Genomic DNA, 230,686 nt, shown 5'->3' with positions numbered 1-230,686 from the left:
ACTACGTGAAGGTCCGCGGCGAACTGCGCAGACCGTCGGACCCGACGGACCCCGAGTCCGTCCTCCGGCCCGGCACGGACGAGGCCGACCGGACGGGCGCGGGCACCCTCGCGGTGATCACCGCGCTGGCTCCCGTCCTCGCGGGGACCGCGGCCCTGATATTCCTGCTCGTCGGCTATCTCCTGAAGGCCTTCAGCCCCGCCCTGGCCTTCGCCGGCACCATGGTCGCCGCCGGTTGGTTCTTCGCGGCCGCCGCCGCCGCGGCCATTCTGGTCGCCGCGACAGGACTCCTCGTCACCGCGCTGCGCAACGGTGCCACGGCCCTGTCGGCACCGGACGAGGAGGGCGAGCTGCCCGAGGACGTGGCACGGGCCAGGGAGGCCTGGCGCCACGCCCTGCTGGAGCGCGGCATCCTGCCCTTCCTGCGGGACGCCCTGGCCGACCCGACCGCGGGGCCCGCCGCACGGACCCCGCACCGTTCACCGAACCGCATCCCGAAGATCGGCTACAGCAGTCCGGACTTCTCCGGGCCGCAGGACGGCCCCTCGGCGGGGCCGCGTCCCACCTTCACCAGCCCCGACTTCACCAGTCCGGACTTCGGCGGCCCCGAGCACCGGCCGGAGTGATCCGGCCGGTCGGGTCGGAGCCGGTGCCCGATCCGGGTCCGGAACGGTCACGGCCGGCCGGTCTGTCCGCCCTTCCGGCATCCTGCGTCGGCCCGTACCACCGCCGACGGCAGAGGCCGGGGCAGCTCGCAGCTGCGCCCGGCCTCTGCCGTCGGCGTGCGGTGCTCCGACCCTGTCGGAGCGTCCCGTCAGACTCCCTGCGGAGCCAGCTTGGGGTTGGCGCCGTACTCGTTCGGCTCCTGCGCACCCTCGAGGCACATGAAGACGAGAAGGATGATGCCGCCGACGAGCGGGACGAAGGCGATCAGGAACCACCAGCCGGAGCGACCCGTGTCGTGCAGGCGGCGCACGATGACGGCGAGCGAGGGGACCAGGGTGGCGAGGATGTAGATGCCGTACGGGATCTGGCTCTCGATGGCGACGCCGAGCCCAGCCAGGACCACGGCCACGATCGCGTTGAAGAGCAGGAACATCCAGTACTCCTTGCGGCGCGCACGCCCGCTGAAGCCCGCGTAGTTCTTGAGTACGGCCAGGTACCAGTTCACTGCGATTCCCTCCCCTGGCGCCCCCGTTCGGGACGCACACCTTTTCGGCCAAGCACAGCGGAAGGTAAGGCACGGATAAGGAGCCGGTCAAGCGCAGGAAGACGCCCGGCGAAACGTACATCTACCTGCCGCACTTCCGTGTCCTTACCGTCTCCGAACACCGCCTGAAACCAAGGCAGGACAGGGTCTAACGCCTCAAATAGGCCATTGACAACGCGATCCGGGATTTATGCGTACAGCTCGATGAACAGCCCAACGGCGCTGTCCCCGGGGCATGTTGCCCAGGACAGCACCGTTGAACACACCCACGCGCACCCCGCCCGGCGGACGCCTGACGGACGCGCCGGACTCAGTCCGCGATCGGCAGGTAGACCCTGTTGCCGGCCGCCGCGAACTCCTTGGACTTCTCCGCCATCCCCGCCTCGATGTCGGCCTGTTCGTCCCCGTGCTCCCGCCGGATGTCGTGGGAGATCTTCATCGAGCAGAACTTGGGGCCGCACATCGAGCAGAAGTGCGCGGTCTTCGCCGGCTCGGCAGGCAGCGTCTCGTCATGGAACTCCCGTGCCGTGTCCGGGTCGAGCGCCAGGTTGAACTGGTCCTCCCAGCGGAACTCGAACCGGGCGTCCGACAACGCGTCGTCCCACTCCTGCGCCCCGGGGTGCCCCTTGGCGAGGTCCGCCGCGTGTGCGGCGATCTTGTAGGTGATGACGCCCGTCTTCACGTCGTCCCGGTTGGGCAGCCCCAGGTGCTCCTTGGGCGTGACATAGCAGAGCATCGCCGTACCCCACCAGGCGATCATGGCCGCACCGATGCCCGAGGTGATGTGGTCGTACGCGGGCGCGACATCGGTGGTCAGCGGGCCGAGCGTGTAGAACGGCGCCTCCTCGCAGATCTCCTGCTGGAGGTCGATGTTCTCCTTGATCTTGTGCATCGGGACGTGCCCGGGGCCCTCGATCATCGTCTGGACACCGAACCGCTTGGCCACGGAGTTGAGCTCGCCGAGCGTCCGCAGTTCGGCGAACTGCGCCTCGTCGTTGGCGTCGGCGATGGACCCGGGGCGCAGTCCGTCACCGAGCGAGTACGTCACGTCGTAGGCCGCGAGAATCTCGCAGAGCTCCTCGAAGTGCTCGTAGAGGAACGACTCCTTGTGATGCGCGAGGCACCACGCCGCCATGATCGAGCCACCGCGGGAGACGATGCCGGTCTTGCGACGGGCGGTCAGCGGGACGTACGGAAGACGGACACCGGCGTGCACCGTCATGTAGTCGACGCCCTGTTCGGCCTGCTCGATGACGGTGTCCTTGTAGATCTCCCAGGTCAGTTCCTCCGCCCGGCCGTCGACCTTCTCGAGGGCCTGGTAGAGGGGAACGGTGCCGATGGGCACGGGGGAGTTGCGCAGGACCCACTCACGGGTGGTGTGGATGTTGCGGCCGGTGGACAGGTCCATGACCGTGTCGGCACCCCACTTGGTGGCCCACGTCATCTTGTCCACCTCCTCCTCGATGGAGGAAGTGACCGCGGAGTTGCCGATGTTCGCGTTGACCTTCACCAGGAACCGCTTACCGATGATCATCGGCTCGATCTCCGGGTGGTTGACGTTGGCCGGCAGGACCGCCCGGCCCGCCGCGATCTCCTCACGCACGACCTCCGGTCCGATGTTCTCCCGGATCGCCACGTACTCCATCTCCGGGGTGATCTCCCCCCGGCGGGCGTACGCGAGCTGCGTGACCGGCTGTCCGTCGCGGCTGCGGCGAGGCTGCCGGGGGCGGCCGGGGAAGACCGCGTCGAGGTTGCGCAGGCCACCTCGCGGGGAGGTGTGCTTGAGCCCGTCGTCCTCGGGACGCGCGGGCCGGCCCGCGTACTCCTCGGTGTCCCCGCGCGCGATGATCCAGTTCTCCCGCAGTGGGGCGAGACCGCGGCGGACATCGGTCTCGGTGGTGGGATCGGTGTACGGCCCCGACGTGTCGTACAGCGTCACGTCCTTGCCGTTGGTCAGGTGCACCTGACGGACCGGCACCCGGAGGTCCGGGCGCGAGCCCTGGACGTATCCCTTGTGCCAGCCGATGGACTTCCCGGCCTCGCCGTCCGCCGCAATCCGGTCGTTCTGCGCATTCTGCTTCGAGGCAGGCGTACGTGCGTCCGCTGTGGTCATGAGACCTACTCCCTACGCCGGCATTACCCGGTAACAGGTTCGTCGGTCGGCGCAGCGTGTCCCGTACGGATGTACGGAGGTCAGCGCCCTCTCAGCCCGGTGCTCCGAGCTCCCGCGTGTGCAAAGGTGACCCCACGCTAGCGTCCCTTCTGGCGTGCTGGCCAGAGGGCCTCCCCGTTGTTGGGATGATCGCCGGGTGACGTCCCCCCGAAGCGCCCCCGAACCCCACGGCCCCGCATCCGGCAGCACCGAGAGTCATGCGCACGGCCACTCACACAGCCACGGCCCTGCCGCGCCCGTGTCCAAGCACCTGCGCAAGGTCATCGCGGCCGTGCTGATCCCGTTCGCCACCGCGGTCCTCGTCGGTCTCGTGGCGTTCTGGCCCGGCGGCACCCCCGACCACGAGCGCACCGGCGTCGGTTTCGACCGGCAGACCCAGGACGGCAAGGTGGTGAAGGTCGTCGACGTCGACTGTGCGGCCGTGAACGCCGCTCAGGTGCCACCGACCGGCGACACCTCGACGCCCTCGGGGCGCGAGGCCGTCAACGAGCAGTCGGGGGAGTGCAAGAAGGCCACGGTCGAGGTGACGACCGGTGACGAGAAGGGCCGTACGTTCGTCGAAGTCATCCAGCCCGACGCCCCCAGGCAACTGCGGGAGGGACAGGGAGTGGTCGTGGCGTACGCGCCCGACGCGCCCCGCGACCTGCAGTACTCGGTGACGGATGTGGACCGCTCGGTCCCGATGGCCCTGCTGGCGGGCCTCTTCGCACTCGCGGTGATCGTGGTGGGCAGGATGCGCGGGCTGATGGCACTGATCGCGCTGGCGGTGTCGTTCGCCGTGCTGACCCTGTTCATCCTGCCGGCGATCCTGCAGGGTTCGAACCCGCTGGTGGTGGCGGTGATCGGGGCCAGCGCCATCATGCTGATCGCGCTCTACACCTGCCACGGGCTGAGCGCCCGCACGTCCGTCGCCGTCATCGGGACGCTCATCTCCCTGCTGCTGATCGGGCTGCTGGGTTCATTCTTCACCGGCTGGGCGGGCCTCAGCGGCAACACGGACGACAACACCGGTCTGATCCACGGCCTGTATCCGGAGATCGACATGAGCGGCCTGCTGCTGGCCGGCATCATCATCGGCTCGCTCGGTGTGCTCGACGACGTGACCGTCACCCAGACGTCGGCGGTCTGGGAACTGCACCAGGCGGACCCGGCGATGGGCGTACGCGGCCTCTACCGGGCGGGCATCAGAATCGGCCGTGACCACATCGCCTCGGTCGTCAATACGCTCGTCCTCGCCTACGCGGGCGCGGCGCTGCCCCTGCTGCTGCTCTTCTCGATCGCCCGGAGCAGTGTCGGGACGGTGGCCAACAGCGAGCTGGTCGCGATGGAGATCGTCCGGACCCTGGTCGGATCGATCGGGCTGGTCGCCTCGGTGCCGGTGACGACGGTGCTCGCGGCCCTGGTGGTCTCCGCGGACCGCACGGGGCTCGGCGCGGAAGCCGGAGCTCCTGCACCCGTGCGGACCGGGAGGGGCCGACGCCGTAAGGCATGAAAGCGGACGCCGGACACACATCCCGGATCGCCGTTCGCCGTGGTCCGCCGCCCGGACGAAGGGCTTGCTCGGCCGAGGATCCCATGCCCTCGGCCAGGGCTCCCCGTTCGTCAGCCGGCGTTCTGCTCCTTGGCGAGGATGCGGCCGAGAGCCTCTTCGAGGCTGCCGTCGAAGTCACCCAGCGTGTGCTCCTGTCCCAGTGGCACCAGCTTGTCCGTCCGGTCGAGGAACGCCACGAGGGGGGCCGTGCCTGCGCGGAAGAGCGCACGGTCCGTGCCGACCTGGAGGCGGATGTGTACGTCCGAGAGCCCTTCGGGCTCGGTCGGACCGATGTGCACATCACCGTCGCCGCTCGGGCTGTTGAGACCGTCGAGCAGCAGCTCACGGCCGAATGCCCAGGTGACGGGGGCGTCACCGGGCAGGTGGAAGGTCATCCGGATCGCGTACGGATCGCTCACCTCGTACCGGAGCTCCACCGGAATACGGAACGAAAGCTCCTCGGAGACGAGGAAGCTCATCATGACCTCTGCTTGAACCGACTCGCGCATCGTTCAACCCCGCAGTAGATGAATCTGGCCAGGAATGATCCCCCATGGCCCTATTGACGCCATCGTGGTGCACGCGATAGCAGATCACAAGGAGTGATTTTTCAGATACTGATAGAGAACACGAACGAGCGCAAGAGGGTAGTCACTTCGCAGCGTAGTTGTTCGACTGCGGCGAGCAACCGTTCCTCTTGGTCCAGGGGTAGCGAAACAGCCATCGCCGCCACGGCGGGACCCACAGTGATCGGAATGGCCGCACAGACCGTTCCCAGCACGTATTCCTGTCGCTCGATGACAGGTTCCGTACGTTTCATCGATCGGAGCCGGTCGAGGAACATGTCACGGTCCCGCACGGAGTAGCGCGTCAGCTGTTGGACCGGGTGCCGGTCCAGATAGTCCTCGCGCGCCTTCTCGTCGAGCTGGGCCAGCAGGCACTGCCCAAGCGCGTGGGCATGGCCCGTCTCCCTGAAGGAGGCCCACTCGTCCACGGCGGGAGCGGCGGGCGTATCGGCCACCGCGATGATCTCGATCTCCCCCTCCCTGAAGAGGGCGCAGTACACAGGCGTACCGATGACGTCCGCCCAGTGCGCGAGCGAGTCGACGATCACACCGGGGCGGGCGATCGGCGGCCTGCCACCGGCCAGGCGCTCGGCAGCGGCGCCGAACAGGAAGACGCCGTTCTCCCTGCGGAGATAGCCCTCATGGGTCAGGGTGCGCAGCAGGTGGTAGGCCGTGGGAAGGGGAAGCCCCGCTTCCCGCGCGAGCTGTTTCGCGGGCGCCCCGTCCCGATGGGTGCCCACAGCCTCCAGCAGCCTCAACGCCCGTTGAACCGAACCGATCAACGTCGGGGCAGCGGGACTCGATGCCGTGGTCACAGGTCACCCCCAGGCATGGTGACGGGCGTTCAGCCCTCCCGCGGGGGCCGCCCCCGCGGGCCCGCCGCGAGCCTGAGGTCCGGAGACCGGACGGTCGCACAAACCACTGAGCAGATTGGTGACGGACCGTCACTTCTCAGCTGGCGGCAGCGGTACGCCACTGTATCGGCACGTTCCGTCACGAGTGAGGTTTCGTCCTGGACTTAACTCAGCTGGGCTAATCGCCATATCGCCGGACTGCCGTCCACCCGTCGGACCGTGCGTGATCCGGCGTCCGCCCGCGTTGCTACCAGTCGCTGCGGGAGGACGACGCCATGAACTTCCGTACGAGGAAGACCACACCACCGACCAGCACGACGAAGATCAGCACCTTGAACAGCAGACCGATGACGAACCCGACCACGCTGGCGATCAGACCGCCGAACACGACGATCGCGATGAGAGGCACCGCGACCCACTTCACCCACCAGGGCATCCCCGCGAAAATCTCCCGCACGGCCATCGCCTTACCTCGTCTCTGTGAGTTCCTGCCTCGATGCTAAAGGCGTCGGGCGGGCCGGCGGAGAGCCGGTAGCCCTTGAAGTCCCCTGATCGATCCCCTAGGGAACGCCGCCCGCGCGGCTCAGCCCTCCGGCGGGGAGAAGACCACCATCACCCGGAGGTCCTCGGTGATGTGGTGGAACTTATGGGCGGCACCGGCGGGTACGTACACGACGCTCCCCCTTCCCACCTGCGTGGTCTCCGTCCCGACCGTGATCGAGGCCCGGCCGCTGACGACGAAGTAGACCTCGTCCTGGTTGTGCGGCTGCTGGGGGTCGAGCTCACCGGCGTCCAGCGCGTACAGGCCGACGGACATGTTGCGTTCCCGCACGAACTGCAGATAGGCACCGTCGTTGGCGGCGCGCTCCGCCTCCAGCTCGTCCAGTCTGAATGCCTTCATCGTCGGTCCGCTCCTCGTGCTGTTTCTCGTCTGTACTGCCGGTGTCCGCCACCGATCACGTCTGCAACGATCAGACACATGAAGAATTTCGTAGTCAAGACGATCGCCAACGCGGGTGCGCTGGCCGTGGCCATCTGGCTGCTCGCCGACATCACGCTGTCCGGCGGCGACACGGGCCGCAAGGTGCTCACCCTGCTCGTGGTGGCGCTGCTGTTCGGCCTGGTGAATTTCGTCGTCAAGCCGGTGGTCCAGCTCCTCACCCTCCCCCTCTTCATCCTGACGCTCGGCCTGATCACCTTGGTGGTCAACGCCCTGATGCTGATGCTGACCTCATGGCTGGCCGGTCTCTTCGACCTGAGCTTCCATGTCGAAGGCTTCTGGACCGCGGTCCTGGGCGGCCTGATCATCTCCGTCGTCTCCTGGGCGCTGAACGTCGTGCTCCCCGACGAGGACTGATCCACCCCTTACTGACACAGTGCGTTCCGGACCGGTGAGAGCCGGAGAGAGAAGCGAGGACACGGCATGAGCACCATGGGCGACGGAACACGGGCGGTACGCGCGGGACTGCCCGAACCGGAGCAGTACGGACCCACGCTGCCCGGCCCCGTCTTCGCCGCGCACTTCCATCTGTCCGGCGAACCCGTCGGCCCCTACACCTACGGCCGGGAGACGAACCCGACGTGGACCCACCTGGAACGGGCCATCGGCGAACTGGAGGCCCCGGGGGAGCAGGTCGAGACCACGGTCTTCGCCTCCGGGATGGCTGCCGTCTCCGCGGTGCTGCTGTCCGTGGCCCGCACCGGCGACATCGTGGTGCTGCCCGACGACGGCTACCAGGCACTCCCCCTGGTGCGGGAACAGCTGGAGGCGTACGGCGTCGAGGTGCGGACCGCCCCCACCAGGGGCGATGCCCAGCTGGAGGCACTCGACGGAGCGAAGCTCCTGTGGATCGAAACGCCCTCCAACCCGGGACTCGACGTCTGTGACGTGCGCCGGCTGGTGGAGGCGGCGCACGCGGCGGGCGTCCTGGTCGCCGTCGACAACACCCTGGCCACACCTCTCGGTCAGCGTCCGCTGGAGCTGGGGGCGGACTTCTCGGTGGCCAGTGACACCAAGGGCATGACCGGCCACGGAGACATCCTGCTCGGCCATGTGACGTGCCGGGATCCGCAGCTGTCCGCCGGTGTACGGCGCTGGCGGAAGGTCGTCGGCGCCATTCCCGGGCCGATGGAGGCCTGGCTCGCACACCGTTCGCTGTCCACCCTGCAACTGCGCGTCGACCGGCAGTGCTCGACCGCGCTGGTGCTCGCCGAGGCCCTGTCCCAGCGCACGGAAGTGGCGGGGCTGCGGTACCCGGGGCTGCCCGACGACGCCTCGTACCCGACCGCGGTGCGGCAGATGCGGCGCTTCGGCTCCGTGGTCTCCTTCGTGCTGGCGGACAAGGCGACCGCCGAGCGCTTCCTGGCCGGACTGCGGCTGGTCGACGACGCGACGAGCTTCGGCGGCGTACGGTCCACCGCCGAGCGCCGCGCCCGCTGGGGCGGGGACGCCGTGCCGGAGGGCTTCATCCGCTTCTCGGTCGGCGCCGAGGACCCGGCGGACCTGCTTGCGGACGTGGAACGCGCCCTGGACGAGGCCGTCCGCTGACGGCGGGCACTCCTCGGTCCGGCAGGACCGGTCCGGGACGGGCGTCCCCGTCGACCGGACCGGTCCTGCTCGGGACGGGCGGTCCGAGTCTCCCCCCTCATGACTCGGACCACCCCGGTTCCTTGCGCGAAGAACCGCCTGGACAAGGCTAGTTGACTCAGCGTCAGTGTCCAATCACAGTAGCGGCAGCCACCTATCGACATATTTATGGTTGTTCGGTTCCGAAGCGTCGCGCGAGAGGGAGGGGCGAACCATGGACCTGGCGCTGTTACGCACCTTCGTCACGGTGCACCGGGCCGGATCATTCACCCGGGCCGCGGCTCTCCTCGGGCTGTCCCAGCCCGCCGTCACCTCGCAGATACGCACACTGGAACGGCAGCTGGGCCGGCCGCTCTTCCTGCGCAGGGCCCGTGGCGTGACCCCGACCACGGTGGGCGACGAGCTCGCGCACCGGGCCGCACCCCACCTGGACGCGCTGATCGAGATCGCCGAGGCCGGGCTCGGCGACGACTCGGGCGTCCGGACCCTGCATCTGGCCGGTCCCCCGGAGTTCACCGCCGTACGCGCGCTGCCCGCGCTCACCCCGCTGATCGCCCAGGGGTTGGCACTGCGCAGCACGTTCCTCGCGAATGCAGAGGACGCGCTGGAAGGGCTGGCCGCCGGGCACCATGATCTGGCCATCACCACGGCACGTCCGCGGGGCGGACTGCTCACATCGACCACCCTCTGCGACGAGGAACACGTGCTGGTCGCCGCGCCCCGCTGGGCCGGACGCCTGAGCCCGGGAACGCTGCGCCACAAGGGCTCGGTGGTTCTGGAGCAGCTGCCCGTCGTCGAGGTGCACGAGAGCCTCCCCCTGGTCTCCCGCTACTGGTCCGCCGTGTTCGACAGCAGGCCCGCCGCGTCCGCCACCGTGATCGCACCCGATCTCCGTGCGGTCCTGGAGTGCACGGCGGCAGGGGCGGGTCTCGCCGTGCTGCCGCGCTATCTCTGCGAGCACGCGCTGGAGCGGGGCGAAGTCGTGGCACTGCTCGACCCTCCGGTGCCGCCCCTGCGGACGTATTTCCTCGTCGTGAGGACCGGCACCATGGCCCTCCCGCACATTGCGCGGGCGCACGAATGGCTGGTGCGTGCTGCCGTCGACTGGTGACCGATCGGCCTGTAAGAGTTTCAGACCGGCTTTCCTGGGCCACTCTCTTGCCATGACCGAACGTCCTGTGGTCAAGCGCACCGCACGCGCCGTCCTGCTCGACGGCGATGACCTCATCCTGATCAAGCGCAGCAAGCCCGGGGTCGATCCGTACTGGATCACACCGGGCGGCGGGGTCGAGCCGGAGGACGCCACCGTCATCGACGCCCTGCACCGCGAGGTCGACGAGGAGCTCGGCGCCAAGATCGTCGATGTCGTGCCCTGTTTCGTCGACACCGTGGAACACATCGCGGGCGGCGGGGTGAAGGGCGTGAAGGTGCAGCACTTCTTCGTCTGCCGGCTCGAGTCGATGGATCCGTCCCGGCGGCACGGCCCTGAGATCGACGAACCCTGCGGGGAGTACGAGATCGTGCGCGTGCCGTTCAGCCGGGTCGGCATCGCGGCCGTGCATCTGGTGCCGCTGTCCTTGCGTCACTATCTGGACGGCAACATCGAGGGAGTACGGGCGATGCACGCGCCCGACCTGGGCTGAGAGGCCATTCGGCACAGCCGGGCACCGCCGCCCCGTATGCCTGCTACTCCGGGGCCGGAACACACGGATACTCCCGTTGTCGGATGACCGCCCGTCCCGCGCTTGGCACCGTGTTTCACGTGAAACCACTGAAGCGCCCCGTTCGCCGCAGCATCCTCGTCGCTCATGTCGCCGTGTCCGTGAGCCGGCTGGGCCTCACCGTGGGGCTCCTGGCTCTCGGGTTCACCGCGTTCCTCACCGGTGATCCCACGCCGGCCCAGGCCGCCACCCGAGCCATGAAGGTCTTCGGTGACTGGCTCGTGGTGCCGGTGGCCCTGCTGTACTCGTCAGTGGTCTGGTGCTGGCGCTCGGCACGCCCTGGGGGCCGGCCAGGCACCGCTGGGTCTGGACGAAGTTCTGGCTGAGCTGATCGCTGCGGGCCTGTCGGTCTTCTCGCTGCGCCCAGGCATCGATGACGCCGCGGCCCGGGGCGCCGCGGACATCGATCTGGTCATCGCCCCCTCGGTCGCCACGCCACCTATCTCTTCATCACCGCGATCTCGGCGCTGAAGCCCTGGGGGCCGACCCGCAGGGGCAGACGCCTGCGCGTCTCGGCCGGCGCAGGTGGGCCGGCCGGTGCTGTGGGCGGGAGGCCGTCGCGTACGACGGCCTGATGTGGCGTGGCACGACATGGTGGCGCGGTACGACACGTGGCACGGTACGACGCCTTCGCATGACGAGGCAGGGACGCGGTGTGGCGTCTCGCGACGGGGTGCGGCCCACACCGCACGGCCGGCCGAGGGTCTCGGCCGGCCGTGCGGTGTGGGGCAACGGGGGCAACGGCGGCACCGGGGGGCAACGAGGGTCAGTGCCGAGCGGCGGCGGCCGCAGGTTCGGCGACCGGTTCGGCGATCAGCCGGTCGCGGCTGACCGTACGGCGCTCCAGCGCACCGGAGAGCAGCGCGAGGAGCAGCGCCGAGGCCGCGAGCACGGCACCGACCCAGTTGGGCGCGGTGTAGCCGAAGCCGGCTGCGATGACCATGCCGCCGAGCCAGGCCGCCAGCGCGTTCCCGAGGTTGAAGGCTCCGATGTTGACGGCCGAGGCCAGCGTGGGCGCACCCGCCGCCTGGTCGAGGACGCGCTTCTGGAGCGGCGGTACGGTCGCGAAGCCCAGGCCTCCGATGAGGACGATGGTGACCGCGGCGGCGATCTTGTCGTGTGCCGTCAGGGTGAACAGGGCCAGGACGACGGCGAGAGCGCCGAGGGAGACGTACAGCATCGGCATCAGACGGCGGTCGGCGAACTTGCCGCCGAGCAGGTTGCCGCCGACCATGCCGAGGCCGAAGAGGACGAGCAGCCAGGTGACGGAGGACGGCGCGTAGCCGGCGGTGTCGGTCATCATCGGAGTGATGTAGGTGATCGCCGCGAAGACACCGCCGAAACCCAGAACGGTCATCGCCATGGCGAGCAGCACCTGTACGTTGCGGAACGCGGCCAGCTCGTGCCGGATCCGTACCCCCTCTGCCTTGGGCTGCTCGGGGACGAGCTTCGCCACACCGAGAAGGCCGAGGACTCCGAGACCGGCGACGATGAAGAACGTGATCCGCCAGCCGACACTCTGGCCGATGAAGGTCCCGAGCGGGACCCCGACGACGTTGGCGACGGTGAGACCGGTGAACATCATGGCGATGGCACCCGCCTTCTTCTCCGGAGCGACCAGATCGGCGGCGACCACCGAGCCGATGCCGAAGAAGGCTCCGTGCGCGAGCGAGGCGACGACGCGTCCGACGAGCATCACCTCGAAGACCGGGGCGATCGCGGAGATCACGTTCCCCACGATGAACAGCCCCATCAGGAACATCAGCATGCGCTTGCGGGTGACGCGCGTGCCCAGCACGGTCATCAGCGGAGCGCCGAGGACCACCCCAAGGGCGTAGCCGGTGACCAGAAAGCCTGCGGTCGGGATCGAGACCTGGAAGTCCGCCGCAACATCGGGGAGCAGCCCCATGATCACGAACTCGGTGGTTCCGATACCGAATGCCCCAATGGCGAGGGCGAGGAGCGCGAGCGGCATGGGTTTCACCTTCCCTGAAGATTGCGTCTGCACCTTACGAGCGTGCACAATAATTGCAAACGCTGACTAATTGCAAGCGCGGGCTATTGCGCGTGTGCCCTATCCTGGACGCAAGCAGCTCCCGTACGGAGGAGAGAAGACAGATGACAGCGACAGATCCCGCACTGACCGCCCTCTCCCAGAGCTGGTGCGCCCTCTCCTTGCTCCACGGGAAGATCGAGGCCGACATCGAGCGGGCTCTGCAGTCCCGTCACGGCCTCAGCGTGCGTGAGTACTCGCTGCTCGACGTCCTGAGTCGCCAGCACAGCGGTACGGGCGGACACCTCCAGATGAAGCAGGTCGCGGACGCCGTGGTCCTCAGCCAGAGCGCCACCACCCGACTGGTGACCCGGCTCGAGGACCGCGGGCTGCTCACCCGGTACCTGTGCGACACGGACAGGCGGGGCATCTACACCGATGTCACGGAAGCCGGTCTGGCGCTGCTGGACGAGGCCAGGCCCACCAACGACACCGCCCTGCGCGCCGCCCTCGACGAAGCGGCCAAGAACCCGGAGCTGGCCCCGCTCGTCCGCACGGTCGAAGCGCTCAACGTCCCCGCCTGAGGAAGCGCTCGAGGCCCCGCCCGAGCCGGCCGATTGCGTAGTCTGCCGATCATGAGCGATCTCGAGATACGCCCCGCCGCCCTCAACGACATTCCGGCCGTCGTGGCCATGCTCGCCGATGACCCGCTCGGCTCCCGGCGCGAGTCACCGGAGGATCTCTCCCCGTACGAGGCCGCGTTCCGGCGCCTGGCCGACGACCGGAACCAGCACCTCGTCGTCGCCGTGCGCGAGGAGCGCGTCGTGGGAACCCTGCAGCTCACGGTCATTCCCGGGCTGTCCCGGCGCGGTGCGACCCGCTCGATCATCGAGGGCGTCCGCGTCCACGCCGATGAGCGCGGCGGCGGTCTCGGCACCCAGCTGATCCAATGGGCCGTCGACGAATCCCGCCGCCAGGACTGCCAGTTGGTGCAGCTGACGTCCGATGCCACCCGTACGGACGCCCACCGCTTCTACGAGCGGCTCGGCTTCACCGCCAGCCATGTGGGATTCAAGCTCACGCTCTGAGACCTGGAAGGCCTCCCAGGTCCTCCAGGCAGCCCTGAGGTGTTCCGGGACACTCGACAGCGAGGAGAGGAAACCATGCACCGCATCGACGACGAGCAGCGCCGGACAAGGCTCGGCAGACGACACCTTCTGGCCCCGTCCGAGCGGGCCGCCTCCGTCGTGACGGTGGCCGACGCGGTGGTCGCCCTGCACGCCACCGACGCGGCCACGCTCTACCTCTCCGTATGCGCCCGGCTGTCCGAACCGGGTGTCGCGACGGTGGAGCGTTCCCTCTACGAGGACGTCTCGCTGGTGCGCCTGCTCTCCATGCGGAACACCCTGTTCACCGTGTCCACGGATGTCGCCCCCCTCGTGGACGTCTCGAACGCCCGGGCCGTGGCGGCCAAGGAGCGCCGCACCTTCCTCAAACACCTGAGGGAGGACGGCAACGGGCTGGACGAATCCTGGCTCACCGAAGTCGAGCGGGCGACACTCGCCGCCCTCTCCGAACGGGGCCGCGCCACGGGGAGCGAGCTCTCCACAGCCGTTCCTGCGCTGCGTACGAAGATCACCGTCTTCCCGGGCACCAAGCAGGAGACGGTCCAGGGCGTCACGTCCCGGGTCATCCGCCTGCTGGCCGCCGACGGGCGCATCCGGCGGGACAAGCCGCGCGGTTCCTGGACCTCCAGCCAGTTCCGATGGACGGCCGCCACCCCGTGGCCCGCGGCGGAGCCGGCCGACGCACGGACGGAGATGGCCCTGCGCTGGCTCCGGTCGTACGGTCCGGCGACCGAGGCCGACCTCAAGTGGTGGACCGGCTGGGGCGTCCGGGAGACACGTCAGGCGCTGGCCGCCGCCGGTGCGGAGGAGGTACTGCTCGACAGCGGTGCCACCGCCTGGGTCGCGCCGGGGGACCTGGCTCCCGAACCGCCCCTGGAGCCCTGGGCGGCACTGCTGCCCGGTCTCGACCCGAGCGCGATGGGCTGGACGGACCGCGGCTTCCATCTGCCGGCAGGTCACCGTGCGGCGCTCTTCGACCGCGCCGGCAACATCGGTCCGACCGTGTGGTGGAACGGCGCGGTCGTGGGCGGCTGGGCGCAGCAAGCGGACGGCGAGCTGGTGTGGCGGCTGCTGTCCGACGTGGGCCGGGACGCCACCCGCCACATCGAGGCGGAGGCCTCCCGGCTGTCGGCCTGGGTGGGCGAAGCCCGGATCACTCCACGCTTCCGCACCCCGCTGGAGCGCGAGCTGACCGCCTGAACGGTCCGCAGTCACGTCGTGGTTTCACGTGAAACAACGACGCGACGCCCGTGTCCCGCGTGCGGCTCAGGTGGCGAGTCCCCGCCACCCGCCCTCGTCCACGCCACCGGGAACCGCGGCGCCCGGGTCGTACGGCTCCCGCGTGAAGGCGAACGACCCCAGGTCGAGGTGATCCACGGTGCCGTCGGCAGCGCGGACGACACGGAGCGTCTCCCCCGCGTAGTAGCCGTTGAGCCCGGTCCAGGTGCCGTCCGGACGCGCGCGGAAGCGGGCGCCGCGACCTGCCCCGCCCAACGGCTGAAGCTCCAGTCCCCGGTCCGCAACCAGCTTCAGCGTGTGGACATGGGTTCCCCAGTACCAGGGCCCGGTGAGCGCCAGGAGCTCTTGGTCGACCTCGGGCAACGGGCGCCAGGGCTCCGGGATCCTCGGCTCCGCGTCGGCGACGATCCGCACCAGGTCCGCGGCGACGGCACCCGTGAGCGGACCGGAGGTGGCGTTGGAGAGCACCACGGCGGCCACGTCGTCCTCGACGCTGAACCACAGTGCGGCCAGGAAGCCCGGGAGTGACCCCGAGTGGCCTAGCAGGGTCCGGCCCTCCCGCCGCACCGCCTGGAGGCCGAGGCCGTAGTTCCCGGCCCAGTCCCCTGCCTCGGGTGGCGCCGCAGGTGTGCGCATCTCCTCGACCGACGAGGCACGGAGCACGCGGTCGTCCCCGCGCGCGAGGAAGGAGGCGAAACGGAGGAGGTCGGAGGTGGTCGACCAGAGCTGCCCTGCCGGCGCCATCAGACCGAGGTCCTCGGCCGGTTCGGGCAGCATGACATCGGCCCACGGGTGGACGGCCCAGCCGCCCGCGTGCGGCGCCCGCGCCGAGGGAGTCGTACGGTCCATCCCCAGAGGTTCCAGGATGTCGCGGCGCAGCACCTCCGCCCAGGCGTCGTCGCGAAGCTTCTCGACGAGAGACCCGAGGAGCGTGTAGCCAGGATTGGAGTAGTGATGCCTGCGGCCCGCCGGATGCGTCGACGGCTGCTCACCGAGAACATCGGCGAGCTCCGGCCGCATGCTGCCCGGTGTCCTCTCCCACCACGGCGCGGGAGTCTCCGCCCCCAGTCCGGCAGTGTGGCCCAGCAGCTGAAGGATGGTCACATGCCCGACGCCTGTACCGGACAGGTGCTTCTCCAGCGGGTCGTCCAGATCGAGGAGCCCTTCGTCACGGAGGCGCAGCACCAGTACCGCGGTGAACGTCTTGGTGATCGAGCCGATTCTGAACTGCGTGTCGCCATCGGGAGCGTGTCCGTCCACACAGCTGCGGGAGCCGCTCCAGGCAATCTGTCCCTCGCGCTGAACCGCAGCGACGAGGGAGGGTGTCCGGCCTTCGGACTGGGCGGTGGCAATGCGGTGGAGCAGGGCACGCCGGGTGCCGGGTAGTAGCACTTCGGATGAGGATGAGGTCATGGTCAAGGACTACCCGCGCGGCAGCCGCCCTGCGAACTCTTTTCGCGGCGGAGCGGTCCGGGACGTCACCGCCGCCCCGCCAAGGGTCCCGGGATCTGCGGAGACACGCCCCTGGCACCCGGGTGGACCGCTGCGATCAGCGCTTTCGGCTGTAGGTCGTGACCAGCACCCCGTTGTCGAACGTACGGACGTTCTCCAGGGCGAAGTCGGTGACCGCGAAGTCCGCGCCGAACATCGGCATTCCGGACCCGTACACCTGCGGATAGGTCTTGATGACGAGTTCGTCGACCTCGTCGATCAGCTCACCGGCCAGCCGGGAGCCCCCGCAGAGCCAGATGCCCAGTTCACTGTCCTCCGCCTTGAGCTCCTTGATCCGGCCGACCAGGTCGTCGGCGATGAGTTCCACGTTCGGATCAGGGGACTCACGCAGGGTCCCGGAGGCCACGAACTCCCTCATGTGGCCGTACGGGCTGGTGAGACCGATGTCCAGAGCCACCTGGTAGCTGCCTCGCCCCTGAACCACGGTGTCGAAGCGCCGGTTCTTCACATCGCCGAGTCCCAGGAGCTCACGGCCCTGCGCCGAGATCGTTTCCGGGTACTCCGATGTGAGGAATCCGAGCATCTCCTCGTCGACGAAGGCCATCATCGACGAGGCGTCACCGCCCGGATCACCGATGAAGCCGTCGATCGAGCAGGCGACGAAGTAGGTGAGCTTTCGCATGTGGTCCCCGTTCTGTGCAGGCCGGTCGCTTCGGTCATGTGTGGGTCGGGGGCCTCACTCGTTCCCCGCACTCCAACCACTTCACATAGAGTGCTTCATGCGTAGTGGTTAAGCAAGCCTCTTTTCTTGAGGCACGCAGGACAGGAGGGCACCGTGGCCAGGAACCCGGAGCGCAGAACGGCACTCGTCGACGCCGCGATCGATGTGCTGGCCCACGAGGGAGCCCGCGGCCTCACCTTCCGCGCGGTGGACGCCCGCGCGGGTGTCCCCCTCGGCACCTCGTCCAACTACTTCACGAACCGGGACGACCTGTTCATGCAGGCAGGCGCCCGCATCAACCACCGCATGACACCGGACGCCGCCAGGGTCGAGCAGGCGATGCTCCCGGCACCGTCCCGCGAGCTGGTCACCTCGCTCATGCACTGGCTGGTCCGGCGCATGGCCGACGACCGTGTCGGCTATCTGGCCATGCTGGAACTCCGCCTCGAAGCAACCCGCCGACCGGCCCTGCGTACGCGGCTGACCGAGACCGTCCGGGCGGACTTCGACCAGAACGGCGCCCTGTACCGCGAGGCGGAACTGCCGGGCGACGCCGATACCTTCCTCGTGCTGTACCTGGCCATGACCGGCCTGCTCCTGGAGCACCTGACGCTGCCCGACGTGCTGTCCGACACCGCACTCGACCACCTGGTGGACATCGTCGTGACGTCGATCGTGCCCCCTCAGCCCTGGTCCTGACCGACCGGGCTGCCGCATCCGGTCGAAACCAGGGCAGGCGTGCCTACGCTCCCGGTTCGCGCACCGAGTACTGCGGGAGTTCCGCACCGCTCCCTGCGAACGGATGTGTGAGCACGCCGAACTGCCCCGCGGTCGGATTCCCCGGCTTCAGGATCGCCCGGGCCGCACTGATCGCGGCCAGGGCGTCGGAGTGCAGGCCGGTCAGGTGCGCGGCGAGCTCGGCGGCACGAGGGAGGAGGGCGGTGTGGATCCGGTGGTCGAGCTCGGAGTTCTCCGCGGCGGACGGCACCGCCGCCCGGCTCGCCTCCTTGCCGCCCTCGGCGCGGAGGCCGACCGCCCGATCGAACGCGAGGGTGAGTCCTTCCGGCGACAGGGCGGTGGCCCCGGCGACGAACCGTTCGGTCACGGCATCCAGCATGGGTCCTCATCGGATCGGCGATCTCGCGAGGAGCGTGCCGGCCACGGGCAACAGGCACGCCACAGCGGATCGCAACGCCGTAAGGGCCTACTCGTCGACGCTCTCGACCCGGTAGCCGGCGCTTCGCACCGCGGCCAGGAAGGCGTCGAGGCCGGGGGCGTTCCGCAGCAGGAGCCCGAGCGCGCCCTCGTTCTCCGCCCTCCGGAAGTTCGCCGACATGGACGCGTGGGTGACCGGCGCCTCACCCGGCAGCGGTGGCGGCGCCGAACTGCTGACGAGTACCCCGGGCTCGCCGACGACTTCGACGGCAAGGCGTTCGCCGGCGAACACGCGATACCTGCGAATCGAATCCGCCGCACTGCTCATGTCTCCGCCTTCTCTCAGGTCTGGGCCATGTCCACGAAGCGGGAGTAGTGCCCCTGGAAAGCCACGGTGATCGTCGCCGTGGGACCGTTTCGGTGCTTGGCCACGATCAGGTCCGCCTCGCCCGCGCGAGGGGACTCCTTCTCGTACGCGTCCTCGCGGTGCAGCAGGATGACCATGTCGGCGTCCTGCTCGATGGAGCCTGATTCACGCAGGTCGGAGACCATCGGCTTCTTGTCCGTACGCTGCTCGGGACCACGGTTCAGCTGCGAGAGCGCGATGACGGGGAGCTCCAGCTCCTTCGCGAGGAGCTTGAGGTTTCGGGACATGTCCGAGACCTCCTGCTGACGGCTCTCGGCCCGCTTCGCGCCACCGGACTGCATCAGCTGCAGATAGTCGATGACCACCAGCTTGAGGTCGTTGCGCTGCTTGAGGCGACGGCATTTCGCCCGGATCTCCATCATGGAGAGGTTCGGCGAATCGTCGATGTAGAGCGGCGCGGCCGAGACGTCCGGCATCCGCCTGGCCAGCCTCGTCCAGTCCTCGTCCGTCATCGTGCCGGAGCGCATGTGATGGAGCGCCACCCGGGCCTCGGCGGAGAGCAGACGCATCGCGATCTCGTTGCGGCCCATTTCCAGCGAGAAGATCACACTCGGCAGATTGCTCTTGATCGAACAGGCGCGGGCGAAGTCCAGGGCGAGCGTGGACTTACCCATGGCGGGACGCGCCGCGATCACGATCATCTGACCGGGGTGCAGGCCGTTGGTCAGGGCGTCCAGGTCGGTGAATCCGGTCGGGACACCGGTCATCTCGCCGCTGCGGGAACCGATCGCCTCGATCTCGTCGAGAGCGCCCTCCATGATGTCGCCGAGAGGGAGGTAGTCCTCGCTGGTGCGCTGCTCGGTGACGGCGTAGATCTCGGCCTGCGCCGAGTTCACGATCTCGTCGACGTCACCGTCGGCCGCGTACCCCATCTGCGTGATCTTGGTGCCGGCCTCGACGAGACGCCTCAGCACCGCCCGCTCGTGGACGATCTCCGCGTAGTACGAAGCGTTGGCCGCGGTCGGTACGGACTGGACCAGGGTGTGCAGGTACGGGGCTCCGCCGACCTTGGTGATCTCGCCGCGCTTGACCAGCTCCGCCGCCACCGTGATCGGGTCGGCCGGTTCACCCTTGGCATACAGGTCGAGGATCGCCGTGTAGACGGTCTCGTGGGCCGGACGGTAGAAGTCGTGGCCCTTGATGATCTCCACGACGTCGGCGATGGCGTCCTTGGACAGCAGCATGCCACCGAGCACGGACTGCTCCGCGTCGAGATCCTGCGGAGGCACTCGCTCGAACCCGGACGGGCCGCTGTCCCAGCCGCTCTCCCGGCCACGCTCGTGCTGCTCGTCCCGCCCCTTGCCCTCTCCGCGGCGCTGACGGGAAACGGGCAGACGGTCACTGGGACCGACATCGGCCCAGGGATCGTCCAAAGGCTCGGGAATGCTCACCGGGCCACCTCCTCCCGTCCGCTTCGCGGACCTAGCCATGCCACTCTTTCTTACGGCACGGCACCGACAAACAAGACGCCCGACTCCGGATCCGGCGCGTCAAGTTCTGCGGTCTTCGAAGCCGGAACGGAGTGCGGGCGCCGCACCACGGTAGGCCGCTCCGCACCGTCAGCCAATCTGGTTATCCACAGGGCATGTGGACGACGGACCAGATGCTGTGGAGAACTCCGCCGATCCTGTGCACGGACCGGGGGACAGCACTGTGGACAAACTCATACCGCCCCCACTGCGAGGGCCCTGACCTGCCCTTTCTCCGTCCACCGGCTGTGGGAGAGAAAAACTTTCGCCCTCAGCTCAAGATCACCGGAATCACCCCTGCGCCGAGCCGGGAACTCAGTATCAAGTAAGGACCCCAACCACATTGCATCTCTTACCTGTGGAAGATTAGATTGGCACCCATGACCCAGGCCTCCGCGACCCAGACGCCGTCCCGCCGTCGGCACGACCGCGAGATCATCGCCCTCGCCGTTCCGGCCTTCGGCGCACTCGTCGCGGAGCCGCTCTTCGTCATGGTCGACAGCGCCGTCGTCGGCCATCTCGGCACAGCGCAGCTGGCCGGCCTGGGAGTCGCCGCAGCCTTGCTCACCACCGCCGTGAGCGTCTTCGTCTTCCTCGCCTACGCGACAACCGCCGCGGTCGCCCGACGGGTCGGCGCGGGCGATCTCCCCTCTGCGATCCGTCAGGGCATGGACGGCATCTGGCTGGCCCTGCTGCTCGGCGCCGCAGTTGTCGCCTTCACCCTTCCCTCGGCACCCTGGCTGATCGAGGCCTTCGGCACATCGGACACCGCTGCCCCGTACGCCGTCACCTATCTGAGGATCTCCAGCCTCGGCATCCCCGCCATGCTCGTCGTGCTCGCCGCGACCGGGGTGCTGCGTGGGCTGCAGGACACCCGGACACCCCTCTACGTCGCCATCGGTGGATTCACCGCCAACGGTGCTCTCAACGTGGGACTCGTCTACGGAGCCGGGCTCGGCATCGCCGGATCCGCCTGGGGAACGGTGATCGCCCAGGCCGGTATGGCACTCGCCTACCTGATCGTCGTCGTGCGCGGCGCCCGCAGACACGGAGCGTCGCTGCGTCCCGACGCCGCAGGCATCAGAGCCAGCGCACAGGCAGGCGTCCCCCTGCTGGTCCGTACGCTCTCGCTGCGGTCGGTCCTGCTGATCGCCACCGCGGTCGCAGCCCGGCTCGGCGACACGGACATCGCCGCCCACCAGATCCTCCTGTCCCTCTGGAGCCTCACGGCCTTCGCCCTCGACGCCATCGCCATCGCGGGGCAGGCCATCATCGGCCGCTATCTCGGGGCGAGCGACGTCAAGGGCGCCCGCGAAGCCTGCCGTCGGATGGTCCAGTGGGGTATCGCCTCCGGTGTGGTTCTCGGAGTGCTGATCGTGCTGGCACGACCCTTGTTCGTCCCACTGTTCACCGGCGACCCGTCCGTGCACGACACCCTGCTGCCGGCCCTTCTCGTCGTGGCACTGTCCCAGCCGATCGCCGGTGTGGTCTTCGTGCTGGACGGCGTGCTCATGGGTGCGGGCGACGGGCGGTACCTCGCCTGGGCGATGCTCGTGACCCTGGCCGTCTTCGCTCCGGTCGCCCTCCTCATCCCCGTCCTCGGAGGAGGCCTCACCGCTCTGTGGTGGGCGATGACGCTCATGATGGCAGTCCGGCTGGTGACGCTCTGGCTGCGTACCCGCTCGGGCCGGTGGATCGTCACCGGAGCCACGCGCTGAACGGACCACGGGCAGCTCTCGGTTTCACGTGAAACCGAGAGGCCGTGAAACCACAAGGTCATGGAGATGGAACGACGAAGGGCCGCACCATGACGGTGCGGCCCTTCACCTAGCTCTGGTGAGCTGTGCCCTTAGGCAGCAACGACCTCGATACCGAGCTTCGCGGCAACCTCGGGGTGCAGGCGCACGGAAACCTGGTGTCCACCGAGCGTCTTGATCGGCGAACCGAGCTCGACACGGCGCTTGTCGACGTCCGGACCACCGGAGGCCTTGATCGCCGAAGCGATGTCGGCCGGGGTGACGGAGCCGAAGAGACGGCCGGCGTCGCCGGAGCGAACAGCCAGACGAACCTTCACGGCCTCGAGCTTGGCCTTGATCTCGTTGGCCTGCTCGATCGTCGCGATCTCGTGGATCTTGCGGGCGCGGCGGATCTGCGCCACGTCCTTCTCGCCACCCTTGGTCCAGCGGATGGCAAAGCCACGCGGAACCAGGTAGTTACGGGCGTACCCGTCCTTGACGTCCACGACGTCACCGGCAGCACCGAGGCCAGTGACCTCGTGGGTGAGGATGATCTTCATGATTCGGTCACCCTTCCCTTATCGCGCGGTGGACGTGTAGGGCAGCAGCGCCATCTCACGGCTGTTCTTGACTGCCGTGGCGACGTCACGCTGGTGCTGAGTGCAGTTGCCGGTGACGCGGCGGGCACGGATCTTGCCACGGTCGGAAATGAACTTCCGCAGCATGTTCGTGTCCTTGTAGTCCACGTACTGGGTCTTGTCCTTGCAGAATGCGCAGACCTTCTTCTTAGGCTTGCGCACAGGCGGCTTCGCCATGGTGTTTCTCCTGTGTGATCAAGAAGTGGGGGTACGAGCTCCCCTAGAAGGGAGGCTCGTCCGAGTAGCCGCCGCCGGAACCGCCCGAGCCACCGGAGCCGCCGGAGCTTCCGCCCCAGCCACCCCCGCCGCTCTGCTGGCCCCCGCCCTGCTGACCGCCCGCAGGCGCGCCGGTGGCCCACGGGTCGTCGGCGGGTGCACCGCCGCCGCCCTGCTGACCGCCGCTACCGGGACCGCCGCCCCAGTTGCCGCCGCCCTGCTGGCCGCCGCCGTATCCACCCTGGCCGCCGCCCTGGCCACCGCGACCCGTGGTCTTGGTGACCTTGGCCGTGGCGCTCTTGAGACTGGGGCCGACTTCCTCGACGTCCAGCTCGTAGACCGTGCGCTTGACGCCCTCACGGTCCTCGTAGGACCGCTGCTTCAGCCGGCCCTGCACGACAACGCGCATGCCTCGCTGGAGCGACTCCGCGACGTTCTCCGCCGCCTGACGCCAGACCGAGCAGGTGAGGAACAGGCCTTCGCCGTCCTTCCACTCATTGGTCTGCCGGTCGAAGATGCGGGGAGTGGACGCGACACGGAACTTCGCGACCGCCGCACCGGACGGGGTGAAGCGCAGCTCGGGGTCGTCGACGAGATTGCCGACGACCGTGATGACGGTCTCGCCTGCCATGGGTGAACCTCTCGGCGGGGATTGCTTCTGGCTGCTTGCTACTCGAACCCGATGACCGCTGAGCTAGATGCTCAGTGGATCTCGGGGCGGAGGACCTTGGTCCGGAGGACCGACTCGTTCAGGTTCATCTGTCGGTCGAGCTCCTTGACGACCGCAGGCTCGGCCTGCAGGTCGATGACCGAGTAGATGCCCTCGGGCTTCTTCTTGATCTCGTAAGAGAGACGACGACGGCCCCAGGTGTCGACCTTCTCAACCTTTCCGTTGCCCTCACGGACGACGGAGAGGAAGTTCTCGATCAACGGGGAGACTGCTCGCTCCTCGAGATCGGGGTCGAGGATGACCATCACCTCGTAGTGACGCATGTGGAACCCACCTCCTTTGGACTCAGCGGCCACGGTCGTTCCGTGGCAGGAGGGTCGTGATGCGTAGGCATCAGTGTCTCCGAGTAAAACAGCCGCCACTGACAACGCCCGTCTTCGTTGGTCGAGGGGAGCTGCAGTGCTGACTCAGGGCAGACACCGGTGCAGACCGTACAGACTACCCGCAGACAGGCTTCCGGTTGAAATCCGGTGCCGGGGGGACGCAATCTGTACACAGCGGTTGTGAGCGGCGTTACAGTGCGCCGCCTTCCGGCCAGGAGGTTCTCCATGGCACAGACAATGCGTTCCCGCCCCCGTCCTCCCGTCTCCCTCTTCGCCACGGACGGCAGGTCCCATCCGCTCCAGGACGCGCTGGTGACGGTGACCCTCGTTCTCGGGGCCCTCGCCTTCGTGACGGCGATGTTCCACAATCTGCACCTGATCAGCTCCTGGGCCGGGCTGATCGGGATCCTGACGGGCGCCTACGGACAGTACGTGTCGGTCACCACCCGTGAGCGCTTCCCCCTCATCCTGGGACTGGGCGCGTCCGCGATCGGGTTCTTCCTCGGCATGGCCCACGGCGGCCTCTTCGGCGGCGTGATCAGCTGAGGGGCCCCACGGAAAACCGGTCCGGGTCGCCCAGGGCCCAGACGGGGCGCTCCTCGGTCACAGTAGGCTTCGGCGCGAGAGCCGGAGCCCCTGACCGATGGGGACACACCTGCCGAGGAGCGCCCCGCATGAGCCTGACCCTGAGGACCATCAGCCGAGAGCAGCATCTGGCGTACATCCAGAACCTGCCCTCGGCCAGTCACTGCCAGGTCCCGGCGTGGGCTGATGTGAAGACCGAATGGCGCTCGGAGAACCTTGGATGGTTCGACAAGAACGGCGAGATGGTCGGTGCCGGTCTGGTGCTGTACCGCCAGTTGCCCAAGATCAAGCGCTACCTGGCCTACCTTCCCGAGGGCCCGGTCATCAACTGGTACGCCCCGAATCTCGACGACTGGCTTCAGCCGATGCTCGCGCACCTGAAGCAGCAGGGTGCCTTCTCGGTGAAGATGGGCCCGCCCGTGGTCATCCGTCGCTGGGACTCGGCAGCCATCAAGTCGGGCATCCAGGACCCCGACGTGAAGCGCCTGCGCGACGTCGAGGCCACCCACATCGAGCCCCGTGCCTTCGAGGTGTCGGACCGGCTGCGGAAGATGGGCTGGCAGCAGGGCGAGGACGGCGGCGCCGGATTCGGTGACGTACAGCCCCGCTACGTCTTCCAGGTCCCGCTGGCCAACCGCTCGCTGGAGGACGTCCTCAAGGGCTTCAACCAGCTCTGGCGGCGCAACATCAAGAAGGCCGACAAGGCCGGCGTCGAGGTGGTCCAGGGCGGCTACGAGGACCTGGCCGAATGGCAGCGGCTGTACGAGATCACCGCGGTGCGCGACCACTTCCGGCCGCGTCCGCTCTCGTACTTCCAGCGCATGTGGACGGTCCTCAACTCCGAGGACCCCAACCGCATGCGGCTGTACTTCGCCCGGCACAACGGCGTGAACCTCTCCGCGGCCACGATGCTCGTCGTCGGCGGACACGTCTGGTACTCGTACGGCGCGTCCGACAACATCGGGCGTGAGGTGCGGCCCTCGAACGCGATGCAGTGGCGCATGCTGCGCGACTCCTACGCGATGGGCGCGACGGTCTACGACCTGCGCGGCATCAGCGACTCGCTGGACGAGACCGATCACCTCTTCGGCCTGATCCAGTTCAAGGTCGGCACCGGCGGCGAGGCCGTCGAGTACGTCGGCGAGTGGGACTTCCCCCTCAACAAACTGCTGCACAAGGCGCTCGATATGTACATGTCGCGCCGCTGAACACCGGCCGGTCCACGTCGGCCGGCTCCTCACCCCTCCGATTCCACCGCAGCCACCAGAAAGGTTCCGGGCCGGCCATGGCGCTCTCCCTCTACGTCGACACCGCGCGCTGGCGGGCGCACCAGAAGTCCGTGATCGACCAGTTCCCCGGTCTCGTGCCCGTCTGCAAGGGCAACGGATACGGCTTCGGCCACGAACGGCTGGCCGACGAGGCGATCCGTTTCGGTTCCGACACGCTGGCCGTCGGAACCACGTACGAGGCCGCCCGCATCAAGGACTGGTTCAGCGGCGACCTGCTCGTCCTCACGCCCTTCCGCCGGGGTGAGGAACCGGTGCCGCTGCCCGACCGCGTCATCCGTTCCGTCTCCTCCGTGGACGGTGTGCACGCTCTGGTGGGCGCGCGCGTCGTCATCGAGTGCATGAGCTCGATGAAGCGCCACGGGGTGAAGGAGGAGGAGCTGGGGCAGCTGCACGCGGCCATCGAGGACGTGCGCCTCGAAGGCTTCGCCCTGCACCTGCCGCTGGACCGCACCGACGGCTCGGACGCGGTCGAGGAGGTCATCGCCTGGATGGACCGCCTGCGCGCGGCCCGGCTGCCCCTGCACACCATGTTCGTCAGCCATCTCCGGGCGGAGGAGCTCGCGCGGCTGCAGCAGCAGTTCCCGCAGACCCGCTTCCGCGCGCGCATCGGCACCCGGCTCTGGCTCGGTGACCACGAGGCGACGGAGTACCGCGGCGCCGTGCTCGACGTGACGCGGGTCGTCAAGGGGGACCGGTTCGGCTACCGCCAGCAGAAGGCCGCCTCGGACGGCTGGCTGGTGGTCGTCGCCGGCGGTACGTCCCACGGTGTCGGCCTGGAGGCCCCGAAGGCCCTGCACGGTGTGATGCCGCGCGCCAAGGGCGTGGCGCGCGCCGGACTGGCCACGGTCAACCGCAATCTCTCGCCGTTCGTCTGGTCGGGCAAGCAGCGCTGGTTCGCCGAGCCGCCGCACATGCAGGTGTCGATCCTGTTCGTGCCGTCGGACGCGCAGGAGCCGAGAGTCGGCGACGAACTGGTGGCCCATCTGCGCCACACGACCACCCAGTTCGACCGCCTCGTGGACCGGTAGGCACCCGGCGTCTATCGGGCGGAACGCGCTCCGCCCGCCGTACCCCACTCCACCCGCGGTCCCTGGGCCGCGGGTGCCGTGTTCCCGGCGTGAGGCGCGGGGTGCCTGATCACGACGGTGTCCGGCGCCCCGTCCAGTACGCCGCCCGACGGGTCGTCCGACCCGTCGCGGCGTACGGGGTCGCGGTCCGGCCGCAGGATGTCCCTGACGACGACGGCGCACAGGTACAGCGTTCCGAGCAGGTGCAGGGCGATCGCGACCTGGTAGCCCTCCTGGGGCAGCCCCTGGTGCTTGTCGCCGCTCGTCGTGTACGCGAGGTACAGCCAGATCCCCAGGAAGTACATGACCTCGCAGGCCTGCCAGACGAGGAAGTCCCGCCAGCGGGGCCTGGCGAGCGCGGCCAGCGGGATCAGCCAGAGCACGTACTGCGGTGAGTAGACCTTGTTCGTCAGGATGAAGGCGGCCACCACCAGGAACGCGAGCTGTGCGAAGCGCGGCCGGTGCCGGGCGGTCAGCGCCAGCCCGGCGATACCCGCGCACAGCACGATCATCAGCACCACGGAGGCGGTGTTGACGGTGCTCACGTCGATGGGCTTGCCGGTGCGCTGGGTGATGATCAGCCAGAACGAGCCGTAGTCGATCTGCCGTTCCTGGCTGAAGGTGTAGAACTTCTTCCACCCCTCGGGGGCGTACAGCATGACCGGGAGGTTCACCAGCAGCCAGGCGGCCGCCGCGCCGAACAGCGCTGTCCCGAACTCCCTCCATCTACCGGCCCGCAGGCACAGCACCAGCAGCGGCCCGAGCAGCAGTACGGGATAGAGCTTGGCGGCCGTGGCCAGGCCGATGAGGATGCCGAAGGCGAGAGCCCGTCCGCGGGACCACATGAGCATCGCGGCGGCCGTAAGGGCCAGGGCGAGCAGGTCCCAGTTGATCGTCGCGGTGAGCGCGAGCGCCGGGGCGAGTGCGACCAGCAGGGCGTCCCACGGGCGACGCCGGTGGGTACGGGCGACGCACACCGCGGTGATCACGGCGCAGATCATCAGCATGCCCGCGTTGACCATCCAGTACATCTGTTCGCGCTGCTGCATGGGGTCGGTGTCGGGCGTCAGCGTCAGCCAGGACGCGACCTGCATGAACAGGCCGGTCAGGACGGGGTATTCGAGGTAGGCCATGTCGCCGCTGAGCCGGTCGAAGTACGGCACGAGCCCGTCGGCGAAGCCGCGTCCGAGGTAGAGGTGCGGGATGTCGGAGTAGCACGCGTGTGTGTACTGCGAGCTCGTGCCCCGGAACCACGCCCAGTCGTAGCAGGGGATCTTCTGCACCATGCCGAGTGCGAACATCCCGATCGCCACGAGCGCGATGACGCGCACCGGTGTGAGCGGGCCCGATCCGAGCCGTGCCCAGCGGCCGGCCGGTCCGCCGATCAGCTCGCTGCCGGCCGCGGCGATCTCGTCCTCTTGCGTAGGCCGTACGACGGGCCGCTCCTGGTGCACGCTCGTGTCCTCTGCGCTTGGCATGCCGCACATCCTGCCGTACGGCGCTGTGTGCGGGACGTGGGCCGCGTGGGGACACGGAAAGGGCCGCCGGCACCTGGCAGGTGCGGCGGCCCTCTCATGCGTGTCCGGCGGGCTTCCGGAGGGTGGCGGTGTTACCCACTGCCTCCGAAGAGTCCTCCGTTGCTGTTCCCGTTCCCGTTCGTATTACCGGTCGACCCGTCCGTTGTCCCGTCGGTGGTTCCGGTGTCCGTCCCGCCGTCGGTGGTTCCGGTATCGGTCCCGCCGTCGGTGGTTCCCGCGTCGGTCCCTCCACTGTCGGTTCCGGTGTTGGTGCCGCCGTTGTTCTGGCAATCCCAGCCGAACGCTCCACACGTGTCGCTCGGCGAGGGGGACGCGGACGACGGGCTGGGCGACGGGGTCGTGGGCGCCTCGCTGGACTCGGACGGCGAGGGCGACGCGCTCGGGGAGGGCGTGGGGCTGGGCGTACCGACGATCTCGCCGACCGGCTCCGGCGTCGGGAATTGCACGACCTTCTCGCCCTTCATGGCGTCGGTCATGTAGTCGTGCCAGATCTGCGCCGGGAACGAAGCACCGTGGATCTGCTTCTCACCGCCGGTGCCGTACATCTCCAGGAACTCGCGGTTCTTCTGCTTCTCGTCGTCGTCCAGCCGGAACATGCTGACCGCGGTCGACAGCTGCGGGGTGTACCCGACGAACCAGGCGGACTTGTTGCCGTCCGTCGTACCCGTCTTGCCCGCCGCGTCGCGTCCGTCGAGCCGGGCGGGTGTACCCGTACCGTTCTCGACGACGTTCTTCAGCACGTCGGTCACGTTGTCCGCGATGGCGCTGGGCATGGCGGTCTTGGTGGCCGTCTTGTGCTGGTAGACGACGCTGCCCTCCTTCTTGACCTCGGTGACCGAGAAGGGGTCGCGCTGCTTGCCGCTGGTCGCGAAGGTGGCGTACGAGCCGGCCATCCGGATGGCACTGGGCGAGGACGTACCGATGGAGTACGACGGAACGTTCGAGTCCGCCATGTAGACGTCGTCACGCAGTCCGGAGGCGATCGCGACCTCCTTCACCTTGTCCGTACCGACGTCCATGCCGAGCTGGACGAAGGGGGAGTTGGCCGACTCCTGCATCGCCTCCCGCAGATCGATGTCGCCGTAGGAGTGGTCCCCGTCGTTGGTCTGGAACCACGGGTTGTTGTCCTCGTCGGTCCAGACCTCGCCGTTGTACTTCTCGATCTTCAGCTTGTTGTCGCCGTCGAACACGCTCTTCGGCGAGACCGGGGTGCGCTCCGAATCGCTCTGGTCCGGCCCGAGCTTCGGGTCGCGGACCCCGTACTGCATACCGGCCGCCAGCACGAAGGGCTTGAACGTCGAGCCGACCTGGGCTCCGGTCGCGTCCGCGTTGTTCGTGTAGTGCTTCGTCGCGTCCTGACCGCCGTAGGTGGCGACGATGGCGCCCGTCTCGGTGTCCACCGACGCTCCGCCGAACTCGACGTGCGAGTCGAGATCGGGACGCTTCTCCGGGTCGATCTTGCTCTTGAGTACCTTCGTGATCGAGGCCTCGAGCTGCTTGACCTTCTTCCGGTCGAACGTCGTGTGGATCTCGTAGCCGCCCTGGGCGAGCTCCCGCTCGGTGGTGCCGTCCTGGGTGTGCGCGAGGAAGTAGTCCGTGGCGAGGTCCACCAGGTAGCCGATCTGGCCGCCCAGCTGCGCGTCCTTCGTCGGCGTCTTCGGCATGGGGAATTTCTTGTACGTGGCCCGCTCCGCGGCACTCAGCCGATCGTCCTTGACCATCTCGTCGAGGATCGTCTTCCAGCGGAACGTGGCCCGCGCCGTGTTCTTCTCCGGAGTGGCCCCGACCGGGTCGATGTCCTCGGCACCGGCGGGGTCGTAGTAGCTCGCGCCCTTGAGCAGGCTCGTCAGGAAGGCGCACTGGCTCGCGTTGAGCTTCGAGGCGTCGATGCCGTAGTACGTACGCGCGGCTGCCTGGAGGCCCGATGCGCCGCGACCGTAGTACGAGATGTTGAGGTAGCCCTCCATGACGTTCTCCTTGCTCACGGTCTTACCGACCTTGAGCGTGATGAAGAGCTCCTTGAACTTACGGCTGATGGTCTGGTCCTGGGTCAGCATCGAGTTCTTCACGTACTGCTGGGTGATCGTCGACCCGCCCTGGGTGTCACCTCCCTTCGCCATGTTGTAGAAGGCGCGGGCGATACCCATGGGGTCGATGCCCTTGTCGGTCTCGAACGTCTTGTTCTCGGCCGAGATGACGGCGTCCCGCATGTCCTCGGGGATCTGCGCGTAGTTGATCCACTGGCGGTTGACGGAGCCGCCCGTGGCGACCATCTGCGTGCCGTCGGCCCAGTAGTAGACGTTGTTCTGCGCCCTGGCGATGTCCTTCACCTCGGGCGGCACGACGAGCGCGTACGAGATGCCGGCCACGCCCATCAGTAGACCGAGGAAGCTCAGGCACAGACCGGACACCAGTTTCCACGAGGGCATCCAGCGCCGTGCGCCGTACTTGCCGGCCCGCGGGTAGTCGATGAGACGCTTCCGGCCGGAACGGCTGTCCGCCGCGCGCCCCCGGCCGCGGCCTTCGCCCCCGCGTCGTCTGCCGCCGCCCCGCTGGGCGGCGCGACGGGCTTCGGCCCGGCTGCTGTACGACTCTTCCTCACCATAGGCGTCGGAAGGTGACGACGACGTTGCTCTACGTGACGACTCTCGGCGTCCTGTGGGCTGCTGGGCGGCTCGTCTGGCCGCTGCTCGCCCGCCACCTTGCGGTTGCGGCGTCTTGCGACGGTGCTCGCTCATCGAACGACTACTCCTCGGGCAGGCGAGAACGCCTGGAAGCGGCAGTTGAGATCCGGTCCCCCCGAATTACGGACAAGCCCTGCGGAAGGCTCATCCGCAGTACATCCGGCAGTCCGCGACTACTGACGCGCGACGGCGTCTCACGGTTCCCGGTGGTCTGCATGCCGCACAGACTACGCACGGTCAAAAACCTCTCCGGACCGAACTTCACCCCAAATAACGCAAGTCGCTCCCTATGAATCAAGGATGTGACGCCGCTCACGAATCCCCCTCTTGTCGAACATCACGTACCGATCTATCGTGCTGATGTATCGAGTCGATACATCAGCACGGCATAAGCTGGAGCCACGGGCTCCGCGGGAGCACCCGGCGAAGAAGGAGGCGAAGGTGAGCAGACGCTCCGGCATCCTCGAATTCGCCGTACTCGGCCTGCTCCGCGAGTCCCCGATGCACGGGTACGAGCTGCGCAAACGTCTCAACACCTCGTTGGGGATCTTCCGCGCGTTCAGCTACGGCACCCTCTACCCCTGCCTCAAGACGCTCGTCGCCAACGGCTGGTTGATCGAGGAGCCGGGAAGTGTTCCGGCTCTGCCGCCCGCCACCTCCTCACTCGCAGGGCGCCGGGCCAAGATCGTCTACCGGTTGACGGCAGAAGGTAAGGAGCACTTCGAGGAGCTGCTCTCGCACACCGGCCCCGATGCCTGGGAGGACGAGCACTTCGCCGCTCGATTCGCCTTCTTCGGGCAGACGGAGCGCGATGTGCGGATGCGCGTGCTCGAAGGCCGGCGCAGCAGGCTGGAGGAGCGCCTCGAAAAGATGCGCGCCTCGCTGGCCCGCACCCGCGAACGACTCGACGACTACACGCTTGAGCTGCAGCGCCACGGCATGGAGTCCGTGGAGCGCGAAGTGCGCTGGCTGAACGAGCTCATCGAGAGCGAGCGGTCGGGACGGGATCAGCGACGATCCTCGCCCGAAGGCTCCGCTCAGCACGACACATCAGGAGAGACGGGCGGCCTGCCCCGGCACCGGGATCACTCCCGACCGGATCCGTCCGACGACACCAAGTGAGATCCCCGCAGAGCCGCGAGGCTTCACCGGGGCACACTGAGAAGACACAGGGAGCAATCGGCATGGGTTCGGTTCGCGTAGCCATCGTCGGCGTGGGCAACTGCGCCGCCTCGCTGGTGCAGGGCGTCGAGTACTACAAGGACGCCGATCCGGCCGGCAGGGTGCCCGGTCTGATGCACGTTCAGTTCGGCGAGTACCACGTGAGCGACGTCGAGTTCGTCGCCGCCTTCGACGTCGACGCGAAGAAGGTCGGCCTCGACCTCGCGGACGCCATCGGGGCCAGCGAGAACAACACCATCAAGATCGCCGATGTGCCGAACACCGGTGTGACCGTTCAGCGCGGCCACACCCACGACGGCCTGGGCAAGTACTACCGCGAGACGATCGAGGAGTCCTCCGAGGCCCCGGTCGACATCGTCCGGATCCTCAAGGACAAGCAGGTCGACGTCCTCGTCTGCTACCTGCCCGTCGGTTCCGAGGTGGCTGCGAAGTTCTACGCGCAGTGCGCCATCGACGCCAAGGTCGCGTTCGTCAACGCCCTCCCGGTGTTCATCGCCGGCACGAAGGAGTGGGCGGACAAGTTCACCGAGGCCGGTGTCCCGATCGTCGGTGACGACATCAAGTCCCAGGTCGGCGCCACCATCACGCACCGCGTGATGGCGAAGCTCTTCGAGGACCGGGGTGTCGTCCTGGACCGCACGATGCAGCTGAACGTCGGCGGCAACATGGACTTCAAGAACATGCTCGAGCGCGAGCGCCTGGAGTCCAAGAAGATCTCCAAGACGCAGGCCGTCACCTCGCAGATCCGTGACCGCGAGCTCGGTGCGGACAACGTCCACATCGGCCCCTCGGACTACGTGGCCTGGCTGGACGACCGCAAGTGGGCGTACGTGCGCCTCGAAGGCCGTGCCTTCGGTGACGTTCCGCTGAACCTGGAGTACAAGCTCGAGGTCTGGGACTCCCCGAACTCCGCCGGTGTCATCATCGACGCCGTGCGCGCGGCGAAGATCGCCTTGGACCGCGGCATCGGTGGCCCGATCCTCTCGGCGTCCTCGTACTTCATGAAGTCCCCGCCGGTCCAGTACTTCGACGACGAGGCCCGCGAGAACGTCGAGAAGTTCATCAGCGGCGACGTCGAGCGCTGATCCGGCGCACGGCTTCGGTCTCACCAGGGTGAGGAGCGGCAACGCTCCGTCCCTTCCACACGTTGGGGGTCCCCGGGCAATCCGCCCGGGGACCCCCAACGTGTGTGACCCTTGCCCACATGCCTGTCGTGCGTGATCTGGGTGTACTCCTGCGCTTCCGGAACTTCCGTCGCCTGCTCGCCGTCCGGCTCCTCTCCCAGTCGGCCGACGGTGTCTACCAGGTCGCGCTCGCCACCTACGTCGTCTTCTCGCCGGAGAACCAGACCACCCCGGGGGCCATCGCGTCCGCCATGGCTGTGCTGCTGCTCCCGTACTCACTGATCGGCCCGTTCGCGGGCGTCATGCTGGACCGCTGGCCACGCCGCCAGGTCTTCCTGTACGGAAACCTGCTACGTGCCGCACTGGCCTGCTGCACGGCCCTGCTGCTCCTTCACTCCGCGCCCGAGTGGCTGTTCTACGCTTCGGCCCTCTGCGTCACCGCGGTCAACCGCTTCGTCCTGGCAGGACTGTCCGCGGCACTCCCACGCGTCGTCGACAGCGACCGGCTCGTCATCGCCAACTCCCTCTCCCCGACGGCCGGCACACTGGCCGCGACCGCGGGTGGGGGCCTCGCGCTGGCCCTTCAGCTGCTGACCGACGGCTCCGACACGGCCGTGGTCCTTCTGGGAGCCGTCCTCTACCTCCTGTCGGCCCTCGCCTCCCTGACCCTGCCCCGGGCGCTCCTGGGACCGGACCTGGGCGGGCACCACGTACGCGTACGGGAGGCCCTGGCAACCACGGCGCGCGGGCTCGCCGCGGGGTTGCGCCATCTGGCCGAGCGGAAGGACGCGGCCCGCGCCATGGCTGCCATGACGGTGATCCGCTTCTGCTACGGAGCGCTGACCGTGATGGTGCTGATGCTCTGCCGCTACGCCTGGTCCGACAGCGAGTCCGACGGCCTGGCCCTGCTCGGCATCGCGCTCGGCGCCTCGGCCGCCGGATACTTCGTCGCCGCCGTGCTCACCCCCTGGGCCATCGGCAGGTTCGGCAGGTTCGGCTGGATGGCGGTGTGTGCCGGGGCGGCCGCACTCCTGGAGCCGGCACTGGGGCTGCCCTTCGCCCCTGTCCCGATGCTGGCGGCAGCGTTCGTCCTCGGGCTCGTGACCCAGGGGGCGAAGATCGCGACGGACACCGAGGTGCAGACGTCGGTGGACGACTCCTACCGCGGCAGGGTCTTCTCCCTCTACGACGTGCTCTTCAACGTCTCCTTCGTCGCCGCGGCGGCCATGTCCGCCCTCGTGCTTCCCGCAGACGGGCGGTCCGCCCTCGTGGTGCTCACGGTGGCAGTCCTCTACGCCACCGTCTCCGTGGCGATGCTCCACTGGAAGCGCACCGAGAGGGCGCTCCACCGCGACTGAGGGGCGTTGTTTCACGTGAAACAACGCCCCTCGGTCACACCGCTCCGTACCGGCCCCGCCGTTCACGCTTCATGTTTCACGTGAAACGTGAAGTCGCTCAGGCTTCAGTCCTGCGCAGCCCACCAGTCCTTGAGGGCCGCGACCGCGTCGTCGTGATCCATCGGCCCGTTCTCCAGCCGCAGCTCCAGCAGGAAGGCGTACGCCTTACCGATCACCGGCCCGGGACCGACGCCCAGAATCTGCATGATCGCGTTGCCGTCCAGGTCCGGCCGGATCGCGTCCAGCTCCTCCTGCTCCTGCAACTGCGCGATGCGCTCCTCGAGTCGGTCATAGGTCCGCGACAGAGCATTCGCCTTGCGCTTGTTCCGTGTCGTGCAATCCGAACGCGTCAGCTTGTGGAGCCGGTCCAGCAGCGGACCCGCGTCACGCACGTACCTGCGCACCGCGGAGTCGGTCCACTCCCCGTCGCCGTAGCCGTGGAAGCGCAGGTGCAGCTCCACGAGCTGCGACACGTCCTTGACCATGTCGTTGGAGTACTTGAGCTCGGTCAGCCGCTTCTTGGTCATCTTGGCTCCGACCACCTCGTGGTGGTGGAACGAGACACGGCCGTCGCTCTCGAAACGACGCGTCCTCGGCTTCCCGATGTCGTGAAGGAGTGCCGCGAGCCGCAGCACAAGGTCCGGACCGTCCTCCTCCAGATCAATGGCCTGCTCCAGAACCGTCAGGGAGTGCTCGTAGACGTCCTTGTGCCGGTGATGCTCGTCACTCTCCAGCCGCAGCGAAGGAAGTTCGGGCAGCACCCGGTCCGCCAGACCGGTGTCCACGAGCAGCCCCAGGCCCTTGCGGGGGTTCCCGGACAGGAGCAGCTTGTTCAGCTCCTCACGGACCCGCTCGGCCGAGACGATGTCGATACGTCCGGCCATGTCCGTCATCGCCGCGACGACCTCGGGAGCGACCTCGAAGTCCAGCTGCGCGGCGAACCGGGCGGCGCGCAGCATGCGCAGCGGGTCGTCGGAGAAAGAGGCCTCGGGTGTCCCCGGGGTGCGCAGCACACGCAACGCCAGGTCCTCCAGACCGCCGTGGGGGTCGATGAACTCCTTCTGCGGCAGCGCGACAGCCATCGCGTTGACCGTGAAGTCACGACGTACGAGGTCCTCCTCGATGGAGTCGCCGTAGGACACCTCGGGCTTGCGTGAGTTCCTGTCGTACGCCTCCGACCGGTAGGTCGTGACCTCGATCTGGTAGCCGTCCTTCTGTGAACCGACGGTGCCGAAGGCGATACCGACCTCCCACACCGAGTCGGCCCACGGGCGGACGATCTTGAGTACGTCCTCCGGACGGGCATCGGTCGTGAAGTCCAGGTCGTTCCCGAGCCTGCCGAGCAGCGCATCGCGGACCGACCCTCCGACCAGCGCGAGGCGGAATCCGGCCTCCTGGAATCGGCGGGCGAGGTCGTCGGCGACCGGGGACACCCGCAGCAGTTCACTTACTGCGCGGTGCTGCACCTGGCTCAGTGCACTGGGGCTGTCTTCGTTGGCGTTCGGCACAACAGAAAAGGGTACGTGCACCGGCCGTCCCGGGCGTCATCGTTTCCTGGTCCCCTGCGAGACTCTTCCGATCATGTGGCACGGTCTCCGGCACTCAGCTGCCGAGCGCATCGCTACCATGCGGGGACGCAGAGACCGGCGAGACCGGCACCAGCTGACGACGACGAGGGACGGGTACGCGTGGCCGAGGCGGCAGACATTCAGGGGACGCACCCTTCCCCTGCCCGCCGGTGGCTCCGGCGGGCAGCCTCCCTGATCGTCGGGGCTCCCCTGATCGCCGGGCTGCTGACCGGCCCGGCTGCCCCCTCGGCGCTGGCCGACGGGGTGAGGAAGGCGCCGACCGGCTCACGCACCGTCGATGTGTCCCTGAACACCCTCAGTCCCGGTGCACCGGTGAAAGGCGACACGCTCACCGTCTCCGGCACCCTGACCAACAAGGGCAGGAAGACGATCACCGACGCCGTGGTCGATCTCCGGGTCGGGCCGACGCTCTCCAGCAGGTCCGACATCGACGAGGCCGCCAAGCGCACCGGCTACTTCCCCGGCAGTGACCCCGTCAAGCTCGGCGGCAAGTACACGCTGAAGGTGGCGAAACTCGCCTCCGGGATAAGCCAGGACTTCTCCCTCGACGTTCCTGTGAACAAGCTGGGTCTGGACGACGAGGGCGTCTACCAGCTGGGGGTCTCCCTGACGGGCCGGACCTCCGACACCCCCTACGACCAGGTGCTCGGAATCCAGCGGACCTTCCTCCCCTGGCAGCCCGAGGACACCGACAGCAGGACCAGGCTGACCTTCCTCTGGCCGCTGATCGCGTCGGCCCACGTCACCGCCGAGACGGGCTCCGACGAGCAGCAGACCCCCGTCTTCGCCAACGACGACCTGGCCCGCGAGCTCGCGGCCGGCGGCCGGCTGGAACAGCTGGTGTCGCTGGGCACCCAGCTCCCGGTGACCTGGGTGATCGACCCGGACCTGCTGGCTTCCGTCGACGCCATGACGAGGAACTACCGCGTCAAGGTCGGTGACACCACCGTCGCGGGGACGAACCAGGCCCTCGCCAAGCAGTGGCTCGCCGCTCTGGAGACGGCGGTGAAGGACGGCACGGTGGTGGCCCTGCCGTTCGCCGACCCCGACCTCGCCTCCATCGCCCACCGCGGGAAGAACGTCTCGGGCACGCTCAGCCATCTCCAGACGGCGACCGAGGTGGCGGGGGCGACGGTGGAGACCGTCCTTCACGTGAAGCCGTCCACCGACTTCGCCTGGCCGGTGGACGGTGCTGTCGATCCCTCCGTCGTCGACGTCGCCACATCGGCCGGCGCGCACAAGGTGATCGCCCGCAGCGACAGCCTCGAAGAGACCGGCAGCCTCCCCTACACCCCGACGTCGGCGCGGCCGATCGGCGGCGGTACCACCGCTGTGGTTTCCGACTACCGGCTCTCCACCGCGTTCAAGGGCGAAATGACCAGCGCCGAGGACTCGACGCTCGCCGTCCAGAAGTTCCTCGCCCACACGCTGGCGCTGACCGAGCAGGCCCCCGACAACGAGCGCAGCATCGTCGTCGCCCCGCAACGGATGCCCACGGCCGCCCAGGCGCAGACCATGGCGCGCGCCTTGCAGGCCCTCACCGACGAACGCTGGACGCAGCCCCTCGACCTGGTGGCGGCCGCCGAGGAGAAGCCCGACGCGGGGGCCACCACGAAGGTGCCCAGGGCCTCCCAGTACCCGAAGAAGCTCCGCGGTCAGGAGCTGCCCACCCAGGCGTTCCAGGACATCAGGACGACACAGGACTCGCTCGACAGCTTCCAGGTCATCCTCACCCAGCCCGACCGGGTGGTGACCCCGTTCGGGAACGCGATCAACCGCTCCATGTCGACGTCCTGGCGCGGCAGGACGCTGGAGGCGCAGCAGTACCGCGACGCGGTCCGCAGCTATCTGCAGAGCCTCACCAATGAGGTGCAGCTCATCGCGAAGTCGGATGTCACCCTCTCCGGCCGCAGCGCGACGATTCCCGTGACCGTGCAGAACAAGCTGGTCCAGGGCGTCGACAACCTCGTGCTCCGGCTGACATCGGGCAACGCCACGCGGCTCAAGCTCGACGACGGCGCCCCGGTGGCCGAACAGCCGGTGAAGATCGCGGGCGGGCACAGTCAGTCCGTGAAGTTCGACGCCTCGGCCAACGCCAACGGCCAGGCCCAGGTCACCGCACGGCTCTTCACCGAGGACGGGACACCGTACGGCGAGGAGATGACCTTCACCGTGAAGGTCTCCGAGGTCACGCCGACGGTGCTCCTGGTGATCGCCGGAGGGCTGCTGCTGCTCGTCCTGGCCGGCATCAGGATGTACACCCACCGCAAGCGCACCGTCGCGGGCAGCGCGGTGGAGAACAACGGCAGCGAGCACGACGGTGGCGAACCCGAGCAGCCGAGTGACCCGGCACCGGACACCGGTCCGGAAAGCGGGAACCCTTCGGGACCGGGTGAGAAAGTGGACCGTTGAGCGATGTCTGTCGGGGCCGTTCGGCCGGGGACGATGAGGTGGGGTTTCGATGAACGCGCCGTACGACGGTGACCGCGGCCAGGGCGCGGGCGGAGCTGGGTCTTCCAGCGGTCCGCCCGGACCGCCGGGCGCAGGCCAGGACGGGGGAGCACCTGACCCGTACCTGCAGCACGCGTACGACCACGACCCGTACCGGGCGCAGGACCTCGCAGCGCAGGATCCGGTGGCCGAAGCGCTCTACGACCGCGCGGCCCACCCGCCTCCGCCCCCGGGCACCTATCAGGAGCCCCAGGCGCTCTACCAGCAGCCTCCCGCGGCCCAGTACGCCCCCGACCCCCGCATCTGGGCCCAGACGCCGCCACCGGAGCCCGCAGGCCCCTCCCGGCACCTTCCCTACGGGGACAACGCGGCGACCACCCAGTACGTAGGCGTGGACGACCTCGTCACACGGGCCGCCGACGACCGCGAGGAGCCGGACGCGTTCGCCCACCTCTTCCGCGACCAGGAAGGCTCGGGACGGCCTCCCGGCCCTCCGGCCGAGCCCGAGCAGGCTCCGGCACCGGTGCCTCCGAAGTCCGGTGGCCGTGCCTCCGGGATACTGAAGTCCAGTGCCCTGATGGCCGCCGGCACCCTGGTGTCGAGGCTCACCGGCTTCGTCCGCAGCCTGGTGATCACCGCCGCGCTCGGAGCCGCCATCCTCGGCGACACCTTCACCATCGCCTACACCCTGCCGACGATGATCTACATCCTCACCGTCGGCGGCGGGCTCAACTCGGTCTTCGTACCGCAGCTCGTCCGGTCCATGAAGGACGACGAGGACGGCGGAGAGGCGTACGCCAACCGTCTGCTGACGCTCGTCATGGTCGTGCTCGGCCTGATCGTCGCCCTGGCCGTCTTCGTCGCGCCGATGCTCATCCGCATGATGTCCCTGCCCATCGCGAACGATCCGGCGGCCAACGGCGTCGCTGTCACGTTCGCACGCTACTGCCTGCCGACCATCTTCTTCATGGGCATCCATGTGGTGATGGGCCAGATCCTCAACGCCCGAGGGAAGTTCGGCGCGATGATGTGGACTCCGGTCCTCAACAACATCGTCATGATCTTCACGTTCGGCCTGTTCATCTGGGTCTACGGAACATCGGCCGAATCCCGGATGGGCGTCGAGACGATCCCGGCGGAAGGTGTCCGGCTGCTCGGCATCGGCACACTGCTCGGTCTGATCGTCCAGGCACTGGCCATGATCCCCTACCTCCGCGAGGCAGGGTTCCGCTTCCGTCCCCGCTTCGACTGGAAGGGCCACGGTCTCGGAAAAACGATCAAGCTCGCCAAATGGACGGTCCTGTTCGTCCTGGCCAACCAGGCGGGCGTGCTGGTCGTCACCCAGCTCGCCACCTCGGCCGGAAAGCTCGCCGACAAGGACGGCGCGGGCTTCCTCGCCTACTCCAACGCGCAACTGATCTGGGGCATGCCGCAGGCGATCATCACCGTCTCGGTCATGGCGGCCCTGCTGCCGCGCATCTCCCGCGCCGCCCATGACAACGACCCCGGGGCCGTCCGCGACGACATCTCGCAGGGCCTGCGCAACTCGGCCGTCGCGATCGTCCCGGTCGCCTTCACGTTCCTCGCGCTCGGCCTGCCGATGTGCACCCTGTTGTACGCCTCCAGCGGCACCGAGGCCGCGCGGTCCATGGGCTTCATCCTGATGGCGTTCGGCCTCGGCCTCATCCCGTACTCCGTTCAGTACGTCGTGCTGCGCGGCTTCTACGCGTACGAGGACACCCGCACGCCCTTCTACAACACGGTCATCGTCGCGGTGGTCAACGCCGCGGCCTCCGCGCTCTGTTACGTGATCCTCCCCGCCCAATGGGCGGTGGTCGGGATGGCAGCCTCCTACGGACTGGCCTACGCGGTCGGCGTCGGCATCGCCTGGCGCCGGCTGAGCAACCGGCTCGGGGGTGACCTCGACGGCGCTCGTGTGGTGCGCACCTACGCCCGTCTCTGCCTGGCAGCGACCCCCGCGGCCGTCATCGGCGGCGGCGTGGGCTTCGCCCTCCTGACGGCCCTCGGCGACGGTGCCGGCGGGTCCGTGGTGGCATTGGTCTGCGGCAGCGTCAGCCTGCTCGGCATCTTCTTCGTCGCCGCCAGGAAGATGCGCATCGAAGAGCTCAACGGCATGGTCGGCATGGTCCGCGGACGGCTCGGACGCTGAAGACTCGCCGAGCCGCACAACCATCGCCGGATACCGCGTGTCGTGCATAGCGCCGGAGTGTGGGCACAATTGGCGTGACTGTGCAGAGCTGGCTGACTGGCATCGCGCAACGGACTGGGGAGGCAGGAACGACGGTGGCGGAACGTAGCACGGCTGCTGTCGACGTGGCCGACAACAGTGGCGACGAGCCGCTGGCCGCCAAGGCGGACGAGGCCACGACCGACGGCACGGCCCAAGCCCAGGACACCGAAGGCGCCGGCCCGGAGAGCACGGACGGCGGGCAGAGCAGCCCGGCCGCCGTACCGGCGGCACCGGATCTGCACAGCGGCCACAAACTGGCCGGACGCTACCGCCTCGAGGAGTGCGTCACCCGTCTGGACGGATTCAGCAGCTGGCGCGCCGTCGACGAGAAGCTGCGCCGTGCGGTGGGTGTCCATCTGCTTCCCGCCGATCATCCACGCGCCCGCTCGGTGCTGGCCGCGGCCCGCTCCTCCGCGCTGCTCGGTGACCCGCGCTTCGTCCAGGTACTGGACGCGGTGGAGGAGGACGACCTCGTCTACGTGGTCCATGAATGGCTCCCGGACGCCACCGAGCTCACAGCCCTGCTGGCCGCGGGTCCACTGGAGGCCCACGACGCCTACCAGCTCGTGAGCCAGATCGCGCAGGCCATGGCCGCCGCCCACCGGGAAGGCCTCGCACATCTGCGCCTCACCCCCGGAGCCGTACTGCGCAGCTCGACCGGGCAGTACCGAATCCGCGGTCTCGCGGTCAACGCGGCGCTGCGCGGCATCACCTCCGACTACCCGCTGCGCACGGACACGGAAGCGATCGGCGCCCTCCTCTACGCGGCGCTGACCCGTCGCTGGCCGTACGAGAGCGACGCCTACGGGCTCTCCGGGCTCCCGAAGGACCTGGGGCTCATCCCTCCGGACCAGGTACGGGCAGGGGTCCACCGGGGTCTCTCGGAGCTCGCCATGCGCGCGCTCGCCAACGACGGCGCCACCGCGTCACGGCAGGAACAGCCGTGCACCACACCGGACGAGCTGGCCAAGGCCGTCGCGGCCATGCCGCGCATCCTGCCCCCTGAGCCCACTTTCACCGCTCCGCCCCAGTACCAGCGCACGACCTACCAGCAGGGCACCTACGGGCGCCCGTCGGCACGTCCCCTCTCCACGACGCAGCCGGTGATGGCCACGCCCCCGCCGCCTCTCCAGAGCCGCACCGGCAAGGCACTCAAGTGGGCCGTGTCCGCACTGCTGATCGCCGCACTCGGCCTCGGCAGCTGGCAGCTGGCGGAGACTCTCCTCGACCGGCGCAACGACTCCGGCGAACCCGCCCCCACACAGACCACGGACGACGGCACCGACAAGAAGGCCGTCGAACCCAGCAAGCCCGTCAGCATCGCCGGAGCCTGGGACTTCGACCCCCAGGGCACGGATGGTTCGGAAAAACCCGCGTCGATAAAGAACGCCTACGACGGGGACGCCGGCTCGTACTGGAGCACCGACGGCTACTACACCACCGCCTTCGGCAACCTCAAGGACGGCGTGGGAATCGTCCTCGACCTCGGCAAGGTCCAGGCGGTGGGCAACGTCGACGTGTCCTTCCTCGGGGGCAGCACCTCGGTCGAACTGAGGACCACCGACAGCTCGTCCGCTCCACAGGCACCCGACGGCTTCACCAAAGTCGCACAGGGCTCCGGAACAAAGGTGTCCCTCAAGCCCGACAAGCAGGTGCGGGCACGGTACGTTCTGGTCTGGCTGACCGAGCTGCCGCTGAGCAGTGACGACGGCAGGTACCGGGGCAAGGTCTCGGACATCAAGATCACCAGCTGACGGGACCAAGGGGAGGGGGCTCACCGTTGGAAGACACCAGATTCGCCGGCATCAGCGACCAGGATCTACTGGCTCAGCACGTCGCAGGCGAACCGGACGCCTTCGGTGAGCTCGTGCGGCGGCACCGCGACCGGCTCTGGGCCGTGGCGCTCCGCACGCTGGGCGACCGTGAGGAAGCGGCCGACGCGGTGCAGGACGCCCTTGTCTCCGCCTTCCGCGCCGCCCACACGTTCCGCGGGCAGTCCGCCGTCACCACCTGGCTGCACCGGATCACCGTGAACGCCTGTCTCGATCGTGCCCGCAAGGCGGCCTCGCGCAAAACCGCGCCGGTCGACGACGCGGAGCGCCTGGATCAGCTCCTGGAGCCGCACGAGTCCGCCGAAGCTCCCGCCGAGCGGCAGGACCTGCACCGCGAACTCCTGGCGGCCATGGCCACTCTCCCCGCAGAGCAACGGGCCGCTCTCGTCCTCGTGGACATGCAGGCCTACCCCGTCGCGGAGGCTGCCCGCATCCTCGACGTGCCGACCGGCACCGTGAAGAGCCGCTGTGCGCGAGGCCGGGCCAGACTGCTTCCCTTGCTCACCCATCTGCGCAGCGACAGGGGGGCCGGCGAGGACGGCGTCAGGGAGAGGAACCGGACGCAGGGGGCATCCGTCCCACCGGTGTCAGGACCAAGGGATGCAGGGGAAAGCGACCCTGCTGCTGTCAAGGGAGGAGGCCGCGCATGACATCCACAGCCGACAGGGCTCAGCACCCGGACGTCTCGGAGATCTCCGACTTCGCCGAAGGCCTTCTCCCTCCTTCGCGGGCAGCGGAACTCCGCCTCCACATCGACACCTGCGTCCAGTGCGGCGATGTGCACTCCTCGTTGGAGGAGATCCGCTCCCTGCTCGGCACCCTGCCCGCTCACGAGCGGATGCCGGAGGACATCGCCGACCGGATCGACGTGGCGCTGGCGGCCGAATCACTCGCCACCGCCGGAACACAGGACACCGCAGGTTCTGTTTCACGTGAAACATACGACCAGCCTCCGGAGAACCCAGCCGCAGCTCGTCCCGCAGGCCGCCCCCGGGGCGCAACAGGACCCGGCCGGCGTCCGGCCCGGCGTCGGCGCCGCACGGTGATCCTGGGTACCGCCTTCGGGGCAGCGTTCGTCGGCATGAGCGTCTTCCTGCTGCAGTCGGTCCAGGAGTCCCAGAACGCGTCCAAGAGTGCGGCCGACCACGGCGTGAGTGCTGCCGAGAAGAGCACAGGGGATTTCTCGGAGGAGACGCTCGAAGGCCAGGTCCATGCGCTCCTGAGCGAGACGGCAGCCCCTGAAACTCCTGGATCCGCCGTGACGAAGCCGTCCACGGACACCAAGTCGTCTCCGCGGAACATGTCACCCGACTCCGCCCCTCCCCGCACTCCTCTGCGCACTCCCGTCGTGGACGTACCGCCGTGCGTCCAGGAGGGAACAGGGCGCAACGCCCCCGCCCTCGCCGTGGAGGAAGGCAGCTACCGAGGCACAGCCGCTTTCCTCGTCGTCCTGCCCCACCCGACCGACGCGAGCCGCGTCCAGGCCTATGTCGTCGACGCCGCGTGCGTGGGGACCACGCCCGCGGCAAAGGGACAGCTGCTGCTCACGGATTCCTACCCGCGCCCCTGAGCGCCCTGGCAAAAGCCGGTGCGGTGTTCGGGAATGCATGCCCCGTAGGATCCGTTGGGTGGGGTGAGTCGTGGAACAGACCCCAGTAGGCAGCAGGCAGTCCGCAGAGACGAGGAAGAAACCGTGACCGACGTCCGTAATGTGATCATCATCGGGTCCGGGCCGGCCGGTTACACCGCCGCCCTGTACACCGCTCGCGCGTCGCTGAAGCCCCTGGTGTTCGAGGGCGCCGTGACCGCCGGCGGTGCGCTGATGAACACCACCGACGTAGAGAACTTCCCGGGCTTCCAGGACGGCATCATGGGCCCCGATCTCATGGACAACATGCGCGCCCAGGCCGAGCGCTTCGGTGCCGAACTCATCCCCGACGACGTGATCTCCGTCGACCTCACGGGCGACATCAAAACCGTCACGGACACCGCGGGCACGGTGCACCGCGCCAAGGCCGTCATCGTCACCACGGGATCGCAGCACCGCAAGCTCGGCCTGCCGAACGAGGACGCCCTTTCCGGACGCGGTGTCTCCTGGTGTGCCACCTGTGACGGCTTCTTCTTCAAGGACCAGGACATCGCCGTCATCGGTGGCGGTGACACGGCCATGGAGGAGGCGACCTTCCTCTCCCGGTTCGCCAAGTCCGTCACGATCGTCCACCGCCGTGACTCCCTGCGCGCCTCCAAGACGATGCAGGAACGCGCCATCGCCAACCCTAAGATCAAGTTCGCCTGGGACAGCGAGGTCGCCGAGATCCACGGCGATCAGAAGCTCGCGAGCCTGACCCTGCGGAACACCAAGAACGGTGAGACGTCCGATCTCGCGGTGACCGGCCTGTTCATCGCTGTCGGCCACGACCCCCGCACCGAGCTCTTCAAGGGCCAGCTCGAACTCGACGACGAGGGTTACCTCAAGGTCGAGGCCCCCTCGACGCGCACCAACCTGAAGGGTGTCTTCGGCGCCGGCGACGTCGTCGACCACACCTACCGACAGGCCATCACCGCTGCCGGGACCGGCTGCACCGCAGCCCTTGACGCCGAGCGCTTCCTGGCCGCGCTCGACGACGAAAAGCTCGCCGAGCCGGAGAAGACCCCCGCGGTCTGACGCTCCCCCTCACCCCACACTCCAGCGAATTTAAGGAGGCCGCCGTGGCCGGCGCCCTGAAGAACGTGACCGACGACTCCTTCGACGAGGATGTCCTGAAGAGCGAGAAGCCCGTACTCGTGGACTTCTGGGCTGCCTGGTGCGGCCCGTGCCGTCAGATCGCCCCCTCCCTGGAGGCCATCGCGGCCGAGCACGGCGACCAGATCGAGATCGTCAAGCTCAACATCGACGAGAACCCGGCCACTGCGGCAAAGTACGGCGTGATGTCCATCCCCACGCTCAACGTGTACCAGGGCGGCGAGGTCGCCAAGACCATCGTCGGCGCCAAGCCGAAGGCCGCGATCCTCCGCGACCTCGAGCCCTTCATCAGCGAGTAGTACAGCGGCACACACTGTTTCACGTGAAACGGGCTCGCCCTCCGGGGGCGGGCCCGTTCTGCGTCGGCGACCCGAACGGAACACGAGCGGGCTCACAGAGGCCGCAGCGCTGGCTCCTTCTGCACAGCACCCAGCAGTCGGTCCAACGCCAGCTCGACGTCCTCCTTCCAGGAGAGCGTCGTACGCAGCTCCAGCCTCAGCCGCGGGTATGCGGGGTGGGGGCGCACCGTCTTGAAGCCCACCGCGAGAAGGTGATCCGCCGGGAGGACACACGCAGGCTCCTTCCAGCGGGCATCGCCGAAGGCCTCGATCGCCTTGAAGCCCCGCAGCAACAAGTCCTTGGCGACTGTCTGCACGATCACCCGGCCGAGCCCTTGCCCCTGGAACCGCGGCAGGATGAACGCGGTCATCAGCTGTACGGCATCGGGGGAGACGGGGCTGGTGGGAAACGCCATGGCCCGGGGAACGTATGCGGGCGGTGCGTAGAGAACGAAGCCGGCAGCGACATCATCCACATAGACGACCCGCCCGCAGGAACCCCATTCGAGGAGCACCGCCGAGATCCAGGCTTCCTTCTCGAGCCCGGATCTACCTGCTTCTATCGCAGCTTCCCCGCTGACCGGATCAAGTTCCCAGAAGACACACGAACGGCATCGCCTGGGGAGATCCGGAAGGTTGTCCAGTGTGAGCGGTACAAGCCGTCGCCCCATGAAGGCGATTCCTCGCTTTCTGCGCCCGCCGCATCACGTGCGGCTGCCAGCACACTCCGTTCGCGGAACAAGCTGCCGACAAACCCTCCGACAGCGCCAAGCCCCAACCCGACTGTCACCAGGTGGCTGCGATTCACTGATCGCACGGCCCCCGCCTCCTCTGAGGTGGATCACGGTGGTGGATACGCCATACCAGAACGCATCGTATCCACCCAGACGTGATGCGGATACCGAGAGAGAGCAAAGGGCGGGCTGTGTTCCGGGATCTTCACCGGCACACAGCCCGCCCTATATCTTCCGCACGTTCAGCCTTCGTCGGCCTCGGCCTGCTCGTCCTCGGCACTCCGGTCCAACACGCGCCCCTCACCCGGGGCGAGGCTGCCGAGGATCCTGTCCAGATCCTCCATCGAGGCGAACTCGACGACGATCTTCCCCTTCTTCTGCCCGAGGTCCACCTTCACCCGCGTCTCGAAACGGTCGGAGAGCCTGGATGCCAGATCGGTCAGTGCCGGCGAGACCCGTCCGCCCGCACGAGGCCCTCTCGGCTTCGCGGAACTCGTGGGCTCGGAACCCAGAAGGTTCACGATCTCCTCGACCGCACGCACGGACAGCCCTTCGGCCACGATGCGGTGAGCCAGCCGGTCCTGCTCGTCCGAGTCGTCCACCGACAACAGGGCCCGTGCGTGGCCGGCCGACAGAACCCCGGCGGCGACCCTGCGCTGCACCGGCGGGGAGAGCCGCAACAGACGCAGTGTGTTCGACACCTGAGGACGGGACCGCCCGATCCGGTCCGCCAACTGGTCATGCGTGCACTTGAAGTCCTTCAGCAGCTGGTCGTACGCCGCCGCCTCCTCCAGAGGGTTCAGCTGGGCCCGGTGGAGGTTCTCCAGGAGCGCGTCCAGAAGCAGCTTCTCGTCGTCGGTCGCCCGGACGATCGCCGGGATACGGTCCAGCCCCGCCTCACCGCAGGCCCTCCAGCGACGCTCACCCATGATGAGCTCGTAGCGGTCGTCAGCCACCTTGCGGACGACGACAGGCTGGAGGAGACCGACCTCCTTGATCGAGGTGACCAGCTCGGCCAGGGCGTCCTCGTCGAACACCTCACGAGGCTGCCGGGGGTTCGGCGTGATCGAATCAAGGGGGAGCTCAGCGAAGTACGCCCCCGCGGAGCCGGTCGGCTCGGCGACCGTCTCCAACCCCACGGCCGGGGAGCTCGGCTCCGGAACCATCGGACCGGAGGGCAGCGCTGCCACCTTCGCGGCGGCCACACCCCGCTCGGCGGTCAGTACGGGGGACGCACCCGCGCCCGCACCAGGAGCCGATACCTGCTTCTCCTGAGGAGCCGCGGGAATCAGTGCACCGAGCCCACGCCCCAGCCCTCTACGACGCTCGCTCACTGCATGCCCTCCGAGTTGATCTGCCGGCTGTTCTGAACGCCCGTGTGGGCCTGCTGCGCCTCGTAATGCATCCCCACGCCCCTGAGGGCGATCTCCCGGGCTGCCTCGAGGTAGGAGAGTGATCCACTGGAACCCGGATCGTAGGTCAGCACCGTCTGCCCGTAGCTCGGCGCCTCGGAAATGCGCACCGACCGCGGAATGCTCGTGCGCAGCACTTCCTTGGAGAAGTGGCTGCGCACTTCCTCAGCCACCTGTGAGGCGAGCCTCGTCCGCCCGTCGTACATGGTGAGCAGGATCGTCGACACATGAAGATCCGGGTTGAGGTGCCCCCGGACGAGATCGACGTTGCGCAGCAGCTGTCCGAGACCCTCCAGCGCGTAGTACTCGCACTGAATCGGGATGAGCACCTCGGCGCCGGCCACCATCGCGTTGACCGTCAGCAGACCGAGCGACGGCGGGCAGTCGATGAGGATGTAGTCCAGCGGCTGCTCATACGCCTGAATCGCCCGCTGCAGTCGACTCTCCCGTGCCACCAGAGACACCAGCTCGATCTCCGCACCGGCGAGATCGATGGTGGCCGGGGCACAGAAGAGGCCTTCGACGTCCGGAACGGGCTGGACCACTTCGGAGAGCGGCATGCTCTCCACCAGGACGTCATAGATGGAGGGGACTTCCGCGTGGTGGTCGATCCCCAGGGCCGTGGAGGCGTTGCCCTGCGGGTCGAGGTCCACCACCAGGACGCGCGCACCATGCAGGGCGAGTGAAGCGGCAAGGTTGACCGTGGAGGTCGTCTTCCCTACCCCGCCCTTCTGGTTGGCCACGACGATGACGCGTGTCCGGTCAGGTCGAGGCAGCCCCTCGCCGGCGCGGCCAAGGGCCTCAACCGCCAGCTGGGCCGCACGACCGATAGGTGTGTCGTCCATCGGAGGCGGTGTTTCACGTGAAACACCGTCCCCCGCGGACTCGGTACGGGGACCGGGGACCGGATCGGTCATCGGTCCCGCGATCTCGGCGTCGGACCGCAAGGATTCACTCTCCTCGACTTCAGGCTCGCAATGAACAGAGCCTGCCATGCTTTTGGGGTCACGAACCAGCGAGGCCGACTGTTCTGTGGATGAATCCGCTTCTGTGGACAACACGGCAACCCTTACGGGCTTGCGATCCCGCGGCGCGGCAGCCGCACGACCACGGTCGATGATTCCCTGCAGCAGAGAGCGACGTTTCACGTGAAACACGATGCCTGTGCAGCACAAGCGGCAGGCTCTCGACACTCCGCAGGTGGAACATATCGCCGCTTCCTTGGAGCATCACCAAGGAAAATCCGATATGCGGAAAAACCAGCCGGACCATCTCTGTCCGTCAGGTCTCAGCGGCGTCGGCGCGTCCGGCTGACCCGCGCGGCCTTGGCTCGCTTTGCGGCGAACCTCACACCGCCCGGACTCTCGCCGACCACGACACGCACCACCGTGGCCGCCGGATCGACGAGGCCCTCACCGACGTGCAGCACCTCGGTCTCCACCACCCCGAGCTTGCTCAGGGCGGCACGCGCCCCCTGAATCTCCTCCTCGGCGGTGCCGCCCTTGAGCGCCAGCATCTCTCCGTACGGACGCAGCAGGGGCACCCCCCACCCGGCAAGCCGGTCGAGCGGGGCCACCGCTCGGGCTGTCACCACATGGACGGGCTGGAGCGTCCCGAGCACTTCCTCGGCCCGGCCACGGACGACCGTCACATGATCCAGGCCCAGCAGCTCGACGACCTCCTGCAGGAAGTTCGTCCGGCGCAGCAGCGGCTCGAGCAGGGTGATCTTGAGGTCGGGGCGTACCAGTGCCAGGGGAATGCCGGGAAGGCCCGCCCCGGACCCCACGTCGCACACCGTGACGCCCTCGGGAACCACTTCGGAGAGCACGGCGCAGTTCAGCAGGTGGCGCTCCCACAGACGCGGCACCTCGCGAGGGCCGATCAGCCCTCGCTTGACCCCCGCGTCCGCGAGCAGCTCCGCGTACCGGACAGCTTCTGGGAAGAACTCACCGAATACCGCCTGCGCCTCTTGGGGCGCCTGAGGGAGCCCTGCTGCCTCCGTCACGGGGACCGTCCTTCCGTACCGCACTAGCGCACTGTGGGTGGCTGACTATCAGGCTGACAAAGATCGGCCCCGCCTGCGAACAGACGGGGCCGACAGTACAAGGGTTCGGTCAGGCCGGGAGAACGACGACGAAGCGCTGCGGCTCCTCGCCCTCGGACTCGCTGCGCAGACCCGCTGCCGCGATCGCGTCGTGCACGACCTTGCGCTCGAACGGCGTCATCGGCTCCAGCTTCACCGGCTCACCCGAGCTCTTGACCTCGTCCGCGGCCTTGGCACCCAGCGCGGCCAGGACCTCACGCTTCTTGGCACGGAAGCCGCCGATGTCCAGCATCAGACGGCTGCGGTCACCGGTCTCCCGGTGAACGGCCAGGCGGGTCAGCTCCTGGAGCGCCTCCAGCACCTCACCGTCGCGTCCCACAAGCTTCTGCAGGTCACGCGCCGATTCACTGATGATCGAGACCGCTGCCCGGTCCGCCTCGACATCCATGTCGATGTCGCCGTCGAGGTCGGCGATGTCGAGCAGACCCTCGAGGTAGTCGGCCGCGATCTCCCCTTCCTGCTCCAGGCGGGTCAGGGTGTCGCTGCCCTCAGCGGCCGTGGTGGTGGTGCCTTCCGTCACGGATGGACTCCTTCTTACTTCTTGGACGGGTGCTTGGGCCGCTGCGGGCCCTTGCGCTGTCCGGACTTGGCTTGGCGTGAGGAACCGGACGCGGACTTGCCCGCCGGCTTCGACTTGTCATCCTGCGATGCGGAGTGCTTCTCCAGCGAGGTCTTGGCTCCGGGCTCGGCCGGCTCGGAGTCCTTGGCCGTTCCCGGCTGCGTGGCAGCCGTGTGACGCTTCGCCTTGGTCTGACGCTTGGGCTGCTGCCTCTTCGGCGCGGCGCCACCCTCGGCCTCGGTGACGGCGGCCTCGCTCTTCGCGACGGTTCCGTCCTCCTGCGCCGCGAGGCCCAGCTTGGACAGACCGGTGATGAACTTGCGCTCGATGTCGTTGCGGTCGGGGCCCTTGGCGACGATCCGCTTGACCGTGTTACGCCGCGTCCTGCCGCGCACCTGGCCGTGGGAGGTGACGCTCTTCAGCACACGTCCCAGGTACTGGTCCTGCGCCTTGCTGCCCGGCGTCGGGTTCTGGTTGATCACGTACATCTGCTGACCCATGGTCCAGACGTTGGTGGTCAGCCAGTACACGAGGACACCGACGGGGAAGTTGATACCCATGACGGCGAAGATCAGCGGGAAGATGTACATCAGCATCTTCTGCTGCTGCATGTACGGGGTCTTCACGGTCAGGTCGACGTTCTTCGTCATCAGCTGGCGCTGGGTGAAGAACTGCGACGCGGACATCATCACGATCATGATCGCGGTGACGACACGGACGTCGGTCAGCGAGGCGCCGAGCGCCGCGACCTTCTCTTCGCTGTCCATGAACTTCGCGGCCAGCGGGGCCCCGAAGATGTGTGCCTGCCGGGCGCTGTCCAGCAGCGGCTGGTCGATGACGCCGATCGTCTTGCCCGAGGCGATGGACGACAGCACGTGATACAGGGCGAAGAAGAACGGGGACTGCGCCAGGATGGGAAGGCACGAGGAGAGCGGGTTGGTACCCGTCTCCTTGTACAGCTTCATCATCTCTTCGGACTGACGCTGCTTGTCGTTCTTGTAGCGCTCCTGGATCGCCTTCATCTTCGGCTGGAGCACCTGCATGTTGCGGGTCGACTTGATCTGCTTCACGAAGAGCGGGATCAGGCAGATCCGGATCAGGACCACCAGGGACACGATGGACAGGCCCCAGGCCCAGCCCGTGTCGTCGCCGAAGAGCGCCCCGTACAACTTGTGGAACTGGACGATGACCCACGAGACAGGTGTGGTGATAAAGCTGAACAGACTGGCAATCGTGTCCACTAATCAGGCTCCTTGAGCTTTGGGCGAGGTCTCTGTGGCCGGGCTCGGGGGTTCGGAGACCGACCCCCCGGGAGGCACAGCGGCGGCTGAGTCCCCGCCCTTGCCGCCGCGCAGCAGTTCGTGCCAACGCGGACGTTTGCGTGGCGGTACGTGATCCACGCCGCCGGGTGACCACGGATTGCAGCGAAGGATGCGCCAAGCGGTCAGCGCCGTTCCCTTGATCGCACCGTGCCGGTCGATCGCCGTATATCCATAGTGGGAACACGACGGGTAGTAACGGCAGACAGGCCCGAGAAGTGGGCTGATCGTCCACTGGTACAGCTTGATAAGAGCCAGCAGCGGGTACTTCATCGCGCGCCCCCTCCCAGAAGCCGCTCCAGGGCGGCGTCCAGGTCTCGGGCCAGCTGTGCATGGTCGGCGTCGCCCGATCCGGGCAGCGCTCGTACGACAACAAGGCTACCGGGGGGCAACTGAGCCAGCCGGTCACGGACCAGATGGCGAAGCCTGCGCTTCACCGCGGTGCGGACGACCGCTCCGCCCACTGCTTTGCTGACAACGAAACCCGCACGTGGCGGGGGAGCACTCTCCCCCGCCACGTGCGGGTCCGTTACACCGCTGCTCAGATGGACGACCAGTAGCGGACGTCCTGCTCGACGTCCTCGTCGTACCGCGGTCGCGAAGTCCTCGCGCCGCCTCAGCCGATTCTCGGTAGGCAGCACGTCATGGACCTGTTGACGATCAGGCGGACAGGCTGCTGCGGCCCTTGCCACGGCGGTTCGCGAGAATCGCGCGGCCGGCACGGGTACGCATACGCAGCCGGAAGCCGTGGGTCTTGGCGCGACGACGGTTGTTCGGCTGGAAGGTGCGCTTGCTCACTCGGGGGCTCCAGAAATGATTGTGTGTTGGCGGGACATCGCCTGGCTGTCACCGTGCGCCCACGAGGAACTCGCGTAAACGCCCTAGTGCACCGCTTCACAATCACAGATCGTGATGTTTGCCCATCGGAGGCAGGCGGCAGCAGCCATCGACAACTCGACCTGGTCACGGTACGCGCGGCGGCGTCATTCGGTCAAACCGGCTCCGCGCCGCCCCGTGCTGTACACAGCCTGTGGACAACAACTTGAACCGCGCGGGTCGGCCTGACTACCGTGGCTGAACTCCGGTTCTTTTCCTTCCCACCTGCCGGGCCTCACCCGACCCGACCCATCCCGTCCCGAGAAGCACACATTCGTGGGACATGCGAGAGAGCGTGCCTTGTGGCTGACGTACCTGCCGATCTTGCCGCAGTGTGGCCACGAGTGCTGGAACAACTCCTCGGGGAGGGCCAACAGGGCATCGAGCCGAAGGACAAGCAGTGGATCGAGCGCTGCCAGCCGCTGGCACTCGTCGCCGACACCGCCCTGCTGGCCGTTCCCAACGAGTGGGGCAAGCGCGTCCTGGAGGGCCGGCTCGCGCCGCTCATCAGCGAGACGCTCACCCGTGAGTGCGGCCGGCCGATCCGGATCGCGATCACGGTCGACGACTCCGCCGCCGAGCCCCCCGCCCCGCCCGCACCCCCCATGCACCAGGGTCAGCAGGCCCACCGCTACCAGGGACCGCCGCGCGACGAGCCCCCGCACCACGACGCCTACGACGGATACGGCCACCGGCCCTCCGACGACGGCATGCCGACGGCCCGTCCCGCCTACCCGGACTACCAGCAGCAGCGACCCGAACCCGGCGCCTGGCCCCGGGCGCAGGAGGATCTGTGGCAGCCCCGGCACGGCGGGTACCAGGACCGCGACCCGTACGCGAGCACACGGCCCCAGCAGCCGCAGCACGACTACCGGCCGCAGCAGCCCGAGCACCAGGGCTACGACCAGCCGCGTGACGGGCGCGACCGCCACGACCTTCAGGACCAGCAGCCCCAGCACCGGCAGGTCGGTCCGGGCACCGGCCGTGCCGGCGGCGGCCCGATGGGCGCTCCGTCGCCCTCGGCGCCCGGCCCCGGTGAGCCGCACGCCCGGCTGAATCCGAAGTACCTCTTCGACACCTTCGTCATCGGGGCTTCCAACCGCTTCGCGCACGCCGCGGCCGTCGCCGTCGCCGAGGCACCCGCGAAGGCGTACAACCCCCTGTTCATCTACGGGGAGTCGGGGCTCGGCAAGACCCACCTGCTCCATGCCATCGGGCACTACGCGCGGAGCCTCTACCCGGGCACCCGGGTCCGGTACGTGAGCTCCGAGGAGTTCACCAACGAGTTCATCAACTCGATCCGCGACGGCAAGGGCGACACCTTCCGCAAGCGGTACCGCGACGTGGACATCCTCCTGGTCGACGACATCCAGTTCCTGGCGAGCAAGGAATCGACGCAGGAGGAGTTCTTCCACACGTTCAACACGCTCCACAACGCCAACAAGCAGATCGTGCTGTCCTCCGACCGGCCGCCGAAGCAGCTGGTGACGCTGGAGGACCGGCTGCGCAACCGGTTCGAGTGGGGTCTCACCACCGACGTGCAGCCGCCCGAGCTGGAGACGCGTATCGCGATCCTCCGCAAGAAGGCCGTGCAGGAGCAGCTCAACGCCCCGCCCGAGGTACTCGAGTTCATCGCGTCCCGGATCTCGCGCAACATCCGTGAGCTCGAGGGCGCGCTCATCCGCGTCACCGCCTTTGCCAGTCTGAACCGGCAGCCGGTGGACCTCGGGCTGACCGAGATCGTGCTCAAGGACCTGATCCCCGGCGGGGAGGACTCCGCCCCCGAGATCACCGCACCGGCCATCATGGCGGCGACCGCCGACTACTTCGGGCTGACGGTCGAGGACCTCTGCGGATCCTCGCGCAGCCGCGTCCTGGTGACGGCGCGCCAGATCGCCATGTATCTGTGCCGCGAGCTGACGGACCTCTCCCTGCCGAAGATCGGCGCGCAGTTCGGCGGGCGCGACCATACGACGGTGATGCACGCCGACCGGAAGATCCGTGCGCTGATGGCCGAGCGGCGCTCCATCTACAACCAGGTCACCGAGCTCACCAACCGCATCAAGAACGGCTGACGGGCCGGTACGGCCACTCTCCGAACCACGCACGGACAAGGCGCCTCCGAGGACTTCACACGTCCTCGGAGGCGCCTTTCCGCTTCCCACAGCGCCCTTGTGCGCGCACCCGGCCGCCCTGGAAACGGGTCCTTCGGCAGGTCTGCGAGGCGTCCGAACGGTCTTTGCGGGCCCTTTCCGAGCACGGTCGGCCCCTCACGGAGCACATCGACTGTTCGAATACGGGCCTCGACAGGCCTCTTCTCCACAGATGGGCGAGGAAATGGGCGTCCACAGCCTGGGGACTGGGAAGTTGTCCAGATTGCATCCACAGGTGCCGCTGCCGATACTCCATCAGGCCAGGTCACATGCCTGGGGATTTGTGGTCAACGACAATCCACAGCCTGTGGACAAACTTTTGGTCCACAGGAGTGCATCGGCGTTGTCCACTGGCGGCCCACAGGCTGGACCGCGTTGTCCCCAGCTTTTCCCTGGTTCCCCACAGGACTGTCCACTGTTCGGCAACCCAACGCCGCCTTTCACTGCCGAGAGTGAAAGGCGTCACACCAGGACCCCTGGTTGAGCTGTGGGGAACGTGGGTAAAGCTGGGGACAGCCCTGGGGAGAAGTAGCCCCCGCCTGTGCATCGGGTGTGCAGAACTTTCGTGTGTCCACAGAAACGCCTGGTTGTCCACCGGTGTCACCCACAGGGTCGGTGGACAAAAAACCGCCTCTGACCTGCGAAAATGGCGTTATCCACGGTTTCCACAGGGCCTACTACTACTACCACTCAGAGTTAGCCAGGAATCCGCTTCGAAGTGGGGCCTGTGCACAACTTGAGTGGCGAGCTCCGCGAACCTCTTGGCGCGACTTGACCCCGAGCAGCAACGAGTGTCGGCGCCGTACGTCAGACTGGACCCCGGCGGCCTCCCCAGCTCTTCGGCGGGGAGACCCCGACCAGACGACGAAGGCCAGCAGGGCGAGCGAGCAACAGCAGGAGGCGGTTCCGGTGAAGATCCGGGTGGAGCGCGATGTACTCGCGGAGGCGGTGGCCTGGGTGGCCCGCAGCCTCCCGGCCCGTCCGCCGGCGCCCGTTCTCGCGGGCCTTCTGCTGAAGGCTGAGGACGGTGCCCTCAGCTTCTCGAGCTTCGACTACGAGGTCTCGGCCAAGGTCTCGGTGGACGCCGAGGTCGAGGAGGACGGCACGGTGCTGGTCTCCGGCCGGCTGCTCGCCGACATCTGCCGCGCCCTTCCGAACCGCCCGGTGGAGATCTCCACCGACGGTGTACGGGCCACGGTGGTCTGCGGCTCCTCGCGGTTCACCCTCCACACCCTGCCTGTGGAGGAGTACCCGGCACTGCCACAGATGCCCACCGCGACGGGCACCGTCCCCGGTGAGGTCTTCGCCTCCGCCGCCGCCCAGGTCGCCATCGCGGCCGGCCGCGACGACACGCTGCCCGTCCTGACGGGTGTCCGTATCGAGATCGAGGGCGACACCGTCACCCTCGCCTCCACCGACCGCTACCGCTTCGCGGTCCGTGAGTTCCTGTGGAAGCCGGAGAACCCGGACGCCTCGGCCGTGGCCCTGGTGCCCGCCAAGACGCTCCTGGACACCGCCAAGGCGCTGACCAGCGGTGACACGGTGACGCTCGCGCTGTCCGGCGCCGGTGCCGGTGAGGGCCTCATCGGTTTCGAGGGTGCGGGCCGTCGTACGACGACGCGTCTGCTCGAGGGCGACCTGCCGAAGTACCGCACGCTCTTCCCCACCGAGTTCAACTCGGTGGCGGTCATCGAGACCGCCCCGTTCGTCGAGGCCGTCAAGCGCGTCGCCCTGGTCGCCGAGCGGAACACCCCGGTGCGGCTCAGCTTCGAGCAGGGCGTGCTGATCCTGGAGGCCGGTTCCAGCGACGACGCACAGGCTGTGGAGCGCGTCGACGCCGTGCTGGAGGGCGACGACATCTCGATCGCCTTCAACCCGACCTTCCTGCTGGACGGGCTCAGCGCGATCGACTCCCCGGTCGCCCAGCTCTCCTTCACGACGTCCACCAAGCCGGCCCTGCTCAGTGGCCGTCCCGCGGTCGACGCCGAGGCGGACGACGCGTACAAGTACCTGATCATGCCGGTCCGGCTCTCGGGCTGATCCGCGGTCGCTTCCTGTCATGGCAAGTCCGGTGGGCGTGCTCAGTGCCGAGCAGGCCCGCCGTACTGTCCCCGGCCCGGGCGTAGGCTCGGTCCTGGGTACGAATCGGCACAACGCTTAAGGAATCTCTGATGGAGCTCGGTCTCGTCGGCCTCGGCAAGATGGGCGGCAACATGCGTGAGCGCATCCGCCGCGCAGGCCACACCGTCATCGGTTACGACCGCAACCCGGACGTCGCGGATGTCCACAGCCTCGAAGAGCTTGTGGGCAAGCTCAAGGGTCCCCGCGTCGTGTGGGTGATGGTCCCTGCAGGTGCCGCGACCCAGTCCACCGTCGACGAGCTGGCCGAGCTGCTCTCCCCGGGCGACATCGTCGTGGACGGCGGGAACTCCCGCTGGACGGACGACGAGAAGCACGCCGTCGAGCTGGGTATCAAGGGCATCGGCTTCGTCGACTGCGGCGTCTCCGGTGGCGTCTGGGGCCTGGAGAACGGCTACGCCCTGATGTACGGCGGCGACGCCGAGAACGTCGCGAAGGTCCAGCCGATCTTCGACGCGCTGAAGCCCGAGGGTGACTTCGGCTCCGTCCACGCGGGCAAGGTCGGTGCCGGCCACTTCGCGAAGATGGTCCACAACGGCATCGAGTACGCCATGATGCAGGCCTACGCCGAGGGCTGGGAGCTGCTGGAGAAGGTCGACTCCGTCACGGACGTGCGTGAGGTCTTCCGCTCCTGGCAGGAGGGCACGGTCATCCGTTCCTGGCTGCTCGACCTGGCGGTCAACGCGCTGGACGACGACGAGCACCTCGACAAGCTGCGCGGCTTCGCCGCGGACTCCGGCGAGGGCCGGTGGACGGTCGAGGCCGCCATCGACAACGCCGTTCCGCTGCCGGCGATCACCGCGTCCCTGTTCGCGCGCTTCGCCTCGCGGCAGGACGACTCCCCGCAGATGAAGATGATCGCCGCACTGCGCAACCAGTTCGGCGGCCACGCGGTCGAGAACAAGAAGTAAGCGGCAGCACAGCACCACACGCAACACGGAGTCGGGAAGGTCGGCGAACATGCACGTCACGCATCTCTCGCTGGCCGACTTCCGCTCGTACGCCCGGGTCGAGGTCCCTCTCGACCCGGGCGTCACCGCGTTCGTGGGTGCCAACGGCCAGGGCAAGACCAACCTGGTCGAGGCGGTCGGCTATCTCGCGACGCTCGGCAGCCACCGGGTGTCGTCCGACGCCCCGCTGGTCCGGATGGGCGCCGAGCGTGCCGTCGTCAGGGCCGCGGTCACACAGGGCGAGCGGTCCCAGCTGATCGAGCTCGAGCTCAACCCGGGCCGCGCGAATCGTGCCCGTATCAACAGGTCCTCGCAGGTCAGGCCCCGCGACGTACTGGGGATAGTCCGGACGGTGCTGTTCGCCCCCGAGGACCTGGCCCTGGTGAAGGGCGACCCTGGTGAGCGCAGACGCTTCCTGGACGAGCTGATCACGGCGCGTTCGCCGCGGATGGCGGGCGTCCGCTCCGACTACGAACGGGTGCTGAAGCAGCGCAACACCCTGCTCAAGTCCGCGGCGATGGCCCGCCGGCACGGCGGCCGGTCGATGGACCTGTCCACCCTGGACGTGTGGGACCAGCACCTGGGCCGCGTGGGCGCGGAGCTGCTCGCGCAGCGGCTGGACCTGGTCGCCACGCTGCAGCCGCTGGCGGACAAGGCGTACGCGGACGTGGCTCCCGGCGGTGGCCCGGTCACCCTGGACTACCGCAGCTCGATCGGCGCCGACGTGGTGCCGGCCAGCACCCGCGACGAGCTGTACGAGCAGGTGATGGCGGCGCTCGCCGAGGCCCGCAAGCAGGAGATCGAGCGGGGCGTGACCCTCGTCGGCCCGCACCGTGACGATCTGGTGCTGGGACTGCGCGGAATGCCGGCCAAGGGGTACGCGAGCCACGGCGAGTCCTGGTCGTACGCGCTGGCGCTGCGGCTGGCCTCGTACGATCTGCTGCGCACCGAGGGCAACGAGCCGGTGCTCGTGCTGGACGACGTGTTCGCCGAGCTGGACGCGCGCCGCCGTGAACGGCTGGCGGAGCTGGTGGCGCCGGGCGAGCAGGTGCTGGTGACGGCCGCGGTGGACGACGACGTCCCGGGGGTGCTGGCGGGCGCGCGTTACGCGGTGTCCGCGGGGGCGGTGGAGCGGCTGTGAGCGCGCCGGGAGCGGGCCGGGAGCCCTCGGACCCGGTGTCCGGGGCGGCGAAGCCGCCCGAGGCGTCGGGCGTCGACCTGGCGCGGGTGGCACTGCGTGCGGCGAAGGAGCAGGCCCGTGCGCGGGGCGCCGCGGTCCAGCAGAGGAAGCAGGCCAGACGGGGCGGCGGTCTGCGGTCCGGGGCACGGTCCGACGGCCGTGACCCGTTGCCCCTGGGATCGGCGATCAACCGGCTGATCACCGAACGCGGCTGGGAGACCCCGGCGGCGGTGGGCGGCGTGATGGGCCGGTGGCCGCAGATCGTCGGGGACGATCTTGCCAAGCACTGTGTGCCGCTGCGGTACGACGAGGATCCGGCCGAGCGGGTGCTGACGGTGCAGTGCGACTCGACGGCGTGGGCGACGCAGCTGCGGCTGCTGGCGCCGCAGTTGGTGGCCCGGCTGAACACGGACCTGGGACACGGCACGGTGCGCGTGATCAAGGTGCTGGGGCCGGGTGGTCCGCAGCGCAGGTTCGGTCCGTTGCGGACCCCTGGGAGCCGGGGCCCCGGCGACACCTACGGCTGAGCAGGCCTTTTTCCGCTCCACGACCCCGTGGGCCTGTTCGGGTCCCGGGGTTTCCCGATGTTCCTCACGTCCCCCTCTGTCCCGTTCCGGCACCGGTCCGACGCTTCCCGTATGCAGGGGTATGTGGTGCTTCGTTCCGGGCCGGGAGGGTGAGGCGTCCCTCACCGTAGCGAGAGGTTGACAGGCCGAAGCGCTCAATGCCGTCGTGAGCCTCCCGGAGCCCCATCCTGAATATGGGGAGTCGTCAGCCGCTCATTCAGGGCGGCACATGCGGACTCAGGTACCGGCAAACACCCATTCATGTCGGCGCTACCGGTAGACTGATGGACAATCCCGCTTCCGTGCGGGAGTCGTCGATACAAGCCGAATGACGCAGCCGCTCCCGCCTGCCCGGAGAACGGCCTGTGCTGTGCCAGAAAGGGCGCTTCGTGGCCGATTCCGGCAACCCCAACGAGAACAACCCGTCCACAGCCGGCGAGCACGGCGAGGTCACCGCCTCGTACGACGCCAGCGCCATCACGGTCCTCGAGGGCCTGGACGCGGTCCGCAAGCGACCTGGTATGTACATCGGTTCCACCGGTGAGCGCGGCCTCCACCACCTCGTGCAAGAGGTTGTCGACAACTCTGTCGACGAGGCGATGGCCGGTCACGCGGACACCATCGATGTCACGATCCTCGCCGACGGCGGGGTGCGCGTGATCGACAACGGCCGCGGCATCCCGGTCGGCATCGTGCCGTCCGAAGGCAAGCCGGCCGTCGAGGTCGTCCTGACGGTCCTGCACGCCGGCGGCAAGTTCGGCGGCGGCGGCTACGCCGTCTCCGGCGGTCTGCACGGTGTCGGTGTGTCCGTCGTCAACGCCCTGTCCACGCGGGTGGCCGTAGAGGTCAGGACGGACGGACACCGCTGGACCCAGGACTACAAGCTCGGTGTCCCGACTGCCCCGCTGGCCCGTCACGAGGCCACCGAGGAGACCGGTACGACCGTCACCTTCTGGGCCGACGGGGACGTCTTCGAGACCACCGAGTACTCCTTCGAGACCCTTTCGCGCCGCTTCCAGGAGATGGCGTTCCTCAACAAGGGCCTCACCCTCAAGCTCACGGACGAGCGTGAGTCGGCGAAGGCCACGGCGGGCGCGGACAGCGTCGACGCGGTCGAGGTTCCCGACGAGGAGCCGACCCGGACGGTCACGTACCACTACGAGGACGGCATCGTCGACTTCGTGAAGTACCTGAACTCCCGTAAGGGCGACGTCATTCACCAGTCGGTGATCGACATCGAGGCCGAGGACAAGGAGCGACTCCTCTCGGCCGAGATCGCGATGCAGTGGAACACGCAGTACACGGAGGGGGTCTACTCCTTCGCCAACGCGATCCACACGCACGAGGGCGGTACGCACGAGGAGGGTTTCCGCGCGGCGCTGACCTCCCTGGTCAACCGGTACGCGCGCGACAAGAAGCTGCTGCGCGAGAAGGACGACAACCTCACGGGCGAGGACGTCCGCGAGGGCCTGACGGCGATCATCTCGGTGAAGCTGGGCGAGCCGCAGTTCGAGGGCCAGACGAAGACCAAGCTGGGCAACACGGAGGCCAAGACCTTCGTGCAGAAGGTCGTCCACGAGCAGCTGACGGACTGGTTCGACCGGAATCCCAACGAGGCCGCCGACATCATCCGTAAGGGCATCGCGGCCTCCACGGCGCGTGTCGCGGCCCGCAAGGCGCGTGACCTGACCCGGCGCAAGGGGCTGCTGGAGAGCGCCTCGCTGCCCGGCAAACTGAGCGACTGCCAGTCGAACGACCCCACCAAGTGCGAGATCTTCATCGTCGAGGGTGACTCCGCCGGCGGCTCGGCGAAGTCCGGCCGTAACCCGATGTACCAGGCGATCCTGCCCATCCGGGGCAAGATCCTGAACGTCGAGAAGGCCAGGATCGACAAGATCCTGCAGAACACCGAGGTCCAGGCGCTGATCTCGGCCTTCGGGACCGGGGTCCACGAGGACTTCGACATCGAGAAGCTCCGCTATCACAAGATCATTCTGATGGCGGACGCCGACGTCGACGGCCAGCACATCAACACGCTGCTGCTGACGTTCCTGTTCCGGTTCATGCGGCCGCTGGTCGAGTCCGGGCACGTGTACCTCTCGCGCCCGCCGCTCTACAAGATCAAGTGGGGCCGGGACGACTTCGAGTACGCGTACTCCGACCGGGAGCGCGACGCCCTGGTGGCGCTCGGCAAGCAGAACGGCAAGCGGATCAAGGAAGACTCGATCCAGCGCTTCAAGGGTCTCGGCGAGATGAACGCCGAGGAGCTGCGCATTACGACCATGGACGTCGACCACCGGGTGCTCGGCCAGGTCACGCTGGACGACGCGGCGCAGGCCGACGACCTGTTCTCGGTGCTCATGGGTGAGGACGTCGAGGCGCGGCGCTCGTTCATCCAGCGCAATGCCAAGGACGTCCGCTTCCTCGACATCTGAGTCGGCCGTACAAGCAAGCCGCAGCTCGAAAGGACTTTGACCAGCAATGGCCGACGAGAACACCCCTGTGACCCCCGAAGAGGAGCCCGCCGCCGCGGGTGTGGGCATGCGTGTCGAGCCCGTGGGGCTCGAGACGGAGATGCAGCGCTCCTACCTCGACTACGCGATGTCCGTCATCGTGTCGCGCGCCCTGCCCGACGTACGGGACGGTCTGAAGCCCGTCCACCGCCGGGTGCTGTACGCGATGTACGACGGTGGCTACCGGCCCGAGAAGGGCTTCTACAAGTGCGCCCGTGTCGTCGGTGACGTCATGGGTACGTACCACCCGCACGGCGACTCCTCGATCTACGACGCGCTCGTGCGACTGGCGCAGCACTGGTCGATGCGCATGCCGCTGGTGGACTCCAACGGCAACTTCGGTTCTCCGGGCAACGACCCGGCCGCGGCGATGCGGTACACCGAGTGCAAGATGATGCCGCTGTCCATGGAGATGGTCCGGGACATCGACGAGGAGACCGTCGATTTCAAGGACAACTACGACGGCCGCAACCAGGAGCCGGTGGTCCTCCCGGCGCGCTTCCCGAACCTGCTGATCAACGGTTCGGCGGGCATCGCGGTCGGTATGGCCACCAACATCCCGCCGCACAACCTCCGCGAGGTCGCGGCCGGTGCGCAGTGGTACCTGGAGCACCCGGAGGCTTCGCACGAGGAGCTCCTGGACGCGCTGCTCGAGCGCATCAAGGGTCCGGACTTCCCGACGGGCGCGCTCGTCGTGGGCCGCAAGGGCATCGAGGACGCGTACCGCACGGGCCGTGGCTCCATCACGATGCGTGCGGTCGTGGCGGTCGAGGAGATCCAGGGCCGTCAGTGCCTGGTGGTCACGGAGCTTCCGTACCAGACCAACCCCGACAACCTCGCGCAGAAGATCGCCGACCTGGTGAAGGACGGCAAGGTCGGCGGGATCGCGGACGTCCGTGACGAGACGTCCTCGCGCACCGGCCAGCGTCTGGTGGTCGTGCTGAAGCGGGACGCGGTCGCCAAGGTCGTGCTGAACAACCTGTACAAGCACACCGACCTGCAGACGAACTTCGGCGCGAACATGCTGGCGCTCGTCGACGGGGTGCCGCGCACGCTGTCGATCGACGCGTTCATCCGCCACTGGGTGACGCACCAGATCGAGGTCATCGTCCGGCGTACGAAGTTCCGCCTGCGCAAGGCGGAGGAGCGGGCGCACATCCTGCGCGGTCTGCTCAAGGCGCTGGACGCGATCGACGAGGTCATCGCACTCATCCGTCGCAGCAACACGGTGGAGATCGCGCGCGAGGGCCTGATGGGCCTGCTGGAGATCGACGAGATCCAGGCGAACGCGATCCTGGAGATGCAGCTGCGCCGGCTGGCCGCGCTGGAGCACCAGAAGATCACCGCCGAGCACGACGAGCTCCAGGCGAAGATCAACGAGTACAACGCGATCCTGGTGTCGCCCGAGCGGCAGCGTCAGATCGTCAGCGAGGAGCTGGCGGCGATCGTCGAGAAGTTCGGCGACGACCGGCGTTCCAAGCTGGTTCCCTTCGACGGTGACATGTCCATCGAGGACCTGATCGCCGAGGAGGACATCGTCGTCACGATCTCCCGCGGCGGCTATGTGAAGCGCACGAAGACGGACGACTACCGTTCGCAGAAGCGCGGCGGCAAGGGTGTGCGCGGGACGAAGCTCAAGGAAGACGACATCGTCGACCACTTCTTCGTGTCGACGACGCACCACTGGCTGCTGTTCTTCACGAACAAGGGCCGCGTGTACCGGGCCAAGGCCTACGAGCTGCCGGACGCCGGCCGGGACGCGCGTGGTCAGCACGTCGCGAACCTGCTGGCCTTCCAGCCGGACGAGCAGATCGCGCAGATCCTGGCGATCCGTGACTACGAGGCGGCGCCCTACCTGGTCCTGGCGACCAAGGGCGGTCTGGTGAAGAAGACCTCGCTGAAGGACTACGACTCCCCGCGTTCCGGTGGCGTCATCGCGATCAACCTCCGGGAGACGGAGAGCGGCGCGGACGACGAGCTGATCGGCGCGGAACTGGTGTCGGCCGAGGACGACCTGCTGCTCATCAGCAGGAAGGCCCAGTCGATCAGGTTCACCGCGACGGACGACGCGCTGCGCCCGATGGGCCGTGCCACCTCGGGTGTGAAGGGCATGAGCTTCCGCGAGGGCGACGAGCTGCTCTCGATGAATGTTGTCCGTCCCGGTACGTTCGTGTTCACTGCCACCGACGGCGGGTACGCGAAGCGGACCGTTGTCGACGAGTACCGGGTCCAGGGTCGTGGCGGTCTGGGCATCAAGGCCGCGAAGATCGTGGAGGACCGCGGATCGCTCGTCGGCGCGCTGGTGGTCGAGGAGACGGACGAGATCCTCGCCATCACGCTCGGTGGCGGTGTGATTCGTACGCGAGTCAATGAAGTCAGGGAGACGGGCCGTGACACCATGGGCGTCCAACTGATCAATCTGGGCAAGCGTGATGCCGTCGTCGGCATCGCGCGCAACGCCGAGGCCGGTCGCGAGGCCGAAGAGGTCGACGGGACCGACGAGGCCGAAGGCAACACGGTCGAGGCCCATGCCGAGAACGTGGTCGAGGGCACGGTCGAGGGCACGGAGCCTTCGGCCGGGGAGCACGAGGAGTAGAGCGTGAGTGGAGCCACGGGCGCCGGTTCGGCCGCTTCCGGAGCTGGAGCGAACGGTGCCCGTGGCCCTGCCACGGACTCCCAAGGGGGCACTGTGACGGACACTCGGGGACCTCAGCCCCAGTACGAGGGGTACGCGACCGGGCCGTTGCCCGGTGAGCGCGAGCCCGCAACGGGCCAGGCGGGGCCCTATCACCCGCCTCAGGCGTACCCGTCCCCCGCGGGCGGTACGCAGGGTGGCGGCACACAGGGCGGAGCACAGGGCGTGGGCGGCGTACAGGCGACCCGGTTGCCCCGGACGGGGGCGCGGACCACTCCGCGTACCCGTAAGGCGCGGCTGCGGGTGGCGAAGGCCGATCCGTGGTCGGTGATGAAGGTCAGCTTCCTGCTGTCCATCGCGCTCGGCATCTGCACGGTGGTGGCGTCCGCGGTGCTGTGGATGGTGATGGACGCGATGGGCGTCTTCGACACCGTCGGCGGCACCATCAGCGAGGCCACCGGTTCGAACGAGAGCAACGGCTTCGATCTGCAGTCGTTCCTGTCCCTGCCGCGCGTCCTCATCTTCACCTCGGTCATCGCGGTGATCGATGTGGTGCTGGCCACCGCACTGGCCACGCTGGGCGCGTTCATCTACAACTTGTCGGCCGGCTTCGTGGGTGGCGTCGAGCTCACTCTGGCCGAGGACGAGTAGGACGCCGGGTATCGATTTTGGGACTGGCCCCGACGTGCGCTAATCTTCAGAAGTCAGCGCACAGCGCGGCGGGGCTATAGCTCAGTTGGTTAGAGCGCATCCCTGATAAGGATGAGGCCACAGGTTCAAATCCTGTTAGCCCCACCAGCACGAAGGCCCCCTACCGGAAACGGTGGGGGGCCTTCGGCATGTACGGCTGACATCAGCCGATCAACGGAACTTCCGGAAGTTCCGCGCGCATCGCCACGGCTTCCCGCTCACCGTCGCCCACCGCCTGGGTGTGGACGTCCTCGTCGGGCGTGTATGTTCCCCGGTCTCCGACAGGAGACCGACCAGGGAGGAGGATCGTGAAACGGCGGCTTGGCCAGTTCGGAGTCATTTTTCTGGGCATCGAAGCGTGGGTGACCCTTCGCGACACGACTTCAGTCGTCTCGTTGGTGATCGGCTGCGTGTGCGTCGCAATCCTTGCTTGTTGCTTCGCTCTCCGTGTCTGGAGAGAGATCCGGACCATCAAGGTCGACAACCGGCAGGCCCGGGACCGCAGGGCAGCGCGTAGGCGCGAGCAGTAGCGGTGATGCGCTGACCGGCCTGCGATGAATGTCGAGCCCGCGATGCACAACTGACATCAACGTCTGACACCAACAGGCGCGTACAGCAGCGGTCGGCATCGGACCTGGACGGACCACGTCGGCCGAGGCCTCCTGCCGGTCGGCCGACGTCGACGACTCCCTGTGATCGGCCGGATGAGGATGAGCCCCCGTACCGCTGAGGGCGGTTCAGGGGTGGCGCGGGGGCATGGAAAAGGCCCCTGCCGGTGTGAACCGGACCAGGGGCCCTGTGTGTCGGGTGAGGCGCTTTCAGGGCGCTCAGGGCGGCAGTGGGGACGAGTCCCCGGCCGGAGTGCCGCCGTGTGCGGAGCGGGTGCTGTTCGTCGCGTGCGAGGCGTCGGTCGTGTCGGCGGACAGTTGCCGGGTGGCCGGTGAGGATCCGTGCGCCTCGGCGCGGATGCGCTGCTTCATCGTGGGCGGCAGTGCCCTGTCACGCGGAAGGGTCCATCGCACCGACGGGGTGGTCGCGGTTGCCGCGGTCGCACCCGTGTGCTCCTGGGTCGTGGTCGTCGGCTCCGCGGCCGTGGCCTGGGCGGTGGCGAGGCCCAGCGACGCGAGAAGTGCGAAGAAGGCGGTGATGAAGGCGGTCCAGACGCTCTTGACCCTGAAGGTGCTCATGGCCCCTCGCTTTCAGGTGGTCCTGTTTGCTTACCTTTCCGATGATGTGGAGATGGCCCCCGGATTCCGGGAGCGACGCCCCCGCTGCGCCGATCTTCCGATGAACACCACTCTTATGGTTCAACCGGCTCGGACGAGCTGATCCGGGGGCGGCCGGCGGCCCGGGTGAAGGCCCGATCGAGGCGCCGGTGAGGTCCCGGGGAGGTCACCGATCGGTATCGGTCGGTGTGTATAGTCGGGCGGCAGAAGTCCCTTACGCCAAGGAAAGACGAGGTCGCGCGGTGAAGAAGCTTCTCCTGGTCGCACTGGCCGCCATCGGCGGGCTCCTCGTGTACCGCCAGATCCAGGCGGATCGCGCCGAGCAGGATCTGTGGACGGAGGCGACCGACTCCGTGCCCGCAGGTTCGGGTGTGTGAGACGCAACAGTCTGTTATGAGCCCCGGTCGCTGAGCGGCCGGGGCTTCTCGTTGTCCGGACTCCTGTTGCGGGACCGTGACGGCCGCGCCCTTGAGTTCACATCGGCAAATAGCTAGCTTGCGTAAGCAAAGTAGCTGGGATTTGCGGGCCGAGGGGGCTTCGGTGAGGGCACGGAAGAGGGCGGGGAACCGTTGCCGTAGGGCGACGGCGGGGTTCATGACCTGCGGGGCGCTGCTCGCCCTGGTGGTGGGGGTGCCGCCCGCCGCGGCGGCACCCGCGGGGCCGGGCGCCGAGGGCGGGCGGGACGGTTCGGGGAGCGGTGCTCTCGTCATGGTGCTCGACTCCTCGGGTTCCATGGGCGCCGACGACGGCACGGGCCGCACCCGGATGGAGAGCGCGCGCACGGCCGTCGGCGCCGTGGTGGACGCGCTGCCCGACGGCTATCCGGCCGGCCTCCGGGTGTACGGCGCCGACCGGCCCCGGGGCTGCACGGACACCCGGCTGGTACGGCCGGTGCGGAAGCTGGACAGGGCCGCCATGAAGAAGGCCGTGGCGGGCGTGCGGCCGAAGGGGGACACCCCGATCGGGCTGTCCCTGGAGAAGGCGGCCGAGGACCTTCCCGCGCCCCAGGACGGCGCCATCGGGACGCGCACGATCCTCCTGATCTCCGACGGTGAGGACAACTGCGGTACGCCGGAGCCCTGCGAGGTCGCCGAGCGGCTGGGCGGGGAGGCCGTCGGGCTGCGGATCGACACCGTGGGCTTCCAGGTGAAGGGCGCGGCCCGTGAGGAGCTGGAGTGTGTCGCCGAGGCGGGCAACGGGCGCTACTACGACGCACCGGACGCCGAGGCGCTGGCCAGACAGTTGCAGAGGTCGGCGCAACTCTCCGCGGACGGCTACCGGTTGAAGGGTGACCGGATCCACGGAGGGACCACCCCGGACCAGGCCCCCGCGATCCGTCCCGGACAGTACCTGGACACCATCGGGCCGGGTGAGAAGCGGTACTACGCCCTGGACCTCGACGCCGTGTCCACCGTGGACCTCTCGGCGACCGCCGTCCCGCAGCCCGGCGCCGCCGTCGACGGCCTCGACGCCCTGAGCACCGGACTGGCTTACGGCACCGGAGAGTTCACCTGCGGGACGGACACCGCGCACTTCCTCCAGGAGGAGGGCGCGACCCCGCTCACCTCGGCCGTGTCCCGGATCCCTTCCGAGGGCGGCGGCAGTGGTTGCGACGAGGCGGGCCGCTACTGGCTGGTGGTCGAGCGGCAGAGCAGGAAGGGCTCCGATTCGGCCCGTTGGCCCCTGGAGCTGTTGTACGGGGTGGAGGCATCCCTGTCCGACGGGGTCACCCCCGCCCAGTCGCGGCCCGGATACGGCGAAGGCGGCGAGCAGGCCGTGCTTCCGACGGGGGATCCGCGCGATGTCCGGGGCGGCACCGGGTTCAACGACGCCAGGCAGCTCGGCCGAGGGGTGTGGCGGGACCGGATCCTGCCGTCGCAGACCCTTTGGTACAAGGTCCCTGCCAGGTGGGGCCAGCAGGTCCGCTACGCCGTGGAGTTCGCCAACGAGCCCACGGTGGAGCGCACCTCGTCCACGTACTCGTACGGGGCGACGCGGCTGTTCACCCCGGCCCGGTTCCCGGTCGGGGGCGGCGGTGAGTTCAGCCCGACCTCGCTGTACAACGGGCGGCCCGCGGCCGTCCCGATGGGTTCCGTGCCCGTCGCATGGACCAACCGCTACGAATCCGGGGCCTCGGTCCGGCCGGTGCACGCCGAGGGGGACTTCTACATCGCGGTGACCCTGGGCGCGAAGGCGGCCGAGATCGCCGAGAACCCGCGGATCGGTGTGGTGCTGCGCGTCGCGGTCCTCGGCGACGCGCTGGCGGGTCCGCAGCACGGAGCACCCGTACTGGCGAAGAACGACGGCGGAGCGAAGCAGGGCAATAGCCGTGATCCGGCTGTGGCCGCAGACAGCAGCGGTACGGGCGGGGCAGGATGGACCGGCATCGCGACCGCTGCCGGAGCGGGCGCGGCAGCCGCCTTGATCGCGGGGCTCGTCTTCGTACGCAGCCGCCGCCGCAGGGCCGGCACGCAGACGACGAGGGGAAGCGCGTGAACAGGCAGCGCAACAGGGGCCGGGTGACGCTGGCGTCGCTCGCGGCGATGTGCGCGGTGGCGGTGCTGCCGGGACAGGCGCATGCGGCCGACGGCCCCGGGGCCTACACCTTCGATCCTGCGGCGACGGAGGTCCAGGGGGCGGAGACGAACGCCGAAGCGTCCGAACTGAAGCCCGGAGCGGTCTACAAGAGCTCGATCGGGGTGGGCGAGAAGCTGTACTACCGCCTGGAGCTCGACGACAAGACCGATGCGTACGTGTCCGCGGTGGTCGTGCCGGGGACGGCCGGGCAGGTCGCCTACGGGGACGGCGTCACGGTCAGTATCAGGGATCTCGACGACTCGCAGTGCAGCTCCGAGGACGCGATCTTCGAGTCGGCGGAATTCCCGCGCCCGATCGCCGCGTACGCGCACCGCACCGTGGAGAAGGACAGCACCACGTGCAGCGCGGCCGGCACCTACAACGTGCTGATCGAGCGGGAGAGCAAGGCCACATCGGCTGCGGGTCCGTGGGACCTGGAGCTGCGGGTCGAGACGGAGCCGGCGCTCAAGGGCGGTGACGCACCCCCGACCGAGGCGCCGGAGAACTGGCCCTCCGCCTCGCCGACCCCGCCTTCGGGGAAGCAGAAGCGGACCGGCGGCAGCAGCTACTACGACGCGACGAGCCTGGAGTCCGGCGAGTGGGTGGACACCGTCGCGCCCGGCCAGACGCGCTTCTACCGGGTTCCGGTCGACTGGGACCAGCAGATCTTCGCCACGGCGGCGCTCAGCAACAACAACAAGTCGACCGAGTTCCTCGGCAACGCACTGGCGGTGGCGCTGGACAACCCGGCGCACGGGCATGTCGACGACGCGACGCTGTCCTACGCGGGCAAGCCCACGTCCGTGGCCCTGGACCCGCTGCCCCCGGTGAAGTACGAGAACCGCTACGACTCGGCCTCGGCCGTCAGCGCCATGCGCTTCGCCGGCTGGTACTACCTGTCGGTGACGCTGAGTCCGAAGGTCGCGGAGCAGTACGGGGACACGCCCATCGGGCTGACGCTCAAGATCAACGTGGTCAACGAGGCCGGGACGACGCCCTATCAGGGGGACACCGGCATCTTCGGCGTCACCGACAGCGACAGGGACATGGCCAAGAACGGGCAGAGCGCGCTCGAGGCCGGCAAGAGCGACACGATGAAGATGGTGGCCGCGGCGGGAATCGGCGCGGGAACCGTGCTGGTGCTCGGACTCGGGGTGTGGACGCTGCTCGCGAGGCGCCGGGCCGTACCCGCCGCCGTGCAACCGGTCGCGGACGGGCAGCCGCCGTTCGGCGGGCCGCCCCGGGCCTGGTAGCCCGTCCGGCGGGCCGCGCCGGCCGGGGCAGGCAGCCCCGTTCGGCGGTCAGGCCCGGCGGCCGTGCGGCGGTCAGGCCTGGGTCAGCGCCCAGATGCCGACCGCGAAGCAGATCAGCGCGACGAACAGCACCGGGATCGCCACCTTCGGGGGCGGTCCCGGGCGCGTTCGGGGGGACACGTGCGCGGCGGGGGCCGGCGGCGCGACGGCCGCACCGGGGTGCGGAGCCTGCGGGTGCTGGGCCGTGTAGGCGCGGGTGGGCGCCGCCCCGTGCTGCACCGCTGCCGTGGGTGCCTGCGCGAGATCCGGTGCGACAGCGGCGAAGGGCGGGGCCGTCTGTGCCGGGACCGGGGTGGACGGGGTCTGCGGCAGGCCCTGTCGGGGCAGCTGTGCGGACTGCGGGGGCGGGGCGAGGTGGAAGCTGCCCGTCTCCGACATCGAGGGCGGCGGCGTGTAGGGCTGCTGCCCGGCGCCCTGGGGCTGCTGTGACGCCTGGGGCGCCTGTGGTCCACCGAGTGGCTGTACGGGCGTCTGGGGGGCCTGTACGGGGCCGTCGGGGCCGAATCCGGCGGGCAGGGGCCCGATCTGGTCGAAGACCTCCACCGGCTCCTCGTCCGGACCGGGGTCCGGCAGCATCTCGACGGCGGCCGTCAGCGCCTTGCGCGCTCCCGTGGCCGTCCGGAAGCGGGCTTGCGGGTCCGGCTGCAGCAGCCCGGCGAGCACCTGCCACAGCGGCTCGGGCACCCCCTGGGGCGCACCCGGGGTGCCGTGCGCGGCGAAGTACTCGATGAGCGCCTGGGAGTCGGGCTTCTGGCCCTGCAGCAGATAGAGCGCGACGAGACCGACCGCGAACAGGTCCGCGGGGAAGTCGGGTTCCGCCCCCATCATCTGCTCGGGAGCGAAGTAACCGGGCGTGCCCACGACGTAGTTGGTCTCGGTCAGACGCGGCTCGCCCTTGCGCATCGAGATGCCGAAGTCGGAGAGCCGCAGATGCGGCCGGCCCGTTCCGGTGGCCTCCATCAGGATGTTGGCCGGCTTGATGTCACGGTGCACGACCCCCTCGGCATGCACCGTGGACAGCCCGGACAACAGCTGGTCCAGCAGCAGGCAGACGAAACGCGGGGGCAACGGCCCGTAGTCGCCGATGACATGGGCCAGCGATCCGCCGCTCACCAGGTTCATCGTGAACAGGACCTTGTCGTCGTCGGCCGCCCAGCTTGCCGGAGCCAGGACGTGCGGGTGCTCGATCCGCAGTGCCTGCTCGCGGACGAAGCGCAGCAGTGTGTGCGCGTCGCTCTGCTGCAGGACCTTGGCCGCCACATACCTGCGGCGCCGGTGGTCCCAGGCGCGCCAGACGGCCCCGACCCCACCCCGTCCGATCGGATCGATCAGCTCGTACCGACCAGCGAATACCTCACCCATTGCGCTGCGCCCGCTCCCCGTTCCAGTTTCGGCTCGTGTCCCGGCCGTCGGGATACTGCCAGGGTCCTGCCGGACAGGACCCGGCAACCCGGGACCTCTCTAGCTCTGGTGGCCTTCGTAGTGCGCGACCGCGTCGGCGGTGCGCCCCGCTCCGTACACCCTGAGGAACTCTGCCAGTTCGGGGTGGGTCGGGGCGAGGGAGTCCGCGGCATCGATGATGTCGCCGGCGGCGGCGACCGACCGCAGCAGCGACTGGATCTCACGGACCACGCGCCGGACCGTGGGCGCCCCGCCGGTGGTGGACGTCTGGCCGGTGCCGGTCAGAACCGAACCGCCCTGGGACTTCTTGATCTCTTCCATCCGGTCGGTGGCCTCTCCCGCGCTGGCACTGCCGTCCGACACCTGTCCGGCGAGCTCCTGAAGGGCCTGGACGCGCTGGACGACCGCGGGGTTGCCGATCTTGGCCCGCTGGCCGCTCATCAGCTGGGACAGCATGGGCGCGGACAGCCCGAGCACCGCGGCGAGCCGGGCCTGGTTCAGGCCGAGATCGTCGATCAGCCTGCGGAAGAGCGCCCCCAGAGGCTCCCCGTACCAGCTGCGCTGGAGCTCCCGGGCTCTAGCCGTCGCCTCTTGTTGCGCTGCGTCCATTGCGTCTCCCCTTCGCTGCGGCTTCGCTGCTGCGAACCTTGCCGTGCATCTTACGGAGAGCCGTTGCGGACCGGGAGTCCCAATCCTTTTGCAAGATTCAGGGGGTCACCCGGTACTCTGTTCTGCGACGGATGTCGCGGCACCGATGCGTCCGGTACTGTCGGCTTTTCCCGGGGCCTTAGCTCAGTTGGTAGAGCGCTGCCTTTGCAAGGCAGATGTCAGGAGTTCGAATCTCCTAGGCTCCACAACCCAACACCCCTGACCTGTGTTTCAGCAGGTCAGGGGTGTTTTTTCGTCCATGGGGCAGGCGGGTGCGGGGTTGCTCCGTCCCCGTCCCGCCCGTGCGGGCCTCAGGCGCGCGGTTCGAGCACGGTGATACCTCCGGCTCGGCACCCACCCGTACCGGCGGCCGAAGAATCCGGCGCCGTCGGTCACGTACAGCCGGGTTCCGTCGATCTTCCCGGGGCGACCCTTCCGGGGCCGGTGCGGCGGGGGTGGCCGGCGCGGTCAGTTCCGTGAGCGGGAACATCGGGCCGCCGAGCACTACGACGAAGAGGGGCGCCGGACGGCCTCACGGTCGTCCGGCGCCCCTCTCGTTGCCGTGTGCTCAGCGGCGCTCGTCGCCGTCGGTGCCCTCCGCAGTGTCCGCTCCGGTCTCGTCCTCGTCCTGCGTGGCCCGGACCTCCGGGTCGAGCACGGTCGGGGCGCTGCCGTCGATTGAGGTCAGCGGGGCCGGGTCGTCGGCCACCTCGGTGGGGGCGGGAGGCTCGACCAGCCAGTCCGGGTTGGCCTGCTTGTCCCACCACTTCCAGGCGGCGAAGGCGCCGCCCGCCAGAACGCCCAGGATGAGCACCCCCTTGGCCACGCCGCCGGCCCTGGCACGCCGCTTGTGTTTTCTGGCGAGCTTGCGGATCTCCTTGGCCGTCACCTGGCCACGCAGCGCGGCCAGCGCTGCGGCGCTGCGGGCGGTGGCCTCCTCGGCCATGGGCTGGGCCATCGCCACCGCGTGTTCGACACGCGGCACGGTGTAGTCGGCCGCGCTCCGGGCGGCCCGCCGGGTACGGACGGCGGCGCGGTGTGCGGCCTCGTCGACCCTGGGGGGCACATGGGTGCGTGCCTGTTCGATGCGGGGCGCGAGATGCGCGCCGTACTGGACGCGAGCCTGCGCGGCTGCCTTCGACACCTTGGGCGCGAGCAGGGCGCGAGCCTCCTGCGCGTAGTGCGCGGCCTGTTCCTTGGCCGTGTCGGCGTAGGGCGCCACCACTTCCGCGGCGTGCTGCGCGCTGTCCTTCGCCGAGTAGGTTGCGGCGCGCACGCTGTCGATGCGGGTCACGGGATCCTCCTCCTTGGTGGCGGGTAGGTACTCCGCCTATCCACCCATTTCGAAATCATGCCTGCTGAGGCCTTGAGCGCCAGACGGGACGGGCATCCGGGTCATGAACGGCATTCTCGGGGCAATACGGTGCAAGGGGAGCGTCGCGACGACGATGCCACGGTTCGTGTCGGTGCGCGCCGTGGCGCCGCGCACTTGGCCGCATTTATCCCGCAGGAAGTGTGGGAAAGGTGCAGGAAAGCGGGCAACAAGGTGAGTGCCGCTCGTCCTTGGGGCGTCGACCGGGGGTCGGACGGGGTGCACCGTGCAAGGATCGGTGGTCGTCAGAGAAGACTTACGGAAGGCAGATCGTGGCCGAGCAGCTGTACGCCACCTTGAAGACCAGCCAAGGCGACATCGAGATCCGGCTTCTGCCGAACCACGCGCCCAAGACGGTCAAGAACTTCGTCGAGCTCGCCCAGGGCGAGCGTGAGTGGACCAACCCGGCGACCGGCAGGAAGTCCACGGACAAGCTGTACGACGGCACTGTCTTCCACCGCGTCATCAGCGGCTTCATGATCCAGGGCGGCGACCCGCTGGGCAACGGTACGGGCGGGCCGGGATACGAGTTCGGCGACGAGTTCCACCCCGACCTCGCGTTCAACAAGCCCTACCTGCTGGCGATGGCCAACGCGGGTCCGGGCACCAACGGCTCGCAGTTCTTCCTGACGGTGTCGCCCACGGCATGGCTCACCGGCAAGCACACGATCTTCGGTGAGGTCTCCGACGGCGCGGGCAGGAAGGTCGTGGACACCATCGCGGCGACCGCGACGAATCCGCGCACGGACCGTCCGGTGCAGGACGTGGTGATCGAGTCGGTCGTCATCGAGACCCGCTGATCTCCACCCCCGCGCCGGTGGGCGTCGGGACTGTCGACCCCGGAGTCCGGGAACCTGCCGCCCTGTTCGTCCGTACTGTTACATAACGGGCGAGCGGGGCGGACGCAGGTGCGCCGCCTCCACGGACGAGGACCGAAGGGGCCGTGACCGATGGAGCAGCAGCCGCCGAAGGACGGGGCCGCGGACGGCCCGGCCACGTGCTACAGGCATCCGGACCGGGAGACGGGGATCCGATGCGTCCGGTGCGAGCGGCCGATCTGCACCGACTGCATGATCGACGCCTCGGTCGGCTTTCAGTGCCCGGACTGCGTCCGGGAGGGCTCCGGTGCGGGTCACCATCCGGCGGCGAGCCGGCCGCGCACCCTGGCGGGCGGCACCGTCGCGAGCGACCCCAGGCTGGTCACCAAGATCCTGCTCGGCATCAATCTCGCGGTGTTCATTGCCGTCTCCGTCGCGGGGCGCCCGCTGCTCGACGACCTGCTGCTCTTCGGCAGTGCGGGCGGCCAGGGAGTCGCCGAAGGGCAGTGGTACCGCCTGGTGACGTCGATGTTCCTGCACCAGGAGGTGTGGCACATCGCCTTCAACATGCTGGGGCTGTGGTGGCTCGGCGGACCGCTGGAAGCCGCGCTGGGCCGGGTCCGCTATCTGCTGCTCTACGTGCTCTCGGGGCTGGCCGGCAGTGCCCTCACGTACTGGATCTCCGATCCGTCGCAGGGCTCGCTCGGTGCGTCCGGTGCCGTGTTCGGTCTGCTGGGGGCCACAGCGGTCCTGATGCGCCGGATGAACTACGACATGCGGCCGCTGATCGCGCTCCTCGTGGTGAACCTGATCTTCACCTTCAACCCGTGGGGTGCCATCGCCTGGCAGGCGCACATCGGCGGCCTGGTCGCGGGTGCCCTGATCGCGACCGCCATGGTGCACGCACCGCGCGAGCGCCGGAACCTCGTGCAGTACGGGGCCTGTGCGCTGGTTCTGGTGGTGGTCGTGGTGATCGTTCTCGTCAGGACCGCAGCGCTCACCTGAGCGGAATCCGGTGTTCCGGGGTCGGGGTTGTCCACAGAGGGTGCCGGATCTTGTGCATGGCGTGGGGAACAGCTGTGCCCCTTGTCGCTGAACTGGGTTTTTCCAGTCAGGACAAGGGGCGTACCGTCCCGCGATGCGAGAGTGTGCAGTCACACCGGCGTCAACTTCGACGGAAGTTATCCACAGATCGTCTGACCTTTTCCCCTGATTGTGGATAACTCTGTGGGTAACTCAGGGCAGGGGTGTGCGCAGGGCTACTTCCACTGGGTGGAGACACCGAAGCCACCGGCGATGAAGCCGAAGCCCACCACGATGTTCCAGTTGCCCAGGGCGTCGATCGGCAGATCGCCCTCGGTTACGTAGAAGACCACGATCCAGGCCAGGCCGATGAGGAAGAGCGCCAGCATCACCGGCGCCACCCAACTTCGGTTGGTCAGCTTTATGTTGGTGGACTGCCTCTCCGGAGGAGGCGTGAAGTCTGCCTTCTTGCGGATACGTGACTTCGGCACGAGGGACTCTCCTGTCGATGCGCTGCGTGACCGCGCAGGGATCTGTGGCTGGCGCCGGGGCGCAAGGGGGAATGCTGCCTCCCCGGGGCGTCCGTTAGCGTAGTGCTTCCGTGGCGCCTAAGGAGATAAGGGTACGTTGAGCAATTCTGCCGACTCTCCTCAAGGTCCGGCCCGGCGAGTGTCCCGGTGGCCGGTCCAGAGCCTCACCGCTGCCGTTTTCGCGCTGGCCGGACTCATCTTCGTCACCAGCGCCAACACTGCCAAGGGTACGGACATCCGTACCGACTCCTCCTTGCTGAAGCTTTCCGACCTCATCCAGCAGCGCAGCGAGAACAACGCCGAGCTGGACGAATCGACGGCTTCGGTGCGCGCGGACATCGACGCGCTCGCCCGGCGTGACGACGGGAGCACCGAGGCGGAGGACGCCGAGCTCGACGCGCTGGAGAAGGCCGCGGGCACGACGGAGCTCACCGGCGAGGCCGTCAGCGTCACGCTCGACGACGCGCCGCCCGATGCCACCGCGAACCCCGGCTATCCCGATCCGCAGCCCAATGACCTGGTCATCCACCAGCAGGATCTGCAGGCCGTCGTGAACGCCCTCTGGGAGGGTGGGGCCCGCGGGATCCAGGTGATGGACCAGCGGCTGATCTCCACGAGCGCCGTGCGCTGTGTCGGCAACACGCTGATCCTGCAGGGCCGGGTGTACTCCCCTCCGTACAAGGTCACCGCGGTCGGCGACCCGGGCGGTCTCAAGCAGGCGCTCGACGACTCCACGGCGATCCAGAACTACCAGCTGTACGTGAAGGCGTACGGGCTGGGCTGGCAGGTCGACGAGGACGACAAGGTGACGCTCCCCGGCTATTCGGGCACGGTGGACCTCCATTACGCACAGCCCGTGGAGTAGCCCTCCGGGCGGGCCGGCCGGTGCCGGAGCCATGATTCGGGCCGCGGTCGTCCACAGCCGGGCCACAGGTGTGACGGACGCCGGGCCGCGGCTTTCCACAGCTGACCCACGCCCGAGCCCCCGCCGTTTAGTCTGGTGCCGTACCGAACGGAGGGGACAGCATGTACGGCTGGATCTGGCGGCATCTGCCGGGCAACACATGGGTGCGGGGCTTCCTGTCGCTCGTGCTCGCCCTGGCTGCCGTCTACGCGCTCTTCCAGTACGTCTTCCCCTGGGCGGAGCCCCTGCTCCCGTTCGGTGATGTGACGGTGGACGGCGAAGGCACGGGCGGAGCGGAGACCGGCCGGTGAGCGCACGCATTCTCGTCGTCGACAACTACGACAGCTTTGTCTTCAACCTCGTCCAGTACCTCTACCAGCTCGGTGCCGAGTGCGAAGTGGTGCGCAACGACGAGGTGACCACGGCGCACGCCGAGGACGGCTTCGACGGTGTTCTGCTGTCGCCGGGACCGGGCACGCCCGAGCAGGCCGGGGTCTGCATCGACATGGTGCACCACTGCGCGCGCACCGGCGTCCCCGTATTCGGCGTATGCCTGGGCATGCAGTCGATGGCCGTCGCGTACGGCGGTGTGGTGGACCGCGCGCCGGAGCTGCTGCACGGCAAGACCTCCCCCGTGCTGCACGAGGGGAAGGGCGTGTTCGCCGGCCTGCCGTCGCCGTTCACCGCGACGCGCTACCACTCGCTCGCCGCGGAGCCTGCCACGGTCCCGCCCGAGCTGGAGGTCACCGCGCGTACCGCCGACGGGATCATCATGGGTCTGCGCCACCGTGAACTGGCGGTGGAGGGCGTGCAGTTCCACCCGGAGTCCGTGCTCACCGAGCACGGCCACCTGATGCTCGCGAACTGGCTGGCGCAGTGCGGGTACACGGGGGCCGTCGCCAGGTCGGTGGGGCTCGCACCGGTGGTGGGCAAGGCCGCGGCGTGACCGCGCTCCGCCCCGAACCCGATGCCGGGCAGAACGGCCCGTACGCGCAGGGAGCGTACGAGGCCGACGGCACGTTCGAGGCGGCGGTGGAGCAGCTCGAGGACCCGCTGAACGACCCCCTGCCGGGCCAGCACACGGCGCCCTGGTTCCGGGCGGAGAGCGCCCCGGCGGACGGTGCGGCAGGACCGGACCCCTCGGCAGCGGCGCCGCAGGGGTCCCGGCGGCCACAGGAGACCCCTGGGGAGTGGTACGACCCGGAGGGGTACCAGCGGGACTGGTACGGGCAGCGAGGGCCGGAACCGGCCCCTCAGCCGGTTTCTGCCCCGGCGGCGTCCGTGTCGCCCGATCCGGTGCCCGGGCCCGCTCCTGTCGAGCCCCGTGTCCAGGCTGCCCCGGCCCGGGTCGACGAGACCGTCGCCCTGCGGACGGCGGACACCCGCCGCCTGTCACAGCCGGACAACCCCGTGGCCGCCCCCGATGCCGACCTCGACGTTCCGGATCCGCCGGCCGCACCTCTGCCGGACCCCTCGGCCGCGTCCCTGCCGACGGGCGGCCGGGCGGAGCGCCGGCGAGCGGCCAAGGGCCGCGGAAAGCGGCGGGCCGAACCGCGCCGCCCGGCGGAGGCGGACACGGCAGAGCCCGCCGCCGTCCCCATGTCGCGGCTGGAAGCCCGGCGTGCGGCCCGCGCGGCCAAGGACAGCCCGGCCGTCGTGGCCAGTCGGGTCGTCGGAGAGGTGTTCATCACCTTCGGCGTGCTGATGCTTCTTTTCGTCACGTATCAGCTGTGGTGGACCAACATCCGTGCCGACCAGATCGCCGGCCGGGAGACGAACAAGATCCAGGACGACTGGGCGAACGGCGAACGCACACCGGGCGCCTTCGAGGCGGGCCAGGGCTTCGCCATCATGCACATCCCGAAGCTGGACGTGGTCGCGCCGATCGCCGAGGGCATCAACAAGGAGAAGGTCCTCGACCGCGGCATGATCGGCCACTACGCCGAGGGCAAGCTGAAGACGGCCATGCCTTCGGCGAAGCAGGGGAACTTCGCGGTCGCGGGTCACCGCAACACCCATGGCGAACCGTTCCGCTACGTCAACAAGCTGAAGCCCGGTGACCCGATCGTGGTGGAGACGCGGGAGGCGTACTACACCTACGAGATGACCAGCATCCTTCCCCAGACGTCGCCGTCCAACGTCTCGGTGATCGACGCCGTGCCGAAGGGATCCGGCTTCTCCGGTCCGGGCAGGTACATCACGCTGACGACGTGTACGCCGGAATTCACGAGTACGTACCGAATGATCGTGTGGGGCAAGATGGTCGACGAACGGCCGCGCAGCGAGGGGAAGCCCGACGCACTCGTCGGCTGAACATCATCACGACAGGGACGGGTGCGGTGGCAGCGAGGACCGAGCACGAAGAGCGCGCCGCCGTGCCGGCGCCGCCGGTACGGCGCAGTAGCCGTCATCCTGTCGCGGCGGCCGTGAGCCTCTTCGGTGAGCTGCTGATCACGGCAGGCCTGGTGCTGGGCCTCTTTGTCGTCTACTCGCTGTGGTGGACCAACGTGCTCGCCGACCGCGAGGCCGACAAGCAGGGCAACAGCGTTCGCGACCGCTGGGCGGGCGGACCGGGTGCGCTGGACACCAAGGACGGCATCGGCTTCCTGCACGTGCCCGCCATGAAGAACGGCGAGGTGCTGGTCAAGAAGGGCACGGACCCCGAGACCCTCAACCACGGCATCGCCGGCTACTACACGGACCCCGTGAAGTCGGCGCTCCCCTCGGACGAGCAGGGCAACTTCACGCTTGCCGCGCACCGGGACGGCCACGGCGCCAAGTTCCACAACATAGACAAGGTGAAGAAGGGCGACGCGGTCGTTTTCGAGACCAAGGACACCTGGTACGTCTACAAGGTGTACGCCGAGCTCCCGGAGACGTCGAAGTTCAACGTCGACGCGATCGCGCCGGTGCCGAAGGAGTCGGGCGTGAAGAAGCCCGGCCGCTACATCACACTGACCACATGCACGCCGGTCTACACGTCGAAGTACCGCTACATCGTGTGGGGCGAGCTGGTCCGTACGGAGAAGGTCGACCGGGACCGTACGAAGCCGGCGGAGCTGCGGTGACTCTGCCGGGTCCCTGCGCGCGCCGGGCGTTCCGACGCCCACGACGAGTCGGGCCGGGCGATTGCCCCGGATCCGGGCTCTGAGCGAAGAAGGAGGGCCCCGGTCACCGTTGAGGTGACCGGGGCCCTTCGCTGTGCGGCGGGTTTTGTGGGTCAGTCCGAGAATCCGGACGGGCCGCCGAAGATGTTGCCGTCCCCGCCGACGGTCGTCAGGGTGACCGTACTGCCCTTGGCCACTTGGCTGTTCGCACCCGGGGCCGCGTTCATCACCACGGCGTTGCCCTTGTCGGACGAGTTGGGGGCGAGCGCGACCACCAGACCCAGGCCTTCGAGAGTGGCCTTCGCGTCCTGGTACCGCTTTCCGATGATGTCCCCGGGGATGGTGACCTGCTCCGGCTGCGCGGGCCCCTTGGAGACCTTCAGGACGATCTGGACGTCCTTGGCCTGCTTGCTCGGCCCCGCCGGGGTCTGTTCAATCACGATGCCTGCAGCCTCGTTCGAATCAACGTCGGCCCTCAAGACGTTGGTGAACCCAAGGCGATTGAGTTGATCGACTGCTGCCGAGAAATCACGGGTGCGTACATCGGGCATCGGCTCGGTCGCCTGCTTGGCCACCGTGATCGTGACCTCGGAGTCCTTCTCGGCCTTCTCGCCCGGCCCCGGCTTCTGCTTGGTGACCGTGCCCGGGGTCGCGTTGGACTCGACGGCTTCGACGGAGACCGTGAAGCCCTTCTCCTCCAGAGCCTTCCGGGCGCTGTCCTCGGACTTCTCCAGGACGTCCGGGACCTCGACCTTGGGCGCTCCGGTGGAGACGACGACCGTGATGGTCTCGCCCGCCTTGATCGTGCCGTCCGCCGGATTCTGGCTGCAGATCTTGTCCGCGGCCTGTTCCTCGCAGGGCTCCTTCGAACCCACCTTCAGGACGATGTCGGCGTTGTCCGCGGTCTCCTGGGCTTCGGCGACCGTGGATCCGACCAAGGTCGGTACGTCGATCTCCCCACTGCCGCCGTCGGTGGACCCGAAGACCTCACGGCCGATCAGGATCGCACCCACGAGCACCAGGATGCCCGCGACGACCAGCAGGATCGTCGAGGTGTTGCTCTTCTTCTGTCGGCGGCGGTCCGGGCGGTCGTCGTAGCCGTAACCGCCGTCGTCCGGGTTGACCGGCGGAAGCATGGACGTCTGGGCACCGGCCGGGTCCATCGGGCGCAGGGCCGTGGTGGGCTGGTCGTTGCCGTAGGCGTCGTAGCCGCCGTAGCCCGCCGCACCCATCGCCGCCGTGGCCGCGACCGGCTGACCGTCGAGGCAGGCCTCGATGTCGGCGCGCATCTCGTCGGCCGACTGGTACCGGTAGTCGGGGTCCTTCGTCAGCGCCTTCAACACGATCGCGTCCATCTCGGGCGTGATCTCGGGGTCGAAGTTGCTCGGCGGCTGCGGCTCTTCCCGTACGTGCTGGTAGGCGACCGCGACCGGCGAGTCCCCGACGAACGGGGGCCGGACCGCGAGCAGTTCGTAGAGCAGGCAGCCGGTGGAGTACAGGTCGGAGCGTGCGTCGACCTGTTCGCCCTTGGCCTGCTCCGGGGAGAGGTACTGGGCCGTGCCGATGACCGCCGCGGTCTGGGTCATCGTCATGCCGGAGTCGCCCATCGCGCGGGCGATGCCGAAGTCCATGACCTTGACCTGGCCGGTGCGCGTCAGCATGACGTTCGCCGGCTTGATGTCGCGGTGGACGATCTGGGCGCGGTGCGAGTACTCCAGCGCCTGGAGGATGCCGACCGTCATTTCGAGGGTGCGTTCGGGCAGCAGCTTGCGGCCCGAGTGAAGAAGCTCTCTGAGGGTCGAGCCGTCGACGTACTCCATCACGATGTACGGGATGGAGACACCGTCGACGTAGTCCTCGCCGGTGTCGTAGACGGCGACGATCGCGGGGTGGTTGAGCGAGGCGGCCGACTGGGCCTCACGGCGGAACCGGGCCTGGAATGACGGGTCGCGGGCGAGATCGGCCCGCAGCGTCTTCACAGCTACGGTGCGGCCGAGCCGGGTGTCGTGCGCGAGGTAGACCTCGGCCATGCCACCACGGCCGAGCACCGAGCCCAGCTCGTACCGGCCGCCGAGGCGACGCGGCTCTTCCATAACTGATCCAGCCCTCTCCGTCAGTCCCGACCGCACCCGTGTGTGGTCCGGCGGTGCGCTGTTCGCGCATACGCTACCGGGCGCGCCCGACGTGATCGCCCCGCACCCGTCAGCTGATATCCGACCGGTATCCCAATGTGCTGGTGTGGACAGAAGTTGTGACGGTTGTCACTTCTTTCCGTCGAGTACCGCCTTCATCACATTCTTGGCGATCGGCGCGGCCAGGCCGCCGCCGGAGATGTCGTCCCGGTTGGCATTGCCGTCCTCGACGACCACGGCGACGGCGACCGGTGAGCCGCTGTCGGTCTTGGCGTACGAGATGAACCAGGCGTAGGGCTTCTCGCTGTTGTTGAGGCCGTGTTGCGCGGTTCCGGTCTTGCCACCGACAGTGACGCCGTCGATCCGCGCGTTGGTTCCCGTGCCCTTCTCGACGACGGTCTCCATCATCTGCTGCACCTTCTGGGCGTTCTCACCCGAGAGGGGCTGACCGATCTGCTTCTTCTCGTGCGTGTAGATGACGTCCAGGTTGGGTGCCTGGCGCTCGGCGACCATGTACGGCTGCATGAGCTTGCCGTCGTTGGCGATCGCGGCTGCCACCATGGCCATCTGGAGCGGGGTGGCCCGGTTGGACGCCTGGCCGATGCCCGCCATGGCGTTCTGTGGCCGGTTGTCCTTCGGGTAGACGCTGGCGTCGGCGCGGACAGGAGTGAAGATCTCCTCGTTGAAGCCGAACTTGTCGGCCTGCTCGATCATCTTGTCGTTGCCGAGGTCGTCGCTGAGCTTGCCGAAGACGGTGTTGCAGGACCAGCGCAGGGCTTCCCGGAGGGAGGCGTCCTCGCACGGGATGCTGCCCTCGTTCTGCAGCAGGTTGGTCGACTGCGGCAGCCGCCAGGGCAGCGGGGAGTCCGTCTTCGCGTCGATGTCGGTGTAGAGGCCGTTCTCCAGGGCCGCGGCGGCCGTGACGACCTTGAACGTCGAGCCCGGCGGGTAGGTCTCCCGCAGGGCCCGGTTCAGCATCGGCTTGTCCTTGTCGTTCAGGAGCTTCTGCCGGGCGTCCGAGTCCTTGAGCGAGTTCCCCGCGAAGACCGACGGGTCGTACGAGGGAGTGCTGGCCAGTGCCAGGACGGCGCCGGTCTGCGGGTCGATCGCGGCTACGGCACCCTTCTTGTCGCCGAGTCCTTCGAAGGCGGCCTTCTGGGCGGCGCCGTCGAGGGTGGTGACGATGTTCCCGCCGGTCTTCTTCTCGCCGGTGAACATCGAGAGCGTCCGGTCGAAGAACAGCTGGTCACTGTTGCCGGTGAGGATGCCGTCCTCGAGGTTCTCCAGCTGGGAGGAGTCGAAGGCCTGCGAGGAGTAGCCGGTGACGGGCGCCCACATGGGGCCGTTCTTCCAGACACGCTTGTACCTGAAGTCGCTGTCCGTGGTCTCGACCGAGCCGGTGACCGGCTCGCCGTCGACGATGATGTTGCCGCGCTCGTGCGCGTAGCGCTCGATCTCGACGCGGCGGTTGTGCTCGTTGGAGTTGAGCTCGTCGGCGCGGACGTACTGGAGGTAGTTGGTCCGCACCAGCAGGGCCAGGACCAGGATGCCGCAGAACATCGCGATCCGGCGGAGCGGCTTGTTCACGGTCGGACCACCTGGGTCATCTCGGCGTCCGTGGACGGCGCGGGGGCCGGAGCGGGACGGCGGGCGGTATCACTGATTCTGATCAGGATGCCGATCAGGGCCCAGTTGGCGATGACGGAGGAACCACCGGCCGCGAGGAACGGCATGGTCATACCGGTCAGCGGGATGAGACCCATGACACCGCCGGCGACGACGAAGACCTGGATGGCGAAGGAGCCGGAGAGGCCGATCGCCAGGAGCTTGCCGAAGGGGTCGCGGGCGGCGAGCGCGGTGCGGACACCGCGTTCGACGATGAGGCCGTAGATGAGCAGGACGGCCATCATCCCGGCGAGGCCGAGCTCCTCGCCGACGGTGGCGAGGATGAAGTCGGAGTTGGCGGCGAAGCCGATCAGGTCGGAGTTGCCCTGTCCGAGGCCGGTGCCGAGGGTGCCGCCGGAGCCGAACGCCATCAGGGACTTGGCCATCTGCTCGCTCGCGTCGATCTTGTCCCAGCCCGCGAAGGGGTCGAGCCAGGCGGTGACGCGCTGCTGGACGTGAATCTCGAACGTAGCCACAGCGACTGCGCCGGCCGCGGACATCAGCAGACCGAAGACGATCCAGCTGGTGCGCTCGGTGGCGACGTACAGCATGACGACGAACATGCCGAAGAACAGCAGCGAGGATCCGAGGTCGGTCTCGAAGACCAGGATGAGGATCGAGAAGGCCCAGACCATGAGGATCGGCCCGAGGTCACGGCCCCGGGGCAGGTAGAGCCCCATGAAACGGCGGCTGGCCAGGGCCAGTGCGTCGCGCTTGACCATAAGGTACCCGGCGAAGAACACCGCAATGATGATCTTGGCGAACTCCCCCGGCTGGATCGTGCCGATACCGGGGAGCCGGATCCAGATCTTCGCGCCGTTCACAGCGGGGAAGAACATCGGCAGGATCAGCAGGACCAGCGCCACCACCATGGAGATGTAGGTGTAGCGCTGCAGGATGCGGTGGTCCTTCAGGGCGATCAGCACACCGACCAGCAGTGCCACGCCGACAGCGGAGAAGATGAGCTGTTTCGACGCGGCAGGCGCGTACGTCGTGAGCGCCTGCATCCTCTCGGACTGGTCCAGCCGCCAGATGAGCGCCAGGCCCAGCCCGTTCAGCAGGGTCGCCAGCGGGAGCAGCAGCGGGTCCGAGTACGGGGCGAACCTGCGGACCGCGAGGTGCGCGACGCCGCCGAGCAGGGCGAGGCCCAGCCCGTATCCGAGCATGCCGGCGGGCAGTTCGCCGTTGAGGGCGAGGCCCACGTTGGCGTACGCGAACACCGAGATCAGGACGGCGAAGACAACCAGCGCCAGTTCGGTGTTGCGGCGGCTCGGCGCGTCGATCGCGCCGATGGTCGTGGTGTTGGTGACAACGCTCATGGTGCTGAAGGCCCCCTACGGCTTTACTGCTTACCGCACTGCGGGACCAGCTTCTTCTCTTCCTCCGAGAGGCTGGGGCCGGGAGCGGGAGTCGCGGTCGTCTTGGTCCCCTTGGCGGAGGACGTAGCGGAAGTGCTGTCGGCGGTGTCGGGCGTCCCGCTCTTGTCCTTGGCGGCACTGCTGTCCGCTTCGGCCGCGCGGCGCTGGGCGTCCTTCTTGCACGCGGAGGCCTGCGCTTCGAGCTCGCTGACCTTCTTGCGGGCATCGGTGAGGTTGCCCTCGGCGATGGTGGCCTCGACCTGCTTGCGCTGGTAGGGCGGGAGGTACTTCAGTTCGATCTCGGTGTTCTCTTCGACCTTCGAGAGCGAGACCCAGGCCAGGTCCTGGCTGATGCCGCGGAACAGTGCGACGTTCTCGTCCTTGGCGCCCACGTAGAACTGCGTCTGCGTCCAGCGGTAGCCGCCGTAGACGCCACCGCCGATGACGGCCAGTGCCAGGACGATGTAGAACGACCGCTTCAGCCACTTGCGGCCGCCGCGCGGTTTCACGAAGTCGTCGTCGGAGTACGAGCCGAAGGCGCCGTCGGGGCCGGAACCGTAGCCCATGTCGTCGCCGCTGCCGGGCGGGCCGAAGCCTCCGGCGGGCGGCGGGACGGGACGGCCGAGGCCGGCCGCGCGCCCTGCCGGGGTCTCCATGGCCCCGCCGTCGCTCAGCTGGGCGGCCTGGTTCTCGGCGACGGCTCCGACGATGACCGGGGTGTCGTTGAGCTGCCCGGCCAGGGTGTCGTTGCTGTCGACGTCCAGGACGTCGGCGACGATGCAGGTGATGTTGTCGGGGCCACCGCCGCGCAGAGCGAGCTGGATGAGCTCCTGGATGGTCTCCTGCGGGCCCTGGTAGCTGGCCAGAGTCTCTTCCATCGTCTGGTGGGAGACGACGCCGGAGAGCCCGTCGGAGCAGATCAGGTAGCGGTCGCCGGCCCGGACCTCACGGATGGAGAGGTCGGGTTCGACGTGGTCGCCGCTGCCCAGCGCCCGCATCAGCAGGGAGCGCTGGGGGTGGGTGGTGGCCTCTTCCTCGGTGATCCTGCCCTCGTCGACGAGGCGCTGGACCCAGGTGTGGTCCTGGGTGATCTGCGTCAGTACGCCGTCGCGCAGCAGGTACGCCCGGGAGTCGCCGACGTGGACGAGGCCGAGACGCTGTCCGGTCCAGAGCAGGGCGGTGAGCGTCGTGCCCATGCCCTCCAGCTGGGGGTCCTCCTCGACCATGACGCGCAGCTGGTCGTTGGCCCGCTGGACCGCCGTGCCGAGCGAGGTGAGGATGTCGGAGCCCGGTACGTCGTCGTCGAGCTGGACGAGCGTGGAGATCACCTCGGAACTGGCGACCTCTCCCGCCGCCTGGCCGCCCATGCCGTCGGCGATGGCGAGAAGGCGGGGACCGGCGTAGCCGGAGTCCTCGTTGCCTTCCCGGATCATGCCCTTGTGGGATCCGGCGGCGAAGCGCAGGGACAAGCTCATGCGCACCTCGCCCGTCGGCTCGGGGTACAGCCGGTCTCGAGCCACACTGCCCACCCTCCGGTCGGGAGCCGGGCCGGTTCCTTCGTCAGGACCGCCGCGGCTCGCTCGCTCCGCTCGCTCATTGTCGTACTACTTCCGCAGCTCGATGACGGTCTTGCCGATGCGGATCGGCGCGCCCAGCGGAACAGGTGTCGGGGTGGTGAGCCGGGTCCGGTCGAGATAGGTGCCGTTGGTGGACCCGAGGTCCTCGACGATCCACTGGCCGTCACGGTCCGGGTAGATCCTGGCATGCCTGCTGGACGCGTAGTCGTCGTCCAGCACGATCGTTGAGTCGTGCGCCCGGCCCAGGGTGATGGTCTGGCCCTGGAGGGCGACGGTGGTGCCGGTGAGCGTGCCTTCGGAGACGACCAGCTTTGTGGGTGCCCCGCGACGCTGGCGCCCGGACTGCTGGCGCTGCTGAGGCGGCGCTGCCTGCTGTTGGCGAGCCTGTTGAGGGCGCGTGTCGTTGGCAGTGCGGCGTGAGCCGCGCTGCGTGACGCGCGTTCCGAACAGGTCGCTGCGAATGACCTGGACGGCCACGATTACGAATAGCCACAGAACAGCCAGGAAACCTAGCCGCATGACCGTCAGGGTCAGCTCTGACATTGCCCCCGCTTCACCCTTCGGCTTGCCGGTAAACGATGGTGGTGCTGCCCACGACGATCCGCGAGCCGTCGCGGAGCGTAGCGCGGGTTGTGTGCTGCCCGTCCACCACGATGCCGTTGGTGGACCCGAGATCCTGGATCGTCGAGGGCGTTCCGGTCCTGATCTCACAGTGCCGGCGCGATACGCCGGGGTCGTCGATCCGCACGTCGGCGTCGGTGCTTCGGCCCATGACCAAGGTCGGGCGGGAGATCTGATGGCGGTTGCCGTTGATCTCGATCCAGCGCCGCACCTGCGCGTCCGGCGCGGGGCCGGACGCCGCCGGGGGACGCCAGTCGGCTGCCGGGCCTCCGGGACGCCCGGCACCCGGCGGCGGGGCCGCGGGCATGGGCGGAGGGGAGGTCGGCGGGTAGCCGTAGCCGCCCTGCCCCAGCGGGGCGGCGGGGCGGTTCGGTGCTGCGTGAGGGGCGGGGCCGCTCTGCCGGCCCTGCTGTGACGAACTCGATGCCAGGGTCCGGCTGCGTACGCGGTAGAGCCCCGTGTCGAGGTCGTCGGCCTTCTCCAGGTGGACCTTGATCGGTCCCATGAAGGTGTACCGCTGCTGCTTGGCGTAGTCCCGGACGAGGCCGGACAGCTCGTCGCCGAGCTGGCCCGAGTACGGACTGAGGCGTTCGTAGTCCGGGGTGCTGAGTTCGACGATGAAGTCGTTGGGTACGACCGTCCGCTCGCGGTTCCAGATCGTTGCGTTGTTGTCGCACTCGCGCTGGAGGGCTCCCGCGATCTCGACCGGCTGCACCTCGGACTTGAAGACCTTGGCGAAGGTGCCATTGACCAGACCTTCGAGACGCTGCTCGAAACGCTTCATGACTCCCATGGGGCACCTCCTCCGGTGTCGTCATCCCTGTACTGCCTACTGATCGTATCCACGCGTCGGGAAATCGGCTGGTTCCCCTTGTCTGCACAGTGGACGAGTGTCACCTCTCACACGGATCGTAGAGGTGCCTTCCTGACAGTGTCCCGCACTCCGGGTGCACTCAGGAGGAGTGGGGGCGGGCTTCCCGCGTTCCCGGTTCCCCTCGTGGGTCCGCCGAAACAACGGATGTGAATCCACCCTGTCCAGCGTGCTAATCTTCCGGTTGTCGCCAGGCGCTCGCACCACACAGTGAGAGAGTCTGAAAACACCACTCATGCGCGAGTGGCGGAACGGCAGACGCGCTGGCTTCAGGTGCCAGTGTCCTTAGGGACGTGGGGGTTCAAATCCCCCCTCGCGCACAACGAGCAGTTGCTTGCAACTGTTGGGTTGGTTCGACAGAACCCCCGCCTCGGAGAGATCTGGGGCGGGGGTTCTTCGTTGTGTGTGGACCTTTTGTTCGATGGGCGTGGCCCTGTCCGTCCGTGGGCCTTCCCTCCGGATGGTGGGCGCGGGTGGATGCTGTTTCACGTGAAACGTCGGGTCCGTGCCGTATCGAGCGGTTCGCGGGATCGTTCGCGAGGTCGATTTTGCGGCGGTGGTCCGCGAGGCCGGGAACAGGGCCGCAGAGCCGGTCTGCTCTGTGGCCCCGTCAGGGTCGGCCGGTGATACGGGGGAGGTTCGGTGGATCAGCCGGCGAGGCGTACCGCGAGGGACTTGGCCTTCTCCTCGGCGTCGGTGAACGCCTTGGCGCGGGAGGCGTCCGCGAGCGGAATGAGCTCGGCCATCTCGGGCTTGGAGTGGGCCAGCGTCAACTCCGGGACGATGAAATCGACTTCGGCGCCCAGCATGCCCGTGAGCACCTTCTCCAGGTAGTTCTGGACGAACTCGAAGTCCTCGCGCGGGGTTCCGGGCGCGTAGGAACCGCCGCGGCTGGCCACGACGGTGACGGGGGTGCCGGCAACGGGGCTTCCCGGGCCGGCGTTGTGGCCGACGATGATCACTTGGTCCAGCCAGGCCTTCAGGGTGGACGGGATCGAGAAGTTGTACATCGGTGCGCCGATCAGCACGGCGTCCGCCGAGGCCAGTTCGGCGGCCAGTTCGCCGCGCAGCGCGTCTTCGGCGCCGGCGGCAACGGCTGCGGCGTCAAGGTGGGGCAGGGGCTCGGCGGCAAGGTCGCGGTACACGACCCGGCCGTCGGGGTGCTGCTCGCGCCAGGCCTCGACGAAGGCGGCCGTGACCTTGCGAGACACGGAGCCCTGGGGGAAGACGGCGGAGTCGAGATGCAGAAGCGTGGCCATAGGGGTCTCCACAGAAAGTGATGGGGCGGCCCTGGTGCTGCGTAGGGAGTGACGTCGCTACACCTGGGCGCTGCTCTGTTTTTCGTACGTACCTATTGATAACACAGTCACTTACTTTTTATTAGCCCCTCACGTCGACGCAGTACTCTTGGGGCATGGCAGATCACAGCGAGCAGACCTGTCGGCGGGTGGACGTGGGCATCAGCCGCGTCTTCGAGCTGTTCGGGAAGCGCTGGACGGGGCCGATCGTCTCGGTGCTGATGCAGCAGCCGGTGCACTTCGCGGATCTGCGGCGGGCGATTCCGGGGATCAGTGAGCGCATGCTCTCGGACCGGCTCTCCGAGCTGGGGACGGCTGGGCTCGTGGTGCGTGAGGTCGACGAAGGGCCGCCGCTGCGCGTGTCGTACCGCCTGACGGAGGCCGGGGCCGCCATGGGTCCGGCGCTCAAGGAGCTGGGGCGCTGGGCCGATGTGTACCTGCCGGAGCGTGGGGGCTGCTGACCGGCCGCCGGGTGGCCCGGCGGCGGTGCGGCGGATCCTCTATCGCGGGTCGGTCCCGCCGCCGGTCGCGTTGTAGCGCAGCAGGTACTCCGCGAACCGGGCGAGGTCGTCGGCCGTCCATTCGCCGAGGCGTTCCCGGTAGGCGGCGCGACGGCTGGCCTGGGTCGACGCCAGCGCCTGCGTGCCGGCGGCGGTGGGGTGCAGTACCTGGATGCGGTGGTCGTCCGGGTCGGGATGGCGTTCGACCAGGCCCAGCTTCTCCAGGGCCGCGACCTGTCGGCTGACGGTCGACTTGTCCAGCATGTAGTGCGCGGCCAGATCGGTGGCCCGGCAGCCCTGTCGGTAGTCGATGTGGGCGAGCAGTGTGTACGACACCAGGGGCAGATCCGGGTGGAGTCGTGCCGCTGCCGCACGCGCACGGCGGGCGAAGGCGGTCAGTTCGCGCTGGATGACATCCAGCGACTCTTCGCGTTCCCGGGGGGCGCCTGCCACGGAATCACCTTTCTCAAAGGTTTAATTGTATGTTACAACGATTATGGGTTGTAAAAGCCAACTATTGGAGGGACCGGCCGGATGTCCGCAGGTCCGAATGGAGCGTCCGGCACCACTGCCGGTGCGCTGCGTCATGTGCTCAGTCATCTCGTTACGCCGCTGCTGATGTGCGTCGGCATGGGGCTCGCCTACCTGGGTGCCTTTCACGCCCCGGAGCCGCACGACCTGAGGGTGGATGTCGTCGGCTCCGGGGTGAGCGCCCACGTGCTTGCACAGACCTTGCAGGACAGGGGCGACGGTGCATTGAGTGTGCGTACGGTAGCCGACCGCGACACTGCGGTGAACCATCTGCGGACGCAGCGGAGTTACGGCGCCTACCTGCCGGGGAAGACCCCGCGGCTGCTGGTGGCCACGGCCTCGTCGGACACCAGCGCCACAGTGGTCCGGAAGATCTTCACCGAGGTCGCCGCCGGTCAGGGAGCGCGCTGGAGGTGGTGGACGTCGCGCCGACGGCGGACGGCGATCCGACCGGCCAAGGGCTCTTCTTCCTGCTGGTGGCCGTGACCATCGGGTCGTACGCGTCGGTCGCGGTGATCGGTGGTGCCGGTGCGGTGCTGGCGCTGCGGCTCAGGGCCGCTCTGGCGCTCGGGGCCTCGCCGCTCGTGGTCAGTGCGATCGGCGCGGTGTTCGCGGGGCCGCTGTTCGGCCTCGTGGACCACGGGCTCGGCGGGCTCTGGGCGATGGCGTGGCTCTATTCGGCAGGAATCCTGCTGATCGGCGTCGGGCTGCACACCTTTCTCAAGCGGTGGGCCACGCTCGGTGTGATGGTGCTGTTCGTCATGCTCAACTTCACGAGCTCCGGCGGGGTCTTCCGGCCCGAGCTCCAGCCGGGGTTCTTCGGAGCCCTCCATGCCTTCTGGAACGGCGCGGGCTTCCTCGAAGGGGTGCGCGGCAACGTGTACTTCGGGGGCCATGGACTGGGCGGCCATGTGCTGGTTCTGGCGCTCTGGTTCGTGGCGGGGCTGGCTGCCATGGGCGCGGCCGGCCTGGCCGAGGCGAGAAGGCGCCACGAGGTCGGCGGGCGCGGCCGGGAGGCAGAGGTTCTGCTGCCGGGGGCCGGGCTCGCCTCGAAGGGTGGGGGCGGTGCCTCGGGTGCCTCGAAGGGTGAAGGCGCCGAGGAGGAGATGGGGGAGGCGGTCGGGGAGTGAGCCGTCACCTGTCGGCGCTGTCTCCTCCGGCCCGGGTGAGGTGTTCGAGGAGTTGTCAACAGGCCGCTCCCGAGGTTGTCCACAGGGGCAGACGGCTGTGGCGGGACAGCTGTACCGTCATCCGCAGTTGATGTTGGACACAGCGGCTGAACAAGGCGGGGGAGGCGGCGCTCGATGAGCGAAGTCGATGCGACGGTGCCGGTACAGCGGGCGGCAGCGGGAGACCTGCGCATTCCCGTGGTTCCCGGGTTCGCGCAGCGCACGGGGCACGGTCCCGGGCCGACGGCGGCCGCGGGCTCTCCCAGGGCGGCGGGCAAGGCGCTGAGGCTGGAGGTGCCGCGGTCCTCGCACAGTTCGCTGGTCCTGCCCTCCGGCCGGCCCGATGCCGTGCAGGCGGTCGAGGAGTCCAATGCCGGCCGGGTGCCGGGGCTGACACCGATACGGGTGGGGCGGATGGCGGCGACCCCGTTCGCCTTCCTGCGCGGGGCGGCCGGACTGATGGCCCATGACCTGGTGGGCACGCCGGTCACGGGTGTGGGCGCGCAGCTCTGCGGTGACGCGCACGCGGCCAACTTCGGCCTGTACGGCGATGCCCGCGGCAATCTGGTGATCGATCTGAACGACTTCGACGAGACCGTCTTCGGCCCGTGGGAGTGGGACCTCAAGCGGCTCGCGACCTCGCTGGTCCTCGCGGGCCGCCTGGCCGGTGCGGACGAGGACACCTGCCGGCAGGGCGCGTACGACACGGTGGGCGCGTACCGGCGCACGATGCGCCTGTTGGCCGGGCTGCCCGCGCTGGACGCCTGGAACGCCATCGCGGACGAGGAGCTCGTCTCGCACACGGACGCGCGTGACCTGCTCGGGACGCTGGAGCGGGTCTCGGCGAAGGCCCGCAACAACACGAGTGCCCGGTTCGCCGCCAGGTCCACGGAGGAATCGGAGGAGGGCGGACGTCGATTCGTCGACGCACCGCCTGTGCTGCGCCGGGTGCCCGACGCGGAGGCCGCGGCCGTCGCGGCGGGTCTGGAGGGCTATCTCGGGACGATTTCCGAGGACCGGGTCCCGCTGCTGGCGCGGTACGCCATCCACGACGTGGCGTTCCGGGTGGTGGGAACGGGCAGCGTGGGCACCCGGTCGTACGTGGTGCTGCTGCTCGACCACCGTGGTGAGCCGCTGGTCCTGCAGGTGAAGGAGGCCCGCCCCTCGGCGCTCTCGCCCTATCTCCCCCAGGTCGGTTTCGACGTACCGGTCGTGGTTCACGAGGGGCGCAGGGTGGTGCTCGGCCAGAAGCGGATGCAGGTCGTCAGCGACATACTGCTCGGCTGGGCCGAGGTCGACGGCCGGCCGTTCCAGGTACGCCAGTTCCGCAACCGCAAGGGCAGCGTGGACCCCGCCGCTCTCGCGGCGGACCAGGTGGACGACTACGGGCGGATGACCGGTGCTCTGCTGGCCCGGGCCCACGCGCACAGCGCCGACCCCCGGCTGCTCGCGGGCTATTGCGGGAAGAACGCGGTGCTGGACGACGCGGTGGCCGATTTCGCGGTGACGTACGCGGACAGGACCGAGGCGGACCACGCAGAGCTCGTACGGGCTGTCCGGGCCGGGCGTATAGCCGCCGAGCTCGGCGTATGACGGGGATCGCGGCCACCGCGCGTCCTGCGGGTCCGGGCTGTGGCCATACGCTGGACGGGTGACCGACGAAGCCGCCGGGGTGCCGACCACCCGGAACGACGAAGACCTGCAGGACCAGAGCCGGCAGGACGAGCTGCGGCACGCGCACGATGCGTCGCAGGGCGACCTGCGGAGCGATCCGGACGATGCGCCACAGGCTGATTCCCCCACCGGCGACGCGGCCGGTGAGGCGACCGGTGGAGGGGCCGCCGGCGCGGCGGACGGATCGGCAGGTGAAGCGGGTGCGCCCCGGCCCGAGGAGCGGCTGGCGCGGGCCGTCCGGGTGGCCGAGCAGGCGTTGATCGAGTTCGAGATCGCGGTGGAGACCTTCCGGGTCGAGGTCGAGAACTTCTCCCGGCTCCATCACCAGAAGCTCGGCCCGATGTACGCACGCCTGGACGAGCTCGATGCGCAGATCGCGGAGGCCCGGGCCGCGAAGACAGGCGATCCGGAGGATCTGCGCAAGGCGCAGGAAGCCCGGGCGATCGTGATGCCGATGCCCGGGGTCGAGGAGCTCTTCCACGACTGGATGGACTCCGACGGCCTCTCGCCCGAGGCCGCGGCCATGCTCACGGAGCAGCCGGTCCGGCCGCCGAAGCGGGTCCGGCCGAGCGAGGAGGCGCGCAAGCTCTACCGGGAGCTGGCCCGAAAGGCTCACCCGGACCTGGCGCCGGACGAGAAGGAGCGGACCCGGCGGGACGAGTTCATCGCCCGGGTCAACGCGGCCTACGGACGCGGCGACGTGGCCATGCTGAAGGAGCTGGCGGGGGAGTGGGAGGCAGGTCCGGTGACGCCGGAGCTGCAGCTGAGCGAGAGCGAGGAGCTCTATGCCCGGCTGGAGTGGCTCAGCCGCCGCAAGGAACTGCTCACGGCTCTCGCGAAGGAGCTGGAGGAGGGTGCGATCGGCTCGATGCTGCGGATGGCGCCCGACGACCCCGACCGCCTGCTGGACGACATCGGCGAGAAGCTCCTTGCCGAGGTGTCCCAGCGGGAGAACGAGCTGGCGGGCCTGGTGCAGTAGCGTTTCAGGTGACCACGGTGCGTACGTACGAGAGAAGGCATGACCCATGAATTTCGCTCCGCTGCCCTCGGTGGATGTCGCGGCGGTGCCGTCGGACGGCTTCGTGCTGGACGTGCGGGAGGCCGACGAGTGGGCTGCCGGGCATGTCGAGGGTGCGCTGCACATTCCCATGAGCGACTTCGTGGGCCGCTTCGGTGAGCTGACCGAGGCGGCTGACGACGGCCGGCGCGTCCATGTGATGTGCCGGGTCGGCGGCCGGTCCGCTCAGGTCACCCAGTATCTGGTGCAGCAGGGCATCGACGCCGTGAACATCGACGGCGGGATGCTCGCCTGGGACGGTGCCGGGCGCCCGATGGTCGCGGACAACGGGAACCCGGCCTTCGTTCTCTGACGAGCCCGGGACAGGGCCGGCCGGTGAAACTCGGTCCGGCAGGCCCGCGCGCCCCGCACCGATCCGGTGCGGGGCAGTGAGGCGGCCGGACCCTTCGACGGTCGGCTCAGCGCCGTCAGAGGCCGGGCCGATGTCGGATCAGCGGTCGAAGTCGAGCTCCACTTCCGGGGTGACCGGGTGCGACTGGCAGGCGAGCACGAAGCCCGCTCCGGTCTCCTCCGGTTCCAGTGCGAAATTGCGGTCCATCCGCACCTCGCCCGACACCAGGAACGCCCGGCAGGTCCCGCACACCCCTCCCTTGCAGGCGTAGGGGGCGTCCGAGCGGCTCCGCAGCACCGTCTCCAGCAGCGATTCGCCCCCCTGGACCGGCCAGCTCCCCGAGCGGCCGTCGAGTGTCGCCGTGAGTGTGCTCGCCGCCGGTGCGCCGACCCGGGCGGGCGTGGGCAGATCAGCCCCCTCGTCGGCGACGTGGAAGATCTCCTGATGGATACGGGACCGGTCGACCCCCAGCGCCCGCAGCGCGCCCTCCGCACCCTTGACCAGGCCGAATGGTCCGCAAAGGAACCAGCCGTCCACATCGGGTACCGACAGGAGCGCGGGCAGCAGCCCGGTGAGGCGCTCGCGGTCCAGGCGGCCGGACGGCAGCCCGGCCGCCTGTTCCTCCCGGGACAGCGCGGTCACCAGGTGGAAGCGGTCCGGGTAGCGGTCCTTGAGGTCGGCCACCTCGTCGAGAAACATGGTCGAGGCCGCGGTCCGGTCACTTCGGATCAGGCAGAAACGCGCCCCGGGCTCCCGGGCCAGCAGCGTGGCCGCGATCGACAGCACAGGCGTGATGCCACTGCCGCCGACGACCGCCGCGAAGTGGCCGGGGCGAGGGGCGAGGACGAAGCGGCCCATGGGGGCCATCGCTTCCACCCGGTCACCGATCGCCAGCTCCTTCAAGGCGTACGTGGAGAAGGCGCCACCGTCGACCAGGCGGATACCCACACGCAGCACGGGGTCGGCCGGCTCGTCGACGGCCGGTGCGCAGATCGAGTACGACCGGCGGATCTCTTCACCGTCGACCCGGTAACGCACGTTCAGGTGCTGGCCGGGCGTGTGCCGGAAGGTCTCGCGCAGTTCGGGCGGCACGGCGAAGGTGACGGCCACCGCATCGTCCGTGGTCCGTTCGATCGCGCTGACCCGGAGCGGATGGAACATCTACAACTCCTTGAAGTGGTCGAACGGTTCGCGGCAGTCCACGCACCGGCGCAACGCCTTGCACGCCGTGGAGGAGAACCGGCTGAGCAGCTCCGTGTCGGTGGAGCCGCAGTGCGGGCAGCGCACCGTGAGGGTCAGCGGCACAGGTCCGCCGGATCCGCCACTGTGCCGGGGCGGTGCTATGCCGAACTCCGCGAGCTTGCGTCGGCCTTCTTCGCTGATGTCGTCCGTCGACCAGGCGGGGGCGAGCACAGTGACCACGGAGACCTCGGCCACGCCGTGCTCGTGCAGTACCCGCTCGATGTCGGCGGCCATGGCCTCGATCGCGGGGCATCCGGTGTACGTCGGAGTGAGCCGCACGGTGACCTTGTCCGGGCCGTGCATCCGCACACCGCGGAGCACACCGAGCTCGTCCAGGGTGATGACGGGGAGCTCGGGGTCCGGCACCGAACCCGCCAACCGGTGGAGCTCCGCCTCCAGCAAGGTCTCGGTCACCATGACGCCCCCGGGTGACTCCGGTGCAGATGCTGCATCTCCGCGAGCATGCGCCCGAACGGCTCGGTGTGCAGGCCTTGTCGGCCCGCCCCTGCCGTCCAGGCCCCGGACTGCGGGCCGGAGGGGAGAGTCAGGGTGGCCCGCTCGACGACGGAGGTGACCGAGGGCAGCCAGCTGTCGTGCAGCGACTGCCAGTCGACGTCGATGCCCTCGACGGGCTCGAACAGCTCACCGGTGAACCGCCACAGCCCGTCCAGGCCGTGTTGCATCCGCTCGTGGCTCTCCGTGGTGCCGTCGCCGAGCCGCAGGACCCACTGCTCCGCGTGGTCGCGGTGGTAGGCGACCTCCTTGACGGCCTTGGCCGCGAGGTCCGCGAACTCACCCCCGCCGGCGGCCAGCTGCTCGTACAGCAGGTGCTGGTAGACGGAGAAGTAGAGCTGGCGGGCGATGGTGTGGGCGAAGTCGCCGTTCGGCTGTTCCACCAGTTGCAGGTTGCGGAAGGAGCGCTCCTCGCGGAGGAAGGCCAGCTCGTCCTCGTCCCCGACGAAGGAGAGCAGCATCCTGGCCTGCCCCAGCAGGTCCAGGGCGATGTTGGCGAGGGCGACCTCCTCCTCCAGCACGGGGGCGTGCCCCGCCCACTCCCCCAGCCGGTGCGACAGCACCAGCGCGTCGTCGCCGAGGGCGAGGGCCGCGGTCACAGGTGCTTCACCCCTTCCGGGATCTCGTAGAACGTGGGGTGGCGGTAGGGCTTGTCACCGGCGGGCTCGAAGAACGAGTCCTTCTCGTCCGGCGAGGAGGCGGTGATCTCCGTGGACGGGACCACCCAGATGGAGACGCCCTCGGAGCGGCGCGTGTAGAGATCGCGTGCGTTGCGCAGGGCCATCTCGGCATCCGGCGCGTGCAGGCTGCCTGCGTGGGTGTGGGACAGTCCGCGCCGTGAGCGCACGAACACCTCCCACAGCGGCCAGTCGGTCGAGCTGCTCATGCGGTCGCCTCCACGGGCTGTGCGGTCGCTCCGGACGTACCGGGCTGTGCTGGGTGCTTCTCTGCGTAGGCCGCCGCCGCGTCCTGCTTCTTTGCGTAGGCCGCCGCCGCGTCGCGGACCCACGCGCCCTCCTCATGGGCCGTGCGCCGCTGAGCGAGCCGCTGGTCGTTGCACGGGCCGTTGCCCTTGAGGACCTCCTGGAACTCCGTCCAGTCGATCGCCCCGTAGTCGTGCTGCCCGAGCTCCTCGTTCCACCGGATGTCGGGGTCCGGAAGGGTGAGACCCAGCGCCTGGGCCTGCGGAACGCAGATGTCGACGAAACGCCGGCGCAGCTCGTCGTTGGAGTGCCGCTTGATCTTCCAGGCCATGGACTGCGCCGAGTGCGCCGAAGCGTCGTCGGGCGGGCCGAACATCATCAGGGACGGCCACCACCAGCGGTTCACCGCGTCCTGCGCCATCTCGTGCTGCGCGGCGGTCCCCCGGCTGAGGGCGAGCAGCAGCTCGTACCCCTGGCGCTGATGGAAGGACTCCTCCTTGCAGATCCGGACCATCGCCCGGGCGTACGGGCCGTACGAGCAGCGGCAGAGGGGCACCTGGTTGGTGATCGCGGCGCCGTCCACCAACCAGCCGATCGCACCGACGTCCGCCCAGGTCAGCGTCGGGTAGTTGAAGATGGACGAATACCGCTGCCTGCCCGCGTGCAGCTTGTCGAGCAGCTCCTCGCGGCTGGTGCCCAGTGTCTCGGCGGCGCTGTACAGATACAGCCCGTGTCCTGCCTCGTCCTGCACCTTCGCCATCAGGATCGCCTTGCGGCGCAGCGAGGGTGCCCGCGTGATCCAGTTGGCCTCGGGCTGCATACCGATGATCTCGGAATGGGCGTGCTGGGCCATCTGACGGACCAGCGTGGCCCGGTACGCGTCTGGCATCCAGTCGCGCGGCTCGATCCGGTCGTCGGCCGCCACGGCGGCGTCGAACTCCGCGGTGCGCGCCTCGGCTGCCGCGTCGTCCACCGTGCCTGCTGTCCCCTGCGTCGTCTGGTCCGCAGTCACTGCCGCCATCACGGGCTCCCTACCGACCGATCGTTCGGTTCCTTGACTTCAATGGTGAGTCGGAGGCCCGTAGGGTGTCAACCCTGTGGATAACTGAGTGGTGATCGACGGTGATCGGGGCGGGATGGATTCGGACCACGGTGGGCGCGCCGGAAACGAGAAGAAGGTCGCCTGGCCGGAGGTGACGAGTCACCCCGCCGCAGGTCAGGACGCTGGACAGGGCGCCGCCGCCCCGGCGACGGACGGCGGGGACAACCGGGCGGACGCGGATGCCGCACCTCCCGGGATACCGGACGCCGGGCCGGACGGCGGCGGCCTGCCGGACGGTCCGTCGGCGCCGGACAACGGGCCCGCCGGGCGCCGCACGGGCGCCGGGATAGCAGCGCTCTCGCTTCCGTACCAGATCACCGCGGCACTGGCGCTGTCCGTCATAGGACTCCTGGCCTGTGGACATCTGGCCATGGTGTTTCTGCATGTCGCACCGTCCAACACGCTGACGAAGCAGCACGGCGAAGTGGTCGACGACTGGATCTACCCGGAGTTCGAGCAGAACTGGAAGCTGTTCGCTCCCAATCCGCTCCAGCAGAACATCTACGTGCACGTACGGGCCGAGGTTGCGGGCGCCGACGGGCGGACCACCACGCGCTGGATGAGCCTGACGCACGAGGACGGCGAGGCGATACGCGGTAACCCGCTGCCCAGCCACGTCCACCAGAACGAGCTGCGCCGCGCCTGGGACTTCTACACCGGGTCGCACACCGGCGAGAACCGCCCGAACGGCCTGCGCGGTGAGCTGTCCGAGCGCTACATCCGCCGGATCGTGATGACGCGTCTTTCCGAGCACGACTACGGCGGCACCGTGGAACGCATCCAGGTGCGGTCCGCCGTGCGGTCCGTCGGCGCCCCTCCCTGGAGCGACGAGAAGATCAGCACCAAGCCGACCTACCGGGTCCTCCCGTGGTGGACCGTCACACCGGCCGATCTCCCCGCGAAGGCCGGGGAAGACCAGGCATCACAGGGCGAGGAGGCGGAGAAGTGAGCGCCCCCGTTCAGGTCCGCGGCAACACCCGGAGCACCGCCTCTTCGGCGGCACGTGCCGTTCAGCGCATCACCGCCATGCCCCTCGGCACGTACCAGAGCGCTGTCGTCCGGATCGGTATCTCGGCCACGTATCTGCTGTTCCTGCTGCGCGAGCTGCCGCACCGGCATGAGCTGTACGGCCCCGACAGCCCCTGGCAGTGGGACATGGCCCGGCGGCTCATCAGCAACAACGACTCCTTCACCGTGCTCATGTGGTCGCAGGGCGCGCTCTGGTTCGAGATCGTGTACGTGCTCACGCTGGTGTCGGCCGCTCTCCTGATGGTCGGCTGGCGGACCCGTGGGACGTCCGTCCTGTTCATGGTCGGGGTGCTCTCCCTCCAGAACCGCAGCATCTTCATGGGCGACGGCGGCGACAACGTCATCCACCTGATGGCGATCTACCTGGTGCTGACGCGCTGTGCGCGGGTGTGGTCCCTGGACGCGCGCCGCGCCGCACGCAACGCGGCACGCGTCGCGGAGGGCGAACGGCCCGCGCGGGACGTCACGGGACCCGCTCTGTGGGCCGTGCTCGGACTCGTCCTGCTCCCGGCCACGGTGATGGGCGGGCTCGGCGGCACCTGGTGGCTGCCGTCCCTCCTGTGGGTGCTGTGGCTGGGCAACGCCGCCTGGTGGGCCCTGAACCGTCACGCTCCGGACCGTGAACTGCGTACCCTGCTCGACGTCCTGGCCAACCTCGCCCACAACGCCGCTCTCGTCGTGATCATGGCGGAGGTCTGCCTGATCTACGCGACCGCCGGCTGGTACAAGATCCAGGGCTCCCGCTGGCAGGACGGCACAGCGCTCTACTACCCGCTCAAGCTGGACTACTTCACCCCGTGGCCCGGCCTCTCCGGGATCCTCGCGTCCAGTGCGCTCGCGGTCATGGTGCTGACGTACGCCACGGTCATCGTGCAGGTCGCGTTCCCGTTCACGCTGTTCAACCGGCGGGTCAAGAACATCCTGCTGGTCGTCATGATCGGCGAGCACGCCGGGATCGCCGTCCTGCTCGGGCTGCCGTTCTTCTCCCTGGCGATGATCAGCGCCGACGCCGTCTTCCTGCCGACGGTCTTCCTGGTCTGGCTGGGCGGCAAGGTGACGCTCGGCCGGCGGCGGCTGTTCTCCCGTCCTGCGGGCAAGGCGGTGGTGCCCGGCCCGCGCCGGGCGGACGCGGACGAGCCGGAGGCGGCGCAGGCCGGTACCGGCACTGGCCATACGCTCGTCGGGTGACCAGCGAGACCGGCAGTACACAAGAGCCCGGGGCGACCGAAGAGCCCGGCGCGGCAGCGGTGCCCGATCCGTCGGCGGATCCGATCCAGTACGACGACGGGTACGGCACCGAGATCGGCGTCGGGCCGCATCCGTCGCCCTGGCCCGAGGGCGAGCGCTACGACCCCGAACTGCTGGCCCAGGGGGACCGGCGGAACGTGGGCGACGCCTATCGGTACTGGACGCGGGAGGCGATCGTCGCCGATCTCGATCTGCGGCGGCACGACTTCCATGTGGCGGTGGAGAACTGGGGCCACGACTTCAACATCGGGTCGGTCGTGCGCACGGCCAACGCCTTCCTCGCCAAGGAGATCCACATCGTGGGGCGGCGCCGCTGGAACCGGCGGGGGGCGATGGTCACCGACCGCTACCAGCATGTGCGTCACCACCCCGACACCGCGGATCTGACCGCGTGGGCGGAGGCGGAAGGGCTGCCGATCATCGGCATCGACAATCTTCCCGGGGCCGTGCCGCTGGAGCGGACGGAGCTGCCGCGACGGTGCGTGCTGCTGTTCGGGCAGGAGGGTCCCGGGCTGACGGAGGAGGCGCGCGCACACGCCTCGATGGTCTGCTCGATCGCGCAGTTCGGTTCCACCCGGTCGATCAACGCCGGTGCCGCGGCAGCCATCGCGATGCACGCCTGGGTGCAGCGGTACGCGGACATCCCTGACCCGCGGGATTGGTAACCGGGGGAGCGGGTGGCCCGCTCCCCCGGCCACCGGGGCCACTAGGCCTGGCGGCGGACCTCCACCACCCGGAAGCGGTTGGACACGAAGGCTCCGTCGCAGAGTGCCGCGTTGGCCGCCGGGTTTCCGCCCGAGCCGTGGAAGTCGGAGAACGCCGCGGTCTGGTTCACGAACACTCCGCCCGTGAGGTTGAGCGAGAGCTGGGCCGACTCCTCGAAGCAGACCGTTTCCACCGCCTGCTCCACCTCGGGGGACGTGGTGTACGCGCCGACGGTCATCGCGCCCTTCTCCCGGACCGTGCGACGCAGCAGGTCCAGCGCGTCGCCGGTCGATTCGACGGCGACCGCGAACGAGACCGGGCCGAAGCACTCCGAGAGGTAGGCCGCCCCGTCATCGGGCTTGGTGCCGTCGAACTTCACGATGACGGGAGTACGCACCACCGCGTCGGGGAAGTCCGGGTTGGTCACCGCGCGTGAGGCGAGGGCGACATCCCCCAGACCCGCGGCCGCGTCCAGGCGGGCCTTCACGTCCGGGTTCACCAGGGCGCCGAGTAGTCCGTTCGCCCGGGCGTCGTCGCCCAGGAGGCCGTTGACGGCCTCCGCGATGTCCGCCACCACGTCCTCGTAGGACTTGACGCCCGTGTCGGTCGTGATGCCGTCCCGGGGGATGAGCAGATTCTGCGGGGTGGTGCACATCTGGCCGCTGTAGAGGGAGAGCGAGAAGGCCAGGTTGGAGAGCATGCCGCGGTAGTCGTCCGTGGAGTCGACGACGATCGTGTTGACGCCGGCCTTCTCCGTGTAGACCTGGGCCTGCCGGGCGTTGGCCTCCAGCCAGTCGCCGAAGGCGGTAGAGCCCGTGTAGTCGATGATCTTGATCTCGGGGCGTACGGCCAGGGTCTTGGCGATGCCCTCGCCGGGCCGCTCCGCCGCGAGCGCGACCAGATTCGGGTCGAAGCCCGCCTCGGCCAGGACCTCGCGCGCCAGCTGGACCGTCAGGGCGAGCGGCAGCACCGCCCGGGGGTGCGGCTTCACCAGGACCGGGTTGCCGGTCGCCAGCGACGCGAAGAGGCCCGGATAGCCGTTCCACGTGGGGAAGGTGTTGCAGCCGATCAGCAGCGAGACGCCCCGCCCCGCCGCCGTGTACGACTTGTGCAGCTGGAGCGGGTCGCGCTTCCCCTGGGGCTTCGACCAGTCGGCGGAGCGGGGCGTGCGCGTCTGCTCCTCGTACGCGTATGCCACCGCCTCCAGGCCGCGGTCCTGGGCGTGCGGGCCGCCTGCCTGGAACGCCATCACGAACGCCTGCCCGCTCGTGTGCATCACGGCGTGGGCCAGCTCGTGGGTCCGGGCACTGATCCGGGCGAGGATCTCCACACAGACCAGGGCCCTGGTCTCCGGTCCCGCCGCGCGCCAGGCACCCATGCCGGCGCTCATCGCCGGGAGGAGGACGTCCGGGTCGGCGTGGGGGTACTCGACGCCGAGCTCGGGCCCGTACGGCGACACCTCCCCGCCGGTCCAGCCGTCCGTGCCGGGCTGGCCGAGGTCGAGCCGGGTGTTCAGCACGGCGTCGAACGCGGCCTTGCCCTCGGCCGCGCCCAGGCTGCCTGGAAGGCCGCCCTCGCCGTAGGCCTTGGGGTGCTCGGGGTGCGGCGACCAGTAAGCGCGTGTGCGGATCGCGTCGAGGGCCTGGTCGAGCGTGTGGCGGTGGGTCTCGGACAGCTTCTCGGGGGAAAGCTCGGCGGCCATGACGGACCAACTCCTCGTCGAGCCGGGCAGGGATGTGCGGACGGAGTTAGAGTAACCGAACGATCGGTCGGGACAAGGGGCCCCGACGGACCTGTGGACAACTCATGGGGGAGGATCGCGGTCATGACCACGGCCAAGCGGGACACGTACACCCCGGAGACCCTCCTCACCGTCGCCGTCCGTGTCTTCAACGAGCGCGGCTACGACGGCACGTCCATGGAGCACCTCTCCAAGGCGGCGGGCATTTCCAAGTCGTCCATCTACCACCATGTGGCGGGTAAGGAAGAGCTGCTGAGGCGCGCGGTGAGCCGGGCGCTCGACGGGCTGTTCGGCATTCTCGACGAGGCGGGCGCGACGCGGGGGCGCGCCGTCGCGCGGGTCGAATACGTCACGCGCCGGACCGTCGAGGTGCTGATGGACGAGCTGCCGTACGTCACACTGCTGCTGCGCGTACGCGGCAACACGAAGACCGAGCGCTGGGCCCTGGAGCGGCGGCGAGAGTTCGACCAGCGGGTGTCCGAGCTGCTCAAGGCCGCGGTGGCGGACGGTGACCTACGTGCCGACGTGGACATACGCATGGCGACCCGGCTGCTCTTCGGGATGGTGAACTCCCTGGTCGAGTGGTACCGCCCGCAGCCCGGCGGGTCCCCCGAGCGGGAACAGCTGGCCGACACGGTCGTCCAGCTCGCCTTCGACGGCATGCGGGCCAGCCGCTGAACCCGTTCCGTCCCGTGCGGCCGGGCTGCTGAGCCGTCCGTACGGACTGTCTAGGCGAGCTCGGTGGGGCTGTCCGGGCGGGTGCCCAGGTCGGTCTCCTCGAACACCAGCAGAGTGCGGGTCGAGAGGACCTCGGGTATGGCCTGGATCCTGGTCAGGACCAGCTCACGCAGTGCCCGGTTGTCCGGGGTGTGGACCAGGAGCAGGACGTCGAAATCGCCGCTGACCAGGGCGATGTGGGTGGCGCCCGGCAGTGCCTGGAGCTCTTCGCGCACGGTCCGCCAGGAATTCTGGACGATCTTCAGCGTGATGTAGGCGGAGGCCCCCTGCCCCGCCCGCTCGTGATCCACCCGTGCGCTGAAGCCGCGGATCACACCGTCCTCGACCAGCCGGTTGATCCGGGCGTACGCGTTCGCCCGTGACACGTGGACGCGCTCGGCGACGGCCCTGATCGACGCCCGGCCGTCCGTCTGCAGGATGCGGAGGATCGCCCGGTCGATGGAGTCCAGCGGTCGCGCGGGCGGAACCTGGCCGGCGTCCCCGCCCCTGTCGGCCATTTGTTCAGCTGCCATCTGCCCGTGCCTCCCTGTTGTGGACGACCTGCACCTATCCCAGGCTGTGGAGAACCGTTTGTCCACAGGCTGACGGTGCCTGTAGCCAAATTGCGCTGACGACCGAACAATCGGTAGGTGAGGCACACCACACCGGTGCCCCGCCCACGCTTCGACATTCCTGCGGTTTCGACACCCCTCGATATATCCCGATGCCAGGAGGTGCTTGTCATGACGGTCCAAGAGCTGCCCGGCGCAGCCGCCTACCGGCCCACGCCACCCCCGGCCTGGAAGCCGCTCACCGACCCGGCGCCGCTGCTCCCGGACCCCGAGCCGTACCGCGTGCTCGGTACGGACGGTGCGGCCGGAGCGGACCCCGAGCTCCTGCTGCGGCTCTACGCCGAGCTGGTGCGCGGACGGCGGTACAACGCCCAGGCCACCGCCCTGACCAAGCAGGGCCGGCTCGCGGTGTATCCGTCGAGTACCGGGCAGGAGGCCTGCGAGATCGCGGCGGCCCTCGTGCTGGAGGAGCGCGACTGGCTCTTCCCCAGTTACCGCGACACCCTCGCAGCCGTGGTGCGGGGCCTGGACCCGGTCGAGGCGCTGACCTTGCTGCGGGGGGACCGGCACACCGGGTACGACCCGCGTGAGCACCGCATCGCCCCGCTCTGCACCCCGCTGGCCACCCAGTTGCCGCATGCCGTCGGCCTGGCGCACGCGGCGCGGCTGAAGGGCGACGACGTGGTGGCGCTCGCCATGGTCGGCGACGGCGGCACGAGCGAGGGCGACTTCCACGAGGCACTGAATTTCGCGGCCGTCTGGCGGGCCCCGGTGGTCTTCCTCGTACAGAACAACGGCTTCGCGATCTCCGTGCCGCTGGCCAAGCAGACAGCCGCGCCGTCCCTCGCCCACAAGGCCGTGGGGTACGGGATGCCGGGCCGGCTGGTCGACGGCAACGACGCGGCCGCGGTGCACCAGGTGCTCGGTGAGGCGGTGGCGCGGGCCAGGCGCGGCGAGGGGCCGACGCTGGTCGAAGCCGTGACGTACCGCATGGACGCCCATACGAACGCGGACGACGCCACCCGCTACCGGGTCGACAGCGAGGTGGAGGCGTGGCGCGCCCACGATCCCATCCTGCTGCTGGAACGGGAGCTGATTGGGCGCGGGCTGCTGGACGAGGACGGGATCAGGACGGTGCGGGAGGCGGCGGAGCGGATGGCGGCCGGTCTGCGTGAGCAGATGAACGCCGATCCGGTCCTCGACCCGATGGACCTGTTCGCCCATGTCTACGAAGAACAGACTGGGCAACTGCGTGAGCAGGCCGCCCTGCTGCGGGGCGAGCTGGACGCCGAGCACGCGCACGACGAGACCGGCGCGGAGGAAGGGCGATGACCACTGTTGCGGCGGCGGCCGGTGAGCAGACCGACAGGGCCAAGCCGGCCACCATGGCGCAGGCCCTCGGGCGCGCGCTCCGCGACTCGATGGCCGAGGACCCGAGCGTGCACGTCCTCGGAGAGGACGTCGGCACGCTCGGCGGGGTCTTCCGTGTCACCGACGGCCTGGCCAAGGAGTTCGGCGACGATCGCTGCACGGACACGCCGCTGGCCGAGGCAGGAATCCTCGGTGCGGCGGTCGGCATGGCGATGTACGGGCTGCGGCCCGTGGTGGAGATGCAGTTCGACGCGTTCGCGTATCCGGCGTTCGAGCAGCTGATCAGCCATGTGGCCAAGATGCGCAACCGCACCCGGGGCGCCATGCCGCTGCCGATCACGGTGCGGGTGCCGTACGGCGGCGGGATCGGCGGGGTCGAGCATCACAGCGACTCCTCGGAGGCCTACTACATGGCGACGCCCGGCCTGCATGTCGTCATGCCGGCCACGGTCGACGATGCGTACGGGCTGCTGAGGGCGTCGATCGCCTCCGACGATCCGGTGGTGTTCCTGGAGCCCAAGCGGCTCTACTGGTCGAAGGCAGCATGGTCTCCGGACGCGCCTGCGGCGGTCGAGCCGATCGGGCGTGCCGTTGTCCGCCGCCCCGGGCGTAGCGCGACTCTGATCACCTACGGGCCCTCCCTTCCTGTGTGCCTGGAGGCCGCGGAGGCCGCCACGGCCGAGGGCTGGGATCTCGAGGTCGTCGACCTGCGGTCGCTGGTGCCGTTCGACGACGAGACCGTCGCCGCGTCGGTACGGCGCACGGGGCGTGCGGTGGTCGTCCACGAGTCCTCCGGCTTCGGCGGTCCGGGCGGCGAGATCGCGGCCCGGGTCACCGAGCGGTGCTTCCACCACCTGGAGGCCCCGGTGCTGCGGGTGGCCGGGTTCGACATTCCGTATCCGCCCCCGATGCAGGAGCGGCACCACCTGCCGGGCGTGGACCGCGTGCTCGACGCGGTGGCCCGTCTTCAGTGGGAGGCCGAGAACTGATGGCGCAGGTACTCGAATTCAAGCTGCCGGACCTCGGCGAAGGGCTGACCGAGGCCGAGATCGTGCGCTGGCTGGTGGAGGTCGGCGATGTCGTCGCCATTGACCAGCCGGTCGTCGAGGTCGAGACGGCCAAGGCGATGGTGGAGGTGCCGTGCCCGTACGGGGGTGTGGTGACGGCGAGGTTCGGTGAGGAGGGGGCGGAGCTTCCGGTCGGGGCTCCGCTGCTGACGGTCGCGGTCGGGACGGAGCCGGGGACGGGACAGCCGGCCTTCGGCACGTCTTCCGGTCCGGCCTCCCGTTCCGGCGCCGAGAAGGAGACCGAGTCGTCCGGCAACGTGCTGGTCGGATACGGCACAGCCGCACCCGCCGCCCGCCGGCGCAGGGTCAGGCCCGCCCCGGTCACGGCTGCGGCTCCCGTGGCGGTCGCGGCCCCGGCTTCGGCCCCTCCCCCGGTTCCGGCTGCGGTCGCCGGTGCCCATGAGGCGCGGGGGCCCGTGGCGGTCGTCTCTCCCCTGGTACGGAAGCTCGCGCGGCAGCACGGTCTCGATCTCCACACGGTCGTGGGTTCGGGGCGGGACGGGCTGATCCTGCGCACCGATGTCGAATCGGCGATCAGGGCCACGGACGAGGAGCTCTCGGCTGCGGTACCACCTGTGGCCGAGGGTCCGGCTCCTGTCGCGGCTTCTGCAGGCGAGCGCATCCCACTGCGCGGGGTACGGAAAGCGGTCGCGGAAAAGATGGCGCGCAGTCGACGGGAGATTCCCGACGCCACGTGCTGGGTCGACGCCGATGCCACCGAACTGATGGCGGCGAGGGCCGCGATGAACGGTGCCGGTGGATCCGCCACGGCGCCCAAGGTGTCGGTACTCGCTCTGTTGGCACGCATCTGCACGGCGGCTCTGGCCCGGTTCCCCGAGCTCAACTCCACCGTGGACACCGAGGCCAGGGAAATCGTGCGGCTGCGGGAGGTCCACCTCGGCTTCGCCGCCCAGACGGACCGAGGTCTGGTCGTCCCGGTCGTACGGGACGCGCACTCCCGGAACGTGGAGTCGATCGGAGCGGAGATCGCCCGGCTGACCGAGGCGGCCCGGGCGGGGAAGCTGACCCCGGCCGAGCTGACCGGCGGGACCTTCACGCTGAACAACTACGGGGTGTTCGGAGTCGACGGTTCGACACCGATCATCAACCTTCCGGAGGTGGCGATGCTCGGTGTCGGCCGGATCGTGCCCAAGCCCTGGGTGCATCAGGGGGAGCTGGCGGTGCGCCAGGTCGTCCAGCTCTCGCTCACCTTCGATCACAGGGCGTGCGACGGCGGCACGGCGGGAGGCTTCCTCCGGTACGTGGCCGACTGCGTGGAACAGCCCGCCGTGCTTCTGCGCACCCTGTAGCCGCGTCTGGCACGTGAATGCGGTGCGTGACGCGGTGTCCGGATGCCACGTGTGCCTGCGGACGCCGGGAGACCGGCCGGGGCAGTCGGCCGGTCTCCACGGCGGGTGCCCGTTCACAGGGGTTCCGCCGCGGCCGGGTGCTCAGGGTCCCGGTCGCTCCCCGGCAGGGTTCTCCGCCGTGGTCTGGGGGTGAGTAGTTCCGCCCCGGCGGAATCAGCTGAGGCGGACGGCACGCATACTCGGGGCATGACCGCGTATGACGCCATCGTTCTTGCCGGAGGGGCCGCGAAGCGGCTCGGGGGAGCCGACAAGCCAGGACTCCGCGTGGGTGGCCGGGCACTCCTCGACCGGGTGCTCGCCGTCTGTGCCGATGCCGGGACCACCGTGGTGGTGGGCGGGCGCCGTCCCACCGTGCGCCCGGTCGTCTGGACGCGTGAAGTTCCCGAGCGTGGAGGCCCGTTGGCAGCGCTGGGGGCCGGGGTGCGGCACACGACCGCGGAGAGGGTTCTCGTACTCTCCGCGGATCTGCCGTTCCTGGGGGAGGCGACGGTCCGTTCGTTGCTGGCTGCCGCGGGAACGGGAGCCCACGAAGGTGCGTTGTGCAGGGATCCCGACGGGCGGGACCAGCCGCTGGTCGCGGTCTATCGCGGCGAGCCGCTCCGGCGGGAGCTCGCACTCCTCGCCACCGAGCACGGCAGTCTCGCCGGTCTGCCGCTGCGGTTGCTGACGGCCGAACTGGACCTGGCGCGAGTCGAGGCCGACCACCTTGCCTCGTTCGACTGCGACACCTGGGAAGACATTGCTGCCGCCAGGGCCCGGATCAGGGAGCATGGGACCGTGCTGGATGAATGGATCACCGCAGTCAAGAACGAACTGGGCATCGAGCTCGACGTCGACACCGGCGTCCTCCTCGACCTCGCCCGCGATGCGGCGCACGGCGTCGCCCGTCCCGCCGCGCCGCTGACCACTTTCCTGGTCGGGTACGCGGCGGCGATGGCGAGCAGCGGGAAGAGCCCGGAAGTCGCGGCCGAAGCGGTTGCGGAGGCTTCCCGTAAGGCCACCGCGCTCGCGCTCCGGTGGGAGGAAGAGACGGCGACCGGTAGCGGAACCGGCTCACCATGACGGCCCCCGGAGGTGGGGCCGACGGGCCCTTGCCCGCAGGCGGACGGGACCGCCGATCGGACGCTCCGGCCCCGGCCCTTGCTCAGACCCAGGCTCAGGTCCCGGCATCGAGCGCGGGCCCGTCCGGCCGGCCTTCGTCGCTGACGGCCGCAGAGACCCGGGCGGCCCAGGAGCTCGGATCGGCCCAGGAGCTCGGATCCGCCCAGGAACTCCGGACCGCCCAGGAGCTCGGATCGGCTCAGGAACTCCGGACCGCCCAGGAGCTCGGATCGGCTAAGCAGCGACTGTCGACCGAGGCGAAGCGGGCGGCCGAGGAGAAGCAGTCGGCCGAGGCGGAGCGGGCCGTCGAGCAGGCCCTCGCCCTCGTGGGGCGCCAGGCGCAGGCCGGGCACCTCCCGCCGGACCGGGCCGACGGAACAGCCAGGCCTGCCAAGCCCTCCCGACCTGACGACCCGTCCAACCGGCCCACCTTGCCGTCGACGGGCGAGACCCCCGGCCCCCTCGGCGCTCCCCAGGGAACCCCGCATCCCCCGGGCCGCACACCGAAGGCACCCCCGACGCCGACGGCCCACCGCACTCACGCCACACCCTGGAGCGACGCGCGCGCCCTGGCCGAGCGACTCGGCCGGGCCGCCCCCCGTACCGCTCACCGGCTCCCCCTGGACCGGGCGCTCGGACACGTCCTGGCCGAGGCCGTCGTGGCGCTCACCGATCTGCCGTCCTTCGACACCTCCGCCATGGACGGCTGGGTCGTCGCCGGGCCGGGCCCCTGGAACGTACGGGAGGGCGAAGGGCTCCTCGCGGGACGTGGAGCCGCGCAACCGCTCCTCGACGGCGAGGCGGTACGCATCGCCACCGGCGCCCGAATCCCGGCCGACGCCACCGCCGTCATCCGGAGCGAGCACGCACGTACCGACGTGACCGAGGGGCTGCTCCACGCCACCCGCGAAGTCGTCCCCGGTCAGGACATCCGGCCCCGCGGCCAGGAATGCCGGTCGGGCGACATGCTCCTGCCCGTCGGAACTCTCGTTACCCCGCCCGTTCTCGGGCTGGCCGCCGCCGCGGGGTACGACGCCCTCGTCGCCGTACCCCGGCCTCGGGTGGACGTCCTCGTGCTCGGCGACGAGCTCCTCACCGGCGGGCTTCCGCACGACGGGCTCATCCGGGACGCCCTGGGGCCGATGCTGGGCCCCTGGCTCCGGGCGCTGGGCGCCGAAGTCACCGCCCCCCGACGCCTCGGAGACGACGCCGGCGCGCTCCGGGAGGCTCTCGCCGCCTCCGACGCCGATCTGATCCTCACCACGGGCGGGACCGCCGCCGGCCCCGTCGACCACGTCCACCCCGTCCTGGCCGAGACCGGGGCCGAACTGCTCGTCGACGGGGTGGCCGTGCGCCCCGGCCACCCCATGCTCCTGGCCCGGCTCGCCGATGACGGTCCCTACCTGGTCGGGCTGCCCGGCAACCCCCTGGCCGCCGTGTCCGGACTGCTCACCCTGGCCGAGCCGTTGCTCCGCGGGATCGCCGGACGGCCCGCTCAGGATCCGTACCGTGCGCCCGTGCAGGAAGCAGTGCACGGACATCCGCACGACACCCGCCTCGTTCCCGTGGTTCACCGTGCGGACGGTGTCGTCGCCCTGCACTACAACGGCCCTGCCATGCTGCGGGGGATCGCCGCCGCGGACGGGCTGGCCGTTGTGCCGCCGGGCGGGGTACGGTCCGGCACCGAGGTGGAGATCCTCGATCTGCCGTGGGCCTCGGTGACGCCCTGGACGGAAGGGTGTTTCACGTGAAACTTCCCGGCCAAGATGCGATGGCCAGGCGCGCGGACGAGCACATCGTCCCGACCCGGGTGCTCCTGCCCCGACGAGTGGTCGACAGACCGCTGCGCCAGGTGGCCAAGCGCCTGGCGATGGCTCTGACCGTGATGGCCGTCACCGTGTTCATCGTCTGGGCGGACCGCGGCGGCTACCACGACAACGCCGATGGGAAGGTCGACTTCCTCGACGCCGTCTACTACGCGACGGTGACGCTGTCGACGACCGGATACGGCGACATCGTCCCGTACAGCGACCCGGCCCGGCTGATCAACGTCGTGCTGGTGACGCCGCTGCGTGTGCTCTTCCTGATCATCCTGGTCGGCACCACCCTCGAGGTCCTGACGGAGCGGACCCGGGAGGACTTCCGGCTGAACCGTTGGAGAACCAACTTGCGTGAACACACCGTTGTCGTCGGCTTCGGCACCAAGGGCCGCTCGGCGATCCAGACGCTTTGTACCACCGGTCTGAAGAAGGACCAGATCGTCATCGTCGATCCTGCGGGCAAGGTGATCGAAGCTGCCAACGCCGAAGGGTTCGTCGGTGTGCTGGGCGATGCCACCCGCAGTGATGTGCTGCTGAGGGCCGAGATCCAGAAGGCGCGTCAGATCATCATCGCGACCCAGCGCGACGACACCGCCGTACTGGTGGCGCTGACCGCGCGTCAGCTCAACAGGGGAGCGAAGATCGTCGCCGCTGTGCGGGAGGAGGAGAACGCTCCGTTGCTTCGGCAGTCCGGCGCCGATGCCGTCATCACCAGCGCGAGCGCGGCCGGCCGTCTGCTGGGTCTCTCCGTCCTCAGCCCGAGTGCGGGCACGGTGATGGAGGACCTCATCCAGCAGGGCAGCGGTCTCGATCTCGTCGAACGGCCGGTGATAAAGGCCGAGGTGGGCAAGAGCGTCCGGGAGACCGACGACCTGGTGGTCAGCGTGCTGCGGGGGCACCGGCTGATGGGGTACGACGATCCGGCGGCCAGTCCGCTGCAGTTGACGGACCGGGTGATCACGATCGTGCGGGCCTCACCGATCCACGCTCCGCAGGCGAACCACCTGCCGCAGCCCAACCAGCGTTCCCGGAAGGACGGCGGCTCGCAGGCCTGACGGTGATTCCCCGGAAGGACGGCGGCTCGCAGGCCTGACGGTGATTCCCCGGCCTGACGGCGGCTCGCAGGCCTGACGGCTGTCGGGAGCCGCACGGAGTAGCCTCGCGGCCATGCATGCGATCACGATCCCCGAACCCGGTGGCCCTGAGGCGCTCGTGTGGGCAGAGGTACCCGATCCCGTACCAGGCGAGGGCGAGGCCCTCGTCGAGGTCGTGTCCAGCGCGGTCAACCGGGCCGACGTCCTGCAGCGGCAGGGCTTCTACAACCCACCGCCCGGTGCCTCCCCCTACCCCGGCCTGGAGTGCGCGGGTCGCATCGCGGCCCTCGGCCCCGGTGTGACCGGGTGGTCGGTGGGTGACGAGGTGTGCGGGCTGCTGGCGGGTGGCGGGTACGCGGAGAAGGTCGCCGTACCGGTCGGCCAGCTGCTGCCGGTACCCGACGGCGTGGACCTGGCGGTGGCCGCAGCGCTGCCCGAGGTGACCGCGACGGTCTGGTCCAACGTCTTCATGGTGGCCCACCTGCGCCCCGGCGAGACCCTGTTGGTGCACGGCGGGTCCAGCGGCATCGGCACGATGGCGATCCAGCTCGCGAAGGCCGTCGGCGCGCGTGTCGCGGTGACCGCCGGCGGCCCCGAGAAGCTGGCGCGTTGTCAGGAACTCGGCGCCGACATCCTCATCGACTACCGCGAGCAGGACTTCGTCGAGGAACTGCGCAAGGCGACGGACGGAGCGGGGGCGGATGTCATCCTCGACATCGTCGGGGCGAAGTACCTGGACAGGAACGTTCGGGCCCTGGCCGTGAACGGCCGCCTCGCGATCATCGGTCTCCAGGGCGGCGTCAAGGGCGAGTTGAACCTGGGCGCACTGCTGAGCAAGCGGGCCGCCGTCACGGCCACCTCCCTGCGCGGACGCCCGCTCGCGGAGAAGTCCGCGATCATCGCCGCGGTACGGGAACACGTCTGGCCGCTGATCGGCGAGGGCGTCGTCCGTCCGGTCGTGGACCGTACGATGCCGATGCCGGACGCCGCGGAGGCCCACCGGGTGCTGGAGTCCAGCGCCCACATCGGCAAGGTGCTCCTGCTCGCCCCGAAGGCCACCGCCCCGAAGGCCACCGCGAACGCCTGACACACGGCCCGACACAGAAGCGGGATACGCGCGGGGGCCCGGCACACATCACGTGTGCCGGGCCCTCGCGCGTACTGCTGTCGGTGCAAACGAAGAAGGGGTGACAGGGGCGAATCAGAGGGGGTGGTTACAGATACGGACCGGAGCGCGCCGGGCCGTGCGGGTCCGTGCCGCCTTCGTCGTCCTCATGGCCCGAACCCGGTGGAAGGGCGCGGCGCATCTGTTCCAGCTGCGCACGGGCGGCCATCTGCTGGGCGAACAGCGCCGTCTGGATGCCGTGGAACAGGCCCTCCAGCCAGCCGACCAGCTGGGCCTGCGCAATCCTCAGCTCGGCCTCGGAGGGCACGGACTCCTCGGTGAAGGGCAGCGAGAGCCGTTCCAGCTCCTCCACCAGCTCCGGCGCCAGACCGTCCTCGAGCTCCTTCACCGAGCTCTGGTGGATCTCCTTGAGCCGGACCCGGCTCGCCTCGTCGAGAGGAGCCGCCCTGACCTCCTCCAGAAGCTGCTTGATCATGCTGCCGATGCGCATGACCTTCGCGGGCTGTTCGACCATCTCCGTCACCGGGACCTCGCGCGACTCGTCGTCACTGCCACCGCCGCCGATAGCCATTCCGTCCTGTCCCACCACGAGGACCTGGGGGTGCTCCTGCGACCGGTCATTCCTCGGCATCTCCATGCCGCCATTGTCTCGTACACCTGCTGCACATCACGTTGGTGCCCCCGGAAAGGGATGATCCACCCTTTCCGGGGGTATCGGAGCGGCCGGTCGGCGGTGGTCCGTCAGCCGGCGCGGCGAGTGAGTGTCAGTCGCTTCCCGGCGAACGTGGCGGCGAGCAGCCCGGCCAGCACGGGTACGACCAGGGCCAGCAGCCCGATGGTCTCCCACGGCAGCACGATCGGCGTGTACGCGGAGTTCATGGGCTCCGCGCGCATGGACTCCATCGCGTCACGCAGGTCGATCAGACGCAGTGACACCGCGGGCACGACGCCTGCCACCGTGCCGAGCAGTACACCCGTGAGTGCGACCACGAGACACTGGAAGCCGGAGAGCGAACGGCGTACTCCTGGTGGTGCGCCGACCGCGCTGAGCGTGGTGAGGTCGGCCTCCGCGTCGGCCTTGGCAAGACCGGTCGTGATGGCGGCGGCGCCCAGGGTCACCACACCCGCGAACAGGGCGAGGATCAGCAGGACCACGTCCTCGTCCCGGGAGCTCGGCCCCTGTTCCGACTGGAGGTAGGCGGAGTTTCCGACTTGTGCGAACGCCGCCCGCAGCGCCTGCTGTTCGGCTTCCGTCGGGGGGTGCGCGACGGTGTAGAAGCTGCCGTGGTCCTGGGTGTGCAGTCCGAGCCGGTCCGCCGTGCTCTGCGGCATGATCATGCGGATCCCGGGGGTGGCGGCGTACCTCGCGGGTGCGACGTACACGTCCAACCGCTCCGTGGTGGTCCTGGCCCTGCCCGGGTGCAGCTTCCGGTTCTCCTTGTCCTGCCTGTTGTACGTGTGGACGGCCTTCAGGGTGACCCGGCCGTCCTTCGCGTAGGCGGGGTTCAGCAGCACCGGTGTGCCGTTCGCCAGTGCCCTGGCCGCCCCGGGATCGTCGATCTTCGCGTACGAGGTGAGCACGGCGGTGTCCCCCACGACGATCTTGGCGGGGCCCGAGTTGAACGAGTACGCCTGGGTGTACTCGTCGACGCACGCGGGGGAGCTCATCAGTTTCTTGTGCGCGTCGGCGGAGAGCTCTTGGGCCAGCTTCCGGGCCCCTGGCCCCTGGAGCGGGCAGCTGTGGCCCTTTCCGGTCGGTTTGACCAGCTCGAGCGTGCCGCAGCCGTCCTCCTCCTCGTAGTAGACGGCGCAGTCGGAGCCGACCCAGACGCGTCCGAAGTCGGCACGGCCGCCGCTGACGGCCAGATTCTGTTCGACTGCGGCACGGGCGAGGGGGAGCTGGCCGGCCCCGGACTCGGAACTCACGAGCGCCGCCGTGCCGGGCGTGAGCATGGGAACGTGGTCGTACGCGTGCTCGGCCGTCACGCTGGTCGTGTACGTGGCGATGGCCACCGTGCCCGCGACCGCGGCCATCACGGCGGCGACCGCGGGTGCCGTGCGTCCCCGGTTGCGGGCGGCGTCGCGCAGTGCCATCCGGGGGGACAGCGGCAGCCGGGAGCCGAGCCGGCCGAGGAAGCCGACGATCACCGGGATGCAGGCGAGCACCCCGAGCTCGGCGACGATCGACCCGCCGGCGACCAGCGTCGTGTCTCCCCCGGTACCGCCGACGACGGCGACCGCGATACCGCCCGCCAGAGCCACGCAGCCCACGACGGGCAGGACCCGGGAGCTCCGGCGCGTGCCCCGGCGGCCGGTGAGCGATTCCAGCACGGACTGGCGGCCGGCCACGATCGCGGGGGCCAGCGCCGCCAGAATTCCGGTGACGAAGCCGATCAGGGCGATCGCCAGCAGTTCCTGGAAACGGATTTCGAGCGCGCCGAAGCGGCTCTCGGTCCAGCCCTCGATCATCGGACGGAACAGGACGGTCAGCCCGAGACCGCCGGCGACACCGGCCACGGCGCCGAATCCGCCGAGCACCGCACCCCCGGCCAGTACCACCGCCCGTACCTGGCTGCGGTCACCGCCGCAGGTGCCGAGGAGACCGAGCTGCCTGCGCGAGCGGCGCGCACCGACCGCGAACGCGGGGCCCGCCAGCAGGACGACCTCCAGGACCGCCATGGCGACGACGGTCACGACGGCCGCGCTCAGCTCCGCCGAGTTGTCGGGAAAACCGGGGCCTGCGCGTGCGGCCAGGGGCACCTGGGAGTCCGGCGGCGGGTCGAGGGCCACCTGGCGGGACAGGGCCAGCACGCCCTTCTTGTTGGCCGCGAGCACGTCCGACCAGGTGACACCGGCCCCGCCCGCGCCCTGGACCAGCCACTTCGTGTCACTGGGATTGGGCGGGACGACCTTGTCGTCCCGGGCGGCCGCCGCCTTCCACGGTGCGACGACCGCACCCGGTTCGGCGTACAGCGCGCTCCTGCCGAGGCTGCTGTGCACCTCGACGCTGCCGGTGATCGTGTACGTCTGCCCGGGTCCGCGCAGTGTCGTGCGGGAGCCGATGCCCAGCGCGGCGGCCTCCAGGAAGCGTTCGGTCGCGACGACCTCGTCCTTGCCGTCCGGGTACGTCCCGTCGACCAGGTCGAGCTTGCCGCGGACCGCCGGGTCGGAGGTGCGCAGCTCGACGATCTCGATGTTGGCGATCCCGTGCCGGGTGGTGACGGTGGCGGGCACGGACTGCTCCGTGACGTACCGCGATCCCTTCGGGAAGGCGCCCGGTACGTCGACCGGCTTCGCGGTATTGCTGTCCGGCTGCGGCGCTCCGGGCGGAACGTCGTAGGTCCTGAGGTCGGGCAGTTGCTCGACCTGGACGGGCCCTATGCCCGCCGAGCTGAACACGGCGTCCGCCGACCCCATCGTGGCCGTCAGTTCCTCGGCGGCGGTCGGTGTGGAGCTGCGGTACGTGACATCGGCGGCCGTCACACCGAGGACCGGCAGGGCGATCATCGCGACGACGAGCGAGCTGCGGCCCTTGGACCGCAGCGCGTCGCGCCGGGCGATCCGGAATGCGGCCCGCCACCCCGGGAGGAAGCTCACTGGACACCTTCCGCGGTCAGCAGCGATTCGGCGCCGGAGGACAGCGTCTGGTCGACGATCGTCCCGTCCCGGAGGAACACGACCCGGTCCGCCCACGCCGCGTACCGCGGCTCGTGCGTCACCATCACACCCGCAGCGCCCTGGTCGCAGCGGTTGCGCAGGAGAGCGAGGACGGATTCCCCGGTCTCGGAGTCGAGCGCCCCCGTGGGCTCGTCGGCGAGCACGAGGCGCCGGTCGCCGACGAGGGCACGGGCGATGGCGACGCGCTGTTGCTGGCCGCCGGACATCTCGTCCGGGAAGCGGTCGGCGATCTCGGTGAGACGCATCTCCTTCAGTGCGGCCATCGCCTCCTTACGCGCCTTGCGCACGGCGACACCGTCGAGCTCGCGCGGCAGGGCGATGTTCTCCGCGGCCGTGAGGGCGGGGATCAGGTTGTAGTCCTGGAAGACGTAGCCGACGCTGCGGCGGCGCAGGGCGGCGACGCCCTTGGGGCCGAGCGCGGAGATGTTCTGGCCCTCGACGACGACCTGGCCGCCGGTCGCGGTGTCGAGACCACCGGCCAGGGTCAGCAGGGTGGACTTGCCGGAGCCGGAGGGGCCCATCACGGCGACGAGCTCCCCGGCGCGCACGGAGAGGTTGACGCCGCGCAGGGCGTGCACCTCGGCGATACCGGAGCCGTGGGTGCGGGTCAGCGACTTCAGTTCGAGGACGGGCGTGTCCACGGGCGGACCGGAGGACGGGGACGGGACGGACGAGGACATGACGGGTTACTCCCCCTGGGAAGGGCATGCGGAAGCCGGGCGGGAACCGCGGCGCGGTCGTTCTGCCCGCGGTCCGCCTGTGCGGTCTGTGGGCCGGGGCGCGCGATGTGAGCGGCCGCCCCGGTGGGTCAGTGCCGGTTACGGAGCCGGGAAGCCGCTGTACGGGCTCCAGGCCGGCCCGTGGACGACCCGGACGGGGCAGGCTCGGTGGCGGCGGCCTCGGCGAGGCGGACGAGGCGGGACTCGCAGTGGTCCAGCCACCGGGCCTCCGCCTCGGCCTGGAAGATCAGCTGCTCCACCACGAGGAGCCAGGCGACCTCGTCGCGGTCGGAGGGCACGTCGGCGAGCGCCTGGGCCTTCAGCCGTGTGTAGTCCTGCATGGCCTTCAGCGTGTGGCCGCGCTGGGCCTGGATCACGGCCCGGATGTCCACGCCGGGCGCTCCGACCGCCATCGCCAGCTTGATCGCCAGCTCGTCACGGGGCGGACTGCTGCGGTCGACCGGGGTCTCGAACCAGCTCCGCAGCTCGGTGCGGCCGTCGTCGGTGATCGAGTAGAGCGCGTGGCCCGCGTCGTCCTCGCCGTCCTGGACGACCATGCCGTCGCGTTCCAGACGGCTGAGGGTCGTATAGACCTGGCCGACGTTCAGCGGCCAGGTGGAGCCCGTACGGGACTCGAACTCGGTGCGGAGCCGGGAGCCGTACCGAGGCCCTCGCTCCAGGAGGGCCAGCAGCCCGTGACGAATCGACATACTGAGTATGTATACCGAGTATGTTGCTGAACGCAAGTGCCTTGGCCGGTAGTTCACGCTGTCAGTTCACGCGGCGCATACGGAACGCCAGGAACCCCAGCCCCAGGCCCACCAGGGCGATTCCGCTGCCGAGGGACACCTGCTGGACCTGCCGCACGGCGGGCTCGTCCAGTGCCTGCCGCTGCCGGGCGGTGCGGCCCGGTTCGGGGAACGCGTCGGGCGGAGGAGTGAACGCGGGCACCCTGCCGGGGTCCGCCTCGGGGGACGCCGCTTCGCCGGGGTCCGTCCCGGGCGGCACCTCGTCGGCCGAGGCCTCGGAGTCGGCGAGCTCCGTCGGCGACAGCGACCGACCGGGCCGCGCCCGGCCTTCCCCGGCCGGCCTTCCGGCCAGGGGGGACCCGGACTCCTCCGCCGAAGGCGATCCCGAAGGCGATCCCGAAGGTCGGTCCGACGGGCCGGGTGCGGGGCGGACCGAGGTCGGCCGGCTGTCCCCGTACGCCCCGTACGCCCCGTACGCCCCGGCCGACGGCCCGAGTGCCACTCCGGCCGCCATCACCAGACAGGCCACGCATCGGGACGGCCGCGAGGCCAGGGGTCCTGGGGGCATGAGATCAGCGTCACACGCCCCGATACGTCCGGCATCCCGGCGGCAGCCGACCACGCGAGCCGGCGGGCGGGCCGGTCATGAACGGGATGAGCCGCGAACAGGGCCGGTCACGAACGGGCAAGCCGCAAACAAGGCAGGTCACGCACGCGACCATCCGCGAACGCGATCACGAACCACCCGGTACACGAACCACCCGGTACACGAACCACCCGGTACACGAACCACCCGCCGGGTCGCCCGCGTGTGACGTCAGGCCGGGTCGCCGGTGGAGACCTTCAGCTCGAAGTGGGCACCGCGCTCCGACACAGCCGTGCCGGCGGACGGGAACTGGCCGACGACCTGGCCTTCGGCGTACGTGTTGCCCGGCTCCGCGATCTCCTTGACGGTCCAGCCCGCGGCGAGGGCGCATTCCTTCGCCGAGAGGATGTCCTTGTAGACGAAGGTCGGCGCCTGCACCTTCTGCGGGTCGTCCGTGTCCTCCGACGCGTCCGTGCACTTCTCGGTGTCCATCGTCCGGTTGCGCTCCGGCGGCCTGTGCTCACCCGCGACGGCCGATTCGCCGGTGCTCGGGTCGTTCGTGCCGGGGTCCGAGTCGTCGTCCATGGACAGGAAGCCGATCAGGCCGCCGATCGCCACCAGGGCCACCACGATCGAACCCACGATGACCGGGAGGTTCCGCTTGGAACCGCCGCCGCTGCCGCCCGTGACCGCCGTGGACTGGGGGGACATCGTGTAGGGCGGCGGAGTCCGGTGGGCGAGGGGCGCCTGGGTGCCGTACGGCTGGGCCGCCTGCGGGTAGCCGTAACCCGGCGTGGGTGCGGGGGTCGGCGAGGCGTAGGGGCCCGGCTGCTGGTGGGTTCCCGGGTACGCCTGGTAGGGCGTCTGCACGCCGTGTGGTGCCGGAGTGGTCTGGTCGACGGGCGGGAAGACCGCCGAGCCGACGCCCGAGCCGCTGTTCGCCGGTGTGCCTCCGCCGATGATCACCGGAGCACCCGCGTGGCCGCCCGCGTGCAGCACACGCGCGATCTCGTCCTGCATCGCCGCGGCGCTGGGAAAGCGCTCGTTCGGGTTCTTCTTGAGCGCGCGTGCGACGAGTGCGTCCATCGCGGGCGTGATCGAACGGTTGATGCTGGACGGCGCGACCGGCTCCTCCTGCACATGCGCGTACGCGATGGCGAGCGGCGAGTCCGCGTCGAACGGGATGCGTCCCGTGAGCAGTTGGAAGAGCATGATGCCGACCGAGTAGAGGTCGGACCGCGCGTCCACACCGCGGCCCAGCGCCTGCTCGGGGGAGAGGTACTGGGGCGTGCCGACGACCATGCCGGTCTGGGTCATCGAGGTGACGCCCGACTGCATGGCGCGGGCGATGCCGAAGTCCATGACCTTCACGATGCCGCGCTTGGTCATCATCACGTTGCCGGGCTTGATGTCGCGGTGGACCAGGCCCATCTCGTGGCTGGTCTCCAGGGCGGCGAGCACGTCGGCCGTCACCTTGAGCGCCTTGTCGGCCGGCATCGCGCCATGGGTCCGGATGTCGGCCTGGAGCACGGAGCCGAGCGGCTGCCCCTCGACGTACTCCATGACGATGTACGGCATCAGCGCGCCGCCGAGCTCGTCCTCGCCCGTGTCGAACACCGAGACGATGTTGGTGTGCTGCAGCTTGGCGACGGCCTGCGCCTCGCGCCGGAACCGCTCGCGGAAGGACTGCTCGCGTCCCAGCTCGGTGTGCAGCGTCTTGATGGCGACCTGGCGGTCGAGTGCGGAGTCGTACGCGAGATAGACGGACGCCATCCCGCCTTCGCCGAGCAGGTCGCGCAGCTGGTAGCGGCCACCGGCCACGGAACCGCCCGCGTAGCGCCCCTGTGCGCCGTGTGCGCCGTCCTGGCTCATGACTTGCTCCCCCTTGGCGCCCACGGACGCGATGATCCCTATTACAGGCCAAGTCTGCCCGAGGGGTCCGACACGTCAAGCCAGGTGCCCGTTCCGTGACCCTACGCACAAGAAGCGTCTCGGAAGCGTTACAGGAACCGCATGGAATTTGCGTGTGCGGCGCGCCAGCCGATTGGATGACCCGTCCCGCTCGGAACAGGTGGGTCCGGCAGAGGCTGTAGCGTGACGTGTCAATGCAGCAAGGCACCGTGAGAACCCGCGGACGCGCGGACAGAAATGACGGCGAGGACTGATGGCACCCGGATCCGAAGCAAACGGCGGCGGAGTTTCGGATGGCACCGACTCCTGGGGTGTCGACGGCGTGGTCGGGGACGGCCGTTACCGCATGACACACCGGCTCGGCCGCGGCGGCATGGCCGAGGTCTTCGCCGCGGAGGACGTCCGTCTGGGGCGCACGGTCGCGGTGAAGCTGCTCCGTTCCGATCTCGCCGAGGACCCGGTCTCCAAGGCCCGCTTCACGCGCGAGGCGCAGTCGGTCGCGGGGCTCAACCACCATGCGATCGTCGCCGTGTACGACTCCGGCGAGGACGTCGTGGGCGGCGCGACCGTGCCGTACATCGTGATGGAGCTGGTCGAGGGCCGGACCATCCGCGACCTGCTGATCAGCGCGGAGGCACCGCCGCCCGAGCAGGCGCTGATCATCGTCTCGGGCGTGCTGGAAGCGCTCGCGTACTCGCACCAGCACGGCATCGTGCACCGTGACATCAAGCCGGCCAACGTGATCATCACGCATTCCGGCGCGGTCAAGGTGATGGACTTCGGCATCGCCCGTGCGCTGCACGGCGCCCAGTCGACGATGACTCAGACCGGCATGGTCATGGGCACGCCCCAGTACCTCTCCCCCGAACAGGCACTCGGCAAGGCGGTCGACCACCGTTCCGACCTGTACGCCACCGGTTGCCTGCTCTACGAACTGCTCGCTCTGCGGCCCCCGTTCACCGGCGAGACCCCGCTCTCCGTCGTGTACCAGCACGTCCAGGACATCCCGGTCCCGCCGTCCGAGGTCGCCGGGAGCGTGCCGCCGGAGCTGGACGGCATGGTCATGCGCTCCCTCGCGAAGGACCCGGACGACCGGTTCCAGAGCGCCGAGGAGATGCGCGGCCTCGTCCAGTACAGCCTGCAGATGCTCCAGGTCCAGGGCGGGCACACGGGTACCTGGAACACCGGCCCGGTCGTGCTGAACGACAACGGCCACACGGCCGCGATGAACATCGGCGGCGGTACGGCGGCCATGGGGCATCCGATGCACGGGGACACCTCGCAGGGCCCGATCCTGCCGCCGATGAACCCCGACGACGGCGCGTACGCCGGCGGCCACCACAACGGCGGTGGCCGCGGGAAGATGTGGCTGTTCGTCCTGCTCGCCCTCATCGCGATCGGCGCGGGTGTGGGGTTCGCCATACAGGCGGCGAACAACAGCGGGGACAAGAAGACGCCGACCACCCCGTCCACCTCAGCCTCCCCGTCCGCGACGGAGTCCTCGCCGGAACCGACGGACGACGAGACCGAGGAGACCGAGGAGCCGGACAGTTCCACGGGCGGTCAGAACTGGCCGACCAAGGAGCCGACCTGGACCCCGTCGGACACCCCGACCGAGCCGAGCGAGGAGCCGACGGACACCCCGACGTCGCCGGACCCGGGCACCAGCGAGGGCGGCGGCACGACGACGGACGGCGGAACCGGCGACGACGGCGGCACCGATGACGGCGGCACCGATGACGGTGGAACCGGTGCCGACACGGGAACGACGACCGAGGGGACCACGGCGGGAAGCCCCGCCGGTACCTCGGCGGGCGCTGCCGCCGGCACCACCACCACCGGCACCACCACCTCGTAGCCGCCACGGCCCTCACCCCGTGAAGGCGTCGCTCACCGCCTCGTACTCGCGCGTCCACCACACCGCCAGGGCCGACACCGCAGGGAACTGCGGGTCGGCCCTGCGGTCGTGCAGGCGGTAGCGCCAGCGCAGTATCCAGAAGTCGTTGAGCCGCTCCCACCACACCCGGTGCACCGCGGCGGCCAGTTCGGCCGCCCCGGCGCCGGCCGACCGCCGGTAGGCGCGGGCGTACGCCCGCACCTTCTCCAGGGCCAGTTCACCGTCCGGCCGCACGAAGAAGATCGCCGCGGCCCGCACCGCCTCCTCCGCCCGCGGCTGCACACCGAGCCGGTCCCAGTCCACGATCGCGACCGGGTCGGCGCCCCGGTAGAGCAGGTTCAGCGGATGGAAGTCGCCGTGCACCCAACCCCTCGCGGGCTCCCCGGGCGTCGGCGGGCGGCGGTGGGCGTGCTGTTCCAGCAGGGCGCGGCGCTCGACGAGACGGTGCACGGCGAGCTCGTCGAACGCGTCCCGGGGACCCATGGCGCGCGCGGACGCCAACAGGTCGTCGATCAGGGCGAACGTGTCGGCGGGATCGGGGCTCTGCCCCCGTACGGGAGGCGGCGGGTCCGCCTCCATGACCTGCTCCAGACCCGTGTGTACGGCACCGAGGAGCGCACCGAGCCGTTGCGACCCGGCGGTCGTGAGCTGGGCGCCGTCGCGGTGCAGGCCGTCCACCCAGGGGTGCAGGGCATAGCGTTCCCCGCCGATCACCGTGACCGTGTCACCCTCCGTGTCCGCGAGGGGCGGGGCGACCGGCACGCCGAGGGAGTGCAACTGCTGGGTGGCACGGTGCTGCCGGACGATCGTGTCGTGGTCACCGCTGGCGTCGTCGAGGTGGTGCTTGTCGAGGTGGTGCTTGAGAAAGTACGAGCCCCGGGTCGTGGAGACCCGGTAGCCGTGGTTGAGCAGGCCCTTGGTGAGGGGCTCGCAGGCGAGAGGTTCACCGGCGCCCGGGTAGCGGCGCATGACCTCGCCGACCGGAGGAACAGGTGGAAAGGTCACAGATGAGCGCAGCACTCGTCACATGTTAGGTGACGCTGTGTGGCTGGTTTTACTGACTTGCTTCGTAGGTCAAAGTGTGCATGTGGATCACATGCGGATCGAGCCGGAGATACACCGGATCGAAGGGTTCGCCGTTCACCTCGGACGGGCCGGTGCCGAAGAGTTCCCGCTGGTCGGGGTCGGGGTGCACGATCTCGGCGGGGCCGGTGAACTGCACGGACCAGAGGTCCTCGCCGCCGTCGGACGCGGGGACGGCGGGGGAGTTGAAGTTGTCCGCCCCGTAGGCGATGACACTCCCGTCGCAGGACTCGTGATAGCCGAGCCCCCGGTGCATCCGCAGGACGACCTGGCCCTCGATCACCAGGTGACGGGCCACCGCCAGGAGGGGCAGGGCCCGCATGCTCGTGGCCAGCCGGCCGTAACGGACGCGGCCGAGGAGCTCGATGGCGAGGAGTTCGTCGGAGGGTCGGGGAGAGGACATGCGCTCCACTCTCCGGCACCTGTAGGGGCCGGGTAAGAGTCCGCCGCCCCGTCGGCCAGGGACCAAAGTCCCGGCCGCACCTCTCGGCGGGCCCCTGTCCGCACCGCGTCGCTCGGCGAGCATCTGCCCGCAGCGCAGCGCACCGGGTCGCGCAGCGCACCGCGTCGCTCAGCGCGCCCTCTCGTCCCGTGCCCTCTCGTCCCATGCGCCCCGGCCCGACCCGCCGGATGCCCGAGACGCCCCGGCGCAGGCCGAACCGCTCAGCGCTTCTCCGCCTGGAGCCGGGCCACGTACGCCGCCGCCTGCGAGCGCCGCTCCATGCCCAGCTTGGCGAGCAGGCTGGAGACGTAGTTCTTGATGGTCTTCTCGGCGAGGTGCAGCCGCTCGCCGATGACCCGGTTCGTCAGCCCCTCGCCGATCAGGTCGAGGATCCTGCGCTCCTGGTCGGTCAGGCCGGCGAGACGGTCGTCGCCTTTCCCGTTCTTGCCCTCGCGGAGCCGTTCCAGCACGCGCGCCGTGGCCACCGGGTCCAGCAGGGACTTCCCGGCCGCCACGTCCCGTACGGCGTTCAGCAGTTCGTTGCCCCGGATCGCCTTGAGCACGTATCCGGACGCGCCCGCCATGATCGCGTCGAAGAGGGCCTCGTCATCGGCGTACGAGGTCAGCATCAGGCATTTGATGCTCTCGTCCTCCGAGCGGACCTCGCGGCAGACCTCCACACCGCTGCCGTCGGGCAGGCGCACGTCGAGGACGGCGACATCCGGCCGTGTCGCCGGGATCCGTACGAGCGCGTCGGCCGCCGTGCCGGCCTCGCCGACGACCTCGATGTCCTCCTCGACGGAGAGCAGCTCATGAACGCCGCGCCGGACGACTTCATGGTCGTCGAGCAGAAATACAGTGATTTTTCCTTCTTCGCGCACAATCGAAGTCTCACATACTCCTTTCCTGTCTGCCCTTCCCTGGCGCTGCCGCCCGGGATAACGTGCCGTTGTTCCGGCGGCCTGCAAGGCTGTTGCCAGTGCTGTGACCAGCAGAAGTTCCCGTTTTTTGCGATTTACTTGGAAATCCAAGCAAAATCGCAGGTCACAAGGTGTTTCGCAGTTATGCGGTGCACTGGGTAACGTGCCTATGACAGGGCGCTCGCCGGGGCACCTGTCACGCCTGTTCCCGGCCGAGCGGCACCCACCCCGTGCACGGGTCCGGACACAGGCGAGCCGCACTGGTTCCCGGCCATCCCGGGGGCCGGACCGACGGAGGAGCACGCACGTGACCGTGGAGAGCACTGCCGCGCGCAAACCGCGACGCAGCAGCAAGCGGACCAGCGCCGCGAAGACGCCACAGAGTTCCGAGCCCCAGCTGGTTCAGCTGCTGACGCCCGAAGGCGAGCGCGTCGAGCACCCGGACTACCAGATCGACCTGAGCGGCGACGAGCTGCGCGGTCTCTACCGGGACATGGTTCTGACCCGCCGCTTCGACGCCGAGGCCACCGCGCTCCAGCGCCAGGGTGAGCTGGGCCTGTGGGCCTCGCTGCTGGGCCAGGAGGCCGCGCAGATCGGCTCCGGCCGGGCGCTGCGCGACGACGACTACGTCTTCCCGACCTACCGGGAGCACGGCGTGGCCTGGTGCCGGGGGGTGGACCCGACCAATCTGCTCGGGATGTTCCGCGGCGTGAACCACGGCGGCTGGGACCCCACCACGAACAACTTCCACCTGTACACGATCGTCATCGGCTCGCAGACCCTGCACGCCACCGGCTACGCCATGGGCGTCGCCAAGGACGGCGCGGACTCGGCCGTGATCGCGTACTTCGGTGACGGAGCCTCCAGCCAGGGTGACGTCGCGGAGGCCTTCACCTTCTCGGCGGTCTACAACGCGCCCGTCGTGTTCTTCTGCCAGAACAACCAGTGGGCCATCTCCGAGCCGACCGAGAAGCAGATGCGAGTGCCGCTCTACCAGCGCGCACAGGGCTTCGGCTTCCCTGGTGTCCGGGTCGACGGGAACGACGTACTGGCGTGCCTGGCCGTCACCAGGTCGGCGCTGGAGCGTGCCCGCCGGGGCGAGGGGCCGACCCTCGTCGAGGCGTTCACGTACCGCATGGGTGCCCACACCACCTCCGACGACCCGACCAAGTACCGGGCGGACGAGGAGCGTGCGGCATGGGAGGCCAAGGACCCGATCCTGCGCCTGCGTACGTACCTGGAGAAGCAGGACCTCGCCGACGCGGCGTACTTCACCGCGCTGGAGGAGGAGAGCGAGGGCCTCGGCAAGAGGGTCCGCGAAGCGGTGCGGGCCATGCCCGACCCGGACCGGCTGGCGATCTTCGACCACGCCTACGCCGACGGCAGCCCGCTCGTCGACGAGGAGCGCGCCCAGTTCACCGCCTACCAGGCATCGTTCGCCGAGGAGGGCAACTAGCCATGGCCATGGAAAAGATGTCCATCGCGAAGGCGCTCAACGAGTCGCTGCGCAAGGCCCTCGACACCGACCCCAAGGTCCTCGTCATGGGTGAGGACGTCGGCAAGCTCGGCGGCGTCTTCCGGATCACGGACGGGCTGCAGAAGGACTTCGGCGAGGACCGGGTCATCGACACCCCGCTCGCCGAGTCCGGCATCGTCGGTACGGCCATCGGCCTCGCCCTGCGCGGCTACCGCCCGATCGTCGAGATCCAGTTCGACGGATTCGTCTTCCCCGCGTACGACCAGATCGTCACGCAACTCGCCAAGATGCACGCCCGCTCGCTCGGCAAGATCAAACTGCCGGTCGTCGTCCGCATCCCGTACGGCGGCGGCATCGGTGCCGTCGAGCACCACAGCGAGTCGCCCGAGGCCCTGTTCGCGCACGTGGCGGGCCTGAAGGTCGTCTCTCCCTCGAACGCGAGCGACGCCTACTGGATGATGCAGCAGGCCGTGCAGAGCGACGACCCGATCATCTTCTTCGAGCCGAAGCGGCGCTACTGGGACAAGGGTGAGCTCGACACCGAGTCCATCCCCGGCCCGCTGCACAAGGCCGCCGTGGCCCGCGAGGGCTCCGACCTCACGCTCGTCGCGTACGGTCCGATGGTGAAGGTCTGCCTGGAGGCGGCCGCGGCCGCGCAGGAGGAGGGCAAGTCGCTGGAGGTCCTGGACCTGCGGTCGATGTCCCCGATCGACTTCGACGCCGTGCAGAAGTCCGTCGAGAAGACCGGCCGGCTCGTCGTGGTCCACGAGGCGCCGGTGTTCTACGGCTCCGGGGCCGAGATCGCCGCCCGGATCACCGAACGCTGCTTCTACCACCTCGAAGCACCGGTGCTGCGGGTCGGCGGCTACCACGTTCCGTACCCGCCGGCCCGGCTCGAGGACGAGTACCTGCCGGGTCTCGACCGGGTGCTCGACGCCGTCGACCGCTCGCTGGCGTACTGAGGAGAGGATCGTGACGACGATGACCGAAACGTCCGCTCGCTTCCGTGAGTTCAAGATGCCCGACGTGGGCGAAGGACTCACCGAGGCCGAGATCCTCAAGTGGTTCGTCCAGCCCGGCGACACCGTCACCGACGGCCAGGTCGTGTGCGAGGTCGAGACGGCCAAGGCCGCGGTCGAGCTGCCGATCCCGTTCGACGGGGTGGTGCACGAGCTGCGCTTCCCCGAGGGCACGACCGTCGATGTCGGCGAGGTGATCATCGCGGTGGACGTGGCACCCGGCAGCGGTGACGCCCCGGCGGCGGAGGCCACCCCGGCACCCGTCGCGCAGCCGGTGGCGCAGGCGGAGCCGGAGGCCCCCAAGGGCCGGCAGCCGGTGCTGGTCGGCTACGGCGTGGCCGAGAGCTCCACCAAGCGCCGCGCCCGCAAGGGCGTCGAGGTCCCGGGTCCGGCCGCCGCCGCGATCCAGGCCGAGATCAACGGCCACGGCGCGGTGGTCCCGGAGAGCCGGCCGCTCGCCAAGCCGCCGGTGCGCAAGCTCGCGAAGGACCTGGGCATCGACCTCGCGACGGTCACCCCGACCGGAGAGGGCGGCATCATCACCCGGGAGGACGTCCACGCGGCGGCCGTTCCGGTCGCCGCCGAGGTCCCCGCCCCACCGCCCGCACCCGCGGCGGTCCAGGCTCCGGCCGCGCCCGAGCGGGCCGCGAGCCCCGTGGCCGCGGGCGTCCGGGAGACGCGTATCCCGGTCAAGGGCGTACGCCGGGCCATCGCGCAGGCCATGGTCGGCAGTGCCTTCACGGCGCCGCACGTCACCGAGTTCGTGACCGTCGACGTGACGCGCACGATGAAGCTCGTGGCGGAGCTCAAGGAGGACAAGGACATGGCGGGGGTCCGGGTCAACCCGCTCCTGATCATCGCCAAGGCCCTCCTGGTCGCGATCAGGCGCAATCCTGAGGTCAACGCGGCCTGGGACGAGGCCGCCCAGGAGATCGTGCAGAAGCACTACGTCAACCTGGGTATCGCCGCGGCCACCCCGCGCGGTCTGATCGTGCCGAACATCAAGGACGCGCACGACAAGACCCTGCCCCAGCTGGCCGCCGCACTGGGCGAGCTGGTATCCGTCGCGCGCGAGGGCAAGACGTCCCCCGCGGCGATGGCGGGCGGCACGGTGACCATCACGAACGTCGGTGTCTTCGGCGTCGACACGGGTACGCCGATCCTCAACCAGGGCGAGTCCGCGATCCTCGCGGTCGGGGCGATCAAGCTCCAGCCGTGGGTCCACAAGGGCAAGGTGAAGCCCCGCCAGGTGACCACGCTGGCCCTGTCGTTCGACCACCGGCTGGTCGACGGCGAGCTCGGCTCCAAGGTGCTCGCGGACGTCGCCGCGATCCTGGAACAGCCGAAGCGGCTGATCACCTGGGCCTAGCGGCCCGCCGCACAACGAGGGAGGGGCCTGCCGCACGATGCGGCAGGCCCCTCCTCCGTGTATCCGGTCGCGTGCCGGGGCTACTTCTTGAAGCCGTAGTCCAGGAGCTTCTTCGCGTCCGCGGTGCGGGTCGTCGCGGAGGTCGAGGTGAGGACCGTCCCGATGACCGTCTTGCCGTTGCGGGTCGCGGCGAAGACCAGGCAGTACTTGGCCGTCGGGCCGGAGCCGGTCTTCACACCGATCGCGCCGCTGTAGCTGCCGAGCAGGGTGTTGGTGTTGGACCACGACATGTAGCGGTAGCCGCCGCTCTTCGTCGTGACCTTCTGCTTCGTCGACTTCGTCTTCACGATCGCGCGGAACGTGGAGCTCTTCATCGCACTGCTGGCGATCTTCGTCAGGTCGCGGGGCGTCGAGTAGTTCGAGCCGCTGCTGATCCCGTCGAACGAGTCGAAGTGGGTGTTCTTCAGGCCGAGGCTCTTCGCGCTGGCGTTCATCTTGCCGATGAAGGACTTCACCCGGGCCGCGCGGGTCGTGCCGGAACCGAACTTGTCGGCCAGGGCGTACGCCGCGTCGCAGCCAGACGGCAGCATCAGCCCGTACAGGAGCTGACGGACCGTGACCTTGTCGCCGACGATCAGCCGGGCCGACGAGGCGTTCTTGGAGACGATGTAGTCGCTGTACGCCTTCTGGATCGTGACCTTGGAGTCCAGATTCAGATTCTTCTGGGCCAGTACGACCTTGGCCGTCATTATCTTGGTGGTCGAGCCGGTGGAGCGACGGGTGTCCGCGGCTTTGCTGTAGAGCGCCTTCGCGGTGCCGTTGTTCATCACGAAGCCGCCCTTGGCGGTGATCGTGGGCGTCGGCAGTGTTGCTGCCTGTGCTGTCGAGGCGAGCGCGCTGCCCGCGAGGACGGCACCCGCGGTGAGAGCCACGGTGGCGGCAACGGTCGCGCGGTTTATGCCCTTAAGACCGATTTTCAAGTCAAACGCTCCAAATACCCCTGAATTGCGGCCACATGAGGGTGCCGCTCGGTGGTGAGACTCATGAGGCGGGTGAATGGATGTGCTGCGGCAGGGGTGAATTCGGCAACCGCGCGCACGGAGGGGGAGGCTCCGGCGCGAGCGCTGCGGCCCGGCCCGGCGTGGGGACGCGGAAGGCCCGGCGTACGGGAGCGGGATCCGGCGTACGGGCGGTGGAAACGGCGTGCAGTCGGCGTGCGGACCGGGGTGTGAGGGGCGTCCGGGTGTCCCGCATCGTGGAACCGTTCCATCATGCGTGCATGTTGTATCTATGCTGTGTGCATGCCTGCCGCACCTCCTGCTGCCGTCGAGCCCGCCAAGACCCCCGTCAAGCAGCCCCCCGCCGCCGAACGCGTCTACACCCACATCAAGGAGGCGGTCCTCGACCGCCGCTACGAGGGCGGCACACTCCTCACCGAGGGCGACCTCGCGGAAGCCGTCGGAGTGTCCCGTACGCCGGTGCGGGAGGCACTGCTCCGGCTGGAGGTCGAAGGGCTGATCAGGCTCTACCCGAAGAAGGGCGCCCTGGTCCTGGCCGTCTCCGCGCAGGAGATCGCCGATGTCGTGGAGACCCGGCTGCTCGTCGAGGAGTTCGCGGCGCGCAAGGCCGTCCCCGCCTCGGCGCGGCTGATCGCCCGTCTCGAAGAGCTCCTGGAGGAGCAGCGTCAGCTGGCGGAGGCCGGCGACCTGGCCGCCGTGTCCGTCAAGGACCGCTGTTTCCACGCCGAGATCGTGAAGAACGCGGGCAACGAGATCCTCTCCCGCCTCTACGACCAGCTCCGCGACCGGCAGCTGCGGATGGGCGTCGCCGTGATGGAGGCGCACCCCGGCAGGATCGCCGCCAACATCACCGAGCACGGTGAGCTGCTGGACGCCATCAGGGCCGGCGACGCCGAAGGCGCAGCGCAGGTCGTACGGCGCCACGTCAGCCGGGTCAAGGTGCTGGTCAGGGGTGAGGACCGGTGACGTCCGCCGCCCCCACCCTCGCCCTGCCCGGAGACCCGCCCGGCGGCCGGCGTGCCGCCCGGGTCTGGGGCATCGGGGTCGCCGTCTACTTCGTCGCCATCATCTTCCGTACGAGCCTGGGTGTCGCCGGCCTCGACGCCGCCGACCGGTTCGACGTCAACGCCTCGGCCCTGTCGACGTTCTCCATCCTGCAGCTGCTCGTCTACGCGGGCATGCAGATACCAGTCGGCCTGATGGTCGACCGGCTCGGGACCAAGAAGGTCCTCACCATCGGGGCGGTGCTGTTCACCCTGGGACAGCTGGGCTTCGCCCTCTCCCCCTCGTACGGCATGGCGCTCGCCTCCCGTGCCCTGCTCGGCTGCGGCGACGCGATGACGTTCATCAGCGTCCTGCGGCTCGGCGCCCGCTGGTTCCCGGCCCGGCGCGGGCCGATGATCGGTCAGGTCGCCGCGCTCTTCGGCATGGCGGGCAACCTCATCTCGACCCTCTTCATCGCCCGCGCGCTGCACGGATTCGGCTGGACCGCGACCTTCGCGGGCAGTGCGGTGGCGGGCGTGGTGGTGCTGGTCCTGCTGCTGCTCTTCCTGAGGGACCATCCGGAGGGGCACGAGCCGCCACCGTCCGAGCACGCGGGTTCCGCGTACGTGCGCAAGCAGATCGCCGCCGCGTGGCGGGAGCCGGGCACCCGCATCGGGATGTGGGTGCACTTCACCACGCAGTTCCCCGCGATGGTCTTCCTGCTGCTGTGGGGCATGCCCTTCCTGGTGGAGGCCCAGGGGCTGAGCCGGGGTACCGCCGGTGAACTGCTCACCCTGGTGGTGCTCTCGAACATGGTGGTGGGCCTCGTCTACGGGCAGGTCATCGCCCGGCACCACGCGGCGCGCGCGCCACTGGCCCTCGGCACCGTCGGGGTGACCGCGCTGCTGTGGGCGGCCACGATCCTGCACCCCGGCGAACACGCCCCGATGTGGCTGCTGATCACCCTGTGCGTGGTGCTTGGCTCCTGCGGACCCGCGTCGATGATCGGCTTCGACTTCGCACGGCCCGCCAACCCTCCGGAGCGTCAGGGGACGGCGTCGGGAATCGTCAACATGGGCGGCTTCATCGCCTCCATGACCACGCTGTTCGCGGTCGGTGTACTGCTCGACGCGACGGGTGACAACTACCGCATCGCGTTCGCCTCGGTCTTCGTCCTGGAGGCGCTCGGAGTCGTCCAGATCCTGCGGCTGCACGCCAGTGCCACACACCGGGAACGGGACCATCACGTCGTCAGCCGGGTGGAGGCCGTGCACGTCCCGGTCTGACCGTGCCCGGCGGCGCGCCCGCCCCGGTCCGCGTACGGACGGGCGCCGCCGATCGCCTCGCTAGCGCGTCACGGCGAAGTGCCGCAGGATCGTCGCCGCCAGGTCCTGGTCGCCCTCGATCTTGATCCGGTCCTCCACCGCCTGCGGCCGTACCCTGCCGCAGGCCAGGCGGTAGTACGTCTCCCAGTCCGTCGCCAGTGTCACCGCGGGGCCCAGCGACGGCGCACCGTCGACCGAACCGCGCCCGTCGCCGTCCACCCGGACCGTGCGCAGGAACTCCACGGGGCCGTGCACATCGATGACCACGGCCGAATTGGGCGGTGCGCCCGCGTCCTTGGCGACCACGTCCGGCAGCGCGGCCAGCAGGGTGTCCCGGGCGATCAGGGCGCCGGGGGAGTCCAGGTTGCCTGGCTGACCCAGCGTGGCACGCAGGTCCTGCTCGTGCACCCAGACGTCGAAGGCGCGCATGTGCAGCGCCAGTTCCAGCGTCTGCTCGGCGCCCAGCGGTGCCCGGACCATGGTCTCGGGGGCGCGTGACTCGTTGCGCAGCTGACGCATGCGCCGGATGAGCGTGTACTCGAGCTCCGAGGTCATCTCCGGCGCCGTGTGGTGGCGTCGTACGTCGACCTGCATCTCCATGTAGCGCTGGTAGTCGTTCTGCACGTGGTAGAGGTCGCGCGGCAGCGTGTGGATCGGGCGCGGATCGCCGAGCTGTTCGCACTCCATGCCGATGACGTGCGAGACGATGTCGCGCACCGACCAGCCCGGGCAGGGCGTACGGCGGTTCCACTCCCCCTCGGCGAGCGGCTTGACCAGCTCGGCAATCGACTCGATGGAGTGGGTCCAGGCATCGGCATAGGTCTGGAGGCTGGGATGGACGGTCACGGGACCCCTCGTGCGGTTCTGCGGTGCATGGGCTGGAGAGCAGGGAGTGCCGGCGGGCTGGCCGGCACTGACGGCGCTGTCTGCGGGCTGCGTGGGAGGTTCGCTCGCTAAGTTACGCTGCGAGCAGGCACCCCGGCAGTGCTTTCGTGTGACGATCGTAGGCCCGTGTTGACGTCTCTCATGCCAGGACGGTGGTAGTGTGCACGCCTCCCTCATCCAGATCGCAGTAAATCCGGACGAATCTGCCAATTCTCGTAGGGAGCGCGCGGCTTCACTGGTCGTGGCGCAGCGGGGAGCGGACCTGGTGCTCCTCCCCGAGCTCTGGCCGGTCGGTGCCTTCGCCTACACCGCGTTCGCGGACGAGGCCGAACCGCTGCGGGGGCCCACGCACGACGTGATGGCGAAGGCCGCGGCCGAGGCCGGGGTCTGGCTGCACGCGGGGTCCTTCGTGGAGCGCGCCGAGGACGGCACCCTCTACAACACCTCGCTCGTCTTCACGCCCGAGGGCGAGCGGGCCGCCGCGTACCGCAAGATCCACCGCTTCGGCTTCGACAAGGGCGAGGCGGTGATGATGGGCGCCGGCGGGGAACTCGTCACCGTGGCCCTGCCGCAGACCGTGCTCGGCCTCGCCACCTGCTACGACCTGCGCTTCCCCGAGATGTTCCGGGGGCTCGTCGACGCGGGGGCCGAGACACTGGTCGTCGCCGCCGGCTGGCCGGAGCGCCGCCGCTCGCACTGGACCCTGCTGGCGCAGGCCCGCGCCGTCGAGAACCAGGCGTACGTCCTGGCGGTCGGCACCGCGGGCACGCACGCCGGGGTCGAGCAGGCCGGGCACAGCATCGTCGTCGACCCGTGGGGCGAGGTGCTGGCCGAGGCCGGACCGGGCGAGGAGGTGCTCACCGTGGAGTTCGATCCGGCGAGGACCGCCACCACCCGGGAGCAGTTCCCGGCCCTCAAGGACCGCCGCCTGGGCCTCGCTCCGCCGCGCTGAACCCTGTTCCGGGGTAAGCCGTTCCCGCTTCACGGGAGCCGTCCCTGTTTCACGTGAAACAGGGACGGGCCGGGCTCAGTCCTTCCCGTCCTCCTTGTCGGCGAGCACGATCACGCACACCGCCACCGCGACCAGCAGCGGCACATCGGCGTCCTCCCGCACGATGTCGATCCCGTAGGTGTCCCGGACGGTGAGCCACCGCCGGGAGACCTGTGCCAGCAGGTCGCCGTCGTAGTCGACGGCGAACTCGCGGTCCAGGATCTTGCCGCTGACGTCGAGTTCGGTACCGTCCACCAGCGTCACCCGGTAGTGGTCGCGCAGCAGCGAGAGCCGCTTCCGTTTGACCTTGGCGAGCTCCTCGCCGTCGCGCTCGATGACCATCGTGTCGTGCAGGCTGATCAGCTTCTGGCGGATCTCCACCAGCACCCGGCCGTCGGTGTCCTTCAGCTCGAAGGTGTCGCGGAGCCGCATGGCCTTGCCGTCGACGAGGAGGACCTTGTGTCCGTCCGCGTCCTCGATCCAGTAGTCGTCGCCGACGGCGAACAGGCGCTCACGCACGAGAAGTCTCATGGATCACAGGTTCCCCGACGCCCCGTCGGAATGCGCGCAGGCCGCGGTGATGTTGACTGGTGGCATGACAGCACGTGCACGAGTCCGCGCCCCCGAACTGATCGGCAAGGGCGGTTGGCTCAATACAGGCGACCAGCAGTACACCCTCGCTGACCTGCGAGGACGCATTGTGATCCTGGATTTCTGGACCTTCTGCTGTGTCAACTGTCTACATGTCCTCGATGAGCTGCGCGAGCTGGAGGAGAAGCACCGCGACACCGTGGTGATCATCGGCGTCCATTCGCCGAAGTTCGTGCACGAGGCCGAGCACCAGGCGGTCGTCGACGCCGTCGAGCGCTACGCCGTGCACCACCCCGTCCTGGAAGACCCCGAGCTCGCCACCTGGAAGCAGTACGCCGTGCGCGCCTGGCCGACGCTCGTCGTCGTCGACCCGGAGGGCTATGTCGTCGCCCAGCACGCGGGCGAGGGGCACGCACACGCCATCGAGAAGCTCGTGCAGGAGCTGGAGGACGAGCACGCCGCGAAAGGCACACTGCGCCGCGGTGACGGCCCCTACGTGGCGCCGGAGCCCGTCGCCACGCATCTGCGGTTCCCCGGCAAGGCGCTCGCCCTCCCCGACGGCGGCTTCCTGGTCTCCGACACGACCCGTCACCGGCTGGTCGAGCTGGACGCGGACGGCGAGACCGTGCGCAGGCACTTCGGTTCCGGTACGCGCGGGTTCACCGACGGCGGCCCCGACGAGGCCGGATTCAGCGAGCCGCAGGGCCTCGCGGTCCTGCCTGACGGCCGGATCGCCGTCGCGGACACGGTGAACCACGCGATCAGGGCCCTCGACCTCGCCACGGGCCTGACGATCACGCTCGCCGGCACGGGACGCCAGTGGTGGCAGGGTTCCGCCACCAGCGGCCCGGCCACGGAGGTGGACCTCTCCTCGCCGTGGGACATCGCCTGGTTCGGCGACCGGCTGTGGATCGCCATGGCCGGGGTGCACCAGCTGTGGACGTACGACCCCGGCACGGGCACCGTGCGGGTCGCCGCGGGCACGACCAACGAAGGGCTGGTCGACGGGCCCGGCGCCGAGGCGTGGTTCGCGCAGCCGTCGGGTCTGGCGGCGGCCGGTGACCGGCTCTGGGTCGCCGACCCGGAGACCTCCGCACTGCGCTACGTGGACCTGGACGGCACCGTCCACACCGCCGTCGGCACCGGACTCTTCGACTTCGGCCACCGCGACGGCCCCGCGGAGCAGGCGCTCTTCCAGCACCCGCTGGGCGTCACCGCCCTGCCCGACGGCTCCGTGGCGATCAGCGACACGTACAACCACGCGCTGCGGCGCTACGACCCCGAGAGCGGCGAGGTCACCACGCTGGCCACGGACCTGCGCGAGCCGAGCGACGCGGTGCTCGTCGACGGCGACCTGGTGGTCGTCGAGTCCGCCCGGCACCGGCTGACCCGGCTGCGGCTCCCCGAGGAGGCCGTCAGGGTGGCCGACCGGGCCCACCGCACGCAGCGGGCCGCCACCGAGGTGGCCGCCGGCACGCTGCGCCTCGACGTGGTCTTCCAGGCTCCCGCCGGGCAGAAGCTGGACACCCGGTACGGGCCCTCGACCCGGCTCCTGGTCTCCTCGACCCCGCCGGAGCTGCTGGCCGAGGGTTCGGGGCAGGGCACGGACCTGGGCCGCGACCTCCGCCTGGCGGACGGTGTCACCGAGGGCGTCCTGCACGTGTCGGCGATGGCGGCGTCCTGCGACGACGACCCGGCGAACGAGTATCCGGCCTGCCATGTGCACCAGCAGGACTGGGGTGTTCCCGTCCGCGTCACCGCCGACGGGGTGTCCAGGCTCCCGCTGGTGCTGGCCGGACTGGACGAGCGGGGCTGACGGCTCAGGGCGCGGCGGCGGGCCACCACCGCGCCCTCCGGATCAGCGACAGGTCAGCGACGGGCCGTCGGCAGCGCGTCACCGGTAGCGGCGCTCGTCCTCCGACACGACCGTGGTGGTGGGCGGCACGACCATGCGGCGCCGGCGCGCGATGCTCACGTAGACGAACACCCCGACGAGGCCGACCAGCATCATGATCCAGCCGACCATGTCGACGTCGACGGTGTCGAGCTTCCAGTCGGTGGCGAAAGCGAGAATCGCCCCGGCACCGATCAGGAGTATGCATCCTCCGAGTCCCATGAATTCCGCCTCCTCGACGGCCCGGTGAATCCGGGCCGGTGTACGGGTCGGGTACCCGGCACCGCGGCAACCATGTCCCGGTGGCCGCCGAGGAGACGGGGCGTCAGCCGGCCAGGAACGTCGCGAGCGCGCCGGCCAGGAGGTGCGGATCGTCCGCGCCGCACATCTCACGGGCACTGTGCATCGACAGGATCGCGACGCCGATGTCGACGGTCTGGATGCCGTGCCGGGCGGCGGTGATCGGGCCGATCGTGGTGCCGCAGGGCATCGAGTTGTTGGAGACGAACGTCTGCCACGGCACACCCGCCTTCTCGCAGGCCGCCGCGAACACGGCCCGGCCGCTGCCGTCGGTCGCGTACCGCATGTTGACGTTGACCTTGAGGATCGGTCCGCCGTTGACCACCGGGTGGTGCGTCGGGTCGTGGCGCTCGCCGTAGTTCGGGTGGATCGCGTGGCCGGTGTCGGAGGAGAGACAGACGGTCCCGGCGAAGGCCCGGGCCCGGTCCTCGTACGAGCCGCCGCGGGCGAACACGGAGCGTTCCAGGACGCCGCCGAGCAGCGGGCCGTCCGCGCCGGTGTCGGACTGCGAGCCGTTCTCCTCGTGGTCGAAGGCGGCCAGCACGGGGATGTACGGGATCTCGTCGTCCGGCAGCCCGGCGACGGCGGCCAGTGCGGCCGTCGCGGCGTGCACGGAGAGCAGGTTGTCCATGCGCGGGCCGGCCAGCAGCTCATGGTCCCGGCCCAGATAGGCCGGCGGCTCCACGGCGTGCGGCATCAGGTCCCAGCCGGTCACGTCCGCCGGGTCGAGGCCCGCCTCCTCGGCCACGAAACGGATGAGGTCGCCCTCGTGGACGTCACCGAGCCCCCAGATCGGCTGCATGTGCTTCTGGCGGTCGAGCTTGAGGCCCTCGGTGTTGGCGGACCGGTCCAGGTGCACGGCCAGCTGCGGTACGCGCAGCAGCGGCCGGTCGATGTTCACCAGACGATGGGTCCCGTCACGCAGCGAGAGCCGCCCGGCCAGACCGAGGTCCCGGTCGAGCCAGGTGTTGAGGAGCGTACCGCCGTAGATCTCGACAGCGACCTGGCGCCAGCCGTGGGAGCCCGTGTCGGGCTGCGGCTTGACCCTCAGGTTCGGGGAGTCGGTGTGAGCCCCGGCGATCCTGAACGGGGTGTGCGCCTCGGCCCCCTCCGGCACGTACCAGGCGACGATCGCACCGCCCCGCAGCACGTACTTCCCACCCGTGGTGGCGTCCCAGGCCGCCGTCTCCTCGACCTGCCGGAAACCGGCCTTTTCCAGCCGTGCGGCAGCGGTGGCCACGGCGTGGTACGGGGTGGGTCCGGCCATGAGGAAGGCCATCAGGTCGTCGGTGTGCCCGCGGTCGAAGCGGAGGGGAGAGCTCATGTTCTTCACTGTATCGACGGCCGCCCCGGAGGGTTCACGGTGGACGGCCGCCGCCCGCGGTCCTGTCCGAAAAGCAGCGCCGGGTGCCCGTCGTGCTCAGAGCTTCGCGGACGGTTCGTCGCCGTTCTGCGCCTGCTGCGCACGGTCGGAGAACAGTGCCGCGAGGTCCTTGGCCCGGTCCTTGTCGAGCTTCTTCTCACTGCGGGCGTCCGAGGCGACCCAGAGCAGCGCCGTACCGACCCGGATCTGGCCCGTGATGCCGTAACTGCCGTCGTAACCCACCGGGCCGCCCACGGCGTCACGCCGCGCGCCCACCGGACCCAGGTCGGCCTCGTCCCTGCCCGCGGTGCGCGCGGTGTTCTTCCACAGCACGTCGTACGCGGCCTCGGCGGCCTTCTCGTCCTCGTACGCGACCATCCAGAACCGGGCCCTCGACTGTTCGTCCTCCCGTATGAACGAGGCGGAGCCCATGAACAGGGAGTCCTCGCACCCCTTGTTGCCCGCGGACGCACAGAAGTTGCGCCGGGCCAGGTCGTTCATCGGGGCGACCGACGAGTCCTCCATGAGGTCCCAGCCCGCGAGCGCGTCCTTGTCCGGCAGCACCGAGGTGACCTGGGCCTTGTCCAGCGCGGTTGCCCTGCCCTCGGCGTCCCCGCCGCAGCCCGTGAGCAGCAGCACGGCCGCTCCGGCCGCCACCGCCCACCGTGTCCCGGCCGTTCCTGTCGGCTTCGCGCCCATGACCGCATCCCCCCTCGGAATCCACCGACGATCATAAGTACGGCCCGCCCCCGGCAGGGGGCGGGCCGTACTTATTTCTGTGCGAAGAGCGTGAAGAGGACTAGAACGCGGCCTCGTCCAGCTCCATCAGCGAGTTGTCCACGGACTCGGCGAGCGCGCGCTCGGCCGAGACACCCGGCAGGACGTTCGCCGCGAAGAACTTCGCGGCGGCGATCTTGCCCTGGTAGAAGGCGACGTCCTTCGCGGAGGCGGTCGGCAGCTTCTCGGCCGCCACGGCCGCGCCCTTGAGCAGCAGGTAGCCGACGACGACGTCACCGGAGGCCATGAGCAGGCGGGTGGTGTTGAGGCCGACCTTGTAGATGTTCTTGACGTCCTCGCCGGTCGCGGTGAGGTCGGTGATCATCGTGCCGACGATCGCCTCCAGGTCCACGGCGGCCTTCGCGAGGTTGTCCAGCGCGCCGGACAACTCCTCGTTGCCCTGGGCACCCGCGAGGAACTTCTTGATCTCCTCGGAGAGGGTGTTCAGCGAGGCGCCCTGGTCACGGACGATCTTCCGGAAGAAGAAGTCCTGGCCCTGGATCGCCGTCGTGCCCTCGTACAGGGTGTCGATCTTGGCGTCACGGATGTACTGCTCGATCGGGTACTCCTGGAGGTACCCGGAGCCACCGAAGGTCTGGAGCGACTGCGCGAGCTGCTCGTAGGACTTCTCGGAGCCGTAGCCCTTCACGATCGGGAGCAGCAGGTCGTTGAGGCCGATCAGCGCCTTGGCGTCCTCGCCCGCGGCCTCCTTCACCTGGATCGCGTCCTGGACGGAGGCGGTGTACAGCACGAGGGAACGCATGCCCTCCGCGTACGCCTTCTGCGTCATGAGGGAGCGGCGCACGTCGGGGTGGTGCGTGATGGTGACCTTGGGGGCCGTCTTGTCCATGAACTGCGACAGGTCGGTGCCCTGGACGCGCTCCTTGGCGTACTCCAGCGCGTTGAGGTAGCCCGTCGACAGGGTCGCGATGGCCTTCGTGCCGACCATCATGCGGGCGAACTCGATGATGCGGAACATCTGGCGGATGCCGTCGTGCTTGTCGCCGATGAGCCAGCCCTTGGCGGGGTGCTGGTCGCCGAAGGTCATCTCGCAGGTGTTGGACGCCTTGAGGCCCATCTTGTGCTCGACGTTCGTCGCGTACACGCCGTTGCGCTCGGCGAGCTCGCCGGTGGTCCAGTCGAAGTGGAACTTCGGGACCATGAAGAGGGACAGGCCCTTGGTGCCCGGTCCGGCGCCCTCGGGGCGCGCCAGCACGTAGTGGATGATGTTCTCGGACATGTCGTGCTCGCCCGAGGTGATGAAGCGCTTCACACCCTCGATGTGCCAGGAGCCGTCCTCCTGCTCGACCGCCTTCGTGCGGCCGGCGCCCACGTCCGAACCGGCGTCCGGCTCGGTCAGCACCATCGTCGAGCCCCACTGCTTCTCGACGGCGATCTCGGCGATCTTCTTCTGCGCCTCGTTGCCCTCGTCGAAGAGGATGCCGGCGAAGGCCGGGCCGGAGGAGTACATCCAGACCGCCGGGTTGGCGCCGAGCAGCGTCTCCGCGTAACCCCAGATCAGGGAGCGGGGCGAGGTGGTGCCGCCGATCTCCTCGGGCAGACCCAGGCGCCAGTACTCGGAGTCCATGAACGCCTGGTAGGACTTCTTGAAGGAGTCCGGGACCGGCGCGGTGTTGGTCTCGGGGTCGAAGACCGGCGGGTTGCGGTCGGCGTCGGCGTACGACTCGGCGAGCTCGTTCTCCGCGAGGCGGGTGATCTCGTCAAGGATGGTCTTCGCGGTGTCGACGTCCATCTCCGCGAACGGGCCGGTGCCGTAGACCTTGTCGCGCCCGAGGACCTCGAAGAGGTTGAACTCGATGTCGCGGAGATTCGACTTGTAGTGCCCCATGGGAAGGCTCCGTAATCAATAGCAGTGGCGCGCAGCGCGCCGTGGAGGAGTGAGGACCGGGCGACGGGCCGGCGGGGATGTGACAGCTGATTCCTTCCATGATGCTACCCGTCAGTAATAAGACGCAACCCCTCAAGGTGCGGATGTGTCCGATTACTCTTTGCGGCATGTATGGCTACGACCAGAACCCGGGTGCACAGCAGCAGATGGGTGGCGGCTACGGCGAGCAGCCGCTGTATCCCGAACCCTCGCCGCCCTCCCTGGCGGACGCGGTACGGGCCTTCACGACCGGTTCGCTGTCCGCGGAGGACTTCCAGCAGATCTTCGCGACCTCGAAGGTCTACTGCCCGCGCGGCGACAACCCCGGCTTCCTGGCGCTCCACAACACCCAGCAGCCGGTGATCCCCATGTTCACCACGCTCAAGGAGCTCCGTCGGTACGCGGGCAAGGAGTCCAAGTACTTCGTGATCACCGGGGCCGAGGTGATCGACCTGCTGCCGACGGGCTACGGCTTCGTCCTGGACATGGAGGGTGATCACCGCATGGTCTTCGACGCCAAGGCGGTGGAGCAGATGGTCGACTTCGCGATGCGCCGCATGTACGGCTAGAGCCGCCCGCCCGGAGCATGCCGGGCGCTGGATCGGCTGACCGGGAGGGGCTCGTACCGACGAGGTACGGGCCCCTTTCCGGTGCCCGGAGGCGTCGGGGAATGGATGCCGCCTTGCTAGATGTTCACCATTCAACTAAATTGATGGCAGAAGACTTCCGGAGGTGGCTCCCATGCCCGCAGTGACCGTCGAAAACCCGCTGACCCTGCCGAAGGTCGCGGCCCAGGCCGAGGCCGTGGCGCGCCCCGTGCTCACCGTCACGACCGCGCCGAGCGGTTTCGAGGGCGAGGGGTTCCCGGTGCGGCGCGCCTTCGCCGGGATCAACTACCGGCACCTCGACCCGTTCATCATGATGGACCAGATGGGTGAGGTGGAGTACGCCGCCGGAGAGCCCAAGGGCACCCCCTGGCACCCGCACCGCGGCTTCGAGACCGTCACCTACCTCATCGACGGAAGCTTCATCCACCAGGACAGCAACGGTGGCGGCGGCACCATCGAGAACGGCGACACCCAGTGGATGACGGCCGGCAGCGGTCTGCTGCACATCGAGGCCCCGCCGGAGTCCCTCGTCATGTCGGGCGGCCTCTTCCACGGCCTCCAGCTGTGGGTGAACCTGCCCAAGGCCGACAAGATGATGGCCCCGCGCTACCAGGACATCCGCGGCGGCCAGGTCCAGCTCCTGGCCTCCCCGGACGGCGGCGCGCTCCTGCGCGTCATCGCCGGTGACCTGGACGGCCACGAGGGTCCGGGCATCACGCACACCCCGATCACCATGGTCCACGCGACGGTCCGGCCGGGCGCCGAGGTGACCCTTCCGTGGCGCGAGGACTTCAACGGCCTCGCGTACGTCCTGGCCGGACGCGGGACCGTCGGCCAGGAGCGCCGCCCGGTCCGCACGGGGCAGACCGCCGTGTTCGGTACGGGGTCCTCGCTGACCGTCCGCGCCGACGAGGCGCAGGACGGCAACACCCCGGACCTGGAGGTCGTGCTGCTCGGCGGGCGTCCGATCCGTGAGCCGATGGCGCACTACGGGCCGTTCGTGATGAACACCCAGGACGAGCTCAAGCAGGCCTTCGAGGACTTCCAGGCGGGCCGTCTCGGCATGGTGCCGGCGGTCCACGGAATGTGACGGAGCGCGCGACGTACGGGTGACGGTCCGTCACCCGTACGCCCGTGCGGGCGGGCCGCACCCGGCGGCCCGTGATCGGGTGGGAAGGTGCCTACCCGGAAGCCCCTCCTGCCCGACAGTGCGCGGCGGACGGCCGCCTGGTGCGGCGTCCTGCTCCTGGTCGCCGGTGTCGCGGCAGTGGCGATCTGGCTGAGTGTCGCGCTCAAGACGGCGGTCACCCCGGTCCTGCTGGCCCTGCTCGGCACGGCACTGCTGGGGCCGGTCCACCGCTGGCTGATCGCCCACAAGGTGAACAGGTCGCTGGCCGCCGGGCTCACCTGCGTGGCACTGGTCGCGGTGGTCGGCGGCGCCGGGTACATCGTCGTCACGGTGCTCGTCGACACGGGTGCCCAGATCGTCGACTCGCTGAAGGAGGCCGCGCAGTGGGTCCTCGACCACTTCGACATCGCCGGCGTCGCCGACGTGGACGACCTCGCCGACAACGCCAAGACCCTCGTCGAGAAGTTCGGTGCGAGCGCGGCGGGCGGACTGCTCACCGGGATCAGCCTGATCGGCTCACTCTTCACCACCAGTGTCCTGGCGCTGCTGCTGACCTTCTTCTTCCTGCGTGACTCCGACCGCGCCGCGGGCCTGGCCCACAGCCTCGCCCCGCGTGGTACCGGTGCCCTGGTGGAGGCCATGGGGCGCAGGGCCTTCGAGGCCGTCGAGGGCTTCATGCGCGGAACCACGCTCATCGCCCTCATCGATGCCCTGTGCATCACGGTGGGCCTGCTGATCCTGCGGGTGCCCGGCGCGGCGGGGCTGGGGGCACTGGTCTTCGTGGGCGCCTACATCCCGTACCTGGGTGCCTTCCTCTCCGGCGCGGTCGCGGTGCTGGTCGCGCTCGCCGACCGGGGGTTCGTGATCGCGCTCTGGGCGCTCGGAGTGGTGATCGCGGTCCAGGTGCTGGAGGGCCATGTCCTGCAGCCGGCCATCCAGAGCCGCACGGTCCAGATGCACCCCGCCATGATCATGATCGCTCTGACCGCGGGCGCGAGCGTCGCGGGCCTGCTGGGCATGCTGCTCGCGGTGCCGCTGTGCGCGGCGGCGTTCGGCGTGATCGGTGAACTGCGCAAGGGCTACGAGGCTCCTGAACCCTCATGACCGCCTGACCACCGACGACCGCGCGAGCCTCAGGACTCCGGAGGTTCCGTCGATTCGCACAGCTCGAACCAGATCGACTTCCCCTCCCCCCGCGGATTCACCCCCCACGCGTCGGCGAGCATCTCCATCAGGACCAGTCCCCGCCCGCTGGACGCCATCTCGCCGGGGCGCCGCTTGTGCGGGAGCTCGTCGCTGGCGTCGGCCACCTCGACGCGCAGCAGCCGCTCCCCCCGGTCCCCGCTCACCTCGGCGACCAGCAGCGCGTCCCCGTCCGTGTGGACGAGGACGTTCGTCGACATCTCCGAGACCAGCAGCTCCGCCGCGTCGACCTGCTCCTCGTCGGCCCAGTCGTGCAGCAGCTCCCGCAGCTGCTGCCGGCTCGCCGCGACCCGCTCCGGCTCCGCCTGGGCGATGGTCATCGCCGAACGGCGGCCCGGAGGCCGACGGGAGCGCGGAGCCTCGCGGCGCAGGACGAGCACCGCGATGTCGTCCTCGCGGCGGTCCGCGAGCGGCCCGGTCGTGTAGTGGGAGCTGGGGCCGTGCACCGCCTGGACCAGGGTGTCGGCGAGCTTCTCCAGGTCCTCCACGGGCTTCTCCAGGATCGGCCGGAGCCTGTTCCAGCCGGTGGCCATGTCGTGCCCGCCGGTCTCGATGAGCCCGTCCGTGCACAGCATGATCGTTTCGCCGGGTCCGAGGACGACGCGGGTCGTCGGATAGTCGGCGTCCTTCTCGATGCCCAGGGGCAGTCCTCCGGCGGTCTGCCGGATCACCGCGGTGCCGTCGACGCTGATCACCACCGGGTCGGGGTGACCCGCCCGGGCGATGTCCAGGGTGCCGGTGTCCGGGTCGGCCTCCGCGTACAGGCAGGTGGCGAAGCGGGCCGCGCCCGGCCCGTCGCCGCCCTCGGCGAGTCCGTCCGCATGGGTGAGCCCCGACAGGAAGCGCGAGGCCCGGGAGAGCACGGCGTCGGGACGGTGCCCCTCGGCGGCATAGGCCCGCAGGGCGATCCGCAGCTGGCCCATCAGCCCCGCGGCCCGCACGTCGTGCCCCTGGACGTCGCCGATGACGAGGGCGATACGGCCGTTGGGGAGCGGGATCATGTCGTACCAGTCGCCACCGACCTGGAGCCCGCCGCCGGTCGGGACGTACCGGGCGGCCACCGTGAGCCCCGGTACGCCGGGGCCGAGGGACGGCATCATCGCCTTCTGGAGCCCCAGCGACAGCTCGCGCTCCGTCTCGGCGGCCCCGGCGCGGGTCAGGGCCTGCGCCAGCATCCGGGCCACCGTCGTCAGTACGGAGCGCTCGTCCGGCGAGAAGGCCACGCTGTTCCGGAACCCGGCCATCCAGGCCCCCATGGTGCGGCCCGACGAGATCAGCGGGAGGAAGGCCCAGGAGCGCCGCCCGAAGCCGCTGGCGAGCGGCCAGGTGGTGGGGTACCGGGTGCGGTACGCCTCGGGGGAGGGCAGATAGACCGGCTGCCCGGTCCGTACCACCTCTGCGGCCGGGTAGTCGGTGTCCAGCGGCATGTCGGTGAACGGCTTCTCGTCGCCCATGTCCTGCCCGTGGTGCCCGACGATGCTCAGCCGTTCGCCCGCGATGCCGAAGACGGCGAGGCCGTCCGGTGAGAACCCCGGCATGGAGAGCGAACCGGCGACCCGCAGCACCTCCTCGGTGGACCCGGCCTCGGCCAGCGCCCGCCCCGCGTCCAGCAGGAAGGCCTCGCGCGACCGGCGCCAGTCACCCGTGAGCGGGGTATACGCCGCCGAGGCCGCGGAAGGCTCGGCGACATCCTGGAGGGTGCCCACCAGCACGTACTCATGGCGGCCCGGGGACTCGACGGGGACCGGCTTCGACCGGCTGCGCACCGTACGCAGGACCGTGCCGTCCTCGTCCACGACCCGCATTCTGGCCTCGGCCACGGTGCCTTCGGCGATCGCGTAGTTCACGACCCCGTCGATCTCGCTCCAGTCGGCCCGGTGGAAACGGGAGCGCACATCGTGCTCGTGACAGGTCACGGGCTCGGCGGGCAGGCCGATCAGCCGGGCCGCCTCGGCGTCGAACGTGACCAACCCAGTGGAGCTCTCCCACCTCCACAGACCGGTCCCGATCGCAGCCAGGATCTCCTCGGTGCGCATTGCCCCACTTTAGGAAGATGTTCCCCGCCGTCGCCACCGAGAGGCGGCAGCCCGACGACCGTCCGGGCCGGCCCCCGGGGTCCTCCCGGCGGGTCCCGGAGTGCCCCTCGGCAGCAATGTCAACGAAGCGGTGTGCCTACGGGCGGTAGCCTGGGGTGTCAATCCGCCCCGAACCGCGAAGACTGGATGAACGACGATGCATCGGTACAGGTCCCACACCTGCGGCGAGCTCCGCGCCTCTGACGTCGGCACCGACGTCCGGCTGAGCGGCTGGCTGCACAATCGCCGAGACCTGGGCGGCATCCTCTTCATCGATCTGCGTGACCACTACGGTCTGGTGCAGCTCGTCGCCCGCCCCGGCACCCCCGGCAACGACGCCCTGTCGAAGCTGACCAAGGAGACCGTCGTCCGGATCGACGGCAAGGTCTCCGCGCGCGGCGCCGACAACGTCAACCCGGAGCTCCCGACCGGTGACATCGAGATCGAGGTCACCGAGGTCGAGGTACTGGGCGAGGCCGCCCCGCTGCCCTTCACGATCAACGCCGAGGACGGGGTCAACGAGGAGCGGCGCCTGGAGTACCGCTTCCTGGACCTCCGCCGCGAGCGCATGCACCGCAACATCATGCTGCGCTCGTCCGTCATCGCCTCGATCCGCTCCAAGATGGTGGCCCTCGGCTTCAACGAGATGGCGACCCCGATCCTCGCCGCGACGTCCCCCGAGGGCGCCCGCGACTTCGTGGTCCCGTCCCGCCTGAACCCGGGCAAGTTCTACGCCCTCCCGCAGGCGCCGCAGCAGTTCAAGCAGCTGCTGATGATCTCCGGCTTCGACCGCTACTTCCAGATCGCGCCGTGCTTCCGCGACGAGGACGCGCGCGCCGACCGCTCGCCCGGCGAGTTCTACCAGCTCGACGTCGAGATGTCGTTCGTCGAGCAGGAGGACGTCTTCCAGCCGATCGAGAAGCTCATGACCGAGCTCTTCGAGGAGTACGGCAACGGCCGGCCCGTGACCTCGCCGTTCCCGCGCATCCCGTTCCGCGAGTCGATGCTGAAGTACGGCAACGACAAGCCGGACCTGCGTGCCCAGCTGGAGCTCGTCGACATCTCCGACATCTTCGCGGACTCGGAGTTCAAGGCGTTCGCCGGCAAGCACGTCCGCGCCCTTCCGGTGCCGGACACCGCGGGCCAGTCCCGGAAGTTCTTCGACGGCCTCGGCGCGTACGCGGTCGAGCACGGCGCCAAGGGCCTCGCCTGGGTCCGCGTCGGCGAGGACGGGACGCTGGCGGGCCCGATCGCGAAGTTCCTCACCGAGACCGACACCAAGACCCTCACCGAGCGTCTGTCCCTCGTCCCCGGCCACGCCGTCTTCTTCGGCGCGGGCGAGTTCGACGAGGTCTCCAAGATCATGTCCGTCGTCCGCGTGGAGGCCGCCAAGCGCGCCGGCCACTTCGAGGAGGGCGTCTTCCGCTTCTGCTGGATCGTCGACTTCCCGATGTACGAGAAGGACGAGGACACCGGCAAGATCGATTTCTCGCACAACCCGTTCTCCATGCCCCAGGGCGGCATGAAGGACCTTCAGGAGAAGGACCCGCTCGACATCCTGGCGTGGCAGTACGACATCGTCTGCAACGGCATCGAGCTGTCCTCCGGAGCCATCCGTAACCACGAGCCCGAGGTCATGCTGAAGGCCTTCGCGATCGCCGGTTACGAGGCGGAGACCGTCGAAAGGGAGTTCGCGGGCATGCTGCGCGCGTTCCGCCTCGGCGCCCCGCCGCACGGTGGCATCGCCCCGGGCGTCGACCGCATCGTGATGCTGCTGGCCGACGAGCCCAACATCCGGGAGACCATCGCCTTCCCGCTCAACGGCAACGCCCAGGACCTGATGATGGGCGCCCCGAGCGAGCTGGACGAGACCCGCCTGCGTGAGCTGAACATCCAGCTCCGCAAGCCCGTCGCGGCGGCGAAGGAGAAGGCCGAGTCCAAGGACTCGGTCGCGCGGGACACCGGAGCGAAGTAGTCGCTCCCGGTTCCGCTTCGGTTCCACGTGAAACAGTCCCCGGCCGCCCGGCCGGGGACTGTTTCGTACGCCCACCGGATATGCACAGGAACGCACAGCTCGCACCCACGTCGCTGCCAGCTGGGCTGCCTAGCCTCACCTCTCATGACAGAGAATCAGGGACCCGCGCACAAGAAGGATCTGACCCGCCGACGCGTCATCCTCGCGAGTGGTGCGGCCGTCGCCGCGGCAGGCATCGGTGCCGGGGTGGTCGCCACTGCCTCGGCCGGTGAGGAGAAGAGCACCGGCGGCAAGAAGGCCGGTCAGGGCGAGGCGTGCTACCGGCTGACCTCGGAGACCACCGAGGGCCCGTACTACATCGACGCCGACAAGATCCGGAAGGACATCACCGAGGACAAGGAGGGCATCCCGATGACCCTCCGCCTCAAGGTGATCGACTCCGACACCTGCAAGCCGCTGAAGCGGGCCGCCGTCGACATCTGGCACTGCGACGCGCTGGGGATCTACTCCGGTTACGAGAGCATGAGCCAGGGCGGCCCCGGCGGCGGTACCCCGCCGAGCGGTGCCCCCACGGACATGCCGACCGACGCGCCCACCGGCACCCCGACCGGGACACCCCCGTCCGGCGGACCGGGCGGAGGCGGCGGCGGGCACAGCGAGCCCACCGACGACGAGCGGTACCTCCGGGGCACACAGCTCACGGACAAGCACGGGTACGTGGAGTTCACGACGATCTTCCCCGGCTGGTACCAGGGCCGTGCCGTGCACATCCACACCAAGGTGCATGTCGGCGGGAAGATGACCGACGCCGGGTACGAGGGCGGGCACACCTGCCACACCGGCCAGTTCTTCTTCGCCGAGTCCGCGGTCCTCGACTCCGCGAGGACAGCGCCGTACTCGACCAGCACCACCACCCGTACGACGCTCACCGAGGACACCATCTACGACCAGAGCGGTGTCACCGGCGGGCTGCTCAAGCTCACCTACGGCAAGGGCCGCATGGCGCGCGGTGTGGCCGGCTCGATCACGATGGGCGTCGACCCGGACGAGACCAACGACGGCACCAGCCTCTAGCGACCCGCCCGGCCCGGGTGCCCCCGGCACGTACCCCCTCCGGGCCGCGAGGACCAGGTGCGCCACTGAACGTCGCCCGCACGTAGGCACGGCGACCTCCTCCGCCCTGCACGGCCGCGCGGCAACGATCCCGCTGCCCGGTCCGGCTGATCCGAAGGCCGGGCCGGGCAGCGGGCGAAGGGCCCGGAACCCCCACGGTTCCGGGCCCTTCGCCCTGTGCACGGACAGCCGTACGGACGTCCGCGGCACGGGTGCGGGGCCCGGGTACAGCCGGATGGCCCCCGGTTCCGATTCGACGCCGCGGGGCCCGGCAATGACTGGCACCGAAGGAGACCGACCGCCCGTCACCGAGGAGTTCCGCCCGTGTCCCTCCCGCGCCGCCCCCACGTCCTTCTCGTCGTCCTGTTCCTGCTGGTCATCGGCTGCTCCGCCGGCGCGGTGCAGCCCTCCGCACCCCGTGGCGCCGCCGGTCCCGAGTCCTCGGCCGCGGCGTCGCCCTCCCCGGAGCCCGTACGCCCCCGGGAGATTCCCGGGCTGGGCCCGCTCGTCCGGGCGGAGATCCCGGACACCGTCCGGCAGGCCGTCGTGGTGACCGGTGAGGGTCCCGACGCCAACCTCTCCACGGCCGTCCTCTACACCCGCGACGACCCCGCACTCGGCTGGAGACCGGAGGCAGGCCCCTGGCCCGCCCACAACGGCATGGAGGGCTGGACGGACCACCACGTGGCGGGCGACCTCCGGTCACCCGTCGGCATCTTCGGTCTCACCGACGCGGGCGGCCGGCTGCCGGACCCCGGAGCGCTGCTCCCGTACGACGAACAGTCGCGCTTCGCGGTGAGCGGCGAGGGCTTCTTCGGGGAGCCGCTGGAAGGGTCTTTCGACCACGTCGTCGCCATCAACTACAACCGGACCCCGGGCACGACCCCGCTGGACCGCACCCGGCCGCTCGGCGAGGAGAGGGGCGGCGGCATCTGGATCCACGTGGACCACGGCGGTCCGACCCAGGGCTGCGTCTCGCTCCCGGAGGAGCGGATGAGGGAGCTCCTGCGCCGACTGGACCCGGTGAAGTACCCGGTGATCGTGATGGGGGACGCCGCGGCGCTGGGCCGGTGAGCACCGTACGCACGGGAGCCCGGGACCGATGACCGGTCCCGGGCTCCCCGCTGTGTACTCGGGCTCCCCGCTGTGTACGGAAGGCGGCGTGCGCGGGGCTACGCGGGCTTCTCCTCCAGGCGCGGGAACAGCACCGCGCCCTTCGTCACCGTCGCGCCCACGGGCAGCTGACCCCAGTTGCCCGCGTCCTGCACCGGCTGGTCGGCCAGGGCACCCAGGGACGCCTCGGCGCCCAGGGAGTCCCACAGCTTCTGCGAGGTGTCCGGCATCACGGAGTTCAGCAGGACCGCGACACCGCGCAGCGAGTCGGCCGCCGTGTACAGGATGGTCGCGAGCCGGGCCTGGCCCTCGGGCGACTCGTCCTTGGCGACCTTCCACGGTTCCTGCTCCGTGATGTAGCCGTTGACCTGCTTCACGAAGTCGAAGATCGCCAGGATGCCGCCCTGGAAGTCCAGCTCCTCGCCGATCTTCCGGTCCGCCGTGGCGACGGCCTGCGCGAGGCCCTCCTGGACCGCCCGCTCGGCGTCACCGGCGGCCGTGGCCTCCGGGAGCGCCCCGCCGAAGTACTTGCCGACCATGGCCGCGACCCGCGAGGCGAGGTTGCCGTAGTCGTTGGCGAGCTCCGAGGTGTAGCGGGCGCTGAAGTCCTCCCACGAGAACGAGCCGTCGCTGCCGTACGCGATGGCCCGCAGGAAGTACCAGCGGTACGCGTCCACGCCGAAGTGCGAGGTCAGGTCCTGCGGCTTGATGCCCGTCAGGTTCGACTTGGACATCTTCTCGCCGCCGACCATCAGCCAGCCGTTGGCGACGACCTTGCCGGGGAGCGGCAGGCCCTGCGCCATCAGCATCGCCGGCCAGATGACCGAGTGGAAGCGCAGGATGTCCTTGCCGATCAGGTGCACGTCCGCCGGGAAGGTGCCGTCGAACTTCTCCTGGTTGGCGCCGTAGCCGACCGCCGTCGCGTAGTTGAGCAGCGCGTCGATCCACACGTAGATCACGTGCTTCGGGTCCCACGGCACCGGAACGCCCCAGTCGAACGTGGAGCGCGAGATCGACAGGTCCTGCAGACCCTGCTTGACGAAGTTCACGATCTCGTTGCGCGCCGACTCGGGCTGGATGAAGCCCGGGTTGGCCGCGTAGAACTCCATGAGCTTCGGGCCGTACTCGCTCAGCTTGAAGAAGTAGTTCTCCTCCTTGAGGAGTTCCACCGGCTTCTTGTGGATCGGGCAGAGCTTCGTGCCGTCCTCGGCCTCGATCAGGTCGCCGGGGAGCTTGTACTCCTCGCAGCCCACGCAGTACGGGCCTTCGTACCCGCCCTTGTAGATCTGGTCCTTGTCGTACAGGTCCTGCACGAACTCCTGCACACGGTCGGTGTGCCGCTTCTCCGTCGTACGGATGAAGTCGTCGTTCGCGATGTTCAGGTGCTCCCAGAGGGGCTTCCAGGCCTCCTCGACGAGCTTGTCGCACCAGGCCTGGGGCGTGACGTCGTTCGCCTCGGCCGTGCGCATGATCTTCTGACCGTGCTCGTCCGTGCCGGTGAGGTACCACACCTTCTCGCCGCGCTGACGGTGCCAGCGGGTGAGCACGTCGCCTGCGACGGTCGTATAGGCGTGCCCCAGGTGAGGAGCGTCGTTGACGTAGTAAATGGGGGTCGATACGTAGAAACTCTTCACGCCGTCGCCCCCTTGCTTCTCGGATCCAGTGGCCGCCATGGTCGAAATCCTAACGGTCCGTGGGAGTTCCACTCACATCGTTAAAAGCGGCCCGGTGCTCGGAGAGCTTTGCGAAACATCCCTTCCCGCACCAAAGGCGCATCCTGGGAGGAGTGGGCACGCGTGCACGAGGCAGGAGGGAACACGATGCGGGTACGGGTCGCCGAGGACGAGGAGATCCTGGCCGAGCTGGTGGCGACCGGGCTGCGGCGGGCCGGTTTCGCCGTCGACACCGTGTACAGCGGGGACGCGGCACTCGCCTACCTGGGCCTGCACGACTACGACGTGGTCGTCCTGGACCGCGACCTGCCCCGGGTGCACGGCGACGACGTGGCCCGCAGACTCGTGTCCTCCGGCTCCCGGACCAGGATCCTGATGCTCACCGCCTCCGGGACGATGGAGGACCGGGTGGAGGGGCTGGACCTCGCGCCCGGAGATCACGGTCGAGGCCGAGCCCTGCGCCGTACGCGGGAACCGGCAGCTCCTCGCGCAGCTGGTGGGGAACCTGCTGTCCAACGCGGTGCGGTACAACGTGCCCGGCGGCCGTGTGCGGGTGTCGCTCGCGCCGGACGGCGTCCTCGTCGTGCGGAACACCGGTCCTGTGGTGGCCGAGGCGGACATCGCGGAGTTCTTCCAGCCGTTCCGGCGCGGTGAGGGGCGGGACCGGATGGGCCAGGGCCCGGGACTCGGCCTGTCGATCGTGCGGTCCGTCGCCGTGGCTCACGGCGGTACGGTCACGGCGGTACCCGGCCCCGAGGGCGGGCTCGCCGTGACCGTACGGCTGCCGGTGGATCAGTCCCCGGCGACGACTCCGCGGGCGGCGGCCCAGGCGGGCAGTCCGGCGAGCACCTCCTGGTAGAACGCCGCGTCGGGCACCTCGCGCGGGGCGGGGCCGGCGTGGAAGAACCCGGCGTTCTCGACGTCCAGCCTGCGCAGGAAGTCGAAGCCCTTCGCGTCCTCGTCGCCGAACGCCACGAACTGGAAGAACAGCGGCAGCCGTGCCGCGTCCGCCAGGGCCTGCTTGGCCGCCACCTTGGCGTCCGGCGCGCCGTCCGTCTGGAAGATCACGAGCGCCGGGCCCGAGGCCTCGGACTTCTCGTAGTGCGCGACGATCTCCTCGACGGCCCGGTGGTAGTTGGTGCGTCCCAGCCGGCCGAGTCCCGCGTGCAGCTCGTCGATCCGGCCTTCGTGGGCGGTGAGGTCGATCGCCCCGGTGCCGTCGATGTCGGTCGAGAAGAAGACGACGGGCACGGTGGCGTTCGCGTCCAGGTGCGCGGCGAGCGCCAGGGTGCGGTCGCCGAGGTGCTGGGCGCTGCCGTCCTTGTAGAACGGCCGCATGGACCCGGACCGGTCGAGCACCAGATACACGGTGGCCCGCAGCCCGGTCAGCCCGTGCGCCTTGAGCCCGGCCTGCGCCGCCTTGTAGGGGGCGACGAGCTCGGGCGCGGCGGCCTTGACCCGGGCGAGGGTGGTGGCGGGCTTGCCGACGGGGGCGGTGGCCTCCACGACCGGTGCCGCCTCCGGCTCGGCGGCGGGGGTCTCGACGACGGCCTCGGCGGCGGGAATGACGGGCTCTGCCTCCGTGGCCGGTTCGGTGGCGACGGGTTCCACCACGGCCTCCGGCTCGGCGGCGACCGGTGCGGCTTCCGCGACAGGTGCAGCCTCCGATTCCGTTGCCGGAACAACTTCGGCGACGGGCTCGGGGGCTGCCTCGGCAGCGGGCTCCCCGGCGACGGCCTCGGGCTGGGTGGCGACCTCCGGCGTGGTCTCCGCGGCCTTCGGCGCCTCGGTCTCGGGGGCGGTGTCCGGCTCGGGAACCGTCTCCTCGGCCGCTGCCGTCTCGACGGGCTCGGCAGCGGTCTCCGCGACCACGGGGGCGGCCGCCTCGGCGGCGGGCTCCTCCGCGGCAGCCTCGGCAGAGGGCTTCGCCTCCGGTTCCGCCTCCGTGACGGGCTCGACGGCCGCAACCGGCTCGGCGGGTGCCTGCTCCGGCTCCGGGTCGATGTCGATCGTGATCGGTGACGCGGCGGTCGGCTCGGCCGCGGCGTCCGCCGCCTCCTTGGCCCGCTTCGCGTCCGGATCCGACCCCTGGGCCGGAACCGTCGGCGTGGGTGCGGAGATTGAGGTGGACGCAGATGTGGCGGCCGCCTTGTCGAAGGCAGCCGCCACCAGGTCCGATGCCGGTCCGTCCTCACGTCCGGCGGTGGTGGCCGTGGCGGACCGGGCCGAAGAGGAGGAGGCCGGGGCCGGTACCGAGGCCTTCGCGGGCTCGGCCGCCGAAGTGGTGGTCTCCGGCTCCGGCTCCGTGGGCTGGGTGCGCTCGGCCTGGGGCGGGACGGTGGCCGTAGTCGGCTCGTCCTGCTCCGTCCGGCCGAACACCTTGCGCAGCAAGCTCCGAATGCCCATGGGCGAGGCCTTTCGCATGAGTTGGGTGCGATAAATGTCCGTACTGCGGGAATTGATCCCTGGCCAGGGCGGATACGTAAGGTTAGCGGCCGGATCCGGCCGTTCGGCGGTGCGGCCCGCCCCTGTGTCAACCGAGCTCCAACCGAGTTCCATCCGAGTCCCGCGCGAGCGCCCGAACGGGGCCGAGGGGGCAGCGGTGTCCGGGACTTCACCCCCTGTTCACCGGCAGTCCGACGGGTCGCGTGAATGCGCACCTACCGTCACGCAGGACACACAGACGGAGGGACGACAACGTGCGCAACCTGCTGCCGCTCATCAGCTCGCACCCGGGCGGGCGCTCTGCGCTGACCTGCCGCTACCGCTGCGGAGATGCCTGCTTCCACGAGGTACCGAACACCAGCGACAACGAGTACGCCGGCGACATCATCGCCGGTGCCCTGTCACGCCGGTCGATGATGCGCGCCGCCGCGGTGGTCACGGTCGCCGCCGCAGCCGGTACCGCGGCTCTCACCGGCCCCGGCACCTCGCAGGCCGAGGCCGCGCCGCTCGCCGGTCACCCCGGCAGGAAGCCGAAGCCCACCCTTTCGGGCGCACGCGGTCTGCGCTTCACGCCTGTGGCGCCGAACAAGGACGACAAGGTCACCGTGCCCGACGGGTACGGCCAGAACGTCGTGATCCGCTGGGGCGAACCGATTCTGCGCGGTGCTCCCGCCTTCGACGCGGACAGGCAGTCCGCGAAGGCGCAGGCGGGCCAGTTCGGTTACAACAACGACTTCCTCTCCCTGCTCCCGCTGCGTGGTGAGCGCGGCCGGCAGGTGCTGGTCGCCAACCACGAGTACACGGACGAGATCCTGATGTTCCGTGGCTACGATCCGGCCAATCCGACCCGTGAGCAGGTCGAGATCGCCTGGGCCGCGCACGGACTCTCCGTGGTCGTGGTCCAGGAGGAGAACCGCACCGGCAAGCTCGGCCCGGTCAACCGCCACCCGCTGAACCGACGCCTCACCGCCACCAGCGAGTTCCGGGTCACCGGCCCGGCCGCGGGCAGCCCTCTGCTCCGTACCTCCGCCGACCGCACCGGCCGCAAGGTGCTCGGCACCCTGAACAACTGCGCGGGCGGCACGACCCCGTGGGGTACCACGCTGCACGGCGAGGAGAACTTCAACCAGTACTTCGCGAACGGTTCCAGCGACACCGACAAGCGCTACGGCATCGGAACGGCCGCCACGGAGCGCAAGTGGGAGCGTTTCGACAAGCGTTTCGACCTGGCCCAGGAGCCCAACGAGGCGCACCGCTTCGGCTGGGTCGTCGAGCTCGACCCGTACGACCCCGAGTCCACGCCCCGTAAGCGCACCGCGCTGGGCCGCTTCAAGCACGAGGCGGCGCAGCCCCGGCTGACCGCCGACGGGCGCCCGGTCGTCTACATGGGCGACGACGAGCGGTTCGACTACCTGTACAAGTTCGTCTCCAGCAAGCAGATGAAGAAGGGCGACTCGCGGGCCGCCCGCGAGCACAACCTCACGCTGCTGGACGAGGGCACGCTGTACGTCGCCAAGCTGACCGGCGACTCTCCGGCCGAGGAGTTCGACGGCTCGGGCAAGCTCCCCTCCGACGGTGAGTTCGACGGCAGCGGCGTCTGGATCCCGCTCGCCACGGGCACCACCTCGCACGTGCCCGGCATGACCGCCGAGGAGGTGTATGTCTTCACGCGCGTCGCCGGTGACAAGGTCGGCGCCACGAAGATGGACCGCCCCGAGGACGTCGAGCCGTCGCCGCGCACCGGCCGCGTCTACGTCGCCCTCACCAACAACACCGACCGCGGCAAGGCGGGCAAGCCCGGCGCCGACGAGGCCAACCCGCGTAACGCCAACAAGCACGGGCAGATCCTGGAGCTCGCGGAGAACTGGGACGACGCGGCGGGCGACGGTTTCGCCTGGCGGCTGTTCCTCGTCGCGGGGGACCCGAACGACCCGGCGACGTACTTCGCCGGATTCCCCAAGGAGAAGGTCAGCCCCATCTCCTGCCCGGACAACGTGGCCTTCGACGACCACGGCAACCTGTGGATCTCCACGGACGGCGCCCAGCTCGGCTCGCACGACGGTCTGTTCGGAGTCGCGACGCAGGGCGAACGGCGTGGTGAGCTCAAGCAGTTCCTGACCGTGCCGTCCGGTGCCGAGACCTGCGGCCCGGTGATCCAGGACCGCCGGGTCCTGGTGGCCGTCCAGCACCCCGGTGAGATCGACGGCGCGTCCGTCGAGAAGCCGGCGAGCACCTGGCCGGACGGACCCGGCAAGATCGTCCGTCCGTCCGTCGTCGCCGTCTGGCGCAAGGACGGCAGCGACATCGGCGTCTGATCCGGACCCCGGACCCCCGGACCCCCCGGACCCCCCGGATCCCCGGATCCCCGGACCCCCCGGACCCCCCGGACCCCCCGGATCCCCGGACCCCCGGATCCCTGATGTCCCGGTCGCCCGGAGACATCTGACCTCGGGCCCGCACCCTTCGGTGCGGGCCCGACGTGTGCCGCCCGCCGGGGCCGTCCACCGGGCCGTCCACCGCGGAAGGCCCGGGGACGAGCGTGGAAGTCGTACCCGTCCGGGCGCCTCACCGGACTAGAGTCGGGTGCATGGTTTCCGGAGAGGCGCCGCAGGCGGAGGGAAGCGTCCGGGTCGATGTCTGGATCTGGTCGGTCCGGCTGACCAAGACCCGGTCACAGGCGGCTGCCGCCTGCCGGGCAGGACATGTGCGGGTCAACGGCGAGCGGGCCAAGCCGGCTCAGGCCCTGCGCACCGGCGACGAGGTGCGGCTCAGGCACGAGAGCCGGGACCGGATCGTGGTCGTCTCGAAGATCGTGAAGAAGCGCGTCGGGCCGCCGGTCGCCGTGGAGTGCTTCGTCGACAACAGCCCGCCCCCGCCGCCCCGCGAGGCCGCGATCCAGGTTCCGGTCCGTGACCGCGGCACCGGCCGCCCGACCAAGCGGGACCGCCGCGAGATGGAACGGCTCCAGAGCAAGGGCCCGGACCTCCCCTGAGGCGACCCTCTCCTGGGGCGACCCGGCCGGCGTGGGTCCCTCAGCCCTGGTAGCCCTCCACCTCGTCGGCGGGCCGGACCTTCGCCGACGCCGGGTCGACGCCGAATTCGCTGAGCGCGCGCCGCTGCCGCAGCAGGTCCCAGCACTGGTCGAGCTGGACCTCCACCTCCCGGAGCCGGGACCGCTCCTCGGTGGAGAGGCCCAGGTCCGCGGTCGAGCGGGCGCGCAGGGCGCGCTCCTCGGAGACCAGCCCGTCGATGTTCTCGAAGATGTCCTGCTCACCCATGGCGTTCCCCTGTTCCCGGTCTCAGATGACGAAGACGGTCTTGCCGCGCGCCCCGCCCGCACGGTTCTGGGCGAGTGCCTGCGGGGCCTTCTCCAGCGGGAGCTCGGTGTCCACGGGCACGCTGAGCTCTCCTCGCGCGGCCCCCGCCGCCAGCGCGTCCAGCAGTTCGCCGGTCGGTGCGAGGCGGAAGTCGACCCAGGCGACACCGGCCGGGGCGGCGACCCCGCGGGTGGTGACGGCGACACCCCCGTCCCGCACCAGGGCGGTGTGCGCGGCGAATTCGGCGGGGTCGGTGGAGACCAGGTCGACGAGCGCGTCCACGCCCTCCGGATACAGGCCCGCCACTGCCGATTCCAGTGCGCCCGGGTCGGAGGTCGTGTCCACGGTGACCGCGGCGCCGAGCGCCCCCATCCGCCGTTTCTCGTCACCCCGCACCGCCGCGACGACCCCGACGGAGCGGGCCGCCGCGAGCTGGGTCAGGAAGCTTCCGACCCCGCCCGCCGCACCGATGACGAGCAGGCTCCGGCCGCCACGGACCGCCGTGCTCCCCAGGATCTGTGCCGCGGTCGCCCCCGCGGACGGGAGCGCCGCCGCGGTTCTGAGCGGCAGATCGCGGGGGACCAGGGCGATCGGGGAGTCCTGCGACACGCACACGTATTCGCTGTAGGCGCCGCAGCGTCCCACCGGTGGTGCCGTCACCCGGCCGAACACGGGGTCGCCGACCCGGAAGCGGTTGTCGCCGCTGCCGATCATGTCCACCCGGCCCGCGAAGTCGGTTCCGACGATCAGCGGGAAGGTGTGCGGGGCAGCGCCGTCCAGGGCGCCGTCCGCGGTCTGCCAGTCGAGCGGGTTGAGGGAGGCGTACTCGACCTTCACCCGTACCTCGCCCGCGGCCGGATCGGGTTTCGGCACCTCGACGAGACAGGGCTCCGCACAGAACACGCTGACAGCGATGGCTCGCATACGGCAGGCCTCTCAGTCGCCCCCTGCTCTCACGCATCCCACTGTCGCCCGGCCCACGCGCCCGCGCATGTCGGGCTCACGCTCCGTGCAGGGCCGGCGAGACGGGCAGCGCGCCCGTACGCCACCGGCCCAGACCCGCGAGCAGGAGGGCAGCCGCACCGGGGACGAGGAGCCAGGGCATGAAGACGAGGGCCTGCGGGAGGGGGTGGGGCCGTCGGCGTCCAGGGCGCGGAAGCCGAGGACGGACGTGACGCCAGCAGGAGCGCGGCGCCCCACCGTGCCGCCCCGCGCGGCCGGACACCGGCTGCTCCCCCGGGTGTCGCCGTGCTGCTGGTCACCGGCACGGGCCGATCCCGTCCTCCAGCCGACAGCCGACAGCCGACAGCCGATCGCTTACCGACTACCGCTTACCGACTACCGACTACCGCCCCAAGGTCCTCCGTGCCGTCAGGATCCGTCCCGCGATCCCGCCGATCAGCAGGATCGCCCCCACCAGGAGCACGATCCACACCGTCGTCCGCAGCGAGGCGGTCAGTGCGTCGTACACCGCCGCGGCACCGTCCCGGTCGCTGCCCGACACCCGGTCCAGCACCCGCGAGCGGCCCACCGCGACCAGGACCCGCAGCACGACCGCGCCGAGCACGAACCCGCCCCCGGCCGCGGCGGCGGCCCCCAGGCCGGCCCTCGCACCGCCCCGTACGAGCGCGAGGCCCAGCACCAGGACGAGGAGCACCACCGTGCCGACGGCCGGCCAGACGCTGCAGTACCGCAGCCACCGGAAGGAGCCCCGCAGCTCCTCCGCGCGATCGGCGGTGAGCACGGTGATCGACGTGTCCCGGACCGGGATCAGGTCGGCGAACGGCACACCGTCGCTGATCAAGTCCTGCTTCGCCTCCTCGATCACCGGTGTCAGATCGATGGTCACGGGCTGTCCGCCGTCGTCGTGCAGCGCGTCGGTCACGGCCTCGTGCGCCGTCCGGTTCGCGGAGTCCCAGGCCCGCTGGAAGCCCTCGGTGGTGGTGAACGACCGCGCCGCCTCGTGCACGAACTGCGCGACGGTCCCCTGGAGCGGGCCGACGTCGATGTTCTTCATCGCCTCAACGGTGATCACCGAGGCGACGGTGTCCTGCACGTCGGGGTCGGAGGCCAGCGGCGAGACGGCCGCGAGATAACGGTCGGTGTCGTCGAGCTCCAGGTCGACCCAGGCGGAGAGCGCGCTCACCGGGACCAGCACGGTGAGCAGCACGATCAGTACCGCCGGGACAGCCGCTGAGAGAGAGGTCCGCACAGCCCCAGACAATCCCGTACGGCGGGGCGGCGCCCCGGGCCGTACGCCATTCGAGTTGCCGGGCGGCGCGGCCGGGTGTGCTCTGGAGGAAACGGACCGATGGACGGGGGCGAGGGAAGGAGCTGTCCGACATGGCCACACACGCGACGATGCCGGTGCGCCGGCGGAGCGGCCGGACCCGCACGCCGGCACGGCAGGGACACAGCACGACGGCGTGGGCGCTGCCTGTCGCACTGGGTGTGATCCTCGGCTTCTGGGCCTTCTTCATCAATCGGGACGGTGGCGCGACCACCGGCGGGCAGATCTGGCTAGGCGTCCTCTCCGGGGTGGCCTTCGCCGCCCTCTGCTTCCTGCTGGGCCGGACGCAACGCGCCCTGCCGCGCGAACTGCGGGCGGCGGCGTACGGCGCGCTGGCCGGGGGCGCGGTCGGCTACCTGCACAGCCTGAACGGCAGCAGCGTGCTGATGTCGAGCGTGATCGGCCTGGTGGTCGGTGCGGGGATGCTCGTCTCCGCGTTCTACGTCTTCTACACGCACGAGGACTGAGCGCGCCTCCCATGAGCACCGGACTTGCCGTGGAGACCACGGAGTTGGTGAAGGTCTTCGGCGACAACCGTGCGGTGGACGGCGTCGACCCCGCCGTGCCGACCGGCACCGTCCACGGGGTCCTCGCGGCGCTCAAGGGCCTGCCGGAGGACGTGTGCCCCTGCCCCCACCGGGGCTATCTCCTCAAGGGCCGGCTGAAGATGCGGCACGCGGATTCGGAGTCGTACGAGGTCTGCGAGGAGGGGCAGGCCTTCTGCTGGGCGCCCGGCCCCGTCCCCGAGGCGTTGGAGGACTGCGAGTACGTCGACTTCTCGCCCACGAAGGAGTTCGGCCGGGTGGCCGACCACGTCACCGCCCAGGGCTGACCACTTCCGGCACGGCAACGGCGGGCCACCGTGGAAGTGGCCCGCCGTTCGTCGGAAGCGGCCCGCCGTTCGTCCCGTCCGGGAAGCGGGGGTGGGTCAGTCGCGGACGACGGTGACCGGGCACGAGGCGTGCTGGGCGACGTGCAGGCTGACGGAGCCGAGCAGGGTCGCCTTGAAGCCGCTGTAGCCGCGGGCGCCGACGACCAGCAGATTCGCGCCCTTCGCCCGCTCCAGCAGGGACTGCGCCGGATTGCCGATCACCACGATCTTGTCCACCGCCGCCGCGCCCTCGGCGCCGAGGGACTCCTCCAGCGCCTCGTTGAGCGCGACCGTCGCCACGGCCTGCGGGTCGAAGTCCTCCGGCATGCCCGGCATCATGGACGCCCAGCTGGTCGCGGGGTACTCCCAGCTGTTGACCGCCTCGACCGTGTCACCGGTCAGCTCGGCCTGGCGCACGGCCCAGCGCAGCGCCTTGATCGACGCGTCCGAGCCGTCCACGCCCACGACGATCCTGCCCATGTCTGCCTCCGTCTGTTCGGTTCACGTACGGCCTGCATCTCATGATGCGTCTATCCGTGACAACTCTAGTCAAACCGGTCGTATGGGGCTCGGGGGCCCGTACGTTCCGGTCAGTTCACCCGCAGGTCGGCGAGCTGCTGGGCGAACGGCACGACCGCGTCCTCGCCGTCGTCGAGCGTGAGCGCGCGGGTCGCCCCGGAGACGGTCCGCCCCGTGACGGCGGAGGCGAGCTCGCCGCCCGCGCGCCGGATCCGGGACGGGAGCCCCTCGGTGTACTCGTCGCCGGACGAACCCCAGTCCTCCGACGCCGCGTACACGGAGGTCGGCAGGACGACCGCCCTCAGGTAGGCGAAGAGCGGACGCATGGCGTGCTCCAGGACCAGCGAGTGCCGGGGGGTGCCGCCGGTCGCCGCGATGACGACGGGCTTGCCGGTCAGGGCGGTGTTGTCGACCAGGTCGAAGAACGACTTGAACAGTCCGCTGTACGAGGCCGTGAAGACGGGCGACACGGCGATCAGCCCGTCCGCCCCGGTCACGGCGTCGATCGCTTCCTTCAGGGCGGCCGGCGGAAATCCGGTGACCAGGTGGTTCGCGATGTCGACGGCCAGGTCACGCAGCTCGACGACCCGCACATCGACCTGGCGGTCCTGGTCGGCGGTCAGCCGCTCGCGGGTGGCCTCGGCGAGCCGGTCGGCCAGCAGCCGGGTGGACGAGGGGCTGCTGAGCCCGGCCGCGACGGCCACGATCTTCAGGGGGGTGGTGGCGAACACGGTCCTCAGACCTCCTTCGGGTCGGCTGCGGCACGGGCGGCGGTGACCGCGGGGTGGACGGGGGCGTCCGGCACACCGGCCGGGCGCAGGTTGGCGAACTCCTTGCGCAGCACGGGGACGACCTCCTCGCCGAGGATGTCGAGCTGCTCCAGGACCGTCTTGAGGGGCAGTCCCGCGTGGTCCATCAGGAAGAGCTGGCGCTGGTAGTCGCCGACGGCGTCCCGGAAGGACAGGGTCCGCTCGATGACCTCCTGCGGGGAGCCGACGGTCAGCGGGGTCTCCCGGGTGAAGTCCTCCAGGGAGGGGCCGTGACCGTAGACCGGGGCGTTGTCGAAGTACGGGCGGAACTCCCGTACCGCGTCCTGGGAGTTCTTCCGCATGAACACCTGGCCGCCGAGGCCGACGATGGCCTGCTCGGCCGTGCCGTGGCCGTAGTGGGCGTAGCGGCGGCGGTAGAGCGCGACCATCTTCCGGGTGTGCTCCATGGGCCAGAAGATGTTGTTGTGGAAGAAGCCGTCGCCGTAGTACGCGGCCTGCTCGGCGATCTCGGGGGAGCGGATGGAGCCGTGCCACACGAACGGCGGGATGCCGTCCAGCGGGCGCGGGGTCGCGGTGAAGGACTGCAGCGGTGTGCGGAACTTCCCCTCCCAGTCCACGACGTCCTCGCGCCACAGCTTGTGCAGCAGGGCGTAGTTCTCGATCGCGAGCGGGATGCCCTCACGGATGTCCTTGCCGAACCACGGGTAGACGGGCCCGGTGTTGCCGCGGCCCATCATCAGGTCGACGCGGCCGTCCGCGAGGTGCTGCAGCGTGGCGTAGTCCTCGGCGATCTTCACCGGGTCGTTGGTGGTGATCAGGGTGGTGGACGTGGAGAGGATCAGCTTCTCGGTGCGGGCGGCGATGTAGCCGAGCGTGGTCGTCGGCGACGACGGGACGAACGGCGGGTTGTGGTGCTCGCCGGTCGCGAAGACGTCCAGGCCCACTTCCTCGGCCTTGAGCGCGATCGCGAGCGTCGCCTTGATCCGCTCGTTCTCGCTCGGCGTCGTACCGGTCGTGGGGTCGGTCGTGACGTCCCCGACCGTGAAGATCCCGAACTGCATGGCGCCCGCCTCCTGAAATGGAAATGGTTGAACGTTGAACTATGTGAACACACCCTACAACGGGAGACCCCCGCCCCCTATTCCCGGGGGTGCGGAGCCGTGGCCGCGTACTCTGGGGGTGGAGCCCGGCGTGGGCTGCGGGGCGAGAGGGACGGGGCGCATGGCCGAGAGTGAGCGCTGGAAGGAACGCGGCGTCGCCCTGCGCGTCTTCGTCTACGTCTTCGCGACGCACCTCTTCGCCGGTTTCGTCATGCTGCTGTTCTACGTGGGCGGCCACGCGGACAAGTAGGGCTCAGGTCGCCGCCGGGGCCCTGTCCCGCCGGACCTCCTCCAGGTACTCCGCCACCGCGTCCCGGTTGCGCTCCAGGCAGCGGATGCGGTCCGTCATGCGGTTCAGCTCCCGCTCCAGGGTTCCGAGCATCTCGGGGGTCGCGTCGGGGAAGTGGATCGCCCGGGGTTTGTTCAGGCAGGGCAGGATCTGCTTGATGATCCGGGTCGGCAGACCGGCGTCCAGCAGTCCGCGGATCTGCAGCACGCGGTCCACGGAGGCCTCGTCGTAATAGCGGTAGCCGTTCGCGGACCGCTGCGACACGATCAGCCGCTGCTCCTCGTAGTACCGCAACAGCCGGCGGGACGTGGCCGTGCGGTCCGACAGCTCCCCGATCAGCATGTGACCCACCTCACTTCGTCGTCGGTTGACCTTCACATCAATGTGAGGCTTTGAGCATGCAGCCATGCCCAGCACAGAGCTGCCCCTCAACCAGCCGGCCGACACCTCCCGTACGCGACCGGCCGACCCGGCGCCCCGCAAACTCCCCATGGCGGCGCTGCTCGCCCTGGCCACCGCCGTGTTCGTCACCAGCCTCACCGAGACCCTGCCCGCGGGACTCCTCCCCGCCATGAGCGCGGACCTGGGCGTCAGCCGGTCGGCCACCGGCCAGACCGTCACCGTCTACGCCCTGGGCACGGTCCTGACGGCCGTCCCGCTCTCCGCGGCCACCGCGGGCTGGAACCGCAAGCGCCTCCTGCTGACAGCCATGACCGGCTTCGCCGTCGCCAACACCGTCACCGCGCTGTCCGTGAACTACCCCCTGACCATGGCCGCCCGCTTCCTCGCCGGGGTCGCCGCCGGGCTCGCCTGGGCGCTGCTCGCCGGATACGCCCGCCGGCTGGCACCCGCCCACCTCCAGGGCCGGGCCATCGCCGTCGCCATGGCGGGCATCCCGCTCGCCCTGGCCCTGGGGGTGCCGGCCGGAACCTTCCTCGGCAAGGCCGTCGGCTGGCAGACCGCGTTCCTGTCGATGACCGTCCTCACGGTCCTCCTGCTGGCGTGGATCGCGGTGAAGGTGCCGGGACAGCCCGGCACCGGGAAGGGCGGCGCCCGTACCCCCCTGCGTCACGCCCTGAGCGTCCCGGGAGTCACTCCCGTGCTGGTGGTCACCCTGGTCTTCGTCCTGGCCCACACGATCCTCTACACGTACATCGCCGCGTTCCTCGAACACGCGGGGATGGGCGGGTCCGTCGACCTCGTGCTGCTGGTCTTCGGCGCGGCCTCGCTCGTCAGCATCTGGGTGGTGGGCCTGCTCATCAGCCACAGGCTGCGCGCCCTCATGATCGCCGGCACCCTGCTGGTCGCGGTGGCCGCGGCGCTCCTCGCCGTGCTGTCCGACAGGCCCCTGTTCGTCCACGCGGCCGTGCTGCTGTGGGGGCTGGGCTGGGGCGGCGTACCGACGCTCCTGCAGACCGCGGCCGGGGAGGCGGGCGGTGGGTCGGCCGACGCGGCGCAGGCCATGCTCGTCACCCTGTGGAACGTCGCCATGGCCGCGGGCGGAGTGGCCGGCGGGGTCCTCCTGGACCTGCTGGGCACCGGATCCTTCCCCTGGAGCGTGCTGGTCCTGCTGGCGCCCGTCCTGGCCGTGGTGGTCTCGGCCCGCACCCACGGCTTTCCCGCGCACCCCCGAAATCCCTGACCCGACGACCCGTGCCTTGTACACTCACACCATGACCTCCGTACTGTGCCGGAACTGGTGGCGCTCCTCCTAGGAGCGGCCACCTTCATCAGCACGGAACCAGGGCCGTTCGAACATGGACGGCCCTTTTCGCTGCCCCGGTGCCCCACGGCGCGGGCCGTCCTCCACGCACACACCACCGCGAGGAGACCCCGTGACCATCACCACCGACCTGCCCGTCAGCCCCGCCCGGTCGCGCAGCGCCGAGCTGGAGCGGCAACTGGCCCAGGACCCCGGCCGCTTCCGGGTCCTCACCGGGGACCGGCCCACCGGCGCCCTGCACCTCGGCCACTACTTCGGCACCCTCCACAACCGGGTGCGCCTCCAGGACCTCGGCGTCGACGTCTTCGTCCTCATCGCCGACTACCAGGTCCTCACCGACCGTGACGTCGCCGAGCGCCTCACCGCGTACGTGGAGGGGCTGCTGCTGGACTATCTGGCCATCGGGATCGACCCCGCGCGCACGACGGTCTTCAACCACAGCGCCGTACCCGCCCTCAACCAGCTCCTGCTGCCGTTCCTGTCCCTGGTGTCCGTCGCCGAACTGGGCCGCAACCCCACCGTCAAGGACGAGATCGCCCACTCCCGGCAGTCCGCCGTCAGCGGGCTCATGTACACCTACCCGGTGCACCAGGCCGCCGACATCCTCTTCTGCAAGGGCAACCTCGTGCCCGTCGGGCTGGACCAGCTGCCCCACCTGGAGGTCACCCGCACCGTGGCCCGGCGCTTCAACGAGCGGTACGGCACCGTCTTCCCGGAACCCGACGCCCTGCTCTCCGCGACACCCCTGCTGCTCGGCACCGACGGCACCAAGATGAGCAAGAGCCGGAACAACTCCGTCGCCCTCGGCGCGAGCGAGGACGAGACCGCCCGGCTGATCAAGGGCGCGACCACCGACGCCGACCGGCACATCACCTACGACCCCGACACCAGGCCCGGGGTGTCCGGTCTGGTGCTGCTGGCCGCGCTCTGCCTCGGCCGGGACCCGCACGACGTGGCCGCGGAGATCGGCGACGGCGGCGCCGCAGTCCTGAAGCGGACGGTGACGGACGCCGTCAACGCGACGATGGCCCCGATCCGCGCCCGGCGTGCCGCGTACGCGCAGGACATGGGGTACGTACGGGACGTCCTGCGCGCGGGCAACGAGCGGGCGAACGCCCTCGCCGAGGAGACCCTGGACGAGGTGCGGCAGGCGATGGGCATGTTCCGCTGAGCGGCGCCCTCGTTCGGATCATGCCGGGATCGCGTGCCCTGGCACGCGCTCCCCCAGCTCTCGGCTCCGCTCGGGCAGGGAGGGACCCCCTCCGGCGTTGTCGTCAGTCACCATGGCTCCGCCATGCCTCCATCCTCCGCCTTGCAGCCGCACGCACCAGGCCCCGCTCCCCGCTCCGGCCTGATCCGAACGGATGACCCTAGCGGCGGGCAGCCGTGCGCTGCCGGCGCAGCAGCTCCGCGAGGCCGCGCCGGGTCGCGGCGATCACCACCCGGTCCTCCCGTCGCAGCACGTAGCCCGGATGCAGGTCCCAGACCAGGCCGGACGGGCGGTCCGCCGCCCCCGGGCCGAACGGGTCGTACGGCGGGACGGCGGCCAGGTCCGGGTGGCGGTCGGCCGGCGGCGTGGCGTCCAGGGCGAGGACCCGCCAGGAGCCGGGCCGGAAGGCCTGCTCCACGGTGTGGCCCTCCAACTGCGGGTGGCCGCCCACCTCCAGGGCGGCGAACAGCATCACCTTGCGCTCGACCGGGACCGCGCCGAGGATCTGGCGCCCCATCATGGCGACCGCGAACGACGGGGCCGCCAGGTGGGACACCGACCGGGAGCGGGTCAGGGCCTGCGGGTGGGCGGTGCGCAGGGTGCGGTGGACGGCGGTGGCGAACTCGTCGTCGTACAGGCGCAGCGCCACCCGCAGGTCCGGCTTCACCGAGCGGGCGTACAGGGCCGCTTCGAGGTTCGTCGTGTCGATGCTGGTCAGGGCGAGCAGGGCGTGGGCCCGGCGGATCTTGGCGGCCTCCAGGACACCTTCCTGGGTGACGTCTCCGATGACCGTCGGTACGTGCATGCTGCGGGCCAGCGGGATACCGCGGGCCTCCGGGTCCTCCTCGACGACGACCACGGGGATGTCCATCTCGCGCAGCCGCACCAGCACCCTCGTACCGATCTTGCCGAGGCCCAGGAGCACCACATGGCCGGACAGCCCCCGGGGCGGGCGGCGCAGCGCGGACGCGGTGCGCAGCGAACCGAAGGCCTCCAGGACGGCGGCCACGAGCAGGGGGAGGAGCAGGAGCCCGGCCGTTCCGGACAGGAGCTGGATGATCCGGCGGGACGCCGGTTCCGTGTCCTCTGCAGGGTCGCCCATCGCGAGCAGGTCGAGCAGGGTGAGGTAGGCGGCGTGCACCGGGCTGTCGCCGGTCGTCACGACCGAGGCGACCGCCAGGGCCACGACGGCCGCCGCGACGCCCAGCGCCGACCAGCGGAGCCTGCGCGAGAAGATGTGGCCCAGCGGCGCGCCCCTGCCGCCCATCCGGGTCGGGGTGCGGTCGGGTCCCGCCTGGCTGATGGCCTCCAGCACCACCGTGCCCCGGCCGGTCGCCGCGGCCACCGTCGCCCGGTCGGGCAGCAGCTGGGGCCCCTCGTCGCCGCTGCTGTCGGAGCCTTCGGTGCCCGCCGGGTCGTGGGTGGTGGAGGAGAGCAGGGCCAGGGTGCACAGGCCGGGGTCGGCGAGCTCGCCCTGCCGGGGCGGGGTGCGTTCGGCGGCGCGCAGGAGCAGGCCCTCGGCCTGGATGACCTTGCTGCTGCCGGTGACGGCGGTGGCGGCGAGGGCCGGGGCGGCGGTGTCGGCGTCGGACAGGACGGTCGTGGAGGCGTCCAGGGCGGCCGGGTCGAGACCGGGCATGGCGACGGCGGCGGCCTGGTCGAGCAGGGTCTCCAGGTGCTGGCCGAGCTTGCGGTTGTAGAGCCGGATGACCAGCCGCAGACGCGGGTTGAGCCGCCGGGCGGTCAGCGCGGCCCGGATGTTGCGCTCGTCGTCGTCGTAGACGAGGGCGAGGGCGGCGGCCCGGTCGACGCCCGCCTCCTCCAGCACCTCGTCCGACGGCTCGTGGGCCTCCATGATGCGTACGGCCTCGACCCCGGCGTTGGTGTCGTCCGGGCTCCCGGCCACTGCACCGTTGCGGTTCATCGCCGCGGACATCCGGCCGAACAGGGCCGCCGCGCGGGCGCGTTGGGTCAGCGGCAGGTCGGGCCGACCGGTGTCGCGGCCGGGCGGCAGGACGAGGGTGACCCGCTCCCCGTACACGTAGCGCAGTTCCACGGCGAGGCGCCGCGCGAGGGTGTCGTCGCCGCAGACCACCATGTGGCCACTGGCGGTGGGGTGTTGAGACTGCTGCGGAAGTGGGGGCACGAAACCCAGCATGCCTTGTCCTTTCTGTGTCAGTCGTCGTGGCCCCGGCGGGTGGCGGGGGCGGCCCACAGGCGGCGCGGGCCGGCGGCCCGCCCGATCGCCGTCTCCACCGCCGCGACGCGGTCCGCGAGCAGCCCCAGCGCGGCGACCGCCCGCGTCATCGGGTCGCCGTCCGGGCCGCCGAGCGCCTGGGTGCGGACGTACGCGGCGGTGACGGCGGCCCAGCGGTCCGTCTGTGCCGGGGTGAGGGTGCCGCGCAGTGCGGCGAGCTTCAGCAGATTCGCCTCGGCGCCCGTGGTGAGGGCCTGCGCCTCGCCCGCGTAGTGGTCGTCGACGACGGCGGCCAGCTCGGCGTCGTTCATCACGGGCACGATCCGCTCGGCGATCTTGTTCGTGTCGCGGTACGAGCCCTGCAGCCGGAACGGCGGCTCGGTGCGCGTCGCGTCGGTCCGCGCCGCCGACGCGATGTACGCCGCGTTCACCGCGAGGACGGTGTCCCGGGCGGTGAGCAGATGGCGCAGGACGGAGACGATCCGCTCCAGCTCGGCGGGCGTGTACGGGTGTTCCAGCCGGTCCGCGCGTGCCGACGTCCATGAGACGGCAGCCGGGGCACCGGCGCCGCGAAACCGCGAACGGTTCCGCAGCGACCGGTTTCCTGTCCCCCGTGCTTCCCCCGTAACCCCCGTGATTCCCCCGTGTGTTGCTGAACAGATGGTGTCAGCGGGGGGCGTGTCCGCGCATTGCCGGGATCCGGCAAACTTGCTGAGGTCACCCTGCCGGGCACCGGCATTCCACCCCGTGCGTTGGTGGACCGAGACGCTGACCCACGTACGGAGGAGAACACCGTGGCGGAGCCGGAGATCCCCGAGGAGTTCCTGGGGGACTATGCCCGCATCCTGACCGAGGTCGCGGACACCGGCCGTCGGCTCACGCGCGACGAGCTGGAGAGCAGACGGGCCCTCGGCAGGAAGGCCGCGGAGGCGGGCCACCAGCTGCGTGCCCTGGTGAACCTCCACCTGTCGGCGACCCGTTCGGCCTGGCCGCTCACCGCGTCCGGCGCGAGTGCCACCGACTTCGTGCTCGCGGCCGTGGAGCAGGCCGTCGACGCCTTCGCGGAGGGCTTCGAGCGGGCGCAGCGGCTCACGGTGCGGCGCGAGGAGGCGGCGCGGCGGGAGTTCATCGACGACCTGCTCTACGGGCGCAGCGACCTCGGCAGGCTTGCGGAGCGCGCCACCCGGTTCGGACTGCGGCTCTCCAGGGCGCACGCCGTCGCTGTGGCCGCGGGCCCCGAGGCGTACACCGAGACGGACGCCGTGCCCCGCAGCGTGGAGGCGGCCCTGCTCGCACGCTTCAGCGGCCGGAAGATCCTGCTCACCACGAAGGACGGCCGTCTCGTCTGCATAGCCCCCGGCAGTCAGCCCGACGTCCTGCGGTACTTCGCCAAGCAGGCGCACGCGGCGACGGACGGCGGCCAGGTGGCCGTGGGCCGCCCGCACCGGGGTCCCGGCGGGGTCGTCCACTCGTACGACGAGGCGCTCGACGCGATCGACCTGGCCCAGCGGATGGGGCTCGACGAGCCGGTGCTGTACTCCGCCGACCTGCTCGTCTATCCGGTGCTGACCCGCGACCGGCAGGCGATGGCCGACCTGGTGCGCAGCGAGCTCGGCCCGCTCCAGAAAGCCAGAGGCGGTGCGGAACCGTTGCTGCAGACGCTGTCGGTGTACTTCGACGCGGGCTGTGTCGCCGCGGAGACGGCCCGCCGACTGGCGCTGAGTGTGCGCGCCCTGACGTATCGGCTGGAACGCATCCACCAGCTCACGGGTTCCGACCCGTCCGACCCGATGCACCGCTACACCCTGCAGACCGCGGTGATCGGCGCCCGGCTGCTGGACTGGCCGGCGAAGGAACTCTGACCGGGCGGGCGCCTGGTGGGGCCCGATGGGGTGGCCGGGGACGCACAGGGGGGTGCAGCGCCCCCGGCCTGCCGGATGCGGACCGGGGTGGGTGGCCCGCGTCTTCCGGCGGTACGGAGCGTACGGCCGTTCACTGTGAGGGCGGTACGGGGGAGTGGTCCTACAGGTCGAACTCGTGCGGAGGCAGGCCGAGCGCGTAGCACGCCTCCCGCACCACGGCCTGCTCCGACGCGTCGAAGTCGCCGTCGGCACCGCCGATGACGATGCCGATCTGGACGACGGCCCTGGCCTCGGCGGGCTTCTTCTTCGCCCTGGCGATCTCCTGGAGCACGCTGACCTTGCCGAAGGCGAAGTCCGCGGTCAGCTTGTCCACGTAGTCGTTGAAGCGGCGCTGCAGGTCGTCCGCGGGGAAGTTCCGCAGGACGTCGTTGTTCCCGATCAGGGACGCCACGCGCTGCCGCTCGGACGGATCGACTGAACCGTCGTCGGCGGCGACCAGGGCGCACAGGGCCATGCTCGCGTCCCGGAACGCCCCGCTCTTCAGGTCGTTCTTCTTCGCTTCCAGCTGCGTCTGCATCGTCGACGCGGATTCCTTGATCCGATCCCACAGGGCCATGACGTCTCCATACGTTGCGTTGCGTGCGGCGCGGAACCCACTGAACTCTACAACTGTGTAGAAGTAAGTGTTCCGGCGCTCCCCCGGCCGGCCGGACGGGAGGGCCCGCGATTCGGACGCGGCGGCCCGGCACGGTATACAAAGAGGCCATGCCCGAGCATCCGAAGGAACCGCCCCCACCCGGCCCCGCCGCCACCGACGACGTCGATGCCGTGACCCATGCGGTGCTGACCGCGTCGAGGCTGCTCGTCACCATCGCCGTGCGCTCGCTCGCGGCGGTCGAGGACCGGGTGACCCTGCCTCAGTTCCGGCTGCTGATGGTGCTTTCCTCCCACCGGGACGCCAAGCTCGTGGACCTCGCGGAAAGGCTCGGCGTCAATCCTTCCACCGCGATGCGGATGGTGGACCGGCTGATCGCCGCCGGCCTCGCGGAGCGCCGGGTCAACCCGGACAACCGCCGCGAGACCGAGCTGCGGGTGACACCGGAGGGCTGCCGCCTGGTCGCGGACGTCATGGCGGACCGCCGTAGGGAGATCGCCGCGATCGTGGAACGCCTCGCCCCCCGGCAGCGCGCGGCGCTGGTCGAAGCGCTGGCGGCGTTCACGGAAGCGGGCGGGGAGCAGGCCGCGCCGGATGTCGATCCGTTCGGCTGGACGTAGCTCCCCGCCCGGCTTCCTCCTGTCGGCCCGTCAGTCGGCGTCGCGCCCGGCGTGCTCCGGCGTGAGGTCGTCGTGCGCGGGCATCGGCTCGTCACGCGCCACGGCGGGGGCGGGCTTCTTCCCCTTGCCGGCGAGCTTGGCCTGGATCCTGGAGGCGACCGGCTCGGTCCAGCGGGCGGTGAGCGGGCCGACGATCACGAGGATCAGCACGTACGCGGTCGCGATGGGCCCGATCCGCGGCTCCGTCGCCACGGCCAGACCGGCGATGACGATCGAGAACTCGCCACGCGCGACCAGGGTGCCGCCCGCGCGCCAACGGCCCCGCGGACCGATTCCCGCCCGCCGCGACGCGTACCAGCCGGTGCCGATCTTGGTGAAGACGGTGACGAGCGCCAGCAGCGCGGCGGGAAGCAGCACGGGCGGGATCTCGGCCGGGTCCGTGGACAGGCCGAAGAACACGAAGAAGACGGCGGCGAACAGGTCCCGCAGCGGCGTCAGCAGCCTGCGGGCGCCCTCGGCGACCTCACCGGACAGGGCGATGCCCACGAGGAACGCGCCGACGGCCGCGGACACCTGCAACTGCTGTGCCACCCCGGCCACCAGGACGGTGAGCCCGAGGACGACGAGCAGCAGCATCTCCGGATTGTCGGAGGACACCGCACGGCTGATGAGCCGCCCGTGCCGCAGCGCCAGATACAGCACGAACCCGACGGTCCCGAGCGCGATCAGCAGGGCGATGCTGCCACCGGCCAGGCCGGCGCCGGCCAGCATCGCGGTGAGCAGCGGGAGGTAGACGGCCATCGCGAGGTCCTCGATGACGAGGACTCCGAGGATGACGGGCGTCTCACGATTACCGAGCCGCCCCATGTCGGTCATCACCTTGGCGATCACGCCGGACGACGAGATCCAGGTGACCCCGGCGAGCGCGACGGCCCCCACGGGCCCCCAGCCGAGCATCAGGCCGGCTGCCGCGCCGGGCGTCGCGTTGAGCACGAAGTCGACGGCCCCGGACGGATACTGCGTCTTGAGACTCGTGACGAGTTCGGACGCGCTGTATTCGAGTCCGAGCAGGAGGAGCAGGAGGATGACACCTATCTCCGCCCCGATGGCGGTGAACTCCGCACTCGCACCGAGCGGGAGCAGCCCGCCCTCCCCGAAGGCCAGACCGGCCAGCAGATAGAGCGGGATCGGTGAGAGCCCGACCCGTCCGGCGAAGCGTCCGATGATGCCGAGCCCCAGAATGACGGAGCCCAGCTCCACCAGCAGTGCGGTCGTGTCGTGCACGGTCAGCCCTCCGCAATGATCTCGGAGAGCGTGTCGACGCCCTCCCGCGTTCCTACAACGACGAGCGTGTCCCCGATGGCCAGCCGGAAGTCCGGCCCGGGAGACGGATGCGCACTGTGCGTGCGCAGGACAGCCACGATCGAGGCACCCGTCCGGGTCCGCGCCTTCGTCTCCCCGAGCAGCCGCCCGCCGTACGGGGAGCGGGTCCCGAGCGGAATGTGCTCGGTGACCAGATCGATGCCCTCGGTGCGCACGGCGTCGATCGGCGCGGCGTCGATGAGGTGCGCGAGCCCGGTGGCCTCAGAGGTCGTCAGGGGGACGGAGAGCAGACATGAATCAGGGTCGTCCTTCTCGTAGAACCCGAGAAAACGCCGTCCGTCGTGGTGGACGACGACGGAGATGTGCTGTCCCGACTCGGTGGTGTAGTCGTACTGGACGCCGACTCCAGGCAGCGGCGTGCGGTGGGTTCCCATGGCTTCCTCCCGAGGAGCGCGGCGGTACGACGCGGCTTTTGATGATCTCTTTAACTGCCCATTACCCTAACCAGCGGCGAGTTCCGGCCGTGTGACGGCGGTCCACGGGCCACCGGGGCGGGATCCCCGGCCGACGACATGACCGGTTCCGGGTGCGGGCCGCCGGTCGTGGGTCGCCCGTCGACGGTTGCCGGTTGCCGGTCGACGGTCGACGGTTGCCGGTCGTGGGTCGCCCGTCGCCCGTCACCGTGGAGAATCGCCGGATGCGGATTCTGATCGTCACCGCCGGTTCACGGGGAGATGTGGCGCCCTACACGGGCCTGGGACGGCGCCTGCTGGACGCGGGCCATGAGGTCGCCGTGGCCGCTCACCCGTCCTTCGCCGCACTCGTCGGCGGATGCGGTCTCGAACACCGGCCGGTGCCAGGAGACCCGCAGGAGCTGATCCGCTCCTGGTCGCGGGCGGCGTCGCGGGAGGAGACCCGGGCGTTGTCGAGGGCGTACGTCGACGGGCTCGCCGACGGGGTGGCGGACGCCGCGGGGGGCGGAGCCGACCTGCTGCTCACCGCCTTCGGCCCGGCACCGCTCAGCCGGGCGGCCGGCGAGGCACTCGGCGTCCCCGTCGTCGACACCTACCTCGTACCTGCGTTCGCCACCGGGCAGTTCCCGCTGCCCGGCGCGCGGGACACCGACGGCCCGGGGCCGGAGGGCAACCTCGCCGCGGGCCGGGCGGTGCTGGAGCGCGCGGAAGGGCTCTTCGCGGGCGCCGCGACCCGGCTGCGCACGCGCTTCGGGCTCCCCGCCGACGTACCGCCGGCACCGGCCGGCCTCCCACCGGTCTTCCACGGCTACAGCCCGGCGGTGGTGCCGCGCCCCGGGGACTGGCCGGCCCGGGCCCGGGTGGTGGGCTACTGGTGGCCCGCGCGGCCGGACGGCTGGCAACCCCCGGCCGAACTCGCCGACTTCCTCCAGGCCGGTCCGCCCCCGGTGTTCATCGGCTTCGGCAGCATGGCACCGGGACACGGGGAACGGCTCGGTGAGGTGGTGGCCGCGGCGGTGCGGCGGGCAGGCGTACGCGCGGTGGTGCAGGCGGGGTGGGCCGGACTTGGCGGGTCCGGCCCTGACGTCCTGGCCGTCGGTGACCTCCCGCACGACTGGCTGTTCCCCCGCACGGCCGCCGTCGTCCACCACGCCGGGGCGGGTACCACCGGAGCCGGGCTGCGGGCCGGGGTGCCGGCCGTGCCCGTACCCGTCCTGACCGACCAGCCGTTCTGGGCGTCCCGGCTGCACCGGCTGGGAGTCGCCCCCCGGCCCGTGCCGTTCCAGGACCTCACCGCCGAAGCCCTCGCCTCCGCGATCACGGCCTGCCTGACCGAGCCGGGCTACCGCCGCCGAGCGGCCGCAATCGCCCGGGTCATCGCGGCGGAGGATGGCGCCGCCGAGGTGCTCGCCCACATCGGACCGGGGCCCGGCCCTGTCCGTGCGTCGTGATATCCGTCCGGGCATGGCCGACTTCAAGGACTTCAACTTCGAGCTGCTGGTCGTCGAGCAGCTCATGTACAACGACGAGGCCCTCACACCGGCGTTCAGCATCGACGAGCGGATGAAGGCCAGGGGCGTCGACGACGTTCAGTCCCACGTGTTCGACAACGACCTGGCCCGCACGGTGCTCGACGAGTCCCGGGCCTTCTTCGAGACGCTCGAGATCAGCGACGAACTGCTGGCGGGTGTGGAGAGTCCGGTCGTCGACGGCGGACACCAGGTGTCCTACGAGTGCTCCCCCGTCCGGGACGGCGAGGATGACCTCTTCGACACGCGTTCGCTCGACGGCATGGTCCTGCTGCCGAACCTCAAGCGGCTGGAAGGCACTGAAATGATCATGGTCCCCGGCAAGGAGGAGATCCTCGCGGCCCGGGGGATCACCGTCGTCGACCGACAGGGCACCTCGCGGATCCGGACCGCCCGGTGCCGGGTGGCGGCCGGCCGGACGCACGGACGGGCCCGGCGGTGAAGGTTCGCCGCCGGGCCCGGTGGTGCGGTGGTGCGTCAGTCCGTGACCTCGATCTTGTTGTTCGCGTTCGCGGGCTGCGGCACGGAGACGGCCGCCGGCTCGGACGCCGTGGCACCGCCGGTCCTGCCCTTGAGGTTCTGGAGCAGCGCGCCCAGGTCGACGCCCGTGGTCGAGCTCAGCAGCTCCATGCCCTGGGCCACGTTGTCGGTGACCGTACGGGACAGCTGGCTGGCACCGTCCGTCGAGATGACGGTCAGCTTGTCGATGGCGCTCAGCGGCTCGGCCGCATTGGCGACCACCTGCGGAAGCACCTCGACCAGCATCTGGAGCACGGCCGCGTCGCCGTACCGGGCGAAGGCGTCGGCCTTCTTCTGCATGGCCTCGGCCTCGGCCGCACCCTTCGCGGCGATGGCGGCGGCCTCGGCCTCACCCTCGATGCGTACGGCGTCGGCGAGGGCCGAGCGGTGGAGCTTCTCGCCCTGACCGGTCAGACGGGAGCGCTCCGCGTCGGCCTCGGCCTCCTTGACCTGGGCGATGCGGCGGGCCTCGGCCTCCTGCTCCGCCTGGTAGCGGGCGGCGTCGGCGGGCTTACGGACCTTCGTGTCGAGCTCACGGTCGGTCAGGGCGGCCTGGCGCTGGGCGACCTTCTCCTGCTCGGAGAGGACCTCCTGCTGACGGGCGGCCTCGGCGAGCGGCCCCGCGGCGTCGGCCTTGGCCGTGGCCGCTGCCGTCTCGGCCTTGATCTCGGCCTGCTTGAGGTAGAACGTCCGCTCGGCGATGGCGATCTCCTCGGCCGCCTTCAGCCGGGCCTGCTCCGAGGCACGCCGGGCGATGGCCTCGGCGATGTCGGCCTCCTGCTTGGCGCGGGCGGCCTCCGGACGGCCGAGGTCCTCCAGGTAGGAGCCCTCGGTCGTGATGTCCTGGATCTGGAAGGCGTCCAGGATGAGGCCCTGGCCGGAGAGGCTGGCCTCGGCCTCCTCGGCGACCTGGCCGGCGAACGCGGCGCGGTCGCGGATGATGTCCTCGACGGACATCCGGCCGACGATCGCGCGCAGGGCACCGGAGAGCACTTCCTGGGTGAAGCCGACGATGCCGTTCTGCTGCTGCAGGAACCGCTGGGCCGCGGCGCGGATCGCGTCCTCGCTGCCGCCGACCTTGACGATCGCGACGCCTTCGAGGTTGGACTTCACGCCGCGCAGGGTGACGGCGCCGCGTACGGCGACGGGAATGTGCCGGCTGGAGAGGTCCAGGGTGAACTTCTGCTGGACGAACGGCACGACGAAGACGCCGCCGCCGACCACGACCTTCTGGCCGCTGTTGTCGATGCTGGTGCGGCCGGTCACCGGGTCGGTGGACTTCTTGCCGCGCCGGCCGGTGATGATGAAGGCCTGGCTGGGGCCCGCGACCTTGTACCGGGTGATGACCGCGAGGGCCAGGAGTACGACAAGAACGACGATGCCGATGACGGCGATCACTACTGGACTCATGAGTGGTGTCCCCCCTGCCTCCCGAGGGGGCGGCAGTTTCGTTCGGACTGTGTTCGGGCTGTGCGGGAGTCGGACAGGCTGCGGGCCGGTGCGGTCAGCGCTCGACGGGGCGGACCGTGACCGAGGTCGTCGAGAGCGTGGCCTCGACCCAGATCTCGGCGCCGCGCTCGACCGGGACCGCGCTCTTCGCGGAGAACTTCACCGTCTGGCCCGCGAGTCGCAGCAGGACCTCGCCGTAGCCGTCCGCCGGGATGGGCGTGACGACGGACCCGGAGGTGCCGACGAGGTCCTCGCCGCGTGGCGTGGCGGTGGTCTGATCCCGCATCAGGGCCTTGCTGAGTCTCCAGGTCAGCCAGGCGGCGACGATCCCCGCCGCGGCGCCGGCCGCGACCGCGACGGGGGTGCCCACGTCGGTGGTGCCGAGGACGATCGCGCCGCCGAAGCCGAGCATGGAGAAAAAACCGGCGATGACGGGCAGTGAGAGAAGGCCGTCGAAGAAGCCGTTCAGCAGTCCGCCCAGGGCGTCGCCGACGAGCCCTTCGAGGATTCCGTCGAAGATCAGGGAGATCGTGAGAAGAGCGATTCCCGCAATGCCGAGACCAAGAAAAATGGTCACGTGATCACTCCCCCGACTTTCGAATTCCCCCGATATGTTTCCGTCGAACTGGCTGAATGATCCCATGAACCGCCGGGGAGGGGTACTGCCGGGCCCCGGCAGTCTTTACGCGGGTTTGATGCCGGAAAGCTGCTCGGCAAGGGTGTCCAGCGACTGGAACGTGGCGCCGAGCAGGGCGACGTGCTTCCAGCGCAGCACACCGTCGGGACCGATCAGGAAGACCGAACGCCGTACGCCGATTCCGGGTGCCGTGACACCGTACGCCCGGGCGGTCTCCCGGCCCTCGTCGGCCAGCAGCGGCATGCGCAGCTCGAAGGAGCGGGCGAACGACTCGTGACTGTCCACACCCTGTGGACTGATTCCCCAGACCTCGGCGTCGAGCCCTTCGAAGGTCTCGAACCCGGAGGAGTACGAGCACAGTTGCTTGGTGCAGACGGTCGTGTTGTCGCCGGGGTAGAAGGCGAGGACGACGGACCGGCCGCGGGCGGCGGACAGCGTGTGGTCCCGGCGTTCGAAGACGTCGTCGGCCAGTATGCCGCCGGGCAGGGTGAAGTCCGGTGCGGTCTCGCCGATTCGGGGTCCTGATGCCATGTCGGAAGCTCCTTGGTCTCGGTGCGCGCGTGGCTCGGTGCCTCGTACAGTGAACGGCACTTTCCACGCATCGACACGTTCGACCCATCCGTACACCGTCCGGCACCGAACATGGGGGGAGGGCGGGCACCGGATCCGCACCCCGATCTGGAGGTACGCATGGCCGAACGACCGCCGTCGGCAGCGGTTCTCATCCTCCACGGCGGCTACGAGACGGGCCTCACGCCGCCCGCGCCCGGCGTCCTGAACCTGCCCGGCATGCGGATGCTGCCGATCGCCCGCGCGGTGGCCCGCGCCGTACGGGGCGAGGCCCGCGTGCACACCGTCCGCTATACGCGCCGCGGTTGGAACGGCGCCCGCGCGGATCCGCTGCACGACACCGTGGAGGCCCTGGACGCCCTGCGCCGTGAGGCTGGGGACATCCCCGTGGTGCTCGTCGGCCATTCCATGGGTGCGCGCGCCGCCCTGCACGCCGCCGGCCACCCGCTGGTCGCATCCGTGGTCGGCCTCGCCCCGTGGTGCCCGCCCGGCGACCCGGTGACGCAGCTCGCCGGGCGCGACGTGGTCCTCCTGCACAGCAGCCGGGACCGGGTGACGAGCCCGCAGGCCTCCCAGTCGCTGACGGCCAGGGCCCGCCGCGCGGGTGCCCGCACCTGCCTGGTCACGATCCCCGGCAGCGACCACGCGATGCTCCGCCGCGCCCCGGCCTGGCACCACCTGACGAGCACGCTCGTGACCGGGCTGCTGGGCCTGACCCCGGTCCCGGACCGGATCGGTACGGCCCTCGGCCTGCCACCGGGTGCCCCGGTGTCCGAAGGCACGCTGTCCCTGGACGCCCTGCACCGGAACGGGCCGGACGGGCGGGGACCGCGGAGGTGCGGCGCGGGGTGGGGCGTCCGACGATGAAGGGCCGGGTGCGCGGACGGGTCGCTCCGCCCGCTTCCTGCCCGTCGCGTCCGCACCACTGGAGGCTCCGTTGCCCGCCCACGCGCACGCCGACCTTCCGGCGGGCGGACGGCTCGAAGACCTCCTGGACCAGGCCGTCGACCGGTTCGGGGACACGGCGGAGGACGACATCGCGATCCTCGCCTCGCGGGCCAGGGAGCACTGAACACCTCCGCCGGACGGTGGCGTTGTCGGTGGCGGGTGCGAGGATTCACGGCATGGAACCTCTGCTCCTCGCCGACATCGAGGCCGCCGTCCGCAGCAGCTGGGACGCGGACACGACCACGCCCGCATGGCGCCCGCGGTGGGACCCGGACAATCCGGCCCGGGACCAGTGCGGAGTCACCGCGCTGGTGGTCAACGACCTGCTGGGCGGCGAGCTGATCCGGGGAGAGGTGCGGGTCGACGGCGTGCGCGTCGACCACCACTGGTGGAACCGCCTGGGCATGGGCATCGAGATCGACCTCACGCGGGAGCAGTTCGCACCGCACGAGATCGTCGTCGGCGGCGTGGTGATCGAGCGTCCGGCGGAGATCGTCCGCCTCCGTGAGGAGTACGAGCTGCTGCGGGGCCGGGTGCTGGAGCGGCTGCGCGGGCGGATACGGGTGGGTGCGCCGGCCCGGACGGCCTGAGAACGCCCCTCGGCCGCGGTCCTCTCAGCCCAGTTCGAGACTGGTGATCCCGAACATGCCGCTCCGGTCCATCTCCGGTACGGGTCCCGCGTACATCCGGGCCGTGTCGAACGAAGGGGCCAGACCGAGCTGTTCGGCGAGCCGCACGGCCCGCGGGTTGACGTCGGGTACGTCGATCGCCACGGCCGTGTCCGGCGCCGTGGCCGCCAGCGCGCTCACGAGAGCGGCGGCCACGTCCGGGGAATCGGCGTGCAGCGGTCCGATCCGGGACGCCTCCCGGCAGGCGCGCAGCACGGCGAAGCCCACGAGCTCGCCGTCGCGGACCGCACAGAGCGCCGTGCGCCGGGGCGCGGTGATCCAGGGCGCGAGGAAGCTGTCGCGAGGTCCGGGGAAGTAGCGCCGGTCGTACGCGGTGAGCCGGGCGAAGGGCAGGGTGCGGGCGTCGGCGAGGGTGACGCCGTCCGGCGGGGCGAGGCCGGCGGGCACGACGCCCTCGTAGCGTGCGTTGCCCCAGGCGGCGTGGAAGCCGGACCTGCGGTAGTTGTCCTGCTGGGCGGGTACGCCGTCGAGGCCGACCGTGCGTCCGGAGAGCCGGGCCATGCCCGCGCGCCAGACCCGCATCCCGTATCCCCGGCCGCGCAGGGACGGCCGGGTGAGGTAGAAGCCCAGAAAGCCGAAACAGGTGCCGTAGCGCACGACCGACACGGAGGTGACCGGCTCACCGTCGAGCCGGCCGATCAGGAAGCCGCAGGGATCGGCGGCGAAGAAGGCCTGCCGGTCCGTGAGGCCCGGATTCCACCCCTCGGAGTGGGCCCAGTCCTCCAGCGTCCCCAGGTCGTCGGCGCTCGCGGTGGTGATCTCGAATGTCGGCACGGATCAGCCGTACCCGGTACGGGACCGGTTCAACGGGCGGGCCGGGGTGACCGGCCGCGCAGCTGCCGCAGGACGATCAGGGCGGAGGTGATCAGGGGCAGCAGCCCCGCCACGGCGTTGACGGTGTTCAGCTTGTCCTGCGTACCCCGGGCCCGGCGCATCTGCCGGACGGTGCGGACGACGGCGAGTGCGCTGCTCCCCAGGCTGAGGATCAGACCCGCCTTGGAACTCTTCCGTTTCCTGGCCATCTGGGTACCTCCTGCGTACATGCCCGAGCGGCCCCTGGGGTCCACCCAACCGGCTCCGGGACGGGACCGCAATCGGGGGCGCCCCGCCCCACGGGTCAGTCGAACAGGAATCCGGCCGCCGTCGCCGCGCCCAGTGACGCCCCCGCGACCGTCTGCGCCACCGAGTGGTACCGCAGTGCCACCCGGGACCAGCACACGGCGAGGGTCGGTACATCGGCGGCCAGCCACCACGGGGAGTGCACCACGCAGAGCAGGGCGACCACGGCGGAGGCCACCGAGGCGTCCACCGAGATCTTCCAGACCGTGTTCACGGCCAGGAGCACGATCGTCATCGCCCACAGGGAGATCATCGCGGTCAGGATGCCCGCCGGCGCGTTCCCCAGGACCATGATCAGCGCACCGGTGCCGAGCGAGCCGAGGATCACCAGGAAGATGGGCGCCCGCTGGGTGCGGTCCACGACATGGCGGTCGCCCCACGTGCCGCGCCTGCGCTCCCACTCGATGTATCCGGCGGGTACGAGCCCCGCGCACAGCGCGCCGAGGAAGCCCCAGGGGAGACCGGTCCAGTCACCGGCCGAGGCCACCCCGACGGCGAGCATGCCGACGAGCAGGGTGTTGCGGGGCTGGAGGATGTCCGTGACCGTGCGCGCCACCGCCGTGGTCCGGTCCGCGCGGTCCGGCGTCGTGGTCCTGTGCGTCCGGTCCGTGCCGCTCATACTGGGGATGATTCTCCGGGGTCCGCCGACGCCGGGATCCGGTCACCCGGGCGTGAATGTAGCCCTTCACGACGGGGGATGCGTGAAGGGCTACCCGTGCAGTATGACCCTTCGCCGGTCAGTCGACAACTGACCGGTCGGTCAGCCCCGTTGGGGTCTCCCGACGGCCGGGTACGCCGACACGCCGGGAGCCCTCCGCAGGCCGCCGCGCACGGGGGGCGCCGCACGCCGGGGAAACCTGTGCTGGCGGCAATAGACATGACCTATCCGTACGCCTAGGGTTTCTTGTGCAGCCAGGCCACATCAGTGGCACGGTACGCAGCAGAGAGGTGCAGATGCCCCCGGAGTCCCCTTCGCACGCCACGGATCGTCTCGACGACGACGACTACCCCGCTTACACGATGGGGCGAGCCGCGGAGATGATCGGTGCGACGCCGGGTTTTCTCAGGGCCATCGGTGAGGCCCGCCTGATCACGCCGCTGCGGTCCGAGGGCGGCCACCGCCGCTACTCCCGCTATCAGCTGCGCATCGCCGCCCGGGCCCGCGAGCTGGTCGACGGCGGCACGCCGATCGACGCCGCGTGCCGCATCGTGATCCTGGAGGACCAGCTCGAGGAGGCCCTGCGCCTCAACGAGGAACTGAGGCGGCCCGCGGTCGGCCGGAGCGGCACCGATTCCTGACCGACGGACGGGCGCATATCTGTTTCGGCGGGCACAGAAATACGCGCAATGAGCGGTGAGAGTTTATGCCGTGTGTGACGGAGTGACGGCAGAGTGATATGGCGTACAGCTCGCATCTGCCCGAATCGTGCTACTGTTGATCTCAGTTGCAGTTGTGGTTCCCAAAACTTCAAGTGCTCTCGCCGGTTTCACTCGGGTGGGTGCACTTTTGTATTTCCGGACTCTTCCGGTCGGGGCAATCATTTGCGGCGACGTAGGACTCACACAGTGTGAGTCCACGGGCAACGCCCCGAAGGAGATATGACATGGCTACTGGCACCGTGAAGTGGTTCAACGCGGAAAAGGGTTTCGGCTTCATCGAGCAGGAGGGTGGCGGCGCTGACGTCTTCGCCCACTACTCGAACATCGCCGCCCAGGGCTTCCGCGAGCTGCAGGAAGGCCAGAAGGTGAACTTCGACGTCACGCAGGGCCAGAAGGGCCCGCAGGCGGAGAACATCACCCCCGCCTGATCACCTCAGGCGTATGGCGCAGCTGGGGCCCGCACCTTGGGGTGCGGGCCCCAGCTCGTTGTTTTTCCCCGACCGTGACCGCAGACGTCGCACCGGTGAGTAATTCCGGGTGTGTACAGGTCAGGTCGGCGTACGTCATTGCAGTCATTCTGAAGTGCCGTAAGCAGCTGGTTCATCCGGCGGACGGGCTTCGTTTTTCGATATTTCATCGGCTCGTTCTTGCGATTCTTGGCGCCGTACATGGCTGCAGCCGCCCGGAAAGAATCCCTCGACACGTGCCATTCGAGGGAAGGTTCTCCATTGAACCGCGATCGCACAGCTCGCACGAACGACCGATTCTCCCGGACTCGCTCCGGCGGATCCTCCGGCGGCAGTCGTACCGCCAACGGATTCCGCTCGCAGGGATCCAACCGACAGGGCGCCCCTTCGCAGGGCCGCTCCGGTGGACCGAAGCGCTTCGGCGGGGGCGGCGGACGCCGCTCCTCCGTCTCGGGTGAATTCGCCCTGCCGGTGACCATCACCCCGGCCCTCCCCGCCGCCGAGACGTTCGGCGACCTGGACATGCCCGCGCCCCTGCTGGCGGCGCTGGGCTCCGAGGGCATGACCGTGCCGTTCCCCATCCAGGCGGCCACCCTGCCCAACTCGCTCGCCGGGCGTGACGTCCTGGGCCGCGGCCGCACCGGATCGGGCAAGACGCTTGCCTTCGGCCTGGCGCTGCTGGCCCGTACCGCGGGCAACCGCGCCGACGCCCGCCGTCCGCTGGCCCTGGTCCTCGTCCCCACCCGGGAGCTGGCCCAGCAGGTCACCGACGCGCTCACCCCGTACGCCCGGTCGCTCAAGCTGCGGCTGGCCACGGTCGTCGGCGGTATGTCGATCGGCCGCCAGGCGAGTGCCCTGCGTGGTGGCGCCGAAGTCGTCGTCGCCACCCCGGGCCGGCTGAAGGACCTCATCGAGCGCGGTGACTGCAAGCTCGACCGCGTCGCCATCACGGTGCTCGACGAGGCCGACCAGATGGCCGACATGGGCTTCATGCCCCAGGTCACCGAGCTGCTCGACCAGGTCAACCCGGACGGCCAGCGGATGCTGTTCTCGGCCACCCTGGACCGCAACGTGGACCTGCTGGTCCGCCGCTACCTGCACGACCCGGTCGTCCACTCGGTCGACCCCGCGGCCGGTGCGGTGACGACGATGGAGCACCACGTGCTCTACGTCCAGGGCTCCGACAAGTACGCCACGACCACCGAGATCGCGGCCCGGGACGGCCGGGTGATCATGTTCCTGGACACCAAGCACGCGGTGGACAAGCTCACCGACCACCTGCTGAACAGCGGTGTCCGTGCCGCGGCGCTGCACGGCGGCAAGTCGCAGCCGCAGCGCACCCGCACCCTGGACCGGTTCAAGACCGGCCACGTCACGGTGCTGGTCGCCACGAACGTCGCCGCCCGCGGCATCCACGTCGACAACCTGGACCTCGTCGTCAACGTCGACCCGCCGAGCGACCACAAGGACTACCTGCACCGTGGCGGCCGTACCGCCCGTGCCGGGGAGTCCGGCAGTGTCGTCACGCTGGTGCTGCCCAACCAGCGCCGCGAGATGACCCGTCTGATGGCGGACGCCGGGATCACCCCGCAGGTCGCCCAGGTCCGCTCCGGCGAGGCCGAGCTCAGCCGCATCACCGGGGCGCAGGCGCCCTCGGGCGTTCCCGTGACCATCTCCGCGCCGTTGACGGAGCGCAAGGGCAGCGGTTCCCCCTCGCGCCGGCGTGGCAGCAGGCCCCCGCAGGGCCGGCGTTCCAACGCCAACACGGCGACTCCCGAGGCGCGTGCCGCTGCCGCGCTGCGTCGGTCCAACCGGGCCGCGTAGTCACCGGACAGCAGTCCTGCAGCCCCTTTCCGGCTTTCTCACCGACCCTGTTGAGGCACCATGCGCTGTGTCATCGCCCGCTTCCCCTTCGATCTGTTCAAGAACGAAGTGGAGGATTCGATGAAGGGCATCAAGCCCGAACCCGTCACCGGTGACGCGGTGGTCATCAGCCGCCGCGTCTACCCCGTCAAGCAGGTCGGGGAGATCATCACCCGGCAGGACCGTCGCGACTTCAGTGCGGCGGAGGTGACCAGGGCGCTGACGCGTCTCGGCTTCACCTGCCGCCCGGCGGAGGTGCCCGCCCCGGCGGTGCCCCTCACCCCGCTGGAGAACGCGTCCGCCATGCTCGGAACGCCCGGAGACATCCGTCCGTCCGTCTGACGCCATCGCACCCCCATCGCACCCCCCGCGCCCCTACGGGCCGGGGGGTGCGGTGCGTCCGGACGTGGGGCGGGACCTCGGCAGATGCCGGGAATGTCTGTAACGGTCCGTCCTGCCCGTATCGGGTCGCCGGTCCCGGGCCCGCCGGGGACGAGAAGACCGTTCCGCCCGGCCGTCCGGACGGAGCGGGCGACGTGAGGGAGGTCCATGAAGAGCAGGCCGACCGCGCTCGGTGCGGCCGTGCCGGCGTCCGTACTTCCGGCCCGGGCGGTCCACGCGGACGAGACCCACACCGATTCGCACGACGCGCCCCAGGTGGCCCTCATCGCGACGGGCCGGATCGACGACCCGCTGGAGGACGTCCTGGAGCACGCCACGGTCCTCGGCGCGACGACCGTCCAGGGCTGAGGGAGCCCTCAGGACGCGGGGCCCGGTTTCCTGGCCCAGTCGAGCCGGGGCTCCACGACGAAGCGGAACACCCTGCGGACGGGCGGGCTGCACAGCAGCGTGACCACGGCCGCCGCGACGACCGTCACCACGATCCGGCCGAGCGGTGTGGCGACCAGGTCCGCCTCGAAGAGGTCCAGCCGGACGGCGCCCTTCACGACGAAGCCGTGCAGCAGGTAGCCGTACAGGGTGCCCGCGCCGAGGGCCGTCATCCACGTCCTGCGGCTCGGCACCCACGCGAGGAAGCAGGCGCTGAGCACCACGGCGCAGCCGAACAGCAGCAGGGTCACCACCGCACCCGTCCAGGCGGGCGAGCCGAGCTGCTCGGCGCCGTACCGGCGGAACAACCAGGAGGTCGTCGTGCGCGGGACCGCCCAGTACGCCGCGGCCAGGGCCACCAGGCAGACCGGTACGGACGCGAGGCGCACCGCCCGGCGGCGTACGAAGTCGAAGTGCGCGGGCCGCAGCTGGAGGCCCAGCACGTAGAACGGCAGGAACTGCAGGACCCGCTGGAGCTGGAGGTCGCCGCCGATGTTGCTGGTCACCGCTCCCATGGCCGCGACGACCAGGGACACCGCCACGGGCCACCGGACCGTCTGCCAGATCGGTGTCGTCAGACGCCAGAGGAAGAGCGCGGGCAGGAACCACAGCAGCCAGTAGGGGGTGAGCGGGCTCAGCGGGAAGCCGGGGGCGCCGGTGAGGCGCTCGAAGAGAGTGAAGGCCACCTCGAAGACGGCGTACGGCACGACCAGGCTGGTGACGAGCTTCCACACCCGCTCGCGCCGCAGGTCGAAGCCGCGGGAGAAGTATCCGGCGATCATGATGAAGACCGGCATGTGGAAGGCGTACACGAAGGTGTAGACCGTCTCGATCACGCGTCCGCTGCCGGGCAGCGGCTCCCAGGAGTGGCCCATCGCGACGAGGACGATGGCCAGGTACTTCGCGTTGTCGAAGTACGGGTCGCGGCCGGGCCGGGACGGGGCCGCGGTGCCGGTTCCGGCGGGGGCCGGTCCCGGGGTGCGTGAGGTCAGGGAGGGCATCCGGCCACCCTAATGACCTCCGCAAGCCCCGGGCCTCGTGCCGGGCCCGGCCCGCGCCGGCCCCGAAAAGCCGTGCCCCGGTGCCCCTCCAGGGCCTCGCTCAGGGGATCAGGACCACCTTGCCGACGGTCCGGCGGGCCAGCAGGTCCTCGTGGGCGCGGTGGGCCTCGGCGAGCGGGTAGCTGCCGCCCGCCACCGGCTTCAGCCGTCCCGCTGCGACCAGGCCGAAGAGCTCCTTGAGAGGCCCGTCGACCGCACCCGGGACCGCCAGCGTGGGGCGCAGCCAGAATCCGACGACGGCGGCGTTGAGCCGTCCCAGCCGTGCCGGGTCGACAGGCGTGAAGCCGGTCCGGGCGGCGCTGCCGTAGGTCACGAGCCGGCCGGAGGACGCCAGGGAGTCCAGCGCCCGGTCGAAGAGCTCGCCGCCGACGGCGTCCAGGATCACGTCCGCCTTCTCCTGGAGCGGGTAGCCGACCACCGCGTCGGCACCGAGGTCCAGGACGAGCCGCTCCTTGGCCGGGGAGGAGACCTGGGCGAGCACCCGGCCCGCTCCGAACTCCCTGGCCAGCTGGACGGCGAGGCTGCCCACGCCGCCCGCGGCGGAGTGCACCACGACGGTCTCACCGGCCCGCAGCCGGGCGGAGGTCCGCAGCAGGTGCCAGGCCGTCAGCCCCTGCACCATCAGGGCGAGTGCCTCGGCGGCGCCGAGCTCCTCGGGGATCTCCAGGAGCGCGGACTCCTTGGCGGCCACCTGCTCCGCGTACCCGTGCGACACCCGGGCCAGTACCCGCCTGCCGTCCGGGGTGCGGCCCACGACCTCGCTGCCGGGGACGTACGGCAGGGCGTCGGCGCCCAGGTAGGAGCCGTCCGTCTGATGGGTGTCCGCGAAGTTCACCCCGGCGGCCTCGACGGTGAGCAGCACCTCACCGGGGCCCGGCACGGGGGCGGCCAGTTCCACGGGCCGGAGGACTTCGGGACCACCGAAGTGGTCGAACTGGATAGCGATCATGGCGCACGGTATCGCGGGTTCCGGCGCAGCGCGGGCGTCCCGGAATCCGTCGGAGGCGAGTTGACGGAAGAAGGGGAAAACAATACATCCGGTTTGTTAGAGTGGTTGCTCTGCGTCGTCGCCCGTGTGTACCGAACGGACAGTGGCACCCGTAATCCCCGGATCCCCGTACTCATCGGAGTGGCAGGATGGCCAAGCAGGACCGCGCGGTACGTACGCGTCAGGAGCTGATCCGGTCGGCCGCCGAGGCCTTCGACCAGGGCGGATTCGCGCCCTCCTCGCTCACCGGGATCGCCGGCGCGGCCGGGGTCAGCAGCGGGGCGCTGCACTTCCACTTCCAGAGCAAGCGCGAACTGGGCGCCGCCGTCGAGAGGGCGGCGGCGCGCGCCCTCCAGGACGTCATCGCCCCGCATCCCGGTGAACAGCCCGCTCCGCTGCGGAATCTGGTGGACACCTCGCACGTGCTGGCCGGGCGGCTCACCGAGGACGTGGTGCTGCGCGCCGGATTCGGTCTGGCCGCGGACGCCACCTGGCAGCAGGACGTCACGCTGTGGCGGGTGTGGCGCGGCTGGGTCCGCGCGATGCTGACCCAGGCGCGCCGCGAGGGCACGCTGGCGCCGGACGTGCCGCTGGAGGACGTGGTCTCCACCGTGACGGCGGCCGTCGTAGGGGCGCATACCCTCGGGCGGCTGGACGAGGAATGGTCACCGCGGTACGCGGTCGCCCAGTTCTGGAACCTGATGCTGCCGCGCATCTCCACAGCCATGGTCCCGTTCGAATAGGCCTGCCAGACTGCGCCCATGAGTGATCTTCTGAACGGCAGAGTCGTCCTTGTCACCGGGGCCAGCAGCGGTATCGGCGCGGCTGCGGCACGCGTGTTCTCCCAGGAGGGCGCGACGGTGGTCCTCGCCGCGCGCAGGGAGGACCGACTGGCCGCGCTGGCCGCCGAATTGAGGGACAAGGGCGGGGAGGCCTCCCACGTCGTCTGTGACGTCACCGTCGCGAGGGACGCAGCCCGGGCGGTGGACTTCGTGGTGAACACCTACGGGCGCCTGGACTCCGCGTTCAACAACGCGGGGCTCGGCGGCGACCGGACTCCCCTGCACCTGATGGGCGATGACGTCTACGACGCCGTCATGGACACAAATGTGCGCGGTGTCTGGAATTGTCTCCGCTACGAGATAGCGGCCATGCTGCCGAACGGCGGGGGCAGTTCCATCGTGAACAACAGCAGTGTGGGCGGCCTGGTGGCCATTCCCGCGGCGGCGCCCTACATAGCGGCCAAGCACGCGGTAGTCGGCCTGACCCGCGCCGCCGCCGACGAGTACGCCCAACAGGGCATCAGGGTCAACGCCGTGGCACCCGGCACCACGCGCAGCGAGATCACCGCCGACTGGTTCGGGCGTAATCCGGGCCTGGAGGAGATGGTCAACAGCATGACGCCGCAAGGCCGTACGGCTGAGCCGGAGGAGGTGGCGAACGCGGCGGCCTGGCTGCTCAGCGACCGCTGCCCGTTCCTCACGGGCACGGTCCTGCCGGTGGACGGCGGATTCGTCAACCAGTGATCCGCCCGCGCGGGCGGCGGATCCGTGGGGCTCTCAGCCGCACGGACCGCTCAGCCGGCCCCGGAAGACCGTTTCGCCGTCCTGGGTCCCGGTGACCAGCACCGTGGCCGGTCCGGGGCCGGGCGAGGGTGCCACCTCCGCCTCGATCCAGCAGGGGCTGTCGAATTCGACGTACCGCTCGAAGGACGTGTCGACGGTGGTCGCCTCGAAGGGGGCGGGGTGCAGGACGGCGTTGGCCGCCTGATGGGCGGCCTCGATCAGGACGAGCCCCGGGACGTGGTCGACGGGGTGGTCGTACAGCAGGACGTTGTCCACGTCGTTGCGCAGCTGCCAGTGGTGGGGCCGGTCGCCGGGCGCCAGCACGACGTCGGTTCCGGTGGCCCGCCGGACGATGCGGGGGTCGGCCGGGGCGGGGACCGCCCAGGTGTTCCACCCGGTCGTGAGGTGTCCACCGCGGAGCCTGCGATAGGCGCCCGGGGATATCCAGCCGAAGTCGCAGTCGGCCCGCGCCACCAGGGCGTCGTCCTGGTAGAGGCGGATGTCCATGCCGAGGGAGCTCACGGCACGGCCGCGCTTCTTCGGCTCCGCGAGGGAGATCCCGACGGTGAGCGGGGACGGCCCGGTCGACGCGACACGGAACCCGGGGGCTACGGTGAAGTCGAAGGAGTGCAGCAGGGTGTGGTGGGAAAGCGGTACGCCGTACTCTGCATGCGCGATGAGCAGACCGCTCTGCCGGATCGCCTGGGTGAGCATCCGGGGGTCGTAGGGCAGTCCGCCGTCGGGGGCAGGCCAGCCGGCGGTGAGCGAGAACTCGCCATCTTCGCGGCGGTGCCATCCGGTGACGAGAACGGCCTCGGCACGGCTGAGGTGGACGTATTCCTTGCGGACCCCGTCACTGCCCCCGATGTCGGTACACGGATGATGAGGGAAAACAGGTACGTCGGGCACGGTCCCCCCGGACATGGCGCAGAGTGGGCAGCCTGGCGCTGATATAATACCGGTTCACCGGTCTTTTTTGAAGAAGCGTCAAGCCGAGGTCAAGGGGAGCGCGAGTTGGCAAGACAGCAACGGGCGATCCGGACGCGCAGAATCTTCCTCGAGGCCGCCGCGGAGGTCTTCGACGAGCACGGTTACGACGCCGCCACGATTGCCGCGATCCTCGACCGGGCCGGTCTCACGAGGGGCGCGCTCTACTTCCACTTCACCTCCAAGGAAGAGCTGGCGCGCGGCGTCCTCGAAGAGGCCGTGACCTCGGACGGAGTCACCCCGCAGACCTTCAAGCTGCAGGAATGGGTGGACACGGCGCTCCTGCTGGCCTACCGGCTCCCCCGGGAACCCATGCTCAGCGCCTCGATACGGCTGTCCGTCGACCCCCGGGCCCGCAGTCTGTTCGGCACCCGCTGGCCGGACTGGATCACGCTCCAGACCGAGCTCCTCACCGAGGCCAAGGAGCGGGGCGAGCTGCTGCCGCACGTCGACCCGGTCTCCACCTCCCGGCTCCTCGTCGGGGCCTGGACCGGTGTGCAGCTGGTGACGGAGGCGATGGCCGATCCGCCTGACCTGGTCGCCGAGATCTCGGCCCTCTTCGAGCTGATCCTCCCCAACAACGCCGTCCCCGGTGTGCTGGCCCGGCTGGACACCTCCCCGCACCGCGCCCAGCGGATCATCGAGGAGAACAGGGCAGCCGCGGCGTCCTGACCTGCGGGCCCCTGCCTCCTGCCCCCGTCCCGGTTTCACCCGGCCGGGTGCGCCACGACTGCGACGTGGCTGGCCGGCGGGCAGGCTGGCCCCATGTGGCTTCGCCGAACAGCCCTGGGCGCCGTTGTCGTGCCGCTGGCTGTCCTGGTGTTCCGGGACGCGCCGGTACGCCTCGTCGCACCCGAGCCGGCCACGGCCGAGCCCGCGGCCCCGCCCGCAGCCCCGCGGCCCGTGATCGTCAGCCGGGCCCAGTGGCGCGCGGACGAGAGTCTGGTCAAGGAGCACGCGACGTACACGGGGGCGGTGAACGCGGTCTTCGTCCACCACACCAACCACACCAACGACTACGACTGTGCCGACGCCCCGAGGATGCTCCGGGCGATGGAGCAGGACCACGTCTCGGGTGAGGGGTGGGACGACATCGGCTACAACTTCGTCGTCGACCGCTGCGGGACCGTCTACGAGGGCCGGGCCGGCGGCGTGGGCCGCTCCGTGCGCGGGGCGCATGCCAAGGGCTTCAACGCGCACAGCGTGGGGATCGCGGCGCTCGGCAGCTTCGGCCCCGGGGTGCCGGTGCCGAAGGCGCTCATCGAGGGGATCGCGAAGGTGGGCGCGTGGAAGCTGCGCCAGGGCACCGACCCGCGGAGCACCGTGCGGATGGTCTCGACGAACGACGAGAGCCTGTACCAGCGGGGTGAGGTGGTCCACCTCCACGCGGTGTCGGGTCACCGCGACACGTTCCAGACCAGCTGTCCCGGGGACGCGCTGTACGACCAACTGCCGTTGATCCGAGCTGAGATGGCCCGCCTCAGGACCCCGCGGAGCTGATCTCCGCCCGGCCTGTGTGCCCGGCCTTCGCACCAGTCCTTCGTGCAGGGCCGCGGCCTCCACTCGGGTGATTGTGCGGACGCGGAACGCGTCGATACCCCCTGGAAAGCATATCGGCGGCTTATCTGTTCGTGCCCTTGTACAGTCCCGGAGCACAGCGGAGGAATACCGTCATGCCGGCATCACCCCTCGCCAAGCGACCCGTCGAATCGGCGCTCGCCCTTCTGCTGGTCCTCCTGGGCGTGCTGGGCCTCTCCGGCCGCAGCGCCGCGGCCACCCCGGCCCAGGCCGCCACCGCGCAGTCCGTCACCGCGCAGCCCGTCACCACCGTCCGGGCGTTCCCCGTACGGGCTGCCGCGGCGCCGACCGTCACCGCGGGCACAGACTGGGACCGCATCGCCGAGTGCGAGAGCAACGGCCGGTGGAACATCAACACCGGCAACGGCTACCACGGCGGGCTGCAGTTCGCGCCCTCCACCTGGCGGGCCTACGGCGGCGGGCAGTACGCACCGCGCGCCGACCTCGCCACCCGCTCCCAGCAGATCGCCGTCGGTGAACGCGTGGCCCGCTCGCAGGGGATGGGCGCCTGGCCCACCTGTGGCCGGCTCGGCGCGAACGGCACATCGAGCCCGCAGGCCGGCAGCACCCCTCAGCGCAGCGAGACGCCGAAGGCCGCACCCCGGCGTCAGTCGGAAAGCGGTTCGAGCAGCTCGTCGGGCTACTCCCACGAGGCGTCCGACGCCGCGGAAGCGACCGACTCCCACGAGCTCGCCGGCAGCGAGACCCACGTCGTCGAGCCGGGTGACTGCCTCTCCGTGATCGCCGAGCGGGCCGACGTACCCGGTGGCACCGACGCGCTGTTCGAGCTGAACCGTGAGCTGCTGGACGAGGGTCCGGACCTCATCTACCCGGGACAGCGCCTGCGACTGACCGCCTGAACCCGCTCAGCGTGCCGGCAGGGCCGGTACGTCCTCCGGGAGCAGCCGGCGCAGCGCGTCGACACCGGGGGAGGGCAGTGCGGAGAGCCTGCGGGCCTGGTACGTGGTCATGGAATCGAGTATCTGCCGCGACGTACGGGCGTTGCCGAAGGAGGCATCGCGCGGAAGGGCGTCCACATAGCCGTGGAGAGCCTTGAGCGTGTCGTCCGCGCAGTCGTAGCCGGATTCCGAGGCATGCCGGGCCATGATGCCGACCAGTTCGGCCGTGGTGTAGTTCTCGAACTCCACCGAGCGGGAGAAGCGTGAGGCGAGACCAGGGTTGGAATCCAGGAAGCGCCGCATCTCCCGGGTGTATCCGGCGGCGATCACGACCACGTCGTCACGGTGGTCCTCCATCAGCTTGAGCAGTGTCTCCACGGCTTCCCTGCCGAAGTCGGAGGTCGCTCCCTCGGGAGTCAGGGTGTAGGCCTCGTCGATGAACAGCACACCACCCAGGGCGCTTTCGAAGACCTCCTTGGTGAGCTGCGCGGTGTGGCCGACGTACCGGCCCACGAGGTCCGCGCGGGCCACCTCGACCAGCTGGCCCTTGGGCAGTACCCCCAGCGAGTGCAGCAGTCCGGCGTAGAGCCGGGCGACCGTGGTCTTACCCGTACCGGGAGGCCCGGAGAAGATCAGATGGTGACTCACCTTCGGGGTGGGCAGGCCGGCGGCCTTGCGGCGCCGGGACGAGTCGAGGAGGGACACCAGGTCGTTGACCTCGCGCTTGACGGCTGCCAGGCCGACCATCGCGTCGAGCCGGGAGAGGAGTTCGCCGGAGTCCACGGCACCGGTTCCGGGGTCCGCGGCCGGGGCCACGTCCTCGGGCAGCAGCAACGACAGGTCGCTCTCGGCGGGTTCGGCGACGCTGCTCAGCCGGAACGCCTGACGGTCGACCATTTCCTCGAAGACCCGGCGGGCGGCGCGTCCGTTGCCGAAGGCGGCGTCCCGGGGCATCTGCGCGTAGTGCGTGGCGAGGGCGTCCAGGGTGCCCGGGTCCATCTCGTACCGGTGGGCCTCGCACATGGACTCGGTGATCGTGACGAGTTCCTCGACCGAGTAGTTGGCGAATTCGACGGTGCGGGTGAAGCGGGAGGCCAGGCCGGGGTTGGACGTGAGGAAGGAGCCCATCTCGTCGGTGTAGCCGGCGGCGATGACGACGACGTCGTCGCGGTGGTCCTCCATGAGTTTGAGCAGCGTGTCGACGGCTTCCTTGCCGAAGTCGGCGCCGGAGCCCTTGCTGTCGGAGAGCAGGGTGTACGCCTCGTCGATGAACAGGACGCCGCCGAGCGCCTCGTTGAACGCCTCCGTGGTCTTGATGGCCGTGCCGCCGATGATCTGGGCGACGAGGTCGGCCCGGGACACCTCCACCAGGTGGCCCGAGCGCAGGACGCCGAGGTCGGTCAGGATGCCGCCGTACAGCCGGGCGACGGTCGTCTTGCCGGTTCCCGGAGGTCCGGAGAAGACGAGGTGGCGGCTCATGGGCGGCGCCGGCATGCCGAGGCGGGCGCGGCGCTGGGCGAGCTGGTTGAGGTGGACGAGGGTGCGGACCTGGTGCTTCACGTCGGCGAGGCCGATCAGCGACTCCAGCTCCTCCAGAGGGCCTGCCGGGGCGGCGGGCACCGGCGGGCGGGCGGGCTCGCCGGTGGTCCTCGCCCATCCGGCGGCCGCGGCCGTGTCGCCCCAGGAGTCGGGTGTCGCGTTGCCCGCGCTGACCAGGTTCTCCACCCGGAGCCGGTCGCCGGCCGTGGTCTGCCGCAGCCCGGCACCACGGTTGTCCCGCACGGTGCAGCCGGTGACCGTGACCGGTTCCCCGGTGTCGACACGGACGCCGTCGCCCAGGCTCCCGTCGGCCCGGCAGTCGTCGAGCGCGGCCCGGGATCCGGCCGCGAGCAGGACACCGTGCGCCCCGGACTCCCCGAAGTGGGTGCGCAGTGCGGTCAGTTCGCCGCCGCCCTCCACGACGGCCCCGGACGCGGCGGAGGACTGGACGCGGCAGTCCCGTACGGTCCCGATGCCGTCCGGACCGACGAGGAGGCCCGCGTCGGTGCTCGCCCGTACGGACGTGTCGCCGATCTCCGGGTGGCCTCCGGCGGCGATGCGTACGCCCGCGCCGCCCGCCGTCTCGATCTCGCAGGACTCCAGCCGGCCGCGGCCGTCCTCGACGACCTCCACGCCGTGGCCGCCCGGCGAGACGATCCGGACCCGGCGCAGCAGCGGCTGGGCGCCGGACCGGATCAGGATCCCGGTGCCGGCCGCGTCCGTGATCTCCAGTCCGTCGAACTCTGCGGCCGATTCGTCCTCCAGGACGACGGCGCCCGAAGTCCCCGTACCCGCCGCGCAGTCGCGGACGGTGGTGTCGGTGAGCATCGGGGTGCTCGATCCCCGTACGAGGACGGCGGGTGCGGCCGAGCTGTCGAACTCGCACCTGTCGAACGTGCCCCGGGAGCGCTCCGTGACGGCGAGCCCGCCGCCCGCGGTGCGCACGGTCCGGCAGTGGCGCAGCTCAGGGTCGGCACCGGAGGCCAGGGCGATGCCGGGGCCCGTGGTGTCCAGGACGGTGACCTCGTCGAGTGAGGGACGGGCGCTGCTGGTGATGTACACGCCGACAGCCGTGTCGTGGACGGTGGTCCGCAGGACCCGGGTGCCGCTGCTGCCCTCCAGGGCGACGGCAGGTTTCTGGGCGCCGGAGATGTCGCAGTGCTCGACGACGCCCTGCGCGGAGCCGTTGGCGAGGACGCCGTTGCCCCGGGTGTCGCGGATGCGGCAGCCGCGTACGGTCGTGCGGGCCTCCTCGCTGAGGACGACGCCCGAGGTGCCGAGGTTCTCCAGGACGCAGTCCGCCACGACGCTGCCGGTGGGGGACATGTCCACGATGCCGGCGCCGGCCGGGTTGGTGATCCGGCAGTCCCGCAGGGCGAGCGCGCCGGTCTCCCTGGCCAGGACGGCGGTCCAGCCCGACCCGACGACGGTGCAGCCGTCCATGCTGAGCTGGCCGCGCGGCGCGTCGACGACGGGGAGGTCCTCGGTGCCGCCGCGCAGGGTGAGGTCGGTGAGCATCACCGCGTCGGCGAGCAGGACCAGGGCGCTGCCCCGGCGCGGGCAGATCTCGACGCTGCCCCGCTCGCCGTCGGCGACGAGCGTGACCCTGTTGCGGACCGTCAGGTTCTCGGGATAGCGGCCAGGTCCGATCTGGATCACCGCTCCGGTGCGCGCCGCGGTCAGGGCCTCACCGATCGTCCGGAAACTGTTCGGTCGTTCCGGTGACACCGTGAGCAACTGCCGTGACACGCCCTGAACCTCCTCGCTTCGCCGCCGTACCCGATCTTTCCCGACCCGGAGGGACGGGGCGGGAGGGCCCCGGTGTGCGCTGGGTGAAGCCTGGGGGAATGGAAGGTGTCCGTTGTCGCAGCGGCGGTGGCGGCGGTGTGCCGCGTGCGTCGCCGAGGCGTCACCTGGGCTGCCTAGGGTGTGCGCCATGCGACGAGCCCGCTCCCTCCGTGCCGTGCCAGGACCGAGAGCGGCGGCCGTCGCGGCCGCCTTCTCCGCCGTGCTGGTGACGGCCTCCGCAGCCCCCGCCGACGCGGCGGACACCGTCGAACTGCCCGTCGTGCGCGGCTTTTTGACACCGGACGACTCCTGCGCCGGTGCGTCCGGCCGCAGCGCCGAGGCCCAGCCGTGGACGGCGCGCGCACTGGGGCTGTCGCGGGTGTGGACGCTGGAGGAGGGCGACGGGGTGACCGTCGCCGTGGTGGACACCGGCGTCGGTACAGGGGTGCCCGGTCTCGCCGGACGGGTGCGGACGGTCGGGGCCGCGGGTGAGGACTGCGTGGGGCACGGGAGCTTCGCCGCCGGGCTGATCGCGGCGGCCCGCATCGACGGGGTGGGGCCCGCGGGTGTCGCGCCCCGGGCCCGGATCCTGGCCGTGCGCGGCACCGACGAGCGCGGGGCGGCCACGCCGGGCCGGCTGGCCGCGGGGATCAGGGTCGCCGCCGACGGCGGGGCCGAGGTCATTTATGTGGGACAGGCGCTCGCCGACGGGAAGAAGGAGCTGACCGAGGCCGTCGCGTACGCCGCCGCCCGTGACGCCCTCGTCGTCGCGCCCGCCGCACCGGACGCCCTCGTCGAGAACCGGGACGAGCCGAGCGGTTACGAGCCCGCGGCGCCCTGGTACTGGCCGGCGTCCGCGCCGGGAGTCGTGTCGGTGACCGACTACGGGCCCGACGGGGGCAGGCCCGCCGGCGCGCCGGTCGTCCCGGGGGTGGACCTCGCGGCGCCCGGTGACGCCGTGGTCAGCGTCGGCCCGAAGGGGCCGGGGCACTACCTCGGCTCGGGGGCGTCCCTGGCCGCCGCGCAGGTGGCGGGGGCGGCGGCCCTCGTACGGGCGCAGCACCCCGGGATGACGGCGGCCGAGGCGTCCCGGCAGCTCACCGGGGCGGCGTACCCGGCGTCGCCGCCCCGGCTGGACCCGTACGCGGCCGTGACCGCGGTCCTGGCCGGGGGCGGGGGCCGCGTACCGGGTGAGGAGCCCGCCGAGGTGCTGGTCCCGGCGTCCGACGGGCCCCGGAACCGCTCGGTGCTCGTCGCCGGGGTCTGCGGGGGGCTGGTCCTGCTCCTCGCGGCGGTGGCGGCGGCGGTCCCGCGGGGGCGGGCGCGGCGGTGGCGGCCGGCGGGGGGCGGGTAACCGCCGTTCGCCTCCCCGGCGCCCGTTCACCCGTCCAGCAGGGCCGTCTGCATCTGCACCGTCCTGCGGCGGGCGATCCGGGTGGCGCGGCCGGGCGGGAGGTTGCGGCCCTTGACGTTGCCGAAGACGTATCCCTCCGAGGGCGGGCAGGACAGCAGCAGCCCCGGGGTGTTGACCTCCTGGAGCCTGCGCATCAGATGGTCGCTCAGCCCGCGCCCCGCCCCGGTCGCCGAGCGGGCGACGACGAGGTGCAGGCCGACCTCCCAGCCGAGCGCCAGCTGGTCGAGCAGCGGGTCGAACGGCGCGTTCATCGGACCGGTGCCGAGCATGTCGTAGTCGTCGACGAGTACGAACAGCCGCGGGCCCGTCCACCAGTCGCACAGCCGCATCCGGGCGGGCGCGATGTCGGGGCCCGGCACCCGGGTCTTCACCGCGCGCGCCGCGCCGTCGACCAGGTCCCTGAGCGCGTCGATGGAGACGGCGTGTCCGAGCCGGTAGGCGTCGGGGACCGCCTCGATGAGGTCGCGGCGGTAGTCCACCACCATGATGCGCGCCTCGTCCGGGGTGTAGCGGTCCATGATCGCCTTGGCCGTCAGGCGCAGCAGGTTGGTCTTGCCGCTCTCGCTGTCGCCGACCACGATCATGTGCGGGCTCTCGCTGAAGTCGTGCCAGACCGTGGAGAGTTCCTCCTGTTCGAGACCCAGCGGCATCTTGAAGTCGCCGTGGGCCGCGGGCAGTCCGGAGACGGGCAGCTCGGCCGGCAGCATGCGGACCGGGGGCGCGGGCGGGCCGGACCAGGACTCCTGGAGGGCGGCGACCAGCCCCGTCACCCCTTCGGCGAGGTCGTCGGAGGACTCCACGCCGTCGATGCGGGGCAGCGCGGTCAGATAGTGGAGCCTGCCCTCCCGGGTCAGGCCGCGCCCCGGCGTACGGGGGACGGTCGCGGCCCGCCGCATGTCGATGCCGGAGTCCATGGGGTCACCCATCCGGAGCTCCAGATGGGTGGCCGCCTGGTCGCGTACCGCCGAGGACAGCTCCACCCAGCGGGCGGTGGTGACGATCAGGTGGATGCCGTAGTTCAGTCCGCGCGCGGCGATCGCGTTGAAGGTGGTGGTGTGGGGTTCGTAGTCCTGGCGCACGGTCGACCAGCCGTCGATCACGAGGAACACGTCGCCGTGCCGCTCGTCGGGGAACTCCCCGGCCGCGCGGCGCCGGCGGAAGCTCGCCATGGAGTCGATGCCGTGCTCCAGGAAGAACCGTTCGCGGGCCGCCATCAGGGTGTTGACCTCGGCGATCGTGCGGCCGACCCGCTCCGTGTCGAGGCGGGCTGCGACCCCGCTCATGTGCGGCAGGCCCGCCAGTGAGGCGAGGGTGCCGCCGCCGAAGTCCAGGCAGTAGAACTGCACTTCGTGCGGGGTGTGGGTGAGGGCCAGCGAGGTCAGGATCGTACGGACCATGGTGCTCTTGCCGCTCTGCGGGCCACCGGCGACGGCGACGTGCCCGCCGGAGCCCGCCAGGTCCACCTGGAGGAGGTCGCGCAGCTGGTCGAAGGGCCGGTCGATGATGCCGATCGGTACCCGGAGCCGCCCCCGCCCCTCCCAGCCGACCGTGGTGAGGCCCAGGGCCGGGTCGGGTGTGAGCGGCGGCAGGATCTGGTCGAGGGTCGACGGGAGGCCGAGCGGCGGCAGCCAGACCTGGTGGGCGGGCGGTCCGGCGGACAGCAGCCGCTCGACGGCGACCGACAGCAGCGTGTCGCCGGTCTCCTCGGTCTCCGGCTCGGGATCGGGCACGGCGGGCAGATGGCGGGGCACCACGTATCCGGTCGTCCAGGGCACGGTCTGGCTGGCCACCCGCGCCTGGTTCGCACCTCCGCTGCGCTGCCGGTACGGCCCCGACACATAGGCGGCCCGGAAGCGGGTCAGCGCCTCCACCCCGGACTTGAGGTAGCCGCTGCCCGGCTGCGGCGGCAGCTGGTAGGCGTCAGGTACGCCGAGGACACCGCGGCTCTCCATCGCGGAGAACGTACGCAGACCGATGCGGTACGAGAGGTGGCTCTCCAGCTGGTGCATGCGGCCCTCGTCGAGCCGCTGCGAGGCGAGCAGCAGATGGACCCCGAGGCTGCGGCCCAGCCGGCCGATCATCACGAAGAGTTCCATGAAGTCGCGGTGGGCCGACAGGAGTTCGCTGAACTCGTCGACCACGACGAACAGGCTGGGCAGCGGGGCGAGCGGGGTGCCGGCCGCGCGGGCCTTCTCGTAGTCCAGGGCCGAGGCGTAGTTGCCCGCGCTGCGCAGCAGCTCCTGCCTGCGGATCAGCTCGCCGTGCAGGGCGTCCTGCATGCGGGAGACCAGGGCCGCCTCGCCCGCCAGGTTGGTGATGACGGCCGAGGTGTGGGGCAGCTCGTCGAGGCCGAGGAAGGTGGCGCCGCCCTTGAAGTCGACCAGGACGAAGTTGAGGGTCTCGGAGGAGTTGGTGAGGGCCAGCGCCAGGACCAGGGTGCGCAGCAGTTCGCTCTTGCCGGAGCCGGTGGCGCCGATCAGCATGCCGTGCGGGCCCGAACCGCCCTGGGCCGACTCCTTGATGTCCAGCTCCACCGGGGTGCCGTCCGCGCCGACCGCGATCGGCACCCGGAGCCGGGCCGGCCCGGTGCTGCGCTGCCACAGCGTGGGCGGGTCGTGGCGGTACAGGTCGCCGATGCCCAGCAGGGCCGTCAGCTCCACGTTGGTGGCGAGCGGCTCGCCCGCGTCGGTGCCGGTGCCCATGCGGAACGGGGAGAGGCGCTTGGCCAGGGCCGTCGCGCCGGACGGGCCGAAGCCGTCGGGGCGGCCGAGCCGTGTCGTCTGCTCCTTGCGGTCCCGGTCGGTGCGGACCAGGCCGAAGGACTCCTCGGTCACGTCGAAGCGCAGGGTGACCCGGCCGGGGCGCCAGGTCAGCGCGCCGGAGAGGTCCAGGACGACGGTGTTGCGGAGCCCGGGGCCGTCCAGCCGGTGGCCCGCCGGGACGGTGCCGCCGTCCACGACGATCACGGTGAACGGCTCCTCACGGCCGGGCAGCGCGTCCGGGTCGAACGGCGGGCGCTCCAGGAACTCCGCGCCGAGCAGGTTCTCCAGCTCGTTGAACGCCGCACCCGCCATCCGGGCCGGGCCCGCGCCGTCGCTCTCCTGGGGGTGCATGTGGTGCGGGAGCCACTTGGCCCACTCCCAGTCCGGCCGCCGATCGTCGGACACGCACAGCGCGACCCAGACGTCGTCCGGGGCGTGGAAGGTGACCAGCTGCGCGACCATCGCGCGGGCCGCCGACCTGATGCGCTCCTCGTCGCCCCGGAACAGCACCCGGGCCCAGGCCCGCAGATAGATCGCGATGGGCTGCTCGGGGACGGTCGCGTAGGCCCGGATGAAGCTGCGCAGGGCGTGCGCGGCGAGCGGCTCCAGGTCCTCCACGGGGCTGGTCGCCATCGGGGTCAGCCGCAGGCCCAGCTTCTGCTCGCCGACGGCCACCCGGATCTCGCCGAAGTCCTCGTCCTGCGGGCGGCGCTCCCACAGCCGGGTGGAGCCCACCAGCGACCACAGGGCGGCCGGTTCGGGGTGGCGCCAGGCCAGGGCCCGCTGCTGGTCGACCACGGCGGCCCGCACCTTGCGCCGGGTCTGTCCCAAGTAGCGCAGGTAGTCCCGGCGTTCGCCCTTCAGACGCTCCTTGCGCTCGCTGCTCCTGCGCATCGCCTGGCCGATCATCATCGCCCCGGTGGACAGGACCATCAGCCCCAGTGCGAGGTAGATGAAACCGCCGCTGCCCTGCGTCATGCCGGGCCGCATGAACATCAGCATCATCGACACGGACATGAGCGCCATCGGGAGGTAGGTCCAGACGGCGGAGGAGTCGGGGACCACCTCGGGCAGCGTGGGCGGCTCCTGCAGGCTCAGCTCGCCGTCGGGCATCTCCGGACCACGCCGACGGGCGGGCCGGCGGAACAGGACCACGCTCAAGGAAGGGTCTCCCTCGTTCTGTACGGAGCGGTCACACACGGGTTCGACCGAAGCTTGGACCGCGAGCGATGAACGGGCGGAGAACGCTCCGGGGCAGGGCCGTGAATGCTGGCGGAGGGTCGCACCTCACAGGCCCCAGGGGCCCCTGACGGGCAGGCCGCTGAGATTACGATCCGTCACACGGCCCCCGGCACACCGGGACTGGCCGTCTGTTCGGGACGTCCCGTGGTTCGAGCAGGCTCCCGCGCCCGGCAGCCGCGACCCGGGAGAGAGGCCCTACCCCCATGACCGACACCCAGGTGGCCGGCCTGTGCCGCCTGACCGTCCGTGCTCCCGCCCGGAGCATCGACCTCGCCGTACCCGCCGACGTACCGGTGGCCGACCTGCTGCCCGCGATCCTCGGCTACGCGGGGGACGACCTCGCCGAGCAGGGCATCGAACACGCCGGCTGGATCCTCCAGAGGCTGGGCGGCCCGCCGCTCGACGAGGAGCGCACCCTCGACTCGTACGACCTGAACGACGGTGAGACCGTCTATCTCAGGCCCCGCAGCGAGGCGCTGCCCGAGGTGCACCTCGACGACCTCGTCGACGGCATCGCCACCACCATGAACGGCCGCCCGTACGGCTGGGGTCCGGCGGCCGGGCGGCGGCTGCTGCGCGGACTCGCGGTCGCCGCGCTGCTCGCCGGCCTGCTCGTCCTCGCGCTCCCCGGACCGGACACCGCACCCCGCGCCCTGTGCGCGGCCTTCGCGGGACTGCTGCTCCTTGCCGGGGCCGCCGCCGCGAGCCGCGCGGTGGGTGACGCCGGGGCCGCCGCCGCGCTCGGCTCCATGGTCGGCCCCTACCTGGCACTGGCCGGCTGGCTGCTCACCGGCGGCGACCTGGGCGGCCCGGACCACGACGTGGTGCTGGGGCCGAAGCTGCTCGCCGCCTCCGCGGCCGGGGCGGGCGGCGCGGTGCTCGCGCTCGCCGTGGTGGCCGCCTACGCCGCGCTGTTCCTCTGCGCGGCCGTCGTCGCCGCCTTCGGCGCGCTCGGAGCCGTCCTGATGATGACGGCGGACCTGGCGGCGGCCGAGGCAGCGGCGGTCTGCGTGCTGGCCGCCGTGGTGCTCGGCGCCTTCGTCCCCTCGCTGTCGTTCCGGATGTCCGGGCTGCGGATGCCGCCCCTTCCCACCAACGCCCAGCAGCTCCAGGAGGGCATCGAGCCGCACCCCACCGCGGTCGTCGCGAGCCGGACCGTGCTCGCGGACGGGTGGATGACCTCGCTGTACGGGGCCGTCGGGATCATCTGCGCCGGGTGCCTCGCGCTGCTCGTCCACGACGCCCGGCTCCCCGAGCTCGTCCTGGTGTCGGTGCTGATCCTGCTGCTGGCCCTGCACGCACGGGGCCTCGGCCAGGTGTGGCAGCGGCTCTTCCTCGTGGTGCCCGCGGCCGGCGGCGCGCTGCTGCTGGCCGTGACGAGCGCCTCGCGGGCCGCCCCGGGAACCCGCCTGCTGGTGACCGGATCCCTGGTCACCGTCGCCGCGCTCGCCTCGATCCTCTCCTGGACCGTGCCCGGCCGACGGCTCGTGCCGTACTGGGGGCGGGCCGCGGAACTGCTGCACTCGGCAGCCGCGCTGAGCCTGCTCCCGCTGACCCTGTGGGTGCTCGGGGTCTACGGCGCCCTGCGCGCACTCAACGGCTGACTTCGAGGGAGCGCTGCTGTGCAGTCCAAACGCGACCAGGTCCAGGCCCACATGTTCGTCATGGGCCGTCTCACGTCCGGAATGCTCCGGGGCGACCCGGACGCCCCGGAGAGCCCGCAGGGGCGGACCAACCGGGGCATCGCCCTGGGCGTCGTGATCGCCGTGCTGCTGTCGGCGGGGGCCTTCGTCCTGGGGCTGCTCAAGCCCGGTACGACGGACTCCTGGAAGGAGGCCGGGACACTGGTCGTCAACAAGGAGACCGGCTCCCGCTACCTCTACCTCGACGGCCGGCTGCGCCCCGTACGCAACTACGCCTCCGCACGGCTGCTGGCGGGCGCGGAGATGAAGACCGCCTCGGTCGGCGGGGCCTCGCTGAACGGCACCCCGCACGGCACCCCGGTGGGCATCACCGGTGCGCCCGACAACCTGCCGGCCGCCGGTGACCTCGACACCGGTGCCTGGCAGGTGTGTTCGGGGAGCACCACGGGCTCTGCGGCGACCACACTGGCCGTGGGCGCGGACGCGGACGGGCAAGGACTGACAGCAGGTCAGGCACTCCTGGTGACCGGGCCCGACAGGGCAGACCACCTGGTGTGGCGCGGCAGCAAGCTCCGCCTGGACCGCGAGGGCGGCGCCCCCGAAGCCCTCGGCTACGCCTCCACGCCCCGGGTGCGGGTGTCCGCGGCCTTCCTCAACTCCCTTCCCTCGGGCCCCGGGCTGGAACCGCCGGAGGTTCCCGGGCGGGGCGGGAAGGGGCCCGTGCTCAGCGGCCGGGAGACCCGGATCGGCGAGGTCTTCCGGATCACGGTCCCGGGTGCCGAGAGCCGGTACCACCTGCTGACCGAGGAGGGCCTGGCACCGCTCACCGCCACGGGCGCGGCACTCGTCCTCGGCGACCCCGACACCCGTAAGAAGGTGTACGAGGGCCGGGCGGCCGCCGCGGCCGACCTGGGGGCGGACGCCCTCGCGGACCACCGGGCACCGGGTGCGGAGACCACCGGCGCGCTCCCGGAGACACCGCCGGAGGTGGTCGCCCTGGCCGACGGCCGGACCGTCTGCGCCCGGGTCCAGGGCGGTGACTCCGGTACGCGGGTGAGCGTGGCCCTGATCCGGCGGACGGCACTGGGGCCCGCCGCGCAGGCCCCGGCCGAGGGGCTCACCCCGGCCTGTGTGCAGGTCGGGGTCATCACCGTACGGCCGGGCGGTGGTGCGCTGGTGCACGCGCTGGGGGCGGGCGGCGGGGACGTCGGCGGCACCGTCTACCTGGTGACGGACACCGGCATGAAGTACCGGATCGGCACGGAGAAGGCGGCCGAGGCGCTCGGCTACATGGCGGGCGGGGCGCAGGGGCTGCCCGCTCCGCTCCTGGCCATGCTGCCGACCGGACCGGACCTGACCGCGGAGTCCGCCGCCACCGGACGCACGGCCACGACCGCGGCCCGGTGCGATCCGAAATGACGGGCACCGGGAAATTCACGGCGTACGGAAAATGAATTCACAGGGCGAGCATCGCCAATGGAGCAAGGCGGGTCAGGGAACTCTCCGGAATTCGTTGCTGCCTCAACTGCCCCTTGTTTATTTTTGTTTGCAGCGGCCTCCCGGGTCGTCGAGTTCACCAGGAGGGGCAGTCCATGGCGGGCATGCAGCAGTCGGAAGCACGCGCCACACAGAACGGTGTGACCGCGCTGGAGCAGGCGTTCACCGGTATTCAGCGCAGCCGGCAGGACGTCGAGAACATGAAGTTCAACCTCGCCTCCGGCCTCAAGGGCTCGGACGGCAAGGCATATCAGGACCTGCTGAAGCAGTGGGACGACCAGGCGGAAATCATCTCCCGCAACGTCCGCGAGATGGTCGACACCCTCAACGAGACGCTCCGGACCCAGGGTCTGACGCAGGGGTCGTCCAACGAGGCCATCAATCAGGCCTACAGCCAGTCGCAGTCGGTCTTCGACACGCTGAAGGGCTGACCCGGCCCCCGGGCGCGGGGCTTTCCCCCATATTTCCCCAACGCTGCGAGAAGAGGCCGGACATGAGTGATTTCAGCGACGGATACATCTATGTCGACTACTCCCACATGCAGAACGCCGCCGACGACATGGTCCAGCAGACCAAGGCGATCGCCGGCATCCTGGTGAACCTGGATGCCGAACTGCAGGAGCTCAAGAACACCTGGGAGGGCGAGGACCGCCAGGTGTACACGCAGAAGCAGGCCGCCTGGAACCAGGCTGTGGACGCGATGAAGGGCCTGCTCGCCAGCCACTCGGCGCTGCTGACCGACGTGTCGGGCGGCTACCAGTACAGCGAGCGGTCCCTGACCCAGCTGTGGGAGGGCGTCCGCGTCGGTCGCTGACCGCGCGGCGCGTACCCACGGGCGGTCGTCCCCGGCACGGGCCGGGGACGACCGCCCCACGTTCTGTTCCGACACCAGCAGGAGGAAACGCCATGGCAGAGGGTGGGCCCGTAAATCTGGACAAGGCCTGGTTGCAGAACTTTCTCGACCGGGACATCGGGGGCTTCTCCGAGGAGATCCGGAAGATCCAGGGCGACGGGCTGTCCGCCGACGGCGGCTTCGTCCCCGCCCTCGCCAATCTGCTGCCCGAGGGCGATCTCCCGGACGGCACACTGGCGGGTGCCGTGCTGCCCCTGACCATCGGCGGCATGACGAAGGACACCGTCACCAACGGCCAGCACCTCAACAAGGCCGTGGTCGCGATGATCACCGCGGTCACCGGAATCCTCGACGACCAGAAGATCCTCTTCGAGAGCATCGAGGACAGCCTGGAGACGACGATCGAGAAGCTCTTCAAGACGCAGGGCGAGAATCTGGAGAAGATCGAGGGCCAGAAGTTCCTCGACATCTTCTCCGACGTCGACGACGTGATCGGCGGCAGCGGCGGCGGGGACGACGACTGATCATGGCTGAATCAGACGTCAAGCCGCTCACCGCGGACAACGACTCCTGGCACCAGGCCGTGCAGCTCTTCACGGGCTATTCGGCACCCCTGCGCGACACACTCTTCACGGACCTCGTGGGCAACGACGGCATTCCGCAGATGAAGGTGGAGATCAGCAGGCAGAACAGTGTGACGTACGTCGATGTGGACGACCTCGACTGGATGGGCCAGAACTCCGGCTGGCGCATCGAGAACACGGACTTCGTGATCCCCTTCTACGCGACGGGTGACGACACGGCGTCGACGGGCGACCGGGTCTCGATGTACAAGGCGCGCTTCACCCTGCTGGGCAACAAGAGCAACGACGAGCCGCCGACCGGCGGTGTCGTCGAGGGCGGCGAATTCAAGAGCCAGTACGACAACCACCTCGGCCTCTCGGGGGACAAGGCGACCTGGAGCACCCAGGGCCTCACCCAGTACAGCTACGGCACCGGCCGGGCGCTGGAGGCGCTGCTCTACAAGGACCTGGGGACCCACGGCTTCTCCTGGAACGGCAAGAACGTGACGAACGACCAGGCGGTCACGCTCGCGTCCTTCGACACGGCTGCGGGGGCGTTCGACCGGGTGGCGCAGTTCTTCACCGAGCGCGGTGCGGCCGTCGAGGAATGGCAGCGCAGGATCGGCGTCGAGCAGAACGAGGCCTGGCGCGGCCAGGCCGCAGGGGTGTTCTGGAATCTGGTCGACACGCTCGGCAAGCAGTACGCCGGCTATGCGAAGGACATGCGGCCGTCCGGTACGACGCTTTCCGTCCAGGGTGACGAAATACGCCAGGCGAAGAAGGACTTCCGCAATGCGGTGGTCGAACTGCACCGCCGGTGGATGGACTGGGAAATTGAGATGGGCAACCCTTTGGGGTGGGTCCATAAGCTGCTGAAAGATATTGCCAGCTATGTGTGGGAACACAACATAAAGCAGATCACCTACAAGGTGAACAGCACCGGCGGTCGGTACGCGAGTTACTACACGACGTATCACACGACGGGTTCCTTCGACCAGAGCGCGACCGCCTTGGGGACGACCGAGGGATTCGGTCCGCTGCGGGAACTCTCGACGTGGAAGAAGGTCGGGGAAAGGGCCATCGAGAACTGGCAGGCGTCGGTGATCGAGAACCTGGTGACGCCCGCCGACGAGGCGATGCGCGTCGTGCACAACAGCTGGAGCACGGCCAACTTCGACCTGGGTTCCATCCGCACCAGGGGTGGCGGCGACCTCGCGTCGTCGTACGCGGACGACCAGGCCGCCAAGGACAAGGCGGAAGCCGAGGCGAAGGCCGCCGAGGCCGAACGCAAGCAGGACGAGTTCATCCAGTGGCAGAAGGACCAGGCCGCGGCTGCCGCGGCGGCTGCCGCAGCGGCGAAGGCGGAGCAGGAGGCGAAGGAGAAAGAGGCCAAGGCCGAGCAGGAGGCCAAGGAGAAGGCCGCGAAGGCCGAGCAGGAGGCCAAGGAAGCGGCGGCCAGGGCCGAGCAGGAACGGCGGGACAAGGAGCAGGAGGCCAAGCAGGCCGAGCAGGAGGCGAAGCAGGAGGCCAAGGAGGCGGAACAGGAGGCGAAGCAGGAGGCCAAGGAGGCGGAACAGGAGGCCAAGCAGGCCGAGCAGGAGGCCAAGCAGGAGGCCAAGCAGGCCGAGCAGGAGGCGAAGCAGGAGGAGGCCCAGGCCCGCCAGGAACAGATGCAGATGATGCAGATGAATCAGGCGAAGACCGAGCAGGAGCGGGCCAGGAAGGAGCAGGAGGAGAAGCAGGCCGAGGCCGAGGCGAAGCAGGAGGCCAAGGAGGCCGAACAGGAAGCGAAGCAGGAGGAGAAGGAGAAGGAGCAGGAGGCCAAGCAGGCCGAACAGGAAGCGAAGCAGGAGGAGAAGGAGAAGGAGGCCCTGGCCGCCCAGGAGGAGATGCGCCAGGAGCAGGAGGCTAAGCAGGCCGAGCAGGAGGCCAAGCAGGAGGCCCGGCAGGCCGAGCAGGAACAGCGGCAGCTGGCCCAGGAGAAGGAGCGCGAGGAGGCGCAGAAGCAGGCCGAGGCCGCGTACGAGGAGCAGCGGGCGCAGGTGCTCGGTTCCGGCTCGCTCAACGGCGGATCGCAGGACCCCGGGTCACTGAACAGGTCGGTGCTCGCCGGCAGCGGGCCCGACGGCGGTGTCGTGGGTGGGGGCTCGCTCAACAACGGGATCCTGGACGGTGGTTCCCTGATCCGCGACGCGCTCGGCGACATCACCCCCGGTCCCGGCGTGGTCGACGGCGGCTCGCTCAACGGCAGCGACCTCTCGTCGCTCTCGCCCGACACGATCAGCGGCCCGGTCTACCAGGGAGACGGTCTTCCCGGCCCCGACGGGGCCTTCACGCACATGGACGACCAGGGCCGGGTGGTCACGGAGTATCCGGACGGCAGCAAGACGGTCATCGACCCGGGCAGCCACTCGGCGACGCTCACCCGCCCGGACGGCTCTTCCCTGACCGGCCCCCTCAACGTCGGCGACCCGCTGCCGAACCCGGACGGAAGCCTGACGCACCTCGACCCGCAGGGCCGGGTCGTCACGGAGTTCCCGGACGGCAGCACGTCGGTGCTGGATCCCGACACGGGCGCGACGAGCTACACCCGTCCGGACGGGACGACGACCTCCGGCTACCTCAACGGCGGCACCGGCAGCCCCCTCTCCGGGTACGACGGGTCCTCGTACTCCCCGTACGACTCCTACAGCGGATACGAGGAGGAGCTGTACGACGAACTCCCCTACGCCTCCCCGTTCGACCGGGCGGCAGCCTCCGCGGGGACGGACGGACCGTCCTCCGCCCCGATGATCGGCACACCCCTGAACACCGGCTCGCTCCCCGGGTCCTCGGCAGGCTCCGGCACGCAGGCCGGCGGCACACCCATGGGCGGCATGCCGATGGGCGGGATGCCGATGGGTGGCGGGGGCGGCGGTGGACAGGGCGGTCAGGGCACGTCGGAGCGCATCCGCAACGTGATCGACGGCGGCCAGGTCGTCAGTAACCGCCAGGGCCGTGGCGGAGCCGCCTCGGCGGCGGCGCGCGCGCACGAGGAGGCGCCCATCGCCCTGCCGAGGAACGCCACGACCACGAGCGGCATGCCCTTCGTGCCGCCCGGCGGCGCCGGCGCACCCACGCAGCCCCAGACGCAGAGCGGCGACCGGGCGCGGGACGCGTGGGTGCAGGAGGAAGAGGACGTCTGGGGTACGGACGAGGGAGGCGCGCCCGCCGTGATCGGCCGATGAACCCGGAAGGGGGGCTGCGCGAGCCCATGGAGCAGCGTGTGGCCAAGGCGATGGCCGAACTGGCGGCGGTCGAGGCCGCTGTCGCGCGGGCCGAGGGGGATCTGCGTGACACCTCGCTCACCGTCCGCTCGCGCGACCGCACGGTCGAGGTCACCGTCGGCCCGCAGGGCGAGCTGATGGGCCTGCGGTTCCTCGACAGCCGGTACCGGAACATGCCGGGCGCACAGCTCGCCGCCTCGGTCCTGGAAGCCGTGGAGCAGGGGCGCGCACAGATGGCGCACCGGGTCCGGGAGATCTTCGAGCCGCTGACCCGTCCCACGGGCGTCGCACCGGAGTTCGGCGGCTTCGACGTCGACTGGGACCGCATCCTGGGCCCCGCGTACGGCAGCGCGGGTGGCGTGGGCGGCCGGTCGTCGAGCGACCGGCTGCGGGACGAGATCCATGACGACTCGGACGACGGGCGGCCGGGAGCAAGGGGAGGCCGGACATGAGCGGTGCCTACGAGGCGGACCCCACCGGCCTGCGGCGGAGCATCGAGGAGATGAAACGCCTGCCCGGCCTGGCCAAGCGCATGGGCGAGGACTTCAGGCGCGAGGAGAACGACTACACCGAGTGGCCCGGCTGGACGGACGACTTCGCCAGGGGGGTGCGCCCGCAGTACGAGGAGAACAACCGTTACTGCACGGACATCTCGCAGTCGCTGTACGAGGCGCTCGACGCGCTGGTCTCGGCGACGCTCACCAACCTGGAGAACATCGAGGGCACCCGTACGGACGCCACCGAGAAGATCCGGGAGCATCGGACGAAGAGCGACGAGGCGGTCTTCGGCGATGGGCAGGGGAAGCGCTGAGTGCAGGAGATCAATTTCCCCGAGGACGTCAGGAAGATGCTCTGGATCCTGCTCGGCGAGATGCCGTTGCAGGCTCGGGAGAACCTGGCGTGGGACAGCCGTGCCCTCTACCTCGACCTCGGGAAACGGATCCTCGCACTGCGGGACGCCGTACAGGAGTCCGTGCAGAACGCCGGCCGTTCGCTGCCGGACGACGTGGCACGCGGGTACGTCCAGGGCCTGTCCCTGCTGACCGACGACGGAGGGGTCAACCGGCTCCAGCAGCTCGTCAACCAGCTGGACGACATGGCGGACGGGCAGATCAACTACTCGATGAAGATCCAGGAGTCGAAGTGGGAGATCATCTCCGAGATCATCCTGCTCCTCATCGAGCTGGCCTTCCTGGCGGCCATGGCGTTCTTCACCGGCGGTACGTCGATCTCGCAGATGGCGCTGGCCAGGGCGCGGAGCCGGCTGGCCCTGCTGATGATCATCGACCGGCTGCTGCGGATGACCCACATCGCCCCCACGCTCAGCGAGGCCCTCGCGGAGGCGATCCAGACCCTCGCGGTGAAGCTGGCCCAGATCGCGTTCAACCCGCCCGGGCGCAAGCCCTCCGGCATCGACTGGGGCGATGTGGGGAAGGCGGCGGCGTTCGGTGCGCTCGGCGGTCTCTTCGAGAGTGTCCTCGGACGGTTCTCGCCGAAGTTCAAGAACTGGCTGAACAACGGGGGCAAGCCCTTCGACAAGCTGGACATCGACTTCCCGCCCCGGAACCCCTATGTGTCGAAGGTGCTGAACGACGTCTACGACGTCCCTGCGGTCTTCGTCGTCTCGGCCGTCAGCGAGAGCCTCGCTGAGGTGCTGGTCACCGGCCTCTTCGACGGGAAGTGGGAGTTCAAGTGGGAGACCTTCGTGGGCTCCGGCACCAGCGGGGTGTTCGGGATGTACGCGGAGTCCGCCATCGGCGGCGGGGCGCTGTGGCTGAACAACAAGTTCTTCGCGCCCCCGGTGGCGTCGGCCGACCTCAACGACCCGCCGCGCACGGTCGACAGGGTGGACACGGCCGGGGGCGACGGGCCCCGGAACCGGTCGGTGCCGCCGCCCGTGTCGTCCGTACCGCCCGGCCCGTCCGCGCTGAACACCGTCGTCGCACCGCCTCCTGTCGCCCTGCCGTTGACCTCCTCACCGCTCGGCCCGCCGCTCACCACGCCCTTGCCGAACGATCCGGCACCGGTCGTCGGGCCCCGGAACGGGGCGAGCGGGGTGGACGGGACGGACGGGGTCAGTGGGCTCGGCGGTCCCGGCGGTGTGACGTCCGTGCCGCCGCCGTTGTCGTCCCTGCCCCTGTCGCCGCTGTCCGTTCCGCCGCTCGCGACGGGGAATGTGCCGGGTCCCACCGGGGCGTTCTCCGACGCCGGCCTGGACGGGTCGCAGTCCCTCCCGGTCACGGACGGGGACGCCGATCCGCAGCGGTCGTTCCTCGACACCCCCTCGACGTCACCGAACCTCGGCGCTCCCCAGCCGCAGCCCTCCTCGCAGCAGGCCACGCCGCAGTCGGGCGGGCATGCGGACGGTGAGTACGTGGGTCAGGAGACGGATTCGGCGCGGGGTGACCAGGTGCCGTCCGCGTCGCAGGGCCCCGGTTCGTCGGCTGCACCGGGAGGAACGCAGGTGTCCTCCGCTCCGGCAGGGCGCGGCGCGACGGGCGGTACGGATCAGCAGCCGTCGGCCCAGGAGGCGTCGGCCCAGCAGTTGTCGGCCCATGAGGCGGATCTCGCGCAGCGGGACGAGCCGGGGGTGTCCCCGGGTGTGCAGCCGCCACCGCTCGCCGCACCACAGTCCTCGCAGCCCAGCACGTCTCCGTCGGCCGCACCGCAGTCTTCGCAGCAGCAGCAGCAGCAGCAGTCGTCGCAGCAGCCCCGGTCGGCCGTCACCGACGAGACGGCCCCTTCCTCTGTGCCGGACAGCGAGGCGGGCACGGAGGGGACGACGGAGCACCCGGCGGCCCCGGCCACATCGCGCGGCACCGGCACCGGCCCCGGGTCGCCCGCCTGGGAGTCCACGCGGGCCGATGTGGAGCCCGAGACCCGGTCCCACACGTGGGTGGATCCCGTGTCCACGCCCCCGGACCCGCAACGTCCCGGCCAGACCACGCAGTTCGCCGTGAAGTCGAAGTTCGAGGTGCGCCACTTCGAGTTCGAGGGCGAGAGCATCACCGATCTGACCGTCCAGGTCGGCGTCGGCAGCCCCGACCGGCTGCCGGCAGGGGTCTGGGAGAAGGTGGTCGACGGTGTGGAGGCCCTTCTCAACGCCCCCGGCCACCGGCTGCCGAACGGCGATCTCCTGCATGTGACCGTGGAGCAGGTCGTGAACGACCCGCACCCCAACGGCCTCAACGTCCAACTCGTCGGCCGTGATGAACAGATGACCCGTTCCGCCTGGTGGGCGGACGCCGATCCGATCGACTACGCGCACGAGATCACCCACATGCTCGGACTGCGGGACGAGTCCCGCCACGCGGTCGCGCCCCACCGCCCCGACATCGCGGGAAGCCTGCTGGGCGACTACCGGAGCCCTGCGCCCGCCGGGCTCACGCAGGGCGGTCTGCGCGGCCGGCATCTGCAGTTGATCGCCGCTCACATCGGCGAGCCCGGACCTGTCGGCAGCACCCCGCCGCCGCCCACCCGTCCGTCCACGGTCGGCGGGCATCCCGGGGCGGAGCCGTACGCGCCCGTACCTCCCAGGAGCGGCGGAACGGTCCCGGAGACCGGCGGAACGGTCCCGGGGACGACGGAGACGACCGGGACGACGGAGGTGACCGGGACGACGGAGGTGACCGGGACGACGGAGGTGACCGGGACGACGGAGACGACGGAGGTGACCGATCCGCCCGGGACCGACACCTTGGTGGTGACGACGACGTCCGAGACCGTTCCGAAGCCGCTCCCGAAGCCCCTGCCCAAGCCGCTCCCGAAGCAGAAGGAGTGGATCCGCACCACCCTCGACCGCACCCGGCCCGCCGTCCTGGACCGCGGCCTGAACCGCCCGTTGGGCGGGCGCCGGGATCCGGCCCGCTTCGGGAGCGGCACCCGGATGCCCGACTACATCGACGACGTCCAGTCGCTCCTGCACGACGTCCCCCCGGACATCCTCGTCGAGATGCTGTCCGGCTCCATGACGTTCGGGCACAGCGATGTCGTCCTGCGCGGGACCGGTCAGGCCCTGGCGGAGATCGACCAGGTGTTCTCCGGCGCCGGTGACGGGGTGCGCCCGGGGCCGCCGGCGAGCGGGGGCCCCGCCGGGGCCGGGCTGATGGCCGACGTGACGTACGCCTTCCGGCACGAGCCCAAGACCCTGGCCGGGGACGGCCGGGTGTTCCCGTACACCGCGCGGGACGGCAGTGTCAGGAAGCTGGCGGTGACTGTGCGCCACTACGGCGACTGGGAGCAGTTCGACGACGCGTACGGCAGTCCCGTGAAGGTGGACGGGATGCACCGGTCCGTCGCCGCCGCCGGGCAGAGCAAGACCATGCAGTCCACCACGCAGATCGCGCTGGGTGCTCCGATCGGGCCCCTGGGCACGGCCGCGTTCAGCGGGTTCGGGCGGATCGGGCTGCGGTTCGGGTTCACCGACAGGGTCGCCTACGGGCAGACCGACCAGGGCACGAGCCAGACGGAGACCCGTGCGCTCGACGGATCCCGGGTGTATCTGGACCACGCGTACTACGAGTTGGCGCTGACCGACGCCGACGGCCGGCCGGTGACGGTGCCGGGCCCCGACGCGGCGGTCTTCGGATTCTCCGTCCGGGACGGGCTGTCGGTGCGGCTGCCGGACAGCGTGACGAGTACGACCGCCCGCCCGGGCCGCATCCCCCGCTCCCTGGAACTCGGCCGCAACTCCACGTACCGGCTGGTCCGCACCGAGGGGTTCGGGCCCGTCGCACGGATGCGGGACTGGGCGGCCCGGGAGATCGGGGTGGCACCCGGCAGCACCGCCTACGGCGAGCTGGACGCGTTCTTCTCCTCGATCAGCTTCCAGCGGCAGGCGCCCGCGCTGTCGAGGGGCCGGGTGACGACCGTGCCGCTGTTCGCCGACGACAAGGCGCGCACCCCGCTCGGTGTCTTCGTGGTCGACGTGGTGCCGGGCCGGGCGACACTGATCACGGAGACGCCCGACGCCGAGATGCGCGACATCAACACCTCGACGGTCCGCAACGAGCGGAGCCTCCAGAAGACCGCCGCGTTCGGTATCGACGGCGTCGCGGGCCCGGCGTTCAACTTCTTCGACCTGGGCGGGAACGGGAGCCTCAACCTCAGGCTGCAGTTCGGTCCCGCGTTCCGCTACCTCTTCTCCGTGTCGCGCACCGCGGCCCTCGGCGGTTCCGGGGCGATCAAGTCCGCCGGCCAGGTCAAGGGCGACCTCACGGGCCTCTACCTGGTCCGGAAGACCGTCTACGTCAACCGCAGCGGCAGCGGCGCCCCGCCGACGCGCTTCCACACGTGGAGCGTGGACCGGATGACGCGTACCGAGGCGCGCCGGCTGGCCGGCTGGGACGACGGGATACGGCGGGCGCTGCGGGCAGGCGCCCCGCAGCCGTTCGCCCCCGCCTATCTGACCCTGCACCGGCCGCCCACCCTGGGCATGCACCGGGTGGAGGAGTTCGCCTTCGACAACGGTACGAGGAGCGGCGTGACGGACACCGGGGGACGGGACCGCACGCTCCTGGACACCTTCGCGGACGAGGTGCTGACCGCGCTGGCGGCCACCTACCCGCGGCTGGTCGCCCGTCTCGACCAGCTCGCACCGCCGGAGCGCAGGACCTGGCGCGAGCGCACGGCTGCGCTGCTGGAGTCGCCCGGACCGCTGGCCGGGGTGCGCCCCGCGTCCTCGCAGTGGCGCGACGACGAGGAGTACCGCACGGCGCTGTCCAACACGCTGGAGGTCCTGGCCACCCTGTCGTACCGGAGCATGGCGGGGAATCTGGAGGCGTTGACGACGACCGGGATCAGGATCCGGTTCAACGAGCCGGGCCGGATCGGTCAGGGACACCGCTACGTGTGGCTGCACGGCGAGCTGACCAACCGCCGGTTCGAGGGCGTCCAGGACGACTTCAAGCTGCGTTACAGCTCGATCGGTGTGGAGCGGGTCGACGGGCAGAAGAGTTCGAAGCGTGTCGGAGAGGTCGGTTTCGAGGGGCAGTTGGCGTTCCGGGATCCGAGCGCGGACGACATCGGTGCCCCGAACAACGCGGGCGTGCTGACGCTCGGTGCCCGCAAGGGGTGGCAGACCGACCAGGAGACCGGCTTCGGCGCGACGGCCACGTACGAGCCGATGAGCGTGAGCGCCGGGCCCTCCCACCTCTACCGCTACGACCTCTCGCTCACCGTGAACCGCGGCGGCTACTGGCGCTTCCGGGGGCTGCTGCGCGGGACGGCGACCCTCGGGCTGCTGGGGACCCAGCCGTTCGTCTTCCGCCAGCCGCAGGACCTGCTGATGGGTACGGCCGCGGGGGGCCGTGCGGTCGGGGGCGGCCCCCGGACCGGCCAGGTGCTGATCAGCATCCCGGGCACGCACGCCCCCACGGTGGACCCGCACGCCCGGGGTGCGGCGAACCCCTACCTGGGGCTCGCGCCGCAGCCGGTGCACTCCCTGCTGCCCGCGCGGGCACGGGCGCTGGCCCTCGGCGACCTGACCCGGCCGGGGAGCCTGGTGCGGGCCACCGACCTGGAGGGGGATCCCGGTCCGGTGACGCCGGACGGCCGGGGTTCGCAGATGTTCCAGGCCCTGCAGAACCATCCGTTCCTGACCATCGGCGTCGTACCGTCGCCTGCCCTCGCGGGCGCCCTGGGGGCCGTACTGACCAGCGGTTCGGGTGGTGCGTGGCAGCTCTCCGAGGAGGCGACTCCCACCCGGGAGGCGGTACTCCGCGCCTTCCAGGCCCAGTACCTGACGTCCAACTTCGACCAGAGCTCCGGCCCGCTCGGCTGGACCGCCGCCGGGCTGATGGGCAAGGGCCCGTACTCCACCCTGTGGGCGACCTTCCGCCATCTGGCGGCGGTGAACGACATCCAGGTCCTGACCCCGTCCGTCCCGATGGACACGGAGATGGTGCTCGGCGGGACCGGGCAGACCTCGGGGAAGACCACCAGGAGCAAGACCTTCTTCACCGGCGGGCAGCTCGTCTACGCCCGCTCCCATGCGACCGGCCCCGGTCTGCTGGGCACCTACGGTCTCGTCGCGAGCCCCTGGTCGACGGCCGACCAGTCGAGCAGGATCGTCACCCGTGCCGTCGTCCACGACATGAACCGCAAGGGCTTCGGCCACCAGATCCTGGTGTCGGGGACCGTCGAGCACTGGCTGGCGCTGGCCTCCAGCATGCTCGGGCCGCGTGCCGTGGGGAAGTCCTTCGTCCCCGACCGGCTCGCCTCCGCCGCCGGGCGGATGACGACGGTGCCCGGCGGCTGGCTGGCCCACGTCCCGGAGAAGAGCGCCCACCTGGTCGGGCTGATCGACGACGGCATGGGGGAGGTGCCGCGCTACACCCGCCACCGCTGGTCGCCGCAGGCCTGGCTGGAGGGCAACAGCTTCGGCACGTACCCCGTCAACGCGCTGGATCCGACGGCCGTGCTCGCCGCGTTCGACCGGCAGGTGGGGGCGCTCGGGCTGGACGACGCGGGCCGGGAGCGGGTCCGCACCCTGGTGTCCGCGCGGGTCATGCGCTCCCTGGACAAGGAGATGACGGGCACCGGCTCGTCGGTGCCCGCCCGCACCGGGGCGTGGGGCTGGCACAGTGTCCGCTTCGGGACGCGGCACGTCCGGATCAGGGTCCAGCTCATCCCGGGGACGCCCACCTTCGAGATGCTGGACCACAGCGTGGAGATGGAGGAGAACCGCCGGGCGGTCGAGACCGTGCAGGACGGCGCCGAGTCCACCAAGGGCGCCGACCTCGGCTATCTCGTCGGCGAGGGCGTGCACACGGGCGACCAGACGGCCGCCGCCGCGGGCCCCACCTTCACGGAGACCGGCTCCGGCCGGCAGTCCAGCGGCGGGAGCCGTACGGCATCGACCCTGACGGTGTTCCGGGCCGCGTCCACGGAACCGTACGCGGAGGTCGCCACCCCGTACCGGCTCCGGATCACCCTGGAGGCGGACGACGCCCCGGCGGACGGCGGGAGGAGGACCCTCGGCCGGTTCCGCGGCCGACAGGTCCTCTCCGAGGAAGGCGCGGCCGGGACGCTGCGCGAGCACGTTCCGCTCAGCCTCATGGCCCCCGACGCCGACCCGGGCGCGGACCTGCTGGGCCCGCCGCGGCTGACCGGGCTCGCCGCACCACACCAGGGGATCTCGCCCTATGTGCTGGGCCCGGACACCCGGCACGGCGACGGCACCATGAAGCCGTTCCGCTTCCCCGACACCGGATTCGACGTACGCCGGATCGTCGGCCTCTCCGACGTCCAGGTGGCGAACACCTACGCGGTCGCCCTCTCGTACGACGCCGGGTTCTCCCTCGAAGGGACCGACGCCCCGCGCCGCTCCCGCGACACCGGGCTCACCCGCCTGGGCACCGGATCCGCCCAGGCGCTGGAGGACGGGGCGAGCAACGCGGCCCTGTCCGCCTACTACCACCAGGCGGTGACCGCCGGCGGATACCGCATCCCCGGGCTGACCGAGCGGAACGTGGCCGGCAGCGACAGCGCCCAGCTCGACCTCTACGCCAAACCCGACTTCAGCCGGGCGGTGCTGCTGACCGTCGCGGACGGCAAGAAGATGGAGACGCTCCGCAGGACCGGTGAGAGCGCGGCGACGTCCGTCGGCCGGGAGAGCGTCCAGGACTCGGCACTCGGGGCCGGTGTGCTGATCAGCTCCGACAAGACAGGGATGAACCAGCTGGGCGCCTCGGGCACCGGCCCGTACGCCGCCGAGGGGGACTCACTCGCCACCTCCGCGGACCAGCTGACCTCCGTCAACACCAAGCCCAAGACCGGCCGGGTGTTCCTGTTCGCCGTGCCCACCGCCTGGCTCAGCGTCGCCGACGTACGGCGGGGCCTCAAGGACAGCCGCATCGGACGGCTGGTCGGTGGGACGTTCGGTCATGTCAGGCCCGGGCTGAAGGCGGTGGGATCCGAGGCGTTCGCCCTCGTGTGGGTGCGGGACGACATCGCCAGGGAACTCGGCCTGATCAACGGGACGAACTTCCCCGCCCGGGTGGGCGCGGCCTGGGACGCGGTCGGCAGCGCGAGCAAGGCCTGGGTGGACGCGGACAAGGCGTACTGGAAGAAGCGCCGCTCGGCCCTCGCCCTGCGGGAGGCGCGCGACGCCGCGGAGACCGCCCTCGACGCGGCACGCACGACCGCCGACGCCGACGGGCGGCGCCTGGGTCTGGCGTACGACGCCGCCGAGATGAACCGGACCGCCCTGGAAGCGGCGATCGACCGGCTGGACGCGGTACGGGACACCGCGCGGCAGGATGTGCGGGACGCACGCGAAGCCCTGGAGGCGCTGGAGGAGACGGACATCGGGGAGGCCGCCCACGACGGCTGGGCCGAACTGGTGCAGGACCAGATCACCGAGGCGCGCACCGCCCTGGCGACGGCCGAACGGACCGCGGGCGGGCTCGTGTCGGCCGCCGAGGTCCACGTGAGCGCCGCACGCAGGCGTGCGGCGGGGACCGACCGGAAGGTGGCCACGGCCGAGAAGGACATGACCACCTCGGCCCGCCGCGTCGAAGCGGTCACCCGGCGGCGGGACACGGCACTGGACGCCTTCACCAACCGGCGCGCCCTGCTCGACGGGCTCAGGGCGGTGGCGGAGGACGCGGCGGCCGAGTACCACCGGGGCAGGGCCGGGGCCGACCAGCTCACCCGGTGGCACCAGGAGGCGTCCACGGCCGAGGGCAGGACCCGGCTCGGCGACCGTGCCGAGCCCGAGGCCGTCACCCACCGCAAGCCCGCGCCGCCACCGAAGCCCGAGCCCCGGCCCGCTCCACCGGCGTACACCAGGACCGTCACGGACGACGGGACGCGGCTCACCTCGCCCGACGGGGTCACCTACACCCTGCGGGACGTACCCAGGGACGGCGAGGCATTCCTCCACGCCCTGCTGGAGGGGCTGAGCAGCACCGCGCCCGAACTGCTCACCGACCGGGGCGTCGACCTCGGCGACCGGCGGGCGGCGATACGGGAACTGCGCCGCCTGCTCGCGAGCAGGCTCTCCGATCCGGCGGACGCCGACCTCCTCGACATGGTCGCGCCGGACCACACGGACACGTTCAGCGACGCGGAGGCCACTGCGGCGGGTCTGCGGGGGACCGGTCCGCTGGGGCCGGACACCCCCGGCGGCCGGGAGTTCGACGGGCTGGACGGGCTGATCCCGCACTCCGTGACCCCGGACCCGGCAGCCCGGGCCGCGCTCGCGGTCGCCCAGCTGATGCGGCCGGGCGACGCGGACTCGGAGACGGGCTGGAACCACGCGGCGGCCGACCTGCTCCCGCTGCTCGCGGCGCGGACCTTCGGGGTGGACGTCACCGTGGTGGACGACGCGGGGCGCTTCCAGGACTTCGCCCCCGCCCCGTCCGACCGTACGGGGCACCTCCGGGGTCTCCTGGACGGGCCCGAACCGCCGCGCCCCCGTGTGGTGCTGAGCCTCGCGGACCGGCACTTCCAGCTTGCGGTGCCGGGGGGCGTGGATGTGGATCTCGACGGGGACGGGGTGCGTACGCCGCCGGAGAAGGGGACGGAGCCCGCGGAGGATCCGGCGCCGGAGGATCCGGTGAAGGACCCGGGCAAGGTGCCTGCTCCTGAAGACCTGGTGAAGGAACCCGCGCCGAAGGATCCGGTGAAGGAACCTGCGGAGGATCCCGCGCCCAAGGATCCGGTGAGGGAACCCGCGCCCAAGGATCCGGTGAGGGAGCCGGTCGGCGGGTCCCGGAACAGGCCGGCCCGGGGGTTGCCGGTTCCCGTTCCGGCGACCGGGGAGTGCCTCCTGTTCTCGTTCATGGCGAGCGACCCCGCACACATGCGCAGCCGGCTGCCCGGACTGGCGACGTCCGACCCCGCCGCGTACGCCTGGCTCGACGACCCCGCCGCCGTGCGCACCGGGCTCGCCGGGCGTGCCACGGTCCGCTCCGAGGAGGGGCACTACCCGGGCGGCCCGGAGACCGCGGTCGCCACCGCGATGCGCCTGGCCGTCGAGGACCACCTGGTCGCGAGCGGCGGTCGGCTGCACCCGCTCGTCATCGGGCAGCTGCGGCTGTCGACGGCGGCGGAGTTCGAGGCCCGGATCGTCGGCCGCCACCGGGCCGGGCTCGTCTCGCTGCTCGCCCATCACGGCGTGGACGCCGACATGCTCGTGGACCGCTCGGAGGCGGGCCTGCGGCGGGAGTTGACCAGCCTCTACGCGACGAGCACCGCGCCGCTGGACGACGTGGAACTGCACGCGGTCCTGGACGCGGTGACCCACTGGGAGGACCGTTACATCACCTCGGTGGGCGAGATCTTCCTGCCCCTGCTCGCCCATGTCTTCGAGGTTCGTGTCGAGGTGGTGCGGGACGGGCGCCGGATCGACGACGCGCGCGCCGGGCTCAGCGACGCGTCCCGGGTGATCGAGGTGCACTACAACGGCTCGGACCACTACAACGGCAGCGGCGCGGACCCGCGTGACCTGCTGGCCTTCGGCGATCCGGTGGCTCCGAAGCGGGTCAAGCCGCAGGAGCGGGACGCCGACGGCGACGTACGGGTGAACCCGCTGTGGGTGCCCCTGGACGAGGTCGATCCCGGCCTGCTGATCACCGGCAACACCGACGCCGTGTGGCTCTACACCGTCACCGGGGACGGGCGGGTGCTGCTGGGCAGCGAGGAGCCGAGCGCGATCGTCACACCGGAGCAGTTCGACGCGCTGCTCGCGGGCATGCGGCGGGTCACACCCGACCTGACGGCCGAAGCGCTACGGGCGAGCCTGGACGGTCTCGGGCATACGGGCATCGCGGCCGGTTTCGGGGAGACGGGAAGGCTGGAGCCGGGCAGGAGCCGGGTCTCCGGCGAGTTCCGGTGGAGCCCGGAGCAGGGCCGGTGGTCGGTGAACGACAAGTCCGGCCGGTACATGAGCGAGTCCGTCCGTCCCGGTCTCGACCCGGAGGTCGCAGCGGGCTGGCTGGAGCAGGTCGCGGGGCTGTTCACGGAGGCGCTGGGGGTGTCGGTGGTCCCCGTACAGGTCAAGACGGCCGCACCGCCCGCTCCTCCCGCACCGCCCGCGACGGACCTTGTGACGGAAACCGTGAAGGATCCTGCGGTGGTCGAGGACGTCGTGAAGGACCCCGCCGTGGTCGAGGAGCCCGCGAAGGACCCCGCCGTGGTCGAGGAGCCCGCGAAGGACCCCGCCGTCGAGGACACCGCACCGCCGACCGTGGAAGGGACGGTGTCGACCGAGGAACTCGACGCGATCGGGGTGGAGCTGTCCGTCGGCCGCTCCGCGGAGGCGGTTCTCCTCGGTGGCCGACTGCCCGTGGCGGACCTGGGACTGACTCCGCAGCAGCTGCACCTCCTCCTGCGCCACCGGGCCGAAGCCGCCACCTCGCCACCGCCACCGCCGGAGCCTGAACCGGAGGTGTCCGGGACCCCGCCGACGCACCTGCTGCTCAACTCCCCCGAACCGTCGTCCCCGGGCAGCTCCGTCGACTCCCTCGACATGATCCTGGACTGGGAGGACGGCGAGGAGAGCGAAGGGGAGGCCCGCGAGGACAGTCCGCCGGCCGAGGCGGACCACCACCAGATCCTGGTGGACCTCTACGGCCCCGGCATCGGCGACCACTCGCTCTACCCGGCCCTGCGCGACACCTTGGAGCGGCTGGACACCCTGCGCAGGGCCGGACCCGGATCCGCCCTGCGTGAGGGCCCGTTCGACCTGGACGCGGTCACGCGGTACGTGCTGGGTCTGGGCGAGCACGACGTCGTGACCAAGGCGCAGCACGGCGAGCTGTTCCGGGTGGCACTGGACGAGAACACCGAAGGCGCGGTCGGTATGGCGGAGCTGGCCGCGTTCCGTCTCGTCCTCGAAGGCGTGTTCTCCGTCGCCCGTACGCTGCCCCGGACGGGCGGCAGCCGGGGCCGGAACTGGACCGGCGGAAAGATCACGCGCCTGGACCTGACGGGAGCGGGCCGGTCCGTCCAACAGCCGCAGGGCGTACCCGTGTTCGACGGTGACGGACCGGCCCCGTACGTCGTCCTGGCGTCCGAGGGCGGCCAGGACCACGTCGTCGTCCTGGACGGCGACGGCACCCCGCACCGCGTGCCGTCCGAGGTCTTCGCCGAACTGCTGGCCATGGACCCGGTGCTGGCCGCCCTCCCGGCCGACGTCCCGGTGGTCCTGCTGGTCCCGGAGGCGGGCGCCGGGGGCCTGGACCTGCCGCGCCTGGCCGCCGACCGGACCGGTCGTACGACCTGGTCCCACAGCGGCCGGCTCCGCTTCACACCGCAGACCCAGGACGGTCCCGCCACCGTCTCCCCGGAACAGCGCCCCGGTGAGACCGCCGGGATCTGGATCGCCGACGAGCCGGGCCAGGTGCCCGACGACGACGCGCGTCAGGACGCGCCGGACTGGGAGAGCGAGGTGGTCTCGTACACCCAGGTCTCGGACGAGGGACGGTCCGTCGGACGGTTCGTGTTCCAGCCGGAGGAGGCCGCGCGCTTCGCGGGGCTCATGCGCAAGATGCCGGAGACCACCGAGCTCTGGCACCAGAACCCGGTCACCGGCGTCCTGACCAAGGATCCCGACCTGGTGCCCTGGGCGGGTCGCCCGGCCTACTTCTTCGCTGTCCACGGCTTCCCGGGCGTCACGGAGATGGTTCTGAAGGGCGGCGGCGTCCACCCCGCGCGCGGCCCCCGGACCGGCGGATTCCTCAAGCGCAGGCCGAGCGTGGCCCGGCTCTCCGACGACCATGTGATCGTGATGGACGCCTGCTGGCACGCCACGCCGGAGAGCCGGGACTTCGTCAACGGGGACTCCCCGCTGGATCCGTACGTGGCCGACCGCCTGGCCACCGTCAGCGACGCCCAGCACACCGCCAACGAGACCGGCCGTACGGTCTTCGGCTCCACCCGGCCGAGCGGAATCCAACGGCTCGGCGCACAGCAGGGGGGCGGCCACGTCCGCATCATGAGCACCGACCCGCAGGGCAGGCGGGGGCGCTGGGTCGAGTACCGGCCCGAGCCCACCGGCAGTGCGCTGGACGAGGCGGCCCGCACGGCGGGCCTGCATCCGGACGACGGCCCCGCCCCTCCGGCGGTCCGGGACACGACCCTGCGCCTGGTGCGCGCGCTGCGGCTCGTCCTCGGCGCGGGCATCGGCCAGGACCCCTCGTACCCCCGGCTCCTGGCGGGAGCGGGAGCGCTGGAGACGATGCGGGCGAACGACCCGTCGCTGGCCGGGAACACACCGTTCACCATGGACCTCCTGGAGCAGGCCGTACGCGCGATCCGGGGGCCGCGTCCCGGCGCCGGGACGGATACCGCGCTCACCCCGGACGACCACCGTGCCGCCCTGCTGCACGCGGCCACGGCATCGGCATCCGGCACGGCGCTCACCGCGTTCCTGCCCCTGCCCTCGCTCGTCGCGGCGGCACGGAAGCTGGCCGCCTTCACCGGCCCGGCGGCCCTCGACGCCGAAGCGGCCCGGGTCCTGCGGCCGGCGGCCGGTGCGGAGACCGGCCCGGTCCTGCGGGCCCAGCTCTTCCGGGCGACGGCGGCCGCCCTGGAATGGGAGCGCCGGACCCCGGACCCCGATGCCGCCGGCGGGAGGATCCTGCACCTGGACCGGCCCGACCCGGCACGGCGCGAGGAAGTCCTCGACCTGGTGGCCCGGGCGGCGGCGGCCGGACGCGACCTGGACAACCCGGCGGCCCTGGCGGCGTTCCACCTGGAGGCGCTCGGCGCCCTCGCACCGGAGACCCGACTGCTCGGCTCCGACGGCGGCGTGGCGGGCCGCATGTGGTTCCTGAACGCGCAGCAGCCCGGACGTCTGTCCACGCGGCGACTCGTCACGGCCGTGCCCCAGCCGTCCGGCGGCCACCGGCCCGGCGCGATGGCCCCGGCACCGTGGACGGCCCCGGGGAGCCCCGATCCGTACGTCATCTGGGCCCCCGGGAACTCCGCGTACGTCCTGATGTCCTTCCCCGGCAGTCCCGTCCTGCGGGTGCCCTACGACGAGGTCGGCGAACTGCTGTCACGTGACCGGGAGTTGGCCGGGCGTCCGCTGGGTGTCGATGTGGTGCTCGCCGTCCGGGAGTCGGGAACGGTGACCGGCACCGATCCGCGAGCGGTCGTCAGCGGGGTGACGGGCCGGGGGGTCTGGTCCACCACGGACAAGGTGTTCCTGACCGGTTCCCCAGGGCCGACCGGTACGTACGCCGTCGTCGTCATCCGTGACTCGACGGGCCCGCAGGAACCTGCGTCGGCGTCGTGGTCCGTCGTCCGGCCCGGGGACGCGCGGCCGGACCCGGCCACCTCGGTGCCGCCCGCCGGCGAACCCGGATTCCTGCTGGACGAGGCGGTCCCCGTTCCGCACGGCAGCAGCTGACCGGCTCCGGTACGCCCGCGCGGCGTGGTGCGGGAGCGGTCGGCTGTGCCCCGTTGTCGTGTGTTCATCCAGGCTTCATCTGTCAACTGCCGTGCGACGCATGACGGTTATCGCTCTCTTGATGGTCTGGGGGCGGGGATCTTTGGCGCGCTTCGACACGTGAGGACCGTATGACTGAGCTCGGAGCCGGGCAGTGAGCCGGTGGTCCCTGAGACGCAGGGGGACGTCCGGGCACACCGACGGACCGCAGGCCCGGGACGAGCCGGTGTTCGCCGTCGAGGAGTACGACGGAATCGTGCTGCTCCGCATGGCGTCCGACGACGCGCTGAGTGCCGCCGACGTCGACGACCTGGCCCGGTCCCTCCCCTCGGACGACGGCACGGTGACCGTCGTGACGGGGGCGGACGAATCGACGGCGGGCGCGCTGTGGCCACGCCTCGCCACCCTGCTCGACTCCCTCCGCGAGGAGGACGTCACCTCCGTCAGACTCGTCATGTCCGGTTCGGGGCACGACCGTCCGGGCCACGAGGCACCGGCCCGCCGCATCGCCGAGGCGTGGGGCATGGAAGTCATCGCGCCCGACGCGGTCGTCCTCGTCGTCCCCGGCGGCGGCCTCTTCGTGCCGGGGCTGCGCCCCGAATCCCGTGACACCGGCAGCTGGTGGCGCTTCGCGCCCGGCGCCGAGCCGGTCGCGCTGGGACCCCGGCAGCCCGCCCCGGCCTGGCAGCCCGGCCCACCGGGCCCGCAGCCGGTCACCGCGAGCGGCTGCGTCGTCGAGCAGATACCGGCGGGCCTGCTCGTCCGGCCCAAGGACGCTCTGGCCCCGCGCCTCGGCGACCTCTGCTACGCGATACCCGTCGACCGGCACGGCCCGCTCGTCCTGGTCGGCGTGCCCGACGGGGAGGACGTGCTGGCGACCGACGTCAGTGAAGCGGTCGACTCCCTGCCACCCGCGGCACGTTCCCGGGTCAGGATCGCGCCGGGCGGACGCCGCGACGTACTGGAGGCCGGCCGCTCGCTCGCCGGCACGCTCGGCCACGAGGTGGTGGTCCACACGGGACTGCCGCTGCTGCCCACGGGCGGACTGACGGCCCGGCACGGCGTACGGGCCACGCTCGCCGACGCGGACGGCACCCCGCGCTGGCACCCGTACGTCGACGCCGTGGTCTGCGCCCCCGCGAAGGAGCCCGGCGAGGCCGCCCCGGCGCCCCGGCTGCTCCGGTGGAGCTCGCCGATGCCGGGGCGCAGCCGGGGGGAACAGGGCGTGCTGCCGCTCTCCGACCGCTGGCAGGTCACCTTCACACGGGCCGGCCTGTGGATCAGCGGACCGGACGGCGCCCCCGTGCCGCTCGCGGGACGCCCGGTGGCCGCCGACGGGCCGATGATCGAGGTGGGCCGCCCCGGCGAACCCCTGGACATGTCGCTCTGGCCGGAGTTGTCGCGGCTGCTCACCGCGCTGGGAGCGGATGTCTGCTCCCGGGCCCGGCTGATGGTGCACGGCACGTGCGTGGACGGTGGACGCGCCCTGCGTGGTGTGGCGGGGCGCCACAACGTACGGAGCCTCCGCTTCGGCAGGCTCCGCGCGCCCGCGCCCGCAGCGGTGTCGGCAGCGACACAGGCCCAGGCCCAGGCCCAGGCGCAGGCTCTGGTTCCGGTTCCGGTTCCGGCTGCGGTTCGGTCGGAGGCCGCGGTGCCTGTTCCCGTGCCGGCCGCTCCTGTGCCCGACTCTGCGCCCGCTCCCGCGCCATCGAGGCGGATCCCGCTGGCTGAACTCCTGGAACCGGATACGGATCCGGACACGGCGACGGATCCTGCTCCGCCGATCGCCCCGGCGTCCGGCACGGACGGGTCCACCCCCACGAGCGCACCGGAAGCGGCCGAACCCGCGCCGTCGCCCGCAGCGGGCGCGGTGGCGCAGGCCACGGCTACTTCAGGGTCGGCCCCGAAGGCGTCGGCCCCGAGGACGTCCGCCCCGAAGGCGTCGGCCCCGAGGACGTCCGCCCCGAAGGCGTCGGCCCCGAGGACGTCCGCCCCGACCGCATCCGCCCCGAGGACGTCCGCCCCGAAGGCCCCCAGCCCCGAACCCGCTCCCGTACCCCCCGCTCCTCCCGCCCCTACCCCGCCGCAGGCAGGAACCCCCGCTCCCACACCCCCCGCGCCGGACCCCGCCCCCGCCGCCCCGCCCGCGCGTGCCATCTCCACGTCCTCGTCACCGGGCCCGGCCGTATCCGCCCCGACGGCATCCGGAGCACCCGAGGTCACCCCCGTACGGGCATCCGCCCCGCCGCTCGAACGGGTTCCGTTCCTCCCGGGGCACAGCAGTACCGACGCCGAGCGGGCCGCGTTCCGGGTGCTCGCGGAGTCGGGATGGGAGCGGCACGGGGCCGCGGTGGCCCGCATGCTCACGCGGATGCCCGCACTGCGCGGGCAGGAGCAGGAGGCGGCCCGGCCCGACCTGATCGCCATGCAGCTCTATCTCCGCGGCGCCGAAGGCCCGTTGAGCCATACCGCCCTGCACCTCGCCCTGCGTACGGGGGACGAACGGCTGCTGCCGTACGCGGCCTGCGTGGCGTCCGGGCTGCGCCGCCTGCCCGCCTTCCGGGGCGCAGCGGTGCGGGGCGCCCCGGCGGGGCAGCTGCCCGTGCCGGGCGGCTGCCTGCGGGACGCGGGTCCGGTCAGCGCGCTGCCGGTCGAGGGCGGCGCTCCGGCGCCGGGCGGTACGCGGTACGCGATCTGGTCCGTCACCGGGCGGCGCGTACGGCAGCTGTTCGACGGGCCGGCGCCCGACGCGCGTACCGACGAGGTGGTGTTCCTGCCGGGAACGGTGTTCCGGGTCCTCGACGTCCGCACGGACGCCGGCTCACCCCTGATCCTGCTGCGTGAACTCCCCGGCGCCCCGGCGCCGGCCGCCTCCGGGCAGGAACCGCTCGACGACCAGGACCGCGCCGCGCTCGCGCGCCTGGACGCCTCGCTGAGCGGGCACCCCGCCGGGGCGGGACCGTCCTCCTGGCCGGACCGGTGCTCCGGTCCGGTCGGCTCCCACGGCAACGGAAAGACTGGTTGATGACGAGTCAAGAAGGTTCCACAGGACCGGCGGTGCGCCGGGCGACGGCCCTGCCGCAGATGTCCGGGTCGGCCGGGACGGACCCCGCGCTCGTCCCGCGTGCGCCCGCCCCCGTCCCGGCTGCCGGACCCGCGGAAGGGGAGGCCGAGGCGGCGCCGGGCCGTACGGAGACCATGGGCGCCGCCGTCGCGGTTCCTGAGCCTGCCGCCCCGGAGCCCGCCACCGCCGAACCGGACCGTGAGAGCGAGGCGGCGGCCACCACGGCGGCAGGAGCGGACGGCAGGACGGACCCGCCCGCGGCGGCGGCCGGTGAACCGCCGTCACCGCGCCCCGGCAAGCCGTGGCTCGCCGCTGCCGCGATCGGAGGGAGTCTCCTCATCGGGGTGCCGCTCCTCTTCATGGGGCTGGGCGACGACGACGGCCCGCGGACCCGGCCCGCTGCCTCCTCCCGGACCTCGTCCGACGTGCTGCTGCGGGACGAGGACTCCGTCCGTCAGGCCCCCGGCGGCTACGTGCCGGCCTCCCCGTCCGCGACCCCGTCGCCGAAGCCGAAGCCCACGGAGGTGCCGAAGGCGTCGGCCTCGGCACAGGCCCCCGCGCCGGCCGTGAGCGACGCGGAGACGTCCGGCCGGAAGACGGCGCAGAAGAAGGAGGCGGCCGGTTCCCCGGCCGCCGTACGACGGTCCGTGGTCCGGGCCGGTGGCGCGCTGCCCACGGGCGCGCGGCTCTCCACCGCGACGGACGTGCTGATCAAGAACGTGGTGACCGGACTCTGCGTCGATGTCCCCGACTACGGCAAGGGCAAGGTCAACGGCACGGTCGAGCAGTTCACCTGCGACGGCACGGCCCGCGACAACCAGCTGTGGGACCTGGTCGTCAACCAGAAGGGCGCGGGCCCCGGTGGCGCCGACCTCTTCACGGTCCGGAACAGCAAGGACAACTACTGCCTCGACCTTCCCGACTTCGGGGGCAAGCCCGTACACACCCGCGTCTACGAGTACTACTGCCGGCCGGGTTCGGGCGACAACCAGATGTGGTTCCTGGAGAAGCGGGCGAACGGTGCCTTCTGGATCCGTAACCACGCGAGCAACGGCCGGTGCCTGGACGTCGCGGGCTCCGACGGTTCCGGTGGCCGGGGCGCCGCCCTCATGCTGTTCGACTGCTCGGACCAGGACGACCACCTGTGGTCGTTCTCCTGACCCTGGCCGGCCCGTCCCCGTACCCCCATCTCACGGAGGATTTGATCCGATGTCCACTCCCCGGGCTTCCGAGGGACCCGAGGCCACCGCACCGGCCTCCCCGGCGGCGGCCGGTCCGCCCGCCGCGCGTCGGACGGCGCCCGCCGTGCGTCAGGCCGTCGCCCTCCCGACGGCACCCGGAGCACCCGGTGGCGCCCTGACCCCGGCGGCCACCGCCCCGCGTCGGACCGCCCCCGCGTCCCGACAGGTCCCCGCCCCGGAGCCGCCGCCCGTCGCCGCCGCGCCGGAAGGCGAGGCCGCCACCACCGCCGAGCCCGAGGCACCCGCAGCGGCCCCGGCGGCCGGAGGCGCGGAACCGGAGGCCGAGGCCCCCGCGACGACGGGTGAGCCCCCGGCCGCGGTCGCGGCCTCGGCGTCCCCGCCGGGCGACGCGGCCGGTACCGGCGAGGCACATGCCGCCGGGCGCCCGAGGAAGCCGCTGCTGGCCGCCGCCGCGATCGTGGGATCGCTGCTGCTCGCGCTGCCCTTCGCCCTGGCCTCGGACGGCGGGAGTGACGACACACCGAAGGGCCTCGTCGCGGCGCCCACCACGGGCACCGTCCTCCAGGACGACTCCCCCGTGCGGCCGGGGGCCTACAGCGCCGAATCCCCGTCCCCGTCGGCGTCTCCCTCGCCGTCACCGAAGCCGGGCGAGCCGAAACCCGCGAAGGTGCGGGCCCAGCCCTCCGCGTCCGCGAGCGGTGCCGGTGCGGGGGCCGCGGACGAG

The 230,686-nt window shown here is 70.3% G+C and carries 196 protein-coding genes, 3 tRNA genes, 6 pseudogenes and 1 riboswitch (2 of these 206 only partly in view); of the genes and pseudogenes, 115 read left to right on the top strand and 90 right to left on the bottom strand.

All coding sequences use genetic code 11. From position 1 onward, the window contains the following. On the top strand, positions 1-626 hold the 3' portion of the coding sequence (locus tag OG524_RS18540; RefSeq protein ID WP_405389720.1) for a hypothetical protein. Its footprint begins 199 nt before the window's first position; the window shows 626 of its 825 coding nt (coding positions 200-825); its start codon lies off the left edge, out of view; it ends in the stop codon at positions 624-626. 188 nt (positions 627-814) lie between these two features. Here the strand turns inward: OG524_RS18540 and OG524_RS18535 are convergent, their stop codons facing one another. Continuing rightward, entirely contained in the window at positions 815-1,171 is a 357-nt protein-coding gene (locus OG524_RS18535; protein WP_405389721.1) for a DUF805 domain-containing protein, read from the bottom strand. Positions 1,172-1,520: 349 nt separating this feature from the next. Next, the gene (thiC, locus tag OG524_RS18530; protein WP_405811120.1) at positions 1,521-3,323 is read right to left on the bottom strand and encodes a phosphomethylpyrimidine synthase ThiC; all 1,803 of its coding nucleotides are present in this window, start codon (positions 3,321-3,323) and stop codon (positions 1,521-1,523) included. Beyond that, positions 3,316-3,449, bottom strand: a riboswitch (TPP riboswitch). (Overlaps the previous gene by 8 nt.) Positions 3,450-3,519: 70 nt before the next feature. On the opposite strand from thiC, the gene OG524_RS18525 reads away from it, so the two are divergent. Next, positions 3,520-4,875 carry a YibE/F family protein gene (locus tag OG524_RS18525; RefSeq protein ID WP_405389723.1) on the top strand — a complete coding sequence of 452 codons (1,356 nt, stop codon included), beginning with the start codon at positions 3,520-3,522 and terminating at the stop codon, positions 4,873-4,875. Between the two features lie 110 nt (positions 4,876-4,985). On the opposite strand, the gene OG524_RS18520 is transcribed toward OG524_RS18525, so the two are convergent. The 4 genes from OG524_RS18520 to OG524_RS18505 form a co-directional block, all read right to left on the bottom strand. Beyond that, positions 4,986-5,423 carry an SsgA family sporulation/cell division regulator gene (locus tag OG524_RS18520; protein WP_405389724.1) on the bottom strand — a complete coding sequence of 146 codons (438 nt, stop codon included), beginning with the start codon at positions 5,421-5,423 and terminating at the stop codon, positions 4,986-4,988. Positions 5,424-5,524: 101 nt separating this feature from the next. Then, positions 5,525-6,295 carry an IclR family transcriptional regulator gene (locus tag OG524_RS18515; protein ID WP_405389725.1) on the bottom strand — a complete coding sequence of 257 codons (771 nt, stop codon included), beginning with the start codon at positions 6,293-6,295 and terminating at the stop codon, positions 5,525-5,527. Between the two features lie 286 nt (positions 6,296-6,581). Further along, positions 6,582-6,791, bottom strand: a complete 210-nt coding sequence (locus tag OG524_RS18510; protein WP_405389726.1) for a DUF5326 family protein — start codon at positions 6,789-6,791, stop codon at positions 6,582-6,584. Positions 6,792-6,917: 126 nt separating this feature from the next. Continuing rightward, positions 6,918-7,235 carry a cupin domain-containing protein gene (locus tag OG524_RS18505; RefSeq protein ID WP_355764050.1) on the bottom strand — a complete coding sequence of 106 codons (318 nt, stop codon included), beginning with the start codon at positions 7,233-7,235 and terminating at the stop codon, positions 6,918-6,920. A 78-nt stretch (positions 7,236-7,313) separates the two neighbouring features. On the opposite strand from OG524_RS18505, the gene OG524_RS18500 reads away from it, so the two are divergent. From OG524_RS18500 to OG524_RS18480, 5 genes and pseudogenes are all read left to right on the top strand, one after another. Beyond that, a complete protein-coding gene (locus OG524_RS18500; protein WP_405389727.1) occupies positions 7,314-7,691 on the top strand; it encodes a phage holin family protein in 378 nt (125 codons plus the stop codon). Between the two features lie 66 nt (positions 7,692-7,757). After that, positions 7,758-8,882, top strand: coding sequence for a cystathionine gamma-lyase (locus OG524_RS18495; RefSeq protein ID WP_405389728.1), 1,125 nt, complete (start codon positions 7,758-7,760; stop codon positions 8,880-8,882). A gap of 253 nt (positions 8,883-9,135) precedes the next feature. Beyond that, positions 9,136-10,032, top strand: coding sequence for a LysR family transcriptional regulator (locus OG524_RS18490; protein ID WP_405389729.1), 897 nt, complete (start codon positions 9,136-9,138; stop codon positions 10,030-10,032). A gap of 52 nt (positions 10,033-10,084) precedes the next feature. Further along, positions 10,085-10,564, top strand: a complete 480-nt coding sequence (locus OG524_RS18485; RefSeq protein WP_405389730.1) for an NUDIX domain-containing protein — start codon at positions 10,085-10,087, stop codon at positions 10,562-10,564. 119 nt (positions 10,565-10,683) lie between these two features. Beyond that, positions 10,684-11,217 (top strand): annotated as a pseudogene (locus OG524_RS18480) (DUF2269 domain-containing protein). 191 nt (positions 11,218-11,408) lie between these two features. On the opposite strand, the gene OG524_RS18475 reads toward OG524_RS18480, so the two are convergent. Then, entirely contained in the window at positions 11,409-12,617 is a 1,209-nt protein-coding gene (locus OG524_RS18475; protein WP_405389731.1) for an MFS transporter, read from the bottom strand. A gap of 143 nt (positions 12,618-12,760) precedes the next feature. On the opposite strand from OG524_RS18475, the gene OG524_RS18470 reads away from it, so the two are divergent. The 3 genes from OG524_RS18470 to OG524_RS18460 all read left to right on the top strand — a co-directional run bounded on the left by OG524_RS18470 (position 12,761) and on the right by OG524_RS18460 (position 14,962). After that, entirely contained in the window at positions 12,761-13,219 is a 459-nt protein-coding gene (locus OG524_RS18470) for a MarR family winged helix-turn-helix transcriptional regulator (protein ID WP_384496168.1), read from the top strand. A gap of 51 nt (positions 13,220-13,270) precedes the next feature. Then, positions 13,271-13,723: a GNAT family N-acetyltransferase gene (locus tag OG524_RS18465; RefSeq protein WP_405389733.1), complete on the top strand. Its 453-nt coding sequence runs from the start codon at positions 13,271-13,273 to the stop codon at positions 13,721-13,723. A 75-nt stretch (positions 13,724-13,798) separates the two neighbouring features. Beyond that, positions 13,799-14,962 (top strand): winged helix DNA-binding domain-containing protein, encoded by a 1,164-nt coding sequence (locus tag OG524_RS18460; RefSeq protein ID WP_405389734.1) that lies wholly within the window; start codon positions 13,799-13,801, stop codon positions 14,960-14,962. A gap of 66 nt (positions 14,963-15,028) precedes the next feature. On the opposite strand, the gene OG524_RS18455 is transcribed toward OG524_RS18460, so the two are convergent. Together OG524_RS18455 and OG524_RS18450 are read right to left on the bottom strand one after the other, a co-directional pair. Continuing rightward, positions 15,029-16,414 carry a serine hydrolase domain-containing protein gene (locus OG524_RS18455; RefSeq protein ID WP_405389735.1) on the bottom strand — a complete coding sequence of 462 codons (1,386 nt, stop codon included), beginning with the start codon at positions 16,412-16,414 and terminating at the stop codon, positions 15,029-15,031. Between the two features lie 136 nt (positions 16,415-16,550). Continuing rightward, positions 16,551-17,135, bottom strand: a complete 585-nt coding sequence (locus tag OG524_RS18450; RefSeq protein ID WP_405389736.1) for a dihydrofolate reductase family protein — start codon at positions 17,133-17,135, stop codon at positions 16,551-16,553. Between the two features lie 153 nt (positions 17,136-17,288). Here OG524_RS18450 and OG524_RS18445 point away from each other — a divergent pair, with 153 nt between their 5' ends. After that, positions 17,289-17,873, top strand: coding sequence for a TetR/AcrR family transcriptional regulator (locus tag OG524_RS18445; RefSeq protein ID WP_405389737.1), 585 nt, complete (start codon positions 17,289-17,291; stop codon positions 17,871-17,873). Between the two features lie 43 nt (positions 17,874-17,916). Here OG524_RS18445 and OG524_RS18440 read toward each other — a convergent pair whose 3' ends face one another. From OG524_RS18440 to dnaB, 3 genes are all read right to left on the bottom strand, one after another. Further along, positions 17,917-18,291 carry a hypothetical protein gene (locus OG524_RS18440; protein ID WP_405389738.1) on the bottom strand — a complete coding sequence of 125 codons (375 nt, stop codon included), beginning with the start codon at positions 18,289-18,291 and terminating at the stop codon, positions 17,917-17,919. An 87-nt stretch (positions 18,292-18,378) separates the two neighbouring features. After that, the gene (locus OG524_RS18435; protein WP_405389739.1) at positions 18,379-18,657 is read right to left on the bottom strand and encodes a hypothetical protein; all 279 of its coding nucleotides are present in this window, start codon (positions 18,655-18,657) and stop codon (positions 18,379-18,381) included. A gap of 14 nt (positions 18,658-18,671) precedes the next feature. Continuing rightward, positions 18,672-20,129, bottom strand: a complete 1,458-nt coding sequence (gene dnaB / locus OG524_RS18430; protein WP_405393154.1) for a replicative DNA helicase — start codon at positions 20,127-20,129, stop codon at positions 18,672-18,674. A gap of 476 nt (positions 20,130-20,605) precedes the next feature. On the opposite strand from dnaB, the gene OG524_RS18425 reads away from it, so the two are divergent. Continuing rightward, positions 20,606-21,943 carry an MATE family efflux transporter gene (locus OG524_RS18425; protein WP_405811113.1) on the top strand — a complete coding sequence of 446 codons (1,338 nt, stop codon included), beginning with the start codon at positions 20,606-20,608 and terminating at the stop codon, positions 21,941-21,943. Between the two features lie 131 nt (positions 21,944-22,074). Here the strand turns inward: OG524_RS18425 and rplI are convergent, their stop codons facing one another. The 4 genes from rplI to rpsF form a co-directional block, all read right to left on the bottom strand. After that, positions 22,075-22,521, bottom strand: a complete 447-nt coding sequence (gene rplI, locus OG524_RS18420) for a 50S ribosomal protein L9 (RefSeq protein WP_384496183.1) — start codon at positions 22,519-22,521, stop codon at positions 22,075-22,077. 18 nt (positions 22,522-22,539) lie between these two features. Beyond that, positions 22,540-22,776 (bottom strand): 30S ribosomal protein S18, encoded by a 237-nt coding sequence (rpsR, locus tag OG524_RS18415; RefSeq protein WP_003967857.1) that lies wholly within the window; start codon positions 22,774-22,776, stop codon positions 22,540-22,542. A gap of 43 nt (positions 22,777-22,819) precedes the next feature. Further along, positions 22,820-23,446 (bottom strand): single-stranded DNA-binding protein, encoded by a 627-nt coding sequence (locus tag OG524_RS18410; protein ID WP_405389741.1) that lies wholly within the window; start codon positions 23,444-23,446, stop codon positions 22,820-22,822. 71 nt (positions 23,447-23,517) lie between these two features. Continuing rightward, positions 23,518-23,808 carry a 30S ribosomal protein S6 gene (gene rpsF, locus OG524_RS18405; protein ID WP_031090355.1) on the bottom strand — a complete coding sequence of 97 codons (291 nt, stop codon included), beginning with the start codon at positions 23,806-23,808 and terminating at the stop codon, positions 23,518-23,520. Between the two features lie 285 nt (positions 23,809-24,093). Between rpsF and OG524_RS18400 the strand changes: the two genes are divergently transcribed. The 3 genes from OG524_RS18400 (at position 24,094) to OG524_RS18390 (ending at position 26,770) form a co-directional block, all read left to right on the top strand. After that, a complete protein-coding gene (locus OG524_RS18400; protein ID WP_405389742.1) occupies positions 24,094-24,414 on the top strand; it encodes a hypothetical protein in 321 nt (106 codons plus the stop codon). Positions 24,415-24,542: 128 nt separating this feature from the next. Then, positions 24,543-25,661: a lipid II:glycine glycyltransferase FemX gene (locus OG524_RS18395; protein ID WP_405389743.1), complete on the top strand. Its 1,119-nt coding sequence runs from the start codon at positions 24,543-24,545 to the stop codon at positions 25,659-25,661. Positions 25,662-25,738: 77 nt separating this feature from the next. After that, complete coding sequence (locus OG524_RS18390; protein WP_405389744.1) at positions 25,739-26,770, top strand: alanine racemase; 1,032 nt, start codon at positions 25,739-25,741, stop codon at positions 26,768-26,770. An 11-nt stretch (positions 26,771-26,781) separates the two neighbouring features. On the opposite strand, the gene OG524_RS18385 is transcribed toward OG524_RS18390, so the two are convergent. Together OG524_RS18385 and OG524_RS18380 are read right to left on the bottom strand one after the other, a co-directional pair. Continuing rightward, positions 26,782-28,287 carry a glycosyltransferase family 87 protein gene (locus tag OG524_RS18385; protein WP_405389745.1) on the bottom strand — a complete coding sequence of 502 codons (1,506 nt, stop codon included), beginning with the start codon at positions 28,285-28,287 and terminating at the stop codon, positions 26,782-26,784. Positions 28,288-28,418: 131 nt separating this feature from the next. Beyond that, on the bottom strand, positions 28,419-31,085 hold the full coding sequence (locus OG524_RS18380) for a transglycosylase domain-containing protein (protein ID WP_405811109.1): 2,667 nt from the start codon (positions 31,083-31,085) through the stop codon (positions 28,419-28,421). Between the two features lie 387 nt (positions 31,086-31,472). On the opposite strand from OG524_RS18380, the gene OG524_RS18375 reads away from it, so the two are divergent. The 3 genes from OG524_RS18375 to OG524_RS18365 all read left to right on the top strand — a co-directional run bounded on the left by OG524_RS18375 (position 31,473) and on the right by OG524_RS18365 (position 34,695). Beyond that, positions 31,473-32,153: a helix-turn-helix transcriptional regulator gene (locus OG524_RS18375; RefSeq protein ID WP_405389747.1), complete on the top strand. Its 681-nt coding sequence runs from the start codon at positions 31,473-31,475 to the stop codon at positions 32,151-32,153. A gap of 62 nt (positions 32,154-32,215) precedes the next feature. Continuing rightward, complete coding sequence (locus tag OG524_RS18370; RefSeq protein WP_405389748.1) at positions 32,216-33,298, top strand: inositol-3-phosphate synthase; 1,083 nt, start codon at positions 32,216-32,218, stop codon at positions 33,296-33,298. A gap of 119 nt (positions 33,299-33,417) precedes the next feature. After that, a complete protein-coding gene (locus OG524_RS18365; RefSeq protein ID WP_405389749.1) occupies positions 33,418-34,695 on the top strand; it encodes an MFS transporter in 1,278 nt (425 codons plus the stop codon). A gap of 104 nt (positions 34,696-34,799) precedes the next feature. On the opposite strand, the gene OG524_RS18360 is transcribed toward OG524_RS18365, so the two are convergent. Continuing rightward, a complete protein-coding gene (locus OG524_RS18360) occupies positions 34,800-36,242 on the bottom strand; it encodes a CCA tRNA nucleotidyltransferase (RefSeq protein ID WP_405811107.1) in 1,443 nt (480 codons plus the stop codon). Between the two features lie 180 nt (positions 36,243-36,422). Here OG524_RS18360 and OG524_RS18355 point away from each other — a divergent pair, with 180 nt between their 5' ends. The 7 genes from OG524_RS18355 to trxA all read left to right on the top strand — a co-directional run bounded on the left by OG524_RS18355 (position 36,423) and on the right by trxA (position 45,899). Further along, entirely contained in the window at positions 36,423-38,735 is a 2,313-nt protein-coding gene (locus OG524_RS18355; protein WP_405389752.1) for a DUF6049 family protein, read from the top strand. 49 nt (positions 38,736-38,784) lie between these two features. Next, positions 38,785-40,944, top strand: a complete 2,160-nt coding sequence (gene murJ / locus OG524_RS18350; protein WP_405811103.1) for a murein biosynthesis integral membrane protein MurJ — start codon at positions 38,785-38,787, stop codon at positions 40,942-40,944. 134 nt (positions 40,945-41,078) lie between these two features. Further along, on the top strand, positions 41,079-42,779 hold the full coding sequence (locus tag OG524_RS18345) for a serine/threonine protein kinase (RefSeq protein ID WP_405811101.1): 1,701 nt from the start codon (positions 41,079-41,081) through the stop codon (positions 42,777-42,779). Between the two features lie 26 nt (positions 42,780-42,805). Next, positions 42,806-43,507, top strand: a complete 702-nt coding sequence (gene sigM / locus OG524_RS18340) for an RNA polymerase sigma factor SigM (RefSeq protein WP_405389755.1) — start codon at positions 42,806-42,808, stop codon at positions 43,505-43,507. Continuing rightward, on the top strand, positions 43,504-44,427 hold the full coding sequence (locus OG524_RS18335; protein WP_405811099.1) for an anti-sigma factor family protein: 924 nt from the start codon (positions 43,504-43,506) through the stop codon (positions 44,425-44,427). Before sigM ends, OG524_RS18335 begins: the two co-directional genes overlap by 4 nt. A gap of 123 nt (positions 44,428-44,550) precedes the next feature. Then, positions 44,551-45,522, top strand: a complete 972-nt coding sequence (gene trxB / locus OG524_RS18330; RefSeq protein ID WP_405389757.1) for a thioredoxin-disulfide reductase — start codon at positions 44,551-44,553, stop codon at positions 45,520-45,522. 44 nt (positions 45,523-45,566) lie between these two features. Beyond that, entirely contained in the window at positions 45,567-45,899 is a 333-nt protein-coding gene (trxA, locus tag OG524_RS18325; protein ID WP_405389758.1) for a thioredoxin, read from the top strand. A gap of 92 nt (positions 45,900-45,991) precedes the next feature. On the opposite strand, the gene OG524_RS18320 is transcribed toward trxA, so the two are convergent. From OG524_RS18320 to rpmH, 9 genes are all read right to left on the bottom strand, one after another. Then, the gene (locus tag OG524_RS18320; protein ID WP_405389759.1) at positions 45,992-46,609 is read right to left on the bottom strand and encodes a GNAT family N-acetyltransferase; all 618 of its coding nucleotides are present in this window, start codon (positions 46,607-46,609) and stop codon (positions 45,992-45,994) included. A 305-nt stretch (positions 46,610-46,914) separates the two neighbouring features. Then, positions 46,915-48,006, bottom strand: a complete 1,092-nt coding sequence (locus OG524_RS18315; RefSeq protein WP_405389760.1) for a ParB/RepB/Spo0J family partition protein — start codon at positions 48,004-48,006, stop codon at positions 46,915-46,917. Next, positions 48,003-49,079 carry a ParA family protein gene (locus OG524_RS18310; RefSeq protein ID WP_405393155.1) on the bottom strand — a complete coding sequence of 359 codons (1,077 nt, stop codon included), beginning with the start codon at positions 49,077-49,079 and terminating at the stop codon, positions 48,003-48,005. Before OG524_RS18310 ends, OG524_RS18315 begins: the two co-directional genes overlap by 4 nt. Before the next feature lie 293 nt (positions 49,080-49,372). Beyond that, positions 49,373-50,089, bottom strand: a complete 717-nt coding sequence (gene rsmG, locus OG524_RS18305; RefSeq protein ID WP_405389761.1) for a 16S rRNA (guanine(527)-N(7))-methyltransferase RsmG — start codon at positions 50,087-50,089, stop codon at positions 49,373-49,375. Positions 50,090-50,198: 109 nt separating this feature from the next. Continuing rightward, entirely contained in the window at positions 50,199-50,708 is a 510-nt protein-coding gene (locus tag OG524_RS18300; protein ID WP_384494710.1) for a protein jag, read from the bottom strand. 14 nt (positions 50,709-50,722) lie between these two features. Next, positions 50,723-51,988, bottom strand: coding sequence for a membrane protein insertase YidC (gene yidC, locus OG524_RS18295; protein WP_405811095.1), 1,266 nt, complete (start codon positions 51,986-51,988; stop codon positions 50,723-50,725). Positions 51,989-51,991: 3 nt separating this feature from the next. Beyond that, positions 51,992-52,339 carry a membrane protein insertion efficiency factor YidD gene (gene yidD, locus OG524_RS18290; protein ID WP_405389763.1) on the bottom strand — a complete coding sequence of 116 codons (348 nt, stop codon included), beginning with the start codon at positions 52,337-52,339 and terminating at the stop codon, positions 51,992-51,994. Next, positions 52,336-52,707 carry a ribonuclease P protein component gene (gene rnpA / locus OG524_RS18285; RefSeq protein WP_384494704.1) on the bottom strand — a complete coding sequence of 124 codons (372 nt, stop codon included), beginning with the start codon at positions 52,705-52,707 and terminating at the stop codon, positions 52,336-52,338. Before rnpA ends, yidD begins: the two co-directional genes overlap by 4 nt. A 19-nt stretch (positions 52,708-52,726) precedes the next feature. Next, positions 52,727-52,864: a 50S ribosomal protein L34 gene (gene rpmH / locus OG524_RS18280; protein WP_003967884.1), complete on the bottom strand. Its 138-nt coding sequence runs from the start codon at positions 52,862-52,864 to the stop codon at positions 52,727-52,729. A 380-nt stretch (positions 52,865-53,244) separates the two neighbouring features. On the opposite strand from rpmH, the gene dnaA reads away from it, so the two are divergent. The 9 genes from dnaA to OG524_RS18235 all read left to right on the top strand — a co-directional run bounded on the left by dnaA (position 53,245) and on the right by OG524_RS18235 (position 65,876). After that, positions 53,245-55,017, top strand: a complete 1,773-nt coding sequence (dnaA, locus tag OG524_RS18275; RefSeq protein ID WP_405389764.1) for a chromosomal replication initiator protein DnaA — start codon at positions 53,245-53,247, stop codon at positions 55,015-55,017. Between the two features lie 987 nt (positions 55,018-56,004). Further along, complete coding sequence (dnaN, locus tag OG524_RS18270) at positions 56,005-57,135, top strand: DNA polymerase III subunit beta (protein ID WP_056793166.1); 1,131 nt, start codon at positions 56,005-56,007, stop codon at positions 57,133-57,135. Positions 57,136-57,266: 131 nt separating this feature from the next. Beyond that, a complete protein-coding gene (gene gnd, locus OG524_RS18265) occupies positions 57,267-58,145 on the top strand; it encodes a phosphogluconate dehydrogenase (NAD(+)-dependent, decarboxylating) (protein WP_384494699.1) in 879 nt (292 codons plus the stop codon). A 49-nt stretch (positions 58,146-58,194) separates the two neighbouring features. Continuing rightward, on the top strand, positions 58,195-59,325 hold the full coding sequence (gene recF / locus OG524_RS18260; RefSeq protein ID WP_405389765.1) for a DNA replication/repair protein RecF: 1,131 nt from the start codon (positions 58,195-58,197) through the stop codon (positions 59,323-59,325). After that, positions 59,322-59,891, top strand: a complete 570-nt coding sequence (locus OG524_RS18255; protein ID WP_405389766.1) for a DUF721 domain-containing protein — start codon at positions 59,322-59,324, stop codon at positions 59,889-59,891. The genes recF and OG524_RS18255 overlap by 4 nt, the downstream gene beginning before the upstream one ends. A 404-nt stretch (positions 59,892-60,295) precedes the next feature. After that, the gene (gene gyrB, locus OG524_RS18250) at positions 60,296-62,365 is read left to right on the top strand and encodes a DNA topoisomerase (ATP-hydrolyzing) subunit B (RefSeq protein WP_405389767.1); all 2,070 of its coding nucleotides are present in this window, start codon (positions 60,296-60,298) and stop codon (positions 62,363-62,365) included. Positions 62,366-62,411: 46 nt separating this feature from the next. Continuing rightward, positions 62,412-65,039: a DNA gyrase subunit A gene (gene gyrA, locus OG524_RS18245; RefSeq protein ID WP_405389768.1), complete on the top strand. Its 2,628-nt coding sequence runs from the start codon at positions 62,412-62,414 to the stop codon at positions 65,037-65,039. Between the two features lie 93 nt (positions 65,040-65,132). Then, complete coding sequence (locus tag OG524_RS18240) at positions 65,133-65,729, top strand: DUF3566 domain-containing protein (RefSeq protein WP_405389769.1); 597 nt, start codon at positions 65,133-65,135, stop codon at positions 65,727-65,729. Between the two features lie 70 nt (positions 65,730-65,799). Beyond that, positions 65,800-65,876 (top strand) — tRNA-Ile (locus OG524_RS18235). Between the two features lie 719 nt (positions 65,877-66,595). Here OG524_RS18235 and OG524_RS18230 read toward each other — a convergent pair. Next, the gene (locus tag OG524_RS18230; RefSeq protein ID WP_405811091.1) at positions 66,596-66,955 is read right to left on the bottom strand and encodes a DUF6344 domain-containing protein; all 360 of its coding nucleotides are present in this window, start codon (positions 66,953-66,955) and stop codon (positions 66,596-66,598) included. A gap of 281 nt (positions 66,956-67,236) precedes the next feature. On the opposite strand from OG524_RS18230, the gene OG524_RS18225 reads away from it, so the two are divergent. From OG524_RS18225 to OG524_RS18215, 3 genes are all read left to right on the top strand, one after another. Further along, complete coding sequence (locus OG524_RS18225) at positions 67,237-67,371, top strand: DLW-39 family protein (RefSeq protein WP_003958712.1); 135 nt, start codon at positions 67,237-67,239, stop codon at positions 67,369-67,371. 217 nt (positions 67,372-67,588) lie between these two features. Next, a complete protein-coding gene (locus tag OG524_RS18220; protein ID WP_405811089.1) occupies positions 67,589-69,490 on the top strand; it encodes a vWA domain-containing protein in 1,902 nt (633 codons plus the stop codon). After that, entirely contained in the window at positions 69,487-70,824 is a 1,338-nt protein-coding gene (locus OG524_RS18215; protein WP_405811087.1) for a hypothetical protein, read from the top strand. The genes OG524_RS18220 and OG524_RS18215 overlap by 4 nt, the downstream gene beginning before the upstream one ends. A gap of 72 nt (positions 70,825-70,896) precedes the next feature. Here OG524_RS18215 and OG524_RS18210 read toward each other — a convergent pair whose 3' ends face one another. Both OG524_RS18210 and OG524_RS18205 read right to left on the bottom strand, forming a co-directional pair. After that, positions 70,897-72,246 carry a serine/threonine protein kinase gene (locus OG524_RS18210; RefSeq protein WP_405389773.1) on the bottom strand — a complete coding sequence of 450 codons (1,350 nt, stop codon included), beginning with the start codon at positions 72,244-72,246 and terminating at the stop codon, positions 70,897-70,899. A gap of 99 nt (positions 72,247-72,345) precedes the next feature. Next, complete coding sequence (locus OG524_RS18205; protein WP_405389774.1) at positions 72,346-72,894, bottom strand: helix-turn-helix domain-containing protein; 549 nt, start codon at positions 72,892-72,894, stop codon at positions 72,346-72,348. 172 nt (positions 72,895-73,066) lie between these two features. Between OG524_RS18205 and OG524_RS18200 the strand changes: the two genes are divergently transcribed. Further along, a tRNA-Ala gene (locus OG524_RS18200) sits at positions 73,067-73,139 on the top strand. A 362-nt stretch (positions 73,140-73,501) separates the two neighbouring features. On the opposite strand, the gene OG524_RS18195 is transcribed toward OG524_RS18200, so the two are convergent. Beyond that, positions 73,502-74,227, bottom strand: a complete 726-nt coding sequence (locus OG524_RS18195; RefSeq protein ID WP_405811084.1) for a DUF5324 family protein — start codon at positions 74,225-74,227, stop codon at positions 73,502-73,504. Positions 74,228-74,577: 350 nt separating this feature from the next. On the opposite strand from OG524_RS18195, the gene OG524_RS18190 reads away from it, so the two are divergent. Both OG524_RS18190 and OG524_RS18185 read left to right on the top strand, forming a co-directional pair. After that, entirely contained in the window at positions 74,578-75,105 is a 528-nt protein-coding gene (locus OG524_RS18190; RefSeq protein WP_405811083.1) for a peptidylprolyl isomerase, read from the top strand. Positions 75,106-75,255: 150 nt separating this feature from the next. After that, a complete protein-coding gene (locus OG524_RS18185; protein ID WP_405389777.1) occupies positions 75,256-76,128 on the top strand; it encodes a rhomboid family intramembrane serine protease in 873 nt (290 codons plus the stop codon). Between the two features lie 254 nt (positions 76,129-76,382). Here the strand turns inward: OG524_RS18185 and crgA are convergent, their stop codons facing one another. Further along, positions 76,383-76,637 carry a cell division protein CrgA gene (gene crgA / locus OG524_RS18180; protein ID WP_056793179.1) on the bottom strand — a complete coding sequence of 85 codons (255 nt, stop codon included), beginning with the start codon at positions 76,635-76,637 and terminating at the stop codon, positions 76,383-76,385. A gap of 136 nt (positions 76,638-76,773) precedes the next feature. Here crgA and OG524_RS18175 point away from each other — a divergent pair, with 136 nt between their 5' ends. The 5 genes from OG524_RS18175 (at position 76,774) to OG524_RS18155 (ending at position 80,648) form a co-directional block, all read left to right on the top strand. Then, on the top strand, positions 76,774-77,541 hold the full coding sequence (locus tag OG524_RS18175; RefSeq protein ID WP_405389779.1) for a DUF881 domain-containing protein: 768 nt from the start codon (positions 76,774-76,776) through the stop codon (positions 77,539-77,541). A 161-nt stretch (positions 77,542-77,702) separates the two neighbouring features. Continuing rightward, on the top strand, positions 77,703-77,891 hold the full coding sequence (locus tag OG524_RS18170) for a hypothetical protein (protein WP_405389780.1): 189 nt from the start codon (positions 77,703-77,705) through the stop codon (positions 77,889-77,891). Beyond that, positions 77,888-78,526, top strand: a complete 639-nt coding sequence (locus OG524_RS18165) for an aminodeoxychorismate/anthranilate synthase component II (RefSeq protein WP_405389782.1) — start codon at positions 77,888-77,890, stop codon at positions 78,524-78,526. Before OG524_RS18170 ends, OG524_RS18165 begins: the two co-directional genes overlap by 4 nt. Continuing rightward, positions 78,523-79,893 carry a class E sortase gene (locus OG524_RS18160; RefSeq protein WP_405811080.1) on the top strand — a complete coding sequence of 457 codons (1,371 nt, stop codon included), beginning with the start codon at positions 78,523-78,525 and terminating at the stop codon, positions 79,891-79,893. The genes OG524_RS18165 and OG524_RS18160 overlap by 4 nt, the downstream gene beginning before the upstream one ends. A gap of 26 nt (positions 79,894-79,919) precedes the next feature. After that, positions 79,920-80,648, top strand: coding sequence for a class E sortase (locus OG524_RS18155; protein ID WP_405389784.1), 729 nt, complete (start codon positions 79,920-79,922; stop codon positions 80,646-80,648). Positions 80,649-80,800: 152 nt separating this feature from the next. Here the strand turns inward: OG524_RS18155 and pknB are convergent, their stop codons facing one another. The 6 genes from pknB to OG524_RS18125 form a co-directional block, all read right to left on the bottom strand. Next, on the bottom strand, positions 80,801-82,780 hold the full coding sequence (pknB, locus tag OG524_RS18150) for a Stk1 family PASTA domain-containing Ser/Thr kinase (protein WP_405811078.1): 1,980 nt from the start codon (positions 82,778-82,780) through the stop codon (positions 80,801-80,803). Positions 82,781-82,948: 168 nt separating this feature from the next. After that, positions 82,949-84,406, bottom strand: coding sequence for a peptidoglycan D,D-transpeptidase FtsI family protein (locus OG524_RS18145; RefSeq protein ID WP_405389786.1), 1,458 nt, complete (start codon positions 84,404-84,406; stop codon positions 82,949-82,951). Next, complete coding sequence (locus tag OG524_RS18140; protein ID WP_405811076.1) at positions 84,403-85,803, bottom strand: FtsW/RodA/SpoVE family cell cycle protein; 1,401 nt, start codon at positions 85,801-85,803, stop codon at positions 84,403-84,405. The genes OG524_RS18145 and OG524_RS18140 overlap by 4 nt, the downstream gene beginning before the upstream one ends. Positions 85,804-85,826: 23 nt before the next feature. Beyond that, entirely contained in the window at positions 85,827-87,317 is a 1,491-nt protein-coding gene (locus tag OG524_RS18135; RefSeq protein WP_405811074.1) for a Stp1/IreP family PP2C-type Ser/Thr phosphatase, read from the bottom strand. A 129-nt stretch (positions 87,318-87,446) separates the two neighbouring features. Continuing rightward, a complete protein-coding gene (locus OG524_RS18130) occupies positions 87,447-87,962 on the bottom strand; it encodes an FHA domain-containing protein (protein WP_028441640.1) in 516 nt (171 codons plus the stop codon). 10 nt (positions 87,963-87,972) lie between these two features. Further along, positions 87,973-88,833: an FhaA domain-containing protein gene (locus OG524_RS18125; RefSeq protein WP_405811071.1), complete on the bottom strand. Its 861-nt coding sequence runs from the start codon at positions 88,831-88,833 to the stop codon at positions 87,973-87,975. Positions 88,834-89,148: 315 nt separating this feature from the next. Here OG524_RS18125 and OG524_RS18120 point away from each other — a divergent pair. Then, positions 89,149-89,231, top strand: a tRNA-Leu gene (locus tag OG524_RS18120). 327 nt (positions 89,232-89,558) lie between these two features. Here OG524_RS18120 and OG524_RS18115 read toward each other — a convergent pair. Continuing rightward, a complete protein-coding gene (locus OG524_RS18115) occupies positions 89,559-90,170 on the bottom strand; it encodes an FMN-dependent NADH-azoreductase (protein WP_405389790.1) in 612 nt (203 codons plus the stop codon). Between the two features lie 155 nt (positions 90,171-90,325). Here OG524_RS18115 and OG524_RS18110 point away from each other — a divergent pair, with 155 nt between their 5' ends. Continuing rightward, positions 90,326-90,670 carry a winged helix-turn-helix transcriptional regulator gene (locus OG524_RS18110; RefSeq protein ID WP_405389791.1) on the top strand — a complete coding sequence of 115 codons (345 nt, stop codon included), beginning with the start codon at positions 90,326-90,328 and terminating at the stop codon, positions 90,668-90,670. Between the two features lie 39 nt (positions 90,671-90,709). Here the strand turns inward: OG524_RS18110 and OG524_RS18105 are convergent, their stop codons facing one another. Further along, positions 90,710-91,162, bottom strand: coding sequence for a MarR family winged helix-turn-helix transcriptional regulator (locus OG524_RS18105; protein WP_405389792.1), 453 nt, complete (start codon positions 91,160-91,162; stop codon positions 90,710-90,712). Between the two features lie 81 nt (positions 91,163-91,243). On the opposite strand from OG524_RS18105, the pseudogene OG524_RS18100 reads away from it, so the two are divergent. The 4 genes and pseudogenes from OG524_RS18100 to OG524_RS18085 all read left to right on the top strand — a co-directional run bounded on the left by OG524_RS18100 (position 91,244) and on the right by OG524_RS18085 (position 95,453). After that, positions 91,244-92,370, top strand: a pseudogene (locus OG524_RS18100) (hypothetical protein). Positions 92,371-92,544: 174 nt separating this feature from the next. Continuing rightward, positions 92,545-94,002, top strand: a complete 1,458-nt coding sequence (locus OG524_RS18095) for a DUF2252 domain-containing protein (RefSeq protein ID WP_405389794.1) — start codon at positions 92,545-92,547, stop codon at positions 94,000-94,002. 58 nt (positions 94,003-94,060) lie between these two features. Next, on the top strand, positions 94,061-95,062 hold the full coding sequence (locus OG524_RS18090) for a J domain-containing protein (RefSeq protein ID WP_405389795.1): 1,002 nt from the start codon (positions 94,061-94,063) through the stop codon (positions 95,060-95,062). A 46-nt stretch (positions 95,063-95,108) separates the two neighbouring features. Then, positions 95,109-95,453, top strand: coding sequence for a rhodanese-like domain-containing protein (locus OG524_RS18085; RefSeq protein ID WP_405389796.1), 345 nt, complete (start codon positions 95,109-95,111; stop codon positions 95,451-95,453). Between the two features lie 138 nt (positions 95,454-95,591). On the opposite strand, the gene OG524_RS18080 is transcribed toward OG524_RS18085, so the two are convergent. The 5 genes from OG524_RS18080 to paaA are packed head-to-tail and all read right to left on the bottom strand — an operon-like array spanning position 95,592 to position 99,191. Further along, positions 95,592-96,653, bottom strand: coding sequence for a 2Fe-2S iron-sulfur cluster-binding protein (locus tag OG524_RS18080; RefSeq protein ID WP_405811067.1), 1,062 nt, complete (start codon positions 96,651-96,653; stop codon positions 95,592-95,594). After that, on the bottom strand, positions 96,654-97,151 hold the full coding sequence (paaD, locus tag OG524_RS18075; RefSeq protein WP_405811065.1) for a 1,2-phenylacetyl-CoA epoxidase subunit PaaD: 498 nt from the start codon (positions 97,149-97,151) through the stop codon (positions 96,654-96,656). It abuts the gene before it with no gap. Next, the gene (gene paaC, locus OG524_RS18070) at positions 97,145-97,846 is read right to left on the bottom strand and encodes a 1,2-phenylacetyl-CoA epoxidase subunit PaaC (RefSeq protein ID WP_405811064.1); all 702 of its coding nucleotides are present in this window, start codon (positions 97,844-97,846) and stop codon (positions 97,145-97,147) included. The genes paaD and paaC overlap by 7 nt, the downstream gene beginning before the upstream one ends. Further along, positions 97,843-98,133 (bottom strand): 1,2-phenylacetyl-CoA epoxidase subunit PaaB, encoded by a 291-nt coding sequence (gene paaB / locus OG524_RS18065; protein WP_030972485.1) that lies wholly within the window; start codon positions 98,131-98,133, stop codon positions 97,843-97,845. The genes paaC and paaB overlap by 4 nt, the downstream gene beginning before the upstream one ends. Further along, complete coding sequence (gene paaA / locus OG524_RS18060) at positions 98,130-99,191, bottom strand: 1,2-phenylacetyl-CoA epoxidase subunit PaaA (protein ID WP_405389800.1); 1,062 nt, start codon at positions 99,189-99,191, stop codon at positions 98,130-98,132. Before paaA ends, paaB begins: the two co-directional genes overlap by 4 nt. Positions 99,192-99,306: 115 nt before the next feature. Here paaA and OG524_RS18055 point away from each other — a divergent pair, with 115 nt between their 5' ends. The 3 genes from OG524_RS18055 to OG524_RS18045 all read left to right on the top strand — a co-directional run bounded on the left by OG524_RS18055 (position 99,307) and on the right by OG524_RS18045 (position 102,214). Next, the gene (locus OG524_RS18055; protein WP_405811061.1) at positions 99,307-100,221 is read left to right on the top strand and encodes a DUF5819 family protein; all 915 of its coding nucleotides are present in this window, start codon (positions 99,307-99,309) and stop codon (positions 100,219-100,221) included. A gap of 77 nt (positions 100,222-100,298) precedes the next feature. After that, a complete protein-coding gene (locus tag OG524_RS18050; RefSeq protein ID WP_405393156.1) occupies positions 100,299-101,489 on the top strand; it encodes an HTTM domain-containing protein in 1,191 nt (396 codons plus the stop codon). Continuing rightward, on the top strand, positions 101,486-102,214 hold the full coding sequence (locus OG524_RS18045) for a TrmH family RNA methyltransferase (protein ID WP_405389802.1): 729 nt from the start codon (positions 101,486-101,488) through the stop codon (positions 102,212-102,214). Before OG524_RS18050 ends, OG524_RS18045 begins: the two co-directional genes overlap by 4 nt. A gap of 41 nt (positions 102,215-102,255) precedes the next feature. On the opposite strand, the gene paaN is transcribed toward OG524_RS18045, so the two are convergent. Then, a complete protein-coding gene (gene paaN / locus OG524_RS18040; protein WP_405811058.1) occupies positions 102,256-103,956 on the bottom strand; it encodes a phenylacetic acid degradation protein PaaN in 1,701 nt (566 codons plus the stop codon). A gap of 123 nt (positions 103,957-104,079) precedes the next feature. Between paaN and OG524_RS18035 the strand changes: the two genes are divergently transcribed. Further along, positions 104,080-104,673, top strand: a complete 594-nt coding sequence (locus OG524_RS18035) for a TetR/AcrR family transcriptional regulator (RefSeq protein WP_405389804.1) — start codon at positions 104,080-104,082, stop codon at positions 104,671-104,673. A 50-nt stretch (positions 104,674-104,723) separates the two neighbouring features. On the opposite strand, the gene OG524_RS18030 is transcribed toward OG524_RS18035, so the two are convergent. Beyond that, positions 104,724-105,245 (bottom strand): Lrp/AsnC family transcriptional regulator, encoded by a 522-nt coding sequence (locus OG524_RS18030; RefSeq protein ID WP_405389805.1) that lies wholly within the window; start codon positions 105,243-105,245, stop codon positions 104,724-104,726. A 210-nt stretch (positions 105,246-105,455) separates the two neighbouring features. Here OG524_RS18030 and pdhA (OG524_RS18025) point away from each other — a divergent pair, with 210 nt between their 5' ends. From pdhA (OG524_RS18025) to OG524_RS17995, 7 genes are all read left to right on the top strand, one after another. After that, a complete protein-coding gene (gene pdhA / locus OG524_RS18025) occupies positions 105,456-106,616 on the top strand; it encodes a pyruvate dehydrogenase (acetyl-transferring) E1 component subunit alpha (protein WP_405389806.1) in 1,161 nt (386 codons plus the stop codon). Beyond that, the gene (locus tag OG524_RS18020; protein ID WP_405389807.1) at positions 106,613-107,644 is read left to right on the top strand and encodes an alpha-ketoacid dehydrogenase subunit beta; all 1,032 of its coding nucleotides are present in this window, start codon (positions 106,613-106,615) and stop codon (positions 107,642-107,644) included. Before pdhA (OG524_RS18025) ends, OG524_RS18020 begins: the two co-directional genes overlap by 4 nt. Further along, a complete protein-coding gene (locus OG524_RS18015) occupies positions 107,644-109,032 on the top strand; it encodes a dihydrolipoamide acetyltransferase family protein (RefSeq protein WP_405389808.1) in 1,389 nt (462 codons plus the stop codon). Before OG524_RS18020 ends, OG524_RS18015 begins: the two co-directional genes overlap by 1 nt. Positions 109,033-109,278: 246 nt before the next feature. Beyond that, complete coding sequence (locus tag OG524_RS18010) at positions 109,279-110,154, top strand: NTP transferase domain-containing protein (RefSeq protein ID WP_405811055.1); 876 nt, start codon at positions 109,279-109,281, stop codon at positions 110,152-110,154. A 284-nt stretch (positions 110,155-110,438) separates the two neighbouring features. Further along, positions 110,439-111,944, top strand: coding sequence for a molybdopterin-binding protein (locus OG524_RS18005; RefSeq protein ID WP_405812475.1), 1,506 nt, complete (start codon positions 110,439-110,441; stop codon positions 111,942-111,944). Continuing rightward, a complete protein-coding gene (locus tag OG524_RS18000) occupies positions 111,902-113,068 on the top strand; it encodes a potassium channel family protein (RefSeq protein WP_405389811.1) in 1,167 nt (388 codons plus the stop codon). Before OG524_RS18005 ends, OG524_RS18000 begins: the two co-directional genes overlap by 43 nt. 112 nt (positions 113,069-113,180) lie before the next feature. Further along, the gene (locus OG524_RS17995) at positions 113,181-114,194 is read left to right on the top strand and encodes an NAD(P)H-quinone oxidoreductase (protein ID WP_405389812.1); all 1,014 of its coding nucleotides are present in this window, start codon (positions 113,181-113,183) and stop codon (positions 114,192-114,194) included. Between the two features lie 127 nt (positions 114,195-114,321). Here OG524_RS17995 and OG524_RS17990 read toward each other — a convergent pair whose 3' ends face one another. The 6 genes from OG524_RS17990 to OG524_RS17965 form a co-directional block, all read right to left on the bottom strand. After that, the gene (locus OG524_RS17990) at positions 114,322-114,870 is read right to left on the bottom strand and encodes a bacterial proteasome activator family protein (protein ID WP_405389813.1); all 549 of its coding nucleotides are present in this window, start codon (positions 114,868-114,870) and stop codon (positions 114,322-114,324) included. Between the two features lie 104 nt (positions 114,871-114,974). Continuing rightward, a complete protein-coding gene (locus tag OG524_RS17985) occupies positions 114,975-117,830 on the bottom strand; it encodes an ABC transporter permease (protein ID WP_405811052.1) in 2,856 nt (951 codons plus the stop codon). After that, positions 117,827-118,591, bottom strand: coding sequence for an ABC transporter ATP-binding protein (locus tag OG524_RS17980; protein ID WP_405811050.1), 765 nt, complete (start codon positions 118,589-118,591; stop codon positions 117,827-117,829). The genes OG524_RS17985 and OG524_RS17980 overlap by 4 nt, the downstream gene beginning before the upstream one ends. Before the next feature lie 128 nt (positions 118,592-118,719). Continuing rightward, positions 118,720-119,340 carry a PadR family transcriptional regulator gene (locus OG524_RS17975; protein WP_405811048.1) on the bottom strand — a complete coding sequence of 207 codons (621 nt, stop codon included), beginning with the start codon at positions 119,338-119,340 and terminating at the stop codon, positions 118,720-118,722. Between the two features lie 61 nt (positions 119,341-119,401). Beyond that, complete coding sequence (locus OG524_RS17970; protein WP_405389817.1) at positions 119,402-119,947, bottom strand: hypothetical protein; 546 nt, start codon at positions 119,945-119,947, stop codon at positions 119,402-119,404. 249 nt (positions 119,948-120,196) lie between these two features. Further along, positions 120,197-121,837, bottom strand: a complete 1,641-nt coding sequence (locus OG524_RS17965) for a protein kinase domain-containing protein (RefSeq protein WP_405811046.1) — start codon at positions 121,835-121,837, stop codon at positions 120,197-120,199. Between the two features lie 292 nt (positions 121,838-122,129). On the opposite strand from OG524_RS17965, the gene OG524_RS17960 reads away from it, so the two are divergent. Further along, entirely contained in the window at positions 122,130-123,734 is a 1,605-nt protein-coding gene (locus tag OG524_RS17960) for a protein kinase domain-containing protein (RefSeq protein WP_405389819.1), read from the top strand. Between the two features lie 12 nt (positions 123,735-123,746). Here the strand turns inward: OG524_RS17960 and OG524_RS17955 are convergent, their stop codons facing one another. From OG524_RS17955 to OG524_RS17945, 3 genes are all read right to left on the bottom strand, one after another. Further along, on the bottom strand, positions 123,747-124,742 hold the full coding sequence (locus OG524_RS17955; RefSeq protein ID WP_405393157.1) for a phosphotransferase: 996 nt from the start codon (positions 124,740-124,742) through the stop codon (positions 123,747-123,749). Between the two features lie 85 nt (positions 124,743-124,827). Beyond that, positions 124,828-125,259 carry a pyridoxamine 5'-phosphate oxidase family protein gene (locus OG524_RS17950; protein WP_405389820.1) on the bottom strand — a complete coding sequence of 144 codons (432 nt, stop codon included), beginning with the start codon at positions 125,257-125,259 and terminating at the stop codon, positions 124,828-124,830. A gap of 260 nt (positions 125,260-125,519) precedes the next feature. Further along, entirely contained in the window at positions 125,520-126,179 is a 660-nt protein-coding gene (locus OG524_RS17945; protein ID WP_405389821.1) for a response regulator, read from the bottom strand. 346 nt (positions 126,180-126,525) lie between these two features. Between OG524_RS17945 and pdhA (OG524_RS17940) the strand changes: the two genes are divergently transcribed. Genes pdhA (OG524_RS17940) through OG524_RS17930 form a run of 3 tightly spaced genes read left to right on the top strand, consistent with a single transcriptional unit; the run spans position 126,526 to position 130,083 of the window. Further along, positions 126,526-127,674 carry a pyruvate dehydrogenase (acetyl-transferring) E1 component subunit alpha gene (pdhA, locus tag OG524_RS17940; protein ID WP_405389822.1) on the top strand — a complete coding sequence of 383 codons (1,149 nt, stop codon included), beginning with the start codon at positions 126,526-126,528 and terminating at the stop codon, positions 127,672-127,674. Positions 127,675-127,676: 2 nt separating this feature from the next. Beyond that, positions 127,677-128,657, top strand: coding sequence for an alpha-ketoacid dehydrogenase subunit beta (locus OG524_RS17935; RefSeq protein ID WP_405389823.1), 981 nt, complete (start codon positions 127,677-127,679; stop codon positions 128,655-128,657). Positions 128,658-128,667: 10 nt separating this feature from the next. Further along, the gene (locus OG524_RS17930) at positions 128,668-130,083 is read left to right on the top strand and encodes a dihydrolipoamide acetyltransferase family protein (RefSeq protein WP_405389824.1); all 1,416 of its coding nucleotides are present in this window, start codon (positions 128,668-128,670) and stop codon (positions 130,081-130,083) included. An 80-nt stretch (positions 130,084-130,163) separates the two neighbouring features. Here OG524_RS17930 and OG524_RS17925 read toward each other — a convergent pair whose 3' ends face one another. Further along, entirely contained in the window at positions 130,164-131,063 is a 900-nt protein-coding gene (locus OG524_RS17925; protein ID WP_405389825.1) for a D-alanyl-D-alanine carboxypeptidase family protein, read from the bottom strand. Positions 131,064-131,384: 321 nt separating this feature from the next. On the opposite strand from OG524_RS17925, the gene OG524_RS17920 reads away from it, so the two are divergent. After that, positions 131,385-132,068 carry a GntR family transcriptional regulator gene (locus tag OG524_RS17920; RefSeq protein WP_405389826.1) on the top strand — a complete coding sequence of 228 codons (684 nt, stop codon included), beginning with the start codon at positions 131,385-131,387 and terminating at the stop codon, positions 132,066-132,068. Then, positions 132,065-133,372 (top strand): nitrate/nitrite transporter, encoded by a 1,308-nt coding sequence (locus OG524_RS17915; protein ID WP_405811041.1) that lies wholly within the window; start codon positions 132,065-132,067, stop codon positions 133,370-133,372. The genes OG524_RS17920 and OG524_RS17915 overlap by 4 nt, the downstream gene beginning before the upstream one ends. Positions 133,373-133,432: 60 nt before the next feature. Here the strand turns inward: OG524_RS17915 and OG524_RS17910 are convergent, their stop codons facing one another. Beyond that, on the bottom strand, positions 133,433-134,257 hold the full coding sequence (locus tag OG524_RS17910; RefSeq protein WP_405389828.1) for a maleylpyruvate isomerase family mycothiol-dependent enzyme: 825 nt from the start codon (positions 134,255-134,257) through the stop codon (positions 133,433-133,435). Positions 134,258-134,456: 199 nt separating this feature from the next. On the opposite strand from OG524_RS17910, the gene OG524_RS17905 reads away from it, so the two are divergent. Beyond that, a complete protein-coding gene (locus OG524_RS17905) occupies positions 134,457-135,248 on the top strand; it encodes a carbon-nitrogen family hydrolase (protein WP_405389829.1) in 792 nt (263 codons plus the stop codon). Between the two features lie 75 nt (positions 135,249-135,323). Here the strand turns inward: OG524_RS17905 and OG524_RS17900 are convergent, their stop codons facing one another. Beyond that, on the bottom strand, positions 135,324-135,818 hold the full coding sequence (locus tag OG524_RS17900; protein WP_405811038.1) for an LURP-one-related/scramblase family protein: 495 nt from the start codon (positions 135,816-135,818) through the stop codon (positions 135,324-135,326). A 64-nt stretch (positions 135,819-135,882) separates the two neighbouring features. On the opposite strand from OG524_RS17900, the gene OG524_RS17895 reads away from it, so the two are divergent. Further along, positions 135,883-137,694, top strand: coding sequence for an NHL domain-containing thioredoxin family protein (locus OG524_RS17895; protein ID WP_405811036.1), 1,812 nt, complete (start codon positions 135,883-135,885; stop codon positions 137,692-137,694). 78 nt (positions 137,695-137,772) lie between these two features. Here OG524_RS17895 and OG524_RS17890 read toward each other — a convergent pair whose 3' ends face one another. The 4 genes from OG524_RS17890 to OG524_RS17875 form a co-directional block, all read right to left on the bottom strand. After that, positions 137,773-137,994, bottom strand: coding sequence for a DUF6458 family protein (locus tag OG524_RS17890; RefSeq protein WP_405389832.1), 222 nt, complete (start codon positions 137,992-137,994; stop codon positions 137,773-137,775). Between the two features lie 103 nt (positions 137,995-138,097). Next, positions 138,098-139,396, bottom strand: a complete 1,299-nt coding sequence (locus tag OG524_RS17885; RefSeq protein WP_405389833.1) for a M18 family aminopeptidase — start codon at positions 139,394-139,396, stop codon at positions 138,098-138,100. A gap of 96 nt (positions 139,397-139,492) precedes the next feature. After that, on the bottom strand, positions 139,493-140,134 hold the full coding sequence (locus OG524_RS17880; protein ID WP_405389834.1) for a hypothetical protein: 642 nt from the start codon (positions 140,132-140,134) through the stop codon (positions 139,493-139,495). A gap of 100 nt (positions 140,135-140,234) precedes the next feature. Continuing rightward, a complete protein-coding gene (locus OG524_RS17875) occupies positions 140,235-142,061 on the bottom strand; it encodes an acyl-CoA dehydrogenase (protein ID WP_405389835.1) in 1,827 nt (608 codons plus the stop codon). Between the two features lie 167 nt (positions 142,062-142,228). On the opposite strand from OG524_RS17875, the gene OG524_RS17870 reads away from it, so the two are divergent. From OG524_RS17870 to OG524_RS17860, 3 genes are all read left to right on the top strand, one after another. Continuing rightward, positions 142,229-142,669: an SseB family protein gene (locus OG524_RS17870; RefSeq protein ID WP_307126116.1), complete on the top strand. Its 441-nt coding sequence runs from the start codon at positions 142,229-142,231 to the stop codon at positions 142,667-142,669. Between the two features lie 172 nt (positions 142,670-142,841). Beyond that, the gene (locus tag OG524_RS17865; RefSeq protein WP_405389837.1) at positions 142,842-143,798 is read left to right on the top strand and encodes a pirin family protein; all 957 of its coding nucleotides are present in this window, start codon (positions 142,842-142,844) and stop codon (positions 143,796-143,798) included. A gap of 87 nt (positions 143,799-143,885) precedes the next feature. Continuing rightward, positions 143,886-144,941 carry an AI-2E family transporter gene (locus OG524_RS17860; protein ID WP_405811032.1) on the top strand — a complete coding sequence of 352 codons (1,056 nt, stop codon included), beginning with the start codon at positions 143,886-143,888 and terminating at the stop codon, positions 144,939-144,941. A 29-nt stretch (positions 144,942-144,970) separates the two neighbouring features. Here OG524_RS17860 and OG524_RS17855 read toward each other — a convergent pair whose 3' ends face one another. Next, positions 144,971-147,076, bottom strand: coding sequence for a SpoIIE family protein phosphatase (locus OG524_RS17855; protein WP_405389839.1), 2,106 nt, complete (start codon positions 147,074-147,076; stop codon positions 144,971-144,973). A gap of 196 nt (positions 147,077-147,272) precedes the next feature. Here OG524_RS17855 and aspS point away from each other — a divergent pair, with 196 nt between their 5' ends. The 3 genes from aspS to OG524_RS17840 all read left to right on the top strand — a co-directional run bounded on the left by aspS (position 147,273) and on the right by OG524_RS17840 (position 151,277). After that, positions 147,273-149,090, top strand: a complete 1,818-nt coding sequence (aspS, locus tag OG524_RS17850; RefSeq protein ID WP_405389840.1) for an aspartate--tRNA ligase — start codon at positions 147,273-147,275, stop codon at positions 149,088-149,090. A gap of 144 nt (positions 149,091-149,234) precedes the next feature. Next, a complete protein-coding gene (locus tag OG524_RS17845) occupies positions 149,235-150,164 on the top strand; it encodes an intradiol ring-cleavage dioxygenase (protein WP_405389841.1) in 930 nt (309 codons plus the stop codon). A gap of 363 nt (positions 150,165-150,527) precedes the next feature. Beyond that, the gene (locus OG524_RS17840) at positions 150,528-151,277 is read left to right on the top strand and encodes a L,D-transpeptidase family protein (RefSeq protein ID WP_405389842.1); all 750 of its coding nucleotides are present in this window, start codon (positions 150,528-150,530) and stop codon (positions 151,275-151,277) included. Positions 151,278-151,375: 98 nt separating this feature from the next. On the opposite strand, the gene metG is transcribed toward OG524_RS17840, so the two are convergent. Continuing rightward, complete coding sequence (gene metG / locus OG524_RS17835; protein ID WP_405389843.1) at positions 151,376-152,989, bottom strand: methionine--tRNA ligase; 1,614 nt, start codon at positions 152,987-152,989, stop codon at positions 151,376-151,378. Positions 152,990-153,136: 147 nt separating this feature from the next. Between metG and OG524_RS17830 the strand changes: the two are divergent. Then, a pseudogene (locus tag OG524_RS17830) lies at positions 153,137-153,475 on the top strand (response regulator); the annotation flags it as partial. Continuing rightward, positions 153,414-153,848, top strand: a pseudogene (locus OG524_RS17825) (sensor histidine kinase); the annotation flags it as partial. The pseudogenes OG524_RS17830 and OG524_RS17825, both read left to right, overlap by 62 nt. Here OG524_RS17825 and OG524_RS17820 read toward each other — a convergent pair. Beyond that, positions 153,782-155,395, bottom strand: coding sequence for a VWA domain-containing protein (locus tag OG524_RS17820; protein WP_405811028.1), 1,614 nt, complete (start codon positions 155,393-155,395; stop codon positions 153,782-153,784). The pseudogene OG524_RS17825 and the gene OG524_RS17820 sit on opposite strands and share 67 nt — an antisense overlap. 293 nt (positions 155,396-155,688) lie before the next feature. On the opposite strand from OG524_RS17820, the gene OG524_RS17815 reads away from it, so the two are divergent. Next, positions 155,689-157,749: a PhoX family protein gene (locus tag OG524_RS17815; protein WP_405389845.1), complete on the top strand. Its 2,061-nt coding sequence runs from the start codon at positions 155,689-155,691 to the stop codon at positions 157,747-157,749. Positions 157,750-158,021: 272 nt separating this feature from the next. After that, entirely contained in the window at positions 158,022-158,426 is a 405-nt protein-coding gene (locus OG524_RS17810; RefSeq protein WP_405811026.1) for an RNA-binding S4 domain-containing protein, read from the top strand. Between the two features lie 40 nt (positions 158,427-158,466). Here OG524_RS17810 and OG524_RS17805 read toward each other — a convergent pair whose 3' ends face one another. From OG524_RS17805 to OG524_RS17795, 3 genes are all read right to left on the bottom strand, one after another. Beyond that, a complete protein-coding gene (locus OG524_RS17805) occupies positions 158,467-158,712 on the bottom strand; it encodes a DUF2630 family protein (protein WP_405811024.1) in 246 nt (81 codons plus the stop codon). A 21-nt stretch (positions 158,713-158,733) separates the two neighbouring features. After that, the gene (locus OG524_RS17800; protein WP_405389847.1) at positions 158,734-159,675 is read right to left on the bottom strand and encodes an NADP-dependent oxidoreductase; all 942 of its coding nucleotides are present in this window, start codon (positions 159,673-159,675) and stop codon (positions 158,734-158,736) included. Positions 159,676-160,096: 421 nt separating this feature from the next. Further along, positions 160,097-160,963, bottom strand: coding sequence for a hypothetical protein (locus tag OG524_RS17795; RefSeq protein WP_405811022.1), 867 nt, complete (start codon positions 160,961-160,963; stop codon positions 160,097-160,099). A 131-nt stretch (positions 160,964-161,094) separates the two neighbouring features. Here OG524_RS17795 and OG524_RS17790 point away from each other — a divergent pair, with 131 nt between their 5' ends. Both OG524_RS17790 and OG524_RS17785 read left to right on the top strand, forming a co-directional pair. Next, positions 161,095-161,508 (top strand): hypothetical protein, encoded by a 414-nt coding sequence (locus OG524_RS17790; protein ID WP_405389849.1) that lies wholly within the window; start codon positions 161,095-161,097, stop codon positions 161,506-161,508. A gap of 11 nt (positions 161,509-161,519) precedes the next feature. Next, a pseudogene (locus OG524_RS17785) lies at positions 161,520-161,633 on the top strand (daunorubicin/doxorubicin resistance ABC transporter ATP-binding protein DrrA); the annotation flags it as partial. Between the two features lie 336 nt (positions 161,634-161,969). Here the strand turns inward: OG524_RS17785 and OG524_RS17780 are convergent. The 3 genes from OG524_RS17780 to OG524_RS17770 form a co-directional block, all read right to left on the bottom strand. After that, positions 161,970-162,392, bottom strand: coding sequence for a universal stress protein (locus OG524_RS17780; RefSeq protein ID WP_405389850.1), 423 nt, complete (start codon positions 162,390-162,392; stop codon positions 161,970-161,972). A 110-nt stretch (positions 162,393-162,502) separates the two neighbouring features. Then, positions 162,503-163,162: an FMN reductase gene (locus OG524_RS17775; protein ID WP_405389851.1), complete on the bottom strand. Its 660-nt coding sequence runs from the start codon at positions 163,160-163,162 to the stop codon at positions 162,503-162,505. Between the two features lie 5 nt (positions 163,163-163,167). Then, positions 163,168-164,262, bottom strand: a complete 1,095-nt coding sequence (locus OG524_RS17770) for an LLM class flavin-dependent oxidoreductase (protein WP_405811019.1) — start codon at positions 164,260-164,262, stop codon at positions 163,168-163,170. A 160-nt stretch (positions 164,263-164,422) separates the two neighbouring features. Between OG524_RS17770 and OG524_RS17765 the strand changes: the two genes are divergently transcribed. After that, positions 164,423-164,551 carry a DUF6126 family protein gene (locus tag OG524_RS17765; RefSeq protein ID WP_405389853.1) on the top strand — a complete coding sequence of 43 codons (129 nt, stop codon included), beginning with the start codon at positions 164,423-164,425 and terminating at the stop codon, positions 164,549-164,551. A 3-nt stretch (positions 164,552-164,554) separates the two neighbouring features. On the opposite strand, the gene OG524_RS17760 is transcribed toward OG524_RS17765, so the two are convergent. Continuing rightward, positions 164,555-164,932: a MerR family transcriptional regulator gene (locus OG524_RS17760; RefSeq protein ID WP_405389854.1), complete on the bottom strand. Its 378-nt coding sequence runs from the start codon at positions 164,930-164,932 to the stop codon at positions 164,555-164,557. Between the two features lie 64 nt (positions 164,933-164,996). Here OG524_RS17760 and OG524_RS17755 point away from each other — a divergent pair, with 64 nt between their 5' ends. Together OG524_RS17755 and trpS are read left to right on the top strand one after the other, a co-directional pair. Next, positions 164,997-166,232, top strand: a complete 1,236-nt coding sequence (locus OG524_RS17755) for an MFS transporter (protein ID WP_405389855.1) — start codon at positions 164,997-164,999, stop codon at positions 166,230-166,232. 193 nt (positions 166,233-166,425) lie between these two features. Then, positions 166,426-167,484 carry a tryptophan--tRNA ligase gene (gene trpS / locus OG524_RS17750; protein WP_405389856.1) on the top strand — a complete coding sequence of 353 codons (1,059 nt, stop codon included), beginning with the start codon at positions 166,426-166,428 and terminating at the stop codon, positions 167,482-167,484. Positions 167,485-167,683: 199 nt separating this feature from the next. Here the strand turns inward: trpS and OG524_RS17745 are convergent, their stop codons facing one another. After that, positions 167,684-169,681 (bottom strand): NAD-binding protein, encoded by a 1,998-nt coding sequence (locus OG524_RS17745; protein WP_405389857.1) that lies wholly within the window; start codon positions 169,679-169,681, stop codon positions 167,684-167,686. Positions 169,682-169,698: 17 nt separating this feature from the next. Continuing rightward, positions 169,699-170,256, bottom strand: a pseudogene (locus OG524_RS17740) (DNA repair ATPase); the annotation flags it as partial. A gap of 258 nt (positions 170,257-170,514) precedes the next feature. Here OG524_RS17740 and OG524_RS17735 point away from each other — a divergent pair. Then, entirely contained in the window at positions 170,515-171,582 is a 1,068-nt protein-coding gene (locus tag OG524_RS17735) for a PucR family transcriptional regulator (protein ID WP_405389858.1), read from the top strand. A 160-nt stretch (positions 171,583-171,742) separates the two neighbouring features. On the opposite strand, the gene OG524_RS17730 is transcribed toward OG524_RS17735, so the two are convergent. Beyond that, on the bottom strand, positions 171,743-172,198 hold the full coding sequence (locus tag OG524_RS17730) for a tellurite resistance TerB family protein (protein WP_405389859.1): 456 nt from the start codon (positions 172,196-172,198) through the stop codon (positions 171,743-171,745). Between the two features lie 149 nt (positions 172,199-172,347). On the opposite strand from OG524_RS17730, the gene OG524_RS17725 reads away from it, so the two are divergent. Beyond that, entirely contained in the window at positions 172,348-172,857 is a 510-nt protein-coding gene (locus OG524_RS17725; RefSeq protein WP_405389860.1) for a MarR family winged helix-turn-helix transcriptional regulator, read from the top strand. Positions 172,858-172,887: 30 nt separating this feature from the next. On the opposite strand, the gene OG524_RS17720 is transcribed toward OG524_RS17725, so the two are convergent. Together OG524_RS17720 and OG524_RS17715 are read right to left on the bottom strand one after the other, a co-directional pair. Further along, positions 172,888-174,141 carry a cation:proton antiporter gene (locus tag OG524_RS17720; protein WP_405389861.1) on the bottom strand — a complete coding sequence of 418 codons (1,254 nt, stop codon included), beginning with the start codon at positions 174,139-174,141 and terminating at the stop codon, positions 172,888-172,890. A gap of 2 nt (positions 174,142-174,143) precedes the next feature. Then, entirely contained in the window at positions 174,144-174,614 is a 471-nt protein-coding gene (locus tag OG524_RS17715) for a cation:proton antiporter regulatory subunit (protein ID WP_405389862.1), read from the bottom strand. 263 nt (positions 174,615-174,877) lie between these two features. Here OG524_RS17715 and OG524_RS17710 point away from each other — a divergent pair, with 263 nt between their 5' ends. Both OG524_RS17710 and OG524_RS17705 read left to right on the top strand, forming a co-directional pair. Next, complete coding sequence (locus OG524_RS17710) at positions 174,878-176,104, top strand: glycosyltransferase (RefSeq protein ID WP_405389863.1); 1,227 nt, start codon at positions 174,878-174,880, stop codon at positions 176,102-176,104. A 13-nt stretch (positions 176,105-176,117) separates the two neighbouring features. Continuing rightward, entirely contained in the window at positions 176,118-176,624 is a 507-nt protein-coding gene (locus OG524_RS17705; RefSeq protein ID WP_405811013.1) for a DUF6892 domain-containing protein, read from the top strand. Positions 176,625-176,659: 35 nt separating this feature from the next. Here the strand turns inward: OG524_RS17705 and OG524_RS17700 are convergent, their stop codons facing one another. The 3 genes from OG524_RS17700 to OG524_RS17690 all read right to left on the bottom strand — a co-directional run bounded on the left by OG524_RS17700 (position 176,660) and on the right by OG524_RS17690 (position 179,318). Beyond that, positions 176,660-178,111, bottom strand: a complete 1,452-nt coding sequence (locus OG524_RS17700; RefSeq protein WP_405811011.1) for a flotillin family protein — start codon at positions 178,109-178,111, stop codon at positions 176,660-176,662. 94 nt (positions 178,112-178,205) lie between these two features. Next, positions 178,206-178,727, bottom strand: a complete 522-nt coding sequence (locus OG524_RS17695; protein ID WP_405389866.1) for a hypothetical protein — start codon at positions 178,725-178,727, stop codon at positions 178,206-178,208. Positions 178,728-178,832: 105 nt separating this feature from the next. Next, the gene (locus tag OG524_RS17690) at positions 178,833-179,318 is read right to left on the bottom strand and encodes a peroxiredoxin (protein ID WP_405389867.1); all 486 of its coding nucleotides are present in this window, start codon (positions 179,316-179,318) and stop codon (positions 178,833-178,835) included. Positions 179,319-179,477: 159 nt separating this feature from the next. Here OG524_RS17690 and OG524_RS17685 point away from each other — a divergent pair, with 159 nt between their 5' ends. From OG524_RS17685 to OG524_RS17675, 3 genes are all read left to right on the top strand, one after another. Continuing rightward, positions 179,478-180,224, top strand: coding sequence for an alpha/beta hydrolase (locus OG524_RS17685; protein WP_405389868.1), 747 nt, complete (start codon positions 179,478-179,480; stop codon positions 180,222-180,224). Positions 180,225-180,294: 70 nt separating this feature from the next. After that, entirely contained in the window at positions 180,295-180,429 is a 135-nt protein-coding gene (locus OG524_RS17680) for a hypothetical protein (RefSeq protein ID WP_405393423.1), read from the top strand. Between the two features lie 52 nt (positions 180,430-180,481). Then, a complete protein-coding gene (locus tag OG524_RS17675; RefSeq protein ID WP_405389869.1) occupies positions 180,482-180,895 on the top strand; it encodes a hypothetical protein in 414 nt (137 codons plus the stop codon). Positions 180,896-180,919: 24 nt separating this feature from the next. Here the strand turns inward: OG524_RS17675 and OG524_RS17670 are convergent, their stop codons facing one another. From OG524_RS17670 to OG524_RS17660, 3 genes are all read right to left on the bottom strand, one after another. Next, a complete protein-coding gene (locus OG524_RS17670; protein WP_405389870.1) occupies positions 180,920-181,768 on the bottom strand; it encodes a GNAT family N-acetyltransferase in 849 nt (282 codons plus the stop codon). Positions 181,769-181,797: 29 nt separating this feature from the next. After that, positions 181,798-182,016, bottom strand: coding sequence for a hypothetical protein (locus OG524_RS17665; protein ID WP_405389871.1), 219 nt, complete (start codon positions 182,014-182,016; stop codon positions 181,798-181,800). Between the two features lie 95 nt (positions 182,017-182,111). After that, entirely contained in the window at positions 182,112-182,732 is a 621-nt protein-coding gene (locus tag OG524_RS17660; protein WP_405811008.1) for a hypothetical protein, read from the bottom strand. Between the two features lie 335 nt (positions 182,733-183,067). On the opposite strand from OG524_RS17660, the gene OG524_RS17655 reads away from it, so the two are divergent. From OG524_RS17655 to OG524_RS17635, 5 genes are all read left to right on the top strand, one after another. Beyond that, positions 183,068-183,412 carry a MerR family transcriptional regulator gene (locus OG524_RS17655; RefSeq protein ID WP_405389873.1) on the top strand — a complete coding sequence of 115 codons (345 nt, stop codon included), beginning with the start codon at positions 183,068-183,070 and terminating at the stop codon, positions 183,410-183,412. 305 nt (positions 183,413-183,717) lie between these two features. Next, positions 183,718-183,921, top strand: a complete 204-nt coding sequence (locus tag OG524_RS17650) for a cold-shock protein (protein WP_031090619.1) — start codon at positions 183,718-183,720, stop codon at positions 183,919-183,921. A 300-nt stretch (positions 183,922-184,221) separates the two neighbouring features. Next, on the top strand, positions 184,222-185,784 hold the full coding sequence (locus tag OG524_RS17645; protein ID WP_405389874.1) for a DEAD/DEAH box helicase: 1,563 nt from the start codon (positions 184,222-184,224) through the stop codon (positions 185,782-185,784). A gap of 60 nt (positions 185,785-185,844) precedes the next feature. After that, positions 185,845-186,165 carry an SCO5918 family protein gene (locus tag OG524_RS17640; RefSeq protein ID WP_405389875.1) on the top strand — a complete coding sequence of 107 codons (321 nt, stop codon included), beginning with the start codon at positions 185,845-185,847 and terminating at the stop codon, positions 186,163-186,165. A gap of 207 nt (positions 186,166-186,372) precedes the next feature. After that, positions 186,373-186,573 carry a hypothetical protein gene (locus OG524_RS17635; RefSeq protein ID WP_405811005.1) on the top strand — a complete coding sequence of 67 codons (201 nt, stop codon included), beginning with the start codon at positions 186,373-186,375 and terminating at the stop codon, positions 186,571-186,573. Between the two features lie 8 nt (positions 186,574-186,581). Here the strand turns inward: OG524_RS17635 and OG524_RS17630 are convergent, their stop codons facing one another. Both OG524_RS17630 and OG524_RS17625 read right to left on the bottom strand, forming a co-directional pair. After that, complete coding sequence (locus OG524_RS17630; protein WP_405389877.1) at positions 186,582-187,652, bottom strand: acyltransferase family protein; 1,071 nt, start codon at positions 187,650-187,652, stop codon at positions 186,582-186,584. 100 nt (positions 187,653-187,752) lie between these two features. After that, positions 187,753-188,661: a zinc-binding alcohol dehydrogenase family protein gene (locus OG524_RS17625; protein WP_405389879.1), complete on the bottom strand. Its 909-nt coding sequence runs from the start codon at positions 188,659-188,661 to the stop codon at positions 187,753-187,755. Between the two features lie 188 nt (positions 188,662-188,849). Between OG524_RS17625 and OG524_RS17620 the strand changes: the two genes are divergently transcribed. Continuing rightward, positions 188,850-189,443 carry a ScbR family autoregulator-binding transcription factor gene (locus tag OG524_RS17620; protein ID WP_405389880.1) on the top strand — a complete coding sequence of 198 codons (594 nt, stop codon included), beginning with the start codon at positions 188,850-188,852 and terminating at the stop codon, positions 189,441-189,443. Positions 189,444-189,461: 18 nt separating this feature from the next. Further along, a complete protein-coding gene (locus OG524_RS17615; RefSeq protein WP_405389881.1) occupies positions 189,462-190,226 on the top strand; it encodes an SDR family oxidoreductase in 765 nt (254 codons plus the stop codon). A 33-nt stretch (positions 190,227-190,259) separates the two neighbouring features. On the opposite strand, the gene OG524_RS17610 is transcribed toward OG524_RS17615, so the two are convergent. Further along, a complete protein-coding gene (locus OG524_RS17610; protein ID WP_405389882.1) occupies positions 190,260-191,189 on the bottom strand; it encodes a ScbA/BarX family gamma-butyrolactone biosynthesis protein in 930 nt (309 codons plus the stop codon). Between the two features lie 90 nt (positions 191,190-191,279). Between OG524_RS17610 and OG524_RS17605 the strand changes: the two genes are divergently transcribed. The 3 genes from OG524_RS17605 to OG524_RS17595 all read left to right on the top strand — a co-directional run bounded on the left by OG524_RS17605 (position 191,280) and on the right by OG524_RS17595 (position 193,690). Next, positions 191,280-191,924, top strand: coding sequence for a ScbR family autoregulator-binding transcription factor (locus OG524_RS17605; RefSeq protein WP_405389883.1), 645 nt, complete (start codon positions 191,280-191,282; stop codon positions 191,922-191,924). 93 nt (positions 191,925-192,017) lie between these two features. After that, positions 192,018-192,752: a peptidoglycan recognition protein gene (locus tag OG524_RS17600; protein WP_405389884.1), complete on the top strand. Its 735-nt coding sequence runs from the start codon at positions 192,018-192,020 to the stop codon at positions 192,750-192,752. Between the two features lie 173 nt (positions 192,753-192,925). Beyond that, complete coding sequence (locus tag OG524_RS17595) at positions 192,926-193,690, top strand: transglycosylase family protein (protein WP_405811000.1); 765 nt, start codon at positions 192,926-192,928, stop codon at positions 193,688-193,690. A 6-nt stretch (positions 193,691-193,696) separates the two neighbouring features. Here OG524_RS17595 and OG524_RS17590 read toward each other — a convergent pair whose 3' ends face one another. Next, complete coding sequence (locus OG524_RS17590; RefSeq protein WP_405810998.1) at positions 193,697-197,017, bottom strand: right-handed parallel beta-helix repeat-containing protein; 3,321 nt, start codon at positions 197,015-197,017, stop codon at positions 193,697-193,699. A gap of 187 nt (positions 197,018-197,204) precedes the next feature. Here OG524_RS17590 and OG524_RS17585 point away from each other — a divergent pair, with 187 nt between their 5' ends. Continuing rightward, entirely contained in the window at positions 197,205-198,410 is a 1,206-nt protein-coding gene (locus OG524_RS17585) for a S8 family serine peptidase (protein ID WP_405389888.1), read from the top strand. A gap of 26 nt (positions 198,411-198,436) precedes the next feature. Here OG524_RS17585 and eccCa read toward each other — a convergent pair whose 3' ends face one another. Beyond that, the gene (eccCa, locus tag OG524_RS17580; protein WP_405812474.1) at positions 198,437-202,387 is read right to left on the bottom strand and encodes a type VII secretion protein EccCa; all 3,951 of its coding nucleotides are present in this window, start codon (positions 202,385-202,387) and stop codon (positions 198,437-198,439) included. Between the two features lie 290 nt (positions 202,388-202,677). Between eccCa and eccD the strand changes: the two genes are divergently transcribed. The 12 genes from eccD to OG524_RS17520 form a co-directional block, all read left to right on the top strand. Next, a complete protein-coding gene (eccD, locus tag OG524_RS17575) occupies positions 202,678-204,078 on the top strand; it encodes a type VII secretion integral membrane protein EccD (protein WP_405810996.1) in 1,401 nt (466 codons plus the stop codon). 18 nt (positions 204,079-204,096) lie between these two features. Beyond that, positions 204,097-205,536 carry a type VII secretion protein EccB gene (eccB, locus tag OG524_RS17570; RefSeq protein WP_405810994.1) on the top strand — a complete coding sequence of 480 codons (1,440 nt, stop codon included), beginning with the start codon at positions 204,097-204,099 and terminating at the stop codon, positions 205,534-205,536. 173 nt (positions 205,537-205,709) lie between these two features. After that, positions 205,710-206,045: a hypothetical protein gene (locus OG524_RS17565; RefSeq protein WP_405389891.1), complete on the top strand. Its 336-nt coding sequence runs from the start codon at positions 205,710-205,712 to the stop codon at positions 206,043-206,045. 62 nt (positions 206,046-206,107) lie between these two features. Further along, on the top strand, positions 206,108-206,428 hold the full coding sequence (locus tag OG524_RS17560) for a WXG100 family type VII secretion target (protein WP_405389892.1): 321 nt from the start codon (positions 206,108-206,110) through the stop codon (positions 206,426-206,428). Positions 206,429-206,520: 92 nt separating this feature from the next. Further along, positions 206,521-206,991: a type VII secretion system-associated protein gene (locus OG524_RS17555; protein ID WP_405810991.1), complete on the top strand. Its 471-nt coding sequence runs from the start codon at positions 206,521-206,523 to the stop codon at positions 206,989-206,991. A gap of 2 nt (positions 206,992-206,993) precedes the next feature. Next, a complete protein-coding gene (locus OG524_RS17550) occupies positions 206,994-210,257 on the top strand; it encodes an AAWKG family protein (RefSeq protein ID WP_405810989.1) in 3,264 nt (1,087 codons plus the stop codon). Further along, positions 210,254-210,748, top strand: a complete 495-nt coding sequence (locus OG524_RS17545) for a YbaB/EbfC family nucleoid-associated protein (RefSeq protein ID WP_405389897.1) — start codon at positions 210,254-210,256, stop codon at positions 210,746-210,748. The genes OG524_RS17550 and OG524_RS17545 overlap by 4 nt, the downstream gene beginning before the upstream one ends. After that, on the top strand, positions 210,745-211,107 hold the full coding sequence (locus tag OG524_RS17540) for a hypothetical protein (RefSeq protein ID WP_405389898.1): 363 nt from the start codon (positions 210,745-210,747) through the stop codon (positions 211,105-211,107). Before OG524_RS17545 ends, OG524_RS17540 begins: the two co-directional genes overlap by 4 nt. Then, entirely contained in the window at positions 211,108-225,657 is a 14,550-nt protein-coding gene (locus OG524_RS17535) for a lonely Cys domain-containing protein (protein ID WP_405810986.1), read from the top strand. A 193-nt stretch (positions 225,658-225,850) separates the two neighbouring features. Beyond that, entirely contained in the window at positions 225,851-228,721 is a 2,871-nt protein-coding gene (locus OG524_RS17530; RefSeq protein WP_405810984.1) for a hypothetical protein, read from the top strand. Next, a complete protein-coding gene (locus tag OG524_RS17525; RefSeq protein ID WP_405389901.1) occupies positions 228,721-229,920 on the top strand; it encodes an RICIN domain-containing protein in 1,200 nt (399 codons plus the stop codon). Before OG524_RS17530 ends, OG524_RS17525 begins: the two co-directional genes overlap by 1 nt. 49 nt (positions 229,921-229,969) lie before the next feature. After that, on the top strand, positions 229,970-230,686 hold the 5' portion of the coding sequence (locus OG524_RS17520; RefSeq protein ID WP_405810981.1) for a ricin-type beta-trefoil lectin domain protein. Its footprint extends 456 nt past the window's final position; 717 of the gene's 1,173 nt are visible here — the first part of the coding sequence; the start codon lies at positions 229,970-229,972; the stop codon falls past the right edge of the window.

This window comes from Streptomyces sp. NBC_01520, assembly GCF_045040375.1.
GTDB lineage: Bacteria > Actinomycetota > Actinomycetes > Streptomycetales > Streptomycetaceae > Streptomyces.
Note: the sequence above shows the minus strand (reverse complement) of the source record. Positions and strands in the feature narration are given on the sequence as shown.

Bases quoted from the DNA above. Each gene is read 5' to 3' on its own strand.
- OG524_RS18390 (WP_405389744.1), top strand. From the start codon at position 25,739: ATGGCGCTCTCCCTCTACGTCGACACCGCGCGCTGGCGGGCGCACCAG.
- OG524_RS18490 (WP_405389729.1), top strand. From the start codon at position 9,136: ATGGACCTGGCGCTGTTACGCACCTTCGTCACGGTGCACCGGGCCGGA.
- OG524_RS18495 (WP_405389728.1), top strand. From the start codon at position 7,758: ATGAGCACCATGGGCGACGGAACACGGGCGGTACGCGCGGGACTGCCC.
- thiC (WP_405811120.1), bottom strand. From the start codon at position 3,323: ATGACCACAGCGGACGCACGTACGCCTGCCTCGAAGCAGAATGCGCAG.
- OG524_RS17875 (WP_405389835.1), bottom strand. From the start codon at position 142,061: ATGGGGCACTACAAGTCGAATCTCCGCGACATCGAGTTCAACCTCTTC.
- OG524_RS17610 (WP_405389882.1), bottom strand. From the start codon at position 191,189: ATGTCCGGGGGGACCGTGCCCGACGTACCTGTTTTCCCTCATCATCCG.
- OG524_RS17990 (WP_405389813.1), bottom strand. From the start codon at position 114,870: ATGGAGATGCCGAGGAATGACCGGTCGCAGGAGCACCCCCAGGTCCTC.
- OG524_RS17690 (WP_405389867.1), bottom strand. From the start codon at position 179,318: ATGGCATCAGGACCCCGAATCGGCGAGACCGCACCGGACTTCACCCTG.
- OG524_RS17625 (WP_405389879.1), bottom strand. From the start codon at position 188,661: ATGATCGCTATCCAGTTCGACCACTTCGGTGGTCCCGAAGTCCTCCGG.
- OG524_RS17855 (WP_405389839.1), bottom strand. From the start codon at position 147,076: ATGCGCACCGAGGAGATCCTGGCTGCGATCGGGACCGGTCTGTGGAGG.
- OG524_RS17550 (WP_405810989.1), top strand. From the start codon at position 206,994: ATGGCTGAATCAGACGTCAAGCCGCTCACCGCGGACAACGACTCCTGG.
- OG524_RS18485 (WP_405389730.1), top strand. From the start codon at position 10,085: ATGACCGAACGTCCTGTGGTCAAGCGCACCGCACGCGCCGTCCTGCTC.
- OG524_RS17800 (WP_405389847.1), bottom strand. From the start codon at position 159,675: ATGCGAGCCATCGCTGTCAGCGTGTTCTGTGCGGAGCCCTGTCTCGTC.
- OG524_RS17650 (WP_031090619.1), top strand. From the start codon at position 183,718: ATGGCTACTGGCACCGTGAAGTGGTTCAACGCGGAAAAGGGTTTCGGC.
- OG524_RS17730 (WP_405389859.1), bottom strand. From the start codon at position 172,198: ATGGCCCTGTGGGATCGGATCAAGGAATCCGCGTCGACGATGCAGACG.
- OG524_RS17725 (WP_405389860.1), top strand. From the start codon at position 172,348: ATGCCCGAGCATCCGAAGGAACCGCCCCCACCCGGCCCCGCCGCCACC.
- OG524_RS17655 (WP_405389873.1), top strand. From the start codon at position 183,068: ATGCCCCCGGAGTCCCCTTCGCACGCCACGGATCGTCTCGACGACGAC.
- OG524_RS17555 (WP_405810991.1), top strand. From the start codon at position 206,521: ATGGCAGAGGGTGGGCCCGTAAATCTGGACAAGGCCTGGTTGCAGAAC.
- OG524_RS18030 (WP_405389805.1), bottom strand. From the start codon at position 105,245: ATGGCAGCTGAACAAATGGCCGACAGGGGCGGGGACGCCGGCCAGGTT.
- OG524_RS17675 (WP_405389869.1), top strand. From the start codon at position 180,482: ATGGAACCTCTGCTCCTCGCCGACATCGAGGCCGCCGTCCGCAGCAGC.
- OG524_RS17540 (WP_405389898.1), top strand. From the start codon at position 210,745: ATGAGCGGTGCCTACGAGGCGGACCCCACCGGCCTGCGGCGGAGCATC.
- gnd (WP_384494699.1), top strand. From the start codon at position 57,267: ATGGAGCTCGGTCTCGTCGGCCTCGGCAAGATGGGCGGCAACATGCGT.
- OG524_RS18210 (WP_405389773.1), bottom strand. From the start codon at position 72,246: ATGGGTGAGGTATTCGCTGGTCGGTACGAGCTGATCGATCCGATCGGA.
- OG524_RS18185 (WP_405389777.1), top strand. From the start codon at position 75,256: ATGGAGCAGCAGCCGCCGAAGGACGGGGCCGCGGACGGCCCGGCCACG.
- OG524_RS17870 (WP_307126116.1), top strand. From the start codon at position 142,229: ATGTATGGCTACGACCAGAACCCGGGTGCACAGCAGCAGATGGGTGGC.
- OG524_RS18050 (WP_405393156.1), top strand. From the start codon at position 100,299: ATGCCCCTCGGCACGTACCAGAGCGCTGTCGTCCGGATCGGTATCTCG.
- OG524_RS18230 (WP_405811091.1), bottom strand. From the start codon at position 66,955: ATGAGCACCTTCAGGGTCAAGAGCGTCTGGACCGCCTTCATCACCGCC.
- OG524_RS18055 (WP_405811061.1), top strand. From the start codon at position 99,307: ATGGATTCGGACCACGGTGGGCGCGCCGGAAACGAGAAGAAGGTCGCC.
- OG524_RS17995 (WP_405389812.1), top strand. From the start codon at position 113,181: ATGCATGCGATCACGATCCCCGAACCCGGTGGCCCTGAGGCGCTCGTG.
- rplI (WP_384496183.1), bottom strand. From the start codon at position 22,521: ATGAAGATCATCCTCACCCACGAGGTCACTGGCCTCGGTGCTGCCGGT.
- OG524_RS18010 (WP_405811055.1), top strand. From the start codon at position 109,279: ATGACCGCGTATGACGCCATCGTTCTTGCCGGAGGGGCCGCGAAGCGG.
- OG524_RS18460 (WP_405389734.1), top strand. From the start codon at position 13,799: ATGCACCGCATCGACGACGAGCAGCGCCGGACAAGGCTCGGCAGACGA.
- OG524_RS17715 (WP_405389862.1), bottom strand. From the start codon at position 174,614: ATGGGAACCCACCGCACGCCGCTGCCTGGAGTCGGCGTCCAGTACGAC.
- OG524_RS18320 (WP_405389759.1), bottom strand. From the start codon at position 46,609: ATGGGGCGACGGCTTGTACCGCTCACACTGGACAACCTTCCGGATCTC.
- eccD (WP_405810996.1), top strand. From the start codon at position 202,678: ATGACCGACACCCAGGTGGCCGGCCTGTGCCGCCTGACCGTCCGTGCT.
- OG524_RS17760 (WP_405389854.1), bottom strand. From the start codon at position 164,932: ATGCTGATCGGGGAGCTGTCGGACCGCACGGCCACGTCCCGCCGGCTG.
- OG524_RS18505 (WP_355764050.1), bottom strand. From the start codon at position 7,235: ATGAAGGCATTCAGACTGGACGAGCTGGAGGCGGAGCGCGCCGCCAAC.
- OG524_RS17585 (WP_405389888.1), top strand. From the start codon at position 197,205: ATGCGACGAGCCCGCTCCCTCCGTGCCGTGCCAGGACCGAGAGCGGCG.
- OG524_RS18335 (WP_405811099.1), top strand. From the start codon at position 43,504: ATGACATCCACAGCCGACAGGGCTCAGCACCCGGACGTCTCGGAGATC.
- paaD (WP_405811065.1), bottom strand. From the start codon at position 97,151: ATGGTGACCGAGACCTTGCTGGAGGCGGAGCTCCACCGGTTGGCGGGT.
- paaA (WP_405389800.1), bottom strand. From the start codon at position 99,191: ATGGCGGCAGTGACTGCGGACCAGACGACGCAGGGGACAGCAGGCACG.
- OG524_RS18475 (WP_405389731.1), bottom strand. From the start codon at position 12,617: ATGCCGCTCGCGCTCCTCGCCCTCGCCATTGGGGCATTCGGTATCGGA.
- rpsR (WP_003967857.1), bottom strand. From the start codon at position 22,776: ATGGCGAAGCCGCCTGTGCGCAAGCCTAAGAAGAAGGTCTGCGCATTC.
- OG524_RS17960 (WP_405389819.1), top strand. From the start codon at position 122,130: ATGGCACCCGGATCCGAAGCAAACGGCGGCGGAGTTTCGGATGGCACC.
- OG524_RS18310 (WP_405393155.1), bottom strand. From the start codon at position 49,079: ATGGCAGGCTCTGTTCATTGCGAGCCTGAAGTCGAGGAGAGTGAATCC.
- paaN (WP_405811058.1), bottom strand. From the start codon at position 103,956: ATGGCCGCCGAGCTTTCCCCCGAGAAGCTGTCCGAGACCCACCGCCAC.
- paaB (WP_030972485.1), bottom strand. From the start codon at position 98,133: ATGAGCAGCTCGACCGACTGGCCGCTGTGGGAGGTGTTCGTGCGCTCA.
- OG524_RS18170 (WP_405389780.1), top strand. From the start codon at position 77,703: ATGTACGGCTGGATCTGGCGGCATCTGCCGGGCAACACATGGGTGCGG.
- OG524_RS18500 (WP_405389727.1), top strand. From the start codon at position 7,314: ATGAAGAATTTCGTAGTCAAGACGATCGCCAACGCGGGTGCGCTGGCC.
- OG524_RS18455 (WP_405389735.1), bottom strand. From the start codon at position 16,414: ATGACCTCATCCTCATCCGAAGTGCTACTACCCGGCACCCGGCGTGCC.
- OG524_RS17765 (WP_405389853.1), top strand. From the start codon at position 164,423: ATGGCCGAGAGTGAGCGCTGGAAGGAACGCGGCGTCGCCCTGCGCGTC.
- OG524_RS17895 (WP_405811036.1), top strand. From the start codon at position 135,883: ATGACAGCACGTGCACGAGTCCGCGCCCCCGAACTGATCGGCAAGGGC.
- yidD (WP_405389763.1), bottom strand. From the start codon at position 52,339: ATGAAGTACCCGCTGCTGGCTCTTATCAAGCTGTACCAGTGGACGATC.
- OG524_RS18130 (WP_028441640.1), bottom strand. From the start codon at position 87,962: ATGTCAGAGCTGACCCTGACGGTCATGCGGCTAGGTTTCCTGGCTGTT.
- OG524_RS17685 (WP_405389868.1), top strand. From the start codon at position 179,478: ATGGCCGAACGACCGCCGTCGGCAGCGGTTCTCATCCTCCACGGCGGC.
- OG524_RS18220 (WP_405811089.1), top strand. From the start codon at position 67,589: ATGACCTGCGGGGCGCTGCTCGCCCTGGTGGTGGGGGTGCCGCCCGCC.
- OG524_RS17920 (WP_405389826.1), top strand. From the start codon at position 131,385: ATGCCTGCCGCACCTCCTGCTGCCGTCGAGCCCGCCAAGACCCCCGTC.
- OG524_RS18435 (WP_405389739.1), bottom strand. From the start codon at position 18,657: ATGAGCAGTGCGGCGGATTCGATTCGCAGGTATCGCGTGTTCGCCGGC.
- OG524_RS17595 (WP_405811000.1), top strand. From the start codon at position 192,926: ATGCCGGCATCACCCCTCGCCAAGCGACCCGTCGAATCGGCGCTCGCC.
- OG524_RS17630 (WP_405389877.1), bottom strand. From the start codon at position 187,652: ATGCCCTCCCTGACCTCACGCACCCCGGGACCGGCCCCCGCCGGAACC.
- OG524_RS17600 (WP_405389884.1), top strand. From the start codon at position 192,018: ATGTGGCTTCGCCGAACAGCCCTGGGCGCCGTTGTCGTGCCGCTGGCT.
- OG524_RS18370 (WP_405389748.1), top strand. From the start codon at position 32,216: ATGGGTTCGGTTCGCGTAGCCATCGTCGGCGTGGGCAACTGCGCCGCC.
- OG524_RS17560 (WP_405389892.1), top strand. From the start codon at position 206,108: ATGAGTGATTTCAGCGACGGATACATCTATGTCGACTACTCCCACATG.
- OG524_RS17790 (WP_405389849.1), top strand. From the start codon at position 161,095: ATGGCCACACACGCGACGATGCCGGTGCGCCGGCGGAGCGGCCGGACC.
- OG524_RS17805 (WP_405811024.1), bottom strand. From the start codon at position 158,712: ATGGGTGAGCAGGACATCTTCGAGAACATCGACGGGCTGGTCTCCGAG.
- OG524_RS18470 (WP_384496168.1), top strand. From the start codon at position 12,761: ATGACAGCGACAGATCCCGCACTGACCGCCCTCTCCCAGAGCTGGTGC.
- OG524_RS17635 (WP_405811005.1), top strand. From the start codon at position 186,373: ATGAAGAGCAGGCCGACCGCGCTCGGTGCGGCCGTGCCGGCGTCCGTA.
- OG524_RS18140 (WP_405811076.1), bottom strand. From the start codon at position 85,803: ATGAGCGTTGTCACCAACACCACGACCATCGGCGCGATCGACGCGCCG.
- OG524_RS18365 (WP_405389749.1), top strand. From the start codon at position 33,418: ATGCCTGTCGTGCGTGATCTGGGTGTACTCCTGCGCTTCCGGAACTTC.
- OG524_RS18080 (WP_405811067.1), bottom strand. From the start codon at position 96,653: ATGTTCCATCCGCTCCGGGTCAGCGCGATCGAACGGACCACGGACGAT.
- OG524_RS17900 (WP_405811038.1), bottom strand. From the start codon at position 135,818: ATGAGACTTCTCGTGCGTGAGCGCCTGTTCGCCGTCGGCGACGACTAC.
- OG524_RS17845 (WP_405389841.1), top strand. From the start codon at position 149,235: ATGACAGAGAATCAGGGACCCGCGCACAAGAAGGATCTGACCCGCCGA.
- OG524_RS17640 (WP_405389875.1), top strand. From the start codon at position 185,845: ATGCGCTGTGTCATCGCCCGCTTCCCCTTCGATCTGTTCAAGAACGAA.
- OG524_RS18015 (WP_405389808.1), top strand. From the start codon at position 107,644: ATGGCGCAGGTACTCGAATTCAAGCTGCCGGACCTCGGCGAAGGGCTG.
- rpsF (WP_031090355.1), bottom strand. From the start codon at position 23,808: ATGCGTCACTACGAGGTGATGGTCATCCTCGACCCCGATCTCGAGGAG.
- OG524_RS17615 (WP_405389881.1), top strand. From the start codon at position 189,462: ATGAGTGATCTTCTGAACGGCAGAGTCGTCCTTGTCACCGGGGCCAGC.
- OG524_RS18425 (WP_405811113.1), top strand. From the start codon at position 20,606: ATGACCCAGGCCTCCGCGACCCAGACGCCGTCCCGCCGTCGGCACGAC.
- OG524_RS17545 (WP_405389897.1), top strand. From the start codon at position 210,254: ATGAACCCGGAAGGGGGGCTGCGCGAGCCCATGGAGCAGCGTGTGGCC.
- OG524_RS17975 (WP_405811048.1), bottom strand. From the start codon at position 119,340: ATGTCGATTCGTCACGGGCTGCTGGCCCTCCTGGAGCGAGGGCCTCGG.
- OG524_RS18450 (WP_405389736.1), bottom strand. From the start codon at position 17,135: ATGCGAAAGCTCACCTACTTCGTCGCCTGCTCGATCGACGGCTTCATC.
- OG524_RS18465 (WP_405389733.1), top strand. From the start codon at position 13,271: ATGAGCGATCTCGAGATACGCCCCGCCGCCCTCAACGACATTCCGGCC.
- OG524_RS17890 (WP_405389832.1), bottom strand. From the start codon at position 137,994: ATGGGACTCGGAGGATGCATACTCCTGATCGGTGCCGGGGCGATTCTC.
- OG524_RS18440 (WP_405389738.1), bottom strand. From the start codon at position 18,291: ATGCTGGATGCCGTGACCGAACGGTTCGTCGCCGGGGCCACCGCCCTG.
- OG524_RS17755 (WP_405389855.1), top strand. From the start codon at position 164,997: ATGCCCAGCACAGAGCTGCCCCTCAACCAGCCGGCCGACACCTCCCGT.
- OG524_RS17820 (WP_405811028.1), bottom strand. From the start codon at position 155,395: ATGGGCATTCGGAGCTTGCTGCGCAAGGTGTTCGGCCGGACGGAGCAG.
- OG524_RS18115 (WP_405389790.1), bottom strand. From the start codon at position 90,170: ATGGCCACGCTTCTGCATCTCGACTCCGCCGTCTTCCCCCAGGGCTCC.
- OG524_RS18085 (WP_405389796.1), top strand. From the start codon at position 95,109: ATGAATTTCGCTCCGCTGCCCTCGGTGGATGTCGCGGCGGTGCCGTCG.
- OG524_RS17620 (WP_405389880.1), top strand. From the start codon at position 188,850: ATGGCCAAGCAGGACCGCGCGGTACGTACGCGTCAGGAGCTGATCCGG.
- murJ (WP_405811103.1), top strand. From the start codon at position 38,785: ATGAACGCGCCGTACGACGGTGACCGCGGCCAGGGCGCGGGCGGAGCT.
- OG524_RS18380 (WP_405811109.1), bottom strand. From the start codon at position 31,085: ATGAGCGAGCACCGTCGCAAGACGCCGCAACCGCAAGGTGGCGGGCGA.
- OG524_RS17700 (WP_405811011.1), bottom strand. From the start codon at position 178,111: ATGAGTCCAGTAGTGATCGCCGTCATCGGCATCGTCGTTCTTGTCGTA.
- OG524_RS17935 (WP_405389823.1), top strand. From the start codon at position 127,677: ATGGCCATGGAAAAGATGTCCATCGCGAAGGCGCTCAACGAGTCGCTG.
- gyrA (WP_405389768.1), top strand. From the start codon at position 62,412: ATGGCCGACGAGAACACCCCTGTGACCCCCGAAGAGGAGCCCGCCGCC.
- OG524_RS17770 (WP_405811019.1), bottom strand. From the start codon at position 164,262: ATGCAGTTCGGGATCTTCACGGTCGGGGACGTCACGACCGACCCCACG.
- OG524_RS17810 (WP_405811026.1), top strand. From the start codon at position 158,022: ATGGTTTCCGGAGAGGCGCCGCAGGCGGAGGGAAGCGTCCGGGTCGAT.
- OG524_RS18395 (WP_405389743.1), top strand. From the start codon at position 24,543: ATGAGCCTGACCCTGAGGACCATCAGCCGAGAGCAGCATCTGGCGTAC.
- OG524_RS18400 (WP_405389742.1), top strand. From the start codon at position 24,094: ATGGCACAGACAATGCGTTCCCGCCCCCGTCCTCCCGTCTCCCTCTTC.
- OG524_RS18035 (WP_405389804.1), top strand. From the start codon at position 104,080: ATGACCACGGCCAAGCGGGACACGTACACCCCGGAGACCCTCCTCACC.
- OG524_RS18095 (WP_405389794.1), top strand. From the start codon at position 92,545: ATGAGCGAAGTCGATGCGACGGTGCCGGTACAGCGGGCGGCAGCGGGA.
- metG (WP_405389843.1), bottom strand. From the start codon at position 152,989: ATGGCGGCCACTGGATCCGAGAAGCAAGGGGGCGACGGCGTGAAGAGT.
- OG524_RS17885 (WP_405389833.1), bottom strand. From the start codon at position 139,396: ATGAGCTCTCCCCTCCGCTTCGACCGCGGGCACACCGACGACCTGATG.
- pdhA (WP_405389806.1), top strand. From the start codon at position 105,456: ATGACGGTCCAAGAGCTGCCCGGCGCAGCCGCCTACCGGCCCACGCCA.
- OG524_RS17980 (WP_405811050.1), bottom strand. From the start codon at position 118,591: ATGTCCTCGTCCGTCCCGTCCCCGTCCTCCGGTCCGCCCGTGGACACG.
- OG524_RS17745 (WP_405389857.1), bottom strand. From the start codon at position 169,681: ATGCTGGGTTTCGTGCCCCCACTTCCGCAGCAGTCTCAACACCCCACC.
- OG524_RS17965 (WP_405811046.1), bottom strand. From the start codon at position 121,837: ATGAGCCAGGACGGCGCACACGGCGCACAGGGGCGCTACGCGGGCGGT.
- OG524_RS17955 (WP_405393157.1), bottom strand. From the start codon at position 124,742: ATGCGCCGCTACCCGGGCGCCGGTGAACCTCTCGCCTGCGAGCCCCTC.
- OG524_RS18385 (WP_405389745.1), bottom strand. From the start codon at position 28,287: ATGCCAAGCGCAGAGGACACGAGCGTGCACCAGGAGCGGCCCGTCGTA.
- OG524_RS17780 (WP_405389850.1), bottom strand. From the start codon at position 162,392: ATGGGCAGGATCGTCGTGGGCGTGGACGGCTCGGACGCGTCGATCAAG.
- OG524_RS17525 (WP_405389901.1), top strand. From the start codon at position 228,721: ATGACGAGTCAAGAAGGTTCCACAGGACCGGCGGTGCGCCGGGCGACG.
- OG524_RS18135 (WP_405811074.1), bottom strand. From the start codon at position 87,317: ATGAGCTTGTCCCTGCGCTTCGCCGCCGGATCCCACAAGGGCATGATC.
- OG524_RS18520 (WP_405389724.1), bottom strand. From the start codon at position 5,423: ATGCGCGAGTCGGTTCAAGCAGAGGTCATGATGAGCTTCCTCGTCTCC.
- OG524_RS17705 (WP_405811013.1), top strand. From the start codon at position 176,118: ATGGCCGACTTCAAGGACTTCAACTTCGAGCTGCTGGTCGTCGAGCAG.
- OG524_RS18110 (WP_405389791.1), top strand. From the start codon at position 90,326: ATGGCAGATCACAGCGAGCAGACCTGTCGGCGGGTGGACGTGGGCATC.
- recF (WP_405389765.1), top strand. From the start codon at position 58,195: ATGCACGTCACGCATCTCTCGCTGGCCGACTTCCGCTCGTACGCCCGG.
- OG524_RS18020 (WP_405389807.1), top strand. From the start codon at position 106,613: ATGACCACTGTTGCGGCGGCGGCCGGTGAGCAGACCGACAGGGCCAAG.
- OG524_RS17970 (WP_405389817.1), bottom strand. From the start codon at position 119,947: ATGCCCCCAGGACCCCTGGCCTCGCGGCCGTCCCGATGCGTGGCCTGT.
- OG524_RS18205 (WP_405389774.1), bottom strand. From the start codon at position 72,894: ATGGACGCAGCGCAACAAGAGGCGACGGCTAGAGCCCGGGAGCTCCAG.
- OG524_RS17710 (WP_405389863.1), top strand. From the start codon at position 174,878: ATGCGGATTCTGATCGTCACCGCCGGTTCACGGGGAGATGTGGCGCCC.
- OG524_RS17880 (WP_405389834.1), bottom strand. From the start codon at position 140,134: ATGGGCGCGAAGCCGACAGGAACGGCCGGGACACGGTGGGCGGTGGCG.
- OG524_RS17660 (WP_405811008.1), bottom strand. From the start codon at position 182,732: ATGAGCGGCACGGACCGGACGCACAGGACCACGACGCCGGACCGCGCG.
- OG524_RS17665 (WP_405389871.1), bottom strand. From the start codon at position 182,016: ATGGCCAGGAAACGGAAGAGTTCCAAGGCGGGTCTGATCCTCAGCCTG.
- OG524_RS17950 (WP_405389820.1), bottom strand. From the start codon at position 125,259: ATGTCCTCTCCCCGACCCTCCGACGAACTCCTCGCCATCGAGCTCCTC.
- OG524_RS17865 (WP_405389837.1), top strand. From the start codon at position 142,842: ATGCCCGCAGTGACCGTCGAAAACCCGCTGACCCTGCCGAAGGTCGCG.
- OG524_RS18410 (WP_405389741.1), bottom strand. From the start codon at position 23,446: ATGGCAGGCGAGACCGTCATCACGGTCGTCGGCAATCTCGTCGACGAC.
- pknB (WP_405811078.1), bottom strand. From the start codon at position 82,780: ATGGAAGAGCCGCGTCGCCTCGGCGGCCGGTACGAGCTGGGCTCGGTG.
- aspS (WP_405389840.1), top strand. From the start codon at position 147,273: ATGCATCGGTACAGGTCCCACACCTGCGGCGAGCTCCGCGCCTCTGAC.
- OG524_RS18125 (WP_405811071.1), bottom strand. From the start codon at position 88,833: ATGGGAGTCATGAAGCGTTTCGAGCAGCGTCTCGAAGGTCTGGTCAAT.
- OG524_RS17565 (WP_405389891.1), top strand. From the start codon at position 205,710: ATGGCGGGCATGCAGCAGTCGGAAGCACGCGCCACACAGAACGGTGTG.